The following is a 227,515-nucleotide window of genomic DNA, read 5'->3' as shown; positions in this document are numbered from 1 at the left end:
AGAATGTCGCACCTTCTGCGGACATCTGAACTTCGATCAGACGATCGCCTGTCATGATGAAATTGCCATCCACACCCGCAACGCTATCCTCAGGGTAATCCAGATCAAGCACAGGTTGCCCGGCATAGATGCCACAGCTGATTGCAGAAACCGGTTTAACCAGCGGATCGCTGGTAACATCACCGGCTTTCATCAGCTTGTTCACGGCCAAACGCAGCGCAACCCAGCCACCCGTGATTGACGCGCAACGTGTGCCACCATCAGCCTGAATAACATCGCAATCGACAGTGATTTGACGTTCGCCCAATGCAACGCGATCTACACCCGCCCGCAGGCTGCGTCCGATCAGGCGTTGGATTTCAACTGTACGACCACCTTGTTTGCCAGCCGCCGCTTCGCGGCGCATGCGGGACGATGTTGACCGTGGCAGCATCCCGTATTCTGCGGTGACCCAACCCAGACCCGATCCTTTGATGAACGGCGGAACCCGATCTTCAAGTGTGGCGGTACACAGCACATGTGTGTCGCCCATTTTGATCAGGCAAGAGCCCTCAGCGTGTTTCGTAACCCCTGTTTCAATCGAAACAGAACGCATTTCATCAATTTGACGGCGGGAAGGGCGCATGGAGATATCCTTTTTACGTTTGTTGCCGCAATATCGCGCCTCACTTTGAATTCCAAGCAACATTGACCTCAAACCGAAGCGGGTTTTAATGGGGCCACTGTGACAAAGGACATGTTGATGAATGATGCTGGCCGTCTGATGGAGGAAATGAATGATCGTTCGCGCGAAGTTTTTCGCCGTGTGGTCGAGGGTTACCTGCAAACGGGCGGGCCGATGGGGTCACGCACATTAACACGTTCCATGTCAGAAAAGGTCAGCGCCGCGACGATTAGAAACGTGATGCAGGATCTGGAATTTCTGGGATTGCTGGATTCCCCCCATGTCAGTGCGGGTCGTATTCCGACGCAACAGGGGCTGCGGCTGTTTGTTGACGGTTTGCTAGAGGTTGGTGATCTGGGCGGCGAGGACCGCCAGAAAATTGATGACACGATGGCGGATAATAGCTCTGACATTGGCGCTGTTTTGGATCGGGTTGGGTCTGCGTTGTCTGGGATGACTCAGGGTGCCTCGCTGGTGTTAACCCCCAAACACGAAGCCGAAATTCGCCATGTTGAATTTGTGTCGCTTTCACCGGACCGGGCCTTGGTGGTGTTGGTGTTCACGGATGGTCACGTGGAAAATCGGGTGTTCACCCCGCCGCCGGGCCAAACCCCATCGTCCATGCGTGAGGCGGCGAATTTCCTGAATTCACTGGTAGAGGGCCGCACATTAAGCGAGCTGAGCGCCAATATCGGCACAGAAATCGCGTCACGCCGCCAAGAGATCGACACGCTGGCCGCCAATCTGGTCGAAAGCGGCATCGCCGTCTGGGAAAACAAAGGCGAATCAACCGAACGCCTGATCGTGCGTGGGCGGGGAAACTTGCTCGCGGATCAGGCCCAAGAGGATGATCTGGATCGCATCAGAACCCTTTTTGATGACCTTGAACGCAAGCAAGATATCGCACAATTCCTTGAACTCACGGAAGAAGGCGAAGGTGTGCGCATTTTTATTGGTTCTGAGAACAAACTTTTCTCTCTTTCGGGTTCCTCTCTGGTGGTTTCTCCCTATATGAACGCTGATCGAAAGATCATCGGTGCTGTGGGGGTTATTGGCCCCACTCGTCTGAACTATGGGCGGATTGTTCCCATTGTGGACTACACGGCGCAGTTGGTTGGCAAACTAATTTCGGACCGCGCCTGAAGGAAGAAACATGGCAGAGCCCAAGAGCGACGAACAATTTATGGAAGATATTGCCGCAGAAATGCGTGGGGATATCGAACCCGAAGACGGTGTAGTTGAACTGCAAGACGCGCCAAGCCCCGAGCTTGATGCGCTGATCGCAGAACGCGATGAGCTGAAAGATCGGTTCATCCGGTCACTGGCTGATCTGGAAAACACGCGCAAACGCGCGGATCGTGATCGCCGCGAGGCAGAAAATTACGGTGGGACCAAATTGGCCCGCGATCTGCTGCCGGTTTATGACAACCTGCAACGGGCGCTCGATTCCGCTAAGGAAAGCGACAAAGAGCAATCCGCCGCGCTGTTGGAAGGTGTTGAACTGACCATGCGCGAATTGATCAACGTGTTTAAGAAACACGGGATCGAGCCAATTGTGCCAGAAGTGGGCGATCGTTTTGATCCACAACAGCACCAAGCCATGTTCGAAGCACCGGTTCCCGGAACCAAAGCTGGCGACATCATTCAGGTGATGGCGCAGGGCTTTATGATTCAGGACCGTTTGTTGCGTCCGGCTCAGGTCGGTGTCAGCTCGACCCCCGCATCCTAAAGCAGATCTTTGAGATCATAGATGAGCTGAATGGCCTCTCTTGGCGACAGCTCATCTGGCAAAATATCCTTCAGCCGATCTTCGACCTCTGATGTATGAGAGGCAACCGGCTGAGGGGCTGATGACATCGCAGCAAATAGCGGCAGGTCATCGATCAAGGTTTCACGTGACGCTTCTCCGCGCTGTTCACCTTTTTCCAACGCTTCCAAAACAATCCGGGCCCGCTCCACCACTTTGGTTGGCAGGCCCGCCAATCGGGCCACCTGCACACCATAGCTGCGATCGGCTGTACCCAGTCGCACTTCGTGCAGGAAAATCACGTCTCCGTCCCATTCTTTGACGGCAACGGTGGAATTTTCGACATTGTCCAACTTGCCCGCCAGTGCAGACATTTCGTGATAATGCGTGGCGAACAACGCCCGGCATCGGTTCACGTCATGCAAATGTTCCAACGTGGCCCATGCGATTGACAGCCCGTCATAAGTCGCCGTTCCGCGGCCGATTTCGTCCAAAATGACCAAAGCGCGATCATCTGCCTGGTTCAAAATCGCCGCTGTTTCCACCATTTCGACCATAAAGGTCGATCGTCCACGTGCCAGATCATCAGACGCGCCCACGCGGCTGAACACTTGGCTGACCAAACCAATTTTGGCGGACGCAGCCGGGACAAATCCGCCCATTTGCGCCAAAACAGCGATCAATGCGTTCTGTCGCAAATAGGTCGATTTACCCGCCATATTGGGACCGGTCAGCAGATGAATCGATGCCTCTGACAGGTTACAATCATTGGCAACAAACGGGTTTCCGGCCTGACGTAGAGCCTGTTCCACCACGGGATGACGACCAGACCGAATGTCAAAGTCGCGCCCATCGGTAATCTCAGGTCGGGTCCAATTTCGATCCTGCGCCAAAACCGCCAAACCAGTGGCCAAATCAAATTCAGCCAAGGCCGTCGCCAGGGCCGACAATACCGGTGCTTGCTCCACTATTTGTGATTTTAGGCCTGCATAGAGACTGTTTTCAATCTCAAGCACCCGCCCGCCCGCGTTCAAAATCTTTGTCTCAAGCTCGCTCAGCTCAACCGTTGTGAACCGGACCTGATTGGCGGTGGTTTGTCGGTGAATGAACGTTTCGGACAGCGGTTCTGACAGCATTTTGTCCGCATGGGTTGCGGTCGTTTCGATGAAATAGCCCAGTACATTGTTGTGCTTGATCTTTAGCGCGGAAACCCCTGACATTTCGGAATATTTCGCCTGCAAGGACGCTATGACAGACCGGCCTTCGTCACGTAGCTTGCGTACTTCATCCAGCTCGGAATTATACCCTTGGGCGATGAACCCGCCATCACGCGCCAACAAAGGCGGCTCTGCAACCAATGCCGATTCCAGCAATTTCCTCAGATCGTCATGACCCACCAAATCCGCCGAAGATTTGGCCAGCAATGCGGGCAATTCCACCTCAGACGTGAGCAATGCCAATGTTGCGGCTTGGGCCAATGTGTTTCGGATCGATGTCATATCGCGCGGACCGCCACGATCCAGCGCCAGACGTGACAGAGATCGATCAATATCGGCCACTTCGCGCAAGGCGCTGCGCATTTCGTGACCCAGTCCCTGCTGATCGACAAAAAACGCAACCGCATCTTGGCGATCTAGGATCACTGATTTGGCGCGGCTCGGGGCCGCCAATCGGCGTTCCAACAATCGCGCACCGGGTGCTGTGACTGTGTGGTCAATACAGTGCAACAATGACCCGTTTCGCCCACCCGTCATCGAATGGGTCAATTCCAACGAACGACGTGTTGCTGCATCAATTTGCATCGCGGCATTTGCCTGTTCCCGAACAGGGGGACGCAGCAGGGGCAGATTGCCCTTTTGCGTGACCTCTAGATAATCCACCAGCGCGGCGAGAGCCGAAATTTCGACCTGTGAAAACGTGCCAAACGCATCCAGCGACCCAACACGATAGAGATCACAAAGACGCTGTTTACCGTTTGTACTGTCAAAGGCGGACCCACCACGAACCGTGACAGAGGATCCAATTTCAGACACTAATTCACCGTAATTTTGATCTGACGCATCGCTGAGCAACACTTCGCGTGGGGTCAAACGCGCAAGTTCGGGTCCAAGGTGTAGTGGCGAACAGGGCATAACAGACAAAGTCCCGGTGGATATATCAACCCAAGCCAGCGCGCCTTCGTCGCGGATCAGGGAAAACGCCGCCAGATAGTTATGGCGGCGCGCATCCAGCAGGGATTCTTCGGTCAATGTGCCGGGTGTTACCAGCCGCACCACATCGCGTTTCACCACGGATTTCGACCCGCGCTTTTTCGCTTCGGCGGGGCTTTCCATTTGTTCACAAACAGCGACGCGGAACCCTTTGCGGATCAGCGTCAACAGATACCGTTCAGCGGCATGAACCGGAACGCCGCACATCGGGATGTCGGCGCCTTGGTGTTTGCCGCGTTTGGTCAGGGCAATATCCAATGCCTCAGCAGCGGCCACAGCATCCTCAAAGAACATTTCATAGAAATCCCCCATGCGATAAAACAGCATGGCGTCGGGATAGCCCGATTTAAGATCAAGAAATTGCGCCATCATTGGCGTGACGCTGTCTGTCTTTGTGCTCATTGCGATCCCCTGGTTCCGATCCGCACATTACAAAGCCAATGTTAGCGACGAAAGTCGAAAACGTAGACATTGCAGCCCCTACCAACAACCCGGTATGCGTGTCAGGTGCAAGAGGAGATAAATCATGGCCAAGACGCGGGTAACACGCGAAGACGCGCTGCAATTTCATTTGGAACCGACACCAGGAAAGTGGGAGGTGCAAGCCACCGTTCCTATGATGACACAGCGCGACCTGTCGCTGGCCTATTCCCCCGGCGTTGCGGTGCCTTGCGAAGATATCGCTGAAAATCCCGAACTGGCCTATGATTACACCAACAAAGGCAACTTGGTTGCAGTGATTTCAAACGGCACGGCCGTGTTGGGGTTGGGCAATCTGGGCGCGCTGGGCAGTAAACCCGTGATGGAAGGCAAGGCCGTCCTGTTCAAACGTTTTGCTGATGTGAATTCGATCGACATCGAATTGGACACCGAAGACGCGGATAAATTCTGCGAAGCGGTGCGTTTGATGGGGCCAACCTTTGGTGGGATCAATCTAGAAGACATCAAAGCGCCGGAATGCTTCATCATTGAGCAGCGTTTGAAAGAGGAAATGGACATTCCCGTGTTCCACGATGATCAGCATGGCACAGCTGTGATTTGCGCGGCGGGTCTGATCAATGCGTTGCACATTTCCGGCAAAAAGATCGAAGACGTGAAAATCGTTTTGAACGGGGCTGGTGCGGCGGGGATTGCCTGTATTGAACTGCTGAAAGCGATGGGTGCGAAACACGAACATTGCATTATTTGTGACACCAAAGGTGTGATTTACCAGGGTCGCACCGAAGGTATGAACCAATGGAAATCCGCCCATGCGGTCAACACCGAATTGCGCAGCCTAGAAGAGGCGATGATCGGCGCAGATGTGTTCCTTGGTGTATCCGCCAAAGGTGCTGTGACCCAAGACATGGTCGAAGCCATGGCCGACAATCCGGTGATTTTTGCAATGGCCAACCCCGATCCGGAAATCACCCCAGAAGAGGCGCATGCCGTTCGGGTTGACGCAATTGTTGCCACGGGCCGGTCCGATTATCCTAACCAAGTGAACAACGTCTTGGGTTTCCCTTACTTGTTCCGCGGCGCGCTGGATATCCACGCCCGCGCCATCAACGATGAGATGAAAATCGCCTGCGCCCGCGCCTTGGCTGAACTGGCACGCGAAGACGTCCCAGACGAGGTGGCCGTGGCCTATGGGACCAAACTGACCTTTGGCCGGGATTACATCATCCCAACCCCGTTTGATCCACGTCTGATCCACCGCATTCCCACCGCCGTTGCACAGGCGGGCATGGATACTGGCGTAGCGCGTCGCCCCATTGTCGACATGGAGGGATATGAACTGTCGCTGAAAACACGGATGGATCCAACGGCATCGATCCTGCGCGGCCTAAATTCCCGTGCCCGTGCCGCGCAATCTACTGTGGTATTCGCCGAGGGTGACGATCCACGGGTGCTGCGTGCTGCGGTTCTGTATCAACGGTCCGGCTTGGGCAAAGCGCTGGTTGTTGGTCGCGAAGAAGAAGTGCGCGAAAAACTGACCGCCGAAGGTTTGGGGGACGCTGTGCGCGAACTCGAAGTGGTGAATGCGGGCAATTCGCAGCATTTGGCACAGTACAAAGACTTCCTTTATGAACGCCTGCAACGCAAGGGATATGACCGTCAGGATATTCACCGTTTGGCTGCGCGCGACCGCCATGTGTTTTCATCCCTGATGCTGGCCCATGGTCACGTGGACGGAATGGTTACAGGCGCGACCCGCAAATCGGCCCATGTGTTGGAACTGATCAATCATGTGTTTGATGCTGGTCCACATGATGGCGCGGTTGGGGTGTCGGCCCTGCTGCACAAAGGCAAAATCGTTTTGATCGCGGATACTTTGGTCCATGAATGGCCCGACGAAAACGATCTGGCCGATATCGCTGAACGCGGCGCCGAAGTGGCCAAAGCGCTAGGCCTGACGCCACGGGTTGCGTTTGTCAGCTTCTCGACCTTTGGCTATCCGGTGTCTGAACGGGCCGAAAAGATGCATATCGCACCCGAAATTCTGGACCGGCGTGGCGTTGATTTCGAATACGAAGGTGAAATGAACGTCGATGTTGCATTGAACCCCGACGCCGCCGCGGCCTATCCGTTTTCGCGACTGACAGGACCGGCCAATGTGTTGGTTGTGCCTGCGCGTCATTCGGCGTCGATTTCGGTGAAACTGATGCAGGAAATGGCCGGCGCGACGGTTATCGGCCCAATCCTTGCGGGGATCGACAAGCCGATCCAGATTTGTTCCACTGTGTCCACGGTCAACGACATCCTGAACATGGCCGTGATTGCGGCATGTAAGGTTGGCTAATGACGATTTGGAACCTCGGTTCGATAAACCAAGATATCGTGTATTCGGTGCCGCATATTCCGGCGCCGGGTGAAACGCTGGCATCGACCAAACGCGATGTGTTTATGGGCGGCAAAGGGGCAAATATGTCCGTGGCCGCTGCCCGGGCTGGCGCGCAGGTCAAACATATCGGTGCGGTTGGGGTTGATGGACGCTGGGCGGTGGATCGGCTGACGGAATATGGGGTCGATACCCGGTTCATCGCGCAGGTTGACACACATACGGCGCAGGCCATCATTGCCGTTGATCCTCAGGGTGAAAACGCGATCATCCTTGATCCCGGGGCAAATGATGCAATCCCGATCAACCTGATGCGCAGCGCGATTGGGTCTGCTGAACGTGGTGACTGGCTGATCTGTCAGAACGAAACCTGTTTGCAGGTCGAAACCGCAAAATTGGCCCATGAACTGGGACTAAAGGTGGCCTATGCGGCCGCGCCTTTTGATGCGGACCAAGTGCGTGCTGTTCTGCCTTATCTGGATTTCCTGATCATGAACGCGGTTGAGATGGAACAATTGTTTCAATCAACAGGGCTGAACGTCGCGGATTTGGGCGTCGAAACCGTGATTGTCACGACCGGCGGCGATGGCGGGTTTGTGTTTTTGCAACAAAACGACTGGGACGCGCAGGAATATCAGGCCATTCCCGTCGATGCTGTGGACACAACGGGCGCTGGGGATACGTTCACTGGCTACGTTCTGGCGGGGCTGGATCGCGGATTACCGCTATGGGATGCGGTTGATTTGGCGACCCGGGCTGGGGCACTGATGGTGATGCGTCATGGCACGGCGGACGTGATCCCGGACCTCAAAGAAGTCCGGGCGTTTAAGCCTTAGTGGTTATCGACAAAGGGTGCGTTATTGCCCCAGAGCTGACGCACACGTGCATCCCGGCCACAGCCTTCACGATAGAATTTATACGCCTCTGATTGGCGTTTTGGGCCAGCACGGGTCACCACGATATTGCGACCCTCATAGTAGTCTTGGTGGTAATCCTCTGCGTCATAAAAATGGCTGGCAGACAGAATAGGGGTCACGATGCGTTGCCCCAATTCTGATTGCGCAGCTGACAGAGCAGCCTCTGCTTGGGCCTGTTGCGCTGAATTAGAGACGAATATAGCCGTGCGATAGCTGTCACCGCGATCACAGAATTGACCGCCCGCATCCGTGGGATCGACGGACCGGAAAAACAGATCCAGCAATTGGCGATAGCTGACGCGATCTGCGTCATAGGTGATTTCCACAGCTTCGTAATGCCCTGTACCGCCGCGGGTCACCTGACGATAGGTTGGGTTTTCAGTGGATCCACCGGTGTAGCCAGACACCGCTTCGATCACGCCTGTGACGCTTTCAAAATCGCTTTCGACGCACCAGAAACAACCGCCTGCAACCACCATGGTCTGAACGTCGCGCGCCTGCGCCTGTCCACATTGCATTGCAACCCCGATCGCAATCGCGGCACCCAGCATATAGGGTTTAAAAGTCGACAAAGAAAACTGCATGATGAACTCCTTTTGGACGATCCTTGGGGATTCTTCGCAGATTACGCAACTCACCGGCGCGTGAACTCACGTCTTGTTTACCAACTGGAACAATTGAAATCAGGACTTTAGCAGGTCGCCCAGCTTCATTGCGACGCCCACATTGCCGGACACTTTTAGCTTGCCCATCATCACACCGGTCATCGGGTTCAGTTTACCGGCCAGCAATTTGTGCAAGTTTCCAGCGGATATTTTGATCGTGCAATCGGTTTCCCGATCCTGTCCCGACGCGGTGCCATCCGCCAGAACGATCACGCCATCCGCGCCGCAATCGAATTTCAACGATCCGTCAAACGGACGTGTGGACAGGCCCTTTTGCAGTTTGGGCAGTAGGTCAGTTAGGGTCATGATGTCCTCGAAATAAAAATGCCCCCCAGCGATAGGGAGGCATTTGAATTTCAACAACACTTACGTTGGGGCGTTTAGTCCAAACGACGTTTGCGATCAGCCAGCAGTTTCAGACGCAATGCGTTCAACTGAATAAAACCCTGCGCGTCCGCTTGATCATAGGCGCCCAGATCGTCTTCGAAGGTGACGTGCTCTTCTGAATAGAGGCTGTGATCGGACCAACGTGCAACAGTGCGCGCCGCACCTTTGTAAAGCTTAACCCGAACGGTGCCGGTCACGTGCTCTTGGGATTTGTCGATCAGGGCCTGTAGCATTTCACGCTCTGGCGAATACCAGAATCCGTTATAGATCAGCTCTGCGTAGCGCGGCATGATCGAATCTTTCAGATGACCAGCGCCGCTGTCCAGGGTGATCTGTTCGATGCCGCGATGCGCCTCTAGCAGAACCGTACCGCCGGGCGTTTCATAGATGCCGCGGGATTTCATGCCAACAAACCGGTTTTCCACCAGATCAAGCCGACCGATACCGTGTTTGCCACCCAGTTCGTTCAACTTGGTCAGGATGGTCGCGGGGGACATCGCTTCGCCATTGATCGCAACTGCGTCCCCTTTTTCAAAGGTCACTTCGATCATTTCTGGCGTGTCTGGCGCGTCCTCAACGGCGACGGTCCGCTGGTGCACATATTCTGGCGCTTCTTCTGCGGGATCTTCCAGAACTTTGCCTTCGGACGATGTGTGCAGCAGGTTGGCATCCACACTAAACGGTGCTTCGCCGCGTTTATCTTTGGCGATCGGGATCTGATGTTTCTCAGCGAAATCAATCAGTTTGGTTCGGCTGGACAGGTCCCATTCACGCCAAGGCGCAACCACAGCGATGTCAGGGTTCAGGGCGTAACAGGCCAGTTCGAACCGAACCTGATCGTTGCCTTTGCCGGTGGCGCCATGGGACACGGCGTCGGCACCTGTGGCCTGAGCGATTTCAACCAGACGTTTGGAAATCAGCGGACGTGCGATGGATGTGCCCAGCAGATACAGACCCTCGTACAGGGCGTTGGCGCGGAACATTGGGAACACAAAGTCGCGCACGAACTCTTCGCGCAGGTCTTCGATGTAAATCTCAGACGCGCCCATCATCTCGGCTTTTTTGCGTGCTGGTTCCAACTCTTCGCCCTGACCAAGGTCAGCGGTAAAGGTGACAACTTCGCAACCGTATTCGGTTTGAAGCCATTTCAAAATGATCGACGTATCAAGCCCACCTGAATAGGCGAGGACGACTTTTTTAGGCGCGGACATCGCAGGTCTCCGTTCAATGACGAAAGGGGCCTAACGGGTTTTGGGGCGCGGGGCAAGATGGGCGTTGAATCATTGCGGTCTGCAATGCCATAAGTCCGAAAGAATTACTGAGATTGGTATGGGTTGGAAGCTATTTAAACACGCATTTCAAATGGTCACAGGAAACTTGCACGCAGCACTCAGAGCAACCTTGGTTCCGATGTTGATTTTAGCAGGGATGTTTGTTCTCATCATAATGGGTTGGGACCAATCGCTTGGTCAACCTTCGCCTGTGCTACTCTTTCTGGTCCCGGCAATCTTGATAATGTGTATTGTCTTGTTTCCCTTGATCGCGATCACCTGGCATCGGTATGTTTTAAAAGAAGAGTTTCCCAGATGGATTCCGCGTTTGGGTGACAAACGCATCGGCGCCTATTTTTGGACCTCGGTTTTGATCGGTCTTATTCTGATGATCCCGTCTATGATAATTTCGACAATTGTTAGCGCATTGTTTTGGGCATCGTTAGAAGAAGCGGCCCTGAACGGGCAACAAGATATCCTGCAATTCAGCATAAGTGGGGTGCTCGCGGGTATCTTAATGGGAACGCTTGCTGGATTTTTATGGATGCGTTGCGCGTTGTGTCTGCCTGCCATCGCGCTGAATGAGGACGAAAATTTTGGTATCGGCGCTTCGTGGAGCAAAACTTCTGGGGTCAGCAAGGACGTCCTTGTATTTGCGTTTTTCCTTGCCGTTCTGAATGTCGCCGCGAGCTTTGTACCAATAATGATTGGTCAGGTTGTTGTGCGGGACATTCTTAGCATTGTTATCAACTGGTTTACGTTCATGATTGGCCTCAGTGCATTGACAACTTTGTATGGTCATCTCGTCGAGAAGAGACCGCTGATCGACTAGATCACGCGTTGCAAAAAATGACGATCCCCGGAATTGGCAAGCTGTGTTAGCGCTTCTTCTGGGGATAGCCACAACGCCGTGTGATGGGATTCCAACGGGTCGGAATGTTTGCGCACGGGCAGGGCCGTGTAAATGTGGCACACTTTTTGCGCCCACAGGTCATATTCCGCCATATAGCAGAACCGTGTATAGGTCCCAACTTTGCGCGGGGTGGCGATTTTCCAGCCGGTTTCTTCAAACACTTCGCGGTGCAGGGCGGCAATTGGGTTTTCTCCGGGATCAATTCCGCCACCGGGCAGCTGCACTTCCCAATCTTCCAGCCGTTCCAGCGTGCACAGCAAGCCACCCCATTTGGGCAAAATCGCATAGGCCCCCGGCCGGATCGTGTATTTTTGACCGCTCTTGACGGCCTCTCCAAAACGTCTCATGACACTCGCCCCCTTGGACCACGACTTGCCGCACCTATATGGACGCGGTATGCCAATCCTGAACTGGTTAGGAAACCCTATGAATCTGGGATCGCAAATTGCTTGGGACGACACTGTGTTGCCGTTTCAGTTGGACGCTTCTGATATCCGTGGCCGCGTGGCGCGGTTGGATGGCGTATTGGATCAAGTGCTGGAGCAGCACAATTACCCCCCCGTCGTCGAAGCATTGGTTGCTGAAATGGCGCTGCTGACGGCGCTGATTGGTCAAACGATCAAACTGCGGTGGAAACTGTCATTGCAGGTGCGTGGTGATGGTGGCGCGCGGATTATCGCGACCGATTATTATGGCCCAACCGAGGATGGTAAACCTGCGCGCATCCGCGCCTATGCATCCTATGATGCAGAGCGTTTGCTAAATTCCGGCACGCCGTTTGACGAAATCGGCAAGGGTTATTTTGCTATTCTGATCGACCAAGGCGAAGGCAACACACCCTATCAGGGCATCACGCCAATTGCGGGTGGATCGCTGACCGCCTGTGCGGAAACCTATTTCGCGCAATCGGAACAATTGCCGACTCGGTTCCAATTGTCGTTTGGCAAATCGACCTTAGCGGGCGGCGTCGAAAGCTGGCGGGCAGGCGGTGTTATGCTGCAACAAATGCCCAAAGCATCGCCTTTGGCCAACAAAGAAGAGCCAACCGGCGAAGAGGGGCTGTTGGCTGCCACGGATATTTTGGACGAAGCAGAAGGCGAAAACTGGACGCGTGCAAATACCTTGCTGGATACGGTCGAAGATTTGGAACTGGTGGGCCCATCGGTTCAACCGTCTGAGTTGCTGGTCCGGTTGTTTCATGAGGAAAAGCCACGTGTCTTTGATGCCCAAAGCGTCAAATTCGGCTGTTCCTGTTCGCCCGCGCGTGTACGCGAAAGCCTGTCGATCTATTCGGCCAAGGACATCGCGCATATGACCACCAAAGAGGGCACCGTTACCGCCGATTGTCAGTTTTGTGGGTCCCATTATGTGTTCGAACCCGAAACATTGGGGTTCGAAGCCACCAAGACGGCCAATGACGAAGCCTGATCTACGATCAACCCTCCTCGCGGCCTTGAACCAAGGCGGCGGGGAATCCTCAGATTTTGATCTGAACCCCGACGTAACATTGCCTGAAGATCGCGTGTTGCGTCCCGCCGCCGTTCTGATTGGCGTGACCGAAGATGCACGTGTCATCCTAACCAAACGGTCCGCCCGTTTGAAACATCACCCCGGTCAGATCGCCTTTCCGGGGGGCAAGATGGATGACGCGGACATCGATCTGGCCGACACGGCCCTGCGCGAAGCCAACGAAGAAATTGGCCTGCCGCGACATCAGGTCGAAATCCTTGGACAATTGCCCGCCCATGAAACTGTGACCCGGTTTAGTGCCACACCTGTCGTGGGTTTGATCCACGGGGAATTCACCATTCAAGCTGAGCAAGGCGAAGTGGCCGAAGTGTTTTCGGTGCCCCTGAAAAACGTCACTAATCCAGCGGAATTCCATGTCGAACGTCGTCGTTGGCAGGGAAAATGGCGGCACTATTACACGGTCCCATTTGGTCCTTATTACATTTGGGGCGCCACGGCACGAATGCTGCACGGGCTTGCGGATCGGATGAACGCATGACCCAAATCACGGCGGAATGGCTCACCTCTGACACGTCGCAGCGCGTCTGCGCAATGCTGGAAAACGCAGGATATCAGGCGTGGTTTGTCGGCGGCTGTGTGCGCAATGCGCTGTTGGGTGAGCCGGTCAATGATCTGGATATATCGACCGATGCCCATCCCGAAACGGTGATTAAACTGGCGCAAAGCGCTGGGTTCAACGCGGTACCGACGGGTATAGATCACGGCACAATCACCGTAATTGCAAACCATATCCCTTATGAAATTACGACCTTTCGTCGGGATGTCGAAACGGATGGGCGGCGTGCTGTCGTCGCATTTGCCAAAACCCTGACAGAGGATGCGCATCGTCGCGATTTTACGATGAACGCGCTTTATGCTGACGCGCGTGGACAAATTGCCGATCCACTGGACGGCATACCCGACCTGAATGCGCGGATTTTCCGGTTTATCGACGATCCAAACGCCCGCATTCGAGAGGATTATCTACGCATTCTGCGGTTTTTCCGGTTTCACGCATGGTATGGTGATCCGGGCGCAGGGCTGGACCCTGATGGGCTGGCTGCTTGCGCCGAACATGTCGAAGGGATCGCCAAATTATCCAAGGAACGGATCGGAGCCGAGCTTCGAAAGCTGTTCCTGGCCAAGGATCCAGCGCCGGCGACCGCTTCTATGGCGGCTTGTGGTGCGCTGATGCAGGCCCTACCCGGGGCGGCGCCTGACCTATTGGCCGTCCTTGTTCATGTGGAACAGCAGGCTGAAATTGGCCCTGACTGGATACGTCGTCTGGCCATCATCGGCGGACAAGATGTGACACTAAACCTGCGTTTATCGCGAAAAGAGGCCAAAAACCTGAGCGTAATTCAGGGCGGTTTAGGCGCGATGCAATCCGCGATGGAACTGGGGTACAGGCATGGCGCAGACCGGGCGATTGACATATTGCTCATCCGTGCGGCGATGTCAGGCCAAGAGGTTCAGCCCGATCTGATTGAAGAGGCGAAACTGGGTGCCGCGCAGGTTTTTCCGCTGGTTGCTGCGGACCTGCCAAGTTCCTTAAAGGGGCCAGAAATCGGCGATACTCTCAGACGGGCGGAACAGGCATGGATCGCGTCAGGCATGTCGCTGGATAAAACGACGCTTCTGTCAAATACCTGAGGTTCAGGTTAAGCGATAACTGCGCTATGAATTGATCCGAGAGGATCGTTCCAGTGTTTAAGTATTTTGAAAACCTCATTGACCCATTCGAAGACTATTCAGCGATAGATTCACCACCCAAAAAGCTGTGGCCATTTTTGCGCAGCTACATGAAGCCCTTTCGCAAAGTGTTTTGGGCCACCGGGGTGATGTCCGTGATCGTTGCCGGCGTTGAGCTGTGGCTGATTTGGTATCTGGGCCGCATGGTTGATCTGCTGTCCGTTGGGGACCCCGGCAATATCTGGGCCAATCACGGGACAGAATTTATTCTGGTGGCTCTTTTCATTCTGTTTTTGCGCCCGTTGTTGCAAATCGTCGATGTGGGATTGCTGAACAATGCGATTTTGCCGAATTTTGGCACGATCGTACGTTGGCGCGCGCATAAACATGTTCTGCGTCAGTCCGTGGGGTGGTTCGAAGAGGATTTTGCCGGGCGCATTGCCAATCGGATTATGCAAACGCCGCCCGCCGCAGGCGAGGTGATTTTTCAGCTGTTCGATGCGGTGACCTTTGCCACAGCCTACGTCATCGGCGCAGCGGTTTTGCTGGCGGGTGCTGACCCTCGTTTGATGATCCCAATGATGATCTGGCTTGGGTTTTACTTTTTGTTAATGCGGTGGACGATCAAACGGGTTGGTCCTGCATCCAAGGCTGCGTCCGATGCGCGATCCGAAGTGACGGGCCGTGTTGTGGACAGCTATTCCAACATCCATTCTGTCAAAATGTTCGCCCATCATGACCAAGAATTGGATTATGCACGCGAAGCGATCGAAAAAACGAGATCAACATTCCAAGCGGAAATGCGGCTTTATACGATCATGGATGTGGTTCTGGTATTTTTGAACGGGCTCTTGATCCTTGGTGTCGTGGGGTGGGCGATGTGGCTCTATTTCGGCGGAAATGCGACTGTTGGGATCGTTGCGGCTGCGACTTCGCTGACTTTGCGCCTAAACGCGATGACGGGGTGGATCATGTGGGCGGTGACAAATCTGTTCCAGAATTTGGGTATCGTGTCCGAAGGGATGGAAACCATTTCGCAGCCCATCACGCTGTTGGATCAAAACAGTGCCCAGCCTTTGCCAGCGGGGCCCGGTGCGATTGAGATTGAACAATTGTCACATCATTATGGCAAAGGCACAGGCGGTTTGGATCAGATTAGCCTGTCGATTGCCGCCGGTGAAAAGGTCGGTTTGGTCGGGCGGTCGGGTGCCGGTAAATCGACCCTTGTTAAGCTGCTATTGCGGTTCTACGACGCTGAAACGGGCAGAATTAGGGTCGATGGGCACGATATATCCAACATCACCCAAGACAGTTTGAGACTGGCAATTGGCATGGTGCAACAGGATAGTTCGCTGCTGCATAGATCTGTGCGTGCGAACATTTTGTATGGCCGCCCAGATGCAACCGAGGACGACATCATTGCCGCCGCCAAACGGGCCGAGGCGCATGATTTCATCATGACCCTTCAGGATAGCAAAGGCGGTCGGGGTTATGACGCTCAGGTCGGTGAGCGGGGTGTCAAACTGTCGGGCGGGCAACGCCAGCGGATCGCGATTGCGCGTGTGTTACTAAAAGACGCCCCGATCTTGTTACTGGACGAAGCGACATCGGCGCTGGATTCCGAAGTGGAAGCAGCCATTCAAGACACGCTTTATGGATTGATGGAGGGCAAAACCGTGATTGCGATTGCGCATCGGTTGTCGACGATTGCCCGTATGGACCGGATCGTTGTCATGGACCAAGGGCGCATCATTGAACAAGGCACCCATCAGGAATTGCTGCAGTTGAACGGGCAATATGCCGGGTTCTGGAACCGTCAGTCAGGCGGGTTCTTAGGGGCCGAAGAGGAAGCGGAATGAGTATTGAGGCAAGCCGGTTTGCAAAATGGGCCGGAAACTTAGCTGATCCTGAACAACCCGCGAAAACGCCGCCACCCCGCACGCTGGTTGCGTTTATTCTATGGTCGATGCAGGGGCTTTGGCTGGTTCTGGCGTTTGCTTGTGTTGGGTTTATGTTTGGCGGCGCGACGGAATCGTTGATGATGTACGCGCTGGGCCGCATAATTGATGCCACAGCCATGGGACCGGATGGGTTTTGGTCGCAAAACCTGGGCCTGATCATTGCGGCGGTGTTTTTGGTGATGGTCCTGCGGCCTTTGGCCTTTACCACTGCGTCGATCATGCAGAGCATCGCACTGGCCCCAAATCTGCACAATCAGGTCCTTTTGCGCCTGAATAGATACGCATCTGGCCATTCGGTGACGTTCTTTGACAACGATTTTGCTGGGCGTTTGGCGCAAAAGAAAATGCAGACCGCATCGGCCACAACCCAAGTGGTCACAGATGCGGTCAACGTGATTGTCTTTGCGTTTTCATCCGCGCTGGGCATGGTTTTGCTCAGTGGGGCAGTGTCCGCGCAGCTGGGCGTGACGGTGGTGATTTGGATTGTCCTTTATCTGCTGACATTGCGGTATTTCCTGCCGCGTGTGCGTGCGCGGTCCAAAACCCGCGCAAATGCCCGTGCCGCGGTGACGGGCCAGATTGTTGACACTGTGACCAACATCAAGACGGTCAAATTGTTTGCGCGTGACGACCACGAAGATCGCGGCACGGTTGATGCCGCTATGTCGTTTCGAAATGCGGCGATCACATGGGCCGAAATGGCCGTTGGCATGCGTGGTGCAATGATAACAATCGCGGGGATTCTGCCGGTTGCGATGATTTGGCAGGGATTGCTGTTATGGCAATCCGGTGCGGCAAGTTCAGGTGATCTGGCGGCCATCGGCGCAATGTCGATCCGACTAAGCCAGATGACCGGCTTTGTCAGTTGGACATTGATGTCGATCTATGGCGCGCTGGGCGAAATAGAAGACGGGCTGCGCAGTCTGACCCCGCCGCACGAACTGGTCGATGCAAAAAACGCGACGCAATTGGACGTGACCCGGGGCGGAATCGAATTTCGCGATGTGACCTTTGCTTATGGGTCTGATGTGGGCGGCATCAAAAAAGTGTCGCTGACTATTCAGCCGGGCGAAAAACTGGGTATTGTCGGCGCGTCTGGTGCTGGGAAATCAACATTGGCGTCGCTTTTGTTGCGGCTGTACGACCCAGAACACGGCCACGTTGCCATCGATGGTCAGAACATCGCCTTGGTCACGCAAAATTCGCTGCGTCAGAAAATCGGCATGGTGACCCAAGAAACGGCGATGTTTAACCGATCTGCGCGTGACAACATCATTTATGGACGCAGCGATGCCAGCGACGCCGAAATAGAGAATGCGGTGAAACGGGCCAAGGCAGATGACTTTATCAAGGATCTGCGCGACCAAAACGGGCGTATCGGAATGGATGCGCATTTGGGCGAACGTGGGGTCAAATTGTCAGGGGGGCAACGCCAACGGATCGCGCTGGCCCGGGCAATGTTAAAGGATGCGCCAATTTTGGTGCTGGACGAAGCGACCTCTGCCTTGGATTCCGAAGTTGAGGCCGCCATCCAAGACGCGTTGAAAAATGCCATGCAAGGCAAAACCGTTGTGGCGATTGCGCACCGATTGTCGACGATTTCATCTATGGATCGCATAATCGTGCTGGATCGGGGCCACATTGTCGAAGAAGGCCGCCACGAGGACTTGCTTGCGGCGAATGGGCTGTATACCCGCTATTGGAACCGCCAATCGGGTGGGTTTATTGCCACGCAGGACGCAGCTGAATAGATGAAAATTGAAAGTTTAACACATCACGGCATGGGTCGGGCGACCGATGGCACGTTGGTTACCCGCGTTCTGGCGGGCGAAGAGATTGAGCTGTTGACCGATGGATCGGCGCGGATTTTGACGCCGTCTGCGGATCGTGTGGCAGCGCCATGCCGACATTTCAAATCCTGTGGTGGCTGTGCGATGCAACACGGGTCCGATGAATTGGTGTCGCGTTGGAAAATGGGCATCGTTGAAACGGCTTTGCGTGCGCATGGGATCGAAACCGATATTCGCGGCATTCACACGTCGCCCGCCCGATCCCGCCGTCGGGCTAAATTTTCGGGCCGTCGCACCAAAAAGGGCGCGCTGGTTGGGTTTCACGCCCGTGGATCTGACATGGTCGTCGCGGTGCCCGATTGCATGTTGCTGGTGTCGCAAATCGCTGCGGTTATCCCCGCATTAGAAGAGCTGACAATTATCGCCGCGACCCGAAAATCCGAGGTGGCATTGACTGTCACTGACACGCCCAACGGCCCGGATGTGCATGTGGGCACGGACAAGGAACTGACCGGCGAATTGCGGATTGAATTGGCCAATTTCGCCCAACGTCATAAATTGGCCCGTTTGGTTTGGGCAGATGAACCTGTGGTGACCATTTTGCCCCCGGTTCAGGTCTTTGGTGGCGCCGAAGTGGCCCCACCCCCCAGCGCATTTTTACAGGCGACCCGCGACGGTGAAGGCGCGCTGCTAGAAGCGGTGCAGGAAACCGTTGGAAAATCCAAAAAGATCGTTGATCTGTTTTCAGGGTGCGGGACATTTTCACTGCCTTTGGCCGCCAAAGCAGAGGTGCATGCCGTCGAAGGGTTTGGCCCGATGCTGGATGCATTGGATGCGGGATGGCGCCATGCAAAAGGGCTTAAGAAGGTCACAACAGAAGCGCGTGATCTGTTTCGCCGCCCCCTAGAGGTGGACGAGCTGAAAAAATATAATGCCGCGGTGATCGACCCGCCGCGTGCCGGTGCAGAGGCGCAGGTTGACCGTTTGGCCGATTGTGACATCCCGATTGTGGCGATGGTGTCGTGTAATCCTGTGACATTTGCCCGTGATGCCAAAGTGTTGCTGGACGGTGGCTATACGCTCAATTGGATAAAGGTTGTCGATCAATTTAGGTGGTCCCCGCATGTCGAACTGGCGGCGTCCTTCACGCGGTCGTGACCCGTGTTGGGGCTATGATTTAACGCCAATTTGATATATGCCCCGATCAATCAAACGGGGCACTCGGGCAGAGAAATGAAACTCGTACATTCTATTCTACTGATGGTTGCGCTTGTCCTGACGGGCTGTGCAAGCACCCAAACGGAATCCAAATTCAGGTCCTATTCGGGGCCCGAAGTCACCGCGCTTGTTTTATACAAAGAGCGGCGGATGATGTATTTGATGCACGGATCCGAAGTGTTGAAGCGGTACCGGTTTGAGCTTGGATTTGAGCCAACAGGGCACAAACAACACGAAGGCGACGGGCGCACGCCTGAAGGTGTCTATCGCATTGACCGTCGTAATCCGAATTCTCGGTTTCATCTGTCGTTAGGGATTTCTTATCCCAATACACAGGATCGGTCTGCGGCAGCTGTGCTTGGCCTGCCACCCGGCGGTGACATTTTTATCCACGGCACACCCAGCGCTTTGGTTAGAATGGTCGATTGGACGGCAGGTTGCATTGCCGTCACCAATGACGAAATGGAAGAGATTTACGCGATGGTTCAGGACGGAACCATCATCGCAATCTATCCTTGATCCTTAGCTGCCCATCACCAATGTCCACCAGATTTTGCCGGCCGGTTCCTGAAACCAGGCAAACCCCATCTGCGTGGCATTTGGGTCCAAAATTACATCGCGCGTTTCAGGCAGGTTCATCCATGCGGCCAGCGTTTCGGTTTCGTTTTCATAGGTTTCCGAAATATTTTCACCACGTAGGTCACCAGTATAGCCGACGCGGCGGACGCGATCGATCGGGGATGATGCATCAGATCCAAAATGCCATGGGCGGTTTTGAACGCTCATATCGCGGGAATGGGTTGCTGCGGCGGCATTCAACTGTGCGTTCAGTTGAACGGGTCCACGTCCGGATGCGATCCGCAAGGCATTTACCCCGTCCAGCATGCGAAACTGGACGTTCGCTGTGTCGCCGGGCGCAATTCGATATAATTGCGGCAAAGGAAGCCCATCTGGCCCCACCGGAACAGAAGGCGCGTTACAGGCTGCCAATGCAGCAGCGGAAAGCCCAAGTAGAAAGTTTCTGCGTAACATATCGCCACCCAATTCGTTAAAGTCTGTTTTTGGCTTATATCTAAGTGCGTGACCTTTCAAACCCACTTCGGCGTGAGTTTGCCCAGATGACGATGCTTTGATTTGCGACTGAGACCTTTGCGCCATAGATTGCCCCAAATCGCGCCCAATTCATCGGCGCAAGGAGTTTGTTATGACGAAAACAGCGAAACACACATTTAGTCGCCGGGGATTTATGGCAACCTCGGCCGCGGCATTGGCCGGTGGATCTGCCATGGCGCAGACAGAAAACTCGACCGAGATCGAAGGCGAGATTTCTCAGACAATTCAGCGGAATATTTCAAGTTTCCGCACATTGGACTGGCGTCCCTATTTCGACACACTGGCTGGTGGCGCTGTTTTGGTTGATCTGCAATCACGGGCCCTGCATTACTGGTCGGCGGATGAAAGCGTCTACAAACTTTACCCGTCCAGCGTGCCCCTGTCAGAGGATCTAACACGTCGCGGCCGCACCCAGGTGATTCGCAAAGTAGAGGGCCCATCATGGCGTCCGACACCCGCAATGCGGCAACGAAACCCGGAATGGCCTGAATTTATTGGCCCCGGCCCTGAAAATCCGCTTGGAACCCACGCGCTGTATCTGTCATGGCAGTATTATCGCATCCACGGGACCCACGACACGCGTAAAATTGGGCGCAGATCGTCCAATGGTTGCATTGGACTCTATAATCAGCACATCGCTGAATTGTTCAGTTTGGCGACTGTCGGGACCCAAGTGTTGCTGATTTGACCACAATTCGGCAATTTAGCGCCGGTAAAACACTTGACGCCCTTTGCATTTCAGTCGTTTGCTGGTTACACGAACACTACAAGGTTTAGTCTTGGGATTCTGCTGCCACCCTCAACCAACCCCGGCGGTAGACGTGTCTTTGGAGAATACTATGAAAAAAATCGTTCTTGCCGTTGCATTCGCTGGCGCCGCTTCAACTGCTTTTGCTGGTGGTGACACCGCGCCAATGGTTGACGTAACACCTGCTGAAATCATCGTAGCACCTGCTGCTTCTTCTTCCAGCTCCAACCTGATCGTTCCTGCGATTCTGGTTGCGCTGATCGCAGCTGCTGCCGCTGGCGGTTCCTAATAATCCTTCGCTGACAATCGTCAGTGGGATTATCTGAATTTGAGGCAAGGCTTTACGGCCTTGCCTTTTTCTTTGTCTGATCGAAAAATCAACGGATGGCTTAGTCCAGCCAGCCCATCAGGTTCTGCTGGATCACACCGCAAAGCGCGGCAATATGGGCCGGATCGTCATTCAGACAGGGCACATAGGTAAAGTTCTGCCCACCCGCATGTTCAAAACTTTCGCGGATCTCTTCGTTGATCTCTTCTAGCGTTTCGATGCAATCGGCACTAAACGCAGGGGCGCAAATCGCCAGACGTTTATTGTCTGCTGCGGCTTGGCGCGCGACCTCTTCGACGGTGTAGGGCTGCAACCATTCTTCGGACCCGAATTGAGACTGGAACGTTGTCATTATTTCAGTGTCGGCCCAGCCCAGACGTTCCTTTAGCAGGCGCGTCGTTTTCTGGCATTGGCAATGATAGGGATCGCCTTCGGTCAAATACCGCTGCGGCAGGCCGTGATAAGAACACACCAGAATGTCGGGACGTTCTTCCAGGGTTGCATATTTACGTTCAATGGATTGCGCCAATGCATCGATATAGGCGGGCTGATCGAAATAGGGCGGCACCACGCGTGCGACGGGTTGCAAACGGTTTTTCAAATCCATCAACGCCTTAAAAAACGCGTCATTTGCTGTGGCTGATGTGGCCCCCGCATATTGCGGATATAGCGGAAAAAACAGGATTTTGGTGCAGCCAGCCGCAATCATCGCATCAACCCTAGATTGGGTCGATGGATTGCCATAGCGCATGCAGTAATCAACCATCACCTGATCCCCAAAGTCAGCCTGCATTTGTGTTGCAATCGCCGCTGTCTGTTGCTTGGTGATGGTCATCAATGGTGATTCATTAGCGTCGTTGTTCCAGATCGTGCGATAGGCCGCGCCAGATGTGAACGGTCGTTTGGACAGGATCACCAGCTGCAACAGCGGTTGCCAGAACAGACGCGAATAATCGATGACACGTTTGTCAGACAGAAATTCGCTTAGATAACGACGCATTGACCAATAATCAGTTGCGTCCGGCGTACCCAAATTGGCGAGCAAAACGCCGATTTTTTGTTGTTTCACAGCGGGATGATCGGCAGGCAGATGCGATTTGGTCATTGGGTCTCTCGGTTGTTCGTGTGGTTGCACTTAACGCCTACGCGTATTTGGTCAATGTTCCGACGGGTCCAAAGGGTGTTCCTGCGTCGATAAGGCATCGGCCAGACGTTGGGATGCTGATCCGGGACGCAGGGGTTTGGGCTGACTGTCATCCGGGGCCCACCCAGTAAGCGTGACAATTTCGAACGTCGCGGGAATGCGGCCATCCTGATGGGCATGTTGCGCGTGATAAATCTGGCTTGCCTTTAGAAATACATCACGACGGGTTGGTTGACGCAGACGCCCATGCAGGGCGTTATTTTCGCCCATGGCACGTAAATCCTGCATTAGCGCAATTGGATCGGCATAGGTCACAGTGATCGGATTTGAATCCGCGACAGGCAGGTTTAGCCCGGCCCGTTGTAACAGCGCGCCCAAATCGCGGATATCGGCCATCGGCACAACACGGGGTGACAACCCACCCGTTAATTCAGATTCTGCCTGCGCCAAGGCGCTGCGCAATTCGTTTAAGGTTTGCCCGCCAAAAAGCGTGGCAATCAGCAACCCATCGGGTTTTAGCGCGCGTGCACATTGAATGAGCTGCCCGATAGGGTCGTTCGCCCAATGCAGCGCAAGCGCGTGAATGACCAGATCATGCGCGCCGGATTGCAAATCCAGAACGTCTTGGTCAGCAATAATTTTGGCCTCGGGCAGGGTATCAGCCCACAAATCCGGCCAACCCGTCACAATCGCGGGATTTCTAAAGGTTCTGTTAACCTCGATGAGTCTTTCCTGAACTTCATCAGCCATGGCCTGTTGCAAAAACAGGGCGGGCGCGGCTGCGGCGCGGCGGCGATTGCGGGTCAGGGCGATCTGGTCAGTTAATAGCGGCGGCTGTGACATAAACCCCATGTAGGAGAAACCCATGGCTTTGCAAAGTGTGATCCGCGCGATCTATCCCGCGCAATGCCTGATTTGTGACACTCTGACCGAAGAGGATTTCGCGCTGTGCGGATCCTGTTGGGCGCAAACCCCGTTTGTGACGGGGCTGGTTTGTGATGCCTGTGGCACGCCTTTGCCGGGCGAAGAGGAAGACAGCGAAGTGTTATGTGACGAATGTATGCAGATCGCCCGCCCCTGGCACAAAGGCCGCACGGCGATGCTGTATCAGGACAAAGGTCGGCATTTGACATTGGCGCTGAAACACGGCGATCGCACGGATTTATCCGGCCCGATGGGGGTATGGATGGCGCGCGTTGCCGGCCCGCTATTGTCAGACGACATGATCGTTGCGCCGGTGCCATTGCATTGGACCCGGCTGTTTCGGCGACGTTATAATCAGGCGGCCCTGTTGGCGCAGTCTGTTGCGCGTCAGTTGAATTTACCATGTCGGCCAGATGCCTTGATCCGTGTGAAACGCACCCAGAAAATGGAAAAGTTTAGCCGTGACGCCCGATTTGCGGCTCTTGATGGGGCGATATCGAACAATCCAAAGGCGTCTATTGCCAACAAATCGGTATTGTTGGTGGATGATGTGATGACAACCGGTGCGACGCTTGCGGCCTGTTGCGAGGCGCTTCATCACGCGGGGGTCACGCAAGTGTGTACTCTGACACTGGCCCGAGCGGCAAAAGATACCTAAATAGGTCGAGACCCGACATATAAAGGAGCCTCTGATGGCCCAGATCGAAATCTACACTTCGCCCCTTTGTGGGTTCTGTCACGCAGCTAAACGGCTGTTGGATTCCAAAGGTGCGTCATTTCAAGAAACCGATGTGCAACGCAATCCCGGTGAAAAGGCAACGATGATCCAGCGTGCCAATGGCGGTCGCACCGTGCCGCAGATTTTTATCAATGGGCAGCATATTGGCGGTTGTGACGATCTTTATGATCTGGAACGGGCGGGCAAACTTGATCCGCTGTTGGCCGCGTGAAGGCAGCGCTGCTGCAAATCACATCAAGTGACAATCCGGCTGAAAATATCCGGGTTGTCCAAACTTTGATTCAAGATGCCGCCGCACAAGGGGCCGGGTTTATCCTGACGCCTGAGGTGACAAATTGCGTCAGCCTTAGTCGGTCCCATCAGAAACAAGTTCTGTCTCATCAGGACGATGATCCTATGCTGGCGGCTATGCGCGATCAGGCCCGGGCGCTGGGCGTTTGGATTGCGATTGGGTCACTGGCGTTGAAAACAGATGATCCCGACGGTCGTTTTGCCAATCGATCGTTTCTGATTGACCCCACCGGGAAAATCGCCGCGACATACGACAAAATCCACATGTTTGATGTGGCGGTTTCCGCCAGTGAAACGTTCCGCGAATCAGATGGGTATCGGCCGGGCAATGACGCTGTTGTTGCGCAGACCCCCTTTGGCGGGATCGGTTTGACCATTTGTTATGACATTCGTTTTCCGCATCTGCATCGGGTCTTGGCCCAGAATGGCGCACAGATTTTACTGGTTCCGGCGGCGTTTTCGCCAGTGACGGGGGCCGCCCATTGGGAACCTTTGCTGCGCGCGCGGGCGATAGAAACAGGGTGTTTTGTGCTGGCTGCCGCACAAACCGGTCACCATGATGCGCAGTCAGGCAAGCGACGCCAAACCTATGGGCATTCCATGGCGATTTCACCTTGGGGGGCGGTATTATGTGACGCTGGGTCAGATCCTTGCATCACATATGTTGATTTGAACATGGATGAAGTGGCACAAGCACGGTCAAGGGTTCCGGCCCTGACCCATGATCGTGACTTTGAAGGCCCAAAGAATGAGTTCGGACACTGACGACCTTGCTGTGACGCTGTTTAGCGAAATCCTGACGGTGGAACAGTTGGCCCGCACGGCGGTTGCCCGGGTTTTGCCACGCGGGATGGAGCTGTCTCAGTTTTCAGTTCTCAACCATCTGGCGCATATTCAGGCGGAACGCACACCCGCACAATTGGCCAAGGCGTTTCATCTGACGCGTGGGGCAATGACCAACACGTTGGGCAAACTGGAAATTGCGGGCTGGATTCACATTCGCCCTGATTGGGATGATGCACGGCGCAAAATGGTCGCGATCAGCCCGGCGGGGGTGTCGGCGCGCAACGCGGCGCTGGCGGCAATGACCCCGATCATCGGTGATGCGGTGCGCAAAATCGGCACCGAAAAAGCCCGCGCCGCCCTGCCTGTGCTACGTGAATTGCGGGTCAAGCTGAGCGATCTGGAATGAAATCCCTCGGGCTTGTGACGGATTTGCTGGTGATGACCGGGTTCAGCGTGATTGAACCGCAGGGCACGGCCTTGGTTCAGCGCAGCGTCAATGAGCCCAATTTCTGGTTCGGCAACCGTTTGATCCTGTCGGACATGTCGGCTGACCCTCAGGATTGTCTGCAAATGTTTCAAACAGCGTTTCCGGATGCGCATCACGTCACCATCAGTTGGGATCAGCCACAATGGACTGCGCAGGATATCCCCGATGGATTTGCAAAAGCTGGGTTAACCATTGATTGCGAAGATATTCTGACCCTGTCGAACCCGCTAAACCGCACCAATGTGCCAGATGGCATCACGATCCGCGCCTTTGAAAAAACCAGCGATTGGGATCAGTCCGAAGACATCCAATTTGATGTGATGATGGACGAAGGCTATTCCCCCGATGGCACCAAGGATTATCTGCGCAAACGATCCAAAACCCGCCGCTTGCAAATCGCCGATGGGCTGGGTCAGTGGTTTGGTGCGTTTGAGGGGGAAATATTGGTTGGGGATATGGGAATTTTTCACGACCAGAACGTGATCCGTTATCAATCGGTGCAAACCCATAAATCCTATCGTGGACGTGGCATTTGTTCGGTATTGCTGTGCAAGGCCTTGGATTGGGCGCAGGCCCGTGCACCAATGGCGACGCCTGTGATTTCCGCGATGGCCGACAGCGTGGCGGGACGGTTATATCGCCGGGCCGGATTTCAGCACAGCGAAAACCTGATCAGCGCATTTCGCGGCCCGCTTTAGGGTTTGATGCTGGTTGTGACGTAGTTCACGCTTAGATCGCGATCCGAAATGGACCAGCTCCAGCCCAGCGGATTGAACACAAACCCTTTGCGATCCACAGGATCCATTCCGGCATTGCGCAGCAGGTCAAACAATTCATCCGGGGTGATGAATTTGTTCCATTCATGGGTGCCCTTGGGCAACCAGCGCATGATAAACTCCGCACCCACAATCGCCATGGCAAAGCTTTTGGCGTTGCGGTTGATCGTCGAACAAATCAGCAAACCACCGGTTTTTAGCAATTGCTGTGATGTGGTCATAAACCCCTGCGGGTCCGCCACATGTTCGATCACTTCCATGTTCAAAACGATGTCGAATTCTTCGCCTTGTTCGACCAGGGTTTCGGCGGTCATATGGCGGTAATCGATATTCAGACCGGATTGTTCGGCGTGTAATTTCGCCACAGGGATGTTGCCACCGGCCGCATCCACGCCAATCACATCGGCCCCCAGTCGCGCCATAGGTTCGCACAGCAATCCACCACCACAGCCGATATCCAGCAAACGCAAGCCCGCGAACGGTTTGTCATCGCTTAGGTCGCGGTCAAATTCCGCGGCGATCTGGCGGGTGATGTAATCCAACCGACACGGGTTCAGCATATGGAGCGGCTTAAACTTACCGTCCAGATCCCACCATTCGGCGGACATTGCTTCGAATTTAGCGACCTCGGCCGGATCGACACTGCGTTCAGCTGTTTGCATCACCTTCTCCAAACTGGCATGTCTGCATATGAGGATGCCCTATGCGCCTCTATATAGGATGTCGATGGACAAAATCACGGGACAAAGGCGCGCGGTGCCACATCTTTTCCCAACCACTGATCCGTTTGATCAGCGGATGCTGGATGTTGGCGATGGGCATCGTATCTATGTGGAACAATGCGGGCGGCGGGATGGGATCCCGGTTGTGGTGCTGCATGGTGGGCCGGGGGGCGGATGCAGTCCGGCCATGCGGCGCTATTTTGATCCGGAAATTTATCGTGTGATCCTGTTTGATCAACGTGGCTGTGGTCGATCACGACCCCATGCCAGCGTGGACGCAAATACCACATGGCATCTGGTGGCTGATATTGAACATATCCGCGATGTGCTGGGCATTGATCGCTGGATTGTGTTTGGCGGATCATGGGGTGCAACATTGGCCCTGATCTATGGGCAGGCGCATCCTGATGCTGTGGCGGCCATGGTGCTGCGCGGTGTTTTCCTGATGACGGAACCCGAACTGGATTGGTTTTATGGCGGCCATGCGGGGCGGTTCTGGCCGGATTTATGGGCGCAATTCGCTGATCTGATCCCGGTCGAAGAACGCGATGACATGATCGTCGCCTATCACAAACGGCTGTTTTCCGGTGATCACGTCCAAGAGGTGCGCTATGCCCAAGCCTGGGCGATGTGGGAAAACGCATTGGCGTCGATTGAAAACAACGGCGCATTGGGCGGGGCCCCTGCGGAATATGCGCGGGCCTTTTCCCGGCTAGAGAATCACTATTTCGTCAATCAGGGATTCCTGACCGAAGAACAGCAAATTCTGAACAATATGCACCGGATCAAACACATTCCCGCGATCATCGTGCAGGGGCGTTATGACATGATTTGCCCCCCAGAAAGCGCCTATAAACTGGCGCAAGCCTGGCCCAAGGCGCGTTTGCGGATGATCGGCAAAGCGGGTCATGCCTTGTCAGAGCCGGGAATCTCTGCTGAACTTGTGCGGTCAATGGATTTACTGGCTGAAAACCGCGAAAGGATCGGGTTCTAACGTGTCAAATGTGCGTCTCAGGTCACGTCGACGGCTGCTGACATCGGGTCTGGCGGCCGCGATGGTTGCGGCGACGGGATTGCCTGCACAGGCGCTGGGCAAACGCGGCGGCCGGTTGGTTGCGGGATTGTCAGGCACGGATGGCGTATTGGATCACAGCGCGGCGGGCGGCGCACAGGGTATGTTCCTGCGCACAGCACAAGGCGCGATTTTTGATACGTTGACCGAAGTGGGGGCCGATGGGACGCTCACCGGTGAATTGGCCACGCAGTGGGAACCAAACGCCGACGCCACGCAGTGGACAGTGACATTGCGCCAAGACGTGCAATTTCATGACGGTACGCCCCTGACATCCGCACATATCATCGACGGATTGGCCCCGCATTTGACGGGATTGCTGGGCGATGTGGATGCGGTGACCCAGCAGGGGCTTCATATTGTGGGCCTGACATTACGGGCGGGGGATGCCAATCTGCCATACCGCCTGTCACACCCTGATCTGTTCATCAGCCATAACGGCGTAGGTACAGGCCTGTACCAATTGGGCCGCTTTTCGCAGGGTCATATGTTGGCGCGTCGTGTCGACATCCACTGGAAATCGGAACGTGCCGGGTGGTTTGACGAAGTGGAACTTCTGAACATTGATGTTTCGGCCAACCGTCTGGCCGCGCTGCGGTCGGGGCGTGTGGATGCCATTGATGCACCGGATGCCCATGCGCAACGATTGCTGGCCTCAAATGCGGATATGTTCGTGGCCCCCGATGGATCATTTGCTACGTCGTCACGCATTTCGACCCCTGCGCGGACCGGCCAAAACTGGCCCATGGACAATGCGCGGTTTACACAACGTTGGTGGCGGGCCTGATCAGGCCTTGCCTCTGGGCGCGTTTGGTTCTATATCCCCTTTCAACAGCGGCGCGCTGGGGTCCAAACCTACCGCACCACCGAGAAAGATCGACGGGCCGCGCGCCCGTTTTTTTGTGCCCAGACTTTGGGCGAAGGACCAAGTAATGTCAGACCTGATTGCCAAAGCGGCCATGGATCGTCGCGTTGCCGAAATCATCACCCCTGTCATCGAAGACATGGGGTATGAATTGGTGCGCGTGCGGTTGCAGGGCGGAACAGCGCCGATCCTACAGATCATGGCGCAACGCCCCGATGGGTCCATCGAAGTGGACGATTGCGCTAAGATTTCAACTGAAATTTCCGCAGTGCTGGACGTCGAAGACCCGATTATCGAAGCTTACACACTCGAAGTTTCGAGCCCCGGCATTGATCGCCCTTTGACACGGCTCAAAGACTTTGACCGGTGGGACGGCTATGTTGCTAAAATCGAAACATCTGAATTGATCGATGGTCGCCGCCGTTTCAAAGGCAATCTGGCCGGGACCGAAGGCGATGATGTGTTGATCGAAATCGAAGATCAGGGTCAGGATGTGACCATTGGTTTGAAATTTGATTGGTTGTCTGATGCCAAATTGGTGCTGACAGATGAACTGATCCGCGAAGTGTTGAAGGGCCGCAAAGATGCGGGCCAAATCGACGAAACCCAATTTGACGAAGTTGAGACCGTGCTGGACGGTTCTGAAGAGGAGAAAGACTGATGGCCATTACGTCTGCCAACCAGTTGGAACTGTTGCAAACCGCCGAAGCCGTCGCGCGGGAAAAGATGATCGACCCCGGTCTGGTTGTCGAAGCAATGGAAGAATCGCTCGCGCGGGCGGCCAAATCCCGGTACGGCGCCGAAATGGACATCCGTGTTCATATCGACCGCAAAACCGGCAAGGCCACGTTCACACGTGTCCGGACCGTCGTCGAAGAGGCTGAGCTGGAAAACTACCAGGCTGAGTTCACACTGGAGCAAGCCAAAGAATACATGACCAACCCCGCAATCGGGGAAGAGTTCGTGGAAGAGATCCCGCCGGTTGAAATGGGCCGTATTGCAGCCCAATCCGCCAAACAGGTGATCCTGCAAAAAGTACGCGAAGCGGAGCGTGATCGTCAGTACGAAGAGTTCAAAGATCGCGCCGGCACCATCATCAACGCCGTTGTGAAACGCGAAGAATATGGCAACGTGATCGTCGATGTGGGCGCGGGCGAAGCTGTACTGCGTCGCAACGAAAAAATCGGCCGCGAAAGCTATCGCCCGAATGACCGTGTGCGCTGCTACATCAAAGACGTGCGTCGCGAACAGCGTGGCCCACAGATTTTCTTGAGCCGCACCGCGCCCGAATTCATGGCTGAGCTGTTCAAAATGGAAGTGCCGGAAATCTATGACGGCATCATCGAGATCAAAGCTGTTGCCCGTGACCCCGGTTCACGCGCCAAAATCGCGGTGATTTCCTATGACGGGTCGATCGATCCGGTTGGGGCTTGTGTCGGGATGCGTGGTTCGCGGGTTCAGGCAGTTGTGAACGAATTGCAGGGCGAAAAAATCGACATCATTCCTTGGAATGAAGATATGCCAACCTTCCTTGTGAACGCGTTGCAGCCCGCTGAGGTTAGCAAGGTTGTTCTGGACGAAGACGCCGGCAAGATCGAAGTTGTTGTTCCCGAAGAGCAACTGAGCCTTGCGATTGGCCGCCGTGGTCAAAACGTGCGCCTGGCGTCTCAGCTGACTGCGCTGGACATCGACATCATGACCGAGGAAGAAGATTCCAAACGTCGTCAGGCCGAATTCGAAGTCCGTACCAAGCTGTTCATGGACACGCTGGATCTGGACGAATTCTTTGCGCAATTGCTGGTTTCGGAAGGGTTCACCAACCTCGAAGAAGTCGCCTATGTTGAGCTGGACGAATTGCTGGTTATCGACGGCATCGACGACGATACCGCACAGGAATTGCAGGCCCGTGCCCGCGATTACCTAGAAGCACAGAACAAAAAAGCGTTGGAAGCCGCGCGTGCGTTGGGCGTCGAAGACAGCCTTGTTGAATTTGAGGGTCTGACACCCCAAATGGTAGAAGCGCTGGCCGAAGATGGTGTGAAAACACTAGAAGATTTCGCGACTTGTGCGGATTGGGAGCTGGCCGGTGGCTGGACAACCGTGGATGGCGAGCGCGTCAAAGATGACGGTGTTCTGGAAAAATTCGAGGTCAGCCTCGAAGAAGCCCAAAACATGGTGATGACCGCGCGTATTCAGTTGGGTTGGGTTGATCCCGCCGAGCTGGAGCCTGAAATCGAAGAAGAAGATGGCGAAACAGACGCGGAGGCTGAGGCCTAATTAGGCCTCAGGAGCACGCGAATGGCACGCGGTGGGCAACGAAAAGATCGGGACGAACCCGAACGCAAGTGCATCGTCACTGGCGAAGCACAGCCGCAATCGGGTCTGATCCGATTTGTTGTGTCGCCCGATGGTGTGGTTGTACCCGATATTATGGGTAAGTTGCCCGGTCGCGGCATGTGGGTAACCGCAGAACGCGACGTGTTGGAAAAGGCCGGAAAAGGGCAATTTGCCCGATCCGCTAAGATGCCCGTGACTGTGCCAGACGGGTTGGTGGACGAAGTCGAACGCCAATTGGTCCGTCGTGTGACCGATATGATTGCCTTGGCACGCAAGGCCGGATTGGCCGTTGCGGGCTTTGAAAAAGTTAAGTCCTGGTTGTCTGACAGACCAATCAGGGTGCTGCTTCAATCCTCTGATGGATCTGAACGCGGCAAGTCCAAACTTTGGACGCCCGAAGGGGCAAGATACTTCGATTGTCTGACAACCTTGGAATTGGGTTTGGCATTCGGACGACAAACTGTGATACATGGCGCGCTCGCCACTGGTGGACTCAGCAATCGTGTTGTAGAGGAAGCCACGAAGCTTAAAGGTATGCGCGCGGATAACGGTGGCAACTCGGCCTCCGGAAAGGACTAAAGCTAGATGAGCGATAACGACGGCAAAAAACCACTTGGACTACGCGGCTCCCGTCCGGCGAACGTAAAGCAAAGCTTTAGCCATGGCCGGACCAAAAACGTTGTGGTGGAAACCAAGCGTAAGCGGGTGGTTGTTCCAAAGCCGGGACCAAACAAATCCGGTGGCGGTGGCACGGCTGGCGGTGATCCGTCACGACGTCCTGCAGGCATTTCGGATGCGGAACTTGATCGCCGGATGAAGGCGCTTCAGGCCGCTAAGGCACGCGAAGCAGAAGACACAGCGCGCCGCGCCGCCGAAGAAAAGGCCCGCGAAGAAGAGCGCAAGCGTCGCCGCGAAGAAATTGAAGCCAAGGAACGCGAAGAGGCAGAACGTGCCGAACGCGCCAAGGCCAAAGCGGAAGCTGAAGAGCGCAAGAAGCAAGAAGAGGCAGAAGCGGCGCGTAAAGCGGCGGCTGCCCCCAAAGCTGCGCCTGCTGCTGCGGCTGCACCAAAAGCTGGCGAAGAGCGGTCCCCGAATTTCCGGTCACCTGCTGCAACGCCACGTCGCAACGAACGCGACAATCGGGGTGATGACCGTCAGAACCGCAACAAGAAAAGCAACGATGATGCGCGCCGTTCTGGCAAGCTGACGCTGAACCAGGCGCTGTCTGGCAATGCGGGCGGCCGTCAGAAATCTATGGCTGCGATGAAGCGGAAACAGGAACGCGCCCGGCAAAAAGCCATGGGTGGCACTGTTGAACGCGAAAAGGTTATCCGTGACGTTCAGTTGCCCGAAGCCATCACCGTAGGTGAATTGGCCAACCGGATGGCCGAACGTGTTGCAGATGTTGTTAAATCCCTGATGCAAAACGGGATTATGGCGACGCAGACGCAAACCATTGACGCGGATACGGCGGAATTGGTGATCGAAGAGTTCGGCCACAAAGTGGTTCGTGTTTCGGATGCTGACGTCGAAGACGTGATCGATACCATCGAAGACAAAGAAGAAGATCTGATCTCGCGGCCTCCGGTCATTACGATCATGGGGCACGTTGACCACGGTAAAACATCCATTCTGGATGCGATCCGGAATGCACGTGTGACCGCTGGCGAAGCCGGTGGGATTACGCAGCATATCGGGGCCTATCAGGTCACGACAGAATCCGGCACCGTGCTGAGCTTCCTTGATACTCCGGGTCACGCGGCGTTTACGTCGATGCGGTCACGTGGTGCGCAGGTTACGGATATCGTGGTTCTGGTGGTTGCAGCGGATGATGCGGTTATGCCGCAAACAATCGAAGCGATTGCCCACGCCAAGGCGGCCGAAGTGCCCATGATCGTTGCGATCAACAAATGTGATAAACCAGAAGCCAATCCTGACAAGGTGCGGACAGATCTGCTTCAACACGAAGTGATCGTTGAAAAAATGTCTGGTGAAACACAAGACGTTGAAGTGTCTGCGATTTCTGGTCAGGGTCTGGATGAATTGCTCGAAGCGATTGCGCTTCAGTCCGAAATCCTTGAACTGAAAGCCAACCCAAATCGGGCGGCTTCTGGTGCGGTGATCGAGGCCCAGCTTGATGTGGGTCGCGGTCCTGTTGCCACGGTTTTGGTCCAAAACGGGACGCTGAAACAGGGCGACATTTTTGTTGTCGGCGAACAATACGGTAAGGTCCGTGCGCTGGTTGACGACAAAGGTGACCGCGTCAAAGAGGCCGGTCCGTCGGTTCCTGTTGAGGTTCTTGGCCTGAACGGCACACCCGAAGCGGGCGACGTTCTGAACGTGGTTGAGAGCGAAGCTCAGGCGCGTGAGATCGCCGAATATCGTGCAAATGCTGCCAAGGATAAACGTGCCGCCGCTGGCGCTGCGACAACCCTTGAACAGCTGATGGCGACCGCCAAAGCAGACGAAAACGTGTCAGAATTGCCCGTTGTGGTCAAAGCTGACGTGCAAGGGTCCGCAGAAGCGATCGTTCAGGCGATGGAAAAAATCGGCAATGACGAAGTTCGGGTTCGGGTTCTGCATTCCGGTGTGGGCGCGATTACCGAAAGTGACGTTGGGCTGGCCGAAGCATCCGGCGCCCCTGTGTTTGGCTTTAACGTGCGTGCCAATTCGCCCGCGCGGAACTCAGCCAACCAAAAGGGCGTGGAAATCCGGTATTATTCGGTGATCTACGATCTGGTCGACGATGTGAAAGCCGCGGCCTCTGGTCTGTTGTCCGCCGAAATCCGCGAAAACTTCATCGGATATGCGAATATCAAAGAAGTGTTCAAAGTGACCGGCATCGGCAAAGTTGCAGGTTGTATCGTCACAGAAGGCGTTGCACGTCGTTCTGCCGGCGTGCGTTTGCTGCGCGACAACGTTGTGATCCACGAAGGCACGCTGAAAACTTTGAAACGTTTCAAAGACGAAGTGGCCGAAGTGCAGTCCGGTCAGGAATGCGGCATGGCGTTTGAATCCTACGATGATATCCGTCCAAATGACGTGATCGAAATCTTTGAACGCGAAGAGGTCGAGCGGAACCTCTAAAGGTCACGCCGATTATCGAAACAAAAAAGGACGGCCCAAACGGGTCGTCCTTTTCATTTTAACCATGTGATTTGAACTGAGTGTTGTTCGTAAAACGCGGTTTAATGGATGGTTTTGACCGGAAAACCAGTGAAAGTCTGGCTTCCGACACGCACCGAAACTTTGCCATCTGCAAATTTACGCGCGATCGTTCCTTGAACTGAAATACAGCTGCTCACCAAAATCGTTGCTAGCATTTGTGACCTCCCCCTATTGGGTTCGAAAGTTGCCGGAAAATTGGGCCTACAGCAACAATATAGTTTCAAATACCTATGATTTCATTAACCAGACCGATCACAACCAATCACGAAGGATTGGGATCAGTGGAATATCTGCCGGTGGCATCGGATAATTCCGCAATTCCGACGCCTTAACCCATTTTAAGGCCTGGCCTTCACGCGATTGTGGCACGCCGTTCCATTTTCGGCAGGCAAAGACCGGCATTAACAAATGAAAGTCCTCATAGGCGTGGCTGGCAAAGGTCAACGGCGCAAGGCAGCTTTCCCAAGTATCAATGCCCAGCTCTTCTTCCAACTCGCGGATCAGCGCCTGTTCTGGGCTTTCTCCGGGTTCGACTTTGCCACCGGGGAATTCCCATAATCCGGCCATGCTTTTGCCTGCGGGACGTTGTCCGAGCAACACACGTCCATCCACGTCAATCAACGCAACAGCGGATACCAAAACGATCTTCACGACCGGTAATCTGCGTTAATTTCGATGTATCCGTGGGTTAAATCGCATGTCCAAACCGTTGCCATGCCACCTGCGATGCCCAAATCCGTGCTGATCACCAGATCCTGGTTTTGCATATAGGCGGCGGCGTCTTCTTCTTTGTATTTGGGCGACACCCATCCATTTTCAGCAACCAGAATATCGCCAAAATGGATGGTCAGACGGTCCCGGTCCGCTTGGGCGCCGGATTTGCCGACGGCCATAACCACACGGCCCCAATTGGGGTCTTGGCCTGCGATGGCCGTCTTAACCAGTGGCGAATTGGCAATCGCAAGCGCGACTTTGTGCGCGTCATCATTGGTGGCCGCACCCGAAACGCGGACTTCTACGAATTTGGTGGCCCCTTCGCCGTCGCGAACCACTTGGTGGGCCAAATCCAGCATCACTTCGTGCAGGGCATCGTTGAATGTGACGCTGTCAGAAACATCCACGCCAGAGGTCCCCGTTGCGGCCATCATCAAGCTGTCAGAGGTTGAGGTGTCGCTGTCCACCGTGATGCAATTAAAGGTCAGATCGCACTGCGCCTTTAGGATGCTTTGCAATGCAGTTTGGGAAATTTTGGCATCGGTAAAAATATAGACCAACATGGTCGCCATATCCGGGGCGATCATGCCGGATCCTTTGGCAAAACCAGAAATGTTGACGGATTTACCATCGATGGTGATGGTTTTACCGGCGCCCTTGGCAAATGTGTCCGTGGTCCGAATGGCCTCGGCTGCTTCTTTTATTGAACCGCCTGACAGGCCAGCCTGAAGCTCATCCAGTTTTTCCGTGATTTTATCAAAGGGCAAAGGTTCACCAATCACACCGGTTGACGCGGTAAAAACGCGGGCCTCTTCGATGTTCAAAGTGGTTGAAACCGCATGGGTCAATTGTTTGACAGCGTTTTGACCATTGCGCCCGGTAAAGGCGTTGGCATTGCCTGAATTGACCAGAATCGCGCCGGCACCGGCGCCGGGCAGACCGATTTTGGCCTGACAATCCAACACAGCGGCGGATCGGGTGGCGGACCGGGTAAACACCCCGGCAATCGCGCTGCCTTCGGCAATTTCGGCCAACATAACATCGGCGCGATCTTGGTATTTAATCCCGGCAGCTATGCTGGAAAAACGAACCCCGCCAATCGCAGGAAGGTTAGGAAAACTTTCAGGCGCGAGCGGCGAGGTCTTCATGGCTTATTCCTCAAGCAGGTCGAGATTTTGCAGGATTGTTGGGTCGAAATCACCCAATTCAGGGCGCTCAATGATTGCCAAATTGGTCAAATCTTCAAGCCGTGCATCGATGGCTTCTTCTTGAACTTTTGCTTCCAATTCGCGGTACACTTCTTCTAGTGCGGGTGCTTCTTTCAGGCGGGTTTCGTTCAATGTAACGATGTGCCATCCAAATTGGGTCTGAACGGGGTCAGAAACGTCGCCCGCTTCCATTGCCATGACGGCCTCTTCGAATGCGGGAACCATCATGCCAGCGCCAAACCAGCCCAATTCACCCCCGGACGGGCCAGATGGGCCGGTGGATTTTTCCATGGCCATTTGGGCAAAGTCCGCACCGGCTTCGATCTCTAGCTTGATCGTGGCAGCTTCTTCTTCGGTTTCGACCAGAATGTGGGACGCGTTATATTCGGTTTCCGCATCGAAATCGGCGAACATTTCCGCATAAGCTGTTTCAACGGCTTCTTGTGTGACCGCGGTCTGGTTCAGATCGTTGATCACTTCGCCTGCTTTCAGACTGCGCTCTTCGTTGGCCAGCGCATAATCAACCCGTGTCGGTGTGGTTGTCAGCGAATCTGCCAGCAATTGCTGTTGGATCAGTTGATCCAGCAGGCCGTCAAACAGCACGTCATCCGGCAGGGATTGATATTGCTGGGGCAATTGCGCCCGCGCGATGATCAATTCACCCAGCGTAATGTCTGTTCCATTTACGGTGGCAACAACGGTTGCAGCATTTGCACCTGTGGCGTCCTGGGCGTGAGCGGGGCCAACCAAAGTCAGCGCAATCGCCGCACTTGCAAGCAATTTTGTGTGAAGTCCCATAAATACAAGTTCCTTTCCGGCGCGCATGGGCGCGTGGCGTTGACACTGTGATAACGGCCCCTTACATCGCTTAAAGGCTCGAAGGAGACCGGTCTTGGCCCTTGTTTTAGGGGGCGCGTGCCAAAGGCACAACCAGCCTCCTCACACTTTGATGTCAGACAGGCTGCTAAGCAGCGCGGAGAAAAGATGCTGGGTTTAGGAACGATTGCCAAAAAGGTCTTTGGCACACCGAATGATCGCTTGATCAAGGCAACCCGTCCATTGGTCGCAAAGATCAACGCGCTGGAGCCAGAATTCGAAAAATTATCGGATGTTGAGCTGAAAGACAAAACCGAAGCGCTGGCCACACGGGCGATGAGCGGCGAAAGTTTGGATGCGATGCTGCCCGAAGCCTTTGCCAATTGCCGCGAAGCGGCGCGGCGTGCGCTGGGGCTGCGGGCCCATGATGTGCAGCTGATGGGTGGGATTTTCCTGCATCAGGGCAACATTTCGGAAATGAAGACCGGCGAAGGGAAAACGCTGGTTGCGACATTCCCGGCCTATCTGAATGCGCTGACCGGCAAAGGCGTGCATGTGGTGACGGTCAATGATTACCTTGCGCGGCGCGACGCGGAATGGATGGCGCAGGTGTTTACGGCGCTGGGGATGACCACAGGCGTTGTGTACCCCCAACAGCCCGATGATGAAAAACGTGCGGCGTATGCCTGCGACATCACCTATGCGACCAATAACGAACTGGGTTTTGATTATCTGCGCGATAATATGAAATCTGAACTGAGCCAGATGTCTCAGCGCGAACATAATTTTGCGATTGTGGACGAAGTTGATTCGATCCTGATTGACGAAGCCCGGACACCGTTGATTATTTCCGGCCCGGCGCAGGATCGGTCAGAACTCTATAAAACCATCGATCTGATCATCCCCGAAGTGTTGGACGAACATTTTGAGCTGGACGAAAAATCCCGGTCGGTGACCTTTACCGATGAAGGCAATGATTTTCTGGAACGGCGTTTGTCGTCGGCTGGTTTGTTGCCTGAGGGTCAGACATTGTACGACCCCGAAAGCACAACCCTGGTGCATCACATCAACCAGGGCTTGCGGGCGCATAAATTGTTTACCAAGGACAAGGACTACATCGTTCGCAACAACGAAGTGGTGCTGATCGACGAATTTACCGGTCGGATGATGTCAGGTCGGCGGTTGTCCGATGGCCTGCACCAAGCGATCGAAGCCAAAGAAAACTGCGCCATTCAGGCGGAAAACGTCACATTGGCCAGTGTGACATTCCAGAACTATTTCCGGCTTTATAACAAATTGTCCGGCATGACCGGCACCGCGTTGACCGAAGCCGAAGAATTTGACGATATCTATAAACTGGGCGTGGTCGAAGTGCCGACAAACCGTCCTGTTGCACGTATTGATGACCATGATCAGGTGTTCCGCACCGCCAAGGAAAAATTCGACGGCGTTGTGAAATCCATCAAAGAAGCCAACGAAAAGGGCCAGCCGGTTCTGGTTGGGACCACATCGATTGAAAAATCCGAAATGCTGTCCCAGTTGCTGACATCGGCGGATATCAAGCACAACGTTTTGAATGCACGCCAGCACGAACAAGAGGCCCAGATCGTGGCCGATGCCGGGAAACTGGGTGCGGTGACGATTGCCACAAACATGGCCGGGCGTGGGACCGACATTAAGTTGGGCGGTAACGTCGAATTTAAGGTCATGGAAGCCATCGCTGCCGAACCTGATGTCGATCATGCGGTGATCCGTACCCGGATCGAAGAAGGCCACGCCGCAGACGAAGAGGCCGTCAAAGAGGCAGGTGGCCTGTATGTTCTGGCCACAGAACGCCACGAAAGCCGCCGGATTGATAACCAGCTGCGCGGTCGTTCTGGACGTCAGGGGGATCCGGGTCGGTCCAGCTTCTTCCTGTCTTTGGATGATGATCTGATGCGGATTTTTGGCTCGGAACGTCTGGACAAAGTTCTGAGCAGCCTTGGCATGAAAGAAGGCGAAGCGATTGTGCACCCTTGGGTAAATCGGTCGCTGGAACGCGCACAAGCCAAGGTCGAAGGGCGCAACTTTGACATTCGTAAACAGCTGCTGAAATTTGATGACGTGATGAATGATCAACGTAAGGTGATCTTTTCTCAGCGTCGTGAAATCATGGAAAGTCAGGACGTTTCCGAGATCACCAAAGACATGCGTCACGAAGTTATCGAAGATTTGATCGACACCTATATGCCCCCCAAAACCTATGCGGATCAGTGGGACATGAAAGGGTTCTATGCGGATGTGATCAAGCATCTGAACATCGACGAACCCGTCATGGCGTGGGCCGAAGAAGAGGGCGTCGATGACGAGATTATCCAAGAGCGACTGGAAGCGGCGTCGGATAAATACATGGACGAAAAGACCGAAACATTTGGTCGTGAAACCATGTTGGGCATCGAAAAACAGATTTTGCTGCAAACCATCGACGGCAAATGGCGTGAACATCTGCTGACACTGGAACATCTGCGGTCTGTGGTTGGGTTCCGTGGCTATGCGCAGCGTGATCCGTTGAACGAATACAAAACCGAAGCGTTCCAATTGTTCGAAGGCCTGCTGGATGGGTTGCGGTCTGATGTGACCGAAAAACTGGGCCAGATTCGCCCAATGACCCAAGAAGAGCAGCAAGCCATGATTGCGCAAATCACCGCGCAACAGAAACAATTGGCCGAGGGTGCTAAATCCGCAGGGCAGGTCCCAGCCGCCAAAGAAGGCGCACGTCCGGGCTTTGTCGAAGATGACCCCAAAACATGGGGAAACCCAGGCCGCAATGACGATTGCCCCTGTGGTTCGGGCAAGAAATTCAAACATTGCCATGGTAAATTGGCGTAAACGCTGCCCGATTTCTGACAGAATGAATCCTTAGGTCGGCCCTTCTTGGGCCACCTTTGAGGGTCAGATTGTTTCCAAATCCGTTATGGAGTGGAGGCAGTCATGTCCCGAGTTAGAAAAATTGTGACCTTAGGTGGCACCTTTGCGGTGGCTCTTGGAATTGGGTTCGTCATGCAGAACGGCGATGCGCTTGCATCGCGGTTTGCGTCTGATGACACCACAACAACCCAAGACGTGACCCCGATCGCAAATGCAAATCCGTCCGGCATTGGACCCGCTGACATCCAGCCGCCAGCTGAAATGGCGATGGTTGGATCGCTCCCTATTCAAGACAAGGCGCCCGTGATGCCAGCAGAACCGATTCATCTGGCTGCGGCGCTGGATGATCAGGGTTTGGCTGATTTATTGCCTCATTCGGCTGATGCGGGCATTGCCACATCACCTGAATGCGAAGTGACCATGTCAGCAACAATTGCCCCAATGGCGATGGTTGACCTGTCTGTGACGGCGCCCTGTGCCCCAGTTGCGCGGGTTACCATCCATCACCAGGGCATGATGTTCACCACATTGACGGATGCGTCCGGCATTGCAGATGTTCAAGTGCCGGCACTGGCAGAAACAGCGATCTTTATTGCCGCTTTCGAAAATGGCAGTGGCGGTTTGTCGACTGTGACTGTGCCTGAACTGGCGATGTATGACCGTGCGGTTCTGCAATGGCAGGGGCAATCAGGGTTGCAAATCCATGCCCGCGAATTTGGCGCTGATTACGGTCAGGACGGCCACATCTGGAATGCCGCCACCGGGACGACTGATGGCACAACAGGATTTATGGTGCGATTGGGCGCTGACCACATAGAAGCCCCGCTATTGGCCGAGGTTTACACCTTTCCCAGCGGTACCGCATCGCGCGACGGGTCGATTGCGCTGTCCGCCGAAGCGGAAATTACCGCAGGCAATTGCGGTCGCCAAATTTCGGCCCAAAGTTTACAGATTTCACCCGGCTCATTGACCGAAGCGCTCGATTTAACGCTCACAATGCCCGATTGTGATGCTGTGGGTGACTTTCTGGTGTTGAAAAATATGTTTCAGGACTTAACACTAGCCGCAAGATGACGCGCGTATGTGAACGGTTCCTTCGACTGATCCAAAACGGTGCGGCGATTTTCGCCGCACTTTTCATTTGTGCGACCACCGTTTGGGCAGACCCCGTTATGATATCCGCTGACGGTGGGTTTGAACTCTCGGGGGACGTGCTTGGATTTGATGGGACCTATCTGCGCCTCGAAACAGAACACGGCGAAGTCACCGTTGATTTCGCCCGCGTCACCTGTGCAGGGGCGGATTGCCCTGACCCGGACGGTCTTCCGGTTCTGCGCCTGTCTGGGTCCACACGTATTGCCGAAATATTACTGCCCGCTCTGATCGAAGGATTTGCGCGCAACGAACGGCTGTTGATCCAACGGCATGAAATTGATGCCAGCCATTTCGCCTATGATCTGACGGATAGCGACACGGACATAGCTGCAAAATTTCTGTTTCGCAGCACCACAACAAACGAAGGTTTTGCCGATCTGCTGGCCCACGAAGCCGATATCGTCATGGCGATTCGTGAAATTCGCGACCAAGAGGCAGATCTCGCGCGTGAAGTCGGCCTCGGAACTTTGGGATCCGCGCGACAAGCCCGCATTCTGGCGATGGATGGGATCGTGCCCATCACATCGTTGTCGCAGCCCGTGACATCCATCGACCCCGAAGATTTGGCGCGCGTTTTCACTGGCGAAATCACGCGGTGGTCTGAATTGGGCGGCGTCGATTTGCCAATTAAGCTGCACCTGCCAGATGCGCAAAACGGTTTGGCGCAGGGGTTCGAAGACTTGGTTTTTCGATCAACCGGCGCGGAAATGACGACGGATATTCAACGACATAACAGTGTTCAGACGCTTGTTGATGCGGTGTCGCGGGATGTGCGGGCGCTGGGCATTGCCCATTCCAAAGCGTTTGGGTCGTCCTCGCCGATGGCGCTGGTTGGGGAATGCGGTCGTCAATCCACACCCAGTCGCGTCACGTTGATGACCGGGGATTATCCCCTGACGCAGCCGTTGTTTTTGTATCTGCCTGCCAGACGTTTGCCGCCGATGGCGACGCGGTTTTTGGCCTGGCTCAGATCGGCGGATGCGCAATTGATCATCCGGCGTGCTGGATTTGTGGATCAGGGTCACATGACGATCCCAATTGATGCCCAAGGCGCGCGATTTGCCGCCGCTATCGAAACCGCAGGCCCGGATATTCCGCTGACTGAATTGCAACGCATGGTGCGTTTGTTGGGGCCGCGTGAACGGGTGGCGACCACGTTCCGGTTTGAGGTTGGATCGACGCGTTTGACGGCGCTGTCGCGATCCAATGTTCAATTGCTGGCCAAAGCGATCCGTGACGGTGAATACGAAGACCAAGAGCTGATCTTTGTTGGTTTCAGCGATGGACGGGGCCCGGCCGCCGCCAATCGCGACCTGTCCAGCGCCCGTGCCGATGCCGTCCGTCGCGAAGTGATCGCCGCACTGGGCGATCACATCCCGTTGAATGTCGAACTGGGCACAGATGCCTTTGGCGAAGCGATGCCAATGGGCTGTGACACGTCCGAATGGGGCCGACAGATGAACCGTCGGGTCGAATTGTGGGTTGAGCCTTAGCTGGCTTCCTAAAGCAACCCTTCAGCGCGAAAACTGATTTCGCGTGATTTGCCGATAATCAGATGATCATGCAGCGTCAGTGATAATGCGCGTGCCGCTTGTTCCACTTGTTTGGTCATGGCGATGTCTTCGGGGGACGGTGTTGGGTCCCCTGAGGGGTGGTTGTGCACCAAAATGATTGCGGATGCGTTTAATTCCAGCGCCCGTTTCATGATTTCGCGGGGATAAACCGGCACATGATCAACGGTTCCGGTGCCTTGGGCTTCGTCTTCGATCAATGTGTTTTTACGGTCCAGAAACAGAACACGGAATTGTTCGGTATCGCGGTGGGCCATGATCGTGTGGCAATAGTCCAACAGTGAATCCCAGCTGGACAATACGGGGCGCTGAATGACACGCGCGCGGGCCATACGGTGGGTGGCCGCCTCGATAATTTTGAGTTCGGTAATCACGGCTTCACCGATGCCTTTAACCTCAGACAGGCGCGCGGCGGGGGCAGAGAGCACACGATTGAAGTCCCCAAAGGCGTCGATCAGGGCGCGGGCAATTGGTTTGACATCCTGGCGGGGAATGGCGCGGAACAGGACCAGTTCCAGCAATTCATAGTCGGGCATTGCATCCGCGCCGCCATCGTTAAACCGGGCGCGCAGGCGTTTGCGATGATCCTTAATATAAGAAGGTAGGCGTGCGCCCTGTGGAATGGCTGGCACGATCTGGACGTCCTGATCTGCGGGATCAGCGACAAAAAGGGGCAACGGCATTTCTGCCATGTGGCGCAGCTTGGACATGGGTCCATCTTGCTGTCGATTCGCTTTCGGATTGGTTAACAAACCTTAATGCAGAATCAAAAAGCGCCCCAAAATAGGGGCGCTTTGATATTGGATCGGTAAGGATTTAGCCCTTCATCCCGTCCCAAAAGCTTTTGACTGCTGAAAAGAACTTAGACGAATGAGGGTTATTTTCTTCACCCAGCTTGTCAAATTCGCGCAACAATTCTTTCTGCTTGGAGGACAGATTGACCGGTGTTTCCACGGCCAATTCGATGAACATATCCCCAGCGGCACCGCCACGCAGACCTGGCATGCCTTTGGAACGCAGGCGCATTTGACGGCCAGACTGGCTTCCTGCGGGGATTTTCACGCGTGAGCGACCGCCATCAATGGTGGGCACTTCGATGTCACCACCCAAGGCCGCTGTGGCCATGGAAACAGGGACGCGACAGAACAATTGCTGCCCATCACGCTGGAACAGGTCATGATCATCCACCTCAATAAAGATGTAGAGATCGCCGGACGGACCACCGCGCATCCCGGCTTCGCCTTCGCCTGCCAGACGAATACGTGTGCCGGTTTCAACACCTGCAGGAATGTTCACAGACAGCGACCGGTCCTTTTGGACGCGACCCTGACCGTGGCAATTGCCGCATGGGTTTTTGATGGTCTGGCCCATGCCGTTACAGGTCGGACAGGTGCGTTCCACCGTAAAGAAACCCTGCTGCGCGCGCACCTTGCCCATGCCGGAACATGTGGGGCAGGTTTGCGGTTCAGCACCACCTTCGGCGCCCGTGCCGCTGCAGGTATCACAGCCCACAGATGTCGGGACATTGATGGTTTTGTGCATTCCCCCAAAGGCGTCTTCGAGTGAAATCCGCAGGTTGTAGCGCAGATCACTGCCGCGCGACGCACGTGGGCGTCCACCACCCTGACCGCCGCCGCGACCGCCCATGAAGTCACCAAACAGGTCGTCAAACACATCCGAAAATGCCGACGCAAAATCGCCCTGACCACCACCGCCGGGACGCCCGCCGCCGCCCATGCCACCTTCGAAGGCTGCATGGCCATAGCGGTCATAGGCTGCCTTCTTTTCGGCATCCTTCAGGATCTCATAGGCTTCGTTGGCTTCTTTGAACTGATCTTCGGCTTTGGGGTTGTCGGCGTTTCGATCAGGATGCAGCTCTTTCGCTTTGCCGCGATAGGCTTTCTTGATCTCATCCGCACTTGCGCCCTTAGCGACGCCTAATACGTCGTAAAAATCGCGTTTCGCCATGGAAATCTCCCTTTTGGGAATAGAGAGACCGGCCCCATGAATAGGACCGGCCCCATAGTTTCAGGCGGATTACGAACGTTTGTCGCCGTCCAGATCTTCGAAGTCAGCGTCAACGATGTCGTCATCCATAGCGGCTGGGCCATCGTCATGCTCGGTTTCTTCACCGGCTTCTTCGGCTTGCGCCTTATAGATCGCTTCGCCCAGTTTCATGGCCGACTCGGTCACGTTCTGAACACCTGCGCGGATCTTCTCGGCGGTTGCGTCGCCTTCCAGATCGTCTTTCAGCGCGGCGATGGCCAGCTCGATCACTTCGATCGTGGTTGGGTCAACCTTGTCTTTGTGCTCTTCCATGGACTTTTCAGTCGAATGGATCAGGCTCTCAGCTTGGTTGCGCGCTTCGACCATTTCTTTGCGCTCTTTATCGGCCTCAGCGTTGGCTTCGGCGTCTTTGACCATTTGTTCGATGTCATCATCGGACAGACCGCCAGAGGCTTGGATGGTGATCGATTGCTCTTTGTTGGTGCCTTTGTCTTTGGCCGCAACAGACACGATGCCGTTGGCGTCGATGTCGAAGGTGACTTCGATCTGTGGCATGCCGCGTGGCGCTGGTGGAATTTCTTCCAGGTTGAATTGGCCCAACATTTTGTTGTCAGCGGCCATTTCACGTTCCCCTTGGAACACGCGCAATGTCACGGCGTTTTGGTTGTCTTCCGCGGTTGAGAAAGTCTGGGACTTTTTCGTTGGGATGGTTGTGTTGCGATCGATCAGACGTGTGAAAACACCGCCCAATGTTTCGATACCCAGCGACAATGGTGTCACGTCCAGCAGAACCACGTCTTTGACGTCGCCCTGTAGAACACCGGCCTGAATGGCAGCGCCCAGCGCAACAACTTCGTCCGGGTTCACACCTTTGTGGGGCTCTTGGCCAAAGAATTTGGTGACGTCTTCGATCACCTTTGGCATCCGTGTCATACCACCAACCAGAACGATTTCATCGATATCGCTGGTGGACAGGCCGGCGTCTTTCAACGCAGCTTGGCATGGCTTCATGGATGCTTTGATCAGGTCGTTGACCAGGCTTTCCAGTTTGGCACGTGTCAGTTTCATAACCATGTGCAATGGCGCGCCATCGGACCCCATGGAAATAAACGGTTGGTTGATTTCTGTTTGCTGTGCGCTGGACAGTTCGATCTTGGCTTTTTCAGCGGCTTCTTTCAGACGCTGTAGGGCCATTTTGTCTTTGGTCAGGTCAACGCCGTTCTCTTTTTTGAACTGGTCGGCCAGATAGTTGACGATGCGCATGTCAAAGTCTTCGCCGCCCAGGAATGTGTCCCCGTTGGTGGATTTCACTTCGAACAGGCCGTCGTCGATTTCCAGAACTGTGACGTCGAATGTACCGCCACCAAGGTCATATACGACGATGGTTTTGGTTTCTTGTTTGTCCAGACCATAGGCCAGCGCAGCCGCGGTCGGCTCGTTGATAATCCGCAGCACTTCGAGGCCAGCAATTTTACCGGCGTCTTTGGTCGCCTGACGCTGAGCGTCGTTAAAGTAAGCAGGAACCGTGATCACAGCTTGGGTCACTTCTTCGCCCAAATAGGATTCTGCGGTTTCTTTCATTTTGCCCAGGATAAAGGCAGAAATCTGAGCCGGGGAATAAGTTTCGCCCTTGGCTTGAACCCATGCATCGCCATTGCCGCCGTCGACGATTTCGAATGGCAGGTTCTTTTTGTCTTTGGCCAGATGTTTGTCGTCATTGCGACGTCCAACCAGACGTTTCACACCAAAGATGGTGTTTTCAGGGTTAGTCACAGCTTGGCGTTTGGCGGGCTGGCCGACCAGACGTTCGTCATCTGTGAACGCAACGATAGATGGTGTTGTGCGTGCGCCTTCTGCGTTTTCGATAACGCGCGGCTGAGAGCCATCCATGATAGCTACGCAAGAGTTGGTGGTCCCGAGGTCAATCCCGATGACTTTTCCCATTTTCAAATCCCTCTTTAGATTAGGCGATGTGAGTAGGCGCGGACCCTAACTGGCACCCACGCCCGTGTATTAACGATTAGATGCGATGGAATGGTCCATCGCGGATCACAGCGCTATATAGGGATCACAAAGGCGACCTGCAACGGTTACGAGGGGCAAACAGCGGCAAAATTGCAATTGAAACGCTTGTTTTGCACAGATCATCCATGTTGGGTGCGCTAACACCCCTGGTCGATCAATTTTTTAAAGGAAATTTTAACCAAACCGGGCCGGAATCACCGATGCGAAACCGGTCAGTTTCCCAGCAGAGAACAACAGCCTGACAGCATTTCGGTTTCGCCTGATCCCGTGGTCAATATTCCGATTTCCAGCCCAAAGTTTTGGTCGGACATGCCATCGCTACAGCTGCGATTGTGGACCATGGCGGTAAATTCACCGGCCTTGTCTGATCCCTGAATGGCATGAGATCCGGTGAAACCGCGTGCGGCAATCATCAAGCCGGTGGTGTAGATCTGCCCAATGCCGTCCATGGATTGCATCACGCTCTGGCCTCCTTGGACCAGATCAAAGCTCCAAAACGGTTCGGTTCCGTGACAGGCTAGCCGCCGGGTCAGGGCATAATCGCCTTGTTCCCAACGCTGCATGAACCGCAAACTGATCCAGCCGGATTGTTCGCCTACATTGATCATGCCCCAGCGCCCATCATCCGATGCGGTGATGATTTCGACCCCGCGTAAATTCGGGCCCAACATGCCCAAAATTGCGGCAGAGGCGTTTGGCTCTGCGCGAATGTTGAGCTGATCATCCGCCGCAACGCCCGTGACGTCATAAAGCGCCGGAAAGGATTGCGCCCAAACCAAAGCAGGCGCGGCCATCGCGATCATGACCAAATAGGCCCAGAGAAAACGGCGGATCATTTGCCAGCGGTCCAGCTAACCGATGCGTATTTACGTGTGTAAAATTCGCCCATCATTCCCAGCATGATCAACGTGCAACTCAGGATGAGGGGATAGCTGACCGTAGAATTCAGGGGGTCGTAATTGATAAAGGTAAAGCCGCGCGCCTGATCGATGGAATGAAACAATGGGTTCCAGTCAAACAGAGAAATCAGATAGGGCGGCATCGTGTTGGCCACAAACATTTTGCCCGATGCGATCATATTGGCCCGGGCGTAAATCTGTGATGCGATCTGAACAAAGCCGGGGAACCATGGCTTGAGCGATAGGAAAATCACGCCAACTGCAACGCCGGAAAACCACGCTAACAGCAACATAGCAAAGGCATTTACCGGCTCTTCGATCAGGACGGGGGTCATGATGACATGGTACAAAAACAACACGGTCAGCAAGGACAGAACCTGAATATAAAGCGACCCCACCGCCGCGGCTGTGATGGTCACAATGGTGTTCATCGGCGCGTGTTTCATCATCGCGGATGCCGGACCTTCGGCTTTGACGACAGCGCCCATTGCCTTGGTGTGGGTCAGAAACAGGAAAATCCCGGACATAATATAGAGCAGGAAATCGCCCTTAATCGCGGCGCCCCGCAGGCCCAATACCGAAAACATAAAATAGAACGCGATCACAAACACAATGGTCTGCATCATATTCATGATCAGACCCATCAATGCGTTTTGGTGATCCTTGCGGATTTCGCGCACAATCGAATGATAGATCAGCTCAACCATCGCCAAGGCGGTGCCATGCGCGGATTGGGGTGAACGTGCCTCAAACATAATGGGGTCCTGTCATCGGGGTATTTTGTAGGACGATTTTCTTTTGTCGCATGAAATTCTTGCTGATCTCTTTAAGCGAAAGCATAAGAGGCGCGAACATGTGTTTCAACAAAAACACCCGTGAATTGATTTTATCGGAGACGAAGTATGGATTTTCAGAAACTAACAGAAGAAATGCGCCGCCTTGCACTGGAAGCCGGCGACAAGATTATGGAAATTTACGAAGCGGATGATTTCGACGTGCGGTCCAAATCTGATGACAGCCCGGTCACAGCGGCCGATCTGGCTGCGGATGCGATCATTTCCAAGGGTCTGCGCGCAGCCTTTCCCGATGTGACATTGATCACCGAAGAGCAATCTGATTCACACGCCCTGTCCGCCAGCACGTTTTTGATCGTGGACCCGCTGGACGGTACCAAAGAGTTTATCCACCGTCGCGGCGATTTCACTGTGAACATAGCCTATGTGGTTGACGGCGCACCGATCCGCGGTGTGGTTTACGCCCCCGCCAAAGGCCGCCTGTTCATCACCGATGCGGATGGCAAAACATCCGAAGAGAAAGCCCCGTTTGACAACGCGACCCCCGGCACACAGACGCCGATCAGCGTTACAACACCTGACAATGACGGGCTGATGATCGTGGCGTCCAAATCCCACCGCGACCAAGCAACCGAAGATTACATCAACAAATACAACGTCAAAGACAGCCGCAGCGCCGGGTCTTCGTTGAAATTCTGTCTGGTCGCGACAGGCGAAGCGGACATTTACCCGCGCGTTGGCCGCACCATGGAATGGGACACAGCGGCCGGTCATGCGGTTCTGATCGGGGCAGGCGGCGATGTCGTGCGTTTTGATGACCACACCCCATTGCGCTACGGCAAAGAGGATTTCGCCAATCCGTTCTTTATCGCCTATGCGCCCGGCGTTGATCTGAAAACCGCCTGATGTCATCGCTGATCGTCATCCCCGCCCGATTTGCGTCGACACGCTATCCCGGAAAGCCCTTGGTCAATCTGACCGGGGCGGATGGGCAGGCCCGCAGTTTGGTGCAACGTTCCTGGGAGGCGGCCTGTCAGGTGCATGGCGTGGACCGGGTTGTGGTGGCAACGGATGACGATCGCATTGCCGACGCAGCGACCGATTTTGGTGCCGAAGTTGTCATGACATCGGAATCATGTCGCAATGGCACCGAACGGGTGGCCGAAGCCTATGATGCGTTGGGCGGCGGCTATGACATCGTGGTCAATCTACAAGGTGACGCCCCGCTGACGCCGCCTTGGTTTGTTGAGGATCTGATCAATGGTCTGCGCGACAATCCCGTGGCCGAAGTGGCCACACCCGTTTTGCGGTGTGACGGGCGGGCGCTGAACGGGTTCCTAGAGGATCGGCGCGCGGGTCGTGTTGGTGGAACAACTGCGGTTTTTGGGATAGATAACAACGCGTTATATTTCTCCAAAGAGGTTGTCCCTTATACAGGTCAAACCTATCAAGATGATGATGAAACCCCGGTTTTTCATCATGTTGGGGTCTATGCCTATCGTCCCTCTGCGCTGGCGGCCTATCCCCGCTGGGCGGCAGGCCCCCTAGAAGGCCTGGAAGGTCTGGAACAATTACGTTTCTTGGAACGCGGCTCTCATATGCTTTGTGTTGAGGTCGAATCCCGTGGGCGACAGTTCTGGGAACTGAACAACCCCGAAGATGTTCCGCGCCTTGAGGCAATGATGCGCGAAATGAAGCTTAATTGAGTAGAATTGTCGCGATCTTGCATCAAAAATGCCGATTTATCATTAGTTTGATATACACTGTGAGCGTCTAGGTTGGATTTCACCAAGATTTTGTCATATTCAACCTGTAGTGACGGCGCATATCGCAGATTCACTGATTAATAATGTAAAATTTGAGGCCTAAAATGAAGAGACGTGTAACCAAAGCAATCTTTCCGGTGGCTGGCTTAGGGACTCGTTTTCTTCCCGCAACCAAGTCGGTTCCCAAGGAAATCATGACTTTGGTTGATCGCCCATTGATCCAATATGCCATCGACGAAGCGCGCGCCGCCGGGATCAAAGAATTTATCTTTGTGACGTCTCGCGGCAAAGGCGCGCTAGAGGATTATTTTGACCACTCTAACGAGCTGGAAAATACCCTGCGCAAAAAGGGCAAAATGGATTTGTTGGAGACGCTGAAAAGCACCAACATGGATAGCGGTGCCATCGCGTATATCCGTCAGCACAAAGCGCTGGGATTGGGGCATGCCGTATGGTGCGCCCGCCGTTTGGTTGCCAATGAACCGTTTGCGGTGATCCTGCCGGACGATGTGATCGCAGCCGAAAAACCTTGTTTGCAGCAAATGGTCGAAGCCTACGAAGAAACCGGTGGCAGCATGGTTGCCGCCATGGAAGTGCCCAGTGAAAAGGCGTCTTCTTATGGGATGCTCGACGTCAAAGAAGACATGGGCACCATCGTGTCGGTCAAAGGGATGGTCGAAAAGCCGCCCGCAGACGAAGCGCCGTCAAACCTGGCGGTGATCGGTCGTTATATCCTGTCGCCAAAAATCATGCAGAACCTGAATAAAATTGATCGTGGGGCTGGGGATGAAATCCAGCTGACCGACGCAATTGCGCAGGAAATGAACGAAGACCGCGATGTCTTTGGCTATCGTTTTTCCGGTCAGCGCTATGATTGCGGCACCAAGGCGGGGTTCCTGCAGGCGACGGTTGCCTTTGGTCTGGCGCGTCCCGATCTGGGTCCAGAATTCTCTGAATATCTTGAGAGCATGGTCGCCCTTCGAAACGCCGCGCAATAAGACCGAGGTCGCAAATGACAACAGTATTGGTAACGGGAGGTGCGGGCTATATCGGGTCGCACGCCTGCAAAGCGTTGGCCCGCGCCGGCTATACCCCTGTCACGTTTGATAACTTTGAAACCGGTTGGCGGGATGCGGTTAAATTTGGCCCCCTCGAAGAGGGCGATTTGCAAGATCGCGATCGTCTGCGGGATGTGTTTGCCAAACATAAACCTGTCGCTGTGATGCATTTTGCGGCGCTGTCTTTGGTCGGCGAAAGCATGTCAAACCCCGGCAAATACTGGCGTTCCAACGTGGGCGGATCGCTGAATTTGATCGAAGCGGCCGCCGAGGCAGGCTGCAAAAACTTTGTGTTTTCATCGACTTGCGCCACTTACGGGGATCAAGACGGCGTGGTGTTGGATGAAAACAGCACCCAAATGCCGATCAATTCCTATGGCGCATCCAAACGCGCGATTGAGGACATCCTTGATAACTTTCGCGCATCCCATGGCTTAAACTCTGTCATATTCCGTTATTTCAACGTGGCGGGCGCTGACCCGGATGGCGAAGTGGGGGAATTCCACCAGCCAGAAACCCATTTGATCCCGCTGATGCTGGACGCGATTGAGGGAAAACGGGACGCGTTGACCATTTTTGGCACGGATTACGACACGCCAGACGGGACCTGTATCCGTGATTATGTGCATGTTTGCGATCTGGTGGATGCCCATGTTCTGGGGCTGAAATGGCTAGAGGACGAAAAAGGCAGCCGTGCGTTTAATCTGGGCACGGGGACCGGGTTTTCGGTGCGCGAAGTGGTGCATCATTCTGGGTCTGTGACCAACAAACCGGTTCCCATTATCGAAGGCGCACGCCGGGCGGGGGATGCGACCGCACTTGTCTCGGGTAGTCGGCGCGCCGACAAAGAGCTAGGCTGGAAGCCAACACGATCCACCTTGGAGAATATGATCGCAGATGCATGGCGCTGGCACCAAAATGGCCATTACGATCGGTAAACCCTAATGGGCCGGTCGCGTCTGGTCGACGCCTATGACATGCGCCTGCGTCGGCGTCGGCTATTGTGGCGCAGTTTTCGGTCGCGCCACGCCCTGACGCCGGTTCAACAACGAACCAAGCTGATCGGCAAAAACGATCTGTTGCTGTTTTCAACCATGCGCAACGAAGCCGCGCGCCTGCCGTTTTTCCTTAGCCACTATCGCAAGCTGGGGATCCGTCATTTCCTGATCGTGGACAATGCCAGTGACGATGGCACAACCGAATACCTGACCCAACAGCCCGATGTGTCGGTCTGGACCACAAATGCCTCTTACCGAGACTCGCGTTTTGGTGTGGATTGGCTGACATGGTTGCAAATGCGCTATGGTGCCCGTCATTGGTGCCTGACGGCGGATGCGGACGAAATACTGATCTATCCACATATGGATGATCGCCCTCTGGATGTCTTGACGCGGTGGCTTGATCAGCGGGGTGCGCCATCATTTGGGGCTATGATGCTGGACATGTATCCCCAAGGTCCGCTTGGCACAGCGCCCTATCACCCCGGTCAGGATCCAGCAGAGGTTCTGAACTGGTTTGATGTCGATAATTACACCTGGGAAATGTTGCCGAAATATCGCAACGTTTCAATCCGGGGCGGCGTGCGTAAACGTCTCTTCTTTCAGGATAAACCGGGTCACGCGCCCCATTTGCATAAGGTTCCTCTGGTGCGTTGGAACCGCCGGTTTGCCTATGTCAGTTCAACCCATACCGCATTGCCACGACGCCTGAACGCGGCATTTGATGATCGACGACACTTACCAACAGGCGTGTTTTTACACAGTAAATTTCTGGATGGAATCATTCAGAAATCGGACGAAGAAAAACGCCGCAGACAGCATTTTACCCATGCGGAACGTTATGATGATTACTATGACCGGATCATCGCCAATCCGACATTGTGGTATGAAAATTCGGTCCGCTATCAGGGCTGGGAACAGCTAGAGGAGCTGGGCCTGATGACCCGGGGCGCGTGGCGCTGACATTTCAATGGCTTGGAACGGTCACAATGGTTTACGTCAGCGGCATGAAACCTTATTGTTTCGAAATAAGTGACAATTCCCGGCAAAAGGGAAAGAGAGTGTTAAGCGCTTTTGAGTAGGCAGGACGTAGGTTCCGGCGTGGTGAAGGATCGAATTTGGGCATTCGTCAAACATATCGCTTGCGATTGCGTCGTAAACGCTGGCGGATTCGTGCGTTCAGAAAGCGGCACGAACTAAAGTCTGTTGTTGATCGTACAAATCAGATCAAACGGTCGGATTCGTTTGTCTTTTCGACATTTCGGAACGAAATGATCCGGCTTCCGTATTTTCTGGAATATTACCGCGCCATGGGTGTCGGCCATTTCTTTATGGTCGATAATGACAGTGATGATGGCGCGCGTGAATACCTGTCCCAGCAGCCCGATGTGTCCCTATGGACCACCAAATCCAGCTATAAACGCGCCCGGTTTGGGGTGGATTGGCTGAACTGGCTGCAGTTGAAATATGGCCATGATCATTGGTGTCTGGTGGTCGATCCCGACGAATTCTTTGTATATCCGTTCTGTGATACGCGCCCGCTAAAGGCGTTGACCGATTGGTTGGATGCCTCGGCGGTGCGATCCTTTGGGGCGATGTTGTTGGATATGTATCCAAAAGGTCCGATTGATGCGGTTCCCTATCAGGCAGGGCAAAACCCGATGGAAATTCTGTCGTGGTTTGATGCCGGGAATTATTCGATCTACCAAAACCCCAAATTTCAAAACCTGTGGATTCAGGGCGGTCCACGGATGCGGATGTTCTTTGATCAGGAACCTTGGCGCGCGCCTGCATTGAACAAAACGCCGTTGGTGAAATGGAACCGGCATTACGCCTATGAAAGTTCAACTCATATGCTGCTGCCGCGGTCGTTGAATTTGACCTATGATCAATGGGGTGGCGAAATGGCGACCGGGGTTTTGCTACATGCGAAATTCCTGTCAAATTTCGATCAGAAAGCCGCAGAAGAGCTGAAGCGTAAACAGCACTACGCCAACAGCAAAGAATACCGCGCCTATGCCGAAGGTCTGGCAGATAGCCCCGATTTCTGGTGCAAGTGGAGCGAAAAATACATCAATTGGCGACAGCTTGAAATCCTCGGGATCATGTCCAAAGGAAACTGGGCATGAGCGTCGGCATCGTCATGTTGGTTCACAATGATCTGCATCGCGCAGAGCAGGTGATCCGCCATTGGAATGATGCAGGCTGTCCCGTGGTTGTGCATGTAGACAAAAAAGTGTCGCGTGCTGTTTTTGATAAGTTTCGCAATGCGTTGGCAAATCTGGAAGATGTTAAATTCAGCCGCCGTCACAAATGTGAATGGGGCGCATGGGGCATTGTTGCAGCGTCGCAATCCGCGTCGGAACTGATGCTGAAATCCTTTGACGAAGTGAGCCACGTTTATTTGGCATCCGGGTCCTGTATGCCGTTGCGCCCGGTCAAAGAGCTGATCAAATACCTGGCGGCGCGCCCCCGCACGGACTTCATCGAAAGCGCAACAACAGCCGATGTGCCTTGGACCGTTGGCGGTTTGGACGAGGAACGGTTCACGCTCTATTTCCCGTTTAAATGGCGCAGCCAACGCCGTCTGTTTGATCGATTTGTATCGCTACAGCGCCGGTTCAAAATCAAACGCAACATCCCCGCCGGTATCGTGCCGCATATGGGGTCGCAATGGTGGTGCCTGACCCGTCAGACGTTGTCGGCCATTTTGCAGGACCCGGATCGCGAACGGTATGACCGCTATTTCAGCAAGGTGTGGATCCCAGATGAAAGCTATTTTCAGACCTTGGTGCGGCTCTATGGTCAAAACGTAGAGAGCCGGTCGCTGACCCTGTCAAAGTTCGATTTTCAGGGTAAACCGCATATTTTCTATGATGATCATCTGCAATTGCTACGTCGGTCTGACTGCTTTGTTGCGCGCAAAATCTGGCCAGATGCGGATCGGCTGTATCAGACGTTTTTGAATGACCCGGCGGGCGCGATGAAAGGCGCTGAACCCAATCCCAGTAAAATTGATCGTATTTTTGCCAAAGCGGTCGAACGCCGCACATTGGGGCGCAAAGGTCTGTTTATGCAGGGGCGGTTCCCGGATGAATACTGGGCGAACGGTCTGACATCTTCGCAATATTCGATCTTTGAAGGGTTCACTGAACTGTTTGAGGATTTTGAACCTTGGCTGGCCCGTGCAACCAATGCCCGCGTGCATGGCCATCTATATGCCCCTGAGGGGGCTGAATTTGACGGCCGTGGCGACACCTATGCCGGTGCGATGTCCAAATCCGTCCAGATGCGCGACTATAATGCGCGGATGTTTTTGACCAACCTGATCTGGAACACACGTGGCGAACGCCAATGTTTCCAATTTGGCCCGCGCGATAGTCAGTATATTTCCTGGGATGTCGCCAAGGATCCAAATGCTCGGATCAGTGTCATCTCTGGCGCTTGGGCTGTGCCGCTGTTTCAGTCGAACAAAAATTTCGCAGATATCCGTGCCGAAGCCGCAGAGCTGCAAAAAATCGAGGCCGATCATCTTTATGCGTTGCGATCCCCCTATGCCAAGGCCCGCATTCGCATCTGGACCATGGCCGAATTTATCGAAGCCCCGATGGAGGCATTGCAAGGCATCATCGACGAACATGGTGCCAGCAGCCCCAGCAAACTGACAGAAGCCCCCAAAATGGTCGATCTGACCGGGTTTGGGCAATTCTTGCAGAACCTCAAAAATCAGGGGATGCACCCCTATCTGATGGGGGACTTTCCAGTGGATCGTGCCCCGAACCAGGATCGCGGCAAACGCCGGAAACCTTATTTGGTGAAATAAATGTCCCGATTTGATTATTTCGTCGTCTTTGCAGAAATGCGGACGGGGTCGAACTTCTTAGAAGCAAACATAAACGCGTTTGATGGCCTGCAATGTCACGGAGAGGCGTTCAATCCGCATTTCATCGGCTATCCCAACACCGATGACATCCTTGGCGTGCGGCTGGGGCTGCGTCAGGCCGATCCAGAGGTGCTGATTGACGCGATCAAGGAACAAAGCGACGGGCTGGGCGGGTTTCGGTTTTTCAACGACCATGATCAGCGTGTTCTGGATGTGGTTCTGCCAGATCCGCGCTGTGCCAAAATTATTCTGACCCGAAACCCGGTCGAAAGCTATGTCAGCTGGAAAATCGCGCAGGCCACGGGGCAGTGGAAACTGACCAATGTGAAACACGCGAAGTCGGAGAAGGTCAGCTTTGAACCGGCCGAATTTGAAACCCATCTGGCCGCGCTACAGGCGTTTCAGGTGCGGCTGTTGAATGCGTTGCAACGCAGTGGCCAGACCGCGTTTTATGTCGCATACGAAGATCTGCAAGACGTTGATATCATGAATGGTCTTGCGGCGTTTTTGGAATGTGACGACCAGCTGGAACACTTGGATAAAAAGCTGAAAAAACAAAATCCGGCACCTATGTCGGATAAGGTGTCGAATTTTGACGATATGGCCCAGTCTTTGGCGCGAATGGACCGGTTTAATCTGGCGCGCACGCCAAATTTTGAACCCCGTCGCGGCCCGGCGGTTCCGACCTATATTGCCTGCGCCCAAAGCCCCCTTTTGTATATGCCGCTGAAATCTGGGCCTGAATTGGCGGTTCAAAACTGGATGGCTGCGATTGATCAGGTTGACCCAGCAGATTTGAAGCAAGGTTTCACCCAAAAAACCCTGCGTCAGTGGAAACGCAAAAACACCGGGCATCGCAGCTTTGCGGTGCTGCGTCATCCACTGGTTCGGGCACATGCCGCATTTTGTGACAGGATTCTGTCAACCGACAAAGGGAGCTTTACCGAAATTCGCGAAACATTGCGTCGTGAATTTAAGCTGCCTTATGCCAAGGGCAAAATCGGCGATGGCTATGACACGGCACGTCACCAAGAAGCGTTTTTGGGGTTCTTGCGGTTCCTAAAGGCGAATTTGGCGGGGCAGACCTCTATTCGGGTTGATGCCAATTGGGCCAGTCAGGCCTCTATTCTAAGTGGAATGTCCGAATTTGTCGCGCCGGATTTCATTATGAGAGAAGAGACATTGGAGCGGGATTGCCAGATTTTGGGGGACATGGTGGGGCTGCCCAACCTGCCCAAACCTGATTTTGAAACCGATCCGCATCTGCATGCGTTGGAATCAATCCACAATGACGACTTAGACGCGGCTATTCGTGATGTTTATCAGCGTGATTTTATGATGTTCGGGTTCGACGACTGGCGGGCCTAACGCCCTGCCAGAACACAGCTTTATCCGCGGATTAGGCCGCTTGGTGCGTCGTCGTATCCGTCAGGATCGCATATAATGTTGCGACGTCAGAATTGGCGCGCAATTTGGAACAAATCGCTTTTTCACGCAGGGTGCGCGACACCAAAGCGAGCGCTTTTAGATGCTCGACACCAGAATTTTCTGGGGCCAGTAGAACGAAAATCAGATCAACGGGCTGACGATCAACGGCATCGAAATCCAGCGGCTTTTCCAACCGGATAAACAGGCCTTTGACATCGTCCAGATTGTGCAGGCGGGCATGGGGCAGGGCCACACCATGGCCCACGCCGGTGGGACCCAAGCTTTCGCGTTCAAGCAAGGCTTCGATGACTTTTGCAGGTTCCAGCCCAAATTGAGCCTCGGCGAGATCGCCGATTTCATGGAACAAACGCTTTTTGCTGCTCGATAACCCCAAGAGTTTAATACCCTCGGGGCTGAGTAGTTCATTTAACTGCATGTATCCGGGTCCCTAAACCCAACCGCAAAGGGCGGCTATTGGTCGTCTTTTTTGGGATCAATCCACCCTATATTGCCGTCTTCGCGGCGATACACGACATTGATTCCGCTGTGTCCCTCGTTGCGAAAAACCAGAACCGGAGCATGCGAAAGTTCCATTTGCATCACGGCCTCTCCGACAGAGATAGACGGAATTTTGGCTTCCATCTCAGCGATGATCATGGCGCTTACGTTTTCTGGTTCCACCTCTTCGACGTGGTCCGTTGCGGCGAGGATATACGAGCCCGCATCAGAAAGTTCAACCGGTTGCTGACGTTCCTTGTGGTGATCCTTCAACCTACGCTTGTATCGACGCAGCTGCTTGTCCATCTTTTCAAGTGATGAATCAAAAGCTGCATAGATTTCATGGGCATGCGCACGAGCCTGAGTTGTAAGCCCTGTGGATAAGTGAACAACGGTCTCGCAAACAAATTCATTGGCACTCTTGGAAAAGATGACCGTCGCGTCCGTTGGTCTGCCAGAATATTTATTGAGTGTATCGCCTAATTCATTTTTGACATGAATCTGTAGGGCTTCGCCAATGTCGATTTGCTTGCCGCTGATTTGATACCGCATCGTTCCTCCTGAAGTTTGGAAAATGCCTGACCTGCCCTAGAATTAGGGCGTGTAGATCAAGCTAATCGGATTGATGGCCGGCCGGTTTCCTGATGGTGTTGTGCCACAGCAGAGTGCAAGCACCCGGTCCGTCTGGCAAAGGAAAACACAATCCGTCATCCCCTACATTTGGCGCTGAATTGGGTGTGTTTGTCAATGTGGATTCAACCGACCTTGAAACCTTGACCTAAATAAACGCGACGGACGTTTTCATCCTGAACCACCTCGTCGGCGGTGCCGCTCATGAGGATTTGACCGTCATGCAGGATATAGGCGCGATCGACAATTTCCAATGTTTCACGCACGTTATGGTCGGTGATCAACACACCGATCCCACGCGATTTTAGGTCCGCAACGAGGTGGCGAATTTCGCCGACGGAAACGGGATCAACCCCGGCAAAAGGTTCATCCAGCAAGACATAATTGGGGTTTGCGGCCAAACAGCGGGCAAATTCAGCACGCCGCCGTTCCCCACCAGACAGCGCAAGCGCAGGCGCGCGGCGCAGGTGTTCGATGGAAAATTCTGACAGCAATTCCTCAAGCCGTTCCCGGCGGGTCATGCGATCTGGCTCTGAAATTTCGAGGATCGACAGGATGTTGTTTTCGACTGACAGACCCCGGAAAATCGACATTTCCTGCGGCAAATAGCCGATGCCCAGACGGGCGCGCCGATACATGGGCAGGGCTGTGACATCTTGTCCGTCGATGAAAACGCGCCCGCCTTCGGGGGTCACTAGGCCGGCAATCGAATAGAAACAGGTGGTTTTACCGGATCCATTTGGTCCAAGCAGTGCCACAGCTTCGCCGCGGGCCAAATCCATGCTCACATCCCGAATCACAAGCCGTTTGCGGTAGCTTTTGCGAAGATTGCGAATCTGCAACCCGGCGCTGCCCTGGGTGACTGTTAATTCGGGCGCTGACATCAATTGTCCCCTTGGGCAAAGACGGTGCGCACGCGGCCTTCCATTTGGGCGGTGCCGGTTTCCAAATTGACGTTCATGCGGTCTGCGGAAATTGCGCTGGGCCCTTGGGTCAACAAAACGTTGCCAGTGAGCACCAGCATGCCGGTTTCCAGATTATAATTGGCTTCGACCGCTTCTGCGGCTTCGGTTTCTGTGACCAAAGTCACGCCGCCCGTTGCCAACAATTGGGTGATGTCGCCGTTGGTGTCTGAATATCGCACCTGCACGCGCGCGGCGGCCAGACGCATGCTGCCTTGGCCGATCACGACATTTCCGGTGAAAATGGCGGTTCCGTTATCTTGGTTGACGGTCAGGCTGTCGGCGTTGACCTCGACAGGATCGGATGGATTGGCATTAAGCCCGCCCAGCGCGATCTGTGTGCCCTGAGCAATGGCCGAACCGGCAATGACAATACATGCGGCGGCGATGGAATGACGAATAAAATGCACAATACTATTCCTGATTTTGGGGGGAGTATATCAGCCGCACCCCTTCATTGAAAACCATTTGCTGCCCGTCCGACCCTTCGGGGGTTTCAATCACCAACTTACCAGCAGTCACTTGGCCATAAGGCGCGCGAATTTCAAGTCGCCCATGGGTTTCAAACCGTCCTGTTTCCAGATCGGCGGTCATGCCTTGGGTTTCCATTTTGTATCCGTTGGACGTGTCCAGACGCACCAAACCTTCTAGCTCGGCGATTTGGGTGTCAGAATTTAACATCCCTGACCCGGCGCGGATAATGGTTTGCACCCCCCCGGTGCTGCGCAATTCTGATTGCAGCGCAGAGACGTTCAAAATGCTGTTTTGATCCGCATCCGGCGCAGCGCTATGGGCGGAAAACGTAACCTCGGACCCATCGTCCGCGACGCCCGCATAATAGGGTTCCAGGATCAACTGGTCGCGCGCGATTTCTTCGAGTTCCGCATACGGGATGGTTTGGTCGCTATTTTGGCCCCGCGAAAACAGAAACATGGTCGACAACAGGGCCAGTGCGGCCAGCGGCAGGCCGACCTTGGCAAAATTCACCAATCGCGAATAAAGATCACCAGCCCCGACCAAGGATCACACCACGCCTGCGCGCAAACAGTCGTGAATGTGCAATATCCCGACCACGTTGCCCGACGTTTCAGGGTCGACAACAAACAGGCAGGTGATTTTGTATTCATTCATCACGGCGACGGCTTCCTCGGCCAGAGAATTTGAACCGATGGTCCGGGGCGCGGCGGTCATGACCTGCCCGGCTTTGCGATCCAGCAATCCATCCATGTGCCGACGCAGATCCCCGTCGGTCACGATGCCGCTAAGGTAGCCATTGTCATCCAATACGCCAACCACGCCGAACCCCTTTTGGCTGATGGTCAGCAAGGTGTCGCTCATGGGGGTGTTCACCCCAACCAAAGGCACGGCGTCGTCTTTGTGCATCAGATCGCCAACACGGGACAATTGCGCGCCCAGTTTGCCGCCGGGATGGAAGTCGCGGAAATTATCGGCCGTGAATGCCCGGTGTTTCATCAACGCGATCGCCAGAGCGTCCCCCATGGCCAGGGTCAATGTGGTGGACGTGGTTGGGACCACGCCATGACCACAGGCTTCGCCCAGCTTTGGGATCATCAGAAACGCGTCTGCCGCTGTCATCAAGCTGCTGTTGGGGCGGCTGGACAGGCCGATCAACGGGATGGCAAAGCGGCGCGTATAGGCCAGCAGATTGGCCAGTTCTGGCGCCTCGCCGGAATTGGAAATCGCCAGAACCACATCTGCCTTTGTGACCATGCCCAGATCGCCATGGGATGCCTCGGCGGGATGGACAAACTGCGCCGGGGTCCCGGTGCTGGCCAATGTGGCGGCGATTTTGCGCGCGATATGCCCGGATTTACCGATGCCACTGACAATCACCCGGCCTTTGGCTTTTAGGATCAGGTCAATGGCATCGCAAAATTTGTCATCCAGCGATGTGGCCAGCACAACCAGCGCCTCGGCCTCTTCGGTGATGACCTGACGGGCGGTGGTCAGAAAGGCCTCTCGATCCGTCATATCAATGCGAAAATATGTCGATTTCGGGCCAGCCCGCCAGATCAAGCTGCGCACGCATTGGCAGGAAATCAAAGCAGGCCTGCGCCATGTCCATCCGGCCTTCGCGGATCAGGCGTTCGTTCAGCGCGTCGCGCAGTTTATGCAGATAGAGCACATCCGAAGCCGCATAATCCAGCTGTGCCTCGGTCAAGGTCGGGGCACCCCAATCGCTGCTTTGCTGATGCTTGGAAATGTCGACGTTCAGCAATTCCTGCAACAGGTTTTTCAACCCGTGACGGTCCGTATAGGTCCGCACCATTTTGGAAGCGATTTTGGTGCAATAAACCGGGGCTGTGACCGCGCCAAAGGCGTTTTGCATCGCGGCAATGTCAAACCGGCCAAAGTGAAACAGTTTCAACACATTTGGGTCGGTCAGCATTTTGCACAGGTTTGGTGCCTCTGTTTGGCCTTTGGCGATCTGAACCAGATGGGCATTGCCATCCCCGCCGGACATCTGGATCACGCACAGACGGTCGCGATGCGGGTGCAGCCCCATCGTTTCACAATCAATGGCAACAACTGGACCCAGATCCAGATCGTCAGGTAGGTCGTTTTGATAAAGTGTATTGGCCACAGGCGCGCCCTTTCAGTTCTGTTCTCTGTCAGATACGCGCCTTATGGCTTTGCATCAACTCTGGTTCGCACCACGCGGGGCGGCGAGGATCAAAATGATCGATCCCAGCACTGCCGCCAATGTGGATGCGATTAGGATCGACAGTTTGACCGATTCCAGTTGCGTGCCGGTAAACGCGGCCGACCCAATAAAGATCGACATGGTAAAGCCAACCCCCGCCAAGAACCCCGCGCCGATGATTTGCGCCCAGTTGATTTCGGGCGACATCTTGGCGATCCCGGTTTTGACGGCGATCCAGACGATCAGGAAAATCCCCAGTGGTTTGCCGATCAGCAGCCCGGCCATCACCCCTAATGCCTCTGGGGCCATGGGGGAAAACGTCGATCCGATGATCAGGATGCCGGTGTTGAAAAACGCAAACAAGGGCAGGATCATAAAGTTGGACCAGTTTTCCAGCGCATGTTGCAGGTGAAATCCGGGGTCCCGCAACCGGTCGATCGCAGATTGCAGCCGCACCAGCGCGCCATGCCCAATCGTGGCATTTGGCCCCTGAATTTCTGCGTCAAACACCGCGGCGGCTTGGGCGGCGACGCCTTCCATGTTGGCGGATCGTCGGGATGGGATTGCCAGCGCGGTCAACACCCCAGCCAGCGTCGCATGCAGCCCGCTTTGATAGACAAAGTACCACAAGAACACGCCCAGAATGATATAAGGCACACGCGCATAAACCCGGCCCCGGTTCAGGCCCATCATCACCGCAAAGATCGCAACGGCAATCAAGAACGCATCCATTTCAAAGCCATGACCATAGAAAATCGCAATGACCAGAATGGCGCCCAGATCATCGGCAATCGCCAAAGCTGAGACAAAGATTTTCAACGATGTCGGCACGCGTTTGCCCAGCAGCGCCATAATCCCAAGGGTAAAGGCGATGTCAGTGGCCATAGGCACACCCCAGCCATGGGCGGTGTCCTGCCCCCAATTGATCGCGACATAGATCCCCGCAGGCACAATCATCCCGCCGATTGCGCCCATGATCGGCAGCATCGCGCGTGACATGTCAGACAATTCGCCATCCACCATTTCACGTTTGATTTCGATCCCAACCAACAGGAAAAACAGCGCCATGAGGCAGTCGTTAATCCAATGTTCCAGCGACATTTTGAACATCGCATCGCCGAACGAGATTTTTAGATAGGTCGTGCGCAATTCTTCGTAGGCATCGTGCCAACCGATATTGGACAGGATCAACGCCGCAAGGGTGGCAAGAACCAGCACAAAACCCGCAGAGGCAGCCCAGTGGAAAAATTCACTTGTGGCGCGTTGCAGGCGCACGCCCAGCGGTTTTTCGATCGCCTCGGCCAGCGAAGTTTCATCCCAGGCGCCATCATATTCGCGACCGTCGATAAACAAGGTCGGCATGTGATGCACACCGGCCCGTTGGGCCGAATTGCGGTCATCCGCCAGTCGATCAGTCGTGTCATCAGAATGCAAATCCGCGCGGAATTGGTCCATGTTCAATTCCAGCGATTCCGCCAATGCAATCACCAATGCTTCGGAATAGCGGGGTGGGCGCGAAAACAAAGCCCGATACATTTCGATGAACCGACCCTGCTGATGCGCCGCGATGGCAGCGCGGGCGGCGATTTCGGCGTTTAAATCGGCCGCGCCGCTGGGCAAAAACCGCACGGCTAAATCGGTTTTTTGGGGGGCAAACCGTTCTGCAGCGCGCACCAATAGGTCCCGCACCCGCCGCGTGGTGATCCCGGTAAAGTCGATATACCACACCAGCTTTGCGCGGGTTCGGGTCGTGGGTTCGCTCTGAAGCAAGAATATGTCGCGACCTGCGTCGAAACCCGAACGTTCTATATCGGCCATTTGTGTCCCTAAAGTTAAGTATGACGTGGAAATAGGCTTAAAACACCGCGCTTCAAGCGGTGTGTTGCGAAAACCAAATCGCTGTTGAGAATTTACATCGCAAACAGGTGCCATTGGTTTTTGCGACGCAACGGCACAATCCAAATCCCTAGCTAGAATGAAAAGGGGGACTTAAAACGGAAAACCATTCTGTTTCCCGCGGGGCAGAGGTCCTTGGGAGGGGAAAACATGGATATTTTGGTTTCGGTGGTGCTGCCGCTTGGGTTGGCATTCATCATGTTCACATTGGGCATCGGCCTGACGATCGCTGATTTTTCGCGGGTGGGGAAACGTCCGTTGGCCTTTGCGATTGGGGCGCTGAACCAAGTGATCCTGTTGCCGATTGTCGCCTATCTAAGCGTTCTGGTATTTGGCATTTCGGCGGAACTGGCCGTTGGGTTCATGATCCTTGCGGCCTGTCCGGGTGGCGTGACCAGCAACATCCTCTCGAAATTGGCCAAAGGGGATGTGGCTCTTTCTGTTTCCCTCACGGCGGTGATCAGTTTGCTGAGCGTGATAACTGTGCCGTTTATCCTTAGCTTTTCGGTCGACAGGTTCATGGGGGCAGAGGCGCCAGATGTGGACATTGCCAAAACGGCGATCACCATGTTTGCGCTGACGGTGGTTCCGATCTTGCTTGGGCTTGGCCTGCGGGCGGTTGCGCCGACATTGATCCCAAAGGCGGAACCCATGTTGGGCCGGCTGGCGACAATCCTGTTTGTGATTATTGTGCTGGCGGCGGTTGCCGGAAACTGGACGATGTTTGTTGAAAATCTGGTGGTCATCGGACCGGCCTTGGTTGCTTTGTTGGCGACCCTGACCTGCGTCGGGTTTTTTGTTGCGCGCCTGTTGGGTCGCAGCGTGACCGAAGCCAAAACGATTTCCGTGGAAACCGGTGTTCAAAACAGCACGCTTGGCATTGCGATTGCGGCCATCATCGTTGGCAGCAGCGATGGCTTTAGCGTCTATGCACTGCCATCGGCGGTCTATGGCATCGTTATGTACCTGATAATTTTGCCGGTGGTTTTTGTGTACCGCCGCATTGATTAAACCATCGGAGCAACATCATGAACACTTCTGACGTTATCATTGTAGGCGGTGGGCTTGCGGGGCTTGTGGCTGCTGCAGAACTGGCGGATCGCGGGAAGTCTGTGATCATCATTGACCAAGAACCAGAGGCGTTTCTGGGCGGACAGGCATTCTGGTCGCTGGGCGGGCTGATGTTGGTCGATAGCCCAGAACAAAGGCGCATGGGCATCAAAGACAGCCGCGAACTGGCCCTGCAGGATTGGTTTGGATCCGCGCAGTTTGACCGCCCAGAGGATGAATGGCCCCGCAAATGGGCCGAAGCCTATGTGGATTTTGCCGCAGGTGAAATGCGGCCATGGCTTTATCAGATGGGGATGCGGTGGTTCCCGATTGTGGGCTGGGCTGAACGCGGGGGCAGTTTTGCGTCCGGGCACGGCAATTCCGTCCCCCGGTTTCATCTGACATGGGGCGTTGGCCCCGCAACACAGGCGCCGTTTGAACGCCGGGTGCGCGAACATCAGGCCGCGGGGCGGATTCAGCTGAAATTCCGGCATCGCTGTTCCCATATCATCATGGAAGCCGGGGCCGCCAAAGGGGTGTCGGGGGAAATTCTGGCGCCAGATACAGCGTCGCGCGGCCAGAAAACCAACCGCGACATCGTCGGAAGTTTTGAGCTGCGCGCCGCATCTGTTTTGGTCACATCCGGGGGGATCGGTGGCGATTTCGATCTGGTGCGCAAATCATGGCCGACCGAACGGCTGGGCCCCGCACCCAAAGAAATGATTGCTGGCGTGCCGGCACATGTGGATGGTCGCATGGTTGGCATTAGTCAGGCGGCGGGGGGCAATCTGATCAACAATGACCGTATGTGGCATTACACCGAAGGGGTGAAAAACTGGGATCCGATCTGGCCCAACCATGGCATTCGCATTCTGCCCGCGCCATCGTCGATGTGGTTTGATGCAACGGGCAACCGGTTCCCGGCCCCGTCCTATCCGGGTTTTGATTCCTTGGGGTCGCTCAAGATGATCTTGGACACGGGGTATGATTATTCGTGGTTCATCACGACACAGAAAATCGTCAAAAAGGAATTCGCCCTTTCGGGGTCCGAACAAAACGCGGATTTCGCCGAAAAAAGCTGGATCAAGGTGCTGCAGCAGCGGATTTTGAACAAAAAAGCGACCCCAGCAGTTGAAGCGTTCAAAGAGCATGGTGAAAACTTTGTTGTGGCCGATACCTTGGCTGAACTGGTGGGCAAGATGAACCAGATGCAGGGCAACGATCTGTTGCCGCTGGATAAAATAGAAGCCGAGATCAAAGCCCGTGATCTGCAGGTCGACAACGCCTTTACCAAGGATGCCCAGATCATGGCGATCCATGCGGCGCGCAATTATCGTGGGGACAAATTGCAACGGACCGCAAAGCTGCACAAAATCCTCGATCCCCAAAATGGCCCGCTGATTGGGATCAAGCTAAACATCATCACCCGCAAAACGTTGGGCGGATTGCAAACGGATCTGAACAGTCAGATGTTGAATGCCCAAGGCGCGCCCATTGAGGGCCTGTTCGCGGCAGGCGAAGTCGCTGGTTTTGGCGGCGGTGGATATCACGGATATAACGCGCTGGAAGGGACGTTTTTGGGCGGGTGCATTTTCTCTGGGCGACAGGCGGGGCGGGCGGACACAATCGCCTAAGGTTGTGGGTCATCGGTCAGGTAGCCCGACAGGTATCCTTCTAGAACTTTGGTCAATTCCTGCGAATAGGGCCGCGATGCGTCGCGGTCTTTTTGTGCTGCGATCAAATCCTCCATGGAGAGGGCGATTTGAATGGTTGTGTTTGCCACCACAGCCGGGTTGCCGCCATGAAATCCATCCCCGCCCATGGCAAGTCGGTGAGATGGTTGTTAGATCACAGAACTATCGCGGGATATAATCGTAAGAACGGTATTGTTGGCGGACATAACAAAAATGCCTTTGACAGCGCGATTGCTATTGAAAGTGGACGTGTTACAGGAAGGTATTCCGATCCCACGATGCCAGGAGTTGAAACAATCACCTATCTGGTTGCCGCGAGAATTTGGGCAGGAGATATCATCGATGGTGAATTCCGTGCGAGAACCTACCAAAAGACGGTTTACGATCCTGCTGTATTGAGTGATCAGAGAGTTGCGCAGATGAGTGTTCAAGCCAGTCAACGCGCAACCTTCTCGGAAAATTCTTCTCAAGCGACAGTCACGATTGATTGGTTTAAGTTTCGAGTACATCGCAACCAAGATACCAACAGCGTTACAAACGTCCATTTAACCCATCAATAGAAGAAGGTGGTATGCTTAGTCACTGGCGGTCAATTAAAGATACCTTGGTGATATAATAATAATGATTATTGGCGATAAAGTGCAATTTGGATTCTTTTTTAACAAAGTCCTTGAAGCTGAGATGTACCAATTAAACGAAGGTTACTTTGTTCATCTTCCAAAAGCCTTGATTGATGACCATGTATATCAAGGTAGCGTTGAAAATTCTTGGAAACCCAAACTTGAGCCTATCAGACATCGGTTTCACGCCAGCGGCTCGACCTCGCACACACCAAGTCATTCCGCGATGTGAAAACTGTGTTAACGTGTTCGGAACGGAATGATGCTTTATGATGCTGAAGATTCTGTAGGATTGGACATTGACTGGTTTGCAGTCGATACCGAAGGCAAAATTGCTCATTTTGCCACTGGTGGAGTGGGCTTCTTACCTGCTGAAACTGGGAAGGACTTGCAAGCTGCAGACGCTGCTTTCGATGTCTTGTTCGCTGCAAATGAGACCACTAGCACGATCATTATCGAAGAAAACCTACCGATTTTTTCTAGTGATGAGAAAAGATCGCAATACATTACTGCCTTTGAAAACATGGCGAAGCGTGGTTACTTCAGCTACGATGTAGCTGATCCAAGTGTACAAAACTCACACTATGTGCTTGTTGCTGCGCCAATCAAACCAGCTTTGCTAGCCGCATCTGCGTGCGATGAGGCACAAAGAGCTACAGTTCCGTTTTTTTGCAGCGGTGTTTTTGACAAGGATCGACTGCGTGTCGTGGCAAATGATTGGCTGGCCAATACCTAAACTTACCTTTCCAACTTCATCAAGAAAATAGACATTTGTCTACAATATCCGCTCCTGAGCTAACCGTTTCTCCCATTGGTCTTTGATGCGGATTTAGGCTTGGTATTCGAGAAAATATTGGATTAGTTTGGTTCCCTCTGAAGGCTCACTAGTGTTCTTGCTGCCCTGAGTGTCTGCTTTCGATCACCCTACCTTGCGCCAATCTGACCCGGTACAGAATTGGAAAAATCTTGGCCGGTTTGGATCGTTTGCCAAACTTTGCGCATGCTGTTACCGGAACGGATCGATCGAAATCAGGTCTCTGCTGGGTGCATTCTGAAAAACAAGGGTAATTTGGGATTTAATGGTGCCCAGAAGAGGACTCGAACCTCCACGTCCATACGGACACTAGCACCTGAAGCTAGCGCGTCTACCAATTCCGCCATCTGGGCACGGGTTGGTGAAGGGGCGTTTACGCCGCACTGCGCATCCTGTCAACGCGAATCCTTGGGTTTTTTCATAAACCGTCAATCTAGTTGGGAATACCACTGTAACTGCGCGCAAATGCGCCTTGTTTGTCGGGCAGGGCGGGGATAAACCAAAGAAGATCTTTGCAAGGATATAACTATGACCAAGCTTGTCACCATTTTCGGCGGTTCCGGCTTTGTTGGGCGCTACATCGCCCGCCGTATGGCCAAAGAAGGCTGGCGCGTGCGCGTTGCCACCCGTGACCCAAACGAAGCATTGTTTGTGAAACCTTATGGTGCGGTTGGTCAGGTTGAACCCGTGTTTTGCAACATTCGCGACGACGACAGTGTCCAAGCCGCCATTCAGGGCGCGTCCGCGGTTGTGAATTGTGTGGGTGTCCTTGAGGAAAAGGGCAAGAACACGTTTTTAGCCGTGCAGGCAGACGGGGCCGACCGGGTTGCATTATTCGCGGCCAAAGCTGGCGTTGAAAATTTTGTGCATGTATCGGCAATTGGTGCATCCCAAGAGGGCGCATCGGAATATTCCCGGTCCAAAGCTGCGGGCGAAGCGCATGTGCTGCGTCACATGCCAAACGCGGTCATTCTGCGTCCATCGATTATTTTTGGCACCGAGGATCAATTCTTTAACCGCTTTGCGGGCATGACCCGTTGGGGGCCGGTGTTGCCCATTGCCAAGGCTAACACCAAATTCCAACCGGTCTTTGTGGATGATGTGGCACAGGCGGCTGTCATGGGCGCGCTGGGCACAGCGGCACCGGGTGTCTATGAATTGGGCGGTCCCGATGTGGACACGTTCCGTGGCCTGATGGGGCGCATGTTGACGGTTATTCGCAAGCGGCGCTTGGTTCTGGGCATGCCCGGATTTGTGGCCAAACTGGTGGCGCTGTTTGGTGGCTGGGGGCAGACGCTGTCGCTAGGCATCGTAAAAACGCCGATCACGTCGGATCAGCTGAAATCGCTGAGCAGTGACAACATCGTTTCTGAGGGCGCGCAGGGATTTGACGCGCTGGGCATTACCCCACGCAACATGTCAGCGATCCTGCCGGATTACCTGTGGCGGTTCCGTCCATCCGGGCAATATGACGCGATCAAAGAATCCGCGCAAAATCTGAAAGCTTACGAATAAGCGATCACAAGCAAAACCACGCCCAATGCGATTCGATAGATCACATAGGGCGTGAAGCTGACCGATTTTAGCAACCGCATCATCAGGCTCAGCGCGGCGAGCGCCGCAAAGCATGACATGACAGCGGCAATCGCCCCATCCCGCGCAGCGGCGACATCGGCGGTTGCGATCACTTCGATTCCCAACAAAACACCAGACGCAAATATGGTCGGGATCGACATCAGCATTGCCAATTTTGCGCCATCACTGCGATTGTAACCCAATTGACGTGCGGCGGTGATCGTGGCCCCAGACCGGGATGTGCCGGGGATCAGAGCCACGGCCTGCCACAACCCCATGATGATCGCATCGCGCAGTGACCAATCATCGGCCTTTTTGCTGGTCCCGCCTTTTTGGTCGGCGATATACAGGACGATACCGAAAATCAGCATGGTCCAGCCGATGACGGTGATGGACCGCATTGCATCGCTTAGTCCTGTGATCTTCAGGATTAGGCCAAATGCAATGGCGGGGATGGTGGCGATCATCAACAGGAACGCCAGCTTGGATCCCGGTGTATCAATGCGACCGGTTAACATGCGCGGCGTGCCCGCGAGCCCGATTTTGACGTCCTGCCAAAAATACAGAATCACCGCGACCAATGTGCCCACATGGACTGATACATCGATCACCTGCCCCTGATCTTGGATTCCTAAAAACCGAGGTAGCAGAATCAGATGCCCCGAGGATGACACCGGAAGGAATTCTGTGATGCCCTGAATCAGGGCGACGAGGAAAAGATGAAATAGGGGCATAAAAAACCTGCTGATTCGTTGGCCCCAACCTAAATCATTGGAGTCGTGGGGAAAGAGTTCAGATAGGTCGCAATTCGGACCTAAATTTTCTGCATTTTTTGAATATTTAGGTTCACGGAGTGATATTTTCGAAATATAGGTAAGTCATGCTGACTTTTCATCCGGTGAAAACCAGATTAAACGGAGCGTCCAATCAGATTGCGGAGGATTTAGCCGTGGCAAAGCAGAAGATGTTGAAATTTATTTCGGTCGACCGGGATATGCCAGAGAAACGCGAAGCGACTCTGCGCAAGGAAGATTTCAATGAGATTTATGCCGAATTTGCGACGGCGAAAGCCGAAGAGCAAGCCAGCCGGTGCAGCCAATGTGGCGTGCCGTATTGCCAATCCCATTGTCCGTTGCACAATAACATTCCCGATTGGCTGCGCCTGACCGCCGAGGGCCGCCTACAAGAAGCGTATGAAGTGTCGCAAGCCACCAACACGTTTCCAGAAATCTGTGGTCGGATTTGTCCGCAAGATCGTCTGTGCGAAGGCAATTGTGTGATCGAACAATCCGGCCATGGCACCGTGACCATCGGATCGGTCGAAAAATATATCACCGACACGGCCTGGGAAAACGGTTGGGTTCTGCCCGTTTCACCGACCCAAGAGCGTAGCGAAAGCGTCGGCATCATTGGCGCAGGCCCCGGTGGTCTGGCCGCAGCGGATCACCTGCGTCGCGCAGGCGTTCAGGTCACGGTGTATGACCGTTATGACCGTGGCGGTGGCTTGCTGACCTATGGCATCCCCGGCTTTAAGCTGGAAAAAGACGTGGTCATGCGGCGCATGGATCAGCTGGAAAAATCCGGCGTTGAATTTGTGCTGAACTGCAATGTCGGCGTTGATCTGTCCTTTGATGATATTCGCGCCAAACATAATGCGGTTCTGATCGCGACGGGTGTTTATAAAACACGTGACTTGCAAGCGCCCGGTTCCGGGGCCGCTGGCATTGTCCGTGCGATTGATTATTTGACTGCGTCCAACCGCAAATCCTTTGGCGATGATGTGCCGGAATATGACAGCGGCGAATTGAATGCGACGGGCAAAAAGGTCGTCGTGATTGGCGGCGGTGATACGGCCATGGATTGTGTGCGCACAGCCATTCGTCAGGGCGCGGACAGCGTGAAATGCCTTTATCGTCGTGACAAAGCCAACATGCCCGGATCCCAACGCGAAGTGCAAAACGCCGAAGAAGAAGGCGTGGATTTCGTTTGGTTGAGTGCCCCCAAAGGCTTCACTGGGGATGCGGTAAATGGCGTGATGGTTCAGAAAATGCGTCTGGGCGCCCCGGATGCGTCCGGTCGCAGCATGCCGGAATTGATCGAAGGGTCCGATTACGTCGAAGAGGCGGATCTGGTTGTGCAGGCGCTGGGCTTTGAGCCTGAGGATCTGCCGCAGCTTTGGGGTGTTGATGGGTTGGAAGTCACCCGGTGGGGCACCGTAAAAGCGGACTTTGGCACCGGACAAACCAGCCTCGATGGGGTGTTTGCCGCCGGTGATATCGTGCGCGGTGCCAGCCTGGTGGTTTGGGCGATCCGTGATGGACGCGACAGCGCCGAGGCGATTTTGGACCACTTGTCGGCATCTGCCAGCGTTGCGGCGCAATAACCCACACAGAACGTTAACAAAAATTCACACCAAGAAAGGAGAACAGCGATGATACGATCCCATGACAGCGTCTTTGCTGTTTTCAATGATTTCGGAGTGACTTTTATGATCCGCGTTTTGCCGTTTCTATTGTTGGCCAGCCCTGCATTTGCCCAAACGTTTCATCTGCCCGCCGGTTGCGAAGCCTATCTGACGGTGCAGGGCAAAGGGTGCTATGTCAGCCACCATTTTACCTGTGAAAACGACCCTGCCGGTTTGCAGCGTCGTGTGTCCATGGGCGAAGAGGGGCTGTTTTACGCCGGTGCAATTGACGCCGAAACCCAGTGGATCGAAAGCTATCACATCGGCACAGATCACGTCGAAGAGCTGGAGCAAAGCCCGGTTGATCCGGCGAATATGACCGAACTGATGGACACGGAAATCGATACCTATGATTTTCGCACACACAGCGCTGAAATCGGCACAACACGGTATGTTGGGCGCGATACTTTGACCGGTCAAACAGTGGAAATCGACGGGATTCAACTGTTTGAAACCACCTACGATATTCGTGCCTATGACCAATCCGGAAACGAGCTTTGGCATTCGGTGGGCCGTGAATTCATTTCGCCGCAATGGCGGATGTTCCTGTCCGGAATTGGCCGCACCAGCGTGGGCGCAGACAGCTGGGAAACTGATGAAACACCGGTTGAATTCATCTTTCCGGGCGAACCGGGGTTTTTGTCGTCGAACCCAAAATATGATTGCGGTGTCATGATGTCCAAGTTGGAGATTTCACAATGAATTTTTGCGTGAAAACAGCGGCTATTTCGGCGCTTTGGGCCGGCACCATGTCCGTAGCGTCTGTGTCTGCGCAGACCTATCAGCTGCCCGAAGGCTGCGCCGGATATCTGACCATCCAACAACGCGGCTGCGTGGTTTCCAATCACTACACCTGCGAAGCCGACCCTACGGGCCATCAATGGCGTGTCGATTTCATGGAAAACGGTCCGGTTTTCGGCAGCTTGATTGATGGTGACACACAATGGCTGCAAAGCCTGAGCCTGTTCAGCGGTCAAATCACCGAATTGCAGGCCGATCCACCCGATCCCGCATCGCTGGATGAATTGCTGGAAACGGGCATCGATACCTATGATTTCACCACCATTTCCCCCGATGGGGCTGTAACGCGGTGGCGCGGCGCGGATGTGCTGACAGGTGAAACGGTGGTAATCGACGGCCAAGAGTTGCTGTTGATGACCTATACCAGCGAAAGCGACACACCGGACGGACGGTTTCGCAACGAAGGCGTGAACTATGTCGCGCCGCAATGGCGTCTATTCCTGCCCGGCATTTCCAAGAGCTTTACCTCCGATGGGGATGCGCTTCCTGAATCTGACAACACGCCGGTATCGTTTATTTTTCCGGGTGAACCCGGCTTTTTCAGCCAGAACCCGATCTATGATTGCGGCGTGCAGGACACGTCGTTTCCCGCCCTAATAACCCCGCGGGATGTGACCCAAAACTGACGTCGCCTGCCAAAACGCACACACGCCAGATACCAAAAGCTAATGACCGAGGCCGAGACGAAAAGATGGTCGTCACGCCACAAGAAGGAGAGCCAACATGACCAAATTTGACGCTAAATGGGCCAAAGCCGAGACCGAAAAGCGTAAATGGCTGGCCGAAAATGGGCTGTATTCCCAAGAGGAAGAAAAAGCCAATTGCGGCGTTGGGCTGGTTGTGTCCATCGACGGCGAACAGTCACGCAAAGTTGTGGAAAACGGCATCGCCGCATTGAAGGCGATCTGGCACCGTGGGGCTGTGGATGCGGATGGTAAAACCGGTGACGGCGCGGGCATCCACCTCGAAATTCCGGTGGATTTTTTCTATGATCAAATCCGCCGCACGGGTCACGAACCCAAAATGGATCAGCTGATTGCCGTTGGTCAGGTGTTCCTGCCGCGCACTGATTTTGGGGCTCAGGAAACCTGCCGGACCATCGTCGAAACCGAAGTTCTGCGGATGGGCTACTATATTTATGGCTGGCGCCATGTGCCGGTCAATGTGGCCTGTTTGGGGGATAAGGCCAACGCGACCCGCCCGGAAATCGAACAAATCCTGATTTCGAATTCCAAAGGTGTGGACGAAGAAACATTTGAGCGCGAGCTGTATGTCATTCGCCGTCGCATCGAAAAAGCCGCGGCCGCCGCGCATATTAACGATCTGTATCTGGCGTCGCTCAGTTGCCGGTCGATCATCTACAAAGGGATGATGCTGGCTGAACAAGTGGCCGATTTTTATCCCGATCTGCTGGATGAGCGGTTCAAATCGACCTTTGCGATTTATCACCAGCGGTACTCCACCAACACATTCCCACAATGGTGGTTGGCCCAGCCGTTCCGCATGTTGGCCCATAACGGCGAAATCAACACGCTCAAGGGCAACCTGAACTGGATGAAATCCCATGAAATCCGCATGGCGTCAGCGTCATTTGGGGATCATGCCGAAGACATCAAACCCATCGTCGCAGGCGGATCATCGGATTCGGCGGCTCTGGACGCGGTGTTCGAAGTGTTGGTGCGCGCCGGTCGGTCCGCGCCGATGGCCAAAACCATGTTGGTCCCAGAAAGCTGGTCCAAGCAAGCCACCGAACTGCCCGATGCGTGGCGTGACATGTATTCCTACTGCAACTCTGTGATGGAGCCATGGGATGGTCCGGCCGCGCTGGCGATGACAGATGGCCGCTGGGTATGCGCCGGTCTGGACCGCAACGGTTTGCGGCCCATGCGTTATGTCGTAACGGGTGACAACCTGCTGATCGCGGGATCTGAGGCAGGTATGGTTCCTGTTGACGAAGCGACGATCGTCGAAAAAGGCGCGCTTGGCCCCGGTCAATTGCTGGCCGTCGACATGAAAGAAGGCACGCTGTTCCACGACACAGAAATCAAAGACAAACTGTCAGCCGCCCAGCCATTTGGCGAATGGGTTGGTAAAATTGTTGACCTCGAAGAAACGCTGGCGAATGTCGACGAAAAGCCGATCTTTGCCGGTGCGGAATTGCGCAAACGTCAGATTGCGGCAGGGTATTCCATCGAAGAACTGGAACAAATTTTGGCGCCCATGGCCGAGGATGGCAAAGAAAGCCTGGCCTCGATGGGGGATGACACACCGTCGGCGGTTCTGTCGAAAATGTATCGCCCGCTCAGCCATTTCTTCCGTCAGAATTTCTCTCAGGTGACAAACCCACCGATTGACAGCCTGCGTGAATACCGGGTGATGAGCCTGAAAACACGGTTCGGGAACCTGAAAAACGTGCTGGACGAAAGCAGCGCGCAAACCACAATTATCGTGCTGGACAGTCCCTTTGTTGGCAATGCCCAGTGGGAAGCGTTGACCGAAAACTTCAACTCTTCTTTGGTTGAAATCGACTGTACCTTCCCGGCGGGCGGCGGTGATACGGCCCTGCGCGCCGCGTTGGATCGTGTGCGCTCAGAGGCCGAGGATGCAGTGCGGTCCGGTGCGGGGCATCTGGTTCTGACCGACCAACACCAGGGCGCTGACAAAGTTGCGATGCCGATGATTTTAGCCACGTCTGCTGTGCATTCATGGCTCACAGAAAAAGGTTTGCGCACCTTTAGCAGTCTGAATGTGCGATCCGCCGAATGTGTTGATCCGCATTACTTTGCGGTTCTGATCGGCTGTGGTGCGACCGTCGTAAACGCCTATCTGGCCGAAGATTCACTGGCAGATCGGATCGAACGCAACCTGCTGGATTGCGATCTGAACGAAGCCATTAAACGCTATCGGTCAGCCATCGATCAGGGTCTGTTGAAAATCATGGCCAAGATGGGGATTTCGGTTCTGTCCTCCTATCGTGGTGGTCTGAATTTCGAAGCCGTCGGACTAAGCCGCGCCATGTGTGCCGAATTTTTCCCCGGTATGACGTCGCGGATTTCCGGCATCGGTGTCAGCGGTATCCAACGCAAAGCCGAAGGTGTACACGCCAAAGGGTTCCTTGGCGGTCAGGATGTTTTGCCAATCGGTGGGTTCTATAAATCCCGCCGGTCCGGTGAAAAACACGCTTGGGAAGCGCAGACCATGCACATGTTGCAGGCGGCCTGTAACCGCAGCAGCTATGAGCTGTGGAAACAGTATTCATCGTCGATGCAGGCCAATCCGCCGATCCATTTGCGGGATTTGCTGGCGATCAAACCCTTGGGCGACGCGGTGCCAATCGAAGAGGTCGAAAGCATCACATCGATCCGCAAACGGTTTGTGACACCGGGCATGTCGCTGGGCGCGCTTAGCCCTGAGGCGCATAAAACCCTGAACGTGGCGATGAACCGGATTGGCGCCAAATCGGACAGTGGTGAGGGCGGCGAAGATCCCGCACATTTCCACCCAGAACCCAATGGCGACAACCCATCTGCGAAAATCAAACAGGTGGCGTCTGGTCGGTTCGGTGTCACAGCCGAATACCTGAACCAATGCGAAGAGCTGGAAATTAAGGTTGCGCAGGGGGCGAAACCCGGCGAGGGCGGCCAGCTGCCCGGCATGAAGGTCACCGACCTGATTGCGCGCTTGCGTCATTCGACCAAAGGCGTGACGCTGATTTCACCACCGCCGCATCACGACATCTATTCGATCGAGGATCTGGCCCAGCTGATCTATGATCTGAAACAGATCAACCCGCGTTGCAAAGTGACTGTTAAACTGGTGGCGTCGTCTGGTGTGGGCACAATCGCCGCAGGTGTGGCCAAGGCCAAGGCCGACGTGATCCTGATTTCTGGTCACAATGGCGGCACAGGCGCGTCGCCTGCGACGTCGATCAAATATGCGGGTCTGCCATGGGAAATGGGCCTGACCGAAGCGCACCAAGTGTTGGCGATGAACAACCTGCGCGAACGTGTGACCCTGCGGACCGATGGTGGCCTGCGCACCGGGCGTGACATTGTCATGGCCGCGATGCTGGGCGCCGAAGAATACGGTATCGGCACCGCTGCGTTGATCGCGATGGGCTGTATCATGGTCCGTCAATGTCAGTCCAACACATGCCCTGTGGGGGTTTGTACGCAGGATCAGGCGCTGCGTGATAAATTCACCGGCTCAGCGGATAAGGTCGTCAATCTGATCACATTCTATGCCACCGAAGTGCGTGAAATCCTGTCGGAAATCGGCGCGCGGTCATTGGATGACGTGATTGGGCGGGCCGATTTGTTGACCCAAGTGTCACGTGGATCGGCGCATCTGGATGATCTGGATCTGAACCCGCTGTTGATCACCGTCGATGGCGCGCAGCACATCACCTATGATCGCAATAAACCCCGCAACGCCGTGCCAGACACGCTGGATGCGGAGATCGTCAAAGATGCGGCGCGTTTCCTAGAAGATGGGGAAAAGATGCAGCTGGAATATGCGGTGCAAAACACGCTGCGGACCATCGGCACACGCACGTCGTCGCATATCGTGAAAAACTTTGGCATGCGCAACACGCTGCAAGAGGATCACCTGACCGTCAAACTCAAAGGGTCGGCGGGGCAGTCCTTGGGTGCGTTTGCCGCGCCGGGGCTGAAACTCGAAGTGTCGGGCGATGCCAACGATTATGTCGGCAAAGGCCTGTCAGGCGGTACCATTGTTGTGCGTCCACCCATGGCCAGCCCGCTGGTTGCGGCCAACAACACGATCATCGGCAACACCGTGCTATACGGGGCCACGGATGGCTATCTGTTTGCGGCGGGTCGCGCCGGCGAACGGTTTGGCGTGCGTAACTCGGGCGCTAAGGTCGTGATCGAAGGCTGCGGATCAAACGGGTGTGAATACATGACCGGCGGCGTTGCTGTGATCCTTGGCTCGATCGGGGCGAACTTTGGGGCTGGGATGACCGGCGGCATGGCCTATCTCTATGATCCCGATCAGGTGTCTGGCCCGCTGTTGAACATGGAAACACTGGTGACATGCGCCGTGACCGTCAGCCATTGGGAAGACCAGCTAAAAGGTCTGATCGAACGTCATCTGGAAGAAACCGGAAGCCGTCGCGCTGCAGATATTCTGCAGCATTGGGAACTGGAAAAATCCAATTTCGTGCAGATTTGTTCAACCGAAATGCTGGACAAATTGCCCGCGCCACTGGGCATCGAAGATCAGGCGATCCCGGCTGAGTAAGCCAATCAAAAATTCAGAAACAGGCGGTGCCATTTGGTGCCGCCTTTTTCGTTCAGGAAGATTTAGGGTGTTTGCCCCATAGTGAACCTATCCGTGGGTCTTCAGAAGGTGGGCCGGTCCACAGGTTTCACATACAGAACGTTTCGTGAGCTTTGATTTCAGCATCCGGTGACGTTCATGTTCCACGCTTTTCGACAAAATGGTCCGACACCACCTGCGGGGTGTTTTGGCTCGGGTGCGCAATTGCTCACCCCAGAAGGGTACCGACAAGTCGAAGATCTGAGCTGTGGTGATCTGGTGATTGTTGGCGATGGGGGGCATCGACGGATTGAAAGCGTGATTTCGGTGCAAACCCGCGGGGTCGGCTATCACGCCCCAATTTTGGTTTTGCCTGGCGCGTTGGGCAACAAAGGGATGCTAACCCTAAGCCCCGGAACCCGGGTGCGTGTTGTCGGCTGGAAGGCGCAGCTGCATCGTGATCGTGAATCCGCAATTTTGCCGATCGACGAATTGGTCAATGGCAGCTCGATTGTACGCGAAGAGAAACGCAAAATGCAGTGGCATCACGTGTCCTGCCAAAATCCGCAATTGCTGACCTTTTCGGGGCTGCAGGTTGAATGCACTGATCCACAGGTCAACATGTCCCAACAAAACGCCAAATTGTTCCAGATCGAAGTGCGCTAACGCCATTTGCCCCACGGGGTCGAAAACAACGGGCGAAATTTCGCCCCAATTTGTCTCAATTTTTCTTCACAACTCCCAATTCGTGACCAATTCACATCCTAGCAACGCCGTGGATCGTATTTGACTACACTCGTCGTCAGGAAAGACTTATGTTGGCCACATGGCAAAGAAGAGCAGTAAAAAAACCACCGAGCCAAAGGCCAAACGTTTCCAACCTCTGCGTTGGTTGCGGCGTTGGACGTTGCGCATCGGGGGGGGGATTGTCTTGTTTGTCCTGTTGATTGTGGCGCTGTTTAGCGTCGTGAACCCGCCAACCACCTATTACATCGTGTCCGAAGGCAGCCGTTTGGGTGGCGTGGATCGGGACTGGGTGCCGATGGAACAAATCGCGCCGGTCATGGCGCGCGCTGCGGTCGCCGCAGAGGATGCCGATTTTTGCGAACATTGGGGGCTGGACGTTTCAGCGATCCAGTCCGCCATCGAATCGGGCGGGGATCGGGGCGGATCAACGATCAGCCAGCAAACCGTCAAAAACGTCTTTCTCTGGCATGGCCGCACCTACACGCGCAAAGCGCTTGAGGCGATGATCACCCCGGTTGTGGAATTGCTTTGGTCAAAGCAGCGGATACTAGAGGTCTATCTGAACATCGCGGAATTTGACGAAGGCGTGTTTGGCGTTCAAGCCGCATCACAACATTATTTTGGCGTGGATGCGGCGGATCTTTCTTCGGTTCAGGCTGCCCGTTTGGCGGCGATCCTGCCTGCGCCAAAATCGCGATCTGCCTCAAACCCCAGCAGCTTTGTCCGCAATCGTGCGGCAGGAATCATCGACGGGGCGGCGACAATTCGGGCGGATGGGCGCGCAGATTGCTTTGAATAACGCGTTGGGCGCTTGAAAATCGGATCACTTCGGGGCAAGACAGACCTGTCCCCAAGTATGAGATTTCGATGAATCGCCTTTACCATTACGCCCTGTCTCCTTATTCGCGCAAAGTCCGGTTGGTTCTGGCCGAGAAAAAGATCGAGGTTGAGCTGGTCGAGGAAAAATACTGGGAACAGGACCCGGATTTTTTGCGCCGCAATCCAGCTGGCAAGGTGCCGATCCTGAAGCTGGGCAATAAAACCTTGTCTGACAGTTCCGCGATTTGCGAGTTTCTAGAAGAGGCGTATCCCGATCCTGCTTTGCTGCCCAAATCGGCTGATGCCCGCTACGAAGTGCGCCGACTGGTTGCGTGGTTTGACGACAAATTTCACGCCGAGGTCACATCGAAACTGATGGGTGAACGCGTGTTTCGCAAGGTGATGGGCACCGGATATCCCGACAGCGCCAATGTCAAAGCCGGGTCGCGTGCGATCAAATATCATCTGGATTACATGACGTGGCTGTTGGATCAACGCCGTTGGTTGGCGGGCAATGACATGTCGATGGCGGATTTTGCCGCCGCCGCCCATCTAAGCTGTTTGGATTACATTTCTGATGTGGATTGGAACCGCTCTGAGGTCGTCAAAGATTGGTACGCCAAAATCAAGTCCCGCCCTGCCTTTCGGTCCTTGCTGGCCGATCAGGTGCCCGGATTTTTGCCGCCTGCGCATTATGCCAATCTTGATTTCTAACGCACCCAAATTTGGGGGTCCGTCGTGGACCTAAAACAAAAGCTGTACGCATTTGCGATCGAGGCCGGGTTTGCCAAAATGGGCATTTGCCGCCCGGATGCGAACCCACACTTGCCGGACCTGCTGGATCAATATGTCGCCAAAGGGCGGCATGGACAGATGGCCTGGATGCAGGAACGGATGCAGTGGCGTGCCGATCCTGCCGCGCTGTGGCCGGATGCGAAATCGGTCATCATGCTGGCCGAAGTTTACACGCCCGACCATGATCCGCTGGCGATTTTACAACGTCCCGATCGCGGGGCGATTTCGGTCTATGCGGGTCAAAAGGATTATCATGACATCGTCAAAAAGCGTCTGAAACGGGTCGGGCGCTGGCTGATCGAACAGGACCCAGAGGCCCAGATCAAAGTGTTTGTCGACACCGCACCAGTGATGGAAAAACCACTGGGCGCGTCTGCCGGGTTGGGCTGGCAGGGCAAACATACCAATCTGTTGGGCCGTGATCTGGGGTCTTGGTTTTTTTTGGGCGCGATTTTCACGACGTTGGAATTGCCCATTGATGAACCGGGACAGGAACAATGCGGGTCCTGCACGGCCTGTCTGGATATTTGCCCAACCAAGGCGTTTCCCGCGCCGTTTCAATTGGATGCGAGACGCTGCATTTCCTATTTGACCATCGAACACAAAGGTCCGGTGGATTTGGAATTGCGCCCCGCATTGGGCAATCGCATCTATGGCTGCGACGATTGTTTGGCGGTGTGCCCATGGAACAAATTCGCCCAAACCGCCAGCGAGGCACGCTATAAAACCCGCGATGAATTGCGCGCACCCCGATTGGCGGAATTGGCAGCGCTGGATGATCCATCCTTTCGCACGATGTTTTCGGGTTCCCCTGTGAAACGGGTTGGGCGGGATCGGTTTGTGCGCAATGTGCTGTATGCGATTGGCAATTCTGCCGACGCGTCTTTGATTGAAACGGCACGTGATTTGACGCGTGACGCTGATGAAACAGTCGCGGATGCCGCGCGTTGGGCTGTCGCCCAGTTGGAGCTTTTATGAACCCCGCCCGCGGTATTTTTCTAATGATTTCGGCCATTACGGTTTTCACGATTATGACCGCATTTATCAAAGAGGCAGGGCGCGTTCCCGCAGGCCAAGCGGTGTTTTTCCGGTCCTTTCTGTCAATTCCTGTGATCCTGATTTGGATGAAAATGCAGGGTGAATTTCCAGCGGCGTTGAAAACCAATCGGCTGGGCAGTCATGCCGTGCGGTCACTGGCGGGCAGTGTCGCGATGGGGCTGGGATTTGCCGGGTTGAAATACCTGCCCCTGCCCGAAGTCACCGCAATCCGGTTTGTCACACCGGTGGTGATGGTCATTCTGGCCGCCATTATGCTGGGCGAACGACTGCGGATGATCCGTATTTCGGCGGTTTTGGTTGGATTGATCGGCGTGGTGATCATCACAGCCCCCCGGTTTTCGTCAGGCTTTGCCAATGCGGCGGCGCTTGGGGCGATACTGACGCTGGGGTCCGCTTGTATGGCCGCATTGGCGCAGGTGTTTATCAAATCCATGTCGGGGCAGGAAAAGGCGACGACAATTGTGTTCTATTTCGGGGTGACGGCGACGTTTCTGTCCCTGTTCACCATTCCCTTTGGCTGGGTTTGGCCCACCGGATATGAGGCAAGTTTGCTGATTGGCGCAGGCCTGGTGGGCGGGATCGGGCAGCTATTGCTGACGTCGTCCTATCGATTTGCCGATGCGGGGGTGTTGGCGCCGTTCACCTATGTCAGCATGTTGTGGTCGCTGCTGATTGGCTATGTCTGGTTCGCAGAAACGCCCACATGGCCGATGATGGCCGGGGCAACGTTGATCATCGCCGCCGGGGCCGTGATCGTGTGGCGTGAACAGCAATTGGGCCAAGGCAACACCGCCGAACGCAAAGTCAAAGCCAAACGGTGGCAATAAAAAACCGCGCCGGATGGGGCGCGGTTTGATGATTTTTCGGTGGGCGCGGGCTTAGCTGCGCACCAATGCCTCATAGCTGTTGACCATCTCTTTGGCCAGATCACCCACTTCGAACGTCCAGTCGCCGATTTGCCCCACGGGCGTCACTTCGGCGGCGGTGCCGGTCAGCCAGCATTGTTCAAAACTGTCCAATTCTTCGGGCATGATGTGGCGTTCATGCACGGGGATTTGGCGATCCTGCAACATGCCGATCACGGTTTGACGGGTGATGCCGTTCAAAAAACAATCGGGCTTGGGCGTGTGGACTTCGCCGTCTTTGACAAAGAACAGATTTGCGCCGGTCGCTTCGGCGACGTAGCCGCGATAATCATACATCATCGCGTCGGAACACCCCTTTGCCTCGGCCGCATGTTTGGACAGGGTACAGATCATATAGAGACCCGCCGCCTTGGCGTGGCAAGGGATCGTTTCGGGGCTGGGGCGTTTCCATTTGGCAATGTCCAGCTTGGCGCCTTTGTATTTCGCGTCGCCGTAATAATTGCCCCATTCCCAGGATGCGATTGCCAGACGAACCGGGTTTTTCGCGGATGCGACACCCATGTCTTCGCCCGCGCCGCGCCATGCAACTGCGCGCACATAGGCGTCGGTCAGGCCGTTCACTTCTAGAACTTGTTGTTTGGCGGCTTCGATTTCGTCAACACTGTAGGGGATTTCAAAATCCAGCTGATTGGCAGAAAAATGCAGCCGTTCAGAATGTTCGCGGCTTTTGAAGATCTTGCCATTATAGGCGCGTTCACCTTCGAAAACGGAACTGGCATAATGCAGCGCATGTGTCAGCAGGTGGACATTGGCCCCGCGCCAATCCACGAGCTCACCATCCATCCAGATTTTTCCGTCGCGATCATCATAGGCACCCGCCATGGTCTTTCCTCCTGAGTTTTCCATTTATTTCGTGTATCGGTCCGTTTCGGACATAAAATTACGAAAAATCTGAGAATCGCTACCAGTCTGGTCTTGGAATGTCAACAACGCTGACTTATCGTGGGGGAATTCAAGATGGAGGCGCGGATGAATCAGCTAAATCCAAGTCCACGCGGACAGAATTTGCTGTTCCTGACGGACGAACAATTGCGCAAAGGCATCGAGGCGATGTTTTTCGCCTATCGCGGTTTTACCGCCGATCCGGATCGTATCCTTTCTGAAATGGCCTATGGGCGGGCGCATCACCGCGCTGTGCATTTCATCCATCGCAGCCCCGGAACCACCGTCAATAATCTGCTGTCGATCCTTGGGGTCACAAAGCAATCTCTCAATCGTGTGTTGCGTACTTTGATCGAAGACGGTCTGGTAGAGAGTAGAGTGGGCCAAAAGGATAAACGTGAAAGACACCTGTTTTTAACTGAAATGGGCGAAGCGTTGGAAACCGGGCTATCGACGGCTCAGCGGGATCGCATGCGCACCGCATTTCGGGCCGCAGGTCCCGAAGCAGTCGCAGGTTTCCGCCAAGTGCTTGAGGCTATGATGGACGAAGACATGCGGCGCCATTACGAAGCGTTGACGGAATAAGGAAGCAAACATGGATGATGCACATATCCTGATCGTGGATGATGATGAACGTATCCGGGGACTTTTGCAGAAATTTCTGATGCGCAACGGGTTTTTGGTCAGCGCCGCCCGCGAAGCCGCCCATGCGCGGCGTTTGCTGGACGGGCTGGAATTTGACCTGATCGTGCTGGATGTGATGATGCCCGGCGAGGATGGCATCAGCCTGTGCAAGGATTTGCGTCAGACGATTTCGACCCCGATCCTGTTGCTGACCGCCAAGGCCGAAACCAGCGACCGAATTCAGGGGCTAGAAGCGGGCGCAGATGATTATCTGGCCAAACCGTTTGAGCCCAAGGAATTGCTGCTGCGGATCAATGCGATTCTGCGGCGTGTGCCCGCCGGTGAACCCGCGGTGGTGATCCCCAAAGTGCTGCATTTGGGCGACATTCGCTATGACATCGAACGCGGAGAATTGTGGCAAGGCGAAAACCTGATCCGGTTGACCGCCACCGAAAGCCAGTTGATGCGGATTTTTTCCGCCAAACCGGCCGAAGCGCTGAGCCGGGCCACGCTGGTCGACGAATTGGGCCGGTCTGGTGGGCAGGCTCAGGAACGTGCCGTGGATGTTCAGATCACTCGTCTGCGTCGCAAACTGGAATCGGACCCCAAACAGCCACGTTACCTACAGACCGTGCGCGGCGCGGGTTACATGCTGGCCCCTGATTGATGACCGGAAATTCGACGGCGCTGATCACCCACCCAGATGGGTTTTTGCATCAAACCCCGGCCAGCGCCCCGGAACAATTGGCGCGGCTGGATTTCGTGCTACGCGCGATTGAGGATTTGCCATTGGACCGCTTTGATGCGCCTTTGGCAGAGCTGTCTCAGATCACTACATTGCACGACCCGGCCTATGTGAACGACGTCCTTAGCCGCATTCCAAACACCGGATTTGCAGCGCTGGACAAAGGCACTGATGAGGAAACGTTCCTATCCCCCACATCCCGAAATGCATTGCTGCGCGCCGTTGGCGGGCCGATTTTGGGGGTGGATATGGTGATGGCGGGCAAAGCGCGCAATGCCTTTGTAGCGATGCGTCCACCGGGGCATCACGCGTTGCGCGACACGGTGATGGGGTTTTGTTTCTTTGGCAATGTGGCGCTGGCGGCGCGTCATGCGATGGATGCGCATGGGCTGAAACGGGTGGCGATTGTCGATTTCGACGTGCATCACGGCAATGGCACACAGGCGCTGCTATGGGATGAACCGCGCGCGTTGACCGTGACGTCGCAGCAGATGCCGCTGTGGCCCGGATCGGGGCATCCGTCGGAAACCGGCGCGCATGACAATGTGCTCAACATTCCCCTGCCGCCGGGCACCAAAGGGGGTTTCATGCGTCAGGCCTATGCCGATCAGGTGTTTCCACGTCTGCGTGAATTTGCCCCTGAATTTCTGCTGATTTCTGCCGGGTTTGATTGCCACCGGGATGATCCGTTGGCAGAATTAAACTGGGTCGAAGACGATTATAATTGGCTGACCCGTTCCCTATGCGCGATTGCCAATGAAACCTGTCAGGGCCGCGTCGTGTCTGTGTTGGAAGGCGGCTATGACCTAAAGGCGCTGGGCGCATCGGCACGGGCCCATGTTCAGGCGTTGCTGCGCGCCGGGGATTAGACCCTAATCATCTCTGCCAAAACAAAACTCAAAAATGGGCATCCGTTCCGTCCATGCAAAGACAGGCAAAGCCGGAATTGGGGCGGTGATATCGCGCTGCACTTCGTTTTCGACCACCACGCCACGCCCTGTCAGCAGGTTCAGATCACATGTGCCATTCGAGTCCAAATCCAAGCTGTCGTAGAACCCGTAGGATAGGCCAACCACACGGTAGCGATCCCGGCGATAGGCAATCGTGATCATCGATTCCCATCTGTTGCGCCCGATCCCGATATTCATGGCCGTCACGGTTAGGGAACCGGCAGGGGTTTGCCCTAGGATCGGAATTTGGCCCGGCCCACCGATCCAAGCGATGTCTTCGACGGTGAAATCCCCATAGCCCGTGTCGCGCGCCCGTAGATTAACAGTGCCGTCGCCGTTGTTTTCCAGCCAGAACGTTTCGGCCGTGCCGTCCTTGTCCAGATCTAGTGAAACGGATTCTCCGACGATTTCGGCTTGGGCGGCGGTGGCAAAAGCGGCAAAAGCCAGAATAAAACGCATGGAACACTCCTGTGGATCAACGGGGCAAGCCTACGCAAAGGGTGGGAAAACCCCAACACAAATGTGCACAGAAATTGCGCGCGGGGTTGGTGGAAACCCGGCGCAAAGACAGATAAGGTGACCCGGCTTGGTGCGCAAAGGAGAGAAGCGGATGAGTGACACCCCGGTTGAAGAGATGAGCTTTGAACAGGCGATGGCCGAATTGGAACAGGTTGTGGGCCAATTGGAACGGGGCGATGTGCCGCTGGACGATTCGATTGCGCTATATGAACGGGGGGCCAAATTGAAATCCCGCTGCGAAGCCAAGCTGAAAGAAGCCGAAGAAAAAGTCGCGAAACTGACTTTGGACGGGAATGGACAGGCCGCCGGGACCGAACCGCTGGACGCCGGTTGATGGACGGATCGCTGCCGATGACCGCGTTTCAACCTGCCTTGAAAAGCGCCCGCACAACAACCGAGGCGTATATTCAGCACGCCACGCAGGACCTGCATGGGGATCTGGCGGATGCGGTGCGCTATGCGGTGACAGGTGGCAAAGGGCTGCGCGGGTTTTTGGTCTATGAAGGCGCGCGTTTGCATGGGATCGATGCGGCAGGGGCCGCGCCGGTTGCAGCGTCGATTGAATGTCTGCACGCCTATTCGCTGGTGCATGATGATTTGCCGTGTATGGACGATGACGATCTGCGTCGTGGCCAGCCAACGGTGCATAAGAAATGGAACGAAACGATTGCGGTTTTGGCGGGGGATGCCCTGCAATCTTTGGCGTTTGAATGGGTGACAACCGGGGCCGGATCCGCCCAAGCGCGGCTAGAGCTGAGCGCAACATTGGCCCGCGATGCGGGGCTGCGGGGTATGGTTGGTGGCCAGATGATGGATATCAACGCCGAAACCGCCGCTGAACCGCTGACGCTGGAACAGATCACGTTGCTGCAGGCCGGAAAAACCGGCGCGTTGATATCGTGGTCTGCCATGGCGGGCGCACGGATGGCAGGGGCTGATACCGGACCGTTGAACATCTATGGCGACCGGCTGGGGCTGGCGTTTCAGATCGCGGATGACATTCTGGATGTTGTCGGGGATGCCGCCACTGTCGGCAAGGCCGTGGGCAAAGACGCCGCCGCGGGCAAAGCCACATTTGTATCCCTGCTGGGATTGGATGAGGCAAAGAACCGCGCAAGCCAATTGGTACAAGAGGCCTGTGATGCGCTATCATCCTATGGCGATGACGCAGATTGCCTGAAAGAGGCCGCGCAATTTGTTATTACGCGCGGACATTAAGGAAACGACATGAATGTGAGCCGCCCAACGCCGCTATTGGACCAGATCAACGTGCCTGCCGACATGGATGGGTTCACGGATGCGCAGCTGCGTCAGGTCGCCGATGAACTGCGTCAGGAAACCATTGATGTGGTGTCTGAAACCGGTGGCCATCTGGGCGCTGGGCTTGGCGTTGTCGAACTGACGGTTGCGCTGCATTCGGTGTTTGAAACCCCGCGTGATAAAATCATCTGGGACGTGTCGCATCAGTGCTATCCCCACAAAATCCTGACCGGACGGCGTGATCGCATGCGCACCCTGCGCCAAAAGGACGGGCTTAGCGGATTTACCAAACGATCCGAAAGCCCCTTTGATCCGTTTGGCGCGGCGCATTCGTCTACGTCGATTTCTGCCGCGCTTGGCTTTGCGGTGGCGCGTGATTTGGGCGGTGATCCGGGGGATGCAATTGCGGTGATCGGCGATGGGTCGATTTCGGCGGGCATGGCCTATGAGGCGCTGAACAATGCCGGACATCTGAAAAAACGCCTGATCGTGATCCTGAACGACAACGAAATGTCGATCGCTCCGCCCGTGGGCGCGATGTCGTCCTATCTGTCGCGGCTTTATGCCGGCGCCCCGTTTCAGGAATTGAAATCCGCCGCCAAAGGCGCGGTCAGCCTGCTGCCCGAACCATTCCAAGAAGGCGCGCGCCGGGCCAAGGAAATGCTAAAAGGCATGACCGTCGGCGGCACGCTGTTCGAAGAGCTGGGCTTTAGTTATATCGGGCCGATTGATGGCCATGACATGGACGATCTGCTGGCGGTTCTGCGCACGGTGAAAACCCGCGCCACCGGGCCGATCCTGATCCATGCGATCACCAAAAAGGGCAAAGGATACGCCCCCGCCGAAGCTGCCGATGACAAAGGGCACGCAACAGCCAAGTTTGACGTGATCACCGGCAAACAAAAGAAATCCCCCAGCAATGCGCCCAGCTATACCAGCGTGTTTGCGGAATCATTGCTGGATGTGGCGGCTAAAGACGACAAAGTGGTCGCCGTGACCGCTGCGATGCCCGACGGAACCGGACTAAGCCGGTTCATGGATCGCTATTCCAGCCGGTGTTTTGACGTGGGCATTGCCGAACAGCACGCCGTGACCTTTGCCGCCGGGCTGGCCGCTGGTGGGATGAAACCGTTTTGCGCGATCTATTCGACATTCCTGCAACGTGGCTATGATCAGGTGGTGCATGATGTGGCGCTGCAACGTCTGCCAGTGCGCTTTGCCATTGATCGCGCCGGTCTGGTTGGCGCGGATGGCGCGACGCATGCGGGATCTTTTGACGTTGGATTTATGGCGAATTTGCCCGGCATGGTGGTCATGGCCGCCGCAGATGAGGCAGAGCTGGTGCGCATGGTTGTCACTGCTGCGGCCCATGACGACGGCCCGATCGCGTTTCGATTCCCCCGTGGCGAAGGCGTGGGCGTGGACATCCCGACAGATGCCGAGCCGTTGGAAATCGGCAAAGGCCGCATGATCCGCGACGGCAAAGGCGTGGCGATCCTATCCTTCGGCACAAGGTTGCAAGAGGTCGAAGCCGCCAGCGAAGCGCTGATGGCCAAAGGCATCACGCCCACCATCGCAGATGCTCGTTTTGCCAAGCCATTGGACAGGGACATGATCCTGAAACTGGCCGCAGAACATGACGCGCTGATCACCGTCGAAGAAGGCGCGGTTGGTGGGTTCGGGTCCCATGTGGCGCAATTATTGGCCGATGAAGGCGTGTTTGATCACGGGCTAAAATTCCGGTCCATGGTATTGCCCGACACATTCATCGATCAGGCCAATCCACGTGACATGTACCAAATTGCGGGCATGAACGCCGACGATATCGAACGCAAAGTGCTGGACGTGCTGGGCGTGGATGTGATCGGACAGCGTGCCTGATCTGTGACGTCACGGCACTAGTGCCCATAACGCTGAGTATTTGTGCCAACAAAAAATCCAAAGTGCTAGCGTGGTGAGGGGCCGGTAAACGGCCCCAACGGCGGGAGAGTTAGGATGCATGGCAGGCGGATTTTTCGATGGGTGACATTTTTGTTGGCGGGCGGATATGTCCTGCGGACGATTTTCTTTGGCGATTATGACACCTTTGGCGGACCGTTTCGGTATCTGACGATCTGGGCCTTGTTTGCGTCGTTCTTTGCGGCATCCCGGATGATGGCACTAGAAGAAGGGCGTTCTGACAAACGCTGGGACGGGTTTGTGTCCATGACGGCGGTGTTGAACGCCATGGTCGTGTTCCTGTTTTGGAAGCTGTATTTCGCCGACCCATCGTCCGTCACGTCGGATGGAAGTCTGGGGGATTGGTGGCTAGAGCTGTACCTGCACGGGGTCGGGCCGATGTTGCAATGGATTGATGCTGTGGTGATCCACCGGGCGTTTCGCAAATTGCGCGCAGGTTTGATGTGGTTGCTGGGCATCATTGGCGCGTGGATCGCTTGGGCCGAACTGGTCATCCAGCCGATGAACACGACCCCCAGCGGTGATGTCACCAGCGGGCTGCCGTATCGGTTTTTGAATTCCTTGGATTTCACCGGACGCGCGACATTTTACGCAACAAACTTTGCCGTTGCGGTTGTTTTGCTGCTGGTTTTTGCGGCGGTGGCTTGGGGTGTCAGGCGTCGTTTTCCGCGTTGAGCAATGCGGTAAGCCCAGATTTATAATCCGGATAGCGCAGCTCAATGCCCAGCTCTTCTTTGATGCGGGTATTTCGCACCTTTTTGTTTTCCGCATAAAATGACCGCGCCATGGGTGTCATGTCTGCGGTGGCGAAATCCTCGGACGGGGGTGGGGTTTGCCCCAACAATTCGGCCGCATAAGCGATGACATCCTGCGGCGGGGCCGGGTCGTCGTCACACAGATTATAGATCGCGCCGGGATTGGGGTTCAGCATGGATGCAGCGACGGTTTGGGCGATGTCATCGACGTGAATGCGGCTGAACACTTGGTCCGGTTTGACGATGCAGCGGGCCGTGCCATTGCGCACCTTGGCAAAGGGACCCCGGCCCGGACCATAAATCCCAGCCAGTCGAAAAATATGTAGCGGCAGGTCCAGCGCGGCCCAATCCGCTTCGGCTTTGACGCGCATTTCGCCACGTTTGGTCGATGGGGTCAGGGGCGTGTTTTCGTCGACCCAGCTGCCTTGGTGATCGCCATAAACCCCCGTTGTAGACAGGTAGCCAACCCATTCAAATCGATCCCGTCGCGCGGCGATTTCTTCGCGCAAATCGTTCAAAACCGGGTCACCATCCGGCCCCGGCGCGGCTGATATCAGCAAATGTGTTGCCACATCCAGGATCGATGTCAGATCCGCACCCGGCCATTGGACCGGTGATGCCCCCTGATCCAGAATCGCGTCGATATTGTCAGGATTGCGGGTGGTTCCAATGACGTGCCAGCCATGTGGGATCACCAGATCGGCAATCGCACGGGCGCTATAGCCATGCCCAAAAGAAAGTAGAATATCGCTCATCCAGCTTCCTTGCCGTGAATGGGTCTGATTGGCAAGTCACGACGCGTAATCGGACCCTTCGCTGTCCAAAATCGCCTTTAACTCGGTCAGATGACGGGTGTCTTGGTCGGGGTATTGTTCCAGCTCTTGTGCGGTTTTTTCGGCGATTTCGTCCGACAGAACCCGCAATGGCATGCCTGTCTGTACCGCGCGAATATAGGTTTCCGCCGCGCGTTCGAAATAATACAGCCGATTGAATGTTTCTGCGACGGTGGCGCCGATGATCATGATGCCGTGATTGCCCATGATCATGACCTTTTTCTTGGGGTCACTTAACAGGGCAGCGCAACGTTCGCCTTCTTCTTCGAAGGCCAAACCGCCATAGGCGTCGTCGATGACATAGCGGTTGAAAAACGTCGCGCAGTTCTGGTCAATCGGGGGCAGGCGGCTGTCCTGTAACGACGCCAGAACCGTGGCAAAGATCGAATGCACATGCATCGCGCACCGCGCATGCGAGCAGTGGCGGTGAATACCACTATGCAGCCCCCAAGCGGTCGGATCAGGCGCGTTTGGCCCTGTCAGCGATGTCGGGTCATTGGCATCCAGCGTCAGCATGTCACTGGCCTTGATCCGGCTGAAATGCATCTGATTTGGGTTCATCAGGAATTGCGTGCCATCGTCATTCACCGCGAGGCTAAAATGATTTGCCACGCCTTCGTGCAGGTTCAAACGGGCGGTCCAGCGGAACGCAGCAGCCAGATCAATGCGATCTTGCAGGTGTTGGATATTAGTGTGCTCGTTCATCAATGCCTCCTGTTTTGGAAAGGTAAGCACACAAAGCCCCGTCAGGGAAGCTTGACAATCTCGCATTAATTAATCATATTGTTAATTAACAAAAGTGGAAATATTGAATGACCCAATTGTCCGATACATTTGCCGCCCTTGGGGATGCCACACGTCTGTCGATTGTGGATCGTTTGTTGCAGCAGGGCGAACTCAGCGCTGGTGATCTGCAAGACGTGGCTGACATGTCCGCGCCCGCAATTTCCCGCCACCTAAAGGTGCTGCGCAATGCCGGGATCATCCAACAGCGCGTGGATGGGCAGCGGCGCATGTATTCCGTCGAACCAACCCGCGTGCGCGCCATCCACCAATGGACCATGGATCATCAGACATTCTGGGCCGGGTCACTGGATCGTTTGGCAGCGGCACTGGATTAGAACGAAACCAAAGGGGAACCAAATGCCCAATCTCACAATGAGCCGTGTGTTCAAGGCGGATGTGGAAACCGTATTTGCCTATGTGTCGAAAACCGAACATTTGATGGATTGGTGGGGACCTGAATCCATGACCATCACCCAGCATGACCTGTCGTTTGAACAGACGGGTCCTTGGATGTCGGTGATGACCAATGCCGAGGGGCAGAATTACAAAGTATCCGGTCATGTGACCCATGTGGATGCGCCAAATTCCATCGGGTTTACATGGGCATGGCATGACGAAACCGATCGACGAGGGGTCGAAAGCCACGTGACGATCAAACTGGTGCCCGCGCTAAACGGCGGCACCAAGTTTGAGCTAAACCACGTGGATCTGCCCGACCAAGAGGCGGCGCATAATCACAATCAGGGTTGGACATCGACCCTGCGCAAACTGGAACGTCTGGCCGGTGTGGTCGACGCATAAAAGGGAGAGAGACATGCCAAATTTCATCTTTGCATATCACGGGGGCAGCACCCCTTCGGACCCGGCTGACGTGGAAAAAGTCATGGGCGAATGGAACGCATGGTACGGATCCATGGGCGACGCTGTTCAGCATGGCGGCGGACCTGCGGGTAAATCCAACACGGTCAGCGCCGCCGGTGTGGCAGAGGATGGCGGGGCCAACCCATTGTCTGGTTTCACCATCGTGTCCGCCCCGGATCACGCCGCCGCTTGTGACATGGCCAAAGGTTGCCCCATGGTCAAAGACGGGTCCGGCAGCGTGGAAGTCTGCGAAGTCATAGAAATGTAAGCGATATTCCCGGCGCGGCGCAAAATCGTGCCGGGAATTGACAGAATGTCACACAGTGTCTTGCGTCTGTTGCAAAACTCGGGTGATATTCGGAAATGGAACATACCCTAAAATCTTGGGCACAGGTTGCCCCCCGTTTGGTCGCCGTCGCAGCGGGTCGCGATGCGGCGGATCTGGTGATCCGCGGCGGCAAAGTTGTGAACGTACAAAGCCGCGAAGTGCTGGACGGTTGGCAGGTGGCCATCGCCGATGGTCGATTTGCCTATGTGGGCCCCAATGCGGATCATTGTGTCGGCGCAAACACCGAGGTGATTGAGGCTGACGGTCAATACCTGATCCCCGGCCTGTGTGATGGGCATATGCATATCGAAAGCGGCATGCTGACCCCGGCGGAATTTGCCGCCGCTGTGATCCCGCATGGCACAACCACGATGTTCACCGACCCCCATGAAATCGCCAACGTTCTGGGGTTGGATGGCGTGCGGATGATGCATGACGAAGCCTTGATGCAGCCGGTGAATATTTACACCCAAATGCCATCCTGTGCGCCCTCTGCGCCGGGATTGGAAACCACCGGGTTTGAAATTTCCGCTGATGATGTGGCGCAGGCTATGGCGTGGCCGGGCATCATTGGGCTGGGCGAAATGATGAACTTTCCCGGTGTGATCAATGGCGATCCACAGATGCTGGCAGAAATGGCCGCAACCATGAATGCAGGCAAAACCGTGGGCGGGCATTACGCATCGCCGGATCGTGGGCCGGCGTTTCATGCCTATGCGGCGGGTGGTGCTGCGGATGATCACGAAGGCACCCGCGAAAGCGACGCCATTGACCGTGTCCGTCAGGGGATGCGATCGATGCTGCGGCTTGGATCGGCATGGTATGACGTCGAAAGCCAGATCACCGCGGTGACCGAAAAGGGATTGGATCCCCGCAATTTCATTCTGTGTACGGATGATTGCCATTCCGCGACGTTGGTCAATGACGGGCATATGAACCGGGTTGTGCGTCACGCGATTGAATGCGGGCTGGACCCGATTGTGGCGCTGCAAATGGCGACGGTGAACACGGCCACCCATTTCGGTCTGGAACGTGAATTGGGGTCAATCGCGCCGGGGCGTCGTGCCGATGTTATTTTGACGTCTGATCTGAAAACACTGCCCATTAATGTGGTATATGGACGAGGTCGCAAAATCGCTGAGAATGGCCAGATCACGGTTACCTGCCCCCATTACGATTGGCCAGACATGGCGCGTCAGACCGTTCGGCTGGGCAAAACCCTGACTGACACCGACTTTGAAATCAAAGCGCCCAATGGGGCCAATGCTGTCACTGCCAAAGTGATCGGCGTGGTCGAAAACCAAGCCCCCACCAAAGCGCTGACCGCAGAATTGCCGGTGGAGAACACCATCGTCGAAGGGCAGGGGGATACCTGCCAGATCGCGCTCGTGGAACGACACCGTGCAACTGGTGGCGTGACAAACGGATTTGTCAGCGGCTTTGGCTATCAGGGTCGTATGGCCATGGCCAGCACGGTCGCCCATGACAGCCACCATATGATTGTGGTGGGCACGGATCGCGAAATGATGGCGCTGGCGTCCAATCGTCTGGGCGAAGTTGGCGGCGGTATTACCATCTGGAAAGACGGCGTTGAGATTGCGCTGGTGGAATTGCCCATTGCCGGGTTGATGTCCGACAGCCCTGCCCAACAGGTCGCTGCCAAGGCCGATCAGATGGTCGCCGCGATGGCGCAATGCGGATGTACGCTGAACAACGCTTATATGCAGCATTCTTTGTTGGCATTGGTGGTGATCCCCGAATTGCGCATATCCGATTTAGGACTGGTCGACGTGACCAAATTTGAACTGACCGATTTGTTTGAAGGTGAAGAATGAATACTGAAACTGCCCCAGCGATCCACAGCCCTGAATTTGGCGAACACGAAGCGTTTAACGACCCGGCCAAGGCGGTTGCGCGGCTCATTGAGCTATACGATGCGGCGACAAAGTTCCTGTGTGAAAAGTTTTCTGATGCGCTGAGCAATGGCAATCCGGGTGTGCGGTATCGGGCTTTTTACCCTGAAATTCGCCTGACCACGACCAGCTTTGCCCATGTGGATAATCGGCTGTCCTTTGGGCATGTGTCCCAACCGGGTGCCTATTCCACCACGATCACCCGCCCCGATTTGTTTGCCCATTATCTGGAACAGCAAATCGGCCTGCTGATCGAAAGCCACCAGATGCCGGTCTATATCGGCGCGTCCCTGACCCCGATGCCGGTGCATTTTGCCGTGGCCAATGACACTAACTTGTCGGTGCCACAGGACGGGGCCGCGTCGTTCACCCTGCGTGATGTGTTTGACGTGCCTGACCTGACCACCACCCATGATGACATCGTCAACGGCTTGGAATTCACCTACGAAGACGGGTCCCACCCTTTGGCGCCGTTCACCGCACAGCGCGTGGATTATTCACTGGCGCGGTTGGCCCATTACACCGCCACGGCGGCGGATCATTTCCAAAACCATGTGCTGTTTACCAACTATCAATTCTACGTCGAAGAATTCGAAGCCTATGCGCGTGAGCAATTGGATGATCCAAACAGCGGCTATACCAGTTTTGTGGGCACCGGGAATGTTGAGATCACCCAAGCGGATCAGGACCTGCCCGTGCCGTCAAAACTGCCACAAATGCCGACCTATCATTTGAAACGCGCCGATGGCGGCGGGATCACGTTGGTCAATATTGGCGTGGGGCCTTCGAATGCTAAAACCGCAACAGATCACATCGCGGTTTTGCGCCCGCATGCTTGGGTCATGGTTGGACATTGTGCCGGGCTGCGTAACACGCAACAGCTGGGTGATTTTGTGCTGGCCCACGCCTATCTGCGCGAAGACAAAGTGCTGGATGATGACCTGCCGGTTTGGGTGCCTGTGCCCGCCTTGGCAGAAATTCAGATCGCTCTGGAAAATGCGGTGGAAAATGTCACCGAACTGCACGGCTATGAATTGAAACGTTTGATGCGGACCGGGACGGTGGCATCGGTGGACAATCGGAACTGGGAATTGCGCGAACAAAGCGGCCCGGTTCAGCGGCTCAGCCAATCACGTGCCGTTGCGCTGGATATGGAAAGCGCGACCATCGCAGCAAACGGGTTTCGGTTCCGTGTCCCATACGGCACCTTACTTTGCGTCAGCGATAAACCGCTGCATGGCGAACTGAAATTACCCGGTATGGCCTCAGATTTCTATAAGACCCAGGTTGCACGGCATTTGCTGATCGGGATAAGAGCTATGGAAAATCTTCGCGAAATGCCGTTGGAGCGTATCCACAGCCGGAAACTGCGAAGTTTTGAGGAAACTGCCTTTCTTTGATGGCAAATTCGTCAATTTCCCCAACAAAATGCACGTTTTGCTCTTGCATTGATCTACTATTCGTTGTGTGCATACACAACATTGCGTTACATACGCGACATGAGGCCCAAGTGTACGGGCAGTAAGGGAGACTAAAACCATGGCAAAACCCATGACAAAAACACAGTTGGTTGCCGCTCTGGCCGAAGATCTGGGCAGCGACAAAAAAGCCGCAGCCGCAGCGCTAGACGCAGTCACAAATCTGATCACCCGCGAAGTTTCCGCAGGTGGTGCAGTGACCCTGCCAGGCGTTGGCAAAATCTATTGCCGCGAACGCCCAGAGCGCATGGTGCGTAACCCTGCCACTGGCGAACAGATCAAAAAAGACGCAGACAAAGTGGTCAAAATGACCATTGCGAAAGCTCTGAAAGACAGCGTGAACGGCTAATCGCCCACGTATTTTGACATTGGAAAAGGTCGCCTTTGGGCGGCCTTTTTCGTTTTGTGATCTGTAGTGGTTTGTGTTTCCCCAAAGAATGCGAAAGGGTCGCGCTGATAACCCTGCACGTTGATGGCGTGTGTCCTGATCCCAGCACAAAGAAGACTTTGATGGATTTCAAATCGGTATTCATGGGCCTGAGCTTTGGCTTGATCTGGGCGTCTGCCTTTACGTCGGCGCGGATCATTGTCGCCTATGCACCGCCCCTGACAGCCCTGTCGATCCGGTTCTTTTTGGCGGGGATCATTGGCGTGCTGATCGCCAAGGCCATGGGCCAAAGCTGGAACCTGACGCGCGGGCAATGGCGGTCTGTGGTGATATTCGGGTTCTGCCAAAACGGGATTTATCTGGGCCTGAATTTCGTCGCAATGCAAAGCATCGAAGCGTCCCTGGCCGCGATCATTGCCTCGACCATGCCGCTCTTGGTCGCCATGGCTGGCTGGGTCGTGTTCAAAGAAACGATCAAGCCGATGGGCATCGTGGGTCTGGTCGCTGGCATGGTTGGGGTCGCGCTGATCATGGGCGCCCGCATGAATGGCGGCGCTGACCTGATGGGGGTGATCCTATGTGTGATCGCAGTGATTTCGCTGTCGGTTGCGACTCTGTCGGTGCGATCCGGTGGGGCCGGAGGCAATGTGTTGATGGTGGTTGGGCTACAAATGTTTGTCGGGGCGTTTGTGCTGGCAATTCCAGCCGCCTTGTTCGAAGATTTTGACGTGGTTTGGTCATGGCAATTGATCGCTTCCTTTACCTACACGGTGCTGGCGCCGGGATTGTTGGCGACATTTATCTGGTTTCTGTTGGTGGGCCGGATCGGGACGGTGCGGGCATCGGTCTATCATTTTGCCACGCCATTTTTCGGCGTGCTGATTGCATCGATGCTGCTGGGCGAACGGCTGGGTATATGGGACGTGGTCGGCGTGATCATCATCGCGGGCGGCATTTTGGCGGTGCAATTGTCGAAACAAAGTCCCACGCGGATGTGATCGCACGTTGGGGCAATGTGGGCTGACAGGGCGCGTTCTATCCGTCAGGTTGCCCCCATGGATTTGGTGTTTGGATATCTGGCGGGTCTGTTGACCCTGATTAACCCCTGCGTGTTGCCGGTGCTGCCGATTGTTTTGGCCAGCGCGTTACAGGCCAGCCGCTGGGGGCCTTTGGCTTTGGCGGCGGGCATGTCGGTGTCGTTTGTGGCGTTTGGCATGGCCGTGGCGGTGTTTGGTCGCCAAATCGGCCTGTCCCAAGACACGTTGGTTCAGGCTGGGGCCGTGGCGATGATCCTGTTCGGTCTGGTGATGCTGGTGCCGCGCCTGTCAGAACGGTTTGCCTTTGCGACATCGGGCGTATCGGGTCGGGCGGATCAGGGCATGGATCAAATTGATCGCAGCGGCTTACCTGGCCAAGCCCTGGGCGGAGCGTTGTTGGGCGCCGTTTGGGTACCGTGCGTCGGCCCCACATTGGGCGGCGCAATCGGGCTTGCCTTTATGGGGGAAAGCTTGCTTTGGGCGGCGCTGATCATGCTGAGCTTTGCGTTGGGGATTTCCACGATCATCGTTGTGCTGGGCTATGGCGCGCAATCCGCGATCCGCGCGCGACGTGATACATTGCGCGCCTTGGCGGTTAGGTCCCGGCCCATCATGGCGCTGATTTTCATCTTTGTGGGGCTGGTTTTGCTGTTCCACCTTCATCAGTATGCCGAAATCTGGCTGCTGGATCATATGCCGGTTTGGCTTCAGGACCTGTCGGTCCGGTTTTAAAGGAGTTGTTTCATGAAACGTCGTGACTTTATTGCGCTGAGCGCTGCATTGGCCGTCACCCCGGCCATTTTGCGGGCCGCACCGCTGAATTACACACCCGGTTTGGTGCAACAGCATCTGGCCGATGGGGATGTGGTGTTTTTGGACTTTAAGGCGGATTGGTGCACAACCTGTCGTGCGCAGGAACGTGTTATTCAAAGCCTGAAAGCCGCTGATCCCAGCTATGACGCGGCAATCACGTTTATCAATGTGGATTGGGACCAATACGGCGATTCCGAATTGTCGCGTGATCTGAATATTCCACGTCGCTCAACTTTGGTTGCGCTAAAGGGGGATCAGGAACTAGGGCGGATCGTCGCCGGAACAAGTCAGGCGCAGATTCAGGAATTGATGGACATCGCCCGCGCTGCGGCTGGTTGATCACCAATCTGGGGCGTCATGCCCCAGCTCAACCGCCAGATTCTGCAAAAACACGCGCAGAACTTTGGCGCGTTTCTGGGCCAAGTCGCGCCCCGTTTTGGTCTGCATAGTGTCCGGCAGGCGCAGCAGTTTCGCCTTAAAATGATCCACGGCGAATTGGCGATCATCCAGCGGACGTTGGGTGGCAAACGGGTCCGGCCCGTCAAATAGCGGCCTGTTCAGCCCGCCGGACACTGCAAAACATCGCGCCAATCCAATCGCGCCAAGGGATTCGATGCGATCCGCGTCTTGTAAAATACGGGCCAGCGGCGTGTCACAAGGGATATTGGCGGAAAAGCTGTGGGCGGCGATGGCGTGTTGGATCGCTGCGATCTTCTCAGGATCAAAGCCTTGATCCAATAGGATCGGTTGCGCCGCCGATGCAGACATCTGGGACGCACGAGCGCGGTCCGGATGATCCTTGGGCAATGTCACCAGATCATGCAGATAGGCGGCGGCCATCAAGGCGGGTAGATCGTCAAAGTTTTCGCCAGCGGCGATGTGTTTTGCGTTCAACCACACGCGATCCGCATGGGCCACGTCATGTGCAGCGTCACTGTCCGCGCCATGACGCGCCAAAACATCTCGCAGCGCTGCTTGCAATGCTTCAGCCGATTGGGCCACGAACGCCCCCGGTTTGCCCTCGATCCAGCAACAGATGGTCCAGTATCACCGACGCCATCATCGCTTCGCCCACAGGCACAGCGCGGATACCGACACAAGGATCGTGGCGTCCTTTGGTGACGACCTCGATTGGGGTGCCATCTTTGCGGATGGATTTGCGTGGGCTCAGGATTGATGACGTTGGTTTCACGGCAAAGCGCACAACGATGTCCTGTCCTGTGCTGATCCCGCCAAGGATCCCACCGGCATGGTTGGACGCATATTGCGGGCCGTTTTGCCCCATGAAAATTTCGTCTGCATTGTCACGGCCCGTTAGGGCAGCGGCGGCCATGCCTTCGCCAATTTCCACACCTTTGACGGCGTTGATCGACATCATCGCAGCGGCCAGATCCGTGTCTAACTTGCCATAAACCGGTGCGCCGATGCCTGCGGGGACGTTGCGCGCGACGACTTCGATCACGGCACCGACCGAATTGTGGTCATCCTTGCGCAGCCATTGCAGGTACTCTTCCCATTCTGATGCAGCATTTGCGTCGGGGCACCAGAAATCGTTCTGCGCGATGGTTGCCCAGTCAAACCGATCCCGGTCGATCTTTTTCTCGCCCATCTGGGTCATGTAACCGGTGATTTCTACATTGGGCGCCAGCGCTTTGATCGCTTCGCGGGCCACACCGCCGGCGGCCACACGGGACGCGGTTTCGCGCGCCGAGGATCGCCCGCCGCCCCGTGGATCGCGAATGCCGTATTTCTGCCAATAGGTGATATCAGCGTGACCGGGGCGGAATGTCTGTTCGATGTCGCCGTAATCTTTGGACCGTTGATCGGTGTTGCGGATCATCAGCTGGATCGGCGTGCCGGTGGTCGTGTCATTATAGACGCCCGACAGGATTTCGACCGCATCCGGTTCGTTGCGCTGCGTGGTGTTTTTGTTCTGACCGGGGCGGCGTTTGTCCAGCCAGTGCTGCAACATATCCGCGCGCAACGGCACACCCGGCGGACAGCCATCAACCGTCGCACCCAATGCGGGCCCATGGGATTCACCCCACGTGGTTACACGAAATAAATGTCCATAGCTGTTCAGGCTCATGATGCGGGCTCCTTTGGGTTGGGTCTAACGGGCGCGGGCCTTGCTCTCAAGCGGATTTGCTTGCTCTTGGGACAGAACCATCCTATGCGTGTCGCTACCTCGGGGTGCCAGATATGGCTGAGATGTAATCGCGAACCCGTAGAACCTGACCCGGTTAAGACCGGCGGAGGGAAGGTAATTTGGATGGTCCAAATGCCCCACTTCCGTCCGGCGCATTTGGAGAATGTTATGAAGCATATTCTGACGAGTGTCGCAGGACTTGCTCTGATGGCGGGCGCCGCCCACGCAGAGCCCCCTGTTCTGACAGTATACACCTATGACAGCTTTGTGTCCGATTGGGGCCCCGGTCCTGCAATCGAAGCCGCCTTTGAGGCAGAATGCGCCTGTGATCTGCAATTCGTTGGCGCGGGTGATGGTGCCGCGTTGCTGGCCCGTGTGCAGCTAGAAGGCGACAATACAGATGCCGATGTTGTTCTGGGCATCGACACCAACCTGACCGCCGCTGCGCGTGAAACAGGTCTGTTTGCCCCCCATGGCGTGACCGCTGATCTGGACCTGCCGATCGAATGGTCGGATGCTGAATTCCTGCCCTATGACTGGGGTTATTTCGCATTTGTTTCGACCGAAGGCGTCGAAGCCCCGGCATCATTGACCGAACTGGCAGTGAGCGATCTGAAAATCGTGATCCAGGATCCGCGGTCCTCGACCCCCGGTCTGGGGCTGGTCCACTGGGTCCAAACCGCACACCCCGATGACAGCCAAGCCATCTGGGAAGCCTTGGCAGACAATGTCGTCACCGTGACGTCCGGCTGGTCCGAAGCCTATGGCCTGTTTCTGGAAGGCGAAGCCGACGCGGTTTTGTCCTACACCACGTCGCCTGCCTATCACCTGATCGCAGAAGAAGATTCCGGCAAAGTCGCTTGGGCCTTTGACGAAGGTCACTACATGCAGGTCGAAGTGGCCGGTAAAATCGCCCAGACGGATCAGTCTGAACTGGCCGATCAATTCATGGCGTTCATGGTGTCTGAGGCGTTCCAATCGGTGATCCCAACCACGAACTGGATGTATCCAGCCGTGACCCCGGCGGATGGTTTGCCAGACGGGTTTGAAACCCTCGTTCAGCCCGCAACCGCGCTGTTGCTGTCCCCAGAGGACGCCGCCGCAACACGGGCAGATGCGATTGAGGAATGGCGCGCAGCGTTGTCTCAATAAACCGCCTTAAATGGCCGGGAACCCTGGCAGCATTGCTCTTGGTGGCATTGGTGCTGGGGACGCTATTGGCGGTTGCTTTGCGCGCCGAAGATGGCACAGGGCTGGGCGCGGCTGATTGGGCCGCGATCCGGTTCACAATTGTCCAAGCCGTGATATCCGCCGCCCTGAGCGTCGGCTTGGCCATCCCTGTCGCGCGCGCCTTGGCGCGGCGTCGGTTTTTCGGGCGCGGATTGTTGGTCACCCTTTTGGGCGCACCGTTTATTTTACCTGTGATTGTTGCCATCCTTGGCCTGCTGGCCGTGTTTGGCCGCAACGGAATTGTCAGCCACGCGCTGGGCTGGATCGGGCTGCCGCCTCTGTCGATTTACGGGTTTCACGGCGTGGTGCTGGCCCATGTGTTTTTCAACCTGCCCTTGGCGGTGCGGATGATCCTCCAAGGTTGGATCAGCATCCCCGCCGAACGGTTCAGGCTGGCGGCCACCCTGAATGCCCCCATCGGTCCATTGCTAGAACGCCCCATGTTGCGCGCCGTTGCGCCGGGTGTGTTTCTGGTAGTGTTCCTGATCTGCCTGAGCAGTTTTGCGGTCGCCTTGGCGCTGGGCGGGGGCCCGCGCGCCACGACGGTTGAATTGGCAATTTATCAGGCGTTGCGGTTTGATTTTGATCTGGGCCGCGCGGCATTGTTGGCGCTGGTGCAGGTTGGATTATGCACGATCACAGCACTGCTAGCATGGCGGATCGCCGCGCCAGATGGGCTGGCGGGGGGATTGGACCGTGTGGTGGATCGCTGGGACGGATCAAAGGCCATGGACGGTTTCTGGATCACCGCCGCTGCGCTGTTTCTATTGCTGCCCTTATCCATGGTGATCCTGAACGGTTTGACCGGAATGTTGCAGATGCCCGCCAGCGTTTGGCCGGCCTTGATGCGGTCTATCGGCGTGGCCTTGGCGTCAACTGGTTTGACGATCCTGCTGAGCCTTGCACTGGCGTTAAACAATGGTCGGTTCGCTGGCTTTGCCGGGGTATTGCCGCTGGCGTCTTCATCCTTGGTTGTGGGAACCGGATTATTCCTGATTATCCGCGAATTTGCCAATCCGCTATCCTATGGTTTGGTCGTGACCGCGTTGGTGAATGCGATGCTATCCGTGCCGTTTGCGATCCGGGTTTTGGCCCCGGCGATGCGGGATGTGGAACATACATTTGGGCGATTGTCCGATAGTTTGGGCCTGACGGGCTGGGCGCGCCTGCGCTGGGTGATCCTGCCCAGATTGCGCCGCCCGCTGGGGTTCGCCGCAGGTCTGGCCGCCGCGCTGAGCATGGGGGATCTGGGCGTCATCACGTTATTTGCGGGCACCGGGGGCGAAACATTGCCCCTGTTGATGCATCGCCTGATGGGCGCCTATCGGATGGAGGCCGCGGCGGGCGTGGGTCTATTGCTGTTGGCCGCAAGCCTGACGATGTTCTGGATATTTGACCGCGGGGGACGTGTGGATGCTGAAACTTGACCAAGTGGCGCTGAAACAGGGTGAGTTTCGCCTTGAGGCGAATTTTGCCCTGCATCGCGGGATCACCGCGATTATCGGCCCGTCGGGTGGGGGAAAATCCACGCTGCTGGCGGCGATTGCCGGGTTCCTGATCCCAGATCGCGGACAAATTCTGTGGCAGGATCGCGATTTGGCGGGCTTGGCGCCGGGTGCGCGGCCTGTGGCGATGCTGTTTCAGGACAATAATCTGTTTCCGCACCTGACCATTGGCCAGAATGTTGGGCTGGGCATGTCGGCCAAACGTCTGTCGGCTGATCAGCGGAATCGGGTGCAGGACGTGCTGAAACAGGTTGGTTTGCCGGATATGTCTGACCGTAAACCAAATGCGCTGTCTGGTGGACAACAAAGCCGGGCTGCATTGGCGCGCGTTTTGGTCCAAGACCAGCCATTGGTGTTGCTGGATGAACCATTTTCCGCGCTGGGACCGGGGTTAAAGGACGAAATGCTGGACCTGTTTGTGCGTGTTTTGGGCACCGAAGGTCGGCAATTGGTGATGGTGACCCATGATCCCGCAGACGCACGTCGCGTGGCCGATCAGGTGGTGTTTGTGGATGCAGGCACCGCGTCCGCCCCAATTGCAACACCAGCGTTTTTCGACAGTGATGACACGGCCATTCATGCCTATCTGGGGCGCGCGTCCTAACGAAAAAGGCCCACCAAATGGCGGGCCTTTCCTTTAACTCAGATCGCTTGGATCAGTCTTTTTTCGCAGCAGCCTTGGCCGCGGCTTTGTGGGGGGCCCACAGACGTTTGTTGGTCACGTAAAGCAATACGGACAACATCGTCAGCAGGATCACACCGGACAGACCAGCGGTTTTGCGGGCTTCCAGTTTGGGCTCTGCGGCCCACATCAGGAAGGCAGCGATGTCTTGCACTTCGTGGTGCAGATCGTTGCTGTGACCGTCTGCAAAATCGAAATCCTCACCATAAAGTGGGGGCGGCATCGCGGTCCAACCACCTGGAAAGGCGGTGTTTTCGTAGAACGTTGTGCCGGCTTCGGTTTTGTCTTCGCCGGTGTAACCCGCCAGGAACGACGCGATATATTCACCGCCGCCCATGCCGTTGAACAGCTGGCTCATGCCGGATCCATAGGGACCGTGGAAACCAGCGCGTGCTTTGGCCATCAGGGACAGGTCAGGTGCGCCTGCGAATGTGCCTTCGGGGAAATGATCCTGCGGGGTTGCCGCGCGATAATCCTCGATTTCATCGTCATAAACTTCGACGTTTTTGGCGTATTCGCGAACCTGCTCAGGGCTGTAACCCAAATCTTCGAGTGTGCGGATTGGAACATAGCGCATGCCATGGCAGCCCGAACAGTTTTCGGTAAAGATTTGCAGGCCACGCTGCAATTGGTTCTGATCATAGCTGCCGAAGGGGCCTTCGTAGGAGAAGGCGAAATCTTCGATATGTTGTTCACCGCCACCAGCGGCCATAGCGGCCTGACCGGCAACAACGCCCAGCGCAGCAATCGCGGAGAGGGTGAGTGTACGGAACATCATGTTTTCCTTTCTCACTCGGCTGCGGTGGCAGAAGATTCTGCACCGGAATGGCCGTAATGGGCGTTAAAGTCGTCTTCGATGGTTGCTGGCATTGGCAGCGGTTTCTCGATGACGCCAAGCAATGGCAGGATCACGAGGAAATATGCGAACCAATAGGCCGATGCGACCAAGGAGATGTACGGGTAGATCCCGTCTGTTGGCATGGCGCCAACCCACATCAGAACCAAGAAGTCGATTGCCAGAAGCGCAAACCACCATTTGAACATGGGACGGAAACGACCGGACCGCACGCTGGAGGTATCAAGCCAAGGCACGGCACCCATGACAGCAATCGCGCCAAACATCGCCAGAACACCAAAGAATTTGGCGTCGATGATCCCGAAGGATACCCATTCGACCAGCATCACAACCCAAACATCCGCAGTAAACGCCCGCAGGATCGCGTAGAACGGCAAGAAGTACCATTCAGGAACGATGTGTGCAGGTGTCGCCAGTGCGGTCGCTTCGATGTAGTTATCTGGGTGGCCCAGATAGTTTGGCATAAAGCCAACGATTGCCACAAAGACGGTCAGGATAACGGCCAGTGCAAACAGGTCTTTGATCACAAAGTAAGGCCAGAAAGGCAGTGTGTCTTTTTCGGCTTCTTCTTTGGAACCGCGACGCACCTCAACACCAGTTGGGTTGTTGTTGCCTGTGGTGTGGAACGCCCAGACGTGCACGATTGTCAGGCCAACCAGAACGAATGGCAGCAGATAGTGCAGCGAGAAGAACCGGTTCAACGTGGATTGACCCACAGCGCCCGCGCCCAGCAGCCAGGTTTGGATCGCTTCGCCCACAAATGGGATCGCGCCAAACAGGCCTGTAATCACAGCTGCACCGTGGAATGACATCTGACCCCAAGGCAGAACGTAGCCCATAAAGCCTGTGCCCATCATCACAAGGAACATGATGATGCCGATGACCCAGGTGACTTCACGAGGGGCCTTGTAGGATCCGTAGTACAGACCGCGGAAAATGTGCGCATAAACCGCCACAAAGAACAGCGATGCGCCATTCATGTGGAAATACCGGATCATGTGACCGCCGTTTACGTTGCGCATGATGTGTTCGATCGACGCAAAGGCCAGATCAACATGCGGTGTATAATGCATCACCAAAACAACGCCGGTTGCGATCTGCAACACCAGCGTAAAGGCAAGCACGATGCCCCAGATCCACATCCAGTTCAGGTTCTTGGGGGTGGGGATCATCAATGTGTCGTATAGCAAACCAACGATTGGCAGCCGCGTGTGCAGCCACTTTTCCGCGCCGGTTTTGGGTTCGTAATGGTCGTGGGGAATACCAGCCATGATACCGTCTCCTTAACCGAGTTGAATTGTGTTTTCGTCAAGGAAACCAGCGACCGGAACCGGGAGGTTCTCAGGTGCGGGACCCTTACGGATGCGACCGGACGTGTCGTAATGCGACCCGTGACATGGGCAGAACCAGCCGTGGAAATCACCAGCGCCGTCACCCAAAGGCACACACCCAAGGTGCGTACACAGGCCCATCTGAACCAGCCATTCGCCAGCTTCGTCCAACGCACGATTTTCATCGGTTGCTGGCGCGCCTTCTGGGCCGTTGCCGTTGCGTGCGATCTGATCTGACAGATCAGCCAGATCAACGGCACGGGCTTCTTCGATTTCGCTGGTTGTCCGGCGGCGGATAAACACTGGTTTACCTTGCCAAAGAACAGTCAACTGCGTGCCGGGTGTGATCCCGGAAATGTCGACAGTTTTTGTCGCGGCTGCGCGGACATCGGCGGATGGGTTCATCTGGTTGACTAGCGGCCAGACTGCGGCGCCAGTGGCGACAGCACCTGCGCCAGCGGTGGCGTAGTAGATGAAGTCGCGGCGGCTGCCCTGATGGTCGTCGGCGTGTGACACTGGGTGCATCTCCGTGGTTGCCAGGCCTTTTGGGCCCATAGGTATCGGACGGGCGCTGAAAACAGGGCCCATTCGGGGCTGTCTAACGGGCAAAGTCATGTCAGTCCAGCGGACATTCGGGCGCAGATAGGGTTGAATCGGATACAACCGGGGGCGAATCGTCGCGTTGATGCAAAAACATCACCCCTGATGGCTTGTTTGCGCAGGGGGCAGGGCCTATTTTCACCCCAACCCTTCAGAAAGAAAAATCCATGTTTACGCGACTCGCTCTTGCAACTGCCCTGACCTCTTTGCCTGCTATGGCCTTTGCCGAAGTAGAGCTGAGCTTTTATCTCGGTGCCCAAGAAGCGGCGCATTCGCGGGTTTTTGTCGATGATCCCGTCATCGGAGAAGAGGATTTTCTGGCCGCATGGCTGGGGCGGTCATTCGAAATGCCCCCCTATTATGGTCTGCGGGGGACATACTGGCGCAATGATCGGTTTGGCTATGGCATCGATTTCAGCCATTCCAAGGTTTACGCCAGCGACAGCACCCTCACGGACAATGGCTATGACACGTTGGAATTTACCGATGGTGTCAACATCCTGACGGCCAATGCCTATCGCCGCTGGAACGATCAATGGGGCCAGATCACGCCTTATGTTGGGGCAGGTGTCGGGATTTCGATCCCACATGTCGAAGTGACCAAAGGCGGATCAGACACGTTTGAATTCCAGATCGGTGGTCCTGCCGTCGCATTGCTGGGCGGTGTCAGCTATGAAATTAACGACAGCTGGGCCGTGTTTGGCGAATACAAAGTCAGCTATTCGCCCCTATCGGTTGATCTGGAAACCGACGGCACATTGGAAACCGATCTGGTGATCAATGCTGTGAATTTCGGGGTTAGCTTTTCCTACTAACCCCAACTTTGACGCGTATTTAGGCCGGCTTGGTGTCCACCATGGCCGGTCTTTTTGCAAATTCTGCCTCCCATGCGGCCAAAACCGGGTGCTGTGCGCGCCATTTGCGGGAATCATGCCGGAAATCCACATAAGCCAGCGCACTGGCCATGCCGATCTGGCCGATATTCAGCGGGCCTTCTAGGTGGCTCATCCATTGCGATTCGATGGTGTCCAGCGTGCGGTCAATTTTGGCCCACTGCGTGTCGATCCAATCCCCGGACGCGCCTTTTGTGCCTTTGAAGCGGGCCTCATAGGTCATGGACACGGCGGCCTCCATCAGGCCATCGGCGGTGGCTTCTAATGTCAACATTTCCCAAATGCGCGTCGCGGGATACAGCGATGCCTGCGCGCGATCGTTCAGGAACCGACAGATAACGCGGCTGTCATACAATGTCGGGCCATCATTGCGTACCAGCGCCGGGATTTTGCCCAGCGGGTTTGCGGCGGCCACCTCATCTGCGGTGTCAAAGGGCGTGGTGTGAACCAGAACCTCTTGGGTTTGATCCAACTGACCCGTTTCGCGCAGCACAATGCGGGGTTTGCGGGCAAAGGGGCTGGCGGGGGACATGATCAGTTTCATCAATTGGCCTTTCGATCAGGTTGGTGGGATAGAGCTTGCGCATCAAGGCGAAGATTGGCAAGTCAGGGATGTTCTCAGGGCGGGGTGCAATTCCCCACCGGCGGTATGTGGATCACACCACGAGCCCGCGAGCGCATCGGCAACCCCGATGGTCAGCAGATCCGGTGCGATGCCGGAGCCGACGGTGAAAGTCCGGATGGAAGAGACCGTATAACTGGATGCCCTTGGGCAGACCATGTTGTTCGTTATCGCCTTGGGTGACGTGTCAGTTGCTAAAGGAGAAAAGAATGACACACACCCGCTATGCCTTTGTTAAGGCACATTGGCATTCCGATATCGTTGATCGCGCCTATGATGGGTTTTGCGACATCATTCCCGCCGATCAGATTGATGTGTTTGACGTACCCGGCGCATTTGAAATGCCGCTATTGGCGCAGGAATTGGCCAAGACCGGTAAATACGCGGCGATCGCTGCGGCTGCCTTTGTGGTGGATGGCGGGATTTACCGTCATGATTTTGTCGCGCAGGCCGTGGTCGATGGGCTGATGCGTGTGGGGCTGGATACGGGCGTGCCGATTTTGTCCGTGTCCCTGACGCCGCATCACTATCAGGAAACCGACCATCACAACGCGATCTATCGTGCGCATTTTGTCGAAAAGGGCCGCGAAGCCGGGCAGGCTGCGCTGAAAATCACCCAGACACGCGCGGCATTGGCGTGATCTAAGCCAGATTCAAGCCGGAAAGAGGGTGATTTCGTCGCCCTCTTTCCAAGCTGGGTATTTCTGCATGATTGATGCCAGTCGGTCACTGGCCAGAAATGCCTCTAGCCAACGGGACAGGTGTGGACCTGCCTCTGCGTCAAAGCGGGCTTTGTCGATCATCGCAAATTGCCGCACAAATGGCAGAATGGCCAAGTCAGCCAGTCGCGGTGCGGTGCCAAACAGATAGTCCTGCCCGTCCAATTGATCGTTGAGCTGCGCCAGAAACGCCATGGCGGTGGCGCGTTCCGTCTCTGAATCTTTGTCCGGATGACGAGAGGCATATTTGGTGTAATCCAGCGCGTCTTTGAATGGGCCATCGGCCTGCGTGATCAAGTCCAAACCCGAAGCCGGCATATCCAGCAGGTTTTCTGGATCGTTCTGGTTCAGCGCCCATCGCATGATGTCAAAACTTTCATCGATGTTTTCGGGCTGTGCCGCCAGACTGGGCACGGTGCCAGAGGGCGAAACCGCCAAAAACGCATCGGGTTTGTCGCGCAAAACGATTTCACGCAGCTCAACTGATACCTGCGCGCTGGCAATCGCCAGACGTGCGCGCATGGCATAGGGGCAGCGACGAAAGGAATAGAGGATGGGTTGGGTCATGACTATTTATACCACCAAAAGCCTAAGCCGTAAGCTGTGTTCCTCGGGTGCCGGTGATTTGCGCGGTGATGATCTGACTTTCGGGTTGGTCAGTGTCAAAGATCACTTCGGCAAATTGTTCGGTGCGTCCCATACGTGGATTTTCCAGCAGGATGTGATGGGTTTTTCCGGTCTGCCCCGTCAGGTGGGTCTGAACGCGGGTATCCCCAGCGGCCCGCAGCTGGGCGGCGCGGGTTTTGATGTCTTTGCCGTTGACCTGTGGCATGCGCGCGGCGGGCGTGCCTTGGCGGATTGAATAGGGAAACACATGCAGCCATGTCAGGTTGCAATCATCCACCAGTTTCAACGAATTTTCAAAGGCAGCGTCGGTTTCCGTGGGAAAACCAGCGATGATATCCGCGCCAAAGGTCATGTCCGGGCGCAGTTTCAACGCCTGTTGGGTAAACGCGATGGCATCGTCGCGCGAATGGCGACGTTTCATCCGTTTCAGGATCAGGTTGTCGCCATGCTGCAGGCTGAGATGCAGATGCGGCATCAATCGCGGTTCGGTTGCGATGGCCATCATCAGGTTTTCGTCGACCTCAATGGAATCAATCGATGAAATGCGCAGGCGTGGCAGGTCAGGCACCAGTTTCAGGATGCGCATCACCAGATCGCCCAGTTTGGGCTGCGCAGGCAGGTCCGCCCCCCACGACGTCAGATCAACGCCGGTCAGCACCACTTCGTTATAGCCGCGATCCACGAGGCGTTTGATCTGATCCACAACCACACCGGCAGGGACCGACCGCGAATTGCCGCGACCATAGGGAATGATGCAAAACGTGCAGCGGTGATCACAGCCATTTTGCACCTGCACATAGGCGCGACTGCGGGTGCCAAACCCATCGATCAAATGCCCTGCCGTTTCGGTAACGGACATGATGTCGTCCACGGCGACCTTTTCCGTGTCACCGATCAGATTTGGCACCATATTGGCCCAAGTTTCCGGCTGCATTTTTTCGGTATTGCCGATGACGCGGGTCACTTCGGCCATATTGGCAAATGTTTCGGGTTCGGTTTGCGCCGCACAACCGGTGACGATCAGCGGGGCATCCGGGTTTTCACGGCGCAGTTTGCGGATTTCCTGTTTGGCTTTGCGCACGGCTTCGGCGGTGACGGCGCAGGTGTTGATCACCATGGCGTTGCTCAGGCCGGCTTGGGTTGCCAGTTCCTTCATCGCTTCGGTTTCATAGGCGTTCAGGCGACAGCCCTGCGTGGTGAATTTGGGGGCGGTGAATTTGGGCGCGCTCATGTCACAGCCTCCAGATGCCGTCGGCCACATGGGCGGTGGGCCCCGTCATCCAGACACCATCATCGCGCCAATCAATCTGAATAGTCCCGCCATCCAGTTCAATGGTGACCTTGCGCCCCGTAATGCCACGCCGCGCAGCCGCCACCGTGGTCGCACAGGACGACGATCCCGAGGCAAGCGTCACCCCAACGCCCCGTTCCCAGACCCGCATCCGCAGATGATCCGGGCCGATCACATGGGCAAACTGCACGTTGGTCCGTTCAGGATAAAGAGGGTGATGTTCGATCAAGGCACCCTGAGCGGCCAGATCAATCGAATCAACGTCATCGACAAAAAACGTACAATGCGGATTGCCCATGCCAGTGGCGGTCGGTGCCCCCTCAATCGGCAGGCTTAACGTGTCCATTTCCGATGCCAGCGGCACTTCGTTCCATAACAGCTGAGGATGACCCATATTCACCGACGTCAGCCCGTTGCCAGCATCGCGCGCATATAATGTGCCGCGTTCGGTGGTCAGAATCAGGTCGGTTTTGCCGGTTTCATCGATCAAATGGCGGGCAATACAGCGGGTCGCGTTGCCACAGGCCCCAGATGTTGACCCATCGGCGTTGTAAAACACTAGATGAACGTCGGCCTCGTTTGTTGATTGCAGCACGGCCAATTGGTCAAAACCGATTCCCCGATGCCGATCCGCAATGGCCACAACGATATCTTCGGTCAGCGCGCTGGGCCCTTGCCGTTCATCAACCACTACAAAATCATTCCCCAGCCCATGCATCTTCATGAAGGGCAGGCCGTCTATACGTTTTTCCTGCATAAGGGGGCATATATAGTGCCGAAATAAAAACTTCCAGAGAAAGCATTTTTCTGGTTGACGCTGCGGGGCGGCATTCATAGAAGGGCCACCTAAAGTGGGCCGTTAGCTCAGTTGGTAGAGCAACTGACTTTTAATCAGTAGGTCGATGGTTCGAACCCATCACGGCTCACCACTTTACCTTTTTCATATCCCGTTGTCGTCGCAATGCAGATTGCGGGCGTTTGGCCGATTTGGTGGTTGTGTCTGCTACCTTACGAAATTGTAAGTTAGCTGCAGCGCACCTGTAAGATAGGCCCCCTATTTCTGTTTCATCGCAGGGCAAAACGCCTTTGCATTTTCAGGAACGGAGAAAAACATGAACAAGCACATGATCATCGGCGGCGCGCTGTCTGGATTGGTTTTCGCAGGGGGGGTCGCTGGAATGGTGTCGGCGCAGTCCGCGGCGATCGCTACTGGGTTGACCGAGGAACAGGTCATCGCGATTGCGTTGCAGGAAATCCCCGGCGAAGTCCAAGAGGTGGAGCTGGAAACCCATCGCGGTACACAGGTCTATGAAATCGAAATCCTGACCGCGGATGGCGCGGAAATGGAGGTTGAGATCGCCGCTGAGACAGGCGATGTTCTAAAGGTCGCGCTAGAGGGGGAAGGGTGTGATGATGGCGATAGCCACGACGATGATGATGACGCGGACGAGGCGTAAACATCAAAAACCATCGACCCATACCAAAGGGGGCTGCCGGTCACGGCGGCCTTTCTGTGACCTAAATTTCGGGATTTCGCATGCGGATTTTGCTGCTGGAAGATGACAAACAATTGGGCCCTTGGATCGCAGGTGGCCTGCGCGAAGAAGGCCATGTTGTCGATCATTTTGAGGATGGCAAAGACGCGTTGATGGCGGCCATGGGCCAAGAGTTTGATCTGTTGATCCTGGACCGAATGGTGCCGGGATTGGATGGGTTGGCGGTGCTGAAATCCCTGCGCGCCTCTAAAAACGTGACGCCCGCATTGTTTTTGACGGCTCTCGCCGAGGTCGATGCAAGAGTGGAGGGATTTGACGCGGGCGGGGACGATTACCTGACCAAGCCGTTCGCCTTTGTGGAGCTTTCTGCCCGTGTGAGCGCGCTGGGACGGCGTCGGGATGGGGGCGAATCTGAAGAAGCAGCACAGACGGTTCTGCGTCATGGGGACCTGAGCCTTGATCTGTTGTCCCGGCGCTGTGAACGGCAGGGTCAAGGGATCGATCTGATGGCCAAAGAATTCAAATTGCTGGAATATTTCATGCGTCGCCCCGGTCGGCTGGTCACACGAACGATGCTGTTGGAACAGGTTTGGGACATGAGCTTTGATCCCACAACCAGTGTCGTTGAAACCCATATCAGCCGGTTGCGGACCAAAATTGATAAACCTTTTGAAACCGCACTTTTGCGCACGCGACGTGGTGAAGGATATGTCTTTGGTCAATAGGCTGTGGGATCGCATTAAATGGCTGCGCCGGTCGTCGATGTTACGGCTGTCATTGCTGTTGTCATCCATCAGCGCGGTTGGGTTTGTGGTGGCGATCTTTGTGGCGCTGACCCTCGGCCAGAATGCGATTGAGCGGCGGGTTGATGCCACCTTAACCGCGCTCGCCAGGGCCGCTGTCCTAGAGGACGCGCAGGGCGATACCCCTTCGATGATCCTGCGACCGCTGGATAATTTGCGCGGATTGCCGATGCCCTTTGCGCGGGCTGTGGCGCGCGGTGGTGGCACAATTGACCTAGACCGCAATTTGTTTCGGTCTGATGTCTGGCGTGTGCTGGTCGCGCATGACAGCAACGACGTTCCCGTTATGGTCGCCATCCCCCTAGAAGAAAGCGATCAGGCGCGGGAACTGCTTGCCAGTATTTTGTGGACAACCGCCGGGCTTGTGATCGCGCTGACGCTTGTTATCGGGTTTGCGGCCGGGATTGTGGCGCAGCGCCGGGTCGTGCGGATCAACGAAACACTGGGACGATTGGCGGCCGGGGATTTAACGGCGCGCACGGGCCATCAGCGATCAAAGGATGATCTGGATGACGTGGCGCGTCAGTTGGATTTAACGGCTGCCGAATTGGAACGCCTTGTGTCGCAGACCCGCCATCTAAGTGCGAGCATCGCCCATGATTTGCGCACGCCTTTGGCACGTTTGCGCGCACAGTTGGAAATGTTGCCACCCGGGGATGGTCGTGGTGCCGCCCTAGAAGAGGCCACACGATTGTCTGGGATTTTCGACACGATAATGCGCGTCGCCCGGATCGAAGCGGCGCAGGGCAATGATGGGTTTAAAACGGTTGCTTTGGATGATCTCGCCCAAGAGCTGATGGAAATATTCGGCCCGGTGGTCGAAGATGAAAACAAGCAATTGCAGATTGACGTGACCACGCCCGCGCAGGTTCAGGCGGATCGTCAAATGCTGGTTCAGGCGATGGCGAATCTGATCCAGAATGCGTTGGTTCATGGCGGGGATCAGATCACGCTGTTGGTTCACGGGCATGTTTTGAGTGTTTCGGATAATGGGCCGGGGGTGGATCCCACCCAATTCAAAGAGATTATCAAACCCATGGTCCGCCTAGAAACATCCCGTACCACGGATGGTTCGGGTCTTGGGCTTGCTCTTGTGCGGGCGGTGGCGGATCGACATGGCGCCACTCTGAAATTGTCGCAAAACAGTCCCAGCGGACTGCGCGTGACACTGAACTTTGCAGATTTGTAAGGTGCCCGTCAGCACGACGTAAAACCCGGACCCTATCTACAATGTATCGAAACAAAAGATGACATTGGAGATACCAAAATGAACGCAATCATCACCAAATCCGCAACCATCCTGTCCAACATGGCGCTGTTCGCAATTGGGGCGGTGATGGCATTGCTGGGGCTGTCTGTTATTGGCGTGTTGGCGTTGTTTGCCTTGTTCATGGTTGGGCTTACGTTTCTGGCGGCCCCGTTTGCGCAGATGATCCAACCTGCCGCGTCAAAGGACGAAGCAGCGCCCTCAGTTGCCTAGGTCGCGCTGAAAGCCAGAAAGGATGCAAAGATGAATGCTATCGCGAAGTCGCACGGATTTGTCACCAAATCCATTCATTGGATGTCGGCTGGCCTGATTGGTTACGGCTATGTCAAAGGGTTGGACAATGTGCGCCAGCTTGGTGATCCCGGCGTTCTACAACTAGAAGTGGGCTATGCTGTGCTGGTCGGGCTGTTGTTTGCGCTGCGATTGGTCTGGACCAAAACGCTTGCCGGATCGACGCGCCTGCCTGATGCCGCGCCGCGCTGGGAACATCTGGCATCGCGCGCGGTGCATATGGGCCTGTACGCATCGGTGTTTGGGATCGTTTTGTCGGGTTTGGGAATTGCGCTCGGCTATTCCATTCCGGCATTGGGCGGGCTGTTTATGACTGCGATGTTAGGGCTACACGAAGGGGCGTTATCGCTGTTGCCGCTGTTATTGTTGGCACATATCGCTGGGGCGTTATGGCACAAAGTTGTGCGCCGTGACGGTGTGCTAGAAAGCATGACAGGCAAGCTGCCAATATAGGCCTGACCCATCCAAGATTGAAAGCCGCCAATCCGAACTTGGCGGCTTTTGGTTTGACCAACCAATCCCCCGGATCGGCCCAAAAACATCCGTAGACCGGTCCTGAAATTCGCCAAAATCGCGTTTTCACATTGGGACTGCAATTGCAAATGCAAAAATAGCTTGCTTATGTGAAACCAATGATCAATCGTGTTTGGACGGACCAAAATAGCCTATGGGAGGCAACTTGGCTATCAGCCGGGTAGAATTTGGAGGAAATTCGAATGAAAAAATTACTAGGTGCAGTCGCCGCTGCCGCTGTCGTTTCGGTCACTCAAGTGGCGGCAGATGACTTTACGATTGGTTTGTCTGTTGATCAGCTGTTTGAAAGCCGCGTCGCCGTCAATAACGGGATCCACGCAGAATCCGAAGATCGCGGATACACCGTGATTGAGGTTGTCGCGGACGGGGATGCGCAGCAACAAAACGCGCAAATTCAATCGCTTATCGCGCAAGGCGTCGATGCTATCCTTGTTTGTGCGGTTGATCAAAACACCATCGAACGCGCCTTGATTGCGGCAAAACGTGCTGACATTCCCGTGGTCGCCTATGACCGGGATTTGCCAGATAGCGCGGTTGTGCAATCCTTTGTTGGGCCGGATTCGCTGATTGATGGGCGGCTTGCCGGTGAATACACAGCCGAGGCATTGGCCGGCTACGAAGGCCAAATCAACATTGTTGAGCTTATCGGCGCTTTGAACGACCAAAATGGCATCGACCGTTCGCTTGGGTTCCGCGAAGGCATCGCGAAACTGGAAAATGTGAACATCATCGAAGTGCCGACCGACTGGGCGTCTGATCGTGCCTTGTCAGGGACCCAAAACGCGTTTCAGGCAACCCCTGACATCGCTGCTGTTTTTGCCGCCACGGATACACATATCCCGGCTGTTGAAACGGTCCTGACGGATCTGGGGCGTTTGGTTCCAACAGGCGAAGAAGGCCATGTTGTCATCACCGGCGTGAACGGTTCACGTGATGGTTATGATGCGGTTCTGTCGGGCACTGCGGATGCGTTTGTCGTTATGGGCACAGAGGCAACAGGCCGTATGGCGGTTGATCTGGTGTCACGTATTCTGGCAGGCGAAACCGTAGAGCGGACTAACTATGTTGGCGGGAACATTTATTCCGCTGCCGACGCAGAGGCCAACGCTGATAAAATCTGGGGCGCGCCTAAATAAAGCACGCTGAATAAGCCAAAATCGCGCCCCTGTTTATGGGGCGCGTAACCGTTCTACCACCGGAGATCACAAGAATGACGTCCATGATGACCCTTCTTAGAACTTATCCAGCAATGGTGATCATCTGTGTGCTGGCCGTCGGGTTTTCGCTTTTGTCGCCGTATTTCGCATCTGCAGGCAATATCGAGGCAATGCTGGGCGCAAATGCGGTGGTGTTGATCGCAGCCGTCGGCATGACCGTTGTGTTTCTGGCAGGGGGCATTGATTTGTCGATCTCAACCGTGATCAGCGCCAGTGCCGTTTTGTCAGGGCTGGTGATGGGGGCCACGGGGAATGTGGCGCTGGGCGCGATAACGGCGGTGGTTGTTGGGATGTTGTTTGGGGCGCTAAACGGCATATTGATCGGGTTTTTCCAACTGACGCCTTTTATCACCACCATGGCCACGCAGCTGATTGCGCGCGGCGTCGCCTTTGTGATGAGCGCGGGAATCGCCGTCAAAGGCACGCCCTATTGGATGCTGGATTTCGGCTTTATGGTTTGGTTTGGCATTCCGGCATTGACGGTGATTGCCTTGGGCGTTGTGGCGATTGCCCTGGTGGCGATGGCGCGCACGACGTGGGGGCGCCATGTGATGCTGGTGGGATCAAACGCCGAAGCCGCGCGGTTTAGCGGGATCAACGTGCGCCGCGTGACGTTTAGCGTTTACCTGTTTTCCGGGGCGATGGGTGGAATCGCCGGGTTTATTTCTATCGCCAATCTCGGCAATGCGATCCCGGGTGTCGGGGATACGTTGTTGCTGATCATCATCGGCGCAGTTGTCCTCGGAGGAACGGGCATGGCTGGCGGCGAAGGGTCGGTTGGCCGGACCGTTTTGGGGGTTGGGATCCTTGCGATTTTGACCAATGGGCTGAACCTGCTGGGCATCCCATTTTATGATCAGCTGATCATTCAGGGCATTCTGATCTTTCTTGGCACTTGGATGGCCACCCGATTTGGCGCCCGGAGAACAGCATGACAGATATCCGCAAACCCGTCGTTTCTGTGCGCGACCTCAGCAAAGCGTTTGCCAGCAAAACCGTTGTTTCAAACGTGACCTTTGATCTGTTCCCCGGCGAAGCACTGGCATTGGTGGGGGAAAATGGCGCGGGAAAATCAACGACCAAAAACATGTTATGCGGCCTGTTGACCCCAACAAGCGGCGAAATTCTGGTCGAGGGCAACAGTGTCACCAAAGTGGTCGGCGCGGATCACGGAATTTCCGCCGTGCATCAGGAATTGTCGTTATTTGGCTCGCTGAGCGTGTCGGAAAATATCAGCATCTCAAATTTGCCCGGATCCGCCGCGCGGATCGATTGGGACAAGGCCGAACAAACAGCGCGTAAACAGATCGAGTTTTTGGGGATCGAAATTGACCCACGCGCATTGATCGAAACCTTGGGCGCGGGCAAACAACAGATCGTCGAAATCGCCAAAGCGTTGCTACATGCCAACAAAGTGCTGATCCTTGATGAACCCACCACATCATTGACAGCGATTGAGCGCGAAAAACTGTTCGCCATTATCGACAAGTTGAAAGCAGGCGGGCTGGCGATTGTTTTCATTTCCCATTTCATGGAAGAAATCTATCGGGTGTGTGACAGCTTTGTTGTGCTGCGCGATGGCCAGCAAGTGGGGCAGGGTCGTCTGGCTGACGTAAGCCAGCGCGCGCTCGAAGAGATGATGGTTGGCCGCACCCTAGAAGATGCCAGAGTGGATTTGGGCGATCCGACGCAATCCCCCGCCTTAGAGGTGCGCGGCCTGTCATCACCGGATTTCAATGACATCAACATCACCGTGCACAAAGGCGAAATTCTGGGGATCGCGGGGCTGATGGGCGCTGGGCGAACCGAAGTCGCCGAGGCAATATTCGGACTACGGCCTGCCACTGGGCAGGTGCGGATAAACGGAGAAGACGTGCCCCGAAACGTCACGGATATGATGGCGCGCGGCCTGTGCTATGTGACCGAAGACAGGCGCACAAACGGCCTGTTTTTGAACCGACCTGTGCGCGAAAATCTGTCAGCCGCATCGATCGTGAAATTTGTGAAACGCAAAATTCGCGGCTTTGGGTTTCGGGGGGAACGCGTGAATGCGCAGGATGTTGTGGCGGATATGAATATCGCCATCCCTCATATTGAAAACAACGTCAGTGACCTGTCCGGGGGCAATCAGCAAAAGGTTATGCTGGGTCGCTGGTTGGCGACGTTGCCAGAGATATTGATATTCGACGAACCCACCAAAGGTGTTGATATCGGTGCAAAATTCGACATCCACGAAGCCATTGCAGATCTGGCGAAAGCCGGAAAAACCATCGTGATCGTATCGTCGGATTTGCCAGAGCTGCTTCATATTACGCATCGGATGGCGGTGATGCGCAAAGGGCGGATTGTCGGCGAATTTGCTCGTGAACATTATGATTCAGTCAAAATCATTTCACTGGCAGCCAGTTCAAAAGAAGAGGCGAGCGATGCAGTTTGATAACTTACGCGACTTAATCTCGCGACAAAAATGGGTCGCAATTGCGCTGGCAACCATCGTTTTGGGTGGGGTTTTGTCGGTTGTGTCGCCCGTGTTTCTGACGTTTTCCAATTTTCAGGCCATTTTGGTGCAGGCCAGTGTGACATCAATCATGGCGGTCGGGATGACGTTTATCATTCTGACGGCTGGCATCGACATTTCTGTTGGGGCGATCTTGTTTGTGACATCGGCATTGTTTGCCCAGCTGATGATCAGCACCGAAAGCTATCTGTTGGCGTTTGGCGTCACGATGATCTGTGCTACGTCCTTGGGGGCGCTAAACGGGATATTGGTCATCCGGTTTGCCGTGTCGCCCCTGATTACAACATTGGCCACCTATTCGATCTATCGCGGGGCTGCGATCCATTTGACCGGGGCACAGAACATCCCCGTGCCGCGCGAAATGGGGTTTCTGGGGAATGGTCGGATTTGGGGCATTCCGGTTCCGATCTTGATCCTTGCTGTGGTTGTCATACTTGGGATTTATGTTCTCAGCCGGACCCGGTTGGGGGTTTATGCCCGCGCAATCGGCAATTCGGAACGCTCTGCCAAAGAAACCAATCTGCCTGTTGGCCGGGTCACAATCGCGATCTATGCCTTTAGTGGTTTTGTCACTGGGATTGCCGGGCTTATCCTGTTGGCGCGGGTCGGCGGGCTACAATCGGGCATCGGCATCGGGATCGAATTTACCGTCATTGCGGCTGTGATCCTGGGCGGCACCAAATTAACCGGCGGGTCAGGGACTGTGGTCGGATCAGTGATTGGGGCGATTTTTCTGGTCCTGATCGACAATGGCCTGAACCTGATGAACGCTTCGCCATATATTTATGACATCGTGCGCGGATCTGTTTTGTTGGCTGCGGTTGCAATTGATCGCTATTCCGCTGTGCGACAACGCGCATCGCTTGAGGCGCACAGGGCCAGCCTGATGTCTCGCTGATCTATTTGACGTCAAATTCGCGGCGGATATGCGCGCCATTTTCATCCAATGTTGGCCCAATTGCGTTGATCGCTGGCCGGTGCCCATCCATTCGAAAGGGCGCTCTGACCAGCTGGGTTGGCGTGGATGCTGTCATGTGTGCCGGATGGATTGATTGCAACATATTCAACGCTTGAAAGGACCCATTGGCCAGCATGTCATCCCAAGTCAGCACTTTGGCACACCACAGCCCGGCTTGGGTCAATGTGGTTTCCAAATCAGTCGCATTCTGGGTTTTCAACCGCTGCGCGACGAGGGTGTGAATGGCATCACGATTGGCAAAGCTGGCATCATCGGTCGTTGCCAACGCAGCAATTTGTGGGACGTTCAGCGCGTCCGCCAAATGATCCAGCCGGGTCATTGCCAGCGCAAGATAGCCCTGTTTGGTTTCGAAAACCCCATAAGGCGCGCCGAGATACCGATGTGCGGACCCATGTTGCAACCGAGGCGGCAGATTGCCCGCATTGTTTAAATAGGTGGTGAGCAGTTCAAACTGCATATCGGTGAGCGATTCCAGCAAACTGGTTTCGACCAGCGCGCCTTGGCCGGTGCGGGCGTGGCGAAACAATGCCCCCAACACTCCCATCGCCAGATTGGCACCGGTGCTGATATCCGCAATCGGAAGCCCAACCGGAACCGGCCCTGCACCGGCATTTCCGCTGAGCCACATGATGCCGGATCTTGCCTGAGCCAACAGGTCCTGACCGGGCAGATCGGCCCAATCCCCATCAGAGCCGTAACCGGTGATCGAGGCGTAAATCACATCGGGTTTTATCTGGCGCACCGCCTGATAGCCCAGCCCCAGACGTTCCATAACATTGGGTCGAAAATTTTGAATAACAACGTCCGCTTTGGCGATCAGCTGTTTTGCAGAGGCCAGTCCAGCGGGTGTTTTCAAATCAATCGATACGCTTTCTTTGCCCCGGTTGATCGCATGAAACAGTGTCGAATCCGTGCCAATCCGCGTGTCTGACAAATAATGATACCGGCAAAGATCGCCGCCCGTCGGGTTTTCGACTTTGATGACGCGCGCGCCCATATCCTGCAGTCGAAGCGCGGCGTAAGGGCCAGCCAGAAACTGACTGAAATCAACAACAAGCAATCCTTCGAGGGGCCAGAACATCGTCTATGCGCGCGTTGGGGTCAGGCTGTTGAAAACTGCAGCCGTATCCGCACCAAGCGTTGGGGCCGGGGCGTCATTGCGCAACGCTTGGCCATCCAACAGGATCGGGCAACGCGTCGTTTGCGCCTCTGCTCCGCTGGGGGTTCGGATGGTTTGAAGGGGATCGAGAGCGGTAAACCCGTCGGTTTTGACGAAGGCGGGCCAATCAAGAACCGGCGCGCACCAAACGCCCGCAGGTTCCAGAATATCCAGCCAATGTTGCACAGGTTTCTGGCTGCAAATTCGGGCGATTATCGCCTTGATGTCGTCCAGCCGCGAAAACGCCTCGGCCTGAGTGAACGCCCCAATTTCCGGCGCATCCAGCAATTGCGCAACCTTGGTCAGCGGGGTCATGGCAAAGGCAAACCAGCCATCGGACGCTTGGTATAATCCATATGGCGCGGGCTGATACGGATTGGCATTGCCGATTTCATGACGTCGGGGTTGGGTGTGATTGTCGTTCAGGAAACAGGTGAATTGTTCGAAAGTCACATCAATGGCGGATGACAACAAATCCACCTCAACCAGCCCGCCCGTGCCCGTAATCCCACGCCGGACCAAACAGGCCAGAATGCCCTGCACCAAATTCCCGGCGGTCGCGACATCCAGCATCGCAAACCCGGTCGGCACTGGACCGTCATTGGCATTCCCGCTGAGCCACGCAATCCCCGATAACGATTGAACCAGCAAATCCTGCCCCGGTTTGTCGCGCCACGGACCTGTGGTGCCATAGCCCGACACCGCCCCGTAAACCAGCCGCGGATTGAGCGCGTGCACAGTGTCGTAGTCCAGCCCGATGCGGTCCATCACGCCGGGGCGAAAATTGTGGATCATGACATCCGCCGTTGCGATCAGCGATCGTATCTTTTCCAGATCGGCGGGTTGTTTCAAATCTGCCGCGACGCTTTTCTTACCGCGGTTGAACGTATGAAAAACAAGACTGTCCCCGTCGAGTTTTTGGTCATTTACCACCATCGACCGGCACAAATCGCCCCCCTGAGGGCGCTCAATCTTAATAACCTCGGCACCCAGATCGGACAGACGCAGGGCGGCAACGGGCCCTGCCAGAAACTGGGCAAAGTCTAAGACGCGAAGACCGCTGAGCGGAAGAGGAGAGGCGGTTTCAGGCATGGGGGCTTCTTTTCTGGCTGATTTTAAGGGGTGAGTGCGGATAAAAATTTGCTCTCTGAGACGCGAAAACCCAGGTTTTCGGACAGGGTCCCAGCGGCGGTTTTAAGCGCGATCAGAGTTTCATCTGCGGTTGCGATGGGATCATTTTGCGCAATGAAACCGGTGGTGATGGCCGCAGCGATCCCACGGATATCAAAGACGGGAACACACAGGTTACGTACACCGGAAATCATCGTGCTGGGCGTGTCTTCGAACCCGTTTTCACGAATAATTTCAAGGCGTTTCGCCGTTTCAGCCTGTGTAGATTTGGGCAGCCGACCAATATAAGCATCCCGTTCCTGTTGGGGCGAAAATGCTAGGATCACGTGACCGGAACTGGTGCGTTCAATTGGAAACAGGGCGCCCGCGCGCACGGCGTAACCCGCAGGGCGCGGGCTGGGGGCGGATGTCAGTACCAAGATATTGTCACGATTTAGGACACCCAGATGACAGGATTGTTCTGTGGTGGATGCGATGCTTTCGAGGATGGGAACCGCGTGTGAAATAAGACGCTCTGTGGGATCATGACGGTGGGACAGCTCAAACAATTTGAGCGTCATCGCATATTTCCCGGTTTGTGCACTTTGGGTCAGAAAACCGCGTTCGGTCAGATAGATGACAATCCGGTAAATTTCACCCATCGTCCGACCAAGCGATTCGACCATTTCATTCATCGTCAGGCCATCTTCGACGCCGGCCAGCAATTCGATAATGTCGAACGCCTTTTCAACCGAAGGGACGGCGGATTTCCCGCTTTTGGCCGTTTCGCTGGTATCGGGTTTCTTGGGCATAACCTAACGTATCCTATGTCTCAGCCGCGCTTAGCGGTCTTTGCCTTGTTCGACTTTGGCAAAACACAACGACATAAGTTCGTTTTCATATTTTAAGCCTTGCGCAACAGTCACATCCAGCGCGGATCGTACCGCAGCTTTTACGGCTTGGGTAGCCACGGAGGAATGCGTTGCGATGGTCTGGGCGATTTGTCTGGCTGTGGTCAATTCGGCGCCATCTTCGACCAGATATTCCACCATTCCAATGCGGTCTGCCTCGGTTGCATCAAACCGTTCACCGGTCAATAGCAACCGCATCGCCTGACCGTATCCACACATCCGGGTCAAATGTTGCGCAGCACCGCCCGCGCCGTTCCAACCCAGTGCAACTTCGGGGGCGCTAAATACGGCAGATTTGGCAACAACACGCAAATCGCAGGCCAGCGCAATTTCAAGCCCACCCCCAAGCGCCCATCCCTTTACGGCGGCGATGGCGGGTTTTCGCAGTGACAGGATAGGGGGGATATAATCCTCTCGGTTGCGCCAGGCCCAGAAATCCGCGTAACCCGTCAGCGCCTTGACGTCTGATCCCGCACAAAAGGCGCGATCGCCAGCGCCCCGGATTATGACAACATGGATGCTATCATCCCCGTTGATCTGCGCACAGCAACGCGCAATGTCGCGATACATTGATGGGGTCAGGGCGTTATGTTTGCTCGGGCGATCAAGGATGAGCTCTGCAATAGGTCCGGATTGTTCGATCCAGACGATCCCGCTTTCTGTGCCATCAACATTGTCCGACATAGCGTCTGATTTTCCCACGGGTTTTTCCTTTGCAATTGCCGTTTCCCCGGTTTTTCAAACCCTCAACAGAGGCGTTTGATCCCTGCGGTTGCGACGGCTTTTTTGGCTGTCTTTATCTCAGTAGCACGGCATTTTCATAATTCAAAATTATTTTTATACTTGCAAATGAAGATTGCGCCGCGCCATAAAGAGCCGACAAAGGAGGAGCGAATTGTGGCTGCGACGTTAAAAGGCATGACGTGGGACCATCCGCGCGGCTACGATTGTGTGGTTGCAGCGTCTCAGGCGTATGGCGCGCAAACTGGGGTTCAGATCGACTGGGATAAACGGTCGCTTCAGGCCTTTGCTGATGCGCCGATCGTCGAATTGGCTGAAACATATGATTTCATCGTTTTGGATCACCCGCATGTGGGGCAGATCGCAGAAACAGGTGCGCTGTTGCCGTTGCCCTATGAACCGGGGCGGGGCACATCCTTGGGCGGTTCCGAAGAAAGCTATATCTGGAAGGATCGCTGTTGGGCCTATGCGCTGGATGCAGCGTGCCAAATGGCTGTGTGCCGACCGGATTTAGCGACTGAGTTGCCCAAAACATGGGACGCTTTGACCGGTGCGGACGCCACCCGGTTTCGAACACTCACGCCGCTGCTGCCTGTTGATGCGTTTGATATGATGCTGACCCTTGTCGCAGGACGCGGAGGGGCGGATTTGCCCCGATCGCCAGATCTGTTTGTGACCCCGGATAACGGGCATTACGCGCTGGGCGTGTTGCGGGCGCTCTATAATCTTGGACCGGATGAGCAGGTCGATATGAACCCGATAAAGGTTCTGGAAACATTGTCGACAGGGGATGAATTTGCCTGTTCGCCATGTTTGTTCGGCTATGTGAATTATGCCCGGGCCGGGTTTCGCGACCACCGTCTGAGCTACTTTGATTTGCCAATCTGCGCTGGTTTTGACGTGCCACGCGCCATTTTGGGGGGCGCGGGGATTGGGGTGTCAGCCAAAACCGCCACGCCAGAAACATCCATCGCCTTTGCGCAATGGATCACGTCGCAATCTGTGCAATCGGGGGTGTATTTGGCCAATAACGGCCAACCTGCCAATCGGCGCACATGGATCGAACAGGCGAAAAACCCAGAGGTTTCTTTGTTTTTCGACAATGGATTTCACACGATCGACAACGCCTGGACCCGGCCACGCGACGTCTGGTTTCTGGGGTTTGTCGACGATGTCTGTGCCGTCATGCCGGATTTCTTTCGTCGCAACATCCCCATCGAAACGTTTTTGAACACGTTGAACGCCTTGTATCGCCATCACCGCAAAGGAACATTATAAATGCCAGTCGCCGTCATCACCGGAGGCAACAAAGGCCTCGGGCTTCGTCAAAGTCAAAAGTTCATTGAGGCGGGGTTTGAAACCTATGTCGTTGCACGCAGCAGGGGTGACATTGATACGCTGGGATCACAGGCGCATTTCGTGGAATGCGACATCGCATCAGATCGCGACGCAACCTATCTGACCGACATATATGCCAAAGCGGGCCCGATCAGCGTGCTGGTCAACAATGCCGGCGTGCATTTGAAAAAACCGATCTGGGATGTGCGCCCAGATGAATTCGACACGGTTCTGGATGTGAATGTCCGGGCGATGTTTGCGGGATGCGGTCGTTATGTTTCGCTGCATCGCGACACGGGTGGTGCAATTGTGAATATCGCATCGATGGGGGGGATTATGGCGCTCCCTTCAGCGGCGGCTTATGTGACGGCGAAAACGGCTGTTGTGGGACTGACCCGGTCGGTCGCGGTGGACGCGGCCACGTTTGGCATCCGTTGCAACGCCGTTAGCCCCGGTTTCATTGACACGGATATGACCCGCGCCGTTCTGGCCAAAGATCCGGCACGACGTGACAAAATCGAAAACCGCATTCCGGGGCATCGTTTTGGCACGCCAGCAGATGTCGCCAATGCGGTGTTTTACCTTGCTTCGGATCAAGCGGCCTATGTGAATGGTGTAAACCTGCCGGTTGATGGCGGATATGCGGTGGGGTTCTGATCATGGGGATTGAAACCAAACTGACCGCCGCGCAGGCCATTCAAACAGCAAAGCAACCTGAATCAACCCGCATCGCGGATGGTCATGTGCGCCTGAAACTCGCCGTAGCGAGCCTGTGTGGCACAGATTTGCATTACTATTCGCAATTTTCGAATGCGGGTTTTTTGCTACAAAATCCTGTGACCTTGGGGCACGAAGCCTGCGCATATGTCACAGATTCAAATGGTAGCGATCTGGACGTCGGACAGTTGGTTGCGCTGAACCCGATCATGAATTGCCAGACCTGTGCGCCATGCCTGCGCGGCGAAGAAAACCTGTGCACCGCCAAAAAATTCCCCGGTTCGGCCACAACTGTTCCGCATCTGGATGGGTTTTTCCGCGATGTGATTGATCATCCGGCGCGTTGTTGTCGACCTGTGGCCAAACATGTTGACCCACGCCATCTGACATTTGCAGAACCCATGGCCTGTGCGCTGCATTCCCTGAACAAAGGGGGTGTCACAAAGGGTCAGACCGTTCTGGTGACGGGATGTGGCCCAATGGGGCTGTTGGCGATTGCGGGTGCGGCGGCGCGTGGCGCTGTTGTGACAGCGACGGATCTTCGCCAAGGGGCGGTCGACGTGGCGCGTTTGGCAGGTGCGCAACAGGGGCTGGTGATCGGTGAATTTGATCAGGCCGATCTACATCGACAATTTGACGTGGTGATTGAGGCAAGCGGCGCGATCCCGGCCTTTAACATGGCGCTGATGGCCGTGCGTCCAAAGGGGCGGGTATCGATCCTCAGCAACATTCAACTGCGCGACGCTCAGGTCAATTTGAACCAGATCATGCTGAAAGAGATCGAAGTGTTTGGATCGTTTCAGTTCAACCGTGAATTCGAAGAAGCCGTGCAATTGATCGAAGCGGGGCAGGTCGATTTCGACGTTTTAACCGCGCAGGAATTTCCGTTGGAACAGACGGGTGATGCGCTTGAACTGATGGCCAGTGGCAAGGCGTTCGGAAAGATTATCCTTCTAGGAGGTGACGTCTAACCCGTGATGCTGAACCCATCAAAGGAGTGAAAGATGAACGAAACGTTTGATCATATCGTCATTGGTGGTGGATCCGCCGGCAGCGTTGCCACGTCACGTCTGGTCGAAGATGGGGGCGGGCGTGTTCTGTTGCTAGAGGCGGGGCATCATCATCGCCATCCGCTGTTGGATATGCCGCCCGGCGTGTTCAAACTGCTCAAAAACGGTTCCAAGTTCTTTAAGACGCACCTGTCTGAACCGCAGGCCCATTTGGACGGTCGTCGGTCCGAAATTCCACAGGGCAATGTTCTGGGCGGCGGGTCCAGTGTAAACGGTCAGGCCTATGTCCGGGGGCGTCCTTCGGATTATGACGATTGGAATGACGTGTTGCGGGGCAACAATGATGCAATCGGCTGGGGCTGGGATGATGTGCTGCCGCATTTCAAACGTCTTGAGGGGAACCAAAAGTTTAACGATGATTTGCATGGGGCAGACGGCAAGCTCACCGTGTCTGATCCGGGGTATATTGACGATATTGCCCGGTGGTTTGTGCAGGCTTTGCAGGCCCAGGGCGAACCTTTTAATCCCGATTTTAATGGGGTTTCCCAGCGCGGCGCGGGTTTTTTTCAGTTCACCTATAACAAAGGTCAGCGCGTTTCGGCGGCATATGCCTTTTTGGATCCGCTCAAAGACAATCCAAACCTGACCATCCGCCTTGAGGCCGAAGTCCAGCGGATCATCATCGAAAACAACCGCGCGGTTGGGGTGGTATATCGCGACAAAACCGGCCTGCATGAGGTGCGCTGCCAAGGCGAAGTCATCCTGTCCGCTGGCGCGTTTATCACACCCAAAATTCTGATGCTGTCTGGGATTGGACCTGCGGATCATTTGGCTGAACACGGGATTGAGGTCGTTGCTGATTTGCCGGGGGTTGGTCAGAACCTAAAGGATCACCCAGACGTGTCGGTGGTTGCGCGCGCCAATGGCCCCTATGGATATTACGGACAGGATCGTGGCTGGAATATGCTGCGCAATGGGCTTGAGTTCAAATTGTTTCGGCGCGGGCGGATCACCACAACCGGGCTAGAAGCCGCGTGTTTCGTGAACCCGACAAACCCCGAAGCCCCCCCGACCCACGAAGCGTATTGCATCCCCGTGATGTATCTGGACGACGATTGGCTAAAGCGGATCGGCGATGGACATGGCATGTCCATCCAGATGGTGCTGTTGAAACCTGACTCAACCGGCGAGGTGCGACTTGCCTCAGCCGACCCATCCGCGATGCCGCTGATTTCGCCGAACTTCCTAAAGGAACAGTCGGATATGGACGCGATGATCGCAGGATTGCGGTATTTCCGCCAGACCATGGACACCCAACCGCTGGCCAGCCGAATCAAAGAGGTGGTCGCCCCGTTGGATATGTCTGATGCGGGTTTGGCTGCGCATTGTCGCAAGGTCGTCAAAACAAACTATCACCCTGTGGGCACGGCCCGAATGGGCGCGGATGGTGACGACATGGCGGTGCTGGATGCGCGGATGCGCGTGCGCACAATCCAAGGGTTGCGCGTGTGCGATATGTCCGCCGTTCCTGACATTCCTGCTGGAAATACAAATGCCCCGGCAATGGTCTTAGGGGATCGCTGCGCCGATCTGGTCCTTGGCGTTTTGTAATTTTAGTCCGACTAAACATATATCTTTTGATTAATGCTTGACTGATACGTGCGTTTATGGCCACAAATAACTAGTTTGGTCCGACCAAATTAAGGGAGAGAGATCTTGAACGTTGGGAAAATACTGCGCGAACGCAATATTATTGTTGTGACATTGGTGTGCTGTTTGATCTTCTTTCTGATCAGCCCGCGGTTTCTGAGCCTCGACAACATGTCGGCGATTTCGCGTCAGGTCGTGCCAATTGGTTTGATCGCACTGGGACAGTTTTTTGTCATCGTGTCGGGAAACATCGATCTGTCGATGGGCATGGCATCGGTGTTTTTTGCTGTCTTGCTGGGGGTGTTTTTTGGCCTGACCGGCGGCGTGGGCATTGGCATTCTCGCTGTGATCGCAGCGTCGTTGACCATGGGAGGCTTAATCGGGGTTCTGGTGGCCAAACTGAAACTGCCCGCATTCATCGTCACTTTGTCGGCGTTGTTCATGGCGCAGGGATTGTCCGGGCTGGTCATCCCGCGCGGCCAGCAGATTTTCCTGATGGGGGGCTTTTTCCAATTCGCAGGCTCTCACAAGGTGCTGGGGATTTACCTGTCTTTTCTATTTTTGCTCGGCCTGTGTGCTGCGGCCTATGTGGTTTACAATCACACCCGCATTGGTGCGGCGATCATTGCGATCGGCAATAGCGAAGAAAACGCCAAGCTGGCGGGCATCAACGTTGATCGCGTTAAGATCGGGATTTTCATGTTTTCGGGTCTGTGCAGCGGGTTTGCCGGCATCATGTTGTCGACTCGTATGGGATTTGTGCAGCCGGGGCTGGATGGCAACGGGCTGCTGCTGGATGCGATTGCAGCCATCATTATCGGCGGAACTCTGATCCAGGGCGGGCGCGGCACCATTGGCGGGGCTCTGTGGGGCATCGCCTTTATCGGGATCGTGAACAACGCGCTGAACCTGCTCAACGTCGAAGACGTCTGGCATCAGGTTTTCAAGGGGGTCGTCATTCTGACGGCGCTGGGGGTGAATTGGTTGCTTTGGCAATCACGACAATCAGAGGCGCATTAGGACACATATTACCAAACGAACGGCCTGTGATGGCCACCTAACGGTTCAAAAATGGAGGATAGAACCAATGGCATTAAAATCAGCAACGAAATTGGGGATCGCACTGAGCGCCACAATGGGCGCCACAATGGGCAGCACCGCTTTTGCAGCGGATGATGCGCTGGATATTGTGTTTATCAATGACGGTCACGTCGCCCCCTATCACGTCGCATGGCTGTCTGGCTTTGAGGATGCGATTGCGGCCTATGACGAAGCGTTCCCAGATATTGAAATCACCGGACGTTGGTTATCTGCCGAAGGCAGCTTGGAAAAAATGATCCAACAAACCGAAGTCACGATCAACGAAGGTCCTGACGTGATGTTTGTCAACGCCATCAACGTGGATGCGTTTGAACCTCTTGTTGCCCAAGCGCAGGCTGCGGGCATCACATGGATCGCGGTGCATTCACCGATGGATAGCGCCGATTACAGCTTTACGTTGGGGGATGTCACCAATGGCCGCAACCAAGGTTTGGCGATGTGCGCATTGTCAGGCGGCGAACCCTACAAGGTTGCGATCATGCTGGGGCAGGCCGGTAACCCATCCGGCGAAGCGCGTCATGCAGGTATCCTGGAAGGGATCTCTGCCTGTGACAATGTCGAAGTTGTCGCCGAACAACCCGCGGATTGGGACACAGTAAAGGCGCAGACATTGGCGGAAAACTGGCTGACTCAGTTCCCGGATCTGGATGCGATTTCAGGTGTTACCGACGGTTATATGTATCCGTCGATCGCCATTGCGGCCAATTCTGGCAACACCGACATTCAGTTCTATGGTTATGACGGTGACGTGCCGATCATGCAGCAAATGGAAAACGGCAATGTGATGGCTGACATTCTGTTGTCGGGCACCCGCGAAGGCTGGAACTTTGTGCAGATGGCCTATCGCATCCACCAAGGCGAAGAGCTGGACCAGCTATATGACTTCTTTACGCCGCTGGTTCTGACCGAAGCAAACCATGCCAAAGCACTTGAGAATGGTTTCCCAGAAGATGTCACAGTTTACCACGTTGATCAGGCCCTTGATGTAGCTGCACATGGCTACCTCGAATTTGGTCCTGACTCTGTTCAGTAAACTGCCATCGCCGCCGGCAGTCTCCCTTGCCGGCGGCAGATTTGATAAAGGCTAAATTCATGACAAGCATAGCAACCGCGACCTCACCAACCGCAAAGAAGGCGTTGAGCGGCCTGACGCTCCGCTACCTTGTGCTTTCTGGATTGATCGTCATCGCATCGCTGGGGTTCAGCTTTGCCAATGAGAATTTTTATTCGCTGGTGAATATCGGCATCCTGCTGCGGTCCATCGCAGTTCTGTTTTTGGTGTCGATGGGAATGACATTTGTCATGCTCACCGGCGGAATTGATCTGAGCGTCGGTTCAAACGTCGCCTTTGCGGGGGGGGTTGGGGTCATCACATTGACCACAACCGGAAGCGCCCCTCTCGGCTTTGTGGCGGTGATCATTGCCGGCATGGCCATCGGTACAATCAACGGTATTTTCATCGGACGGCTGAAATTGTCGGCGTTTATGGTGACATTGGCGACCTTTGCGTTGGCGCGCGGGCTGGCATTGGTGATCTATGATGCGACCTCAATTAATGTCTCTGACCCGACCTTTCTTTGGCTTGGCGGCACAAGCTGGGGCAACATGCCCGTTGTGATCCCATTTGTGGCCTGTGTGTTTGTAGCGCTCAGCATCCTGCTTTATCGCACGCCATTTGGCCGCAATGTTTACGCTGCGGGTGCCAATTTCAACACGGCCTTTGTGTTGGGGCGCAGGCCGGAACGGTCGGTTGTCTGGATCTATGCCCTGTCCGGCGCATTGGCCGGTCTGTCGGCCATCGTGACAGTTGGGCGGGTGTCGTCGGGCCAGCCATGGTCGGGGCTTTATCTGGAGTTTGACGCGATCACAGCCGTGATCCTGGGGGGCACATCCCTGTTTGGCGGACGCGGGCGCCTGCTTGGGACGATCCTTGGCGTGTTGCTCTATGGGATCATCATCAATGGGCTCGTTTTGACGGGCACCAATCCGTATCTGCAAAGCCTGATCAAAGGCATGATCCTGTTGGGTGTGGTGCTGCTGGACAGCTGGACGCAACGGGGGAAAACAGCATGACGAACCGCATTGACATGAAAGGCATCGGCAAAAGCTTTTTTGCCACGCGGGCCTTGGATAACGTTGATTTTTCCTGTGTCGCAGGCGAAGTGCATGCATTGGTCGGCCTGAACGGTGCGGGCAAATCAACCTTGATGAAGGTGCTCGGCGGGGTCATTCAGCGCGACCAAGGCGTCATTGAAATGAATGGTCAGCCTATCGAAATCAGCGCGCCGATTGATGCGACAAATCACGGTGTCGCGATGATCCATCAGGAATATTCGCTGATCAACGAACTGACCGTGGCCGATAATATCTTTCTTGGGCGCGAATTGTTTGTCGGCAAAACGCCGTTTCTGAACAAACGGGAAATGGCGCGGCGCGTGACCGCGCAACTGGATCGTTTTGGCCTAAACCTAGACCCGTCACGTCCCGTGCGTGAACTGAATTCAGGCGAAAAACAGATCGTGGAAATCATCCGTGCTTTGATGTCCAACAGTTGGCTGATTGTGATGGATGAACCCACATCGGCCCTATCCGAAGAGGATAAGGAACGGTTGTTTGGATTTATCCGCCGCATGAAGGCCGAAGGCGTCGCGATTATCTATATCTCGCACCATATGCCAGAAATCTTTGGTATTGCGGAACAGGTCACTGTGATGCGGGACGGCAAAATTGTTCTTTCTGAACGGACATCGGGCACCACAGAGGATGCTGTGATCCAGACCATGACCGGCACCGAATTGGATGATTTTGTGAAGCCGACCAAAACCATCAGTGACGACATCCTGCTGGACGTTAGCGGCCTGAACATCCCCCAAGTTTACGAAGACATTTCATTTGATCTGCGTCGGGGTGAAATTCTGGTGCTCACGGGTCTGCGTGGTTGCGGCGCACCTGAACTGGCCAAAGCGATTTTTGGCCTGACGGCTGGCTATGACGGAACAATTTCCTATCGCAACACGCCGTTGCGTCCGGGGCGTGGCCCTGCGGCATCGGTGCGTGATGGGATGGGAATGGTGACGGAAAACCGGGACAAAAACGGGATTATGGCGGCCCTGTCGGTGCGTGATAACATTGCGCTGCCTTTCTTGGAAAAAGCGACCCGAGCAGGGCTGATCAACGGTCATCAGATCGAAACCGTTGTCGAAAAAGCGATCCGCGAAACATCCACCAAGACATCGTCACCCGATCAGGAAATCCGGTTCCTGTCGGGCGGAAACAAACAGAAAATCTGTTTTTCACGCTGGTTGGACGATGATCTGGAACTCTTGATCCTGTTGGAACCAACACGCGGCATTGATGTCCATGCCAAGGCGGATATCTATCGGATCATTGAGGATCTCGCGACACGCGGAGTTGGCGTGCTGATCCTCAGCTACGAAATCGACGAAGTGATCATGCTCGCTGATCGGGTGATTACCATGTATCAGGGGCGGTCTGTCGCCGAATATAGCCACCCAAATTTTGACAAAGATAAGATGCTCGCGGATATGTCAGGGGCCAACCTGCCCGCGGCCGCGCATGCCTGAGAGGAAACCCATGACCTATTATCAAGCCTTTATCGACAACACGTTTGTTGATGCCTCAAACGGGGCACGCATGTCAGTCGAAGATCCGGCAACCGGTGCGATCTGGGCCGAAGTGCCGGCCTGTACGCCTGATGACGTGGCACGTGCGATTGAAACATCGGCACGCGCCCAAAAAGAATGGCAAATGCTGCCGCCCCAGACGCGGGCTGAACATATTTATCGCATCACTGACGGCATTGAACGCGAACGCGACCTGCTAGAGGAACTGCTGGTGCTGGAGCAAGGAAAAAGCCGCGCAGAGGCCGCCGGAGAGGTCACCGATACCATTCGCTATATGACCTATGCCGCAGAATCCGCGCGCCGTATCCAGGGCGAAATTCTGCCCTCTGACCGACCCAATGAACAGCTCTTTATCTATCGCGTGCCTTATGGGGTGACGCTGGGGTTATGCGCATATAATTACCCGCTGGCCCTGATCGGCCGCAAAGCCGGACCCGCATTGGTGGCGGGCAACACCATGATCCTAAAGCCACACGAAGCCACACCCGTGACGGCATCGGTTTTCTGCAGAATTTGCCAAGAGGCCGGTTTGCCCGCCGGGGTTATAAACATGGTCACAGGCACCGGCGCGGATGTTGGCGCCCCCTTGGTCGAAAACCCGACCGTGCGCATGATTACCCTGACGGGATCTATTCGGGCTGGGCAAATGGTCATGGCCGCTTCGTCGAAAAACCTGACGGCATTGTCGTTGGAACTGGGGGGATCAGCCCCGTTTATCGTGCTAAAAGACGCCGATATCGACGCCGCTGCAGAGGCCGCCGTTGTGGCGCGTTATGCCAATGCAGGGCAGGTCTGTATCTGCAACGAAGGCGTTCTGGTCGAAGATGCCATCGCGGATGAATTTATTGCCAAAGTTCTGGAGAAGGTGAAAAACGTTCAGGTCGGTGACCCCAAAACCAATGGGGGCATGGGCCCTGTGACCACAGCGGATGCTTTGGCCCGGGTGGAACAGATCGTAGCGGACTCAGTGAAATCGGGTGCCAAAGTGGCCGCAGGAGGCAAACGCCCTGACGGGGCCGCCTTTGCATCGGGGAACTGGTACGAACCCACCGTTTTGATCGACGCCACCGCCGAAACCGCCGCCGTCAAAGAAGAGATCTTTGGCCCGGTCATGCCCATCGTTCGGGTCAAGGATTACGAAGAAGCGCTGAGCATCGCAAATGCGCGCCCCGATGGTTTGTCCGCCTATCTTTGGACCCAAAACCCATCAATCCACATGGATGCAATTGCACGTCTTGAAACCGGGACGATTTTCCTGAATTCGGGCATTACCGGGCTGGTGAACGGCTATCATAATGGCCACAAACTAAGCGGTGTTGGCGGCGAAGACGGCGTGCATGGTTTTGAAGGCTACATGCAAAAACGCACCGTTTATATGGGGTACTGACCTGTTTTTGGCGGCTTAGATGTCGCCAAAGGTTGCGCGCACTTGATCCCATGCCGCCGCCAAATGCGATCTCAGCGCCGTTTCTGCGGCGTCGGGGTCGCGCATCAGGATTGCCTCTAGGATTGCGGAATGCGCTGCAAAGTTGGCTTTGTTGCGATCAGGAAGTCGGGGCATCTGGCTCCATTGGGGGTACAGCCACGTGGTATATGCACGGTGCACAGCGGGCCAAACCGGATTGCCGGAAATGTTGTAAAAGACCCGGTGGAATTGCATGTCTGTTTCATAAAACAGGTCGTTGTCATTGATCGCGGCGCCATTGGCCTGCAGCGCTTCTTTGAGGTCGATGATATCTTGTTTTCCGGCCATTTCAGCCGCGCCCCGCACCAATGCGGCCTCTACTAGAATGCGTGAATCAAACAAATTGCGCACGCCGCTGGGCTGCAATAGCAGATTGCCCACGATAGAGCTGGCAGCGTCCATGGCCGCTTCGTAGCCGGGTTTGCGCACGACCGGACGGTGACGCGGCTTTGCATCGATCAAACCTTGGCTGGATAGAATGCTGATCGCTTCGCGGGTGACGGTGCGGCTGATGTTGAACTCTGCCATCAAATCACGTTCCGCCGGAAGTGGTTCGCCATTGGCGATCGACCCGTCACGAATCCTCTGCACCATTGCTTCGACAACTTGGTCCGCAGCGCGTCCTGATTTTTGTTCTGTCATGTTTTTAACCTCAGTGTTCTTTTGTATGACTAAAAATCAAATTTATACAAGCAACTTGACAATTCGGCCGCCTTGGGCAAGTTTTAGACAGATTTGGTCCGACCAAAACAGAAAATTGACGAAAGTATAATAATGTCGAAGCCCCATTATCCTATTCAAGATGTCATTGTCCGATCCTTTGATGTTCCATTGGCCGAAATCCTGACCGATGCCAAGCACGGAGATCATACGCATTTTGAGTTGGTAACCGCGACTATACGGCTTGCGGATGGGTCCGAGGGCACTGGCTATACTTATACAGGTGGCAAAGGGGGGCGTGCAATTGCGGCAATGATTGAACATGATCTGGCGCCCTTTTTAATTGGTCAGGATGCCCAAGACGTCGAAGCGTTGTACGACGCGATGCAATGGCATGTTCATTATGTGGCGCGTGGCGGGATTGCGTCATTTGCCATCTCTGCGCTTGATATCGCGTTGTGGGATTTGCGCGGGAAACGGACTGGCCAACCCTTGTGGAAAATGGCCGGCGGAACGGCGGATCGTTGTGCAGCCTATGCGGGTGGCATTGACCTGAATTTTCCACTGCCGAAATTGCTGGATAGTGTGCGGGGCTATATCGCGCGCGGATTCAACGGCGTTAAAATCAAGATCGGCCAACCCAGCTTGGACGACGACATCGCCCGGATCAAAGCGGTCCGCGAAACGATTGGGCCTGATGTCACCTTTATGGTGGATGCAAATTATTCCATGAACGTTGAGCAAGCGATCCAAGCGGCCAATGCGTTCAAACCCTACGATATCACATGGTTCGAAGAACCGATCATTCCCGACCATTACCACGGATATGCCCAGATCGCAGATGCGACGGGGATGCCGCTTGCGATGGGGGAAAATCTGCACACCATTCACGAATTTGAATATGCGATGGCGGATGCCAAGCTGAGCTTTGTCCAGCCGGATGCCTCTAATTGTGGGGGTATCACTGGTTGGCTTCAGGTTGCGGCCCTTGCTCAGGCAAACGACGTGCCGGTCTGTAGTCATGGTATGCAGGAATTACATGTTAGCCTCGTCTCGGCGCAGAAAAATCCGGGCTGGATTGAGGTGCATTCGTTTCCAATCGATACTTACACAAAACGTCCCCTTGTTGTTGAAAACCACCTTGCTGTTGCGCCAAACGATGCTGGCATTGGGGTGACCTTCGACTGGGATAAACTGACCCAAGCGCATAAGGACATGCACGATGAGCGATCTTGAAATCAACGCGGCCTACTATCGCGGCGATAAAACATTCACCGTCGAAAAAACGGTTTCGCCCCCGCCCAAAGCGGGCGAAGTGGCGGTGCGCATCGCCTATTGCGGGATTTGCGGCACCGACATGCATGTATTTCACGGCAATATGGATGCCCGCGTGGGCCTGAACCGCATTGTTGGCCACGAAATGTCCGGCATCGTGGAACGTGTCGGCGCCGATGTGGATGGGTTTTCTGTTGGGCAAAACGTTGTTGTGCGCCCGCTTGAACATTGTGGGGAATGCCCGGCCTGCGTCGCAGGGCACACCCATATCTGCCACAAGCTGAAATTCCTCGGTCTGGATACGGACGGGGCGATGCAGGAAATCTGGAATGTGCCCGCGCATGTTTTGCATCAATTGCCCGCCGATATGCGTCTGGATCATGCGGCGCTGATCGAACCTGTTGCGGTTGCGTGTCACGATGTGCGGCGCGCTGCGCTAAAAAAAGGCGAAGACGTTGTGGTCATCGGCGGTGGCCCGATTGGGGTTCTGGTGGCGATGGTCGCACGTGATAGCGGCGGCAATGTCGTCATTTCTGAGGTGAACCCGCATCGTTTGGCCATTGCGGAAACGCTGGGATTTGACACCGTTAACCCCAAAGACACCGATTTGGTTGAGGCGATCAATCAACGCACCGGTGGCAAAGGGGCCGATGTGGTCTTTGAGGTGTCGGGCACACAGCCGGGCGTGGACGCGATGACAGCCGTGGCTGCGACGCGTGCGCGGATCGTGATGGTGGCCATTCATGCGACCAAACCGCAGATTGACTTGTTTCAGTTCTTTTGGCGTGAACTCGACCTGATGGGCGCGCGGGTTTATGAACCCCAAGATTACGATAAGGCGATTGAAATCATCGCCAGCGGCGGCGTCGATGCAGATACGGTGATCACGGATATCAGCCCGCTAAGTGACATTCAGGCAGCGTTTGAAGCATTGGACAGCAGCCCAACCGCGATGAAAAGCCTGATCAAGGTAGGGGTATAAACATGTTGGAAATATTTGATCTAACCGGAAAAACCGCTTTGGTGACGGGGTGTAAACGCGGCATTGGGCGTGGCATGGCCGAAGCATTGGCCGCGGCAGGCGCGGATATCATTGGCGTGTCCGCATCGCTAGAAACCAGCGGCAGTGAAGTCGAAAAAGCTGTTCTGGGTTTGGGACGTACCTTTCGGGCCTATACCTGCGATTTTTCGGATCGCGCAGCGGTTACCGCATTTGCTAAGCAGCTCGAAACCGATGGGATTGAACCTGATATTCTGGTGAACAATGCCGGGACGATCAAACGAACCCCCGCCGCGCAACATCCCGATGAAATGTGGGACGAAGTGATTGAGGTGAACCTGAACGCCCAATTTGTGCTGAGCCGCGAAGTTGGCCGGGGGATGATTGAACGCGCCAAAGCGGGGCGTGGCCGGGGCAAAATCATATTCACTGCGTCGTTGCTGACCTATCAGGGGGGCATTACGGTGCCGGGTTATGCGGCGTCCAAAGGTGGGATCGGTCAATTGACCAAAGCATTAGCCAATGAATGGGCTGGGCAGGGCGTGAATGTGAACGCGATTGCGCCGGGTTATATCGCGACCGACAACACCGAAGCGTTGCGCAATGATCCGGAACGTCATGACGCCATTTTAGGACGGATTCCGCATGGTCGCTGGGGCACACCAGATGATTTCGCCGGACCGATTGTGTTTCTGTCATCTGCGGCGTCCGACTATGTCAGCGGTGAAATCCTGACCGTTGATGGCGGTTGGATGGGACGTTAGTTTTACACAAAGCCGCAGCGTCTGTTTGGGCGCTGCAGCTAAGGCGGCTTTGTCCCATGGAAGCGGCAAACCTGACCGATGTTTTGGCGCAGTTTGGTCGGATCAGATTGATCATTGCGGCGGTTATTCGGACTAGTTTGAAATCAGCTCAGACAGTTCTTTGGATGCCTTTTTAAGCGCATCCAAATGATCCATCGCTTGATCAATGCTAAAGCGTTGGGTTGGCGCATGAAACGAAAGCGTCGCCGCCAAACGGCCATTCACGTCCAGAATTGGGACCGCAATCGCAATCATATCGGGCATGAATTCTTCGCGATCCAGCGCATAGTCCTGATGGCGGATCTGCGCGATTTCTTCCATCAACTTATCGCTGTCGGTGATGGTATTTCTGGATTTGTGTTCCAGTTTGGTTGCCGAAATATACCGCTGTAGGTGGCTGCTTTTGAGTGAGCTGAGGTACATTTTGCCACTGGCCGTGCAGTAAAACGGCACACGTGTCCCGATCGGCAACTGGATGCGCAGCGGCCATTCCGTTTCGACACGTTCAAGGTAAATCATCGCGTCGCGGTCGGGCAGGGCGATGTTGGTGGTTTCGCCAATTTCGGAACTGAGTTGGTTCAAAACGGCAAGGCGTGCGGTTCGGATCCGCAGAGAAGATAAAATTCCCCCGGCCATCGTGCGTAAACGGGGGCCGGGAGAGTAAGTGCGACCGTCCAGATCCTTTTGCAGAAACCCTTCGGCTTCGAGCGTGGTGAACAGACGGTGGATCGTGGGCTTGGGCAAGCCCAGGATCGCGTTCACATCGGTTGGCGTGACGGGAACACCCGCTTTGGCGATCTCTTCGATCACCAAAAGCAGCCTGAGAGTCGTCGGAATGCTATCCGCTTTGTCCCCGTCCATTTTAACCCGTTACCGCTGTGGCAGGAGTGCCGTTGAGAGTTCTGGTACCAATGCGATTATGATCCAAACCGCAATGAGAGAGAACAGATAGGGCACTGTATACCGAAGTAGTCTGAAATAGGGAACGCCTGTTACGCCCGATGCGACATAGAGGTTCAAACCATAAGGAGGTGTAATGAATCCAATCGACGCCCCAACCAAGAAGACCACCGCAAACTGCACGGGTTCGATCCCAACAGAATGCGCAATCGGAGCCAGAATTGGCGCCAAAATGATCGTCACTGGCAAGGATTCCAGAACCATCCCGGACACAAACACGATCGCCATGGATGCAAATAGAACTGCATAATAGCCACCCATTGATGTCACAAAGGCACGGATGCTTTCGTCGGCACCCATATCGGACAGAACCTGTTGCATCACCACGGACACCGCGATCAGGGGGGCAAGGATGCCCGTGATCTGTGCGGACCGCATTGTGATTGCGGGCAATTCCAGCGGGCCGAAACCTTTGACCACCAGCATTTGCACATAGTTCATGTCTTTGACTTCGCGTTCGTCTTTGATGCCAAGGGATTTGTAGAATGGCAGGCAGATAAACCCGACGATAATACAGAACCCAACGGTCACGCCCGCGGCCTCAGTCGGTGAGAATTTACCAGTGTAAATGCCCCACAGAACCAATCCGATCGCAAAGAAACCCAACCATGCGCCCAAAGCTGTTTTCATCACCCGGCTCAGTTGCAACGGAATGAGGTAGCCCCAACCGTTGATCATGCAGATGATCCAGCAGGCCACCATCATGGCCACAACCATCATGGACCCTGGGATAATCCCGGCCACAAACAGATCGGAAATCGGCAGGTTCAACAAGAAGCCGTAGACGATGAAGATGATCGACGGTGGGATAATGATCCCCACGGTCCCGCCCGCAGCGGCCGTGGCGGCTGAGAAACGTTCATCATAGCCGCCTTCGACCATGTCAGGATGCAACATCGAACCGATGGTTGCCGTGGTTGCAGAGTTGGAGCCCGAAATCGCAGCAAACAAGCCACACGCGCCCAAGGCCGCCATGGCCAACCCGCCCCGGATCCAGCCCAAACACGCATAAGCAAAGTTGGAAAGGCGCCGCGCGATGCCCGAACGGTTGATCAAGTCACCGGTCAGAATGAACAGCGGCATCGCCAACAGGGCAAAGCCATCAGTAAAGACGTCAGCCAAAGCTGCGCCCAAATTGTCCAGCGGCAATTGCAGCAGGAACGACATGCCGACAACCCAGTATCCAATCACGAGGAATACGGGAACGCCGAGCATAAATAAGATAGTAACGCCGACAGATAGCAGCGTAACGATTGTACCGTCACCCATATCAATCCCCTCCGATTACAGCTTGTTTGATCATCACAGCACCGGACCGGTAATTGCGCAGATCAGTGATCAGATTTTCCAAAACACGTCCCGTCAAAGCAATAAACGCAACCGGAACGGTCAACAGGAACCACCATTGCATGACGTTGTCTGTGCCCAGCATGATCTGAAAGTTTGCCGCCGAATTGACGACAACACGTGTCGACGTCGTGATGACGATCCACGAAAATACGATCCATAAAACCGCATCCATAACCAGACAAGAGATTTGCCCGATCCGTGGCATGGCTGTGCGGAATTCAGAAAACGCCAGATGCGTGCGCAACTTGACGTTATAGGAACACCCGAACCATGCCATGATCAGGAACAGGAAGGGCGGCAATGTTGTCGACCAGGGCGGCTGCCCGGAAAAATAAAATCGCTGCAACACCCCAGCAAAAATAATGCCGCCAATTGTCAGGTAAGAAACCACCATAATTGCCGGTTCCAGATACTTTTCGATCAGCCGAATACGATACAGCAACAGCACGGCAAATCCGCCGACAAGCGTAAAGATAAGCCCGGCTGTCCACGATGCGGGACCCGCAAGCGCTTGCTTTAACATCCAGCTATCATTGGCGAAGAGTGCGCTAATCACCCCACCTACACCGGTTAGCCATTCAGGCATTGGTGTCCTCCCCTCAATTCAAAAATCTACCTGCGGGTCGCTCTCCTGATTCAACCAGCAGATATAAAAATGCGCGCGGGGAATTGACCCCCCGCGCGCGTAGCATGCTAGGGCCTGATTAGGCTGAACGCCACCAGCGACGTGGTTCAACGTTTTCAGGAAGCGTATCAACAGGGATTTCCCGCGCTACGTTGTAGATTTCCTGATACGTATCCGCACCACCCTGCCAGTTGTTCAGACGCTCACGCCACTGTTCCCAAGGACTAGGGTTGAACTCTGGTGAACACATTTCTTCGGCCATGCGGATCTGATCGTCAGCCAAGAAGGCAGGGCGAACATTGTCACGGTCAAAGATTGTGCCCGGCAGAACCGGATCAGAGAAGCCAACCGTTTTAACCAGAGCGGCTTCGTTGGCGGCCTGAACATGGACCTGTGCCAGATAGGCAGATTCCATGATCGCATCCTGCAGATGTGGTTCCATCGCGTCAAAGACGGCTGCAGACATCGAGGTGTGCTCGGTGCCGCAGAAGAATTTGAGGTCAACAGCCTGAGAAACAACTGGGGACATGTTGGCATACGCCACAGCGGACGCCCAAGTTTCTGCACCATCGATCAGACCCTGACGCAGACCGTCAAGGGTTTCTTCCCATGCGACGGGAACTGGGTTCAGGTTCAAAAGCTGCATGGCGATACGACCCAGCTGGGTGCCCGTCACGCGGTTTTTGGTGCCAAACAGTTCTTCGAGCTTGGTCACAGTTGGACGATCGGCAAATGTCGACCCCATCTGCAGACCACGCAATTCGCAGTGGCTGAACAGGAATTTCAGACCATGACGCTGTTCCAGAGGATCACGCAGCAGACGCTGTGATTCCGGGCTGTACAGGAAGTGATACTGTGCAGCGCGGCTTGGGAACATATAGGCATAGTCCAGCACGTTCAGGTATGGCGCACCACCGGCAGAGTTCTGTGTCGATGCGGAATACATGTCGACAACACCCAATTGGGTTTTCTCAACACAAGACAGCTGACCACAGATCTGGTTGTCACCGATGAACTCAACGCGAATTTCGCCCTCGGTCCGCTCCTCTAGGTCGCGGGCAAATTCCAGAACCCCGGCCCGCTCGATGAGCAGGTTGCGGGCGTTGAAGCCTGACGCGCCAAGTTTCAGCGTGTGTTTAGGCTCATTGGCAAAGCGTTTGGTGTACGTGCTCTCTGCTGCTTTGGCCAAAGATGGCAATGACACTGCGCCCGTCAGTGCAGCAGCACCCATGACCACAGATGAAATACCGTATTGCCCTGTGAGCTTCAGAACATCCCGACGCGAGATGCCGCTGAGGGTTTTTGATGCTTTCATTTTCTTCCTCCCTACGTTTTTTGATACTTGCAGTCTCAATAATGATGAGAATATGCATGGTGTAGCAAGTGTTTTTATGCCTGACATGGTTAAAAAACTGATAGCGGAGGAAAAAAATGAATGAAATCAGCGCCGACTATGTGATCGTTGGAGGGGGCTCAGCGGGTTGTGTCCTAGCGAATCGCCTATCAGAGGACCCATCGATTCGGGTGATTCTCATGGAGGCGGGGGGTCGCGATTGGAATCCTTGGATCCATATTCCGGTCGGATATTTTAAAACCATGCATAATAAATCGGTTGATTGGTGCTACAAAACCGAACCCGATCCCGGCCTGAATGGTCGTCAATTGGACTGGCCGCGCGGCAAAGTTTTGGGTGGCTCATCGTCCCTAAACGGGCTGCTTTACGTCCGTGGCCAGCCGGCAGATTATGATCGCTGGGCGCAAATGGGGAACACTGGATGGGGTTGGGACGATGTCCTGCCATTGTTCAAACGTTCTGAAAGCCAAGAGCGCGGAGAAGACGAATTTCACGGTGTTGATGGCGGGTTGGCTGTGTCCAACATGCGCCTGCAACGGCCGATTTGCGACGCTTGGGTCGCGGCCGCGCAGGCGGCCGGATATCCCTACAACCCCGATTACAATGGCGCCGAACAAGAGGGCGTCGGCTATTTCCAACTGACCGCCAAAAACGGGCGGCGATGTTCGTCTGCTGTTGCGTTCCTTAACCCGGCTCGTAGCCGACCAAACCTGACTATTCTGACCAATGCACCAGTCTCCCGGGTGCAAGTAGAGGATGGTCGTTGCACAGGTGTGGTCTATCGCGACAAGTCAGGTGAGGAACACATCGTGCGGGCCGATGGCGAGGTAATTTTGTCCTCCGGCGCCATCGGTTCGCCGCATATTCTGATGTGTTCAGGCATTGGCGAAGCGGATCAGCTTCAGGCCAATGGCATCGAAGTCAAAAAAGACGTTTGGGGTGTGGGCAAGAACTTGCAGGATCACCTGCAGGCGCGTTTGGTGTTCAAATGCAATGAACCAACCCTGAATGACGAAGTGCGCAGCCTGTTCAATCAGGCACGGATTGCGCTGAAATATGCGCTGTTCCGGGCCGGTCCGATGACCATGGCCGCGTCTTTGGCAACTGGGTTTATGAAAACAGGTGATCACGTAGACACGCCTGACATTCAGTTCCACGTACAGCCCTGGTCCGCAGACAGCCCCGGCGAAGGCGTGCATCCGTTCAGCGCGTTCACGATGTCTGTGTGCCAATTGCGCCCCGAAAGCCGTGGCGAGATTAAAATCACCTCAAGTGACACAGCGGTTTACCCTAAAATTCACCCCAATTATCTGTCCACGGAAACGGATTGCCGCACCATCGTGGCTGGCGTCAACATCGCCCGGACAATTGGCAAACACGCACCTCTTGCCTCAAAGATATCAGAAGAGTTCCGCCCAACCGCGGATCTGTCGATGGATGATTACGAAGGCACATTGGATTGGGCGCGGAATTATTCCTCGTCGATCTATCACCCAACGGGAACGTGCAAAATGGGCAGCGGTAGCGACGCGGTTGTGGACTCACGGTTACGTGTAATTGGCATTAAAGGTCTGCGCGTTGCTGATTGCTCCATCATGCCAGAAATCGTATCGGGGAATACAAATGCTCCGGCGATCATGATCGGTGAAAAAGCCTCTGATTTGATCATCGAAGATCGTAATAACGGCGCCTTGCACTAAGCGCCATCTTTTTGAATTTAAGAAGGAATACACCATGAAGATGACGACAGAAGAAGCGTTTGTTAAGACTTTGCAGATGCATGGGATTGGGCATGCATTTGGGATTATTGGTTCTGCGATGATGCCGATTTCGGACATTTTTCCGAAGGCTGGGATCACGTTCTGGGATTGCGCCCACGAAGGGTCTGGCGGGATGATGGCGGATGGCTACACCCGCGCGACCGGCAAAATGTCGATGATGATCGCGCAAAACGGTCCCGGCATCACCAACTTTGTGACGGCTGTTAAGACCGCCTATTGGAACCACACACCGTTGCTGTTGGTCACGCCTCAGGCGGCCAACAAAACCATCGGTCAGGGCGGGTTCCAGGAAATGGAACAGATGCGCATGTTCGCCGATTGCGTCTGCTACCAAGAAGAAGTGCGCGACCCGACCCGTGTGGCCGAGGTTCTGAACCGTGTGATCATGAACGCCAAACGCGCAAGTGCACCGGCTCAGCTGAACATCCCGCGTGACATGTGGACCCAGGTCATCGACATCGATCTGCCTAAAATCGTGTCGTTTGAACGTCCCTCTGGTGGCGACGAATCCCTGCAGGCCGCTGCGGATCTGCTGACAGATGCGAAATTCCCTGTGATCCTGAACGGCGCTGGCGTGGTTCTGGCCGGTGGCATCGACGCATCCAAAGAGCTGGCCGAACGTCTGACTGCCCCGGTTTGTGTGGGCTATCAGCACAATGACGCGTTCCCCGGTTCGCATCCTTTGTTTGCGGGTCCTCTGGGCTATAACGGGTCCAAAGCGGGCATGGAATTGATCAGCAAGGCCGACGTTGTTCTGGCGCTTGGCACCCGGTTGAACCCGTTCTCAACCCTGCCCGGCTATGGCATTAATTACTGGCCGACCGATGCGAAAATCATTCAGGTTGATATGAACCCGGATCGCATTGGCCTGACCAAAGACGTGACTGTTGGCATCGTTGGTGACGCGAAAAAGGTGGCCGAAGGCATCTTGGCCCGTTTGGGTGACGCAGCAGGCGATGCAGGCCGCGAAGATCGCAAAAACCTGATCGGCACAACCAAATCCGCTTGGGCGCAGGAATTGTCATCTCTGACCCACGAAAACGACGATCCGGGCACCACCTGGAACGAACGTGCGCGGGCGGACAAACCGGATTGGATGTCCCCACGTATGGCATGGCGCGCGATTCAGGCGGCAATGCCCAGCGATGCGATCATCAGCTCGGATATCGGCAATAACTGCGCGATCGGGAACGCCTATCCATCGTTCAACGAAGGCCGCAAATATCTGGCCCCCGGCCTGTTTGGTCCTTGTGGCTATGGTCTGCCTGCGGTGATCGGTGCGAAAATCGGGTGCCCAGACGTGCCTGTGATCGGCTTTTCTGGCGATGGCGCCTTTGGCATCGCGGTGAACGAACTGACCGCGATTGGCCGCGAAGAATGGCCCGCCGTGACCCAGATCGTGTTCCGCAACTACCAATGGGGCGCTGAAAAGCGCAACTCGACGCTGTGGTTTGACGACAACTTTGTTGGCACCGAGCTGGACCAACAAGTGTCCTATGCCGGCATCGCGTCCGCCTGCGGCCTGAAAGGCGTGCAAGCGCGCACTCAGGACGAACTGACCGCGGCCCTGAACCAGGCTGTGATTGACCAGAAAAACGGCATCACAACCCTGATCGAAGCCATGATCAACCAAGAACTCGGCGACCCATTCCGCCGCGACGCAATGAAAAAACCCGTCCAAGTCGCAGGGATTAACCCAGACGACATGCAAAAAGAACAGGTGTAAGGCAATATGTCATTGCAATCGAAACTGACCATGTCCGGCAATGATTTTGCCGGGCGTGCCAAGGAACTGTTTCCCGGCATTCTGGTGTCAGTGCTGGTCGCATTGGCAGCGCAATTTGTGGCCGAGCATTACGGTGCGCCGGCCATGTTGATGGCGTTGCTGTTTGGGATTGCACTGAATTTCCTGAGTGAGCCGGGGCCAACAGCCGACGGGATTGCCTTTACGGGGCGCACGGTGTTGCGGTTCGGGGTTGCCATTTTGGGGGCCCGGATTTCGGTCGAGTTGTTGATTTCGCTGGGCTGGGGCATGATTGCATTGCTGCTGGTCGGCGTGGCTGCGACGATCCTGTTTGGGGTCGTTTTGGCGCGGTTCATTGGGCAGGGGCCTAGGTTTGCCATTTTGACGGCCGGTTCGGTCGCGATCTGTGGTGCATCGGCGGCAATGGCCATTGCGGCTGTGTTGCCCAAGGATGAAAAATCCGAACGCAACTTGCTGTTCACAGTGTTGGGCGTGACGGTTTTGTCGACAATGGCGATGATCCTTTATCCGATCCTGACCAACGCGTTAGGGTTTGATGACACGACGGCTGGGGCCTTTATTGGGGCGACCGTCCATGATGTGGCCCAAGTGGTCGGGGCAGGGTTTTCTATCTCTGACACGGCTGGGGAAACCTCGACATTGGTTAAACTGATCCGTGTGTCTTTGTTGGCGCCTGTGGTGGTGATCATCACCCTGTTCTGGCGCAATAGCGACGCCGATGACGACGGAAAGCGGCCACCGATCGTGCCGTTCTTTGTGCTTGGGTTTTTGTTCATGGCGGGGATCAATTCGCTTGGCCTGATCCCGGCCAGTGTCGGCGCTTTGTTGGCGAAAACGTCCAGCTGGGCCTTGTTGTCAGCGATTGCCGCTGTCGGCATGAAGACAGACCTGCGCAATGTCATTCAAGTTGGCGGCGGTGCAATTGCGCTGATCGTTGCAGAAACCTTGTTCCTGGCATTGCTGGCATTGGGCGGCATTATGTTGCTGGATCTGACACCTTAAACATGGATGCCCCGGCCAATGGCTGGGGCATTTCACCTGCATTTACGATGAAAAGTCGTCGATAAACACGCTGGGTTTGGCGATGGTTTTCAGGTCGTCGATATTGGTGATCGTCACCTGATTGCCGTCAATTTCGACGCCATAGGGCCGCAACGCCTTGATCGATCGCGATAGGTTTTCCGGGGTCATCCCCAAAAAAGAAGCCAAGCGCCGTTTTTCCTGTGACAGCTTAAATTCCAGCGCATTTTCTGAAAAATTAGACGTGCGCAGGATGTAATTGGCCAGCCGTTCCAGCGATGTGCGCAATTTGAGGTTCTTGGTGTTTTTGACCAGCGACCGATAGCATTGCGCCAATTCGGTCACTACAGCGCGGGCAAATTCGCTGTCTTGTTCAAAAATGGCGCGCACATCTGTCGACGGGATCATGATCACACGCGATTTTTCAGCGGTGCGCGCGGACATCAAATAGGGACCGTCCTTAATCGTGGCCGCCAAGATGAACGTGGAAATGGGCCGCACATTGGCCATGGATGTTTCGCGTCCATTCCAATTGGCGTGCAATTCGATATTGCCCGACACCACGATGTGCAAAAAGTCAGATGGATCGCCTTCGGTGATCAATTCCACCTGCGCGGGAAACGTCTGAACATAGGCGCCGCGGATCAGCGTGTGAAAGCATTCCTCAGACATATCTTTGAACAAATTGAGCGAACGAATCGCTGGAATATCGTCTGGGCGCACATCGGTTCCTTTGGCTTTTGTTCGGACGATAAGTGGCGCAATTGATAAATGTCAAGTGCTGAATTGATCATCATAAGATCAACCATAGACAATTGTTTCGGGGCACCCCGCATTCATCAAGGGTCCGATTATTTAACACACCCTTTTGCCATTTGTTGATCTGCATCAAGAGCGCGCCCCCCGATCTGCCGTTGTGTCGTTTGGAAACAAGGCGGCGAAACCCCCGCAATCGTAATGGAGGGGCCCAATGGAGCTTCAAAATAAAGCCACTTCTCTGTGGTCAAACTTCTTCAATGTGAGAATGGTGCAGATCCGTACCTTCCACATGACGTGGTTTGCGTTCTTTGCATGTTTCTTTGCGTGGTTCGGTATCGCGCCAATGATGATCATCGTGCGCGAAGAATTGGGCCTGACCAAATCCCAAGTGGGTTGGACCATCATCGCATCTGTTGCCGTGACCATTTTTGCGCGGCTGTTTATCGGCTGGCTATGTGACCGGATCGGGCCAAGGCTCGCCTATACGTGGTTGTTGGTTTTGGGGTCGCTGCCGGTGGCAGGGATCGGTCTGGCCGATGATTTCACATCCTTCCTGTTGTTCCGGTTGGCCATTGGTGTGATCGGCGCGTCCTTTGTGATCACGCAGTACCACACATCTGTTATGTTCGCGCCCAACGTGGTTGGCACTGCAAACGCAACATCCGCTGGCTGGGGGAACCTAGGTGGTGGTGTGACACAGATTGTGATGCCGCTGATCTTTACCGGCTTTATCGTTGGTTTCAGCTTTACCGACGCCCAAGCATGGCGGGCATCTATGGTGCTGGTTGGGGCCATCACATTTTGTATCGGGATCGCCTATTATTTCCTGACCCAAGATGCGCCCGACGGAAACTACAAAGACCTGCGCGCCAAAGGCATGTTGCCCTCAAAGGCGAAAGTCACCGGCGCCTATTTTCAGGCCATGGCCGATTATCGTGTTTGGCTGATGTTTGTCATCTACGGCGCCTGCTTTGGGGTTGAATTGTTGGTGAACGGGTCCATCGCGCTCTACTTCGTTGATTACTTTGATTATTTCAACGACAAGCCACTGGCCGAAGCTGCGGTTACCGCGGGAATGATCGCGTCGCTGTTTGGTCTGATGAACATCTTTGCCCGGACATTGGGCGGCATCTTTGGCGATAACTTTGCATCGCTTTGGGGCCTGAAAGGTCGGACAAGCTGGCTGTTTATCGTGCTGCTGGCCGAAGGCATCGCGCTGATGCTGTTTAGCCAGATGCCGATCCTGCTGTTGGCCATTCCGACATTGATCCTCTTTTCGCTCTGCACCCAGATGTCCGAAGGCGCGACCTATTCGGTGGTTCCATTCGTCAACAAAAAAGCGCTTGGCGCGGTTGCCGGTGTGGTTGGCGCGGGCGGCAACGCTGGTGCGGTTCTGGGGGGCTTCTTGCTGAAGTCCGAAGCCTACAACAGCCGCTGGGATGATGCCTACTTCCTGATCGGTATGATTGTGACCGGGGTTGCGTTCTTGGCCCTGTTTATCCGGTTCTCGCCTGAAAAAGAGGCCGAAGAACGGGCATTATTCGAAGCTGCGAACATGGAAGTCCTGCAACATCGTGCAGACGAAGCCAACGCAGCGCTGCGCCATTCGGTTGAGATCGTCGAAGAGTACCGCAGCAAACACCCCGACAAAATGTAATCCAAAATATAGGTGGGCCAAACAGGCCCGCCTCAACTCCACCCAAGGAGACAGAACGTGGGACAAGACCTTAGAAACTGGAATGTAGAGGACGAAAGTTACTGGTCCTCAACGGGGAAGGCCATCGCCACCCGTAACTTGTGGATTTCGATCCCGTCCCTGCTTTGCGGCTTTGCTGTTTGGCTGTACTGGGGCATCATCACCGTTCAAATGGTGAATTTGGATTTTGGGTTTGCCAAATCTGATCTGTTTACGCTGGGCGCGATTGCCGGTCTGACCGGGGCGACGCTGCGTATTCCTTCAACGTTTTTCATTCGGATCGCGGGCGGGCGAAACACGATTGTGTTCACCACCGCATTGCTGATGATCCCGGCCATTGGGGCGGGCATGGCATTGCAGGATCCTGACACCCCATTGTGGTACTTCCAGATCCTTGCGTTTCTGTCTGGTATCGGTGGCGGTAACTTCTCGTCTTCGATGTCCAACATCAGTTTCTTTTACCCCAAGAAAATCCAGGGCTACGCGCTGGGGATGAATGCGGGTCTGGGCAACTTTGGTGTGACCACTATGCAAATTCTGATCCCACTGGCCATGACAATGGGCCTGTTTGGGGGCGAAAGCCGCACCTTGGTCAACACATCCGGGACCTTGATTGGTAAAATCCCAGCCGGGACAGAAACCTATATCCAAAACGCCGGTCTGATCTGGTTGGTGTTCCTTGTGCCGCTGGCCATCATCGGCTGGATGGGCATGAACAACATCCGCGACGAACATGTGTCACCTGACATCCCAAGCCCGGTCGGGTCCTTTGCGATCATCACCGGTATGCTGGCAATTGGTTTTGTCACTGCGGCCTTTGGTCTGTGGTTGCTGCTGCCAAGCGTCGAAGGCGGTTTGCCAACATCTGGCATGGGCATTTCCAAATGGATCGTGCTGCCGATCGTGATCACCCTGACCGTTCTGGGCCTGAAAATGATCCCCGGCGCTGTGGGTCAAAACCTCAGCCGTCAGTACAAAATCTTTGGCAACAAACACACTTGGGCGATGACCGTGATCTACACAATGACCTTTGGGTCGTTCATCGGGTATTCGGCTGCTCTAGCGCTGACCATCAAGGTTGTGTTCGGGTTTAGCCACGTCGAAGTCGACGGTGTGATGACCCATGACATGGTCAACCCCAACGGCCCATCTGCGTTGATGTTTGCCTGGATGGGGCCCTTTATCGGTGCGTTGATCCGGCCTATTGGCGGCATGTGGGCCGACAAAATGGGCGGTGCCAAAGTGACGCAAATCATCTCGGTTGTGATGGTTGGCTCGGCTCTGGGCGTGGCGTACTTCATCCAGCAGGCCTATTCATCCGCAACTCCTGAACAGTTCTTCTACCCCTTCTTAGGTCTGTTCCTGATCTTGTTCGCAGCCACAGGGATCGGCAACGGGTCGACCTTCCGCACCATCGCGATGGTGTTCAACAAAGAGCAGGCCGGTCCTGCGCTGGGTTGGACAGCTGCGGTTGCGGCCTACGGAGCATTCATCATCCCCAAAGTGTTCGGCGAACAGCTGAAAGCGGGACATCCTGAATACGCCCTTTATGGCTTTGCGATCTTCTATGCGGTCTGCATCGCGATCAACTACTGGTTCTACCTGCGCCCGAATGCGTACGTAAAGAACCCTTAAACTGACGCCAACCTGCCCGGTGTCAGCACCGGGCAGGCCAGCCTTATCTAGGAGCCTGAGACATGAGCCACCTGCTCGACAGACTGAACTTCTTGCAATCCAAGGAAATCGAGACATTCTCGGATGGCCATGGGCAAGTGACCCGCGAAAACCGCGATTGGGAAGATACCTATCGCAACCGCTGGCGGCACGACAAAATTGTGCGCTCTACACATGGTGTGAACTGCACAGGGTCCTGTAGCTGGAAAATCTACGTCAAATCCGGCATCGTGACTTGGGAAACCCAACAAACAGATTATCCGCGCACCCGCGCCGGATTGCCAAATCACGAACCACGCGGCTGTGCCCGTGGCGCCAGCTATAGCTGGTACTTGTATTCCGCGAACCGGGTGAAAAACCCGTTGATCCGGGGCAAGTTGATGAAGGTTTGGCGCGACATGCGCAAAACCATGTCCCCCACAGATGCGTGGACAAAATTGCAGGGCGATCCGATCCTGCGCGCCAATTATGTGACCAGCCGCGGCAAAGGCGGGTTTGTGCGCGCCACATGGGACGAAGCCACCGAAATTATCGCCACGGCCAACGCCTATACCGCCAAAACATACGGTCCTGACCGGGTGTTTGGGTTCTCACCCATTCCGGCGATGTCGATGGTGTCTTATGCAGCTGGGTCCCGCTACCTGAGCCTGATGGGCGGCACATGTATGTCGTTCTATGACTGGTATTGCGATCTGCCACCTGCATCGCCCATGACATGGGGTGAACAGACCGACGTGCCTGAATCTGCGGATTGGTATAATGCCGGGTATCTGCTGCTGTGGGGATCGAACGTTCCACAGACACGGACGCCAGATGCGCATTTCTATACCGAAGCACGCTATCGCGGCACCAAATCCGCCGTCATCTGCCCCGACTATTCCGAAGCCGCAAAATTCGGAGACGTCTGGCTGGCCCCCCAACAGGGCACCGATGCGGCGCTGGCCATGGCCTTTGGTCATGTGATCCTGCGCGAATTCCATCTGGATCGTCAGGCCGAATATTTTGAGGATTATTGCCGCAAATATTCCGACTTCCCAATGCTGGTGAAGCTGGAAGAAAAAGACGGCAAACTGGTCCCCGGACGGTTCCTGCGGGCCGATGATTTTGATGGCAAACTGGGTGAAAACGACAATCCAGAATGGAAAACCATTGCGCTGGACGAAAACTCCAACAGCTTTGTTGCGCCAAACGGATCGGTTGGGTTCCGCTGGGATGGCAGCAAGGAATGGAACCTAGAAGAACGCGCCAACAACACCGACACAAACCTGAAAATGTCCCTGATCCTAGCAGAGGATCATGATGAGGTTGTCGGCGTTGATTTCCCTTATTTCGGCGGCGTTGCCACTGAAAACTTTGTGAAATGTGACCACCCTGATGTGCTGACCCGCAACATGCCGGTCAAAACCATCAAACTGGCCGACGGCGAAGCCAAAGTCGCAACCGTGTTTGATCTGTTCTGCGCAAACTATGGTCTGGATCGCGGTCTGGGCGGCGAATGGATCGCCAAAGATTACAGCGATGATGTGCCCTATAGCCCGAAATGGGCTGAAAAAATCACCGGTGTGGATGCCGACAAAATCGTCGCCGTTGCCCGTGAATTTGCGCTGAACGCTGAAAAGACCAAAGGCAAGTCCATGGTCATCCTCGGTGCTGGTCTAAACCACTGGTATCACATGGATATGAACTATCGCGGGATCATCAACATGTTGGTGATGTGCGGTTGTATCGGTCAGTCCGGCGGTGGCTGGAGCCACTATGTGGGCCAAGAAAAACTGCGCCCGCAAACCGGGTGGCAGCCGCTGGCATTCGCGCTGGATTGGGCGCGTCCACCCCGGCATATGAATTCCACATCCGCATGGTATGCGCACACAGATCAGTGGCGTTATGAAACCCTGACATCGGATGAAATTCTGTCGCCAACTGCGCCAGAGGGCGATTGGGACATTTCCCTGATCGACTATAACATCCGTGCCGAACGCATGGGCTGGTTGCCATCCGCACCTGCGCTGAAAACCAACCCGATCGAAGTTGCCAAAGCCGCGAAAGCCGCCGGGAAAGAAATCCCTGCCTATGTGGCGGAACAGCTGAAATCCGGCGATCTGGAAATGTCCTGCGAAGATCCGGATGCCCCCGAAAACTGGCCGCGCAACCTGTTTGTCTGGCGGTCCAACCTGCTGGGGTCATCTGGTAAAGGTCACGAATATTTCCTCAAACACCTGCTGGGCACCGATCACGGTGTCATGGGCAAGGATTTAGGCGAAGATGGCGGCCAAAAACCGAAAGAGGCGGTCTGGCATGACGAGGCACCTAAAGGCAAACTCGACCTGCTGGTGACCATTGATTTCCGGATGTCCACCACAGCGGTTTATTCCGATATCGTGCTGCCAACGGCGTCTTGGTACGAAAAGAACGACCTGAACACATCCGATATGCATCCGTTCATCCACCCGCTTCAGGCGGCGGTTGATCCGGCGTATGAATCCAAATCGGATTGGGAAATCTTCAAATCCATCGCCAAGAAATTCCAGGAAATCGCCCCCGGTTATCTGGAACAGGAAACCGACATCGTCGCGCTGCCGATCCTGCATGACACCCCTGCCGAAATTGCGCAGGATCAGGTCAAGGATTGGAAAAAAGGCGAATGTGATCTGATCCCCGGTAAAACCGCGCCAAACTATGTGGCGGTTCAGCGAGATTACACCGCGATCTATGATCGGTTCACCGCGCTGGGCCCATTGATGGACAAGGTCGGCAATGGCGGCAAAGGCATCGCATGGAAAACAGAACACGAAGTCCAGGAACTGCGTGATCTGAACGGTGTGGTTCTGGATGGTCCGGCCAAAGGCTGTGCCAAGATCGACACCGATATCGACGCCACCGAAGTGATCCTGATGCTGGCCCCGGAAACCAACGGCGAAGTGGCCGTGAAAGCCTGGGACGAGCTGACCAAAGCCACAGGGCGCGAACATGCGCATCTGGCACGTGGTCAGGAACACGTGAAAATCCGGTTCCGTGATATTGCCGCTCAGCCGCGCAAAATCATCAGTTCGCCCACATGGTCCGGCATCGAAAGCGAAGAGGTTTGCTATAATGCGGGCTATACCAACGTTCACGAATTGATCCCATGGCGCACACTCACGGGTCGTCAACAGCTGTATCAGGATCACCTGTGGATGCGGGCATTTGGCGAAGGGTTTGTGTCCTACCGTCCACCGGTCGATCTGAAAACGATCACCAAGGACGTGCAGGATACCGGCGACAGCCTTGTGCTGAACTTTATCACGCCGCACCAGAAATGGGGCATCCATTCGACCTATTCGGACAACCTGTTGATGCTGACGCTGAACCGGGGTGGTCCTGTTGTTTGGCTGTCCGAAGTGGACGCCAAAAAGGCCGGCATCGAGGATAACGATTGGATCGAAGCCTACAACGTCAACGGCGCGCTGACGGCGCGGGCGGTTGTATCGCAGCGGATGCGCGAAGGGACGGTGTTTATGTACCATGCGCAGGAAAAAATCGTGAACACACCGGGATCGGAAAAGACCGGTAATCGCGGTGGGATCCACAATTCCGTCACGCGGGCCACGCTGAAACCAACCCACATGATCGGCGGCTACGCCCATCAGAGCTATGGCTTCAACTATTACGGCACGGTTGGGTCCAACCGGGACGAATTTGTTGTGGTTCGTAAGATGAAAAAGGTCGACTGGCTCGACGATGAAGCCCCCGCGAAGGAGGTGTAAGACCATGAAAGTACGTGCACAAATCGGCATGGTGTTGAACCTTGATAAATGTATCGGGTGCCACACATGTTCCGTGACCTGTAAAAACGTTTGGACCAGCCGCGACGGTGTCGAATACGCTTGGTTCAACAATGTTGAAACGAAACCCGGCGTTGGTTACCCCAAAGATTGGGAAAACCAAGCCCGCTGGAAAGGCGGCTGGGAACGTACCAAAGCGGGTAAATTGCAGCCCAAGCAAGGGGCGAAATGGCGGATCCTGTCCAACATCTTTGGCAACCCGGACCTGCCCGAAATCGACGATTACTATGAACCGTTTGATTTCGACTATGACCACCTGAAATCCGCCCCCGAAACCAAGGCGTTCCCAACGGCGCGCCCGCGGTCAAAAATCACCGGCGAACGGATGCAGAAAATCGAAATGGGCCCCAACTGGGAAGAAATCCTAGGGGGCGAATTCGAAAAACGGTCGCAGGATTATAACTTTGAGGGGATCCAGAAAGACATCTACGGTGAATACGAAAACACCTTTATGATGTATCTGCCGCGCCTGTGCGAACATTGTCTGAACCCGGCCTGTGCGGCGTCCTGCCCATCCGGTGCGATCTATAAACGCGAAGAAGACGGCATTGTTCTGATCGATCAGGAAAAATGCCGTGGCTGGCGGATGTGTGTGTCCGGCTGCCCCTATAAAAAGGTCTATTATAACTGGGAATCCGGCAAATCTGAGAAATGCACATTGTGCTATCCCCGGATTGAATCTGGCAACCCAACCGTGTGTTCAGAAACCTGCGTAGGCCGCATCCGGTATCTGGGTGTGATGCTGTATGACGCCGATAAAATCCATGACGCGGCCAATGTTCCATCCGAACAGGAACTGTATGACGCGCAATTGGATGTGTTCCTGGACCCCAATGACCCCGCCGTGATCGAACAGGCGCGCAAAGATGGCGTGCCAGAGGATTGGATCAATTCGGCCAAGGTCAGCCCGATCTGGAAAATGGCGATGGACTGGAAGGTGGCGTTCCCGCTGCACCCAGAATACCGGACCCTGCCGATGGTGTGGTACATCCCGCCATTATCCCCAATCCAGAACGCGGCCGAAGCTGGAAAAATCGGCACAGATGGCGAAATGCCCGACGTGAAATCGCTGCGTATTCCGGTGAAATATCTGGCCAACATGCTGACAGCGGGCGACGAAGCCCCGATTGTCACCGCGCTGGAACGGATGCTGGCGATGCGGTCCTATATGCGGTCCAAAACCGTGGATGGCGTGATCGACGAAGGCATCGCTGAACGGGTTGGTCTGAATTCCCGTCTGATCGAAGACATGTATAAAATCATGGCTTTGGCAGATTACGAAGACCGGTTTGTCATCCCGACAACGCACCGCGAACAGGTCGAAGACGCCTATGACATGAAGGGCGGCTGCGGCTTTACCGACACCAATGGCTGTTCGCCGGGCATCAACAAAGGGTCGCTGTTTGGCGGCAAAAAGAAAGCCCTGAAAATGCCGGAGGCCCTATAATGGAAACCGCTATTCAAATGGATCGCACGCTAAAGTGTTTTTCACTTTTGTTGTCATACCCGACGCGCGAATTGCAGCAGGCTATGCCAGAAATTGGGGCTGTGGTTGCCTCCGAAACTCGGTTGACCGCTGCCATGCGCCGGGACCTGCGTCCGCTGGTTGAGGAGATCAGCGGACGCGACATCTACGACCTGCAAGAAACCTTTGTTGGGTTGTTTGACCGGTCGCGCACCCTGTCGCTGAACCTGTTTGAACATGTTCACGGTGAAAGCCGCGACCGGGGTGGTGCGATGGTCAGCCTTGTCGAAACATATCGCGAGGGCGGGTTTGACCCGGCCACGTCAGAATTGCCCGATCATTTGCCAGTTTTGCTAGAATTCCTGTCCACGCGTCCCACAGGCGAAGTACAGGATACCTTGGCGGATGCGGCCCATATTTTTGCGGTGCTTCAGGCACGTCTTGATCGCCGCGAAAGCCCATATGGTGCCGTGTTCGCCGCACTTTTGCAGCTGTCTGGTGCAAAAGCAGACAAAGAGGCGGTCGATCTGATGCTGGAACAGCCAGAAGACGACCCAACCGATTTGGACGCGCTCGATCAGGTTTGGGAAGAAAGCGAGGTCACCTTTGGCCCCGATCCCAATGCCGGCTGTCCACAGGTCCGCGACATGCTGGCCAACATGGATGTTCCAATCACCCCTGCACCGCATGCTGCGGAATAGACGGAGGCACAGATGCATAACTTTTTCTTTGGCATATACCCCTATATCGCTCTGACGGTGCTGATCCTTGGATCCATCGCCCGGTATGAAACCGATCCATTTACGTGGAAATCCAGTTCATCCCAATTGCTGCGACGCAAACAATTGATCCTTGGATCTGTGTTGTTTCACGTCGGTGTTCTGGTGATTTTTCTGGGTCACTTCTTTGGCCTGTTGACCCCGATCTGGGTGTTTGATGCGCTGGGCATTGGCCATGGCGTGAAACAGACATTGGCCGTTGTGGCCGGTGGCATTGCCGGTGTGATGGCGTTGATTGGTGGCGGGTTGCTGATGCATCGCCGTTGGACGGATCCTCGCATTCGCCGCACATCCAGTTTCGCAGATATCGCCATTCTGGGTCTGTTGCTGGCACAACTGGTTCTGGGGCTGGGCACAATCGTTGTGTCGCTACAGCATTTGGATGGCCACGAAATGACCAAATTCATGTCATGGGCGCTGGGTATTTTCACCTTTGATGGCAATGCTGCCAGCTATATCCAAGACGTGGCGTGGATTTTCAAACTGCACCTGTTCCTGGGTTTGACCATCTTCTTGGTGTTCCCATTCACCCGACTGGTTCACATGTTATCTGTACCGCTGCGCTATCTCACGCGCCCCGGTTATCAGGTGGTGCGGTCGCGTCGCGTGAACCGTGACACAGGTGCGGAATAATCAGATGAGCGCTGCATTATTCCCAGAAATCACCGTTAACGGAACAACAATCTCTGCCGCGTCTATCGCGGCAGAGGCCCAGAACCACAACGCCCCCAAAGCCAAACCCGGGCTGGCTTGGCGGCGTGCGGCACGCGCATTGGCCATCCGTCAGGTTCTGATCGAAGAAGCCAGAAAACGGGGCCTAAACCCCCAGCAACAAGAGCTGGAACCGGGCAAGTTTGAAACAGTTGAAGACGCGCAGATCCGCGAATTGCTGGCTGAGGTCGTGAATGTCAGCGCCGATGACGATGCCACATTGCAGGCAACATATGACAAAGATCCGGATTCGTATCGGGCCCCGTCCTTATATCAGCCGTCGCATATCCTGTTTGCAGCAGATCCCGGCGATGCCGAAACCCGTCAGGCCGCGTATAACCGCGCCATTCAGGTGTTGGATGACCTAAAGGAAAACCCACGTCGGTTTACCGATTTCGCCCGCTCCGAAAGCGCGTGTGCCTCCAAAGATGCGGATGGGCAGCTGGGGCAATTGACCAGTGGCGACACCGTGCCGGAATTTGAACGCGCCATGGATGCCGCCCCGGTTGGGGCGATCTATGACCAATTGGTCGATACGCGGTTTGGCATTCACATCCTGCGGGTGGATGAACGTGCCGAAGGGGCAGTTTTGCCTTTTGAAACTGTCCTGCCGCGATTGCAGGCCGCATCTGAAAAAGCCAACTGGGCCAAAGCCGCCCATGACTATGTGTCTGGGTTGTTGGATCAGGCCGACATTGCCGGGATCGACCTGGCTGCGGTCGCCTGACGTCATGCCACGCAAGGGCGGATATCGCGATCAAGGCGCAGCGAGGGGCACGCATGCCTCTCCTGCGGATCCGGCCCTAAAACGTGATCCGCTGGCCTATTTTGCCGAAGAACATCTGCGGCAGCGAGAAATCTGTACGATGTTGGATGATCTGGTGCATTCCGTGCAATGCGACACACACACGGCGCAGTTTGTGCTGGACCATTTGCAAAACTATCTGCCCCAGCATGCCATCAATGAACGCAATGATTTGTATCCTTTGTTGCGCAGCCGGTCGCTTGGGGATCCTGATACCAACGAAACGTTGGATCGGCTGATCGTCGAACATGAGAAAAGCCACAATATGGTGACAATGATGCGCAATGCGTTGAACCGCATGATCGCTGACCAAGTGGCGTTTAATCAGGTCGAATCTGCCGCAGTGTCGTTGTTCATTGAACATGAACGGCGTCACCTGATCGTTGAAAACGCCATTGTTCTGCCGCTCGCACGGGCGCGGCTCACCAAAGCAGACCTGAAAGGGTTACGCGAACGTATGCAGACCCGCCGGGATGCCTATGAAACAGGAGGTGACCATGCTGAGTGAATTGTTAAGCCGAAATCAAAACTGGTCGCAGGCACGTAAAACCAAAGAGCCGGGATATTTTGCACGGCTGGCCACACACCAAGCCCCTGAATATTTTTGGATCGGCTGTTCTGATAGCCGTGTGCCGGCCAATGTGGTTGCCGGGCTGGATCCGGGCGAAGTTTTTGTCCATCGCAACGTCGCAAATGTGGTGCATTCATCGGATATGAACCTGCTGAGCGCCTTGGAATTTGCGGTCGAGTCCCTGCAGGTGCGGGAAATCATCGTGTGTGGTCATTACGGTTGCGGCGGTGTCAAAGCCGCCTGCGAAGACCTGCCACATGGGTTGGTTGACCATTGGCTGGAACCGATCCGCCGTTTGTCGCGCCAGTATTCCATTGATCTGACCCGCGCTGGGTCGGGCGAAGATCGGCTGGATAAACTGGCCGAACTAAACGTCATCGAGGCCGTGTTACGTGTGTCCGAAACCCCCATCATGCAGCGCGCATGGGCACGAGGGGCGGACATTTCCGTACATGGCCTGATCTACGGACTAAAGGACGGGTTGCTGCGGGACCTGAACTGCACTGTGTCACGCGGCCATTTAACATCCGAGGCCCCAGAATGACCTTGATCGATCGTATAAATACGCCGGGATGCGGGTGCGACGACGCGGTCACACATCTGATGACGGTCTCGGATGCTGTTGAGGCGGGACTCGCTCTGGCTGATCCGATTGAAGAAATCGAAACTGTGCCGTTGCAACAGGCGCGGGGCCGCATTCTGGCGGCGCCTATTCTGGCCAGGGCCGATATGCCGCGTTTCGACAATTCGGGCATGGATGGCTATGCGCTTTGTTTGGATGAATTGCCGCAAACACAGGTATTGCCCGTCCAAGGCGAAAGCGCAGCTGGCGCGCCAACTCCGACCTTGGAACGCGGTACGATGATGCGGATTTTCACCGGCGCGCCCGTACCCATTGGGGCCGACACTGTGGTCATGCAGGAACACGTATCGCGGGACGGAAAATTTGCCCGGATCACCAAAATCCCGGCAAAAGGCAGCAATATTCGCCGCGCGGGCGAAGATCAGAAAACCGGCGATGTCCTGTTGGATGCTGGTGTGGTTTTGGAACCCAAACATATCGCAATCTGCGCTGGGGCCGGGCAGGGGCATATTCCAGTGCTGCGCAAATTACGGGTTGGGGTGATCCTGACCGGGGACGAATTATGCGCCGCGGGTGATGGCCTGACGGATGGGGCGATTTGGGATGTGAACACGCCGATGCTTTTGGCATTGCTGGACGACATTCACGCCGACCTTGTAGCCGTTGAACATGTGCCTGACACCAAATCGAGATTGCTAACAGCAACTGTAGAAATGTCATGGAAGGTCGATGTGATCATCACGTCTGGCGGTGTGTCCGTTGGCGATCGGGACCATGTAAAACCGATGCTTCAATCGCTTGGGGCGCATGTGGCGGTGTCTGGCGTGGCCATCAAACCCGGCAAACCAATCACCGTGTCCAAGCTGGCAAATTCCGTCGTGATCAGCCTGCCGGGCAATCCGGTGTCGGCCTTTGTCACGTGGCAGGTGCTGGGGCGTCCGATCGCGGCAAAAATTGCGGGGCAGACGCAGAATATGCAACCCCGTCGTCATGTCCATGCGCGCGGCGGTGTGCAGCATAAAACCGGGCGTTGTGAATACCGCCCGGCCTCTATTGTGGGCTATGATCCGCGCGGGCTCGAAGTTGTGGCCTGTCCACCGCAGACCCGCTCCGCCAATTTGAGCCCCCTGACAAACGCAGATGGGCTGATCCTAATTCCCGGAAATATCGAACATGTGCCCGAAGGCGACCTGCTTGAATTTCTGCCCTTTTAATCCTGAACGGAGCATATGATGCATCTGGCTTATGTGATCAAAAACGAACGTGGCGCGACGGACCTGATCCTGACGGAATTTGCGCAAAACCGGTTGCAAAACGGGTATCGCGTCGCTGGTGTGGTGCAGACAAACAGCGCCAAACCGGACACGCATCACTGTGATATGGATGTGCAGGTGCTGCCTGACGGTCCCAGCTATCGAATTTCCCAAAGCCTTGGCAAAGAGGCGCGGGGATGCCGGTTGGACACGTCTGCGTTGGAATTGTCGGTCGCCGCATTGGAACATTCGCTGACCAAAACGCCGGAATTGCTGGTGATCAATAAATTCGGCAAACACGAAGCGGATGGGCGCGGATTTCGCGAGGTCATAGCCAAATGTCTGGCGGATGGAATCCCGGTTTTGGTCGGGGTTAACCAGCTGAATTATGAGGCGTTTCTGGATTTTTCCGGGGATTTGGCTCAGCAGATTTCGCCTGACATTGATGCGCTATCTGATTGGCTTGATGCCACCCAGACCCATGTCGAACACGCCGCCTGAACCCTATAATTGACGCAATCGGTGTTTTTCCAGCAGCCCAACCAGAATTTCGCGCGCCTGCTGACGATGGGCGCGGTGTTTGGCACGCGCACGATCTGAATCGCCGTTTTTGATGGCGTGATACACGTCGCGGTGGTCTTCGTTGGATTTGGTCGGCAATGGCCGGATAAACAAAGTGGACGACCGCGCGCGCCGCACCTGATCCGCCATCATGCCGACGATGTCTGACACCCGTGTATTGCCGCCCAAACGGACCAGTTCGTTGTGAAAACGATCATCGGCTTCCCCCCAAGCCTCTAGGTTTTCTTCGGCAATCGCTTGGTCCATATCTTCGATTGCACGCGCCAAATCCCGCAATTGATATTCGTCGTAATTGGCCTGTGCGGCGCGCTCTGCGGCCAGACTTTCTAATTCGGTCAGCACATCATAAATTTCGCGCATATCCGCAGGGGACACAGGCAGAATGCGCACACCTTTGCGAGGGCGCAATTCCAGCAAGCCTTTGCTTTCTAACGTTAATGCAGCCTCGCGCACGGGGGTGCGCGACATGCCTAACCGCTCAGCCAGCTCGGATTCCAAATGGTCAGACCCGGCGGAAAGTTCACCGGAAAAAATCAATTGCCGCAATTCGTGCAAGGCACGTTGCGAATTGGAAAGGGGCTTGTTGTCCTGAGCCTTCAAGGGGTTCCTAACATGACTTTCTGGCCGCTCTGTGCAGAGGCATAAATGGCGTTTTCGATTTCAATCACCGTTAGGTAATCTGCTGCCAGATTTTCAAACGGTGTGTCCTCCAAAAGGCCCGAAATCACATGGCTTTGCAAGGCATGAACGCAATCCCCGCCAAAACCATCCCATGTGTCCGGCGCTAAAATCTGATCCTCTTGGGTGGTGCCAAAGCGCCGCTGCCCAACAGAGCCATCCCCAAACAGCCGCAGCGTGCCTTTGGTGCCTTCAAACAGCGCTTCGCCCATGGTGCGGCGGTGATTGTCGGCAGCGTGGTCCAGATGGCGGTTGCCATCAAACAGGGCGCGCGTGCCGTTTGGGTGGTCAAACAGGATATACCCCGCATCTTCGCCCGAAATGGCCGGGTTTATCTGGCGCAGATCGGCATAAATAGCACCGGGATTTCCCAGCAAAAACCGGAATGTATCCACCCAGTGGACGGCCGTTTCATGGACCAGAAACCGGTCCATCTGTTGGAAATACGGTTGGCGTTCCAGATAGGCGTCGGGGCCCTGACCATCGCCGGGACGCAACCGGAATGTCACCTGATGCAAATCGCCAATTGCCCCGTCATCCAGCGCGGATTTGATGGCGCGATACCATGGCTGAAACCTGAAATTTTCGTGGATCACAATGGTTGCGCCCGCGGCCTCTGCCTCGGCTGTGATTTGGCGGGCTTCATCCAAATCATTGCAGAACGGTTTCTGGCAGATCATCGTTTTGACACCCGCCGCTAATGCTGTGCGAATAGTGTCCGCATGGGCGACCGGTGGTAGGATGATGTCCAACAAATCCGGTTTTTGGTCGGCCAGCATTTTGGGCAAATCGTCATAGGCGGGCAGGCCGGTCGCGCGTGCCTTTTCGATGTCGCGATTACAGGATGCGACCAAATCAACGCGGTCCAAGCGCGCCCATGATCCGTAATGGAACTGGCTAAAATAGCCAGCTCCGATACAGGCAACGCGGATATTTGCGGACGTGTTCATGCGACGAAAAGCGTGTCTAGAACGGCGTTTGCGGCCTCAATTGTGCCCGCATTGCCACCCAGATCACGGGTCAGAACGTTGGCTTGGGCCACGACGTCTTCTACGGATTCGCGTAGGCGTTTTGCGTCTGCAATCAGGGCCGGGTTGTTGTGATCGATGCCCAACCAATCCAGCATCATCGCGGCTGATAGGATCATCGCAAATGGATTTGCGACGCCTTGGCCGGCAATGTCGGGGGCGGATCCATGACAGGGTTGGAACACCGCATGTTCCAGGCCGATATCGGCTGATGGGGCCAATCCCAGACCGCCCATCAGGCCCGCGCCCAGATCAGACAGGATGTCGCCAAACATGTTTTCGGTGACCATCACGTCAAAATCCCACGGCTTTTGCACCATCCACAACGCGGTTGCGTCCACATAGGCATGGTCGGATGTCAGGTCGGGGTGTTTGGCCGCTTCGGCGTCAAACATTTCGCGGAAAAACGCAAACGCCCGGAACACGTTGGCCTTGTCGACACATGTGACCTTGCCCGGTCCACGGCCTGCTTTTTTGCGGTTTGCGGCCAATTCAAACGTGAATTTGAACAGCTTTTCCGAAATCTCGCGCGTGATCAGCAGGGTTTCGCGGGCTTCGTCTGGGGTCACTTCGCCTTTGCCTTGGGTGTAAAACAGGCCTTCGGTGCTTTCGCGGATCAAAACAAAGTCGATCTCTTTGCCGTCGGGCATATTCAACGGTGTGCGTTGGCCGGCCTTAACGGTGACCGGGCGCACACCTGCAAACAATGTCAGAGCTTTTCGCAGGTCAATTTGCGGGGAAATTTCTGTGCCATCGGGGTAACGCACATCAGGCAAGCCCATCGCTGATAGCAGGATCGCATCAGCGCGTTTGGCGATTTTCATCGATTCGGCCGGAAATGATTCGCCGGTTTTTGCATAATGCGCTGCCCCGGCGGGGGCGTCGGTGAATTTCAGATCATATGCGCTGGACGCATCTGACATCCGCCGCAGAATATCGACCGTTGGGCCTGTGATTTCAGGGCCAATGCCGTCCCCTTGGAATACTGCGATTTCGAATGTTTGTGCCATCTGCGCCTGCGTCCTTCCCGACCTGATTTACATATTTTTCGGAAATTGACATCCGAAAGTTGACAATGCATTCATTAATGCATACGCAAATAAATGCAATAACAAACGCACACGTCAGGGAGGAATGACGAAATGAAGTTTGGACTGGGTAAAATCGCAGCGACCGCTGCATTGATTGCCGGGGTCGGCACCGCCGTCGCCGCACAGGATTATCCGTATCGTGACATCACGACTGCTGTTGTTTGGGGGGCCGGTGGTGGCACCGATTCCATCAATCGCATGATCATGGCCGAAATGGAAAAGCATCTGCCGGTTTCGATCAACGTCATCAACCAAACCGGCGGTGTCGCTGGGTCAAACGGCATGGTTTACGTTCAAAACCAAGCCGATGATGGTTACACATTGGTCGGTCTGTCGGAATCAAACGTAACAGCCGCCGTTCAGGGCGGATGGGATCAGAAATTTGATTTCTGGTATCCCTTTATTGTCGGTGGGTCCCCGGATCTGATCTCGGTTCCTGCAGACAGCCCATATAACACGCTTCAGGAATTGGTTGATGCAGCCAAGGCAGCACCGGGTACGATCCCTGCGGCGGCATCTGGGGCGGGATCGATCCACCATTTGAACTTGTTGGCTATTCAAAATGGCGCTGATGCTGAGTTCCTGTTTGTGCCTTATGGTGGATCGGCACCCGGCCAAGAGGCTGCGATCGCAGGCGAAGTTGCGTTGGTTGTCACGTCGCTGGCCGAACAGGCTGCACTGATCGAAGGCGGCATGCTGAAACCATTGGCGATGTTGACCGAGGATGACGCTGAAATCGCGGGCATGACCGTGCCGTCTGCATTTGGCATCTATGATGGTCTGGACCAGTACCTGCCGCTGAAACAGGCGATTGGTTTTGCGGTTCACAATTCTGCATCTGACGACGTGAAATCCGCATTGGGCGCTGCGTTTGAGGCGGCGATTGCGTCTGACACCGTGTCCGAATGGGCCGAAGCCAACAACTATGATGTGGGTGGTCAGCACGGTGCAGAGGCCACGGCCATCTTTACCAATCTTGAGAGCACATTTGCCTACACCCTAAAGGATCTGGGGGCGACCACCGTTGACCCAATGTCCTTGGGTATCGCTCAGCCTTAAGCCGCTAAATCAACAAAAAGAGGGGGCGTTTTTTGTGCCCCCTCACCACATCGGGAGGCAGATTTGGACAATTCAGACGACCGTGCCGTGCTGCGCGCACGCGATTTCTGGGCATCGCTGGGGCTGATTGTCCTGTCGATTTTTTTCCTATGGAAGACATCAGATATTCCGCTGTTTGGCGGCAATCGCGCCGGGGTGAGTGGCGCAGATTGGTATAATTCCGCAGCGATCGTGCCATTGGGCATCTTCAGCGGAATGTTGGTTCTGTCATTTGTTCTGTTGTCCATCGCCATCAAAGAGGGCGGTGCGAAACACGCGCTGACTTCGGTCGGGATCGGCTGGAACAAGGTCGAAGCCCTGAGGTTCAGCACCATCGGCATCATCATGTTGGCCTATATCGTCGGGTTGGTGCCGCGGGTCGATTTTATCCTGTGTTCCGGGCTTTTGATTACCGCGTTGATCTATGGCTATCACGGCGGCCATGCGCGCCGGTCTGTCATTTCCACGATTTTTGTCGGGCTTGCGGGGCTGTTTGCCTTTGCGTTTTATCTGCCGCAATCCCAGTGGTCCGCGCATGTGGATGATTGGGTTACACTGATCCTGTGGGCTGTGCTGTCGATCTTGGTCTGGCTGCAATCCAAAGGGGACCGCGTTTTGCGCATCATTCCCGTCATCGCGATCACAGCGCCGGTTTTTCTGGTCTGCGCCATGGCGTTTGGGTTTCGCCAAAACGTTCCGGCCCGAACCGGGTTGGTTTTTAAGCAAATCGAATATCATTACTACGTGACCCTGCGTCCGATCTGGAGAAACTGATATGGAGTTCATCCTGACACAATTGTCCGGGTTTGGTGGGGCATTCTGGGCGCTGGTCATCGATCCGCTGACCTATATTTACCTGATCGTTTCGGTGTTTCTGGGCATCACGTTTGGCGCACTGCCGGGGTTGACCGCAACCTTGGCCGTGACGATCCTGACTGGGTTTTTCGGCAATAAAATTCCGCTCGATTATTCGATGATTGCGTTGCTGGGGGCCTATGTGGGGGCGATTTATGGCGGGTCCTATCCGTCGATCCTGCTCAATATTCCCGGCACGGCCGCCAGTGCTGCGACCGCGATGGACGGCTATCCGCTGGCCAAGGCCGGGCGCGGCGGCGAAGCGTTGGGGCTGACCACTACCGCCAGTTTCATCGGCACTGTGATTGGCACCTTTGCGCTGTTGATCTTTGTCTGGGTTCTGCTGTTGATTTCCAAAAACATCGCTAGCCCGGAAAAGGCATTATTGGCGCTGTTTGGTATTCTGTTGTCGGGCACATTGATGTCCGAAGATCTGGTGATCAAAGGCTGGATCGCCGGGTTGATCGGGTTGGCCATCGCGATGGTTGGGCTGGACCCGCTGCTGTCTGAACCTCGCTACACATTTGGTTGGTCCTATTTGCTGTCCGGGTTTCAGGTTGTGCCGGTTTTGATGGGGGCCTTTGCGGTGCCTCAGATCATCGAAGGGTTGCGCCATATGGAGGCGGGCAAAGTCATCGCGCTTCAGGGGCGCATCCTGCCCAATATGAAATCCATCAAACGCTATTTGCCCACCATCGGCCGATCCGGCGTGATTGGCACCGGTGTGGGCGCATTGCCCGGTGTGGGCGAAGATGTGGCCGGTTGGGTCAGCTACGGCGTCGGCAAAACCGTGTCGGACGAAGGCGACAAATTCGGCAAAGGCAGTATCGAAGGCCTGCTGAGTTCGGAAACCGCCAACAATGCCTGTATCGGCGGCGCCTTGATCCCGCTATTGGTGCTGGGTATTCCCGGATCACCGCCCGCCGCAGCCCTGATGGGCGCATTTAAGATCAACAACATCATCCCCGGCCCAACCATTGATCCGGCGATCATCCTGCGGGTGGTGGCGATCATGCTGCTGGCCAGTTTCACCATGTTTATCATGGGGTTGTTCACGGCGCGCATTTTCATCAAAATCCTACGTATCCCCCAAACGGTGTTCCTGCCGATTGTCATGGTTCTGACCACTATCGGATCGTTTAGCGTCGGCGGCGGGATCAACGATCTTTATCTGATGCTGGGTGTCGGATTTGCCGCCTATCTGATGAACATGATGCGCTATCCCATTGCGCCACTGGTCATTGGCGTCATTCTGGGCGGGTTGTTTGATGAAACCTTCCGCCGATCCTTGCTGATTTCAGATGGTGACCTTTCGGTCTTTGTTTCGCGCCCGGGTGCTGCCATTCTGTTGACGCTGAATGTGCTGCTAATCCTTAGCCAGCTGCCATTTGTGAAACGGGCCTTTGGCCGTCTGAGAGGGAACCCAGCCTGATGTTTGCAGTGACTGTCACATTCATGATTTTACCCGGTCAGATGGATCGCTTTTTGCCGCTGATGATCGAAAATGCCCGCACATCCCTGCAGGTTGAACCCAGCTGCCAGCAGTTTGATGTCTGCCGTGGGGATGACCCGGACGTTGTGTTTTTGTATGAAATTTACGACGACCGGGCGGCCTTTGATCTGCATCTGGCTTCGCCACATTTTCAGACCTTTGATGCGGCGGTGCAGGATATGATCGCGCACAAAGATGTGCGGCTATATTCACAGGTGCAACGATGAGCGACTGGGAAGTTTTTTCGGTCAAATATGCGGATCGCAATGCCCGGACCCGCGCAGATAGCTTTATCTTTGATGACAATCACGACGCGCCCCATGCGATGGATTATTTCATCTGGGTTCTGCGGCGTGGGGCCGAAATCATTCTGGTCGATACCGGGTATGACACCGCCGAAGCCACATCGCGCAACCGTCCCATTCGGATGGACCCACGGGATGCGCTGATCCCGATGGGCATTCGCGCCGAAGATGTGACCCATGTCATCGTCACCCATCTACACTATGATCACGCGGGCGGGCTGCATCTGTTTCCCAACGCAACATTGCACCTGCAAACGGCGGAAATGAATTTCGCCACCGGGCCCTGTATGTGCCACGACACATTGCGCATGCCGTTCACGGCCGATCATATCTGCACTGCAATCAAACGGTTATATTCGGGCAAAGTGGTGTTTTACGATGGCGATGCACAAATCCGCGATGGCGTGACGGTGCATTGTATCGGCGGCCATTCACGGGGGCTGCAATGCGTGCGCGTTCGGACAAAATCCGGCTGGCTGGTTCTGGCGTCTGATGCATCCCATTACTACGAAAACGTCTTTGCCCGAAAACCGTTCCCCATCGTGGTGGATTTGCAAAACATGCTGGACGGGTTTGACATGTTGGAACGCCTCGCATCCAAACGCGAATTGATCATTCCGGGGCATGACCCATTGGTGCGGGACTATTTTGAGACTGGGCCAGCGGACCATATTCATCGGCTTCATCTGGGCCCTGTGAAAGAGATTGAATTATGAAAATAGGCGTTATCGCGGATGATTTTACCGGGGCGTCCGACATTGCACTGACCTTGGCCGAGGCCGGGATGAGCGTGGCGCAATTCATTGGCGTGCCTCAGGCGGATGCGGACCCAGAACTGGGCGCTGGCGTGGTGGCTCTGAAATCCCGTACCGCCCCGGTGGCCCAAGCCGTGCAAGAATCCCTTGCGGCATGTCGATGGTTACAATCCCAAGGTGCCCAGCAGATCATCCTAAAGGTTTGTTCCACCTTTGACAGCACAGCCGAGGGCAATATCGGCCCGGTTCTGGATGCTCTGGCGACGCAATTGCAGGCCCAAACTGTCATCGTGTGCCCGGCATTTCCCGAAAATGGACGCAGCGTTTACATGGGGCATCTGTTTGTAAATGATGGCCTGCTCAACGAAAGCGGCATGCAGGATCATCCGCTCACTCCGATGATTGATGCGGATATCCGGCGGGTGCTGGCATCGCAGACATCGACGGATGTTCATCACATTCCGGCAATCGACGTGATGAAAGGAGCGCAAACCATTCGTGAAAAACTGCCACGCTCTGGCTTTGTCATTGTTGATGCGATCCGGGACGAGGACCTGTTGCAAATTGGCAAAGCCGCTGCTGATCAGACCTTGCTATGTGGCGGTTCAGGGATTGCGCTTGCGCTTCCTGCGAATTTTGGCGCGGTGTCCGCACCCCCGGCATGGTTGGCGATGCACGGCGCGGGCGTGGTCATATCCGGGTCCTGTAGCTGCGCAACCCGCGCGCAGGTCGCGGCCTATAAATCGGTGGCGCCATCTTATGAAATCACAGCCCAATCCGCCGTCGAAGGCCGCGTGGATGTGCAGGATTTGGCCAAATGGGTGCTGACACAGGATGCGCCACCATTGGTCTATTCCTCTGCGGATCCAAGTGTCGTCAAAGCGGCGCAGGATCAATTCGGTCGGGATCGATCGGCAGAGGCAATTGAAACGTTGTTTTCAAACCTTGCGGCGGAATTATCGCGACGTGGTGTCACGCGCATTGTTGTGGCCGGTGGGGAAACATCGGGCGCGGTGGTTAAGGGGCTTGGCGCGCAGGTTCTGAATATCGGTCCGCGACTGGCCGCAGGTGTGCCCATGGTGCGGGTTGATCAGGATCGCCCGCTGGCTTTGGCCTTGAAATCGGGCAATTTTGGCCATGAAACATTTTTCAGCGACGCCTTGGCAAAAATGGAGCAAACCGCATGAGCGAAGAGGCCCGTCTGAGAGAAGATATTTGTCGGCTTGCCAAATCGATGTTTGACCGGGGGCTGACCTGTGGGGCGTCGGGCAATATTTCCGCGCGCCTGTCGGATGGCACGTTATTGATGACGCCAACGGGCAGCTCGATGGGGTTTCTGGACCCGGCCCGCATTTCACATCTGGACGAACACAATCAATTGTTATCCGGTGACAAACCCACCAAGGAAATCCCCCTTCATACGGCCTTTTATGACACTCGGACCGGCACGGGGGCCGTGGTGCATCTGCATTCAACGCATTCGGTGGCCCTGTCTATGTTGCCTGAAACCGACCCCGACGATGTGCTGCCCCCCCTGACGCCCTATTCGATCATGCGGCTGGGCAAGGTAAAGCTGCTGCCGTTTTTCCTGCCGGGTGATCCGGGGATGGGGGATGCAGTGCGCGGGTTGGCGGGCAAACGGTCGGCGGTTTTGCTGGCAAATCACGGGCCGGTTGTCGCAGGCAAAGATCTGTGGGCGGCCACCTATGCCATGGAAGAGCTGGAAGAAACCGCCAAACTGGCATTGCTGACCCATGGGCGTCAGCCGCGTGGTTTAACCCCGGATATGATCAATCAGGTTGTGTCAAAGTTCGGATGCGGCAGCTAAATTCCGATATTGCTTGCAGGGTGGGGTTGGGCTTGGATATGCCCAAGGGACACATCCGCAAGGGATCCTTTAGGGAATGCGATCAATCGTTAAATACCGGGCTGCTTGCTTGTTTGCGGCGGCTGCGTTCTGGACGCCATCAGCGGGGTGGGCGGATTCAGTCACGGTTTTTGCGGCCGCCAGTCTAAAGGACGCGCTGCAGGATGTGGCCGAAACCTATGAAACCGAAACCGGGCATGATGTGGTTCTGTCACTGGCCGGATCGTCGGTTTTGGCACGGCAAATTCAGCTGGGCGCCCCGGCGGATGTTTACATTTCAGCCAATTCAGACTGGATCGACGTGCTACAGGATCAGGAACTGATCCAAGTGGAAACGCGTGTCGATTTGATGTCCAACGCGTTGGTTTTGATCGCCAGTCAAACGGACCAAACGGCGGATCAAACCCCGGATCAAATCCCGGATCAAATCCCGGCCACGATCACGCAAGAAACCGATTTGGCCGGAATGCTCGGCCAAGGATGGCTGGCTATGGCGCTAACCGACGCCGTTCCAGCGGGCATCTATGGCAAAGCGGCACTGGAACATCTGGGGTTGTGGTCCAGCATCGCAGATCAGGTGGCCCAGTCCGACAATGTGCGCGCGGCACTGACCCTCGTCACACTCGGTGAGGCGCAATTAGGCATCGTTTACGCAACCGACGCAGCCGCGTCCCAGCAGGTGGCGGTGGTGGGTCATTTTGACCCTCAAACCCACCCCCAAATTGTGTATCCTGCGGCTGTGTTATCTGAATCGAATTCCGCGATCGCGGCAGATTTTTTGGCCTATCTGACCTCAGAACCCGCTCGCGCGGTTTTTGATCGGTACGGATTCCAAAGGTTCGGGGAATAGCATGCAGGATTGGCTTAGCCCCCATGAATGGCAGGCGGTGTTGCTGTCGCTCAAAGTGGCGATTTGGGCGACTGTGGTGACATTGCCGTTGGGGATATGGGTCGCTTATATCCTGTCGCGCAAAGAATTCGCAGGCAAACAGATCCTGAACGGCATTGTGCATCTACCGCTGATCCTGCCCCCGGTTGTGACCGGATATTTGTTGCTGCTGACCTTTGGCACCCGTGGATGGTTGGGGGCGTGGTTGCAGGATTTTGGGATCGTGTTCGCGTTTCGCTGGACCGGTGCTGCGCTGGCGGCTGGCGTGATGGCATTCCCGTTGATGGTCCGTGCGATCCGGCTGTCATTTGATGCGGTTGATCCAAAACTGGAACAGGCCGCCGCCACGTTGGGTGCGTCGCGGATTTGGGTGTTTGCGACGGTCACATTGCCGATGATTTTGCCGGGGATTATCACCGGCACGATTTTGGCCTTTGCCAAGGCAATGGGCGAATTCGGCGCGACCATCACATTTGTGTCCAACATCCCCGGCCAGACCCAGACCCTACCCACGGCGATTTACACGTTCTTGCAGGTGCCCGGCGGTGAAACATCGGCGTTCAGACTGGTGCTTATTTCGGTCACGATCGCGTTGGGCGCGTTGATTTTGTCGGAACTATTGGCGCGCCGGGTGGCAAAACGGGTGTCGGGTTCATGACTATATTGGTGCAGTTGAAACACAGGTTTGCCGGGCTAGATCTGGACATCAACTTCGAAGCGCCCGGTGGCATCACCGTGCTGTTTGGCAAATCGGGGACCGGGAAAACCACAATTATCAACGCCGTCGCTGGTTTGCTAAGGCCGGATTCTGGGCGGGTCAGCGTTGACGATATGGTGCTGCATGACACGGCGACGGGGCATTGGTTGCCACCGCATAAACGGCGCGTTGGTTATATTTTTCAAGAATCGCGGCTATTTCCGCACATGAATGTTCGCCAGAACCTGACCTATGGCCGTCGGTTCGCGGCATCGGCAAATCCAGATGTCAGTTTCGACCATATTGTTGATTTGCTTGGTATTGCGCCCCTGCTGGCGCGGCGTCCCGGGGCGCTGTCGGGGGGCGAAAAACAACGTGTGGCGATTGGGCGGGCGCTGTTGGCAAACCCGAAATTGATCCTTGCTGATGAACCGCTTGCGGCGCTGGATGAGGCACGAAAATCCGAAATCCTGACCTATTTTGAACGTGTCCGCGATGTTCTCGACATACCTATATTATATGTCAGCCATTCCCCATCCGAAGTGGCGCGACTGGCCACAACAATTGTCGCGATTCAAAACGGCAAAGTATCGCGACTGGGCCCCGCGTCAGATGTGCTGGGGGATCCGACATTTGTGCCCGCCGGCATTCGGTCTGTGGGCGCAATGTTAGAGGTGCAGATCAAGCGGCATCATGAAGACGGCTTAACAGAGTTGGATGCTAACGGGGCGTGTCTGTTGCTGCCCAAAATCGCACAGCCTGTCGGCAACCGGGTTCGGGTGCGTATTTCAGGCCAAGACGTGATTTTGGCGCGGCAAAAACCGCAGGATTTGTCCGCGCTGAACATTCTGCCAGGACAAATCGAAGCCATTCGCAGCGGTGATGGCCCCGGCACAATCATATCTCTAAAGACCCAAGCCGGGACGATTTTGGCACGTGTGACAAAACGCTCGGTTCAGGCGCTGGGCCTGGCGGCGGGGGTTGAATGCTTTGCAATTATAAAGTCCGTTTCGATTGCACCAGAGGATATTGGCGGCCCGATGGGCGCGACCAAACTGCTTTGAGTAAAATCCAAATAATCGGCGCTGATCATCTTAACTTTTTGGCAACCCGAGACCGGCTTGATGTCACTGCGTGGGGGCGCATGTAAGGGTGAGACAAGATGAAAAAAACGGGTGAAAATATTCCAGTGATCAAATTGAATGAAACACATGCCGATGAACGCGGTCACCAAAGTGACGCGATGGCGATGTTTCGGATCTGGAGTCTTTTAACTGGGGCGGATTCATTGAGAGATACAGCAATATCGGACCGCAAACTTCGATAACGTTGATTGATTTGTTTATTTAACGCGTGCGCGCCACCAATTCGGTGGCGCGTTGCGATTTAGGGGTCACGTCCAGTCCAGCACAACCTTGCCGCTGGCACCGGACCGCATCGTGTCAAACCCGTCCTTAAAGTCGTCAATTTTGAAACGATGGGTGATCACATTGCTGACATCCAACCCATTTTCCAACATGGCAATCATTTTGTACCATGTTTCAAAAATTTCGCGGCCATAGACACCTTTGATTGTGATGGCTTTGAACACAATTCGGGACCAATCAACGGGGCTTTTGCCCGGGGGAATGCCCAGCAAAGCGATGCGCCCACCCATCACCAGCTGTTCAACCATCTGATCCAGCGCAACTTGGTTTCCGGACATTTCCAGCCCGACATCAAACCCTTGTTTCATGCCCAGTTTCGACACTGTTTCAGCCAAATCCTGATTGGCAACGTTGACGGGTGTGACGTCGGCCACGCGTGTTGCCAGCGCCAGACGGTCTGGATTGACATCCGTGATCACCACATGCCGCGCGCCCACATGACGGGCGACGGCGGCGGCCATGATCCCAATGGGGCCCGCACCGGTGATCAAGACGTCTTCGCCAATCAGGTCATAGCTCAATGCGGTGTGAACGGCATTGCCCAGCGGGTCCAGAATCGCGCCGATATCGTCGCTGACCTCATTAGGCAAAGGCACAACGTTAAACGCAGGCAAGCGCAGATATTGGGCAAAGGCGCCCTGTTCGTTTACGCCAATGCCACGCGTTTCGGGATCCAGGTGAAACTTTCCCGCGCGGCTTTGACGGCTGTGTTTGCCAATCAGGTGGCCTTCTCCTGAAACACGTTGGCCCAGTTTCAGATCCGTCACATCGCGGCCAAGTTCAACGATTTCCCCAGCAAATTCATGGCCGGTGATCAGGGGCACAGGCACCGTTTTCGCCGCCCATTCATCCCAGTTCCAGATGTGAATATCTGTGCCGCAAATCCCGGTTTTGTTGATTTTAATCAGTACATCATCCGGGCCAATTTCTGGCACTGGCGCATGCTGTAACCATAGCCCCGGTTCGGGTTTGGCCTTTACCAACGCTTTCATTTGATTGGTCATGACAGCACGCCCGTATCCCGGCCCGCCTGTTCAAAGGCCGCCAATGCTGCATCCAAATCAGCCCGCGTCAAAGCGGCGTTCATTTGGGTGCGGATGCGGGCCTGACCTTTGGGGACTACCGGGAAAAAGAACCCGGAAACCAACACGCCCAGTTCAAACAAACGTGCGGCCATATCTTGGGCTTTGACAGCGTCATAGAGCATCACAGGCACAATCGGATGTTCGCCGGGCAATAGGTCAAAACCCAGCTTTTCCAACCCGGCGCGCCAGTAAACGGTGTTTTCAAACAATTGCTTGCGCAGGTCATCCCCCTGTTCGACCAGATCGATCGCCGTCAGTCCGGCAGCGACAACCGATGGCGGCAACGCGTTGGAAAACAGGTAGGGTCGAGCCCGTTGACGCATCAGGTCAATGACGGGTTGCGACGCGGCAATATAGCCACCAATTGCGCCGCCCATTGCCTTGCCCAATGTTCCGGTGACGATGTCGGCGTGGATGCCCGCATGTGCCGGTGTGCCCGCCCCGTTTGGTCCCATGAACCCGGTCGCGTGGCAGTCATCCACCATCAATTGCGCATCATATTTGTCGGCCAAAGCCCGGATTTCGGTCAGCTTCGCCAGATAGCCATCCATGGAAAACACACCATCCGTGGCAATCATGACATGCCGCGCGCCATCATTGCGGGCGGCTTGCAGCTTTGCCTCTAGATCCGCCATATCGGAATTGGCATAGCGATACCGTTTGGCTTTGCAGAGACGGATGCCGTCGATGATCGAGGCATGGTTCAAACTGTCGGAAATAATCGCGTCTTCTGGTCCCAAAAGCGGCTCAAACACGGCGGCATTTGCGTCAAAACACGCGGCAAACAGGATTGTGTCGTCGTGTCCCAGAAACTGGGCAAGCTTGCGTTCCAGATCACGGTGCAAATCCTGTGTGCCACAGATGAACCGCACCGATGCCATGCCGTATCCATGGTTGTCCATCGCGGTTTTGGCGGCGTCAATCAGCGCGGGGTGATTGGCCAGACCGAGGTAATTGTTGGCACAAAGGTTGATGACTTCGCGATCGCCGACTTGGGTGCGGGCCCCTTGGGCGACGGTGATTTCGCGTTCGGTTTTCCATAGGCCGTCGGCCTTGATTCCTTCAAGTGTTTCAGAGATTTGGGATAAAAATGCTGACATTATGCGGCCTCCTGTTACGGATTTCTACCATAACGGAGGGATTTCTGAAATAGGGGAATGTCACAATAGCGGATAAAAATCCGCTTATGCGTCCAAAACCACCAAAAAGGCACGCGCGGCCCCGTCGATTGCATCAATGTTATGTGGGACATCAGCAGGGTATCTGGCGGTGTCGCCAACGTCCAAAACAGTGTCTGTTTCACCGGAAACGACCCTTAGACGGCCCTCTATTGCGGTGACTTGTTCGGTGGCGCCGCGCGTATGGGGCTGGGAATCCAGCGTGCCGCCCGGTTCAAACACCAATTCATAGATTTCGGATTTTCCGGCCATTTCTGGCGCTGACAGGATGCGAATAACGCATTTGGTCCCGTGATTTTCAATCTGGGGCACATCAACGGCGCGCACCACGTCGATCCCAGATTTGTCCGGTTCATCCAGCAATCCGGCAAAGTCCACCTGCAACGCGCGGGTCAAATTCCACAATGTTGCGATTGTGGGGCTGGATTCGCCGCGTTCGATCTGGCTGACCATGGATCGGCTGACCCCGGATAATTTGGCAACCGCATCCAATGACAGACCCTGGGCCTGTCGGGCAGATTTAAGCCGCGCGGGCAGGCGCGACAGGATATCGTCAGTGTTTTCCGTCATGATGGAATATGTGCACGGGAAATCCACGCAGGTCAACGTGACGGAACGTTTCGGCTGACAGGCATGCTGCAACGCCGCATAGTTCTGGCCAAGGATCAAAGGAGAAAACCATGAGCGATATCGTAATTTTGTCTGGGGCACGGACGGCAATTGGGACGTTTGGCGGCGGCCTGTCGGCGGTGGCTCCGATAGAATTGGGAACCGTTGCTGCGACCGCGGCGATTGCGCGATCCGGGGTTGCTGCGGATCAAATCGGGCATGTTGTGTTTGGCCATATCATCAACACAGAGCCGCGCGATATGTATCTAAGCCGCGTCGTGGCCATGCAATCGGGCATTCCAGAAACGACACCGGCCATGAATGTGAACCGCCTATGCGGGTCCGGGTTGCAGGCGATTGTGTCGACCATGCAGGCACTGCAATTGGGGGAAGCTGATTTTGGTCTGGCAGGGGGCGCCGAAAACATGAGCAAATCGCCCTATATCGTGCCGGATCAGCGATGGGGTCGCAAAATGGGCGATGTGCAATCGCGCGACATGATGTTGGGCGCGTTGACCTGTCCGTTTGGCACTGGCCATATGGGGATCACGGCTGAAAACGTTGCCGATGAACATGGGATCACCCGCGAAGCCCAAGATGCATTTGCGCTGGAAAGCCAGAACCGCGCCGCTGCTGCGATTGAGGCAGGGTATTTCAAGGATCAGATCGTTCCGGTAGAGCTAAAATCCCGCAAAGGGATCGAGGTGTTTGACGTTGATGAACATCCGCGGGCAACAACATCGGACATTTTGGCGGAGCTGCGTCCCACATTCAAAAAGGGCGGGTCGGTCACGGCCGGGAACGCGTCGGGCATCAATGATGGGGCGGCTGCGGTCGTTTTGGCACGCGCAGATGCAGCACAAAAGGCCGGGTTAGAGCCTAAATTCCGCATAATTGGCTATGCCCATGCCGGGGTGCGCCCGGATGTGATGGGCATTGGTCCCATTCCTGCGGTGCAGCAATTGCTGGCAAAAACCGGGCTGACGATTGCGGATTTCGACGTCATCGAAAGCAACGAAGCCTTTGCGTCTCAAGCTTTGGCCGTTTCAAATGAGCTGGGGTTTGACCCTGCAATTGTGAACCCAAATGGCGGGGCCATTGCGCTGGGTCATCCCGTCGGGGCCACGGGTGCAATCATCACCGTGAAAACCATGTATGAACTGGATCGTATCAACGGCAAACGCGGTTTGATGACGATGTGTATCGGTGGTGGTCAAGGCATCGCATTGGCGATTGAACGGCTCTAACTCTGCGCAAAACGGGTGTAGACGGGATGGTCTGCACCTTAGGCGGGGTCAGGATAGGGGCGCACAAAAACCAGCCTGTCCCCTTCGCTCAGCTCGGGGTCAAATTGATAACCGCCGCTGGCAAAGGATCTAAGCGTGTCGATGTCGGTGACACGGTTTTGTACAATAAAGCGCGCCATCGCCCCGCGCGCCTGTTTGGCGAAAAAGCTCACAATCTTGGGCGTGCCGGCCTTTTCTTCCATAAATACCGGCTGCACCAATCGCAGCTTTAATGCGGGGGTGTTGGCGGCTTTGAAATATTCCTCAGACGCGCAGTTTACGATCACATCGGTGTTGGACGCTTTGGCATCTGCGACCAGAGATTTGGCAATCTGGTCGCCCCAATAATCATACAAATTTGATCCGCGCCGAGTTTTCAATCGCGATCCCATTTCTAGCCGATAGGCCTGAATGCCATCCAGCGGACGCAACACACCATAAAGCCCGGACAAAATGCGCAAATGATCCTGCGCCCACCGCAAATCATCGGGCGATAAGGTGCGGGTTTCCAGGCCTCGATAGGTGTCCCCGTCAAAGGCAAACGCGGCCGGATGTAATACATCCGGGCCCGGCTCTGTTTGATAGTCCTGAAACCGGTCGCGGTTCAGACGCGCCAAACTGTCTGACAATGACATCAGCGCTTTCAGCTTGGTTAGAGACTGATTTCGCATGGTTTTGGCCAGCCGGTTGGCGTCGATTTGCATCGCGGCATCCGTATGGGACACATCAACGGGGTCAAGGTTCAGCGCCTTGGCCGGGGATATCACAACGAGCATTTTCTCTCCCTAGGTGCTTTGCGCATCGCGCAGCACATTGATGAATGCGTCACCAAATCGTTCGGCATATTTATCCCCCAAAAGCCGCTGCATACCTGATGTATCTAGCGGCTTCATCCGTGCCACTTTGGCCAACAAAGACGCAGAACAGCTGAGGCTTTTTTCGGTTCCATCGGCGCCACGGGCCAGATCCGCTTGGACCTGAAGCAACCGATCATATAAATCGCCCTCATCGCGTCCGGCCAGTTTGCGGCGCTGGGGGTGGATGTCCTCTACGGCGCCGATAATGACGGATAGAAAATCGTCGCCATACCGGTCCAGTTTTTTGGCACCCACACCACCGATCCGCGCCATATCGTCCAGGTTCTGCGGTCTGGTTTCGGCCATTTCGATCAGCGTGCGATCATTGAACACGATATAGGCGGGTACATTTTGCTGCTCGGCCAAGGCGCGGCGCTTGGCCTTGAGCGCGGACAAAAGGGGCGCATCCTCGTCGGATACCAACGTGCGCACCTTGGGGCCGGATTTCGCCGCGCTGATTGTGTCCTTGCGCAGGATGATTTTGGCTTCGTCCCGCAGGATCGGACGGGCAGCGTCGGTCATGCGTAATGCGCCGTGCCGTTCCGCGTCCGGGCGCATCAAATCATGCCCCATCATTTGACGGAAAATGGCCTGCCATTGGCGACGATTGTAGTCTTTGCCAACGCCAAATGTGGGCAGGTCGGCATGGCCACGTTGCTGGACTTTGTCCGTGTCATTGCCCAACAAAATATCGATCAAATGACCGGATCCAAAATATTCACCGGTCCGCAACGCAGCCGACAACGCCATGCGCACTGGCGTTGTGCCATCCATGATTTCCGGGGGTTTGTCGCATAGGTCACACAGATCGCAGGTCACGTCGTGTTCCCCAAAATACCCAAGCAGGTTTTTGCGGCGGCATTCCAGCGCTTCGGCCAATCCCAACAGGGCGTTCAGTCGCGCGTGATCGGCCATGCGCCGTTCGGGCGGGGCCAGACCTTCGTCGATTTGCTGCCGGCGATAGCGAATGTCATCGGGCCCAAACAGCGTCAGAGTTTCGGCCGGCGCGCCGTCACGTCCGGCACGGCCGATTTCCTGATAATAGGATTCAATCGATTTGGGCAGGTCTGCATGGGCCACCCAGCGGATGTCTGGTTTGTCGATCCCCATGCCAAAGGCGACGGTGGCCACAACAATCAGCCCGTCCTTTTGTTGAAAATGGGTTTCGACATCCCGCCGTTCCTGTGGGTCCATACCGCCGTGATAGTGGCAGGCATCGTGACCATTATCACGCAACGCTTTGGCCAGCGTTTCTGTTTTGGCACGTGTGCCGCAATAGACGATCCCCGACTGCCCTTTGCGCGCCCCGGCAAAGTTCAGGATCTGCTGGCGCGGCCCATCTTTGACGGCAAAGGCAAGGTGGATATTGGGGCGGTCAAACCCCTGCAAAAAGGTGGTCGGGGGCGTGCCAGAAAACAGTTTATCGACGATTTCCTGACGGGTTTCTGCATCAGCCGTGGCCGTAAAGGCCGCCAATGGCACATCCAGATTTTCACGCAACTCGCCAATGCGCAGGTAATCAGGGCGGAAATCGTGGCCCCATTGGCTGACACAATGGGCTTCGTCTACGGCGATCAAACTTACGTTAATACGGCGCAACATCTGGTGTGTGCCACCCGATGCCAGCCGTTCGGGCGCCATATATAGCAGTTTCAGCGTGCCTGCTTCCAGGGCTTGCCACACGGCTTCGGTTTCTTCGTCGGTGTTGCCCGACGTTAACGCGCCCGCTTCGACACCTGCCTCTTTTAGGCCGCGGACCTGATCGCGCATCAGCGCAATGAGGGGGGATATGACGATTGTCACACCTTCGCGGATCAATGCAGGTAGCTGAAAACAAAGCGATTTACCGCCGCCCGTGGGCATAATTGCCAGCGTGTTTTGACCCGACGCAACAGCCCGCACGATGTCCTCTTGGCCGGGCCGAAAGGCGTCGAAACCAAAGATTTCCTTTAGAAATGGCGTTGCGTTCATGATGTGGCTGCTCTGGTTTTTTGCCACAATCCCACAACGCTTTTCTCGGGGCAAGCCTCAGAGACTGGCTGCGGGCTTGAAACCTTCGGGAATTGCGTCCTTATTTTCAAGGACCAGATCGGCCATGACCTGTCCAACCTTGGGGGCCATTCCGAACCCGATTTTAAACCCGCCATTGGCGATGAAATCATCAGGGCGCAGGGGATGCATGCCCAGCATCGGCGCGCGGCTTTTGGCGCGGGGGCGCACGCCGGCCCATCGTTCGATCACGGGTGCGTCCCGTAACACGGGAAACGCGGCGATGGCCCGCGTGATAACATCGTCCAATTGGGCATCCGTTTGCGTCGGATCGTCAAAATCCCGTTCCGACGTGGAGCCAATGGCGACCGTGCCGTCATGATGGGGGATGATGTGCAAACGATCGGCAAATAATTGCGGTTGGTCCGCGGCGTCGAATTTTAGCAGCGCGGCCTGTCCCTTGACGCCATTGCCGACATTGCGGCCCATTTGGCGGCTCAGGTCCAACATGCCCTGCCATCCGGTGGCCCAGACGATTTTGCCTTGGTGTGGTCCGTCAGGTGTGATCGTCCCGCCCAGAACACGCAGCGCTTTGGCCAAGGCATGGGTCGCATCCCTTGGATGAATGCGCGCCGAAAGGGTGTCTTTGATCACCAGGCCGGTTGGGCTTTGCGGGGTCCAGTCGCCGTGGCTTTGCGCAATCTGCCAGGTGGCTTTGCCCTGCCATAGCGCAACGGCGGTTTTTGCGCGCGCCTGAGCCAGTTCGATACCACGCTCATCGGCGATGGGCTGAATGCGACCGCTGCGCGCATAGCCTGGGTTCTGGCCCGAAATAGACTCTATTTTGGCCCAAAAAGGGTCTGCCATGATCAGGCTGTCGAATTGAAACGCCTTTTTGTCATTCCAGTTTTCGGGCACATGCGGGGCCAAAGCCCCGACAATGCCACCGGACGATCCAGCCGCAACACCGTGGGGGTCAATCACCTGAACTTTGGCACCGCGCAAGGCGCAGGCACAGGCGATCGACAACCCAAACGCGCCCGCCCCCATGATTGTCACATCCGCAATTGCCATTTCCGCCGCCTCCGCCCATTGTTTGCCGATCTTGATACGAGAGAACGATCAAATGAACCAGCCAGCAGACATCGAATGGCGCGACGGCAAAGTGCCAGTGTCGACCCGATTTGATGATCCTTATTATTCGCTCGATAACGGGTTGGCCGAAACGCAGCACGTGTTTTTGGCGGGCAATGATTTACCGACCCGGTTCACCGGGGATTTCCACATCGCAGAGCTGGGATTTGGCACTGGGTTGAACCTGTTGACGACGATGTTGCATTGGCCCGGCAATGGCCAGCTGACCTTTACGTCATTCGAAGCGTTCCCCTTGCAAAAAGCCGAAGCAGAAAAAGCGCTGGCACATTTCCAAGCCGTGCAGGGACCGGCGCAAAAATTGCTGGATGTCTGGGATCAGATCGGTGCGGGTCCCGTGCCATTGACGGATACTGTGACGCTGAATGTGATCAAAGGTGACGCGCGTGACACGGTTGCACGATGGTCAGGGCAGGCGGATGCATGGTTTTTGGATGGGTTTTCACCGGCCAAGAATCCTGAATTATGGGGCGCTGATTTGATGTCAGAGATCGCCAAACACACAGCCAGCGGCGGGACTGTGGCGACCTATACCGCGGCGGGCCATGTGCGGCGTGCATTGGAAACCGCGGGTTTCGATGTCGTGCGCGTGCCGGGCTTTGGGCGCAAACGTCACATGACCACGGCCCAGCTGAAATGAACGCGACGCGGGCTGGGATCTGGTTGATGATCGCCACCACGCTGGTTTTTGCATTGCAGGACGGAATTTCGCGGCATCTGGCCAGTGAATACAACGTCTTTATGGTCACAACGGTGCGGTACTGGTTTTTTGCCGCTTTTGTTATTGCCGTGGCCCGGCGCAGCGAAGGGTCAATCCGCGCGGCGGCCCGCACATCACAGCTGGGATTGCAGATATTGCGCGGGGTGCTATTGGCGTTGGAAATTTGCATCATGGTTGCCGCGTTTGTGCAGCTGGGATTGGTCGAAAGCCATGCTATTTTTGCGTCCTACCCCCTGTTGGTCGCAGCACTATCAGGGCCCATTTTGGGGGAAAAGGTGGGCTGGCGGCGCTGGGTTGCGATTGGCATCGGCTTTGTGGGGATGCTGTTTATCGTCCAGCCGGGCGTGGCCGTTTTCACAATCGCCGCGTTTATTCCGGTGTGTTCGGCGCTGATGTTTGCGATTTACAGCCTGCTGACGCGGCTCGCTGCGCGCAAAGACAGCGCAGGCGTCAGTTTTTTCTGGACCGGAGTGGTCGGGGCCATGGTCATGACGCCCATCGGGCTGTGGTTCTGGGAACCGATGCGCTTTGTGGATTGGCGCTGGATGGGGCTGTTATGTGTGTTCGGCGCGTTGGGTCACTGGTTGCTGATCAAGGCATATGCCGCAGCAGAAGCCAGCGCGATCCAGCCCTTTGCCTATCTGCAGATGGTGTTTGCCAGCGCGTTGGGCATCTTTGTTTTTGGCGAAACATTGCGCATGTCGACGCTATTTGGCGCAACCTTGATCGTGATTGCCGGGTTGTTCACCCTGTGGCGGGCCCGGCAGGTTCGTTAACCATTTGGGCGTGCGACAGGGCGCAGCGTCGGTGTGACATCTGTTGCGGGGGCTGACCTGATCTGGGGCCGTGTTTGGGGGTCCTGCACCCCGTCCGGTTCGGCCAGAATTGGTCGCGCACGTGGGCGGATGGTGGGTTTGACCCCGGTGAGTAATGCGGTGAACCGAATGGGGTGGGATTCCCCTGACAGGCGCGCCTCATAGATGGGGATGGATTCAGTGACGCGCATGACGTAATTGCGGGTTTCGCGGAACGGAATGGATTCGATCCAATCGACCACATCAGCAGTCCCCGCACGCGGATCGCCCCGTTGATCCATCCATTGGCGCGGCCGGGATGGCCCGGCATTATATCCCGCAGCAACCATCACCGGGCTATCGCCAAACATGTCGATCAAATTGGCCAGATATTTGCTGCCTAAGGTTGCGTTATATTCCCAGTCCGTGACCAACCGATTGCGGCTAAAGCTGAGGTCCAATTCGCCTGCAACCTCTTGGGCGGTGGCGGGCATCAATTGCATTAATCCAAGCGCACCGACGGCGCTGCCGGCATCGGTTCGAAATTCGCTTTCCCGGCGGGCAATTGACAGGGCCAGTGCGGGATCGACTGGCAGGTCCATGTTGTTCATTGGGTGCATTGGGAAATACAGCTCTGGGATGATGATGCCGCGCTCTGCCGCGGATTTGCCCAGAAGGATTTGAAAATAAACCTCGTCCAAATCCCCCAAATGCGCGCCAAGCGTGCCGATTTGATCCGCATTCAATTCGCGCCCCAGCTGGGCAAAAAACAGCACGGCCTTGCCGCGTTCATCGGATTTCAGCAGGGTTAGACCCGCACGCACCAGATCGTTTTGCTGCAGATCACTGCCCCGCCAAGCAGGCGACGCGTGGGTCGCTGCCAGATTGGGGTTCAGCGACAAGCCCAGATGTTCAGCGGCCAGCAATCCATAAAAGGATGTTTGATGTTCAGCGGCACGTTCAAACGCAGATTGGGCCTGAATAGGGTCTGATTTGGCCAAATATGTCCGTCCAATCCAATATTCCGCCCGGCCCACTGAAATCGGCGACGTCACGTTGCGGCGCATGGTTTGGAAATGCAGCAGCGCGATGTCAGGGCGATTTAGGTGGCGCAGCGCAATATATCCGGCCAGCCATTCCAAATCAGAAAAGGCCGATCCTTCGGTTAGGAAATGGTTAGAGGCCATCAGATAGGCCCGTTCCGGATCGCCTTCGCGCAGGACCCAACGGGCCAAGGATCGCCGCCAGCCAGCCCAACGACGGGGTTCCTGCAACGTATCTGCACGCAGGGTCTGGCCCATCAGGATGTTGATCGCAGCAGTGCGTTCACCGCGATTGGCCAACCAATTGTAACGATCATAGAGCAACCCCGGACTGTCACGCAGCGCGGCTGGTACGGCGTCCAGTTTGGCCTGCCGATCCGCATTGTTCTGGATCAGGGCGATCCGTGCTTCGACCAGTGCTGTCTGGTCCGCTGATAACAGGGGCAACATCCGGCGGGCTTCGGCCACTTTCCAGCGCCAAAGCAACATATCCGCGCGGGCCGCATGATGCGGGGCAAGCACGTCGGGAAAGGCGGCCATCATCGCGTCATGGCCCGAATCCGTCAGGGCGTAAGTCAGCCAAACCTCGATCGCTTGGGCATCTGCGTCGCCGGATTGGCCGTTGGCGCGCAATGCATTGACCAATTGCACGGTGCCTTCGCCGGATTGCGGGTCTGCGTCACCGAAATAGGCCAAAACCCGGTTGGGGGGTAAATTTGATGGCATTGATTCTTCGGCGCGGGCGCGAAGCCGGTCCAATCCGGGCCAATTGGGGTGGCGGGATAAAAATTCTTCGGCCTCGGCAAATGTGCCTTTGCCGGCGCGCAATCGGGTCCACATCATCACATCGCGCGCGGATTCGCCGTGGGCATTGGCCAATGTGCTGGCCCGGTCCCAGTCATCGTTATCTGCAGCAGAAAAGGCCGATGACAGGTCCGCAACCGGTGTTTGGCCCATCGCCACGGGCGCGGGCAGGGCAAACCATGCAACAAAGGCAAACAGAACTGGGCGCATCGACGTCTCCGGGTGTATGAATGGTCAGCGTAGGGACTTACTGCGACATGGCAACACACAAACTTGGCAATTGGGTGAAACCGGTCTAGGGTCCGCGCGATTTTGCCAATGGTTTGATCGGATGAGCCGATAAAAGCCGATAGATAAGGATACGTGTCATGTTCAAAGGGTCACTCCCCGCCCTCATCACACCGTTTACGGACGGAAAGCTGGACCTTGATGCGCTAAAGAAGCTGGTCGACTGGCATATCGAAGAAGGCAGCACAGGTTTGGTCCCCGTTGGGACCACCGGTGAAAGCCCGACTTTGACCCATGACGAACATGATTTGGTTGTGGCCACCGTTGTGCAACAGACCGCAGGCCGCGTGCCGGTGATTGCGGGTGCCGGGTCCAACAACACATTTGAAACCGTGCGTCTGGTCGAAGCCGCCAAAGCCGCCGGTGCCGATGCCGCGTTGGTTGTGACGCCTTATTACAACAAACCAACCCAAGAAGGGCTGAAAGCCCATTTTCTGGCCGCCGCAGAAGTGGGCCTGCCAATTGTGATCTACAACATCCCCGGCCGGTCGATGGTTGATATGACGCCAGAAACCATGGGTGAATTGGCAAAACATCCGATGATCGTCGCGGTCAAAGATGCAACGGCCGATCTGTCACGTGTGCCCAAAACACGCATGACCTGTGGCACGGATTTCATTCAATTGTCCGGCGAAGACGCAACCGCGCTGGGGTTCAACGCCCATGGCGGCGTGGGCTGTATCAGCGTGACGGCCAATGTGGCCCCGCGTTTGTGCGCAGAATTCCAGAACGCGACGCTGGATGGTGAATTTGACCGCGCCCTGACATTGCTGGACCGGTTGATGCCATTGCATGACGCAATTTTCACCGAGCCGGGTCTGGCGGGGGCCAAATACGGGCTGTCCTTGTTGGGACGCGCGCAAAACGAAACACGGTCGCCGATTATGACCGTGACCGAGCCGGTTCAGGAAAAAATCCGGGCCGCCATGGTGCATGCCGGTCTGATCAACTGATCGGATTGACCAAATTGTGCGCCCAAGGGCGCGCTGGATTAGCGACGCGCCCTGGCGCGTCGCGATTGGTTTATGGGGCTGATGTCAGGTCTGTTTTAGCCAGCCATCCGCGATGTTGACATGATCACATTCCGCCAATTTCGCGATGCGGTCCAATTCGGCCATCAGGCGTGTTTCGCGTCCTTTGCCCCAACGCACACCCGTTTCCGGCCAGAACGACGTTAGGTTTAGCGTGTTGTTTGGGCGGTCTGCCTTGATGTCGATACGGCCAATCAGGGTGTCGCCTTCGAGGACGGGGAACACGTAATAGGCGTATTTGCGTTTGGCTTCGGGGACAAAAATTTCGATCCGGAAATGAAACCCAAATAGACGCTCGGCGCGTTTGCGATCCCGCAGGGCCGGGTCAAAGGGTGACAGGATGCGCACCCGGTTGCTGGGGGTCGGGGTGGGGATGTCTAACGTTTCCGGCCACGCAAATGATCGGCGCAGCGTGCCATCGTTCAGCGCGATGTCGATTTCAATCAGCGTCCCATCGGCCAAGGCACGCTGGCACCAGGATTTGGCTTCGGCGGGGGTGACGATATCCCAGAACGCGGCGATTTCACCGGATGTGGCGAAACCCAACCGAGTGAGCGCCTGCCGACAGCACCAGTCAATTGTGTCATCAGTGCTGTGCGTTTTGGCCAACATATCAGCAGGAATGACGTTTTCGCTGAGGTCATAAATCTTGCGAAATCCGTCGCGGCGGGCAATTGCCAACTGACCCGAACGCCACAAATATTCCATCGCGGTTTTCGATGGGTTCCAGTCCCACCAGCCGGTTGAACCTTTCTTTTCACCTTCGCTCAGGGCGCCGGATCCACATGAGCCATTTTTGGCGATATGGTTCATCACGTCATCAAGGCGGTGTTCGAATTCGCCCTGCCAGTTTTTCCAGCGTTTGCGGATATTGGCGGCGTCGCGATCAAATTTCAGTTTCCAATGGGGGTAAAATTCCATCGGGATCGCTGCGGCGTCGTGGGTCCAATGTTCGAACACGGCGCGATCACGGCTATGGGCTATGTTCAGATGTGCCGGGCGGTATTGCTGACGGCGTGACCACAGGATCAAATCATGCGCCCGCGCCAATGTGTTCACGCTGTCCAATTGCACAAATCCCAGATCGTGAATGACCCCAGCCAGATCAGCGCCACGCCCCGATCCAGCCGTTGTTTTGATCAACCCATGCCGGTCCAGAAACAAACGACGGGCAGGGGTGTTTTGCAGCACTGGAACGGTCATGGATACGCCTTTGGGTTTAACCTGTGGCGCACCTTAACCCTGTTGCGCCCGGGATGAGAACCACCCGTTTAACCGCCAGATTGACCACGCTAACGGGATTGCCGCCAAGCCACCGATGACATAGGCCAGCGGCTGGTTGTAAAAGCTTTCGAACATTTGGGTATAGGCGTGGATCGCACCAAAGGTCAGGGCTGCGTTGAAAAACCCGCGTCGTGTGGTCAGGGCGGCAAAGATGGCGATGCCGATCAGGCCAATGGCCCAGATGATGGAATAGACATGTTCGGTGATTTCGAATGCGTTGGCTTGCCAAACATCAATTGCATCATGCCAGTCGGACCAGTTCATATCGTTGCGGATCGGCCCCCACAACGTTTGGCCCACATGATCGCCAAACAGCGATCCAACCAAGAAGCTGAGATTCGCGACAATGAAAGCCATGATCGCGATTTGACCTGTATGGCGGCGATAACGTTCGTTTAGGTGCGGGGCTAAAATCAGGCAAACCAGCATCAACGCCGTCATTTGCAGGATCGTCAGGGTCGGTTCGGGCGAATAGAACACATAGGCGGCGTGCCAATAGGTGGTGCTGGTTTCCAGAATTTGCGCAAACGGAATGATGGCAAGCGCGGTGAGGAACCGAACGTTAACGAACATGCCAAGCCCAAAGACCAGAATGGTTGCATAGATATTCAGGAATATCATGGACGGGTCTTCGGCAAGGCTGGTTATTGTGCCAAATCCAAACAGGTGAATGCCTGCCGCCAACAGCATGATGGCCCCCATCACAAATCGTCCGCTTTGGCGGGTTTTGAAAAACAGATAGCCAAACACAAGCGTCGCGAGCCCCCCAGCCCCGGTCAATAATAGGCCAGCATCCTCGTCGGGCAGCTGGTTAAACGCTTCGATCGCGCCTCCCACACCCAACATGCCTGCGCCGATCAGCGCCGATGCCTGACCAAACATGTGCAACATGTCCCGGCCGCGCAGGATAAACACCCCCAGCCCCAAAAAGGCTGCGCCGGAAATGGCAACCACAAACGGGTCCGCCAGCCAAGCAACAAACCCCATGGCTGCCGCGATGATGCCGCCGCACAGCAATGCATTGATGATCAACCCAGTCATCAAATCCCGCGAACGCGATTTGATAATATCCGCTTGGGCCTGCGTTAATACGCCTTCGCCTACCAATGTTTCCGTTTGAATGACATGTGTCATGAAACTCTCCGATCCATAATGTGACCGTTTTAGCGAAAATATGAACGTTGTTCAAGTAAGGTTTTCCAGAAGCTCTGGACAGGCCTGCCCGGACCGCCTATCTGAATGATATGGCCAAGAAACCCGATAATACGAATTACAAAGTGATCGCCGAAAACCGGCGTGCGCGATACGATTATGCCATCGAGGACGATCTGGAAGTCGGGATTATCCTGATGGGATCAGAGGTAAAGTCGCTGCGTATCGGGCAATCCAACATCGCCGAGAGTTACGCTTCGGTTGAGGATGGGGAATTGTGGCTGACCAATTCGTATATTGCGCCTTACCAACAGGCGATGTTCCCACACGAAGAACGCCGCCGCCGTAAATTGCTGGTGTCAAAACGGGAATTGGCCAAATTGTGGACCGCGACCCAACGCAAGGGTGACACGCTGGTGCCGCTGGTGATGTATTTTAACGATCGTGGCAAGGTGAAGCTAAAGATCGCCATCGCCAAGGGTAAGAAAAACCATGACAAGCGGGCCTCTGATGCCAGCCGGGATTGGAACCGCCAAAAGCAACGCCTGCTAAAACAAGGCGGCTAAGGGCGCAGACGGGGAATAGTTGGTTTATTTCCCGCTAACCTTTGGTGCGACAATCTGTACACCCATTCCAGCGCAAGCATGTAACCGAGGCGAACGGCGCGAAATGTGTTCGTCTTTTGTACGGAATTGGGGGAACTCATGGGTCTTTTACCTATTATTATTCAGTTGGTCTCGGGTGCGGCTGGCGGGAACTTGATCGGTCGCGTGGCGGGTCAATTGAACGGCGGCAATATGCTGAACACCATTTTGGGCGCCGTTGGCGGCGTTGGGGCCAGCGGTCTGTTGGCTGGTGTGCTGGGCGGCGACGCAGCCGCGCTGGCAGATGATGCCGTGTCCGGCGGTCTGGATATTCAGGCGCTGATTGGTGCTGTTATCGGTGGCGGCGCAGGTGGCGCGGTTTTGGGTGGGGCCGGCGGCTTTATCAAAAACCTGCTGAACAAATCTGCATAGTTTAGGCGGTAACATTTTAACGCGTTTTATCGGGTGTCCCCAATCGGGCACCCGATTTTCGTTTCGGCTAAGTTTATCTGGCCAGAATGACCCGATGCGGCCTTGCATCCCCTTGCCACAGTGGCGTCTCAGGTTTAGGGACATTGCGAACCACAGCCTATCACCGCAGCCTCAAGAGGCCCCCATGTCCACTGTATTTCGTGATGATCCCAAAACACTCGTTTCAACGGCATGGCTTGCCGCGCATCTAAAGGATCCCGATATCCGGATTTTTGATGCGTCTTGGTATTTGCCGGATATGGGCCGGGATGCCGCCGCTGAATTCAAGGCCGGACATATCCCCGGCGCGCGGTTCTTTGACATTGATGAAATCAGCGATCACCGGTCGGAATTGCCCCACATGGTGCCCCCGGTTGAAAAATTCATGAGCCGGATGCGCGCCATGGGCGTGGGTGATGGGCATCAGATTATTGTCTATGACGGGCTGGGCATTTTTTCGGCAGCGCGCGTTTGGTGGCTGATGCGCCTGATGGGGCATTTTAACGTGGCAGTTCTGGATGGCGGATTGCCCAAATGGCAGGCCGAAGGCCGCATGATCACCGATCAGCCAGCCACCATTCGTGACCGCCACATGACGGTGATGCGCCAGAATGACATGGTCAAAGACGTCACACAGGTCGCCCACGCATCCAAACTGCAAAACTATGCCATCATTGATGCCCGACCTGCGCCACGGTTTCGCGGGGACGCGGTTGAGCCCCGCGAAGGCATGCGGTCAGGCCATGTGCCAAATTCGCAGAACGTCCCGTTTGGGGAATTGTTCAACGCCGACGGCACGATGAAAAACGACGCGGGGATCCGCGCGGCCTTTGAACAGGCGGGCGTTGATCTGAACAAACCCGCCATTACCACATGTGGATCGGGCGTCACGGCCGCGATCCTGTGTCTTGGACTGGAACGGATCGGGAAAACCGATCATGCCCTCTATGATGGCAGCTGGTCCGAATGGGGCATGTTCCCCGATCTTCCCATCGCAACCGGAGACGCGTGATGCTTGAAAATCTTCAGCAGCAACCAGCCGACAAAATCCTAGCTTTGATGCAATTGTACCGCGAAGACACGCGGGATCAGAAAATCGACCTTGGCGTCGGTGTCTACAAAGATGCCAGCGGCAACACGCCCGTTATGCGCGCGGTCAAGGCCGCCGAACGTCGTCTGGTCGATCAGCAAACCACCAAGGCCTATACCGGCCTGGCGGGTGATCCGGCCTTTGCTGACGCAATGATCGATCTGGTTCTGGGGGATGTGGTTGCGCGTGATCGCATCGCAGCCATCGCCACCCCCGGCGGGACGGGCGCGATCCGTCAGGCATTGGAACTGATCCGCATTGCCTCTCCGGATGCAAAGGTGTGGCTGTCTGACCCGACATGGCCAAACCACCCTTCAATTATCAAATTTCTGGGAATGCAAAGCGCAACCTATCGCTACTTTGATTCCGAAACATGCAACGTGAATTTCGATGGCATGCTGGCCGATCTGGAAAACGTCGCTGCAGGTGACGTGGTTCTGTTGCATGGCTGCTGCCACAACCCAACCGGTGCAAACCTGACGGCGGATCAATGGCCGCAAATGATCGCATTGTTGAAATCCAAAGGCGCGGTGCCGATGGTCGACATTGCCTACCAGGGCTTTGGCGATGGGCTGGACGATGACGCGGCCGCAACCCGTTTGGTGGCTGCCGGATTTGACGAAGTGCTGATCGCGGCGTCATGCTCTAAAAACTTTGGCGTGTACCGCGAACGGACCGGCATTCTGATGGCCATTGCGCGCGATCCAGAGCAAAAGGCATTGGCGCAGGCGAACCTGAATTTCCTGAACCGTCAAAACTATTCCTTTCCGCCGGATCACGGTGCGCGCGTGGTCACAACCATCCTGACCGACCCCGAATTGCGCGCCGATTGGGAAGCTGAGCTGGAAGAAACCCGTTTGGGCATGCTGGCGCTGCGTGAACAATTGGCGGGCGAACTGAAACGTTTGACCAATTCGGATCGGTTTGAATTTGTTGCAGATCACCGCGGCATGTTTTCGCGGCTGGGTGTTTCCCCCGAAGTGGTGGAACAGCTGCGCACAGAACACGGCATCTATATGGTGGGCGACAGCCGTCTGAACATCGCAGGGTTGAACGAACAAACCGTGCCTATTTTGGCCGCCGCTGTCGCTAAATCCATCTAAGCGACGCTTTGGAATGACAAAAGGCCGGTCACGCAATTGACCGGCCTTTTTTGTTGCCTGTTTTGGTGGTGCAAATTTTCCCGCCAAAGACGCCGCCGTCTAAAATGCAAAAAGCCCGGACAATGTTGCCCGGGCTCCTTTGTTTTTATGTCAGACGGCTTAGCCGTTGGTGAACTCAGGATAGGCTTCCATCCCCAGTTCGGACATGTCCAAACCGTTGATTTCTGCTTCTTCGTCAACCCGGATGCCCATGACTGCCTTCAGGATGTAGAACCCGATCGCAGAGACAACAAAGACAAAGATACCGATCGCGGCAAAGCCAACAAACTGAGTGACCAACTGTGCTGCAAAGCCAACCGTTTGTTCAACACCGTCGATGACAACAACTTCGCCAGCTTCGTCCAGCAATGGGGCTTGGGTGTTGATCGCTACGATCATTGTGCCCCAGAAACCCGCAATCAGGTGTACCGGGATCGCACCAACAACATCGTCGATTTTCAGCTTGTCCAGGAATGGAACTGCAAAGACGACGATGACACCACCGACGGCACCGATCCAGAGGCTTTCGAACAAGGAAGGCGCGAGCGGTTCAGCTGTGATGGACACCAGACCAGCCAAGGCGCCGTTCAGAACCATCGTCAGGTCGACCTTTTTGTACAGGGCTTGTGTCAACAGCAGGGCCGCAACCGCACCGGCCGACGCCGCCATGTTGGTGTTGGCAAAGATACGACCAACATCTGTGATGTCGCCAACAGTCCCCGCAGCCAGCTGCGAACCACCGTTAAAGCCGAACCAACCCAGCCACAGGATGAATGTCCCCAAAGTGGCAAGCGCCAGATTGGAACCGGGCATTGGGATTGTGCGGCCGTCTTTGTATTTACCGATCCGCGCACCAAGGATGATCGCACCAGCCAAAGCTGCGAAACCACCAGCGGCGTGAACCAAAGTAGAACCAGCGAAGTCAGAGAAGCCCATTTCGGACAACCAGCCGCCACCCCACTGCCAGGACGCTTCGATCGGGTAGATCAGGCCTGTCAGCACAACAACAAAGATCAGGAAGGGCCACAATTTGATGCGTTCGGCCAATGTGCCCGACACAATTGACGCTGTGGTTGCACAGAACATCAACTGAAAGAAGAAGTCAGACGCAACAGAGGCATAATCCAGGGACGCATCCGCAGCACCCAGACCAACCGGTTCCAACACCGTCGGAGAGAAGCCGCCCAAAACGCCCGGAATGATCCATTCGCCGGGATACATCAGGTTAAAGCCAACCAGCCAATACATAATGCCGGCCAGCGAAAACAGCGCGATGTTTTTGGTCAGCTGTGTGGTGACGTTTTTAGACCGCACCAGACCTGCCTCTAACATGGCAAAGCCAGCGGCCATCCAGAACACCAGAAAGCCACCCACAAGGAACAGCAATGTGGTCATGATATAGGGGCCGATTTCATCGAAACCGGGTGCCGCAGCCTCTTGGGCCAAAGCAAGGGTTGGCAGGGCCGTCATAGCACCAGCAACCGAAAGTGATTTAAGAAGTTTCATATCCGTTTCCCTCTTTTGGCGCGCTTTACAGCGCGTCCCCGTCGGTTTCGCCGGTACGCACACGCAGGGCGCTTTCGACATCCAGAACAAAGATTTTGCCGTCACCGATTTTTTCGGTCCGGGCGGTTTTTGAAATGGTGGCAACCACTTCGTCGGCCATGGCGGCTGGAACAACGATTTCCAGTTTCACCTTTGGCACAAAATTCACGGCGTATTCGGCGCCACGATAAATTTCAGTGTGACCTGATTGTGACCCAAAGCCTTTGACTTCGGTGACCATCATGCCGCGCACACCAATAGAAGTGAGCGCTTCGCGGACCTCTTCCAGCTTGAACGGTTTGATTGTTGCAATGATGAGTTTCACGACTATCCCCTTGCGGTTTTGGTGCGGTTTGATCCCTTGCGACCAAACGAAATGGCCGCGCTGGGGGCATCAAGGGCGCAGTCAGGGGCCATCGACAAGGTTTCGCTGCACCTGCAAAGTGCTTAATTCTGAGGATAACGCACAATTTTTGCACAAATGAGATTGTTTGCACAAAAATTAGGCGACCATGAAATCGCCTATTAACGTTTGAAGTCTCTCTACATTTGAGAATCGACCAGATAACATACGGCAAAAGAACCGGCCCAACATCAAAGCCGAAGTCACAGTCGCGAGCAGAATGCATGAGTGGAAATGGTAAAAAACGGCCTGCATTGGTCGCGGATCGTCGATATCCAAAGGCCGGGGCAAAACCCAAGGCCAAGCCAAAAGCCGCGACTGCGGCCAAGTCAAAGGCCAAAGCCACGCGAAAACCGGCCCGACGCAAAACGCCAAATCGTAAACCACGCGGGCCTATTCGGCGCGTTTTGGGATTCTTTGGCGGTATTCTGAGCTGGTTTTTTGGGCTAATCTGGGCGTTTTCCTGGCGGTTTGGGCTGGTCTTTGCCCTGATAATTGGCGTTTCCGTTGTTTATGTCGCGTCGACATTGCCAGCGGTGGATGAATTGGTGGATGGCCGCGCACGCGGGTCTGTGACCATGCTGGATCGCGATGGGGCCGTGTTTGCATGGCGGGGCGACCAATTCGGTGGAATGATCACCGCCGAAACCGTGTCGCCCCATTTGCGCAACGCTGTTATCGCCACCGAAGACAAACGGTTCTATGGCCATTTCGGCCTATCGCCACGTGGTATTGCATCCGCAGTGCGCATCAACCTGTCCGAAGGCCGCAGCCCATTGTCGGGGCATGGCGGGTCCACATTGACCCAACAAACGGCCAAATTGATCTGTTTGGGCGTGCCATTTGACCCAAACACTTGGGATAGCGAAACCGCCTATGAGGCCGATTGCCGGCGCACCACCCTGTGGCGCAAAGTGCGCGAAGCGATCTATTCGATGGCGATGGAGGTCACCTATACCAAGGATGAAATCCTGACCATTTATCTGAACCGCGCGTTTCTGGGGGCCGGATCACGTGGGTTCGAAGCCGCTTCGCAGCGTTATTTCGGGATTTCCGCCGCCAATCTGAATCCTCAACAATCAGCGATGCTGGCCGGTCTGCTAAAGGCGCCAACACGATATGCGCCCACCAACAATTGGCAGCGAAGCTGGGATCGCGGGCAAACTGTGATGCGTCTGATGAATGATCAGGGATTTATTACCGATGCCCAAGTGGCCGAGGGCAACGCCAATCCGCCCGTCCTGTCAGAAGCCGCAGAGGCGCGTGTTGGCGGATATTTTGCCGATTGGGTCATGTCGACGGGGCCTGAATTCTTCACCCGCGACACAACCGAAGACGTGATCATCCGCACCACATTGGATCAACGCATTCAGGACGCCACCGAAGAGGCGGTGACTTATATCTTTGATAACCGGGTGCGCGCCGGGTCAGAAGCACAGGCCGCCGTGGTTGTTATGTCTGCCGATGGGGCCGTGCGCGCCATGGTCGGGGGGCGTGACATGCGGGTTTCGGGCGCGTTCAATCGGGCCACACAGGCATCCCGCCAAACAGGATCGTCGTTCAAACCGTTTGTCTATGCCACGGCCTTGGAATTAGGCAGTTCAGCCTATGACATTGTGATGGACGAACCCTATTGCCTGAACGTGCCGGGATCGGGCGAATGGTGCCCGAAAAACTACACCCGTGAATTCCGTGGGCCTGTGTCATTGGTGGATTCACTGGCGTCGTCGCTGAACGTTCCCGCGGTGCGTTTATCCGAACAGGTGGGGCGTGAAAATGTGCGTACCGTGGCAAACCAATTTGGCATCGATTCCACATTGGTCGAAGGTCCATCACTGGCGCTGGGCGCGTCGGAAAGCACGCTGTTGGAAATGAGCGGCGCCTATGCGGGCATTCTGAACGGTGGGTCCGCCGTGGCGCCCTATGGGTTGGTCGAACTGCGCCTTCAGGGGGATGACGCGCCGTTGATGGGGACCAGTGGCGGTATCCGTGAACGGGTGATCCGCCGCGAAGCCGCAGAAGAGCTGATCTGGATGATGCATCGTGTGGTCGAGGTCGGGTCAGGGCATCGCGCCCAGATCGAAGGCTGGGAAATTGCCGGGAAAACCGGGACAACACAGGCAGCGCGGGATGCGTGGTTTATTGGGTTTACCGCTGATTACGTGGTTGGCGTGTGGATGGGCTATGATGACAATACGCCGCTAACGGGCGTTACCGGGGGGGGATTGCCCGCCGAAATCTGGCACGAAACCATGAAACGGGTGTTGTCAGGTGTCCCGGCGCGGCCCTTGCCGATGCGCGTGCCACGACCACCGGAAAACGTGACGCCGACGGATTCTGTGGCGGATGATGTGCTAAATGACGTGTTGCGCCAGCTGATGGAACAGCAATAGCTAGTCGCTGACGGTTTGTTCGCCTTCGGGCTGATCATCCGTCAGCGGTGTTTCTGGTTTGGCGCAATTGTCATACTGAAACGCATAGCCGTTCCAGATCATGATGATGTTATCGTCTTCGCCTGCGGCGCGCATCACCATGGCGCGTTCCGTCCAGCTTTCGTCTTCGCCGGTGCAGACCATCGTATAAAGGGTAGCATGCATGTCCACGACCGATACAGGCCGGGTCATGCGACATTGCAATTCCACCCCATGGAAAATGCCATCGTCGATTTGGATCGCACCGCCATCAACCCCAACCAGCCCACAATTTGCATTGGCCGACTGGCGATAGGTCCCATCATACGGGGACGCCGCCGCCAAGCCGGGCAAAATAGCAAGCAGGAGAGCCGCTTTAGACATTGCGCAGGTCAGAAATCAGCGCGTCAATATCGCCCCCGCGACGGTCCAGCATCGCGCCAATTTCGGTGCGCTCGGACAGCAGCATATTCACGCCTTCGATGATGATGTTGAAAAACACCGGATGACCGGGACGGTCGGATACGTGGAAATCCACCCGAAACGGGGCCTTGTTGCGCAATGTGGTCAGGGTTTGGACCTCAATGTAATTGCTGACATTGCTGGCGCCCTGCACCACGATTTGACCACCGGCAAATTCACGGAACCGGCGGCCATATTTGCGCGCGATATAGCCGTTGAACGCCTCGGTAAAGGTGCGAATTTGCGTGGATGAGGCGCTGCGACGGTCATTGCCCAACGCAAAGGCGGCGATATAAGCTGTGTCGCCGTAATCGCGGAAAATACCTTCGAAACTGCGGATCATTGACGCTTCGGATCGGCCCGAACTGATCACCGCGTTGATGTCATTTACAGCCCGATCCACCAGCGTTTCCGCCTGAGAATTGGACAGGGCAAAGGCCTTTAATGGGGCGAGCGCGGCTGTGCCAAAGACGATGGCAGATGCAAAAAATGAGCGACGGGATAACAAGTGGGTCATTCGAACAAATCCAGATCGAGATCCGCAAAGGGATCAATTGCGTTAGTCTCTAATTGGGTATCAACAGATGTATCGCCAAGCTCAAACCGGCGATTTTGCAAATAAAGAAGCCGTGATTGGGCGTAACTGTCGGCGCTGTCATATAAAACAGAGTCGATCGTGTCGCCAAATTCGCCGCGCGAAATCGCCAGATCGGCCACTTTGGCACCCGTGGCAGCGGTCGATACATCGGGATGGCCAAACCGTGACAATGGATCAATCACCAGATCGACAATTTTGCCAGCCGCGTCTCGTTCGGTTGATGGGCCATAGCCGGGCAATTCGATAAACGCCCCCTCTTGGACGCCCCAGACATGCAGGGTTTCGCCGAAATCGGTGCTTTCTTCTTCTAGGCCGATCGCACTTGCGGGATCAAACAGCCCACCAATGCCAACGATTGTATTGACGAACAGGCGCATCGTATTGGTGCTGGCGCCGCCAATATCGCCTTGTAGGGCGCCATTTACGATCATTCCGGGCAGCGAAATGTTATCGGCAAAGTTCGCAACAGGTTCACGAATTTCCATAGGCAATGCAGCGGTGGCCTGACCGGCGGGCCGCAACACGGCTGTGTCCAATTGTTTGTTGAACGCATGCACGGATCGGTTCGTGTCTTCGAACGGATCATTAAATTCGGCACCGGGTTGCGGGGCTGTGCAGGCACTAAGGCCTGCCAGCAAAACCAGTGACATTGTTACAGGGCGATAACCTGAGCGGAGATAAGACAAGACGGACAAGGGCAGATTCCGGAACTATAAATTTCAGCACACACATAAGCATGCAAAAAACGTTGACCAGAGGGTACGGTTTTTGGCATCGCTAGCGTGGCCATTGTGAAACACTCTATTTAAGGTCAACATGCCACAATATATTTAGGCAAACAATTTTAGCGGGCGGAAAAACGCGCATGGCGCAACAAAATACGATTGATACCACTGTGGGCACAGAAGAGCTTCGTGCTGCCCGCGCTCAGAGCCGTGGCCTATTTTGGGCCGTTGCGGTGTTTAGTTTCTTTGTGAACATGCTGATGCTGACCGGGCCTCTTTACATGTTGAATGTTTATGACCGGGTTTTGGGGTCGCAATCGCGCGAAACGTTGATTGCGTTGACTGTGCTGGTGACGTTCCTGTTTTTGATGATGGGCATTCTGGATTATGTCCGTGGCCGCGTCATGGGCCGCGTCGGGGCACAGTTTCAGGCGAAAATGGACCGCCGGGTTTTTGCCGCGGTGATGCGCGCCAGCAGCGAAGGCCGCGCGGTCAAAGAATCCATGTCAGGTCTGTCGGATCTGCAGGGGGTGCAACGCATGCTGACATCGCCCGCTTTGATGGCGTTGTTTGACTTGCCCTTTGCACCGCTGTTTTTCGTCGGCATCTATATTTTTCACCCGTCGCTGTTTGTGCTGGGGATCGTGGGCGCGATTTTGTTGGTGTGTTTTGCGTTTTTCAACCAATGGGCCAGCAGACGCCCGTTGGAAACGGCGAACCAAACCACATTGCGGGCAGAATTGTTTGGCAATCAGGTCCGTGACGAATCCGAAATGGTGCAATCCTTGGGGATGCGCAACGCGACGTTTGACCGGTGGCAGATCGCGCGGGAAAAGTCCTTGGATGCCAGCATCAGTGCGGGGGACATTTCTGGAACCTTCACCACATTGACCAAAACATTCCGGCTGTTTTTGCAGTCCGCGATGCTGGGATTGGGCGCGTATCTGGTGTTGCAGGGCGAAATGACGCCGGGCGCGATGATTGCCGGGTCGATTTTGCTGGGCCGGGCATTGGCGCCGGTGGAAATGTTGATCAACCAATGGCCTATCATGCAGCGCGGTCGCGAAGGTATGGCCAATCTGGCGGTCCTGTTGTCGTCCATTCCACCCGAAGTGCCGCGCACTGATTTGCCCAAACCCAAAGCCATTCTGGAAGCCAACCAAGTCACGGTTGTTCCGCCGGGCGAACAACAGGCGTCGCTGCGTGTGGTTAGTTTTCGGCTGGAGCCGGGACAGGCTGTGGGCGTGATCGGAACCTCTGGTTCTGGGAAATCAACACTGGCGCGCGCCATCACGGGCGTCTGGCAACCCGCTGGGGGTAAAATCCGGTTGGATGGGGCCGCGCTGGATCAATACGAACCGGATATTCTGGGCTCCCATGTTGGGTATTTGCCGCAGCGCGTGCAGTTGTTTGACGGAACCATCAAGGACAATATCGCGCGTATGTCGCTCACCCCTGATGATGCCGAAGTGATCAAAGCCGCGCAACGCGCTGATGCCCATGACATGATCCTGAAATTGCCCGACGGGTATGACACACGGGTATCCGCATTTGGCGGGCGGTTGTCGGGCGGGCAAATCCAGCGGATCGGATTGGCGCGGGCCATGTATGGTGATCCGGTGGTTCTGGTGCTGGATGAACCCAATTCGAACCTCGACAATGAGGGGTCATTGGCGTTGAACAAATCCATCAAGACGTTGAAAGCAGAAGGAAAATGCATCCTGATCATGGCGCATCGCCCTGCTGCCATTCAGGAATGTGACCTGTTGCTGATGTTGGAAAACGGCGGGCGCCGGGCGTTTGGGCCCAAGGAACAGATCCTAAAGGAAATGGTGCAAAACCACGCTGAAATTCAAAAAACACCCGGCACAGGGGGGGTCGCATAATGGAAGGTCAAAAACAAACCTGGTCCGCGAAACGCCCTGTCACGATTGGTGTTTTGGCGTTGCTGATTTTGCTTGGGGGGTTCGGCGTTTGGGCCGTGTCCGCGCAAATTTCCGGCGCGATCATTGCCTCTGGCAAAGTAGAGGTCGACCGTAACCGTCAGATCATCCAGCATCCTGATGGCGGGGTGGTGGCCCAAATCAACGTCGACGAAGGCGATGTGGTTGCCAAAGGTGACGTTCTGATCCGCCTCGAAGGTGACAGTCTGGTGTCTGAACTGGCCATCGTTGAAGGGCAATTGTTCGAAATTCTGGCGCGTATGGCGCGATTGCGTGCGGAACGCGACGGCGATGACATGCTGAATTTTTCGCAGGTTCTATTGGACCAAGACGCCAGCTCGGTCGCGGATTTGATGGCAGGGCAGGAACGCCTCTTTGCGGCCCGGGCCGACGGCGAAGCGCAAGAAAAGGCGCAATTGGAACGTCGATTGGTTCAAATTGCTGATCAAATCACCGGAATTCAGGCACAACAGGCCGCGTTGAACGTGCAGGCCGATTTGATTGCGCAGGAATTGTCGGACCAACAATCCTTGTTGGATCGTGGATTAGCGCAGGCATCGCGGGTATTGGGATTGCAACGTGAACAGGCCAGCCTCGCAGGGCGACAAGGTGAATTGACCGCCGCTGTGGCACAAGCTGAAGGCACAATCACCCAAATTGAGATCGAAGTGATCAAAATTGAAACGGCCCGCCGCGAAGAAGCGATTTCGCAGCTGCGGGATCTGCAATACGAAGAATTGCAATTGCAGGAACGCCGCAACGAATTGCAACGCCGGTTGGACAGATTGGACATCACCGCCCCGGTATCGGGGGTGGTTTACGGGATGCAAGTCTATGCAGAACAATCCGTTTTGCGCCCTGCCGACACGGTTCTGTATCTGGTGCCACAGGATCGCCCATTGGTGATTGCCGCACAGGTCAACACAATCGACGTGGATCAAATCCATGTGGGTCAGGCCGTGTCGCTGCGGTTTTCGGCCTTTGATCAGCGGCACACCCCGGAACTATATGGCGAAGTCATCGCCGTTTCACCGGACGCGTTTCAGGATGACGTGTCCCGGATCAGCTATTATCGCGCGGAAATCATCCTAAATGACGGTGAGTCCGACCGACTGCCCGAAGGATCCGTGATCATTCCGGGGATGCCGGTCGAAACATTTATCCGAACCATGGACCGCACGCCGCTTGATTATTTTGTGCGCCCCTTGGCGACGTATTTTAATCGTGCATTTCGTGAAAACTAACCGATCTGAGTGATTGTTAATTGCCCCATTCGCCGCTAGCGTCGGCAAAAATATCGGAGAGTGATCATGACCGGAACTATTGAAGCTCAGTTGGCGAAATTGGGCGTGACTTTGCCCGAAGCGGCGGCCCCGGCTGCCAATTATGTACCGTTTGTTCAACTGGGTGACATCGTTTACGTGTCCGGCCAGATTTCCATGAAGGATGGCGCGCTGATCACTGGAAAAGTGGGCGAAGATCTGAGCGTCGAAGATGGCGTTGCCGCTGCTAAAACCTGTGCAATCAATCTGTTGGCACAGGTCAAAGCAGCGTGTGACGGGGATTTGGACCGTCTGGTACGGGTTGTAAAGCTGACTGGATTTGTGAATTCGACCGCGGATTTCACGGACCAGCCCAAGGTGATCAATGGCGCGTCCGATTTCTTGGGTGAAGCACTGGGAGAGGCGGGGCGTCACGCGCGTTCCGCTGTCAGCGCGGCGGCCTTACCATTGGGTGTCGCGGTGGAAATCGAAGGAATGTTCCAAGTCAAATGACCTTGCCTGTTGCCTTTTTGAATCGGCCCATTGCCCACCGAGCATTGCATGACATTGCCGCGCAACGCCCTGAAAATTCGCGCGCGGCCATTGCGGCTGCGATTGCGGGCAATTACGGGATCGAAATCGACCTGCAACTGTCACAGGATGGCGTTGCAATGGTGTTTCATGATTACGATCTGCGGCGGCTGACATCCCAAACAGGGGCCATTGCCCGACATACGGCCGCTGAATTGGCAGCGATCCCGCTCAAACATTCCGACGAAGGCATTCCGACATTGACGGAAATCCTGAACTTGGTTGCGGGGCAAGTTCCCATGTTGATCGAATTAAAGGATCAGGACGGGGCGATGGGGGCCAATGTCGGCGCTTTGGAACAGGCGACGGCGGATGCATTGGCCGATTATTCCGGGGATGTTGCGGTGATGTCGTTTAACCCGCATTCGGTGGCGCGCATGGCCGAACTTTGCCCGGACATTCCGCGGGGGATCGTGACGTCGGCCTATTTGCCCCAGGATTGGCCCACCGTTCCGGCCGCAACGCGGGATCGGCTGCGCGGCATTCCAGATTTGGGGCGCACGCAATCCTGTTTTATCAGCCACGAAGCCAATGATCTAAGCAGTTCACGGGTGGCTGAAATCAAAGAGGCCGGTTTGAAAGTTTTCTGTTGGACCATCCGGTCGGCAGATGCGGAAAAAGGGGCCCGTCGGATCGTGGATAACGTCACTTTCGAAGGGTATCTGGCTTGATCCAATGGCCTGGTCCCCTACCTGTTTGAAATGACAGATCAACCCATTGAAATCACGCTGCAGACCTCTATCGCTCAAATCGGAGCGCAAGACTGGGATGCCTGCGCATGTCCAGAGGCGCAAAACGGACGGCCCTTTGATCCGTTTACGACCTACCGATTTTTACAGGCACTGGAACAAAGCGGTTCTGTCGGGCCGGGCACGGGATGGGATCCACGGTATTTGACGGCGCGCAAAAACGGTGTGTTGATCGCTGTAGCGCCGCTTTATGCGAAATCCCATTCGCAGGGGGAATATGTGTTTGATCACAATTGGGCCCATGCGCTGGAACAAGCGGGCGGGCGCTATTACCCCAAATTACAGGTGGCCGTGCCGTTTACCCCTGCCACGGGGCGCCGGTTTTTAACCCGTCCGGGCTTTGAAGCCGCAGGTATGGGCGCGTTGGTGCAGGGGATGGTGCAAATCGCGGCGGATAATCAACTGTCATCCGCCCATATTACATTTTGCACCAAAGCAGAGGCCTTGGCGGGGGCAGAAATGGGGCTATTGCACCGTGTGTCGCAACAGTTTCACTGGCAAAACGATGAATACAAAGATTTCGACGCGTTTCTAGCGACGCTATCCAGCCGCAAACGCAAGGTGATCCGGCGTGAACGCGCCGGGGCGTTGGATTTTGACGGTGACATTGTTCAGTTGACGGGCGATGATATCCAACCACATCATTGGGATGCGATGTGGGCGTTTTATCAGGATACCGGGGGCCGCAAATGGGGCACACCTTATTTGACACGCGCGTTTTTTGATCTGGTTCACGCTGATATGCGTGACGATGTGTTGCTGGTATTTGCCCAACGCGACGGTGTGCCCTTTGCCGGGGCGATGAATTTTATCGGACGGGATGTTTTGTATGGCCGTTATTGGGGCTGTCAAACGCATGTGCCGTTCCTGCACTTTGAAATCTGCTATTATCAGGCGATTGATTTTGCCATTCGCAACGGGCTGCGGCTGGTCGAAGCAGGCGCGCAGGGCGAACACAAATTGGCGCGGGGGTATTTGCCGGTCGCGACCCATTCCCTGCATTGGATCGGGGATGCTGGATTTCGCGATGCCGTGGCGCAATATCTGGACGCAGAACGTGACGCCATAACCGAAGAAATCGAGGTTCTGACCTCTTATGGTCCGTTCAAAAAGGAAAACAGGGAGGATCACCAATGAGTGAAAAAATAACCGCAGAAGCTTTGAACGCATTGCTGGGAAATGGTTGGGTCAAAGGTGAGGACCAAATTTCGATCTCAAAATCGTTTGAGTTCAAAAACTTTATCGAAGCGTTCGGATTTATGACCCGCGTGGCCATGTGGGCGGAAAAATGGAACCATCACCCGGAATGGTTCAATGTCTGGAACCGGGTCGATGTGACCTTGACCACCCATGATGATGGCGGGCTCAGCATGTTGGACGATAAAATGGCGCGCAAAATGGATCAATTGTCAGCCCAGTAAACGGAGCGGCAATGTCATTGATGTGATGGGAATGGAATTGGTTTCCCGTCACTCACTGTATAGGTTTGGGGCCACGGGGCCGGATAAGGAAAATCAGGATGGCGCATTTTGTTGTGATCGGTGCAGGGCAGGCGGGGGCATCTTTGGTCGCCAAATTGCGCGCCGAAGGGTTTGATGGCCAAATCACTTTGATTGGTGCCGAACCTGTGCCCCCTTATCAGCGTCCCCCCCTGTCCAAAGCCTATCTATTGGGCGACATGGAACAGGCGCGCCTGTATCTGCGCCCACAGGATTGGTATGCGCAAAACGACATTACATTGCATCTAGACACCCGTGTTGTGTCGATCGACGCTACGCGCAAAACCATTTTGCTAAGTTCCGGTGAAAACCTGAACTATGATGAACTGGCCCTGACCACCGGGTCCCACCCACGGATGTTGCCCGCAGCGATTGGCGGCAATTTGAACGGTGTTTATGCGGTGCGCGACCTAAAGGATGCCGATGCGATGGCCCCCGAATTTGGTCCGGGGCGGCATGTGCTGATCATTGGTGGCGGCTATATCGGGCTAGAAGCCGCGGCCGTTGCCGCCAAAAAGGGCCTGAAAGTCACGTTGGTTGAGATGGCCGACCGGATTTTGCAGCGGGTCGCCGCGCCTGAAACATCCGATTTTTTCCGCGCGCTTCATGTCAAACATGGGGTTGATATCCGCGAAGCTGTTGGGCTGGAACGCCTGACCGGGGTGGAACGGGTCACCGGCGCGGTTTTGACCGATGGCACAGAGCTGGAAATTGATTTTGCCATTGTCGGAGTGGGCATAACCCCTGCATCGATCCTAACGGAAAGTGCGGGTCTGACCCTAGATAACGGGATTGCCACGGATGAATTTGGCCGCACCAGTGACGCCCATATCTGGGCGGCAGGGGATTGCGCGTCCTTCCCCTATCGCGGTCAACAAATGCGGCTGGAAAGCGTCGGTAACGCCATCGATCAGGCGGAAATCGTGGCGCAAAACATGATGGGGCGATCGGTTTCTTATCTGCCCAAACCCTGGTTCTGGTCGGATCAATATGATTGCAAGCTGCAAATCGCCGGGCTGAATGTTGGCTATGACGCTGTTTACGTTCGTAAAACCGCTGATGACGCTGTGTCCCACTGGTATTATCGCGAGGATGAACTGTTGGCGGTGGATGCGATGAATGACCCGCGCAACTACATGATCGGCAAACGTCTGATCGAAGCAGGCAAAAGCCCGGCACCGTCTGTGATCACCGATCCTGCAACCGATATGAAGGCGTTGCTACGCGCATGAGGATCATCGCAGGGCAACATCGGGGCATCGCGCTTGCCTCTGTCGGCAAAGGTGACGCGGGCGCGCATCTGCGTCCCACATCTGATCGGGTCCGCGAAAGCCTGTTCAGCGTGTTGGTTGGCTATGGCATGCCCGGCGATGCGCGTGTTTTGGATCTGTTTGCAGGGACAGGTGCGTTGGGGCTGGAATCCCTGTCGCGCGGGGCCGCGCATGTCACATTTGTCGATGATGGCCGGGTTGCGCAGCGGCTGATCCGGGAAAACATCGCCAAATTGCGCCGCGAAGCAGATTGCAGCTTGGTGGCGCGAAACGCGCTGAAATTGGCGGCCAATTCCGGCGCGGCGTTTGATCTGGTTTTCCTTGATCCCCCCTATGGCAAAGGCTTGGGTGCCAAGGCATTGCTACATGCGCGACAACATGGCTGGATCGCGGATAATGCCTTGATTGTGTTCGAGGAAAACGCACCACAAGATGCCCCAGCCGGTTTTGATATCCTAGAACAACGTCGCTATGGCGACACGCATATTACCTTGATGGAGCCAACAATATGATCCCGAAACTGGTGATTTTTGATTGCGACGGTGTGTTGGTGGATACCGAAGGCCCCGTCAGTGACATCATCGCCAGCAGCCTGACCCGCTATGGGTTGCCCGTTAGCGGGGCAGAGTGTCAGGACCTGTTCATCGGTGGCACGATGCAAGGTGTCTATCATGAGGCCAAGTCGCGCGGGGCCACTTTGCCGGACACGTGGGTCGATGACATTTACCGTCAGATGTTTGATCGGCTGCAGCAAGGCGTGCCAACCATCGCCGGGGTGATGGAATTGATCGACCAACTCGAAGAGCGCGGTGTTTCGATCTGGGTGGCGTCAAATGGACCAATGCAGAAAATGCAATATTCGCTGGGGCCAACCGGGCTATGGGACCGGTGGGCAGGGCGGATATTATCGCGTGAAAATCACGCGCCCAAACCAGCGCCGGATATGTTGACCTTTGCCTTGCAACAAACCGGTATCGACATCCGCGATGCGGTGATGATTGACGACAGCCCGACCGGATGTAAATCGGCCCAAGCGATTGGCATGCGGTGTATCGGATTTGCCGAACGCGGTCAGGATGCTGATTTGCGTGCAGTTGGCGCAGAGGTCGCCCATACGATGGACGACGTCAGCGCATTGTTAGGTCTGGATCAGTAGGCCCAGATCAGTAGGCCCGGATCAGTAAGTAGGATGGAACGTGCCGGTTGGCGACAGGGTAAAGATATCAAACCCATCCGCCGTCACCCCAATGGAATGTTCAAATTGCGCTGATAGGGATTTGTCCCGCGTCACGGCGGTCCAATCATCGGCCAGAACCTTGGTTTCGGGACGGCCCAGATTGATCATCGGCTCAATCGTGAAAAACATGCCCTCTTCTAGGGTTGCACCTGTGCCGGGGCGGCCATAATGCAGCACGTTCGGCGGTGAATGAAACACCCGTCCCAGCCCATGCCCGCAGAAATCGCGCACAACAGACATGCGCTGACTTTCGGCGTAGGTTTGGATGGCGTGGCCGATATCGCCAAATGTATTGCCGGGTTTAACGGCCTCGATGCCCTTCATCAGCGCATCATGGGTCACTTGGATCAACCGTTCTGCACGGCGGTTGGGTTTGTCGCCCGCCACATACATGCGGCTGCTGTCACCAAACCATCCATCCTTGATGACGGTCACGTCGATGTTCAGGATATCGCCATTCTTTAGCTTTTTGTCACCGGGAATGCCGTGGCACACCACGTGATTGACGCTGATACAGCTGGCATGGGCGTAGCCTTTGTAGCCGATCGTGGCGGATTTGGTGCCGTATTCGGTGACTTTGGCGGTGATGATCCGATCGATTTCACCGGTGGATTGGCCGGGAAACACGTGTTCGGCGATTTCATCCAGAATGCGCGCGGTCACAGCCCCGGCGGCATGCATTCCTGCAAAATCACCATCTTCGTAGATGCGGATGCCATCACGGGTCAGTCGGCCTTTGGGTTCGTCCACGGGTCAAATCCTTTGTTCGTTAAACCCCAGATAAGTCAATCTGCGCCGCTGTTCCAGACCTGTGCGTCAAACGAAAGGGATTGGTTTGCATAAATGGCTGAACTCTGGCGTGATTTCCGTGTCATAGCACAGAATTTCTACACCCTTTTGTTGCGCCGTTTTCAGGGCATTGGCGTAAACCGGGTCGATATCTGCGGCAACACTGACCTGAACGCAATCGGTGCGTTGCACCAGAAACAGCATCACGGCACGATGGCCTTGGGCGACCATATCAGTCAGTTCGGCCAGATGTTTGGTGCCGCGCGCAGTGACACTATCGGGAAACTCGGCCAGCCCCGGTTGGCGGGACAGGGTGACGGATTTGACCTCGACATAGGTCGTGTCCCCGAGCAGAAAATCAATGCGGCTGTTTTGCCCATATTTTACCTCTGGCCGGATCGGGCCCAGACCTGCCAATTCGCAAATGCGTCCGGCGTTTAAGGCGTCGTGAACGATCCGGTTGGCCGCGCCGGTGTCAATTCCGACAAACCCGTCGTCAAATTCAACCAATCGCCACCCCCAATTCAGCTTTTTCTTGGGGTCATCATTGGGTTCCAGCCAGACTTTGAGGCCGGGTTTCTTTAATCCCATCATCGAGCCGGGATTGGGGCAATGGGCCTTTATCACTTGGCCATCGTCCAGTTCGACATCCGCCAAAAAGCGCATATATCGACGGATCAAGTGGCCGGAAACCAAGGGGTGGGAATAGTTCATAGGGATGCATACCCCGCCCATAAGGTTTGGGAAAGTGGCGCGTTGTTGAATGCCGCAAAGCTTTGACTCCATGCAGCGTTTTTTCTGCATCCGATCAACGGCCCACGTCATGCAATTCTAGCCTAAACGTCGAGCATTTCTGACCCAAACCGGCCATTGGATGAGATCAACATCAATGCCCGATATGCGGGACAAAGGGTGCATTCGCTACGGTCATGCCAAGGTCTGCTTTGAAGTGCATTGTCAGATCCATGTCTTCTTACCAAAATTGCTTTGCGCTCACTCAACGCTGACGTCACTCCTCGTAAAAGTTAAACACCATTGCCCCAGCTTGTTCCCTCAAAGGGATAAGGGCGGCATATGCGGAACATCCGTAAAATTGCTCGGCAATATCCATGTCGGGAAATCGGAAGACGCCTGTCACGTGCGACTGCTTTTGATCGCCAAGAAGGGTTTTGATATAGTTACCTCTGACGATGACTTCAGCGCCATACTCCTTCATGATCGGGGCGGCGGCTTCTGCATATTCCTGCATTTTCTTTGCATCTCTGATTTCGGCGAAAGCAACGTTTAGTACGGTCATGAAGTTCTCTCTTTCTCACTTAGGCCCAATTGGGTTGATTGTACTGGCAATGCTGTAATTTTCTTGAGTTGGGCCGCCAAATGAGCCTTTTCTTCGGGGCCAATCACGGCACTGATCATGCGTTCCGAAGTCACCTTTACATCCCCTGCTGCCCGTTTCAGCGCGTAACCTTTTTCAGTTAACGATAGCAGGCGCACCCTCCCGTCAGTAGTAGATTTCCGCTGTTCTAAGTAGCCGCTGTCTATCAACTCTGAGAGGGTAACAGAGGCCGCTTGCTTGGAAACGCCAGCCAGTTCTGCAAGATCGATTGCTCGTATTGATTTCTTATTGAAAACAGCAATAAGACGGGCTTGGGATGCGGTAACATCGCTGAAGCCCAGCTCTCGGACCGTCTGGACCGTCATTGCGTGGTACACATCAAACGCTGTCTTAAGAAGCCAACCGATGTTGTGATCGATGTCGTTTTCTTTGTTTGAACCCATTTCAAGTCCCCATTTTTATCACACTCTACGGCGTCACAACGGATATAGTCAATGCATTGACTATATCCGTTGTGACGGTTACCGATATGACCGTATTCAAAAAGGGCGTTTGCGGATGACAAACATAAATGACTGCATATTTTGCAATCTGGACGCACAATTTGTCGTGGCAGAGAACCAATTTGCCATCGCGATACGTGACAAATTCCCAGTGAAACCGTTGCATACCCTTATCATCCCAAAACGGCACACATGCGATGTTTTCGACTGCACGGCCGCTGAACGAGAGGCAATGCACACCCTAGCAGTTGCGTGCTTGGACGCGTTGAGGCGCGAAGATCCAGCAATTGAAGGGGTTAACTTTGGCCACAATATTGGTGAAGTCGCGGGACAGAAAATCTTCCACACGCATTTGCATCTCATACCGCGGCGTAAGGGAGACTTCGCACCCCCTCCTGCGAGGGGTGAAGCATGACGAAGCCCTTAGAAATTTGTCTATTTAGGCACGGAGAAGTCGAATTTGACAAATGGGCCTGGTCTAGTGCGTCAAGCCTTCGGGCGCTGGTCGAGCACTACGACTCACAACAAATCATCCTCCCACCAACTACGCCCCCTCCGGCAAACCATTTCGAAGTCGTAGTTTGTAGCTGTCTGCCGCGCAGCATATCATCAGCAAAGACACTATTTCAGCGGTATGACCGTTCTGATGAATTATTCCGCGAAGCTGAATTGCCTAACCTGCCGCCGCTTCCACTCAAACTCCCGGCCATAATATTGTTCGTGATTGCTCGCATGATGTGGAGATGCGGTGCTGAGGAGAACTGTGAAAGTTATGCCGCCTTCAAAGGACGCGCAAAAGACGCAGCACGAGAGCTGGTTGGAATTGCTGAGACCAACACAAACGTGGCATTTGTCGGCCATGGACTTATCAATTTTTTCATCGCTCAAGAACTACTTCAGCTAGGATTTGAAGGACCAAAGGCTCCGATCCGCGAGCACTGGGCAGGCCCGTGTATTCGATAGACTGCCCTTAGCCGCCATTTGTCGTCACCGCAGCATCGGTTGAAATGGGCTCAAACCGGACATTCGCTGCAATTTGCTCGAATGTCCGGTTTTAGGCGTTTGGGTCAGTTTATGACGCTTAGGCCAGAGTTATCTGACGTCTCACACGAGTTGCGGGCCGCCAAACCACCGCCACCGGTCGCCCATCCTGCGAGAGTGACTGATCATGAGGATTGATTATTGCTTGGTCATTTGGTCCACCCAATAGGCGGGTCGGGTTTTTGGTTTCAGATTGACCCGGTTCTTGGCAGTTCCTATCTGTAGGTAGGCAATCACAAAGGCGTGCCCAAATGAGCCAGAACGAAACAGCAATCAAAATAATGGATATCGCTGAACGCATGGCGCGGGTCGGTGGGTATCATGCGTTTAGTTTTCGCGAAATTGCCGCTGAAATCGGAATAAAATCGGCCAGTGTGCATTATCATTTCGCCAACAAAGAAACACTGGGGGCCGCGATTGCTGATCGGTACACTCAGCGGTTTATGGCTGCGATTGGTGCGCCAGATGATGCCACGCCTGATGTGATGCTGAACAGATATGTGCAGGTGTATCGCGGCGCCCAACTTGAGGATGAATTGATGTGCCTTTGTGGGATGTTTGGGGCCGAAATTCGGTATCTTCCTGCGTCCGTCGCCGCTAAAACTAGGGATTTCTTTCGCCAAAACTTGGCGTGGTTGACTGCCGTTTACACACGGCAGGGCGATGATGCGCACACAGCCGCCAAAAACGCCGAAACGCTGATCGCAACCCTAGAAGGCGCGATGATTTTGTCACACAGCATGGATGATCCAGAGGTGTTTCAAAACATCACCCAAGATTTGACCTGAGGATTTATGCCCCAGCGTCGCACCGGGTTGTGGCGGCGCGTGGGGGCTGTATCCTGCAGCCACAAATTCGGAGGTTCACCATGTCTAACCCTAGTGCTGCGATGATTGTGATCGGGGATGAAATCCTGTCGGGGCGCACGCGGGATGCGAATATGCACCATCTGGCTGGCGCGCTGACCGAAAAGGGCATTGATCTGCGCGAAGTGCGCGTTGTCAGTGATGATCCGGGGGCCATTGCGGATGCCGTCACGGCGCTGCGCAGCCGGTTTGACCATGTGTTTACCACTGGGGGCATCGGCCCGACCCATGACGATATCACCGCCGATTGTGTTGCCGCTGCCTTTGGGGTGCACGTGGGTGTGCGCGATGATGCCCGCGCCCTGTTGCAGGCCCATTATGATCGATCTGGTCAGGACCTGAACCAAGCCCGTTTGCGCATGGCCCGCATTCCGGACGGGGCGGTTTTGATCGACAATCCCATCAGCACGGCACCGGGATTTAGTCTTGAGAATGTGCATGTTATGGCCGGCGTGCCCAATATTTTTCAGGCCATGTTGGCGGGGCTTTTGCCGCGTTTGACCGGCGGGGCGCCCCTGTTGTCACAGACATTGCGAGTCGAAAGAGGAGAAGGCGACATCGCCGGGCCATTTGCCGCCTTGGCTGAGGAATTTACCGATCTCAGCTTTGGATCTTATCCCTTTACGCATAACGGGATTTACGGGTCCAATCTGGTGGTGCGGGGCACGGATGCATCCCGGCTTGATGCGGCGATGGTGCGTTTATCCGAGGTTTTTGCATGAGCCAGCCCAGCATTGGCCAATTATACGGTGTGATTGACCAGTCATGGCCAGCCTTGCGGCGGTTTGATCTGGGACCGTTCACGTTACGCCAAGGCGCAAATGGGGGCAGCCGCGTGTCTGCGGCAACGACGCTTGGCCCGGTGACGTCAACCGATATCGACGCTGCAGAAACGGCAATGCGCGACATGGAACAGCCACGCCTGTTTATGATCCGCGAATGGGATACGGCGTTGGATGCGGATCTGAATGACCGGGGTTACAGGATCAAAGACCCGGTAAACGTCTATGTTGCGCCGGTTGAACAGATCGCCCTGAAACGTCCCCCTCAGATCACAACCTTTGAGGTTTGGCCGCCTTTGGTCAGCCAAATCGAAGTCTGGCAGGCCGGGGGGATTGGTGCGGGGCGACTTGCGGTGATGCAGCGCGCCAACCAACCTAAAACCACATTGATGGGGCGGGTGCATGATCGTCCCGCGGGGGCGGTTTTTGTTGGGACATATGACAATATCGCGATGGTCCACGCGATGGAAACCGCGGCGCAATTTCGGCGCAATGGGTTGGCGCGACACATGGTGACGTCCTGTGCGTTCTGGGCCAAACAGCAATGCCAGTCACATTTGTCCATGGTGTGTACGCAGGCCAATGATGCGGCCAATGGGCTTTATACTTCGATGGGATTTGCCTGTGTTGGGCAATACCATTATCGCATTCACCCGGAGGACACATGACCAAACCTGACTTGCCCACGGCGCTGAACCTGCCGCAAATGGACCCATTGCCCGACGATGTGGCCAAATATTTCGCCGTCTGCGAAGACAAGCTAGGCATGGTGCCCAATGTGCTGCGCGCCTATGCGTTTGACGCACAAAAGCTAAACGCGTTTTCGGCGCTTTATAATGACGTGATGCTGGCCGATAGCGGCCTAAGCAAGCTAGAGCGCGAAATGATTGCCGTCACTGTCAGTGCCATCAACAAATGTTTTTATTGCCTGACAGCGCATGGCGCGGCTGTGCGGCAATTGTCGGGCGATCCAAAGCTGGGTGAAATGCTGGTGATGAACTGGCGTGTCGCCCCGTTGGATGATCGTCAAACTGCCATGCTGTTATTTGCAGAAAAGGTCACCAAAGAAAGCCACGCCGTGGTCGAGGCAGACCGTCAGGCCCTGCGGGATGTTGGATTTAGCGATCGCGATATCTGGGACATTGTTTCAACCATTGGGTTTTATAACATGTCCAACCGCATGGCATCGGCGACGGCCATGGCCCCAAATGATGACTACCACGCAGCACATCGATGATCAGAACCGCACTTGCCTTGATCTGTAGCTTGATCCCCGGTTTGGCCGGGGCTTTGGTGCTGGAATTTCCGGGCAACGCCCAGTTACAATCTGAATCCGTGACGCCTCAGGGGTCGTATGCATTGCCCACTGGGCCATGGGTGGACGGGTTCATCCCGTTTAACATCGCCGAAGGCGCGGTTACGCGGCAGGCATGGCGGATTGATGCGCAGGGGTTAACGACCTTACAGATATTGTCCCCGCTTAAGACGCAGCTGGCACAAGGTGGGTTTGACACGCTGTATGAATGCGAAACCAAGGCATGCGGCGGGTTTGATTTCAGGTTTTCCACCGAAATTCTGGGTCTGCCGGACATGTATGTCGATCTGGGCGATTACCGTTACTTTGCGGCTCAAAATGGCGAAACCGACGAATATGTGACCCTGATTGTCAGCCGGTCCAGTCGCGCGGGGTACGTTCAGGTCACGTCTGTCACGCAAACCGGTCAACAGGGTCTGCGTGGCGGCGCATCCAATCCGGTGATGCGCGGCACCACATCCATCGCGCCGGAACAGGCCGGGGATTTGGTCGGGCAATTGGAAACCAACGGGCATGTTGTTTTGGGTGATCTGGCCTTTGAAACCGGATCGGCGCAACTGGGTGAGGGCCCCTTTGATAGTCTGCAAACACTGGCGGATTATCTAAACAGCCATCCATCGCGCGTGGTTGCGTTGGTTGGGCACACCGATAGCCAAGGGTCGCTGGACGGCAACATCGCCCTGTCCAAGCGGCGAGCTGGCTCTGTTCTGGAACGGTTGGTGCGTGAATATCAGGTCAACCGCGCCCAATTGGGGGCCGAAGGCATGGGCTATCTGTCGCCTTTGTCCAGCAATCTGTCAGCCGAGGGGCGCGAAGCCAACCGCCGGGTCGAAGTGATCATGGTGTCCAACGAATAGGCTAGGCGGCGATGGGCGCGCGGCTTTCGCGGATCGGTAGATGGATCAACGCCGAAAACGCGCCAACGCCCACACCAACCCACCAAACGGCCTGATAGCTGCCGTAGATGTCATACATCCGCCCCCCCAGCCACACACCCAGGAACGACCCCAATTGGTGGCTAAAGAACACGATCCCATAGAGCGTCCCCATGTACCGCAGCCCGTAAATATGCGCGACCAGACCACTGGTCAGCGGCACAGTTGCCAACCACAATGACCCCATCGCAATCGAAAAAATCACGACCGTCATTGGTGTCATCGGCACCAATATGAACAGGGCCGCAACAATCGTCCGCGCGGTATAGATCCCGGCCAGCAGGTATTTCTTGGAATAGCGTTTGCCCAGATAGCCCGCCATCAATGTGCCGCCGATATTGGCCAGCCCAATCAGCGAAATCGCAATCGCGCCCAATGCCGATGTGGTCGAAATCCCCAACCCATCCAGCAAACCGCCGGTCATGATCGGCCCACACATTTCAGCGACAAAGGCCGGGAAATGCGCGGTGATAAATGCCAGTTGATAGCCACAGGAAAAGAAGCCCAAAAAGATCATCGTATAGGTTGGGTCCCGGAATGCGCGGCCCAGAATTTGGCCCATGCTTTCTTCCAGCTCGGCTTTGGTGGCGATTTGTGGCGACCGCATCATCGGCAAAACGGCCAGCGATAGGATGATCATCCCGGCAAAGGCCACAAACACCGATTGCCACGACATGAACCCCAGCATCCATTCCGCCATCGGCGCGCCAAAGACCTGCCCGGCGGACCCGGCGGCGGTGGCAATGGCCAGGCTCATGAACCGGTTTTCATCACTGGACGCACGGCCCACAATGGCCAAAATCACCCCGAACCCGGTGCCTGCAATGCCAAATCCGACAAAGACTTCGTAGAATTGATGCGCGATCGGCGTGGTTGCCCCCGATGACAGCAGCAACCCGGCCGCATACATCAGCGCGCCCATAATGATGGCTTTGCGATCCCCGATTTTTTCAGCGATGGCACCAAAAATCGGCTGTCCAATGCCCCAAGCGAGGTTCTGAATGGCAATCGCCAATGAAAAATCTGCCCGCAGCCAGTTGAACTCTTCTGCGATGGGGATTTGAAACACCCCAAACGAGGCACGTACGGCAAAACTCATCATGATGATGATACACCCTGCAATCAGGACGGGGGTCATTAAGGGTGATTTACGTTCCATGCGTGCATCTTTGTAACGAAAAGGCATAACGTCAATTCATGTTTTGTACCTGTGTGTATCAATTTCTGTGATGGTCATAACACAAAGCGGCAATCCGGGATTTGCACGCTTTCTAAACGGATGAGCGGGCATTAAAGAACGGATATGACAATTCAATCCGTATATAATGCCCGTGTGGATGTCGGCGATCTGCATCATGACCCCGTCCAAGAAGAGGTCCTGCCAGAGTTAGAACGCATTCGCGCGCAACTGGCCGAACCGGTGAAAAAGGGCCTGTTTCGCAAGGCGCCTGAACCGGTGCGTGGGCTTTATATGTGGGGCGGCGTGGGGCGTGGGAAATCCATGTTGATGGATTTGCTTTTTGATGCGGTCAGCGTGCCCAAGCGGCGCGAACATTTCCATGCGTTTATGCAATGGGTGCACGCCGAAATGAAAACGGCGCGTGACACTGGTGTGGATGACGCAATCAAACCGGTTGCTGACAGCCTGTCCAAAGACATCCGGTTTCTGGCCTTTGATGAAATGCAGATCACGGATATCACCGATGCGATGATCGTCGGCCGCCTGTTCGAAGCGTTGTTTGATGCGGGCGTGACGATTGTGACGACATCCAACCGCGTGCCGGATGATCTGTATAAAAACGGGCTGAACCGGCAGCTGTTTTTGCCGTTTATCGCCCAGATTAAGGATCGCCTGAACATCTGGGAACTGGCGAGCGAGACGGATTATCGCCAGCGTAAACTGGCCGGGTCGCAGGTCTATTTCAGCCCAAATAATGCAGATGCCCGTGCGAAAATGGCCGCGATTTGGCAGGAATTGACCGCCGGGGATACTCGCCCCCTGATCCTAAAAGTCAAAGGCCGCGAGGTCGAAATCCCCCATTTTCACAATGGTGTAGCGCGCTGTAGCTTCTTTGATCTTTGTGGAAAAATGCTGGGCGCTGCGGATTATCTGGAATTGGCGCGCAATGTGCGTGTGCTGTTGCTCGACGATATTCCCGCGCTGGGCCGGTCCAATTTCAACGAAGCCAAACGGTTTGTGACCCTGATTGACGCGCTCTATGAGGGCAACGTCAAATTGATCGGATCGGCGGCGGCTGAACCTGAAATGCTCTACCTCGAAGGCGAAGGCACGTTTGAATTTGAACGCACCGCCAGCCGATTGCGGGAAATGCAGGGCGAAAATTGGGGCCGCGAGGCGGAGTAACCCGCAAATATGCGCCAGACCAAAAACAAAGGGACGCGCCTAAGCCCGCCCCCTTGCCCTGCCTAACAGGTATGACCCACCCAGAAGGGTTAGGTCGGAATGAACAACCGCTGCCCGGCGCGGATCGTGTCCGGGCTGGATAGCAATTGGCGGTTTGCGTCGAAAATTTTCCGGTATTCCGCTGCATTCCCGTAGAATTTGATCGCGATCCCGCCAAGGCTGTCGCCGCGCTGAACCGTATAGAATTTGTTCTGAACGGTTTCGGTGGCGCGCTGCACAACGCGAACCTCAACGCCTTCGGATTGTGTGGGGTCCAGAACCGGCACCTCTGGTGCGACACCAGTGGCTGCGATTTGGGCCTGTGTGACAATGTTGGACAGCAATGTCGCGGTATCAACCCGGCCATCCGACGTCACCAGAACCTCTGGCACGGTGATCTCACCTTGCTTGGCGGCTTCGTTGATCAGCGCGTCGATATAGGCGTCGCTTTCGCCGGCCTGTAGCGCAGTGACCACCAGATTTTGCAGGCTTTCGCGCGGCGCAATATCAGCGTCCCGTCCTGTCACAGCCTGAATTCCGGCCAGAATGGACGCGGTGTTTTGCAGGTTCTCATCCACCAACGGCACCGGCGGTTCATTTGTGGCCAGACCCAGATCAGCCAAAACGTTAATGGTCATGTCCTGCATCGACGTGCTGTCGGTCATGATGCCGGTTCGCTCAGATTGCGGCTGAACCATTGCGTCGACGGGCATGGCGGGGCGGCGTTCGGCGGGAATGATCATCGGTTCTGCCGGGGCGCGTGTCACTTCGACGACCTCTTGGGGGATCACCGGCGCCGGTGGAATATCCGCCACCTGAGGTTGGCGTTCACCGGTGCTGCGGAAAATAATGAACAAGCACAGCACAACGGCAAAGCTAAAGATGGCAATTACGGAACGGATCATGATCTTGTCGTCTCTTTTGTTGTTTTCACGCAGGCGTTAGCCATTTGAATTGGGGGCGGTGACAGTCAGGCCAAGTTGCAGCCAGGATTGCATTCCACCGCGGTAGTAGAAAATCTTGTTTGTGGGGTATCCGGCACCAACCAGATTGTTGATGGCGATTGTCGCTTGTTCACACCACGGGCCATTGCAAAACAGCATCAGGTCCATCGCGTTCGAAAAATCGAGCCCAGATCCCAGATCCGTCGCCCCTAATGCGCGCAGAATATCGCTGCGATAGGGGTTGGATGGGTCAAGCGTCGCAAAGGGCACGTTCACGGCACCCGGAATAGTGCCGTTGCTGAACCATTCCGGCAGGCGGCTATCCACCAGCAACCCGGTATTGTTGGATACGACGTCTTCTAGGAAATCCAACACTTCGAGTTCGCCAACAGTTTCAACACCGGCCGCGGCCTGCATGGGCTGAATGCAAAACGGGGGACAGGCACGCGAGGTGCGTGAAAATTCGCCCGTCAGCATGTGGTCCTGATTTTGATCACGTTCGATCGAAAAACTCTGCCCATTCAGAACAAAGGTCGATTGTTCTTTGAACGTTGTTATATTGACCTCTTGGGCAGAAACGCTGGTTGATACCAGCAATGTTGCTGCACATAGAATACGCGCGTGTGTTTTCATCGATGTTACCCCCCAATACGTGTACGCTATATTTAGGTATGCTCGCTGGCAGGCGATGCGCACAGGATTGTGACTACCAGATGTAGTTCGTGCGAATCACCTTCGTCAATCCATTACCAAGGTGATTCGGCGTTTGTATTTCAATTATTCGACCCGAATGGCCGATTTTTCAGCGTTTAGATGGCTGGGATCAGCAATCGCTGCCCAACTCGGATTTGATCCGGGCTTGATAAGGTGCCAGGATTGGCTTCGTAGATGACACGATAGGCATCTGTCCGGCCGTAATATTGCAGCGCGATAAACGCCAGACTGTCGCCGGATTCCACAACATAATAGGCGTCCTGTGTATGACGAGAAACCGGCGGGCGCTGTGGTGTGACAGAGGCAACGGCGTTGACCATTTGCGCGGACGCGCTGGTGTCGATGCCTTCTTCGCTGACGGCTTTTTCAACCAAACTGAACAACAAAGCGCGGGCATCCACCTGACCATTTGCGGCCTGCACGCCCTCTGGGATGTGGATCAGCCCGTTATTGGCCGCATTTGCCAGCAATTCCACGACTTCTGCTTCGTCCCGACCCGTGGCGAGGGCTGCGACGGCATCCTCTGAAATGCTTTCGTTCAATGTTGTTGCTGTGTTGGCCTGATCATGGGTTTCAGCGGCCAATTCCATCAACGCCATGAACGTGGCGCGCGATTCATCGCTGGTGGTTGTTTCTTCGGCCACACGTGCATTGGCCTGACGTTGCGCCAATGGCGATAGGGCTGGCTGTGCGGCAGGTTCTGCCGTGGCCAAGGCCGGAACGCTGGTGTTCAAATCTGTCGCCTGACGGGTCACTTGGGGCTGGGCCAAGGCGTCTTGGATGGATTTTTCGACCAGTTTCCAAGTCACCAGGCTGCCGCCGACAAATGTGATGCTACCGAATGCAAGGGCTGCAAAAATTGTTGTTTTAGAAGTCATTGCGATGTTTCCCGTCAAGATTGGGGTTTTACATAAGTTAAACGAAGAGCGGCCCAGGCCTGCATTCCACCGCGGTAGAATTGCAATTTTGACGTGGGGTATCCGGCGTCGATCAAGGTTGAGATCAGGCGGGCTGATTGATCCGTGCTGGGACCTTCGGAGAAAATGATCAGGTCATAGGCGTTCTGAAAATCCCAACTGCCCTCAGTTTGGACACCGCCCAAAGCTGTCAGGATGTCGTTGCGATAGGGATTGCCTTCGGCCAGTGTTTCATTTGGGACATTGACCGATGCCGGAATGAAGCCTTTGCCGCGATTTGCGGGCAGGCGGGCGTCAACCAACAGACCCGTGCCAGCGGCGACCTGGGTGGTCAGAAATTCCAGAACTTCGCGTTCGCCGACTGTCTGAACACCCGCCGCAGCCTGAAAGGGCGCAAGGCACATGCCTTCGCAGCCTTCGACTGGCGTGGCAAATGTTTCGACCATGTTGGCGTCAAACGTCTGGTTTCGGGCAATCAACATTTGCTGCCCGTTGAAGATAAAGCTGATTTCAGTATTTGCGTCTTGTGCGGCACCCTGTGTGGATGACAACAAAACGGCCGAGAGCACCCCGACTGCTTTTGCGGCATGTGCACGCATTGCATTCCCCCCTTAAATACTTTGCCTCCACAAGATACAGTAAATACGACTGGCAGGTCGCGCTTATGTTGGCTCAATACCAATATATAGGGGCATCACGAATCACCCGTCAAAGGAAAACGAATCACTTTTGCAATTTCGTGGGGTGATTCGGCATTTCAGACGCGAATCGGGGTGTTTTAGCCCTGTCGCAGCACATTTCCGGCCAGATAAAGCGACCCACAGATCAAAATGCGCGCATGCGGCTCTTGCTTTGTGATGGTTGCGATCGCTTCGGCGACGTCATTTGCGCTGCTTGCAGTCAGGCCACTATCGCGTGCAGCCTGCGCTGTTTCAGTCGCGGGCAGGGTGTTTGCCTCACCCGGAATGGACACGGCATGCAGATGCGTCGCAAAGCTGGCAAGCGGCGCCATATAGCCGGTCACGTCTTTGGTATTGAGCATCCCACAGATCAGATGCGTGGCCCGTTTGGGCAGTCCGTCTAACGTGGCGGCGATGGCATGTGCAGCGGCGGGGTTATGCCCGCCATCCAGCCACAATTCCGCACCGGGGGCGATCTGGTTATAGGGGTGGTCGGTCAGGCGCTGCATGCGCGCAGGCCAGAACGCCTGCGTCACGGCCGCCTCGCAGGCGGCGGCGTCACAACCCAGATGCCGCAAAACGGCCAAGGCGGCCCCGGCATTCATAATCTGATGAGGCCCCGGCAGATTGGGCAGCGGCAGATCCAGCAACCCGGTTTCATCCTGAAACACCATGCGCCCGTTTTCTTCGCTGACATGCCAGTGTTGACCATAGGCCAGCAGGGGCGCGCCCAGTTTGGCGGCTGTGGCTTCGATCACATCCATGGCGTCGTCTTGTTGTGGGCCAACCACACAAGGCACGCCGCGTTTGATGATCCCGGCCTTTTCGCCCGCGATTTCAGGCAGGGTGTCGCCCAGAAATTGCTGATGATCCAGATCGATTGGGGTGATGACCGATATGGCAGGCGTGATCACGTTGGTGGCATCCAGCCGCCCGCCCAGGCCGACCTCTAGCAATGTGTAATCAGCGGCGGTTTCGGCAAAGGCCAGCAGGCCCGCGACGGTCGTGATTTCGAAATAGGTGATGTTTTCGCCGTTATTGGCGGCGTAGCAGCGATCCAGAATATCCGTCAGGTGCTGTTCACTGATCAGCGTGCCAGCTAGCCGGATCCGTTCTTGGAACCGGGCCAAATGCGGGGATGTATAGGCGTGGACGGATTTGCCCGCCGCCTCTAGTCCGGCGCGGATCATCGCTTGGGTCGATCCTTTGCCGTTTGTGCCGGCCAAATGGATGACCGGTGGCAGTTTGTCCTGCGGGTTGTCCAGCGCTGCCAACAGACGCCAGACCCGGTCCAGCGTCAGGTCGATGATTTTAGGATGCAGCGCCATCATCCGTTGCAGGATGAGATCGGACCCGCTCACTCTGGTTTTGCCTCGTGCGCCGCGTCAACGGGCGTTTCAGGGGTGGTCTCGGCCAGCTCTTCTTCGGTGGGGGCGGGCAAATCGGCGCGGATCGGGGCGTCTTGGCCCATCAACATGCGCACGATTGTCACCAATTCGTCCTTCATGTCCTGACGTTTGGTCACGCGGTCCAGCATGCCGTGATCCAGCAGATATTCCGCGCGTTGGAACCCTTCGGGCAGCTTTTCGCGGATGGTTTGTTCAATCACCCTCGCCCCGGCAAAGCCGATCAACGCATTGGGTTCCGCAATCTGCACATCGCCCAGCATCGCATAAGAGGCCGTTACACCCCCGGTGGTCGGGTGGGTCAGCACGACAATATAAGGCAGGCCCGCTTCTTTGAGCATTTCAACCGCGATGGTTGTGCGCGGCATCTGCATCAGGCCCAAAATGCCCTCTTGCATCCGGGCGCCACCTGCGGCGGAAAACAGCACCAGTGGGCGTTTCATCGCCACAGCGCGTTCGGCCGCAGTGATGATCGCATTGCCCACATACATGGACATTGATCCGCCCATAAACCCAAAATCCTGCGCGCAGGCGACAATCGGCGTGCGGCCAATTTCGCCTTCGGCAACCAGCATCGCTTCTTTTTCACCGGTCTTTTTCTGGGCGGCCTTCATGCGGTCAGGGTATTTTTTCTGATCCTTGAATTGCAGCGGATCGGCAACCGGGTCGGGCACGTCGATTTCGACAAAAATGCCACCATCAAACAGCGCGGTAAACCGGTCGCGCGGCGTGATCGCCATATGGTGATCGCAATTGGTGCAGACATTTAGATTGTCAGCCAATTCGCGGTGAAACAGCATGGTGCCGCATTCGCTACATTTGACCCACAAATTTTCCGGCACTTCGCGGCGCGAAAAAATCGAGTTGATCCGAGGACGGACGTAATTCGTAATCCAGTTCATCTGGGCTTCCCTGACGTTGCGTTCCCCAAATAAGCTGCGGGGATTCGGATTGCAATCATCCAGCGCCGGTTCGGCGAGCAAATGCCCTGTTGCGCAATATCCTGTCGTCAGTTCGCGCTTGTCCTTGTCGGATCGGTCTTTTAGACCCGTCGTAACGTATTCCCGGAGGATAAAGTGATGCTTAAAGGCAAGGTCGATAAATCCAAACTTCCCAGCCGTCATGTGACCGAAGGCCCCGCGCGGGCGCCACATCGGTCGTATTTATATGCGATGGGCATCAGCGAAGAAGAGATCCACCAGCCGCTGGTTGGGGTCGCGACCTGCTGGAACGAAGCAGCGCCCTGTAACATTGCCCTGAACCGTCAGGCGCAATCGGTGAAAATGGGCGTGAAAACCGCCAATGGTACACCGCGTGAATTTACCACCATCACCGTGACAGACGGGATTGCGATGGGCCACGAAGGCATGCGGTCGTCACTGGCATCACGCGAAGCGATTGCCGACACGGTTGAGCTGACCATGCGCGGCCATTGTTATGACGCGATTGTTGGTCTGGCGGGCTGTGACAAATCCCTGCCGGGGATGATGATGGCCATGGTGCGTCTGAACGTGCCGTCGGTGTTCATCTATGGCGGATCGATCCTGCCGGGCCGTTTGAATGGTCAGGACATCACTGTTCAGGATGTGTTCGAAGCCGTTGGTCAGCATCAGGCGGGCAATATGTCCGACGCCGAGCTGGAAATCATCGAACGTGTGGCTTGCCCATCATCCGGTGCCTGTGGGGGTCAGTTTACGGCCAACACCATGGCCTGCGTATCTGAGGCAATCGGTCTGGCGCTGATGAATTCATCCGGGGCCCCTGCGCCTTATGAATCGCGTGACCAATATGGCGTTGCTTCTGGCGAAGCGGTCATGAACCTGATCGAAAAAAACATCCGTGCGCGCGATGTTGTGACACGCAAATCGCTGGAAAACGCGGCGCGCGTTGTGGCCTGTACCGGTGGGTCGACCAATGCCGGTCTGCACCTGCCCGCGATTGCCCACGAGGCAGGCATTGATTTTGACCTGTTTGACGTCTGCGACATCTTCCGTGACACGCCTTATTTTGTTGATCTGAAGCCGGGCGGTCAGTTTGTGGCCAAAGATCTGTACGAAGCGGGCGGTGTGCCTGTCGTGATGAAGGAACTGCGCAAAGCGGGCCTGATCCACGAAGATTGCATCACCGCATCGGGCCGTAGCATGGGCGAAGAGCTGGACCTGATCGAAGGCGAAGCCGATGGCCGCGTGATCTATCCTGTGGATGCGCCGCTGACACCAACCGGTGGTGTTGTTGGCCTGAAAGGCAACCTGGCCCCCGAAGGCGCGATCGTGAAAGTGGCAGGTATGGCTGTCGAAGAACAAAGCTTTACCGGGCCAGCCCGCGTGTTCGAATGCGAAGAAGACGCATTTGAGGCCGTCAAGCAGCGCGCCTACGAAGAAGGCGAAGTTCTGGTCATCCGCAACGAAGGCCCCGCCGGTGGTCCGGGGATGCGTGAAATGCTGGCAACAACAGCGGCGCTGTCTGGTCAGGGCATGGGCAAAAAGGTGGCGTTGATCACTGATGGCCGTTTCTCTGGTGCGACGCGCGGGTTCTGCGTGGGTCACGTCGGTCCAGAATCGGCCCATGGGGGTCCAATCGCGATGCTCAAAGATGGCGACGTGATTACAATCAACGCTGTGACCGGCGAATTGAAAGTGGACCTGAGCGAAGAAGATTTCGCCGCGCGCAAAGCCGAATGGAAAGGCCCCAAAGAGACGATTTATGCGTCTGGGTCCCTGTGGAAATACGCGCAATTGGTTGGCTCTACCCAATATGGGGCCGTGACCCATCCGGGCGCCAAAAAAGAAAAGCACATCTACATGGATCTGTGATGCGCCGCTTTGTAACTGTATGTATTGCCGCCATGTCACTCACGGGATGTGGCGGTTTGGACCTCGGTAAAGGTCTGGCCGATTTGTCTTTGTTGTCAAACCTGACGGCGGATGATGGCACGGCCCGTGGTATTCAAACGCTGTCTCTGTTTGACGGTGACATCAGCCTGCGCGGCCCCGATGGCTATTGCATTGATCGCAGCGCCAGCCGCACAGATACCGGATTTGTCGTGGTTGCGGCCTGCGCGCGGGTGTCTGACGCCGAATTGCTGCCGTCGCTTGATGGATTTTTGACCTATCAGGTTGGTGAACCAGATACGGCCATCGTCAACGGATCGGAATCGTCGCTGGCCGATTTGATGGAAACCGAAGCTGGGCAAGCCTTGCTCGCGCAATCTGGCTTGGCCGAAGACGTTGAAATCATTGAAACTCAGTTCATTTCCGAGCGGGTTTTTGTGCGGTTCACAGACACAAGTGCACCCGACATCGAAGGCATGGATGCCTCCATGTGGCGGGCCTTTCTGGATGTGAATAATCGTCTGGTGACCATTAATCTGCGCCCAATTACCGGCACGGACATGTCGTCTTGGCAGGGTAAATCGCTGATCCAATCTGCTGCAGATGTGCTTTCTGATGCCAATCGCGCAGAATCTGTATTGGAAACAATCCCTGAAAGCTGACAACTGTTTCCTTTTCGTGAACAATTTGGCAGGTATGTTTCCTGACATGTAAATGCATGGCGTGACATTCATCGGGGCAGGTCCAACGGGTAAAGCAATGGCAAGGCGTAGGTTTTCGTTCATCGATAGGATTGGCCACAGGGTGCTGCTGGGGCGGTGGTCGCAGGTTGCCCGTGCTGCGGGGCATGCCAATCTGGCATTGCTCAGCCGCCAACGTCGCCGGGCCCGCGAACTGCGTCACAAACTGAATGAACTGATCTATGTCGCCGACGGGCGTTTGGCCC

General features: G+C 55.3%; 225 protein-coding genes, 2 tRNA genes and 2 riboswitches (2 of these 229 only partly in view). Of the genes, 147 read left to right on the top strand and 80 right to left on the bottom strand.

Annotated elements, in window-relative coordinates; genetic code table 11:
• A protein-coding gene (gene rph, locus AB1F12_RS16600) for a ribonuclease PH (protein WP_368185562.1) crosses the window boundary here: on the bottom strand, positions 1–625 show its 5' portion. Its footprint begins 86 nt before the window's first position; 625 of the gene's 711 nt are visible here — the first part of the coding sequence; the start codon lies at positions 623–625; its stop codon lies beyond the left edge, outside the window.
• Between the two features lie 117 nt (positions 626–742).
• Between rph and hrcA the strand changes: the two genes are divergently transcribed.
• Positions 743–1,807 carry a heat-inducible transcriptional repressor HrcA gene (hrcA, locus tag AB1F12_RS16595; protein ID WP_368185559.1) on the top strand — a complete coding sequence of 355 codons (1,065 nt, stop codon included), beginning with the start codon at positions 743–745 and terminating at the stop codon, positions 1,805–1,807.
• Positions 1,808–1,817: 10 nt separating this feature from the next.
• Positions 1,818–2,393, top strand: coding sequence for a nucleotide exchange factor GrpE (locus AB1F12_RS16590; RefSeq protein WP_368185557.1), 576 nt, complete (start codon positions 1,818–1,820; stop codon positions 2,391–2,393).
• Here AB1F12_RS16590 and mutS read toward each other — a convergent pair.
• Positions 2,390–5,023 (bottom strand): DNA mismatch repair protein MutS, encoded by a 2,634-nt coding sequence (gene mutS / locus AB1F12_RS16585; RefSeq protein ID WP_368185555.1) that lies wholly within the window; start codon positions 5,021–5,023, stop codon positions 2,390–2,392. The genes AB1F12_RS16590 and mutS overlap by 4 nt on opposite strands.
• 124 nt (positions 5,024–5,147) lie before the next feature.
• On the opposite strand from mutS, the gene AB1F12_RS16580 reads away from it, so the two are divergent.
• Both AB1F12_RS16580 and AB1F12_RS16575 read left to right on the top strand, forming a co-directional pair.
• Positions 5,148–7,403, top strand: a complete 2,256-nt coding sequence (locus tag AB1F12_RS16580) for an NADP-dependent malic enzyme (protein ID WP_368185554.1) — start codon at positions 5,148–5,150, stop codon at positions 7,401–7,403.
• Positions 7,403–8,278: a ribokinase gene (locus tag AB1F12_RS16575; protein WP_368185552.1), complete on the top strand. Its 876-nt coding sequence runs from the start codon at positions 7,403–7,405 to the stop codon at positions 8,276–8,278. Before AB1F12_RS16580 ends, AB1F12_RS16575 begins: the two co-directional genes overlap by 1 nt.
• Here AB1F12_RS16575 and msrA read toward each other — a convergent pair.
• The 3 genes from msrA to AB1F12_RS16560 all read right to left on the bottom strand — a co-directional run bounded on the left by msrA (position 8,275) and on the right by AB1F12_RS16560 (position 10,622).
• Positions 8,275–8,910, bottom strand: coding sequence for a peptide-methionine (S)-S-oxide reductase MsrA (gene msrA / locus AB1F12_RS16570; RefSeq protein ID WP_368188399.1), 636 nt, complete (start codon positions 8,908–8,910; stop codon positions 8,275–8,277). The two genes, AB1F12_RS16575 and msrA, sit on opposite strands and share 4 nt — an antisense overlap.
• A gap of 132 nt (positions 8,911–9,042) precedes the next feature.
• Positions 9,043–9,330 (bottom strand): SCP2 sterol-binding domain-containing protein, encoded by a 288-nt coding sequence (locus tag AB1F12_RS16565; protein WP_368185550.1) that lies wholly within the window; start codon positions 9,328–9,330, stop codon positions 9,043–9,045.
• Between the two features lie 74 nt (positions 9,331–9,404).
• Entirely contained in the window at positions 9,405–10,622 is a 1,218-nt protein-coding gene (locus AB1F12_RS16560; RefSeq protein WP_368185549.1) for an argininosuccinate synthase, read from the bottom strand.
• Positions 10,623–10,740: 118 nt separating this feature from the next.
• On the opposite strand from AB1F12_RS16560, the gene AB1F12_RS16555 reads away from it, so the two are divergent.
• A complete protein-coding gene (locus AB1F12_RS16555) occupies positions 10,741–11,514 on the top strand; it encodes a hypothetical protein (protein WP_368185548.1) in 774 nt (257 codons plus the stop codon).
• Here the strand turns inward: AB1F12_RS16555 and AB1F12_RS16550 are convergent.
• Positions 11,511–11,942, bottom strand: a complete 432-nt coding sequence (locus AB1F12_RS16550; protein WP_368185547.1) for an NUDIX domain-containing protein — start codon at positions 11,940–11,942, stop codon at positions 11,511–11,513. The two genes, AB1F12_RS16555 and AB1F12_RS16550, sit on opposite strands and share 4 nt — an antisense overlap.
• Positions 11,943–12,021: 79 nt before the next feature.
• On the opposite strand from AB1F12_RS16550, the gene AB1F12_RS16545 reads away from it, so the two are divergent.
• The 7 genes from AB1F12_RS16545 (at position 12,022) to AB1F12_RS16515 (ending at position 20,284) form a co-directional block, all read left to right on the top strand.
• Positions 12,022–13,023 (top strand): Hsp33 family molecular chaperone HslO, encoded by a 1,002-nt coding sequence (locus AB1F12_RS16545; protein ID WP_368185545.1) that lies wholly within the window; start codon positions 12,022–12,024, stop codon positions 13,021–13,023.
• Positions 13,010–13,603, top strand: a complete 594-nt coding sequence (locus AB1F12_RS16540) for a CoA pyrophosphatase (RefSeq protein ID WP_368185543.1) — start codon at positions 13,010–13,012, stop codon at positions 13,601–13,603. The genes AB1F12_RS16545 and AB1F12_RS16540 overlap by 14 nt, the downstream gene beginning before the upstream one ends.
• Positions 13,600–14,757 (top strand): CCA tRNA nucleotidyltransferase, encoded by a 1,158-nt coding sequence (locus AB1F12_RS16535; protein WP_368185541.1) that lies wholly within the window; start codon positions 13,600–13,602, stop codon positions 14,755–14,757. The genes AB1F12_RS16540 and AB1F12_RS16535 overlap by 4 nt, the downstream gene beginning before the upstream one ends.
• Positions 14,758–14,810: 53 nt before the next feature.
• Positions 14,811–16,655 (top strand): ABC transporter ATP-binding protein, encoded by a 1,845-nt coding sequence (locus tag AB1F12_RS16530; RefSeq protein WP_368185540.1) that lies wholly within the window; start codon positions 14,811–14,813, stop codon positions 16,653–16,655.
• Positions 16,652–18,508, top strand: coding sequence for an ABC transporter ATP-binding protein (locus tag AB1F12_RS16525; protein WP_368185538.1), 1,857 nt, complete (start codon positions 16,652–16,654; stop codon positions 18,506–18,508). Before AB1F12_RS16530 ends, AB1F12_RS16525 begins: the two co-directional genes overlap by 4 nt.
• On the top strand, positions 18,509–19,705 hold the full coding sequence (locus AB1F12_RS16520) for a class I SAM-dependent RNA methyltransferase (RefSeq protein ID WP_368185537.1): 1,197 nt from the start codon (positions 18,509–18,511) through the stop codon (positions 19,703–19,705). It begins immediately after the preceding gene.
• 75 nt (positions 19,706–19,780) lie between these two features.
• A complete protein-coding gene (locus tag AB1F12_RS16515) occupies positions 19,781–20,284 on the top strand; it encodes a murein L,D-transpeptidase family protein (RefSeq protein WP_368185535.1) in 504 nt (167 codons plus the stop codon).
• A 3-nt stretch (positions 20,285–20,287) separates the two neighbouring features.
• Here AB1F12_RS16515 and AB1F12_RS16510 read toward each other — a convergent pair whose 3' ends face one another.
• Positions 20,288–20,797, bottom strand: a complete 510-nt coding sequence (locus AB1F12_RS16510; RefSeq protein ID WP_368185534.1) for a CAP domain-containing protein — start codon at positions 20,795–20,797, stop codon at positions 20,288–20,290.
• Between the two features lie 172 nt (positions 20,798–20,969).
• On the opposite strand from AB1F12_RS16510, the gene AB1F12_RS16505 reads away from it, so the two are divergent.
• Both AB1F12_RS16505 and AB1F12_RS16500 read left to right on the top strand, forming a co-directional pair.
• Positions 20,970–21,566 (top strand): L,D-transpeptidase, encoded by a 597-nt coding sequence (locus AB1F12_RS16505; RefSeq protein ID WP_368185533.1) that lies wholly within the window; start codon positions 20,970–20,972, stop codon positions 21,564–21,566.
• Positions 21,567–21,717: 151 nt separating this feature from the next.
• Positions 21,718–21,915 carry a hypothetical protein gene (locus AB1F12_RS16500; protein ID WP_368185531.1) on the top strand — a complete coding sequence of 66 codons (198 nt, stop codon included), beginning with the start codon at positions 21,718–21,720 and terminating at the stop codon, positions 21,913–21,915.
• A 100-nt stretch (positions 21,916–22,015) separates the two neighbouring features.
• On the opposite strand, the gene hemH is transcribed toward AB1F12_RS16500, so the two are convergent.
• A complete protein-coding gene (gene hemH / locus AB1F12_RS16495) occupies positions 22,016–23,059 on the bottom strand; it encodes a ferrochelatase (RefSeq protein ID WP_368185530.1) in 1,044 nt (347 codons plus the stop codon).
• Positions 23,060–23,110: 51 nt separating this feature from the next.
• On the bottom strand, positions 23,111–23,941 hold the full coding sequence (locus AB1F12_RS16490; protein ID WP_368185528.1) for a methyltransferase domain-containing protein: 831 nt from the start codon (positions 23,939–23,941) through the stop codon (positions 23,111–23,113).
• 22 nt (positions 23,942–23,963) lie between these two features.
• Here AB1F12_RS16490 and AB1F12_RS16485 point away from each other — a divergent pair, with 22 nt between their 5' ends.
• From AB1F12_RS16485 to AB1F12_RS16465, 5 genes are read left to right on the top strand one after another with little or no spacing between them, the layout of a single operon-like run.
• Positions 23,964–24,680 (top strand): ComF family protein, encoded by a 717-nt coding sequence (locus tag AB1F12_RS16485; RefSeq protein ID WP_368185526.1) that lies wholly within the window; start codon positions 23,964–23,966, stop codon positions 24,678–24,680.
• Positions 24,681–24,714: 34 nt separating this feature from the next.
• Entirely contained in the window at positions 24,715–24,972 is a 258-nt protein-coding gene (gene grxC / locus AB1F12_RS16480; protein ID WP_368185524.1) for a glutaredoxin 3, read from the top strand.
• A complete protein-coding gene (locus AB1F12_RS16475; protein WP_368185522.1) occupies positions 24,969–25,817 on the top strand; it encodes a carbon-nitrogen hydrolase family protein in 849 nt (282 codons plus the stop codon). Before grxC ends, AB1F12_RS16475 begins: the two co-directional genes overlap by 4 nt.
• The gene (locus AB1F12_RS16470) at positions 25,801–26,244 is read left to right on the top strand and encodes a MarR family winged helix-turn-helix transcriptional regulator (protein ID WP_368185520.1); all 444 of its coding nucleotides are present in this window, start codon (positions 25,801–25,803) and stop codon (positions 26,242–26,244) included. The genes AB1F12_RS16475 and AB1F12_RS16470 overlap by 17 nt, the downstream gene beginning before the upstream one ends.
• Positions 26,241–27,023 (top strand): GNAT family N-acetyltransferase, encoded by a 783-nt coding sequence (locus tag AB1F12_RS16465; RefSeq protein ID WP_368185518.1) that lies wholly within the window; start codon positions 26,241–26,243, stop codon positions 27,021–27,023. Before AB1F12_RS16470 ends, AB1F12_RS16465 begins: the two co-directional genes overlap by 4 nt.
• On the opposite strand, the gene ubiG is transcribed toward AB1F12_RS16465, so the two are convergent.
• Entirely contained in the window at positions 27,020–27,763 is a 744-nt protein-coding gene (gene ubiG, locus AB1F12_RS16460; RefSeq protein WP_368185516.1) for a bifunctional 2-polyprenyl-6-hydroxyphenol methylase/3-demethylubiquinol 3-O-methyltransferase UbiG, read from the bottom strand. The two genes, AB1F12_RS16465 and ubiG, sit on opposite strands and share 4 nt — an antisense overlap.
• A 64-nt stretch (positions 27,764–27,827) precedes the next feature.
• Here ubiG and pip point away from each other — a divergent pair, with 64 nt between their 5' ends.
• The 6 genes from pip (at position 27,828) to infB (ending at position 35,184) form a co-directional block, all read left to right on the top strand.
• Positions 27,828–28,817 (top strand): prolyl aminopeptidase, encoded by a 990-nt coding sequence (pip, locus tag AB1F12_RS16455; protein ID WP_368185514.1) that lies wholly within the window; start codon positions 27,828–27,830, stop codon positions 28,815–28,817.
• Between the two features lies 1 nt (position 28,818).
• A complete protein-coding gene (locus AB1F12_RS16450) occupies positions 28,819–29,682 on the top strand; it encodes an ABC transporter substrate-binding protein (protein WP_368185513.1) in 864 nt (287 codons plus the stop codon).
• A 145-nt stretch (positions 29,683–29,827) separates the two neighbouring features.
• Entirely contained in the window at positions 29,828–30,421 is a 594-nt protein-coding gene (gene rimP / locus AB1F12_RS16445; RefSeq protein WP_368185511.1) for a ribosome maturation factor RimP, read from the top strand.
• The gene (nusA, locus tag AB1F12_RS16440) at positions 30,421–32,037 is read left to right on the top strand and encodes a transcription termination factor NusA (protein WP_368185509.1); all 1,617 of its coding nucleotides are present in this window, start codon (positions 30,421–30,423) and stop codon (positions 32,035–32,037) included. The genes rimP and nusA overlap by 1 nt, the downstream gene beginning before the upstream one ends.
• Before the next feature lie 21 nt (positions 32,038–32,058).
• Positions 32,059–32,676: an RNA-binding protein gene (locus AB1F12_RS16435; RefSeq protein WP_368185507.1), complete on the top strand. Its 618-nt coding sequence runs from the start codon at positions 32,059–32,061 to the stop codon at positions 32,674–32,676.
• A gap of 6 nt (positions 32,677–32,682) precedes the next feature.
• Positions 32,683–35,184 carry a translation initiation factor IF-2 gene (gene infB, locus AB1F12_RS16430; RefSeq protein WP_368185505.1) on the top strand — a complete coding sequence of 834 codons (2,502 nt, stop codon included), beginning with the start codon at positions 32,683–32,685 and terminating at the stop codon, positions 35,182–35,184.
• Between the two features lie 333 nt (positions 35,185–35,517).
• On the opposite strand, the gene mutT is transcribed toward infB, so the two are convergent.
• The 3 genes from mutT to AB1F12_RS16415 are packed head-to-tail and all read right to left on the bottom strand — an operon-like array spanning position 35,518 to position 37,985.
• The gene (gene mutT, locus AB1F12_RS16425; RefSeq protein ID WP_368185503.1) at positions 35,518–35,916 is read right to left on the bottom strand and encodes an 8-oxo-dGTP diphosphatase MutT; all 399 of its coding nucleotides are present in this window, start codon (positions 35,914–35,916) and stop codon (positions 35,518–35,520) included.
• On the bottom strand, positions 35,913–37,127 hold the full coding sequence (gene argJ / locus AB1F12_RS16420; protein WP_368185502.1) for a bifunctional glutamate N-acetyltransferase/amino-acid acetyltransferase ArgJ: 1,215 nt from the start codon (positions 37,125–37,127) through the stop codon (positions 35,913–35,915). The genes mutT and argJ overlap by 4 nt, the downstream gene beginning before the upstream one ends.
• Positions 37,128–37,130: 3 nt before the next feature.
• Positions 37,131–37,985: a peptidylprolyl isomerase gene (locus tag AB1F12_RS16415; RefSeq protein ID WP_368185500.1), complete on the bottom strand. Its 855-nt coding sequence runs from the start codon at positions 37,983–37,985 to the stop codon at positions 37,131–37,133.
• Positions 37,986–38,171: 186 nt separating this feature from the next.
• Here AB1F12_RS16415 and secA point away from each other — a divergent pair, with 186 nt between their 5' ends.
• From secA to AB1F12_RS16400, 3 genes are all read left to right on the top strand, one after another.
• Entirely contained in the window at positions 38,172–40,871 is a 2,700-nt protein-coding gene (gene secA, locus AB1F12_RS16410; RefSeq protein WP_368185498.1) for a preprotein translocase subunit SecA, read from the top strand.
• Positions 40,872–40,973: 102 nt separating this feature from the next.
• Positions 40,974–41,984 carry a hypothetical protein gene (locus AB1F12_RS16405; RefSeq protein ID WP_368185496.1) on the top strand — a complete coding sequence of 337 codons (1,011 nt, stop codon included), beginning with the start codon at positions 40,974–40,976 and terminating at the stop codon, positions 41,982–41,984.
• The gene (locus AB1F12_RS16400; RefSeq protein ID WP_368185495.1) at positions 41,981–43,558 is read left to right on the top strand and encodes a phosphate ABC transporter substrate-binding/OmpA family protein; all 1,578 of its coding nucleotides are present in this window, start codon (positions 41,981–41,983) and stop codon (positions 43,556–43,558) included. Before AB1F12_RS16405 ends, AB1F12_RS16400 begins: the two co-directional genes overlap by 4 nt.
• Before the next feature lie 8 nt (positions 43,559–43,566).
• Here the strand turns inward: AB1F12_RS16400 and radC are convergent, their stop codons facing one another.
• From radC to AB1F12_RS16375, 5 genes are all read right to left on the bottom strand, one after another.
• On the bottom strand, positions 43,567–44,346 hold the full coding sequence (gene radC / locus AB1F12_RS16395; RefSeq protein ID WP_368185493.1) for a DNA repair protein RadC: 780 nt from the start codon (positions 44,344–44,346) through the stop codon (positions 43,567–43,569).
• A gap of 106 nt (positions 44,347–44,452) precedes the next feature.
• A complete protein-coding gene (gene dnaJ, locus AB1F12_RS16390) occupies positions 44,453–45,604 on the bottom strand; it encodes a molecular chaperone DnaJ (protein ID WP_368185491.1) in 1,152 nt (383 codons plus the stop codon).
• 69 nt (positions 45,605–45,673) lie between these two features.
• On the bottom strand, positions 45,674–47,587 hold the full coding sequence (dnaK, locus tag AB1F12_RS16385) for a molecular chaperone DnaK (RefSeq protein ID WP_368185489.1): 1,914 nt from the start codon (positions 47,585–47,587) through the stop codon (positions 45,674–45,676).
• Positions 47,588–47,880: 293 nt separating this feature from the next.
• Positions 47,881–48,504, bottom strand: coding sequence for a peptide-binding protein (locus tag AB1F12_RS16380; protein ID WP_368185488.1), 624 nt, complete (start codon positions 48,502–48,504; stop codon positions 47,881–47,883).
• Positions 48,501–49,322 (bottom strand): ABC transporter permease, encoded by an 822-nt coding sequence (locus AB1F12_RS16375; protein WP_368185487.1) that lies wholly within the window; start codon positions 49,320–49,322, stop codon positions 48,501–48,503. The genes AB1F12_RS16380 and AB1F12_RS16375 overlap by 4 nt, the downstream gene beginning before the upstream one ends.
• A gap of 147 nt (positions 49,323–49,469) precedes the next feature.
• Between AB1F12_RS16375 and cysQ the strand changes: the two genes are divergently transcribed.
• The 8 genes from cysQ to AB1F12_RS16335 all read left to right on the top strand — a co-directional run bounded on the left by cysQ (position 49,470) and on the right by AB1F12_RS16335 (position 58,434).
• Complete coding sequence (gene cysQ / locus AB1F12_RS16370) at positions 49,470–50,267, top strand: 3'(2'),5'-bisphosphate nucleotidase CysQ (RefSeq protein ID WP_368185486.1); 798 nt, start codon at positions 49,470–49,472, stop codon at positions 50,265–50,267.
• Positions 50,267–51,067, top strand: coding sequence for a 3-deoxy-manno-octulosonate cytidylyltransferase (locus tag AB1F12_RS16365; protein ID WP_368185485.1), 801 nt, complete (start codon positions 50,267–50,269; stop codon positions 51,065–51,067). The genes cysQ and AB1F12_RS16365 overlap by 1 nt, the downstream gene beginning before the upstream one ends.
• A gap of 164 nt (positions 51,068–51,231) precedes the next feature.
• Positions 51,232–52,125 (top strand): UTP--glucose-1-phosphate uridylyltransferase GalU, encoded by an 894-nt coding sequence (gene galU, locus AB1F12_RS16360; protein ID WP_368185483.1) that lies wholly within the window; start codon positions 51,232–51,234, stop codon positions 52,123–52,125.
• 14 nt (positions 52,126–52,139) lie between these two features.
• The gene (gene galE / locus AB1F12_RS16355; protein WP_368185481.1) at positions 52,140–53,123 is read left to right on the top strand and encodes a UDP-glucose 4-epimerase GalE; all 984 of its coding nucleotides are present in this window, start codon (positions 52,140–52,142) and stop codon (positions 53,121–53,123) included.
• Between the two features lie 6 nt (positions 53,124–53,129).
• Positions 53,130–54,146 (top strand): glycosyltransferase family 2 protein, encoded by a 1,017-nt coding sequence (locus AB1F12_RS16350; protein WP_368185480.1) that lies wholly within the window; start codon positions 53,130–53,132, stop codon positions 54,144–54,146.
• Positions 54,147–54,325: 179 nt separating this feature from the next.
• Positions 54,326–55,312 carry a glycosyltransferase family 2 protein gene (locus tag AB1F12_RS16345; protein ID WP_368188398.1) on the top strand — a complete coding sequence of 329 codons (987 nt, stop codon included), beginning with the start codon at positions 54,326–54,328 and terminating at the stop codon, positions 55,310–55,312.
• Entirely contained in the window at positions 55,309–57,006 is a 1,698-nt protein-coding gene (locus AB1F12_RS16340; RefSeq protein ID WP_368185479.1) for a beta-1,6-N-acetylglucosaminyltransferase, read from the top strand. Before AB1F12_RS16345 ends, AB1F12_RS16340 begins: the two co-directional genes overlap by 4 nt.
• On the top strand, positions 57,007–58,434 hold the full coding sequence (locus AB1F12_RS16335; protein ID WP_368185478.1) for a sulfotransferase family 2 domain-containing protein: 1,428 nt from the start codon (positions 57,007–57,009) through the stop codon (positions 58,432–58,434). It abuts the gene before it with no gap.
• A gap of 31 nt (positions 58,435–58,465) precedes the next feature.
• Here AB1F12_RS16335 and AB1F12_RS16330 read toward each other — a convergent pair whose 3' ends face one another.
• The 8 genes from AB1F12_RS16330 to nhaA form a co-directional block, all read right to left on the bottom strand.
• The gene (locus AB1F12_RS16330) at positions 58,466–58,930 is read right to left on the bottom strand and encodes a PTS sugar transporter subunit IIA (protein ID WP_368185476.1); all 465 of its coding nucleotides are present in this window, start codon (positions 58,928–58,930) and stop codon (positions 58,466–58,468) included.
• Positions 58,931–58,965: 35 nt separating this feature from the next.
• Positions 58,966–59,544, bottom strand: coding sequence for a ribosome-associated translation inhibitor RaiA (gene raiA / locus AB1F12_RS16325; protein ID WP_368185474.1), 579 nt, complete (start codon positions 59,542–59,544; stop codon positions 58,966–58,968).
• A 203-nt stretch (positions 59,545–59,747) separates the two neighbouring features.
• Positions 59,748–60,506 carry an LPS export ABC transporter ATP-binding protein gene (lptB, locus tag AB1F12_RS16320; protein WP_368185473.1) on the bottom strand — a complete coding sequence of 253 codons (759 nt, stop codon included), beginning with the start codon at positions 60,504–60,506 and terminating at the stop codon, positions 59,748–59,750.
• Positions 60,506–60,994: a lipopolysaccharide transport periplasmic protein LptA gene (gene lptA / locus AB1F12_RS16315; protein ID WP_368185471.1), complete on the bottom strand. Its 489-nt coding sequence runs from the start codon at positions 60,992–60,994 to the stop codon at positions 60,506–60,508. Before lptA ends, lptB begins: the two co-directional genes overlap by 1 nt.
• A gap of 4 nt (positions 60,995–60,998) precedes the next feature.
• On the bottom strand, positions 60,999–61,604 hold the full coding sequence (lptC, locus tag AB1F12_RS16310) for an LPS export ABC transporter periplasmic protein LptC (RefSeq protein ID WP_368185470.1): 606 nt from the start codon (positions 61,602–61,604) through the stop codon (positions 60,999–61,001).
• 3 nt (positions 61,605–61,607) lie between these two features.
• Positions 61,608–62,576: an SIS domain-containing protein gene (locus AB1F12_RS16305; protein WP_368188397.1), complete on the bottom strand. Its 969-nt coding sequence runs from the start codon at positions 62,574–62,576 to the stop codon at positions 61,608–61,610.
• A 1-nt stretch (position 62,577) separates the two neighbouring features.
• A complete protein-coding gene (locus AB1F12_RS16300) occupies positions 62,578–63,189 on the bottom strand; it encodes a ribonuclease D (RefSeq protein ID WP_368185469.1) in 612 nt (203 codons plus the stop codon).
• Between the two features lie 54 nt (positions 63,190–63,243).
• Positions 63,244–65,067, bottom strand: coding sequence for a Na+/H+ antiporter NhaA (gene nhaA, locus AB1F12_RS16295; protein WP_368185467.1), 1,824 nt, complete (start codon positions 65,065–65,067; stop codon positions 63,244–63,246).
• A 228-nt stretch (positions 65,068–65,295) separates the two neighbouring features.
• Between nhaA and AB1F12_RS16290 the strand changes: the two genes are divergently transcribed.
• Both AB1F12_RS16290 and AB1F12_RS16285 read left to right on the top strand, forming a co-directional pair.
• Positions 65,296–66,156 (top strand): bile acid:sodium symporter family protein, encoded by an 861-nt coding sequence (locus AB1F12_RS16290; RefSeq protein WP_368185465.1) that lies wholly within the window; start codon positions 65,296–65,298, stop codon positions 66,154–66,156.
• Between the two features lie 17 nt (positions 66,157–66,173).
• A complete protein-coding gene (locus AB1F12_RS16285; protein WP_368185463.1) occupies positions 66,174–67,829 on the top strand; it encodes an FAD-binding dehydrogenase in 1,656 nt (551 codons plus the stop codon).
• Here the strand turns inward: AB1F12_RS16285 and AB1F12_RS16280 are convergent.
• Positions 67,826–68,017: a hypothetical protein gene (locus AB1F12_RS16280; RefSeq protein ID WP_368185461.1), complete on the bottom strand. Its 192-nt coding sequence runs from the start codon at positions 68,015–68,017 to the stop codon at positions 67,826–67,828. The genes AB1F12_RS16285 and AB1F12_RS16280 overlap by 4 nt on opposite strands.
• Here AB1F12_RS16280 and AB1F12_RS16275 point away from each other — a divergent pair.
• The 3 genes from AB1F12_RS16275 to AB1F12_RS16265 all read left to right on the top strand — a co-directional run bounded on the left by AB1F12_RS16275 (position 67,997) and on the right by AB1F12_RS16265 (position 69,245).
• Complete coding sequence (locus AB1F12_RS16275) at positions 67,997–68,449, top strand: CdiA family toxin C-terminal domain-containing protein (RefSeq protein WP_368185460.1); 453 nt, start codon at positions 67,997–67,999, stop codon at positions 68,447–68,449. The two genes, AB1F12_RS16280 and AB1F12_RS16275, sit on opposite strands and share 21 nt — an antisense overlap.
• A gap of 61 nt (positions 68,450–68,510) precedes the next feature.
• Positions 68,511–68,741 (top strand): hypothetical protein, encoded by a 231-nt coding sequence (locus AB1F12_RS16270; RefSeq protein WP_368185459.1) that lies wholly within the window; start codon positions 68,511–68,513, stop codon positions 68,739–68,741.
• A 27-nt stretch (positions 68,742–68,768) separates the two neighbouring features.
• Complete coding sequence (locus AB1F12_RS16265; RefSeq protein ID WP_368185457.1) at positions 68,769–69,245, top strand: hypothetical protein; 477 nt, start codon at positions 68,769–68,771, stop codon at positions 69,243–69,245.
• Between the two features lie 344 nt (positions 69,246–69,589).
• On the opposite strand, the gene AB1F12_RS16260 is transcribed toward AB1F12_RS16265, so the two are convergent.
• Positions 69,590–69,676, bottom strand: a tRNA-Leu gene (locus tag AB1F12_RS16260).
• A gap of 175 nt (positions 69,677–69,851) precedes the next feature.
• Here AB1F12_RS16260 and AB1F12_RS16255 point away from each other — a divergent pair.
• The gene (locus AB1F12_RS16255) at positions 69,852–70,838 is read left to right on the top strand and encodes a complex I NDUFA9 subunit family protein (protein WP_368185456.1); all 987 of its coding nucleotides are present in this window, start codon (positions 69,852–69,854) and stop codon (positions 70,836–70,838) included.
• Here the strand turns inward: AB1F12_RS16255 and AB1F12_RS16250 are convergent.
• Positions 70,829–71,632: an undecaprenyl-diphosphate phosphatase gene (locus AB1F12_RS16250; RefSeq protein ID WP_368185454.1), complete on the bottom strand. Its 804-nt coding sequence runs from the start codon at positions 71,630–71,632 to the stop codon at positions 70,829–70,831. The two genes, AB1F12_RS16255 and AB1F12_RS16250, sit on opposite strands and share 10 nt — an antisense overlap.
• Positions 71,633–71,847: 215 nt before the next feature.
• Here AB1F12_RS16250 and AB1F12_RS16245 point away from each other — a divergent pair, with 215 nt between their 5' ends.
• The 9 genes from AB1F12_RS16245 to AB1F12_RS16205 all read left to right on the top strand — a co-directional run bounded on the left by AB1F12_RS16245 (position 71,848) and on the right by AB1F12_RS16205 (position 83,690).
• Entirely contained in the window at positions 71,848–73,281 is a 1,434-nt protein-coding gene (locus AB1F12_RS16245; RefSeq protein ID WP_368185453.1) for an NAD(P)-dependent oxidoreductase, read from the top strand.
• Between the two features lie 48 nt (positions 73,282–73,329).
• A complete protein-coding gene (locus tag AB1F12_RS16240; RefSeq protein WP_368185452.1) occupies positions 73,330–74,064 on the top strand; it encodes a hypothetical protein in 735 nt (244 codons plus the stop codon).
• The gene (locus tag AB1F12_RS16235; RefSeq protein WP_368185451.1) at positions 74,061–74,789 is read left to right on the top strand and encodes a hypothetical protein; all 729 of its coding nucleotides are present in this window, start codon (positions 74,061–74,063) and stop codon (positions 74,787–74,789) included. Before AB1F12_RS16240 ends, AB1F12_RS16235 begins: the two co-directional genes overlap by 4 nt.
• Before the next feature lie 97 nt (positions 74,790–74,886).
• Positions 74,887–79,425 (top strand): glutamate synthase large subunit, encoded by a 4,539-nt coding sequence (gltB, locus tag AB1F12_RS16230; protein ID WP_368185450.1) that lies wholly within the window; start codon positions 74,887–74,889, stop codon positions 79,423–79,425.
• 177 nt (positions 79,426–79,602) lie between these two features.
• The gene (locus AB1F12_RS16225; protein WP_368185448.1) at positions 79,603–80,109 is read left to right on the top strand and encodes a Hint domain-containing protein; all 507 of its coding nucleotides are present in this window, start codon (positions 79,603–79,605) and stop codon (positions 80,107–80,109) included.
• 160 nt (positions 80,110–80,269) lie between these two features.
• The gene (gene mtgA, locus AB1F12_RS16220; protein ID WP_368185446.1) at positions 80,270–80,989 is read left to right on the top strand and encodes a monofunctional biosynthetic peptidoglycan transglycosylase; all 720 of its coding nucleotides are present in this window, start codon (positions 80,270–80,272) and stop codon (positions 80,987–80,989) included.
• Between the two features lie 68 nt (positions 80,990–81,057).
• Entirely contained in the window at positions 81,058–81,723 is a 666-nt protein-coding gene (locus tag AB1F12_RS16215; RefSeq protein WP_368185444.1) for a glutathione S-transferase family protein, read from the top strand.
• Positions 81,724–81,801: 78 nt separating this feature from the next.
• Complete coding sequence (gene queG / locus AB1F12_RS16210) at positions 81,802–82,782, top strand: tRNA epoxyqueuosine(34) reductase QueG (protein ID WP_368188396.1); 981 nt, start codon at positions 81,802–81,804, stop codon at positions 82,780–82,782.
• The gene (locus AB1F12_RS16205) at positions 82,779–83,690 is read left to right on the top strand and encodes a DMT family transporter (RefSeq protein ID WP_368185442.1); all 912 of its coding nucleotides are present in this window, start codon (positions 82,779–82,781) and stop codon (positions 83,688–83,690) included. The genes queG and AB1F12_RS16205 overlap by 4 nt, the downstream gene beginning before the upstream one ends.
• A 51-nt stretch (positions 83,691–83,741) precedes the next feature.
• Here AB1F12_RS16205 and AB1F12_RS16200 read toward each other — a convergent pair whose 3' ends face one another.
• Positions 83,742–84,611: a branched-chain amino acid aminotransferase gene (locus AB1F12_RS16200; protein WP_368185441.1), complete on the bottom strand. Its 870-nt coding sequence runs from the start codon at positions 84,609–84,611 to the stop codon at positions 83,742–83,744.
• A gap of 147 nt (positions 84,612–84,758) precedes the next feature.
• On the opposite strand from AB1F12_RS16200, the gene AB1F12_RS16195 reads away from it, so the two are divergent.
• From AB1F12_RS16195 to AB1F12_RS16185, 3 genes are read left to right on the top strand one after another with little or no spacing between them, the layout of a single operon-like run.
• On the top strand, positions 84,759–85,256 hold the full coding sequence (locus AB1F12_RS16195; RefSeq protein WP_368185438.1) for a MarR family winged helix-turn-helix transcriptional regulator: 498 nt from the start codon (positions 84,759–84,761) through the stop codon (positions 85,254–85,256).
• 10 nt (positions 85,257–85,266) lie between these two features.
• Positions 85,267–85,962 carry a response regulator gene (locus AB1F12_RS16190; protein ID WP_368185437.1) on the top strand — a complete coding sequence of 232 codons (696 nt, stop codon included), beginning with the start codon at positions 85,267–85,269 and terminating at the stop codon, positions 85,960–85,962.
• Positions 85,962–86,909, top strand: coding sequence for a histone deacetylase family protein (locus AB1F12_RS16185; protein ID WP_368185436.1), 948 nt, complete (start codon positions 85,962–85,964; stop codon positions 86,907–86,909). Before AB1F12_RS16190 ends, AB1F12_RS16185 begins: the two co-directional genes overlap by 1 nt.
• Before the next feature lie 3 nt (positions 86,910–86,912).
• On the opposite strand, the gene AB1F12_RS16180 is transcribed toward AB1F12_RS16185, so the two are convergent.
• A complete protein-coding gene (locus AB1F12_RS16180) occupies positions 86,913–87,449 on the bottom strand; it encodes a hypothetical protein (protein WP_368185434.1) in 537 nt (178 codons plus the stop codon).
• A 151-nt stretch (positions 87,450–87,600) separates the two neighbouring features.
• On the opposite strand from AB1F12_RS16180, the gene AB1F12_RS16175 reads away from it, so the two are divergent.
• The 4 genes from AB1F12_RS16175 (at position 87,601) to AB1F12_RS16160 (ending at position 91,403) form a co-directional block, all read left to right on the top strand.
• Positions 87,601–87,843, top strand: a complete 243-nt coding sequence (locus AB1F12_RS16175; RefSeq protein WP_368185432.1) for an exodeoxyribonuclease VII small subunit — start codon at positions 87,601–87,603, stop codon at positions 87,841–87,843.
• Positions 87,843–88,727: a polyprenyl synthetase family protein gene (locus AB1F12_RS16170; protein ID WP_368185430.1), complete on the top strand. Its 885-nt coding sequence runs from the start codon at positions 87,843–87,845 to the stop codon at positions 88,725–88,727. Before AB1F12_RS16175 ends, AB1F12_RS16170 begins: the two co-directional genes overlap by 1 nt.
• 9 nt (positions 88,728–88,736) lie before the next feature.
• The gene (gene dxs, locus AB1F12_RS16165) at positions 88,737–90,650 is read left to right on the top strand and encodes a 1-deoxy-D-xylulose-5-phosphate synthase (protein ID WP_368185429.1); all 1,914 of its coding nucleotides are present in this window, start codon (positions 88,737–88,739) and stop codon (positions 90,648–90,650) included.
• A 141-nt stretch (positions 90,651–90,791) separates the two neighbouring features.
• Entirely contained in the window at positions 90,792–91,403 is a 612-nt protein-coding gene (locus AB1F12_RS16160) for a hypothetical protein (protein WP_368185428.1), read from the top strand.
• On the opposite strand, the gene AB1F12_RS16155 is transcribed toward AB1F12_RS16160, so the two are convergent.
• On the bottom strand, positions 91,381–92,238 hold the full coding sequence (locus tag AB1F12_RS16155; RefSeq protein WP_368185427.1) for an SDR family oxidoreductase: 858 nt from the start codon (positions 92,236–92,238) through the stop codon (positions 91,381–91,383). The genes AB1F12_RS16160 and AB1F12_RS16155 overlap by 23 nt on opposite strands.
• 36 nt (positions 92,239–92,274) lie before the next feature.
• Positions 92,275–93,021, bottom strand: coding sequence for a class II aldolase and adducin N-terminal domain-containing protein (locus tag AB1F12_RS16150; protein ID WP_368185426.1), 747 nt, complete (start codon positions 93,019–93,021; stop codon positions 92,275–92,277).
• A gap of 107 nt (positions 93,022–93,128) precedes the next feature.
• On the opposite strand from AB1F12_RS16150, the gene AB1F12_RS16145 reads away from it, so the two are divergent.
• From AB1F12_RS16145 to AB1F12_RS16105, 9 genes are all read left to right on the top strand, one after another.
• The gene (locus AB1F12_RS16145) at positions 93,129–93,437 is read left to right on the top strand and encodes an ArsR/SmtB family transcription factor (RefSeq protein ID WP_368185424.1); all 309 of its coding nucleotides are present in this window, start codon (positions 93,129–93,131) and stop codon (positions 93,435–93,437) included.
• 22 nt (positions 93,438–93,459) lie between these two features.
• Complete coding sequence (locus tag AB1F12_RS16140; protein ID WP_368185421.1) at positions 93,460–93,903, top strand: SRPBCC domain-containing protein; 444 nt, start codon at positions 93,460–93,462, stop codon at positions 93,901–93,903.
• A gap of 13 nt (positions 93,904–93,916) precedes the next feature.
• Positions 93,917–94,231, top strand: coding sequence for a YciI family protein (locus tag AB1F12_RS16135; RefSeq protein WP_368185419.1), 315 nt, complete (start codon positions 93,917–93,919; stop codon positions 94,229–94,231).
• A 95-nt stretch (positions 94,232–94,326) separates the two neighbouring features.
• The gene (gene ade / locus AB1F12_RS16130; protein ID WP_368185418.1) at positions 94,327–96,126 is read left to right on the top strand and encodes an adenine deaminase; all 1,800 of its coding nucleotides are present in this window, start codon (positions 94,327–94,329) and stop codon (positions 96,124–96,126) included.
• Positions 96,123–97,604, top strand: coding sequence for an AMP nucleosidase (locus AB1F12_RS16125; RefSeq protein WP_368185416.1), 1,482 nt, complete (start codon positions 96,123–96,125; stop codon positions 97,602–97,604). The genes ade and AB1F12_RS16125 overlap by 4 nt, the downstream gene beginning before the upstream one ends.
• Before the next feature lie 139 nt (positions 97,605–97,743).
• Complete coding sequence (locus tag AB1F12_RS16120; RefSeq protein ID WP_368185415.1) at positions 97,744–98,031, top strand: HU family DNA-binding protein; 288 nt, start codon at positions 97,744–97,746, stop codon at positions 98,029–98,031.
• Between the two features lie 161 nt (positions 98,032–98,192).
• Entirely contained in the window at positions 98,193–99,068 is an 876-nt protein-coding gene (locus AB1F12_RS16115; RefSeq protein WP_368185413.1) for a DMT family transporter, read from the top strand.
• Positions 99,069–99,125: 57 nt separating this feature from the next.
• Complete coding sequence (locus AB1F12_RS16110; RefSeq protein ID WP_368185412.1) at positions 99,126–99,839, top strand: cytochrome c biogenesis CcdA family protein; 714 nt, start codon at positions 99,126–99,128, stop codon at positions 99,837–99,839.
• 12 nt (positions 99,840–99,851) lie between these two features.
• A complete protein-coding gene (locus tag AB1F12_RS16105) occupies positions 99,852–100,259 on the top strand; it encodes a thioredoxin family protein (RefSeq protein ID WP_368185410.1) in 408 nt (135 codons plus the stop codon).
• Here AB1F12_RS16105 and AB1F12_RS16100 read toward each other — a convergent pair whose 3' ends face one another.
• Both AB1F12_RS16100 and aroC read right to left on the bottom strand, forming a co-directional pair.
• Positions 100,260–100,922 carry an HD domain-containing protein gene (locus AB1F12_RS16100; protein ID WP_368185408.1) on the bottom strand — a complete coding sequence of 221 codons (663 nt, stop codon included), beginning with the start codon at positions 100,920–100,922 and terminating at the stop codon, positions 100,260–100,262. It lies immediately after the preceding gene.
• Positions 100,906–102,009, bottom strand: coding sequence for a chorismate synthase (gene aroC, locus AB1F12_RS16095; RefSeq protein WP_368185406.1), 1,104 nt, complete (start codon positions 102,007–102,009; stop codon positions 100,906–100,908). The genes AB1F12_RS16100 and aroC overlap by 17 nt, the downstream gene beginning before the upstream one ends.
• Before the next feature lie 90 nt (positions 102,010–102,099).
• Positions 102,100–102,198, top strand: a riboswitch (TPP riboswitch).
• A 39-nt stretch (positions 102,199–102,237) separates the two neighbouring features.
• Here aroC and thiB point away from each other — a divergent pair.
• From thiB to AB1F12_RS16080, 3 genes are read left to right on the top strand one after another with little or no spacing between them, the layout of a single operon-like run.
• On the top strand, positions 102,238–103,221 hold the full coding sequence (gene thiB / locus AB1F12_RS16090) for a thiamine ABC transporter substrate binding subunit (RefSeq protein ID WP_368185405.1): 984 nt from the start codon (positions 102,238–102,240) through the stop codon (positions 103,219–103,221).
• Positions 103,197–104,726 (top strand): thiamine/thiamine pyrophosphate ABC transporter permease ThiP, encoded by a 1,530-nt coding sequence (locus tag AB1F12_RS16085; protein WP_368185403.1) that lies wholly within the window; start codon positions 103,197–103,199, stop codon positions 104,724–104,726. The genes thiB and AB1F12_RS16085 overlap by 25 nt, the downstream gene beginning before the upstream one ends.
• Entirely contained in the window at positions 104,713–105,408 is a 696-nt protein-coding gene (locus AB1F12_RS16080) for an ATP-binding cassette domain-containing protein (RefSeq protein ID WP_368185402.1), read from the top strand. Before AB1F12_RS16085 ends, AB1F12_RS16080 begins: the two co-directional genes overlap by 14 nt.
• A gap of 52 nt (positions 105,409–105,460) precedes the next feature.
• On the opposite strand, the gene AB1F12_RS16075 is transcribed toward AB1F12_RS16080, so the two are convergent.
• From AB1F12_RS16075 to petA, 3 genes are read right to left on the bottom strand one after another with little or no spacing between them, the layout of a single operon-like run.
• Entirely contained in the window at positions 105,461–106,261 is an 801-nt protein-coding gene (locus AB1F12_RS16075) for a cytochrome c1 (protein ID WP_368185400.1), read from the bottom strand.
• A gap of 14 nt (positions 106,262–106,275) precedes the next feature.
• A complete protein-coding gene (locus tag AB1F12_RS16070; RefSeq protein WP_368185398.1) occupies positions 106,276–107,613 on the bottom strand; it encodes a cytochrome bc complex cytochrome b subunit in 1,338 nt (445 codons plus the stop codon).
• 12 nt (positions 107,614–107,625) lie between these two features.
• A complete protein-coding gene (petA, locus tag AB1F12_RS16065; protein WP_368185396.1) occupies positions 107,626–108,189 on the bottom strand; it encodes a ubiquinol-cytochrome c reductase iron-sulfur subunit in 564 nt (187 codons plus the stop codon).
• Positions 108,190–108,440: 251 nt separating this feature from the next.
• Between petA and AB1F12_RS16060 the strand changes: the two genes are divergently transcribed.
• The gene (locus AB1F12_RS16060; RefSeq protein WP_368185394.1) at positions 108,441–109,088 is read left to right on the top strand and encodes an outer membrane protein; all 648 of its coding nucleotides are present in this window, start codon (positions 108,441–108,443) and stop codon (positions 109,086–109,088) included.
• 19 nt (positions 109,089–109,107) lie between these two features.
• On the opposite strand, the gene AB1F12_RS16055 is transcribed toward AB1F12_RS16060, so the two are convergent.
• Entirely contained in the window at positions 109,108–109,710 is a 603-nt protein-coding gene (locus AB1F12_RS16055) for a glutathione S-transferase (RefSeq protein ID WP_368185392.1), read from the bottom strand.
• A gap of 66 nt (positions 109,711–109,776) precedes the next feature.
• A riboswitch (FMN riboswitch) is annotated at positions 109,777–109,922 on the top strand.
• Positions 109,923–109,997: 75 nt separating this feature from the next.
• Here AB1F12_RS16055 and AB1F12_RS16050 point away from each other — a divergent pair.
• The gene (locus tag AB1F12_RS16050; protein WP_368185390.1) at positions 109,998–110,429 is read left to right on the top strand and encodes a 6,7-dimethyl-8-ribityllumazine synthase; all 432 of its coding nucleotides are present in this window, start codon (positions 109,998–110,000) and stop codon (positions 110,427–110,429) included.
• A gap of 12 nt (positions 110,430–110,441) precedes the next feature.
• Here AB1F12_RS16050 and AB1F12_RS16045 read toward each other — a convergent pair whose 3' ends face one another.
• The 3 genes from AB1F12_RS16045 to dapF are packed head-to-tail and all read right to left on the bottom strand — an operon-like array spanning position 110,442 to position 113,182.
• Positions 110,442–111,074, bottom strand: a complete 633-nt coding sequence (locus AB1F12_RS16045) for a glutathione S-transferase (protein ID WP_368185388.1) — start codon at positions 111,072–111,074, stop codon at positions 110,442–110,444.
• Positions 111,075–111,096: 22 nt separating this feature from the next.
• Positions 111,097–112,365 carry a tRNA (N(6)-L-threonylcarbamoyladenosine(37)-C(2))-methylthiotransferase MtaB gene (mtaB, locus tag AB1F12_RS16040; protein WP_368185387.1) on the bottom strand — a complete coding sequence of 423 codons (1,269 nt, stop codon included), beginning with the start codon at positions 112,363–112,365 and terminating at the stop codon, positions 111,097–111,099.
• 1 nt (position 112,366) lies between these two features.
• Positions 112,367–113,182 carry a diaminopimelate epimerase gene (gene dapF / locus AB1F12_RS16035; RefSeq protein ID WP_368185385.1) on the bottom strand — a complete coding sequence of 272 codons (816 nt, stop codon included), beginning with the start codon at positions 113,180–113,182 and terminating at the stop codon, positions 112,367–112,369.
• Between the two features lie 96 nt (positions 113,183–113,278).
• Here dapF and AB1F12_RS16030 point away from each other — a divergent pair.
• The 10 genes from AB1F12_RS16030 (at position 113,279) to AB1F12_RS15985 (ending at position 121,449) form a co-directional block, all read left to right on the top strand.
• Positions 113,279–113,354 (top strand) — tRNA-Lys (locus AB1F12_RS16030).
• A gap of 183 nt (positions 113,355–113,537) precedes the next feature.
• The gene (locus AB1F12_RS16025; protein ID WP_368185383.1) at positions 113,538–113,882 is read left to right on the top strand and encodes a PepSY domain-containing protein; all 345 of its coding nucleotides are present in this window, start codon (positions 113,538–113,540) and stop codon (positions 113,880–113,882) included.
• A gap of 80 nt (positions 113,883–113,962) precedes the next feature.
• Entirely contained in the window at positions 113,963–114,646 is a 684-nt protein-coding gene (locus AB1F12_RS16020) for a winged helix-turn-helix domain-containing protein (RefSeq protein WP_368185382.1), read from the top strand.
• Positions 114,630–115,913, top strand: coding sequence for an ATP-binding protein (locus AB1F12_RS16015; RefSeq protein ID WP_368185380.1), 1,284 nt, complete (start codon positions 114,630–114,632; stop codon positions 115,911–115,913). The genes AB1F12_RS16020 and AB1F12_RS16015 overlap by 17 nt, the downstream gene beginning before the upstream one ends.
• A gap of 78 nt (positions 115,914–115,991) precedes the next feature.
• Positions 115,992–116,204, top strand: a complete 213-nt coding sequence (locus AB1F12_RS16010) for a hypothetical protein (RefSeq protein WP_368185379.1) — start codon at positions 115,992–115,994, stop codon at positions 116,202–116,204.
• Positions 116,205–116,234: 30 nt separating this feature from the next.
• Positions 116,235–116,735 carry a cytochrome b gene (locus AB1F12_RS16005; RefSeq protein ID WP_368185377.1) on the top strand — a complete coding sequence of 167 codons (501 nt, stop codon included), beginning with the start codon at positions 116,235–116,237 and terminating at the stop codon, positions 116,733–116,735.
• Between the two features lie 263 nt (positions 116,736–116,998).
• Positions 116,999–117,952, top strand: coding sequence for a sugar ABC transporter substrate-binding protein (locus AB1F12_RS16000; protein ID WP_368185376.1), 954 nt, complete (start codon positions 116,999–117,001; stop codon positions 117,950–117,952).
• 74 nt (positions 117,953–118,026) lie between these two features.
• On the top strand, positions 118,027–118,968 hold the full coding sequence (locus tag AB1F12_RS15995) for an ABC transporter permease (RefSeq protein WP_368185374.1): 942 nt from the start codon (positions 118,027–118,029) through the stop codon (positions 118,966–118,968).
• Entirely contained in the window at positions 118,965–120,470 is a 1,506-nt protein-coding gene (locus tag AB1F12_RS15990) for a sugar ABC transporter ATP-binding protein (RefSeq protein WP_368185373.1), read from the top strand. Before AB1F12_RS15995 ends, AB1F12_RS15990 begins: the two co-directional genes overlap by 4 nt.
• Complete coding sequence (locus AB1F12_RS15985; protein ID WP_368185371.1) at positions 120,460–121,449, top strand: ABC transporter permease; 990 nt, start codon at positions 120,460–120,462, stop codon at positions 121,447–121,449. The genes AB1F12_RS15990 and AB1F12_RS15985 overlap by 11 nt, the downstream gene beginning before the upstream one ends.
• Before the next feature lies 1 nt (position 121,450).
• Here the strand turns inward: AB1F12_RS15985 and AB1F12_RS15980 are convergent, their stop codons facing one another.
• The 4 genes from AB1F12_RS15980 to AB1F12_RS15965 are packed head-to-tail and all read right to left on the bottom strand — an operon-like array spanning position 121,451 to position 125,412.
• Positions 121,451–122,611, bottom strand: a complete 1,161-nt coding sequence (locus AB1F12_RS15980; protein ID WP_368185370.1) for a CaiB/BaiF CoA transferase family protein — start codon at positions 122,609–122,611, stop codon at positions 121,451–121,453.
• A gap of 3 nt (positions 122,612–122,614) precedes the next feature.
• Positions 122,615–123,781 carry a CaiB/BaiF CoA transferase family protein gene (locus AB1F12_RS15975; protein WP_368185369.1) on the bottom strand — a complete coding sequence of 389 codons (1,167 nt, stop codon included), beginning with the start codon at positions 123,779–123,781 and terminating at the stop codon, positions 122,615–122,617.
• Positions 123,782–123,804: 23 nt separating this feature from the next.
• Entirely contained in the window at positions 123,805–124,611 is an 807-nt protein-coding gene (locus AB1F12_RS15970; RefSeq protein WP_368185368.1) for an IclR family transcriptional regulator, read from the bottom strand.
• Between the two features lie 30 nt (positions 124,612–124,641).
• Positions 124,642–125,412: an enoyl-CoA hydratase/isomerase family protein gene (locus tag AB1F12_RS15965; RefSeq protein WP_368185366.1), complete on the bottom strand. Its 771-nt coding sequence runs from the start codon at positions 125,410–125,412 to the stop codon at positions 124,642–124,644.
• 195 nt (positions 125,413–125,607) lie between these two features.
• On the opposite strand from AB1F12_RS15965, the gene AB1F12_RS15960 reads away from it, so the two are divergent.
• From AB1F12_RS15960 to AB1F12_RS15920, 9 genes are all read left to right on the top strand, one after another.
• Positions 125,608–126,729, top strand: a complete 1,122-nt coding sequence (locus AB1F12_RS15960) for an extracellular solute-binding protein (protein ID WP_368185365.1) — start codon at positions 125,608–125,610, stop codon at positions 126,727–126,729.
• A complete protein-coding gene (locus AB1F12_RS15955) occupies positions 126,730–127,446 on the top strand; it encodes an SDR family NAD(P)-dependent oxidoreductase (RefSeq protein WP_368185364.1) in 717 nt (238 codons plus the stop codon). It abuts the gene before it with no gap.
• A 2-nt stretch (positions 127,447–127,448) separates the two neighbouring features.
• Positions 127,449–128,477: a zinc-binding dehydrogenase gene (locus AB1F12_RS15950; RefSeq protein ID WP_368185363.1), complete on the top strand. Its 1,029-nt coding sequence runs from the start codon at positions 127,449–127,451 to the stop codon at positions 128,475–128,477.
• 33 nt (positions 128,478–128,510) lie between these two features.
• Positions 128,511–130,127 (top strand): GMC family oxidoreductase, encoded by a 1,617-nt coding sequence (locus tag AB1F12_RS15945; protein ID WP_368185362.1) that lies wholly within the window; start codon positions 128,511–128,513, stop codon positions 130,125–130,127.
• A gap of 105 nt (positions 130,128–130,232) precedes the next feature.
• Positions 130,233–131,186 (top strand): ABC transporter permease, encoded by a 954-nt coding sequence (locus AB1F12_RS15940; RefSeq protein ID WP_368185361.1) that lies wholly within the window; start codon positions 130,233–130,235, stop codon positions 131,184–131,186.
• Positions 131,187–131,253: 67 nt separating this feature from the next.
• The gene (locus AB1F12_RS15935) at positions 131,254–132,300 is read left to right on the top strand and encodes a sugar ABC transporter substrate-binding protein (RefSeq protein ID WP_368185360.1); all 1,047 of its coding nucleotides are present in this window, start codon (positions 131,254–131,256) and stop codon (positions 132,298–132,300) included.
• A 59-nt stretch (positions 132,301–132,359) separates the two neighbouring features.
• Positions 132,360–133,340, top strand: a complete 981-nt coding sequence (locus AB1F12_RS15930) for an ABC transporter permease (protein ID WP_368185359.1) — start codon at positions 132,360–132,362, stop codon at positions 133,338–133,340.
• Positions 133,337–134,851 (top strand): sugar ABC transporter ATP-binding protein, encoded by a 1,515-nt coding sequence (locus AB1F12_RS15925; protein ID WP_368185358.1) that lies wholly within the window; start codon positions 133,337–133,339, stop codon positions 134,849–134,851. The genes AB1F12_RS15930 and AB1F12_RS15925 overlap by 4 nt, the downstream gene beginning before the upstream one ends.
• A gap of 10 nt (positions 134,852–134,861) precedes the next feature.
• Positions 134,862–136,298 carry an aldehyde dehydrogenase family protein gene (locus tag AB1F12_RS15920; RefSeq protein ID WP_368185357.1) on the top strand — a complete coding sequence of 479 codons (1,437 nt, stop codon included), beginning with the start codon at positions 134,862–134,864 and terminating at the stop codon, positions 136,296–136,298.
• Positions 136,299–136,313: 15 nt separating this feature from the next.
• Here AB1F12_RS15920 and AB1F12_RS15915 read toward each other — a convergent pair whose 3' ends face one another.
• Positions 136,314–137,018 carry an FCD domain-containing protein gene (locus AB1F12_RS15915; RefSeq protein WP_368185355.1) on the bottom strand — a complete coding sequence of 235 codons (705 nt, stop codon included), beginning with the start codon at positions 137,016–137,018 and terminating at the stop codon, positions 136,314–136,316.
• A gap of 132 nt (positions 137,019–137,150) precedes the next feature.
• On the opposite strand from AB1F12_RS15915, the gene AB1F12_RS15910 reads away from it, so the two are divergent.
• The 3 genes from AB1F12_RS15910 to AB1F12_RS15900 are packed head-to-tail and all read left to right on the top strand — an operon-like array spanning position 137,151 to position 140,075.
• Complete coding sequence (locus tag AB1F12_RS15910) at positions 137,151–138,272, top strand: mandelate racemase/muconate lactonizing enzyme family protein (RefSeq protein ID WP_368185354.1); 1,122 nt, start codon at positions 137,151–137,153, stop codon at positions 138,270–138,272.
• Positions 138,259–139,293 (top strand): zinc-binding dehydrogenase, encoded by a 1,035-nt coding sequence (locus tag AB1F12_RS15905; RefSeq protein ID WP_368185353.1) that lies wholly within the window; start codon positions 138,259–138,261, stop codon positions 139,291–139,293. The genes AB1F12_RS15910 and AB1F12_RS15905 overlap by 14 nt, the downstream gene beginning before the upstream one ends.
• A gap of 2 nt (positions 139,294–139,295) precedes the next feature.
• Positions 139,296–140,075, top strand: coding sequence for an SDR family oxidoreductase (locus AB1F12_RS15900; protein ID WP_368185351.1), 780 nt, complete (start codon positions 139,296–139,298; stop codon positions 140,073–140,075).
• 132 nt (positions 140,076–140,207) lie between these two features.
• On the opposite strand, the gene AB1F12_RS15895 is transcribed toward AB1F12_RS15900, so the two are convergent.
• From AB1F12_RS15895 to AB1F12_RS15880, 4 genes are all read right to left on the bottom strand, one after another.
• Positions 140,208–140,975 carry an IclR family transcriptional regulator gene (locus tag AB1F12_RS15895; RefSeq protein ID WP_368185349.1) on the bottom strand — a complete coding sequence of 256 codons (768 nt, stop codon included), beginning with the start codon at positions 140,973–140,975 and terminating at the stop codon, positions 140,208–140,210.
• Positions 140,976–140,984: 9 nt separating this feature from the next.
• The gene (locus tag AB1F12_RS15890) at positions 140,985–142,343 is read right to left on the bottom strand and encodes a TRAP transporter large permease (protein WP_368185347.1); all 1,359 of its coding nucleotides are present in this window, start codon (positions 142,341–142,343) and stop codon (positions 140,985–140,987) included.
• Position 142,344: 1 nt separating this feature from the next.
• Positions 142,345–143,010, bottom strand: a complete 666-nt coding sequence (locus AB1F12_RS15885) for a TRAP transporter small permease (RefSeq protein WP_368185346.1) — start codon at positions 143,008–143,010, stop codon at positions 142,345–142,347.
• 118 nt (positions 143,011–143,128) lie between these two features.
• Positions 143,129–144,364, bottom strand: coding sequence for a TRAP transporter substrate-binding protein (locus tag AB1F12_RS15880; protein WP_368185345.1), 1,236 nt, complete (start codon positions 144,362–144,364; stop codon positions 143,129–143,131).
• A 116-nt stretch (positions 144,365–144,480) separates the two neighbouring features.
• On the opposite strand from AB1F12_RS15880, the gene AB1F12_RS15875 reads away from it, so the two are divergent.
• The 3 genes from AB1F12_RS15875 to AB1F12_RS15865 are packed head-to-tail and all read left to right on the top strand — an operon-like array spanning position 144,481 to position 148,951.
• Positions 144,481–146,103 (top strand): GMC family oxidoreductase, encoded by a 1,623-nt coding sequence (locus AB1F12_RS15875; protein ID WP_368185343.1) that lies wholly within the window; start codon positions 144,481–144,483, stop codon positions 146,101–146,103.
• 34 nt (positions 146,104–146,137) lie between these two features.
• Entirely contained in the window at positions 146,138–147,910 is a 1,773-nt protein-coding gene (gene xsc, locus AB1F12_RS15870) for a sulfoacetaldehyde acetyltransferase (RefSeq protein ID WP_368184711.1), read from the top strand.
• Positions 147,911–147,916: 6 nt separating this feature from the next.
• Entirely contained in the window at positions 147,917–148,951 is a 1,035-nt protein-coding gene (locus AB1F12_RS15865; protein ID WP_368185341.1) for a YeiH family protein, read from the top strand.
• Positions 148,952–148,993: 42 nt separating this feature from the next.
• Here AB1F12_RS15865 and AB1F12_RS15860 read toward each other — a convergent pair whose 3' ends face one another.
• Complete coding sequence (locus AB1F12_RS15860) at positions 148,994–149,692, bottom strand: cyclic nucleotide-binding domain-containing protein (RefSeq protein ID WP_368185339.1); 699 nt, start codon at positions 149,690–149,692, stop codon at positions 148,994–148,996.
• Positions 149,693–149,939: 247 nt separating this feature from the next.
• Between AB1F12_RS15860 and AB1F12_RS15855 the strand changes: the two genes are divergently transcribed.
• From AB1F12_RS15855 to AB1F12_RS15805, 11 genes are all read left to right on the top strand, one after another.
• Complete coding sequence (locus AB1F12_RS15855) at positions 149,940–151,385, top strand: MFS transporter (protein ID WP_368185337.1); 1,446 nt, start codon at positions 149,940–149,942, stop codon at positions 151,383–151,385.
• A gap of 57 nt (positions 151,386–151,442) precedes the next feature.
• Entirely contained in the window at positions 151,443–153,059 is a 1,617-nt protein-coding gene (locus tag AB1F12_RS15850; protein ID WP_368185335.1) for an antiporter, read from the top strand.
• Between the two features lie 62 nt (positions 153,060–153,121).
• Positions 153,122–156,841 carry a nitrate reductase subunit alpha gene (locus tag AB1F12_RS15845; protein ID WP_368185334.1) on the top strand — a complete coding sequence of 1,240 codons (3,720 nt, stop codon included), beginning with the start codon at positions 153,122–153,124 and terminating at the stop codon, positions 156,839–156,841.
• Between the two features lie 4 nt (positions 156,842–156,845).
• Positions 156,846–158,366, top strand: coding sequence for a nitrate reductase subunit beta (narH, locus tag AB1F12_RS15840; protein WP_368185332.1), 1,521 nt, complete (start codon positions 156,846–156,848; stop codon positions 158,364–158,366).
• A gap of 17 nt (positions 158,367–158,383) precedes the next feature.
• Complete coding sequence (narJ, locus tag AB1F12_RS15835; RefSeq protein ID WP_368188395.1) at positions 158,384–159,085, top strand: nitrate reductase molybdenum cofactor assembly chaperone; 702 nt, start codon at positions 158,384–158,386, stop codon at positions 159,083–159,085.
• 12 nt (positions 159,086–159,097) lie between these two features.
• The gene (narI, locus tag AB1F12_RS15830) at positions 159,098–159,796 is read left to right on the top strand and encodes a respiratory nitrate reductase subunit gamma (RefSeq protein WP_368185331.1); all 699 of its coding nucleotides are present in this window, start codon (positions 159,098–159,100) and stop codon (positions 159,794–159,796) included.
• A gap of 4 nt (positions 159,797–159,800) precedes the next feature.
• A complete protein-coding gene (locus tag AB1F12_RS15825) occupies positions 159,801–160,601 on the top strand; it encodes a peptidylprolyl isomerase (protein ID WP_368185330.1) in 801 nt (266 codons plus the stop codon).
• 4 nt (positions 160,602–160,605) lie between these two features.
• Positions 160,606–161,187: a hemerythrin domain-containing protein gene (locus AB1F12_RS15820; protein ID WP_368185328.1), complete on the top strand. Its 582-nt coding sequence runs from the start codon at positions 160,606–160,608 to the stop codon at positions 161,185–161,187.
• Positions 161,177–161,794: a carbonic anhydrase gene (locus tag AB1F12_RS15815; protein WP_368185327.1), complete on the top strand. Its 618-nt coding sequence runs from the start codon at positions 161,177–161,179 to the stop codon at positions 161,792–161,794. Before AB1F12_RS15820 ends, AB1F12_RS15815 begins: the two co-directional genes overlap by 11 nt.
• Positions 161,791–163,047 carry a gephyrin-like molybdotransferase Glp gene (glp, locus tag AB1F12_RS15810; RefSeq protein WP_368185325.1) on the top strand — a complete coding sequence of 419 codons (1,257 nt, stop codon included), beginning with the start codon at positions 161,791–161,793 and terminating at the stop codon, positions 163,045–163,047. The genes AB1F12_RS15815 and glp overlap by 4 nt, the downstream gene beginning before the upstream one ends.
• A gap of 18 nt (positions 163,048–163,065) precedes the next feature.
• The gene (locus tag AB1F12_RS15805) at positions 163,066–163,587 is read left to right on the top strand and encodes a DUF2478 domain-containing protein (protein WP_368188394.1); all 522 of its coding nucleotides are present in this window, start codon (positions 163,066–163,068) and stop codon (positions 163,585–163,587) included.
• 3 nt (positions 163,588–163,590) lie between these two features.
• On the opposite strand, the gene AB1F12_RS15800 is transcribed toward AB1F12_RS15805, so the two are convergent.
• Genes AB1F12_RS15800 through AB1F12_RS15790 form a run of 3 tightly spaced genes read right to left on the bottom strand, consistent with a single transcriptional unit; the run spans position 163,591 to position 166,384 of the window.
• Complete coding sequence (locus AB1F12_RS15800) at positions 163,591–164,268, bottom strand: GntR family transcriptional regulator (protein ID WP_368185324.1); 678 nt, start codon at positions 164,266–164,268, stop codon at positions 163,591–163,593.
• Positions 164,265–165,296, bottom strand: coding sequence for a Gfo/Idh/MocA family protein (locus AB1F12_RS15795; protein WP_368185323.1), 1,032 nt, complete (start codon positions 165,294–165,296; stop codon positions 164,265–164,267). The genes AB1F12_RS15800 and AB1F12_RS15795 overlap by 4 nt, the downstream gene beginning before the upstream one ends.
• Entirely contained in the window at positions 165,293–166,384 is a 1,092-nt protein-coding gene (locus AB1F12_RS15790) for an isocitrate/isopropylmalate dehydrogenase family protein (protein WP_368185322.1), read from the bottom strand. Before AB1F12_RS15790 ends, AB1F12_RS15795 begins: the two co-directional genes overlap by 4 nt.
• Positions 166,385–166,516: 132 nt before the next feature.
• On the opposite strand from AB1F12_RS15790, the gene AB1F12_RS15785 reads away from it, so the two are divergent.
• The 10 genes from AB1F12_RS15785 (at position 166,517) to modC (ending at position 175,487) form a co-directional block, all read left to right on the top strand.
• A complete protein-coding gene (locus AB1F12_RS15785) occupies positions 166,517–167,524 on the top strand; it encodes a Bug family tripartite tricarboxylate transporter substrate binding protein (RefSeq protein WP_368185321.1) in 1,008 nt (335 codons plus the stop codon).
• Positions 167,525–167,587: 63 nt separating this feature from the next.
• Positions 167,588–168,337 (top strand): hypothetical protein, encoded by a 750-nt coding sequence (locus AB1F12_RS15780; protein ID WP_368185320.1) that lies wholly within the window; start codon positions 167,588–167,590, stop codon positions 168,335–168,337.
• Position 168,338: 1 nt separating this feature from the next.
• Positions 168,339–169,850 (top strand): tripartite tricarboxylate transporter permease, encoded by a 1,512-nt coding sequence (locus AB1F12_RS15775; RefSeq protein ID WP_368185319.1) that lies wholly within the window; start codon positions 168,339–168,341, stop codon positions 169,848–169,850.
• Complete coding sequence (locus tag AB1F12_RS15770) at positions 169,850–170,137, top strand: putative quinol monooxygenase (RefSeq protein ID WP_368185318.1); 288 nt, start codon at positions 169,850–169,852, stop codon at positions 170,135–170,137. Before AB1F12_RS15775 ends, AB1F12_RS15770 begins: the two co-directional genes overlap by 1 nt.
• Positions 170,134–170,931 carry an N-acyl homoserine lactonase family protein gene (locus tag AB1F12_RS15765; protein ID WP_368185317.1) on the top strand — a complete coding sequence of 266 codons (798 nt, stop codon included), beginning with the start codon at positions 170,134–170,136 and terminating at the stop codon, positions 170,929–170,931. The genes AB1F12_RS15770 and AB1F12_RS15765 overlap by 4 nt, the downstream gene beginning before the upstream one ends.
• The gene (otnK, locus tag AB1F12_RS15760; RefSeq protein WP_368185316.1) at positions 170,928–172,157 is read left to right on the top strand and encodes a 3-oxo-tetronate kinase; all 1,230 of its coding nucleotides are present in this window, start codon (positions 170,928–170,930) and stop codon (positions 172,155–172,157) included. Before AB1F12_RS15765 ends, otnK begins: the two co-directional genes overlap by 4 nt.
• Complete coding sequence (gene otnC, locus AB1F12_RS15755) at positions 172,154–172,798, top strand: 3-oxo-tetronate 4-phosphate decarboxylase (protein WP_368185315.1); 645 nt, start codon at positions 172,154–172,156, stop codon at positions 172,796–172,798. The genes otnK and otnC overlap by 4 nt, the downstream gene beginning before the upstream one ends.
• 76 nt (positions 172,799–172,874) lie before the next feature.
• On the top strand, positions 172,875–173,687 hold the full coding sequence (modA, locus tag AB1F12_RS15750; protein ID WP_368185314.1) for a molybdate ABC transporter substrate-binding protein: 813 nt from the start codon (positions 172,875–172,877) through the stop codon (positions 173,685–173,687).
• A gap of 1 nt (position 173,688) precedes the next feature.
• Positions 173,689–174,384 carry a molybdate ABC transporter permease subunit gene (gene modB, locus AB1F12_RS15745; RefSeq protein ID WP_368185313.1) on the top strand — a complete coding sequence of 232 codons (696 nt, stop codon included), beginning with the start codon at positions 173,689–173,691 and terminating at the stop codon, positions 174,382–174,384.
• Positions 174,381–175,487 (top strand): molybdenum ABC transporter ATP-binding protein, encoded by a 1,107-nt coding sequence (gene modC / locus AB1F12_RS15740; RefSeq protein ID WP_368185312.1) that lies wholly within the window; start codon positions 174,381–174,383, stop codon positions 175,485–175,487. Before modB ends, modC begins: the two co-directional genes overlap by 4 nt.
• Positions 175,488–175,816: 329 nt before the next feature.
• Here modC and tdh read toward each other — a convergent pair whose 3' ends face one another.
• The 3 genes from tdh to AB1F12_RS15725 all read right to left on the bottom strand — a co-directional run bounded on the left by tdh (position 175,817) and on the right by AB1F12_RS15725 (position 178,683).
• Positions 175,817–176,854, bottom strand: a complete 1,038-nt coding sequence (tdh, locus tag AB1F12_RS15735; RefSeq protein ID WP_368185311.1) for an L-threonine 3-dehydrogenase — start codon at positions 176,852–176,854, stop codon at positions 175,817–175,819.
• On the bottom strand, positions 176,851–178,038 hold the full coding sequence (locus AB1F12_RS15730; protein ID WP_368188393.1) for a glycine C-acetyltransferase: 1,188 nt from the start codon (positions 178,036–178,038) through the stop codon (positions 176,851–176,853). Before AB1F12_RS15730 ends, tdh begins: the two co-directional genes overlap by 4 nt.
• An 81-nt stretch (positions 178,039–178,119) precedes the next feature.
• Entirely contained in the window at positions 178,120–178,683 is a 564-nt protein-coding gene (locus AB1F12_RS15725) for a helix-turn-helix domain-containing protein (RefSeq protein ID WP_368188392.1), read from the bottom strand.
• A gap of 110 nt (positions 178,684–178,793) precedes the next feature.
• On the opposite strand from AB1F12_RS15725, the gene AB1F12_RS15720 reads away from it, so the two are divergent.
• Positions 178,794–179,969, top strand: coding sequence for an acetyl-CoA C-acyltransferase family protein (locus AB1F12_RS15720; RefSeq protein WP_368185310.1), 1,176 nt, complete (start codon positions 178,794–178,796; stop codon positions 179,967–179,969).
• Positions 179,970–180,007: 38 nt separating this feature from the next.
• Here the strand turns inward: AB1F12_RS15720 and yaaA are convergent, their stop codons facing one another.
• Genes yaaA through AB1F12_RS15705 form a run of 3 tightly spaced genes read right to left on the bottom strand, consistent with a single transcriptional unit; the run spans position 180,008 to position 183,928 of the window.
• Positions 180,008–180,784: a peroxide stress protein YaaA gene (gene yaaA / locus AB1F12_RS15715; protein ID WP_368185309.1), complete on the bottom strand. Its 777-nt coding sequence runs from the start codon at positions 180,782–180,784 to the stop codon at positions 180,008–180,010.
• 9 nt (positions 180,785–180,793) lie between these two features.
• Entirely contained in the window at positions 180,794–182,836 is a 2,043-nt protein-coding gene (recQ, locus tag AB1F12_RS15710) for a DNA helicase RecQ (protein ID WP_368185307.1), read from the bottom strand.
• Between the two features lie 57 nt (positions 182,837–182,893).
• Positions 182,894–183,928 (bottom strand): NAD(P)/FAD-dependent oxidoreductase, encoded by a 1,035-nt coding sequence (locus AB1F12_RS15705; protein WP_368185306.1) that lies wholly within the window; start codon positions 183,926–183,928, stop codon positions 182,894–182,896.
• A 52-nt stretch (positions 183,929–183,980) separates the two neighbouring features.
• Here AB1F12_RS15705 and mnmD point away from each other — a divergent pair, with 52 nt between their 5' ends.
• Entirely contained in the window at positions 183,981–184,646 is a 666-nt protein-coding gene (gene mnmD, locus AB1F12_RS15700; protein WP_368185305.1) for a tRNA (5-methylaminomethyl-2-thiouridine)(34)-methyltransferase MnmD, read from the top strand.
• A gap of 26 nt (positions 184,647–184,672) precedes the next feature.
• On the top strand, positions 184,673–185,503 hold the full coding sequence (locus AB1F12_RS15695; protein ID WP_368185304.1) for a DMT family transporter: 831 nt from the start codon (positions 184,673–184,675) through the stop codon (positions 185,501–185,503).
• Here AB1F12_RS15695 and AB1F12_RS15690 read toward each other — a convergent pair.
• Complete coding sequence (locus AB1F12_RS15690; protein ID WP_368185303.1) at positions 185,500–187,578, bottom strand: lytic transglycosylase domain-containing protein; 2,079 nt, start codon at positions 187,576–187,578, stop codon at positions 185,500–185,502. The genes AB1F12_RS15695 and AB1F12_RS15690 overlap by 4 nt on opposite strands.
• 158 nt (positions 187,579–187,736) lie before the next feature.
• On the opposite strand from AB1F12_RS15690, the gene dapA reads away from it, so the two are divergent.
• Complete coding sequence (gene dapA, locus AB1F12_RS15685) at positions 187,737–188,609, top strand: 4-hydroxy-tetrahydrodipicolinate synthase (RefSeq protein ID WP_368185302.1); 873 nt, start codon at positions 187,737–187,739, stop codon at positions 188,607–188,609.
• An 84-nt stretch (positions 188,610–188,693) separates the two neighbouring features.
• Here dapA and AB1F12_RS15680 read toward each other — a convergent pair whose 3' ends face one another.
• Both AB1F12_RS15680 and AB1F12_RS15675 read right to left on the bottom strand, forming a co-directional pair.
• Positions 188,694–189,890, bottom strand: coding sequence for a winged helix-turn-helix domain-containing protein (locus tag AB1F12_RS15680; protein ID WP_368185301.1), 1,197 nt, complete (start codon positions 189,888–189,890; stop codon positions 188,694–188,696).
• A gap of 33 nt (positions 189,891–189,923) precedes the next feature.
• Entirely contained in the window at positions 189,924–191,105 is a 1,182-nt protein-coding gene (locus tag AB1F12_RS15675; protein ID WP_368185300.1) for a hypothetical protein, read from the bottom strand.
• A 110-nt stretch (positions 191,106–191,215) separates the two neighbouring features.
• On the opposite strand from AB1F12_RS15675, the gene smpB reads away from it, so the two are divergent.
• From smpB to AB1F12_RS15655, 4 genes are all read left to right on the top strand, one after another.
• Positions 191,216–191,689 carry an SsrA-binding protein SmpB gene (gene smpB, locus AB1F12_RS15670; protein WP_368185299.1) on the top strand — a complete coding sequence of 158 codons (474 nt, stop codon included), beginning with the start codon at positions 191,216–191,218 and terminating at the stop codon, positions 191,687–191,689.
• Positions 191,690–191,827: 138 nt separating this feature from the next.
• A complete protein-coding gene (locus AB1F12_RS15665) occupies positions 191,828–192,139 on the top strand; it encodes a hypothetical protein (protein ID WP_368185298.1) in 312 nt (103 codons plus the stop codon).
• A gap of 184 nt (positions 192,140–192,323) precedes the next feature.
• A complete protein-coding gene (gene sseA / locus AB1F12_RS15660; protein WP_368185297.1) occupies positions 192,324–193,190 on the top strand; it encodes a 3-mercaptopyruvate sulfurtransferase in 867 nt (288 codons plus the stop codon).
• The gene (locus AB1F12_RS15655) at positions 193,190–194,371 is read left to right on the top strand and encodes an aromatic amino acid transaminase (protein ID WP_368185296.1); all 1,182 of its coding nucleotides are present in this window, start codon (positions 193,190–193,192) and stop codon (positions 194,369–194,371) included. Before sseA ends, AB1F12_RS15655 begins: the two co-directional genes overlap by 1 nt.
• 159 nt (positions 194,372–194,530) lie before the next feature.
• Here the strand turns inward: AB1F12_RS15655 and amt are convergent, their stop codons facing one another.
• Positions 194,531–195,916, bottom strand: coding sequence for an ammonium transporter (amt, locus tag AB1F12_RS15650; protein WP_368185295.1), 1,386 nt, complete (start codon positions 195,914–195,916; stop codon positions 194,531–194,533).
• Positions 195,917–195,941: 25 nt separating this feature from the next.
• Positions 195,942–196,280 carry a P-II family nitrogen regulator gene (locus tag AB1F12_RS15645; RefSeq protein ID WP_368185294.1) on the bottom strand — a complete coding sequence of 113 codons (339 nt, stop codon included), beginning with the start codon at positions 196,278–196,280 and terminating at the stop codon, positions 195,942–195,944.
• A gap of 302 nt (positions 196,281–196,582) precedes the next feature.
• Between AB1F12_RS15645 and AB1F12_RS15640 the strand changes: the two genes are divergently transcribed.
• Positions 196,583–198,751, top strand: coding sequence for a transglycosylase domain-containing protein (locus AB1F12_RS15640; RefSeq protein WP_368185293.1), 2,169 nt, complete (start codon positions 196,583–196,585; stop codon positions 198,749–198,751).
• On the opposite strand, the gene AB1F12_RS15635 is transcribed toward AB1F12_RS15640, so the two are convergent.
• The 3 genes from AB1F12_RS15635 to AB1F12_RS15625 are packed head-to-tail and all read right to left on the bottom strand — an operon-like array spanning position 198,752 to position 200,479.
• Positions 198,752–199,153 (bottom strand): hypothetical protein, encoded by a 402-nt coding sequence (locus AB1F12_RS15635; RefSeq protein WP_368185292.1) that lies wholly within the window; start codon positions 199,151–199,153, stop codon positions 198,752–198,754.
• The gene (locus tag AB1F12_RS15630) at positions 199,146–199,748 is read right to left on the bottom strand and encodes a phospholipid-binding protein MlaC (protein WP_368185291.1); all 603 of its coding nucleotides are present in this window, start codon (positions 199,746–199,748) and stop codon (positions 199,146–199,148) included. Before AB1F12_RS15630 ends, AB1F12_RS15635 begins: the two co-directional genes overlap by 8 nt.
• Entirely contained in the window at positions 199,745–200,479 is a 735-nt protein-coding gene (locus AB1F12_RS15625; protein ID WP_368185290.1) for a VacJ family lipoprotein, read from the bottom strand. The genes AB1F12_RS15630 and AB1F12_RS15625 overlap by 4 nt, the downstream gene beginning before the upstream one ends.
• Positions 200,480–200,694: 215 nt before the next feature.
• Here AB1F12_RS15625 and AB1F12_RS15620 point away from each other — a divergent pair, with 215 nt between their 5' ends.
• From AB1F12_RS15620 to AB1F12_RS15580, 9 genes are all read left to right on the top strand, one after another.
• Positions 200,695–202,440, top strand: a complete 1,746-nt coding sequence (locus tag AB1F12_RS15620; protein ID WP_368185289.1) for a type I secretion system permease/ATPase — start codon at positions 200,695–200,697, stop codon at positions 202,438–202,440.
• Positions 202,440–203,741, top strand: coding sequence for an HlyD family type I secretion periplasmic adaptor subunit (locus tag AB1F12_RS15615; protein WP_368185288.1), 1,302 nt, complete (start codon positions 202,440–202,442; stop codon positions 203,739–203,741). The genes AB1F12_RS15620 and AB1F12_RS15615 overlap by 1 nt, the downstream gene beginning before the upstream one ends.
• A 66-nt stretch (positions 203,742–203,807) precedes the next feature.
• Positions 203,808–204,272, top strand: a complete 465-nt coding sequence (locus tag AB1F12_RS15610) for a RidA family protein (RefSeq protein ID WP_368185287.1) — start codon at positions 203,808–203,810, stop codon at positions 204,270–204,272.
• On the top strand, positions 204,269–205,021 hold the full coding sequence (locus AB1F12_RS15605; protein WP_368185286.1) for a glycerophosphodiester phosphodiesterase family protein: 753 nt from the start codon (positions 204,269–204,271) through the stop codon (positions 205,019–205,021). Before AB1F12_RS15610 ends, AB1F12_RS15605 begins: the two co-directional genes overlap by 4 nt.
• A 30-nt stretch (positions 205,022–205,051) precedes the next feature.
• Positions 205,052–206,236 carry a GNAT family N-acetyltransferase gene (locus tag AB1F12_RS15600; protein ID WP_368185285.1) on the top strand — a complete coding sequence of 395 codons (1,185 nt, stop codon included), beginning with the start codon at positions 205,052–205,054 and terminating at the stop codon, positions 206,234–206,236.
• Entirely contained in the window at positions 206,233–206,520 is a 288-nt protein-coding gene (locus AB1F12_RS15595; protein WP_368185284.1) for a 4a-hydroxytetrahydrobiopterin dehydratase, read from the top strand. Before AB1F12_RS15600 ends, AB1F12_RS15595 begins: the two co-directional genes overlap by 4 nt.
• Positions 206,521–206,618: 98 nt before the next feature.
• Positions 206,619–207,830: an NAD(P)/FAD-dependent oxidoreductase gene (locus tag AB1F12_RS15590; protein ID WP_368185283.1), complete on the top strand. Its 1,212-nt coding sequence runs from the start codon at positions 206,619–206,621 to the stop codon at positions 207,828–207,830.
• Positions 207,827–208,381 (top strand): 16S rRNA (guanine(966)-N(2))-methyltransferase RsmD, encoded by a 555-nt coding sequence (rsmD, locus tag AB1F12_RS15585; protein ID WP_368185282.1) that lies wholly within the window; start codon positions 207,827–207,829, stop codon positions 208,379–208,381. Before AB1F12_RS15590 ends, rsmD begins: the two co-directional genes overlap by 4 nt.
• Positions 208,378–209,025, top strand: coding sequence for an HAD family hydrolase (locus tag AB1F12_RS15580; RefSeq protein ID WP_368185281.1), 648 nt, complete (start codon positions 208,378–208,380; stop codon positions 209,023–209,025). The genes rsmD and AB1F12_RS15580 overlap by 4 nt, the downstream gene beginning before the upstream one ends.
• Positions 209,026–209,046: 21 nt before the next feature.
• On the opposite strand, the gene map is transcribed toward AB1F12_RS15580, so the two are convergent.
• From map to AB1F12_RS15560, 4 genes are all read right to left on the bottom strand, one after another.
• The gene (gene map / locus AB1F12_RS15575) at positions 209,047–209,856 is read right to left on the bottom strand and encodes a type I methionyl aminopeptidase (RefSeq protein ID WP_368185280.1); all 810 of its coding nucleotides are present in this window, start codon (positions 209,854–209,856) and stop codon (positions 209,047–209,049) included.
• Between the two features lie 66 nt (positions 209,857–209,922).
• The gene (gene sfsA, locus AB1F12_RS15570) at positions 209,923–210,609 is read right to left on the bottom strand and encodes a DNA/RNA nuclease SfsA (protein WP_368185279.1); all 687 of its coding nucleotides are present in this window, start codon (positions 210,607–210,609) and stop codon (positions 209,923–209,925) included.
• Positions 210,610–210,904: 295 nt separating this feature from the next.
• The gene (locus tag AB1F12_RS15565) at positions 210,905–211,192 is read right to left on the bottom strand and encodes a DUF1330 domain-containing protein (RefSeq protein ID WP_368185278.1); all 288 of its coding nucleotides are present in this window, start codon (positions 211,190–211,192) and stop codon (positions 210,905–210,907) included.
• Complete coding sequence (locus AB1F12_RS15560) at positions 211,189–211,674, bottom strand: MarR family winged helix-turn-helix transcriptional regulator (protein WP_368185277.1); 486 nt, start codon at positions 211,672–211,674, stop codon at positions 211,189–211,191. The genes AB1F12_RS15565 and AB1F12_RS15560 overlap by 4 nt, the downstream gene beginning before the upstream one ends.
• Here AB1F12_RS15560 and AB1F12_RS15555 point away from each other — a divergent pair.
• From AB1F12_RS15555 to AB1F12_RS15525, 7 genes are all read left to right on the top strand, one after another.
• Positions 211,649–212,149, top strand: a complete 501-nt coding sequence (locus AB1F12_RS15555; RefSeq protein ID WP_368185276.1) for an HIT family protein — start codon at positions 211,649–211,651, stop codon at positions 212,147–212,149. The two genes, AB1F12_RS15560 and AB1F12_RS15555, sit on opposite strands and share 26 nt — an antisense overlap.
• Complete coding sequence (locus AB1F12_RS15550) at positions 212,146–212,697, top strand: histidine phosphatase family protein (protein ID WP_368185275.1); 552 nt, start codon at positions 212,146–212,148, stop codon at positions 212,695–212,697. Before AB1F12_RS15555 ends, AB1F12_RS15550 begins: the two co-directional genes overlap by 4 nt.
• A 329-nt stretch (positions 212,698–213,026) precedes the next feature.
• Positions 213,027–213,563 (top strand): TetR/AcrR family transcriptional regulator, encoded by a 537-nt coding sequence (locus AB1F12_RS15545; protein ID WP_368185274.1) that lies wholly within the window; start codon positions 213,027–213,029, stop codon positions 213,561–213,563.
• A gap of 80 nt (positions 213,564–213,643) precedes the next feature.
• Positions 213,644–214,363, top strand: a complete 720-nt coding sequence (locus AB1F12_RS15540; protein WP_368185273.1) for a competence/damage-inducible protein A — start codon at positions 213,644–213,646, stop codon at positions 214,361–214,363.
• Positions 214,360–215,091, top strand: a complete 732-nt coding sequence (locus AB1F12_RS15535; protein WP_368185272.1) for a GNAT family N-acetyltransferase — start codon at positions 214,360–214,362, stop codon at positions 215,089–215,091. Before AB1F12_RS15540 ends, AB1F12_RS15535 begins: the two co-directional genes overlap by 4 nt.
• Positions 215,088–215,660, top strand: coding sequence for a peroxidase-related enzyme (locus AB1F12_RS15530; protein ID WP_368185271.1), 573 nt, complete (start codon positions 215,088–215,090; stop codon positions 215,658–215,660). The genes AB1F12_RS15535 and AB1F12_RS15530 overlap by 4 nt, the downstream gene beginning before the upstream one ends.
• The gene (locus AB1F12_RS15525) at positions 215,657–216,595 is read left to right on the top strand and encodes an OmpA family protein (protein ID WP_368185270.1); all 939 of its coding nucleotides are present in this window, start codon (positions 215,657–215,659) and stop codon (positions 216,593–216,595) included. Before AB1F12_RS15530 ends, AB1F12_RS15525 begins: the two co-directional genes overlap by 4 nt.
• A 1-nt stretch (position 216,596) precedes the next feature.
• On the opposite strand, the gene AB1F12_RS15520 is transcribed toward AB1F12_RS15525, so the two are convergent.
• Positions 216,597–217,832 carry an MFS transporter gene (locus AB1F12_RS15520; protein ID WP_368185269.1) on the bottom strand — a complete coding sequence of 412 codons (1,236 nt, stop codon included), beginning with the start codon at positions 217,830–217,832 and terminating at the stop codon, positions 216,597–216,599.
• 144 nt (positions 217,833–217,976) lie between these two features.
• Here AB1F12_RS15520 and zapE point away from each other — a divergent pair, with 144 nt between their 5' ends.
• Positions 217,977–219,038: a cell division protein ZapE gene (zapE, locus tag AB1F12_RS15515; RefSeq protein WP_368185268.1), complete on the top strand. Its 1,062-nt coding sequence runs from the start codon at positions 217,977–217,979 to the stop codon at positions 219,036–219,038.
• An 89-nt stretch (positions 219,039–219,127) separates the two neighbouring features.
• Here zapE and AB1F12_RS15510 read toward each other — a convergent pair whose 3' ends face one another.
• From AB1F12_RS15510 to accD, 6 genes are all read right to left on the bottom strand, one after another.
• Complete coding sequence (locus AB1F12_RS15510) at positions 219,128–219,982, bottom strand: LysM peptidoglycan-binding domain-containing protein (protein ID WP_368185267.1); 855 nt, start codon at positions 219,980–219,982, stop codon at positions 219,128–219,130.
• Between the two features lie 36 nt (positions 219,983–220,018).
• The gene (locus tag AB1F12_RS15505; RefSeq protein ID WP_368185266.1) at positions 220,019–220,654 is read right to left on the bottom strand and encodes a rhodanese-like domain-containing protein; all 636 of its coding nucleotides are present in this window, start codon (positions 220,652–220,654) and stop codon (positions 220,019–220,021) included.
• A gap of 176 nt (positions 220,655–220,830) precedes the next feature.
• The gene (locus AB1F12_RS15500; RefSeq protein WP_368185265.1) at positions 220,831–221,613 is read right to left on the bottom strand and encodes a LysM peptidoglycan-binding domain-containing protein; all 783 of its coding nucleotides are present in this window, start codon (positions 221,611–221,613) and stop codon (positions 220,831–220,833) included.
• A 14-nt stretch (positions 221,614–221,627) separates the two neighbouring features.
• On the bottom strand, positions 221,628–222,251 hold the full coding sequence (locus AB1F12_RS15495; protein ID WP_368185264.1) for a rhodanese-like domain-containing protein: 624 nt from the start codon (positions 222,249–222,251) through the stop codon (positions 221,628–221,630).
• A gap of 179 nt (positions 222,252–222,430) precedes the next feature.
• The gene (locus tag AB1F12_RS15490; protein WP_368188391.1) at positions 222,431–223,663 is read right to left on the bottom strand and encodes a folylpolyglutamate synthase/dihydrofolate synthase family protein; all 1,233 of its coding nucleotides are present in this window, start codon (positions 223,661–223,663) and stop codon (positions 222,431–222,433) included.
• Between the two features lie 26 nt (positions 223,664–223,689).
• A complete protein-coding gene (accD, locus tag AB1F12_RS15485; protein WP_368185263.1) occupies positions 223,690–224,640 on the bottom strand; it encodes an acetyl-CoA carboxylase, carboxyltransferase subunit beta in 951 nt (316 codons plus the stop codon).
• A 177-nt stretch (positions 224,641–224,817) separates the two neighbouring features.
• Here accD and ilvD point away from each other — a divergent pair, with 177 nt between their 5' ends.
• From ilvD to AB1F12_RS15470, 3 genes are all read left to right on the top strand, one after another.
• Positions 224,818–226,551 (top strand): dihydroxy-acid dehydratase, encoded by a 1,734-nt coding sequence (ilvD, locus tag AB1F12_RS15480; protein ID WP_368185262.1) that lies wholly within the window; start codon positions 224,818–224,820, stop codon positions 226,549–226,551.
• Positions 226,551–227,231 (top strand): hypothetical protein, encoded by a 681-nt coding sequence (locus tag AB1F12_RS15475; protein ID WP_368185261.1) that lies wholly within the window; start codon positions 226,551–226,553, stop codon positions 227,229–227,231. Before ilvD ends, AB1F12_RS15475 begins: the two co-directional genes overlap by 1 nt.
• A 97-nt stretch (positions 227,232–227,328) precedes the next feature.
• Positions 227,329–227,515, top strand: the 5' portion of a protein-coding gene (locus AB1F12_RS15470; RefSeq protein ID WP_368185260.1) for a DUF6478 family protein. 587 nt of this gene lie beyond the right edge of the window; only the first 187 of its 774 coding nucleotides appear in the window; the start codon lies at positions 227,329–227,331; the stop codon falls past the right edge of the window.

The sequence above is a fragment of the Aestuariibius sp. HNIBRBA575 genome, from assembly GCF_040932005.1.
Lineage (GTDB): Bacteria > Pseudomonadota > Alphaproteobacteria > Rhodobacterales > Rhodobacteraceae > CANLNM01.
The sequence above is the reverse complement of the archived record's forward strand: the minus strand, read 5'-3'. Positions and strand labels throughout refer to the sequence as shown.

Excerpts from the sequence above, each read along its gene's own strand:
- AB1F12_RS16555 (WP_368185548.1), top strand. The coding sequence starts at position 10,741 with ATGGGTTGGAAGCTATTTAAACACGCATTTCAAATGGTCACAGGAAAC.
- AB1F12_RS16400 (WP_368185495.1), top strand. The coding sequence starts at position 41,981 with ATGACGCGCGTATGTGAACGGTTCCTTCGACTGATCCAAAACGGTGCG.
- AB1F12_RS15665 (WP_368185298.1), top strand. The coding sequence starts at position 191,828 with ATGGGTCTTTTACCTATTATTATTCAGTTGGTCTCGGGTGCGGCTGGC.
- tdh (WP_368185311.1), bottom strand. The coding sequence starts at position 176,854 with ATGACCAATCAAATGAAAGCGTTGGTAAAGGCCAAACCCGAACCGGGG.
- AB1F12_RS15945 (WP_368185362.1), top strand. The coding sequence starts at position 128,511 with ATGAACGAAACGTTTGATCATATCGTCATTGGTGGTGGATCCGCCGGC.
- AB1F12_RS15540 (WP_368185273.1), top strand. The coding sequence starts at position 213,644 with ATGTCTAACCCTAGTGCTGCGATGATTGTGATCGGGGATGAAATCCTG.
- AB1F12_RS15500 (WP_368185265.1), bottom strand. The coding sequence starts at position 221,613 with ATGACTTCTAAAACAACAATTTTTGCAGCCCTTGCATTCGGTAGCATC.
- AB1F12_RS16050 (WP_368185390.1), top strand. The coding sequence starts at position 109,998 with ATGACACACACCCGCTATGCCTTTGTTAAGGCACATTGGCATTCCGAT.
- dxs (WP_368185429.1), top strand. The coding sequence starts at position 88,737 with ATGAATGTGAGCCGCCCAACGCCGCTATTGGACCAGATCAACGTGCCT.
- AB1F12_RS15880 (WP_368185345.1), bottom strand. The coding sequence starts at position 144,364 with ATGAAAGCATCAAAAACCCTCAGCGGCATCTCGCGTCGGGATGTTCTG.
- ade (WP_368185418.1), top strand. The coding sequence starts at position 94,327 with ATGGAACATACCCTAAAATCTTGGGCACAGGTTGCCCCCCGTTTGGTC.
- AB1F12_RS16290 (WP_368185465.1), top strand. The coding sequence starts at position 65,296 with ATGGATATTTTGGTTTCGGTGGTGCTGCCGCTTGGGTTGGCATTCATC.
- AB1F12_RS16365 (WP_368185485.1), top strand. The coding sequence starts at position 50,267 with ATGTCATCGCTGATCGTCATCCCCGCCCGATTTGCGTCGACACGCTAT.
- AB1F12_RS16520 (WP_368185537.1), top strand. The coding sequence starts at position 18,509 with ATGAAAATTGAAAGTTTAACACATCACGGCATGGGTCGGGCGACCGAT.
- AB1F12_RS16250 (WP_368185454.1), bottom strand. The coding sequence starts at position 71,632 with ATGCCCCTATTTCATCTTTTCCTCGTCGCCCTGATTCAGGGCATCACA.
- lptB (WP_368185473.1), bottom strand. The coding sequence starts at position 60,506 with ATGTCAGCGCCCGAATTAACAGTCACCCAGGGCAGCGCCGGGTTGCAG.
- AB1F12_RS16590 (WP_368185557.1), top strand. The coding sequence starts at position 1,818 with ATGGCAGAGCCCAAGAGCGACGAACAATTTATGGAAGATATTGCCGCA.
- AB1F12_RS16005 (WP_368185377.1), top strand. The coding sequence starts at position 116,235 with ATGAATGCTATCGCGAAGTCGCACGGATTTGTCACCAAATCCATTCAT.
- yaaA (WP_368185309.1), bottom strand. The coding sequence starts at position 180,784 with ATGCTCGTTGTGATATCCCCGGCCAAGGCGCTGAACCTTGACCCCGTT.
- AB1F12_RS15930 (WP_368185359.1), top strand. The coding sequence starts at position 132,360 with ATGACAAGCATAGCAACCGCGACCTCACCAACCGCAAAGAAGGCGTTG.
- AB1F12_RS15695 (WP_368185304.1), top strand. The coding sequence starts at position 184,673 with ATGATCGCCACCACGCTGGTTTTTGCATTGCAGGACGGAATTTCGCGG.
- AB1F12_RS16550 (WP_368185547.1), bottom strand. The coding sequence starts at position 11,942 with ATGAGACGTTTTGGAGAGGCCGTCAAGAGCGGTCAAAAATACACGATC.
- AB1F12_RS16285 (WP_368185463.1), top strand. The coding sequence starts at position 66,174 with ATGAACACTTCTGACGTTATCATTGTAGGCGGTGGGCTTGCGGGGCTT.
- infB (WP_368185505.1), top strand. The coding sequence starts at position 32,683 with ATGAGCGATAACGACGGCAAAAAACCACTTGGACTACGCGGCTCCCGT.
- AB1F12_RS16070 (WP_368185398.1), bottom strand. The coding sequence starts at position 107,613 with ATGGCTGGTATTCCCCACGACCATTACGAACCCAAAACCGGCGCGGAA.
- AB1F12_RS15790 (WP_368185322.1), bottom strand. The coding sequence starts at position 166,384 with ATGGCACAAACATTCGAAATCGCAGTATTCCAAGGGGACGGCATTGGC.
- AB1F12_RS15935 (WP_368185360.1), top strand. The coding sequence starts at position 131,254 with ATGGCATTAAAATCAGCAACGAAATTGGGGATCGCACTGAGCGCCACA.
- mtgA (WP_368185446.1), top strand. The coding sequence starts at position 80,270 with ATGGCAAAGAAGAGCAGTAAAAAAACCACCGAGCCAAAGGCCAAACGT.
- AB1F12_RS16470 (WP_368185520.1), top strand. The coding sequence starts at position 25,801 with ATGAGTTCGGACACTGACGACCTTGCTGTGACGCTGTTTAGCGAAATC.
- AB1F12_RS15980 (WP_368185370.1), bottom strand. The coding sequence starts at position 122,611 with ATGTTCTGGCCCCTCGAAGGATTGCTTGTTGTTGATTTCAGTCAGTTT.
- AB1F12_RS15845 (WP_368185334.1), top strand. The coding sequence starts at position 153,122 with ATGAGCCACCTGCTCGACAGACTGAACTTCTTGCAATCCAAGGAAATC.
- amt (WP_368185295.1), bottom strand. The coding sequence starts at position 195,916 with ATGAAACTTCTTAAATCACTTTCGGTTGCTGGTGCTATGACGGCCCTG.
- AB1F12_RS16080 (WP_368185402.1), top strand. The coding sequence starts at position 104,713 with ATGCTGAAACTTGACCAAGTGGCGCTGAAACAGGGTGAGTTTCGCCTT.
- glp (WP_368185325.1), top strand. The coding sequence starts at position 161,791 with ATGACCTTGATCGATCGTATAAATACGCCGGGATGCGGGTGCGACGAC.
- AB1F12_RS16170 (WP_368185430.1), top strand. The coding sequence starts at position 87,843 with ATGGACGGATCGCTGCCGATGACCGCGTTTCAACCTGCCTTGAAAAGC.
- AB1F12_RS16465 (WP_368185518.1), top strand. The coding sequence starts at position 26,241 with ATGAAATCCCTCGGGCTTGTGACGGATTTGCTGGTGATGACCGGGTTC.
- AB1F12_RS16185 (WP_368185436.1), top strand. The coding sequence starts at position 85,962 with ATGACCGGAAATTCGACGGCGCTGATCACCCACCCAGATGGGTTTTTG.
- AB1F12_RS15490 (WP_368188391.1), bottom strand. The coding sequence starts at position 223,663 with ATGATGGCGCTGCATCCTAAAATCATCGACCTGACGCTGGACCGGGTC.
- galE (WP_368185481.1), top strand. The coding sequence starts at position 52,140 with ATGACAACAGTATTGGTAACGGGAGGTGCGGGCTATATCGGGTCGCAC.
- nusA (WP_368185509.1), top strand. The coding sequence starts at position 30,421 with ATGGCCATTACGTCTGCCAACCAGTTGGAACTGTTGCAAACCGCCGAA.
- AB1F12_RS15520 (WP_368185269.1), bottom strand. The coding sequence starts at position 217,832 with ATGGAACGTAAATCACCCTTAATGACCCCCGTCCTGATTGCAGGGTGT.
- AB1F12_RS15545 (WP_368185274.1), top strand. The coding sequence starts at position 213,027 with ATGAGCCAGAACGAAACAGCAATCAAAATAATGGATATCGCTGAACGC.
- AB1F12_RS16380 (WP_368185488.1), bottom strand. The coding sequence starts at position 48,504 with ATGATCCGCCGTTTTCTCTGGGCCTATTTGGTCATGATCGCGATGGCC.
- AB1F12_RS15530 (WP_368185271.1), top strand. The coding sequence starts at position 215,088 with ATGACCAAACCTGACTTGCCCACGGCGCTGAACCTGCCGCAAATGGAC.
- AB1F12_RS16415 (WP_368185500.1), bottom strand. The coding sequence starts at position 37,985 with ATGGGACTTCACACAAAATTGCTTGCAAGTGCGGCGATTGCGCTGACT.
- AB1F12_RS16435 (WP_368185507.1), top strand. The coding sequence starts at position 32,059 with ATGGCACGCGGTGGGCAACGAAAAGATCGGGACGAACCCGAACGCAAG.
- AB1F12_RS15655 (WP_368185296.1), top strand. The coding sequence starts at position 193,190 with ATGCTTGAAAATCTTCAGCAGCAACCAGCCGACAAAATCCTAGCTTTG.
- AB1F12_RS16020 (WP_368185382.1), top strand. The coding sequence starts at position 113,963 with ATGCGGATTTTGCTGCTGGAAGATGACAAACAATTGGGCCCTTGGATC.
- queG (WP_368188396.1), top strand. The coding sequence starts at position 81,802 with ATGGGCATTTGCCGCCCGGATGCGAACCCACACTTGCCGGACCTGCTG.
- AB1F12_RS15985 (WP_368185371.1), top strand. The coding sequence starts at position 120,460 with ATGCAGTTTGATAACTTACGCGACTTAATCTCGCGACAAAAATGGGTC.
- AB1F12_RS15820 (WP_368185328.1), top strand. The coding sequence starts at position 160,606 with ATGCCACGCAAGGGCGGATATCGCGATCAAGGCGCAGCGAGGGGCACG.
- dapA (WP_368185302.1), top strand. The coding sequence starts at position 187,737 with ATGTTCAAAGGGTCACTCCCCGCCCTCATCACACCGTTTACGGACGGA.
- dnaJ (WP_368185491.1), bottom strand. The coding sequence starts at position 45,604 with ATGGCGAAACGCGATTTTTACGACGTATTAGGCGTCGCTAAGGGCGCA.
- AB1F12_RS15920 (WP_368185357.1), top strand. The coding sequence starts at position 134,862 with ATGACCTATTATCAAGCCTTTATCGACAACACGTTTGTTGATGCCTCA.
- AB1F12_RS16155 (WP_368185427.1), bottom strand. The coding sequence starts at position 92,238 with ATGAGCGATATTCTACTTTCTTTTGGGCATGGCTATAGCGCCCGTGCG.
- dnaK (WP_368185489.1), bottom strand. The coding sequence starts at position 47,587 with ATGGGAAAAGTCATCGGGATTGACCTCGGGACCACCAACTCTTGCGTA.
- AB1F12_RS15565 (WP_368185278.1), bottom strand. The coding sequence starts at position 211,192 with ATGACCGTACTAAACGTTGCTTTCGCCGAAATCAGAGATGCAAAGAAA.
- AB1F12_RS16405 (WP_368185496.1), top strand. The coding sequence starts at position 40,974 with ATGTCCCGAGTTAGAAAAATTGTGACCTTAGGTGGCACCTTTGCGGTG.
- AB1F12_RS16085 (WP_368185403.1), top strand. The coding sequence starts at position 103,197 with ATGGCGCGCAGCGTTGTCTCAATAAACCGCCTTAAATGGCCGGGAACC.
- AB1F12_RS16045 (WP_368185388.1), bottom strand. The coding sequence starts at position 111,074 with ATGACCCAACCCATCCTCTATTCCTTTCGTCGCTGCCCCTATGCCATG.
- AB1F12_RS15555 (WP_368185276.1), top strand. The coding sequence starts at position 211,649 with ATGTCGTTTTCTTTGTTTGAACCCATTTCAAGTCCCCATTTTTATCAC.
- AB1F12_RS15675 (WP_368185300.1), bottom strand. The coding sequence starts at position 191,105 with ATGACACATGTCATTCAAACGGAAACATTGGTAGGCGAAGGCGTATTA.
- AB1F12_RS16025 (WP_368185383.1), top strand. The coding sequence starts at position 113,538 with ATGAACAAGCACATGATCATCGGCGGCGCGCTGTCTGGATTGGTTTTC.
- AB1F12_RS15680 (WP_368185301.1), bottom strand. The coding sequence starts at position 189,890 with ATGACCGTTCCAGTGCTGCAAAACACCCCTGCCCGTCGTTTGTTTCTG.
- AB1F12_RS15595 (WP_368185284.1), top strand. The coding sequence starts at position 206,233 with ATGAGTGAAAAAATAACCGCAGAAGCTTTGAACGCATTGCTGGGAAAT.
- cysQ (WP_368185486.1), top strand. The coding sequence starts at position 49,470 with ATGGATTTTCAGAAACTAACAGAAGAAATGCGCCGCCTTGCACTGGAA.
- AB1F12_RS15580 (WP_368185281.1), top strand. The coding sequence starts at position 208,378 with ATGATCCCGAAACTGGTGATTTTTGATTGCGACGGTGTGTTGGTGGAT.
- ubiG (WP_368185516.1), bottom strand. The coding sequence starts at position 27,763 with ATGCAAACAGCTGAACGCAGTGTCGATCCGGCCGAGGTCGCTAAATTC.
- AB1F12_RS16330 (WP_368185476.1), bottom strand. The coding sequence starts at position 58,930 with ATGCAGTTAAATGAACTACTCAGCCCCGAGGGTATTAAACTCTTGGGG.
- AB1F12_RS16235 (WP_368185451.1), top strand. The coding sequence starts at position 74,061 with ATGAATTTTTGCGTGAAAACAGCGGCTATTTCGGCGCTTTGGGCCGGC.
- AB1F12_RS15625 (WP_368185290.1), bottom strand. The coding sequence starts at position 200,479 with ATGTCACTGGTTTTGCTGGCAGGCCTTAGTGCCTGCACAGCCCCGCAA.
- AB1F12_RS16075 (WP_368185400.1), bottom strand. The coding sequence starts at position 106,261 with ATGTTCCGTACACTCACCCTCTCCGCGATTGCTGCGCTGGGCGTTGTT.
- otnK (WP_368185316.1), top strand. The coding sequence starts at position 170,928 with ATGAAAATAGGCGTTATCGCGGATGATTTTACCGGGGCGTCCGACATT.
- AB1F12_RS15925 (WP_368185358.1), top strand. The coding sequence starts at position 133,337 with ATGACGAACCGCATTGACATGAAAGGCATCGGCAAAAGCTTTTTTGCC.
- AB1F12_RS16565 (WP_368185550.1), bottom strand. The coding sequence starts at position 9,330 with ATGACCCTAACTGACCTACTGCCCAAACTGCAAAAGGGCCTGTCCACA.
- AB1F12_RS15610 (WP_368185287.1), top strand. The coding sequence starts at position 203,808 with ATGACCGGAACTATTGAAGCTCAGTTGGCGAAATTGGGCGTGACTTTG.
- AB1F12_RS16115 (WP_368185413.1), top strand. The coding sequence starts at position 98,193 with ATGGATTTCAAATCGGTATTCATGGGCCTGAGCTTTGGCTTGATCTGG.
- galU (WP_368185483.1), top strand. The coding sequence starts at position 51,232 with ATGAAGAGACGTGTAACCAAAGCAATCTTTCCGGTGGCTGGCTTAGGG.
- AB1F12_RS16510 (WP_368185534.1), bottom strand. The coding sequence starts at position 20,797 with ATGTTACGCAGAAACTTTCTACTTGGGCTTTCCGCTGCTGCATTGGCA.
- AB1F12_RS16280 (WP_368185461.1), bottom strand. The coding sequence starts at position 68,017 with ATGGGCGGGGATGGATTTCATGGCGGCAACCCGGCTGTGGTGGCAAAC.
- AB1F12_RS16265 (WP_368185457.1), top strand. The coding sequence starts at position 68,769 with ATGATGCTTTATGATGCTGAAGATTCTGTAGGATTGGACATTGACTGG.
- AB1F12_RS16015 (WP_368185380.1), top strand. The coding sequence starts at position 114,630 with ATGTCTTTGGTCAATAGGCTGTGGGATCGCATTAAATGGCTGCGCCGG.
- AB1F12_RS16125 (WP_368185416.1), top strand. The coding sequence starts at position 96,123 with ATGAATACTGAAACTGCCCCAGCGATCCACAGCCCTGAATTTGGCGAA.
- AB1F12_RS15765 (WP_368185317.1), top strand. The coding sequence starts at position 170,134 with ATGAGCGACTGGGAAGTTTTTTCGGTCAAATATGCGGATCGCAATGCC.
- AB1F12_RS16175 (WP_368185432.1), top strand. The coding sequence starts at position 87,601 with ATGAGTGACACCCCGGTTGAAGAGATGAGCTTTGAACAGGCGATGGCC.
- otnC (WP_368185315.1), top strand. The coding sequence starts at position 172,154 with ATGAGCGAAGAGGCCCGTCTGAGAGAAGATATTTGTCGGCTTGCCAAA.
- modA (WP_368185314.1), top strand. The coding sequence starts at position 172,875 with ATGCGATCAATCGTTAAATACCGGGCTGCTTGCTTGTTTGCGGCGGCT.
- AB1F12_RS16485 (WP_368185526.1), top strand. The coding sequence starts at position 23,964 with ATGGCTTTGCAAAGTGTGATCCGCGCGATCTATCCCGCGCAATGCCTG.
- accD (WP_368185263.1), bottom strand. The coding sequence starts at position 224,640 with ATGAACTGGATTACGAATTACGTCCGTCCTCGGATCAACTCGATTTTT.
- AB1F12_RS16545 (WP_368185545.1), top strand. The coding sequence starts at position 12,022 with ATGAATCTGGGATCGCAAATTGCTTGGGACGACACTGTGTTGCCGTTT.
- AB1F12_RS16305 (WP_368188397.1), bottom strand. The coding sequence starts at position 62,576 with ATGACGGATCGAGAGGCCTTTCTGACCACCGCCCGTCAGGTCATCACC.
- AB1F12_RS16225 (WP_368185448.1), top strand. The coding sequence starts at position 79,603 with ATGTTCCACGCTTTTCGACAAAATGGTCCGACACCACCTGCGGGGTGT.
- secA (WP_368185498.1), top strand. The coding sequence starts at position 38,172 with ATGCTGGGTTTAGGAACGATTGCCAAAAAGGTCTTTGGCACACCGAAT.
- AB1F12_RS15630 (WP_368185291.1), bottom strand. The coding sequence starts at position 199,748 with ATGACCCACTTGTTATCCCGTCGCTCATTTTTTGCATCTGCCATCGTC.
- AB1F12_RS15495 (WP_368185264.1), bottom strand. The coding sequence starts at position 222,251 with ATGCGTGCACATGCCGCAAAAGCAGTCGGGGTGCTCTCGGCCGTTTTG.
- AB1F12_RS15770 (WP_368185318.1), top strand. The coding sequence starts at position 169,850 with ATGTTTGCAGTGACTGTCACATTCATGATTTTACCCGGTCAGATGGAT.
- AB1F12_RS15825 (WP_368185330.1), top strand. The coding sequence starts at position 159,801 with ATGAGCGCTGCATTATTCCCAGAAATCACCGTTAACGGAACAACAATC.
- AB1F12_RS15895 (WP_368185349.1), bottom strand. The coding sequence starts at position 140,975 with ATGGACGGGGACAAAGCGGATAGCATTCCGACGACTCTCAGGCTGCTT.
- AB1F12_RS15910 (WP_368185354.1), top strand. The coding sequence starts at position 137,151 with ATGTCGAAGCCCCATTATCCTATTCAAGATGTCATTGTCCGATCCTTT.
- modC (WP_368185312.1), top strand. The coding sequence starts at position 174,381 with ATGACTATATTGGTGCAGTTGAAACACAGGTTTGCCGGGCTAGATCTG.
- msrA (WP_368188399.1), bottom strand. The coding sequence starts at position 8,910 with ATGCTGGGTGCCGCGATTGCGATCGGGGTTGCAATGCAATGTGGACAG.
- rimP (WP_368185511.1), top strand. The coding sequence starts at position 29,828 with ATGTCAGACCTGATTGCCAAAGCGGCCATGGATCGTCGCGTTGCCGAA.
- gltB (WP_368185450.1), top strand. The coding sequence starts at position 74,887 with ATGACCAAATTTGACGCTAAATGGGCCAAAGCCGAGACCGAAAAGCGT.
- AB1F12_RS15855 (WP_368185337.1), top strand. The coding sequence starts at position 149,940 with ATGGAGCTTCAAAATAAAGCCACTTCTCTGTGGTCAAACTTCTTCAAT.
- AB1F12_RS15885 (WP_368185346.1), bottom strand. The coding sequence starts at position 143,010 with ATGCCTGAATGGCTAACCGGTGTAGGTGGGGTGATTAGCGCACTCTTC.
- smpB (WP_368185299.1), top strand. The coding sequence starts at position 191,216 with ATGGCCAAGAAACCCGATAATACGAATTACAAAGTGATCGCCGAAAAC.
- AB1F12_RS16525 (WP_368185538.1), top strand. The coding sequence starts at position 16,652 with ATGAGTATTGAGGCAAGCCGGTTTGCAAAATGGGCCGGAAACTTAGCT.
- AB1F12_RS15620 (WP_368185289.1), top strand. The coding sequence starts at position 200,695 with ATGGCGCAACAAAATACGATTGATACCACTGTGGGCACAGAAGAGCTT.
- AB1F12_RS16145 (WP_368185424.1), top strand. The coding sequence starts at position 93,129 with ATGACCCAATTGTCCGATACATTTGCCGCCCTTGGGGATGCCACACGT.
- zapE (WP_368185268.1), top strand. The coding sequence starts at position 217,977 with ATGACAATTCAATCCGTATATAATGCCCGTGTGGATGTCGGCGATCTG.
- argJ (WP_368185502.1), bottom strand. The coding sequence starts at position 37,127 with ATGAAGACCTCGCCGCTCGCGCCTGAAAGTTTTCCTAACCTTCCTGCG.
- AB1F12_RS15510 (WP_368185267.1), bottom strand. The coding sequence starts at position 219,982 with ATGATCCGTTCCGTAATTGCCATCTTTAGCTTTGCCGTTGTGCTGTGC.
- AB1F12_RS16135 (WP_368185419.1), top strand. The coding sequence starts at position 93,917 with ATGCCAAATTTCATCTTTGCATATCACGGGGGCAGCACCCCTTCGGAC.
- AB1F12_RS15775 (WP_368185319.1), top strand. The coding sequence starts at position 168,339 with ATGGAGTTCATCCTGACACAATTGTCCGGGTTTGGTGGGGCATTCTGG.
- AB1F12_RS16055 (WP_368185392.1), bottom strand. The coding sequence starts at position 109,710 with ATGAAACTGATCATGTCCCCCGCCAGCCCCTTTGCCCGCAAACCCCGC.
- AB1F12_RS16560 (WP_368185549.1), bottom strand. The coding sequence starts at position 10,622 with ATGTCCGCGCCTAAAAAAGTCGTCCTCGCCTATTCAGGTGGGCTTGAT.
- AB1F12_RS15995 (WP_368185374.1), top strand. The coding sequence starts at position 118,027 with ATGACGTCCATGATGACCCTTCTTAGAACTTATCCAGCAATGGTGATC.
- mtaB (WP_368185387.1), bottom strand. The coding sequence starts at position 112,365 with ATGAGCGCGCCCAAATTCACCGCCCCCAAATTCACCACGCAGGGCTGT.
- AB1F12_RS15950 (WP_368185363.1), top strand. The coding sequence starts at position 127,449 with ATGGGGATTGAAACCAAACTGACCGCCGCGCAGGCCATTCAAACAGCA.
- AB1F12_RS15890 (WP_368185347.1), bottom strand. The coding sequence starts at position 142,343 with ATGGGTGACGGTACAATCGTTACGCTGCTATCTGTCGGCGTTACTATC.
- AB1F12_RS15955 (WP_368185364.1), top strand. The coding sequence starts at position 126,730 with ATGCCAGTCGCCGTCATCACCGGAGGCAACAAAGGCCTCGGGCTTCGT.
- AB1F12_RS16575 (WP_368185552.1), top strand. The coding sequence starts at position 7,403 with ATGACGATTTGGAACCTCGGTTCGATAAACCAAGATATCGTGTATTCG.
- AB1F12_RS16580 (WP_368185554.1), top strand. The coding sequence starts at position 5,148 with ATGGCCAAGACGCGGGTAACACGCGAAGACGCGCTGCAATTTCATTTG.
- AB1F12_RS15475 (WP_368185261.1), top strand. The coding sequence starts at position 226,551 with ATGCGCCGCTTTGTAACTGTATGTATTGCCGCCATGTCACTCACGGGA.
- AB1F12_RS15725 (WP_368188392.1), bottom strand. The coding sequence starts at position 178,683 with ATGACGGAAAACACTGACGATATCCTGTCGCGCCTGCCCGCGCGGCTT.
- AB1F12_RS16215 (WP_368185444.1), top strand. The coding sequence starts at position 81,058 with ATGAATCGCCTTTACCATTACGCCCTGTCTCCTTATTCGCGCAAAGTC.
- AB1F12_RS15635 (WP_368185292.1), bottom strand. The coding sequence starts at position 199,153 with ATGTCTAAAGCGGCTCTCCTGCTTGCTATTTTGCCCGGCTTGGCGGCG.
- AB1F12_RS15975 (WP_368185369.1), bottom strand. The coding sequence starts at position 123,781 with ATGCCTGAAACCGCCTCTCCTCTTCCGCTCAGCGGTCTTCGCGTCTTA.
- hrcA (WP_368185559.1), top strand. The coding sequence starts at position 743 with ATGAATGATGCTGGCCGTCTGATGGAGGAAATGAATGATCGTTCGCGC.
- AB1F12_RS15915 (WP_368185355.1), bottom strand. The coding sequence starts at position 137,018 with ATGACAGAACAAAAATCAGGACGCGCTGCGGACCAAGTTGTCGAAGCA.
- AB1F12_RS16060 (WP_368185394.1), top strand. The coding sequence starts at position 108,441 with ATGTTTACGCGACTCGCTCTTGCAACTGCCCTGACCTCTTTGCCTGCT.
- pip (WP_368185514.1), top strand. The coding sequence starts at position 27,828 with ATGGACAAAATCACGGGACAAAGGCGCGCGGTGCCACATCTTTTCCCA.
- AB1F12_RS16270 (WP_368185459.1), top strand. The coding sequence starts at position 68,511 with ATGATTATTGGCGATAAAGTGCAATTTGGATTCTTTTTTAACAAAGTC.
- AB1F12_RS16120 (WP_368185415.1), top strand. The coding sequence starts at position 97,744 with ATGGCAAAACCCATGACAAAAACACAGTTGGTTGCCGCTCTGGCCGAA.
- AB1F12_RS16110 (WP_368185412.1), top strand. The coding sequence starts at position 99,126 with ATGGATTTGGTGTTTGGATATCTGGCGGGTCTGTTGACCCTGATTAAC.
- AB1F12_RS15785 (WP_368185321.1), top strand. The coding sequence starts at position 166,517 with ATGAAGTTTGGACTGGGTAAAATCGCAGCGACCGCTGCATTGATTGCC.
- AB1F12_RS16275 (WP_368185460.1), top strand. The coding sequence starts at position 67,997 with ATGAAATCCATCCCCGCCCATGGCAAGTCGGTGAGATGGTTGTTAGAT.
- AB1F12_RS15795 (WP_368185323.1), bottom strand. The coding sequence starts at position 165,296 with ATGAACACGTCCGCAAATATCCGCGTTGCCTGTATCGGAGCTGGCTAT.
- xsc (WP_368184711.1), top strand. The coding sequence starts at position 146,138 with ATGAAGATGACGACAGAAGAAGCGTTTGTTAAGACTTTGCAGATGCAT.
- ilvD (WP_368185262.1), top strand. The coding sequence starts at position 224,818 with ATGCTTAAAGGCAAGGTCGATAAATCCAAACTTCCCAGCCGTCATGTG.
- AB1F12_RS15505 (WP_368185266.1), bottom strand. The coding sequence starts at position 220,654 with ATGAAAACACACGCGCGTATTCTATGTGCAGCAACATTGCTGGTATCA.
- AB1F12_RS15560 (WP_368185277.1), bottom strand. The coding sequence starts at position 211,674 with ATGGGTTCAAACAAAGAAAACGACATCGATCACAACATCGGTTGGCTT.
- AB1F12_RS15615 (WP_368185288.1), top strand. The coding sequence starts at position 202,440 with ATGGAAGGTCAAAAACAAACCTGGTCCGCGAAACGCCCTGTCACGATT.
- AB1F12_RS15690 (WP_368185303.1), bottom strand. The coding sequence starts at position 187,578 with ATGCGCCCAGTTCTGTTTGCCTTTGTTGCATGGTTTGCCCTGCCCGCG.
- AB1F12_RS16205 (WP_368185442.1), top strand. The coding sequence starts at position 82,779 with ATGAACCCCGCCCGCGGTATTTTTCTAATGATTTCGGCCATTACGGTT.
- narI (WP_368185331.1), top strand. The coding sequence starts at position 159,098 with ATGCATAACTTTTTCTTTGGCATATACCCCTATATCGCTCTGACGGTG.
- AB1F12_RS15970 (WP_368185368.1), bottom strand. The coding sequence starts at position 124,611 with ATGCCCAAGAAACCCGATACCAGCGAAACGGCCAAAAGCGGGAAATCC.
- AB1F12_RS15900 (WP_368185351.1), top strand. The coding sequence starts at position 139,296 with ATGTTGGAAATATTTGATCTAACCGGAAAAACCGCTTTGGTGACGGGG.
- AB1F12_RS15525 (WP_368185270.1), top strand. The coding sequence starts at position 215,657 with ATGATCAGAACCGCACTTGCCTTGATCTGTAGCTTGATCCCCGGTTTG.
- AB1F12_RS15905 (WP_368185353.1), top strand. The coding sequence starts at position 138,259 with ATGAGCGATCTTGAAATCAACGCGGCCTACTATCGCGGCGATAAAACA.
- AB1F12_RS16340 (WP_368185479.1), top strand. The coding sequence starts at position 55,309 with ATGAGCGTCGGCATCGTCATGTTGGTTCACAATGATCTGCATCGCGCA.
- aroC (WP_368185406.1), bottom strand. The coding sequence starts at position 102,009 with ATGAGCCTGAACAGCTATGGACATTTATTTCGTGTAACCACGTGGGGT.
- AB1F12_RS16490 (WP_368185528.1), bottom strand. The coding sequence starts at position 23,941 with ATGTCACAGCCGCCGCTATTAACTGACCAGATCGCCCTGACCCGCAAT.
- AB1F12_RS15705 (WP_368185306.1), bottom strand. The coding sequence starts at position 183,928 with ATGGCAATTGCGGATGTGACAATCATGGGGGCGGGCGCGTTTGGGTTG.
- AB1F12_RS15720 (WP_368185310.1), top strand. The coding sequence starts at position 178,794 with ATGAGCGATATCGTAATTTTGTCTGGGGCACGGACGGCAATTGGGACG.
- AB1F12_RS16105 (WP_368185410.1), top strand. The coding sequence starts at position 99,852 with ATGAAACGTCGTGACTTTATTGCGCTGAGCGCTGCATTGGCCGTCACC.
- sseA (WP_368185297.1), top strand. The coding sequence starts at position 192,324 with ATGTCCACTGTATTTCGTGATGATCCCAAAACACTCGTTTCAACGGCA.
- AB1F12_RS15815 (WP_368185327.1), top strand. The coding sequence starts at position 161,177 with ATGCTGAGTGAATTGTTAAGCCGAAATCAAAACTGGTCGCAGGCACGT.
- grxC (WP_368185524.1), top strand. The coding sequence starts at position 24,715 with ATGGCCCAGATCGAAATCTACACTTCGCCCCTTTGTGGGTTCTGTCAC.
- AB1F12_RS16540 (WP_368185543.1), top strand. The coding sequence starts at position 13,010 with ATGACGAAGCCTGATCTACGATCAACCCTCCTCGCGGCCTTGAACCAA.
- AB1F12_RS15865 (WP_368185341.1), top strand. The coding sequence starts at position 147,917 with ATGTCATTGCAATCGAAACTGACCATGTCCGGCAATGATTTTGCCGGG.
- AB1F12_RS16335 (WP_368185478.1), top strand. The coding sequence starts at position 57,007 with ATGTCCCGATTTGATTATTTCGTCGTCTTTGCAGAAATGCGGACGGGG.
- AB1F12_RS16150 (WP_368185426.1), bottom strand. The coding sequence starts at position 93,021 with ATGAACGAGCACACTAATATCCAACACCTGCAAGATCGCATTGATCTG.
- AB1F12_RS15990 (WP_368185373.1), top strand. The coding sequence starts at position 118,965 with ATGACAGATATCCGCAAACCCGTCGTTTCTGTGCGCGACCTCAGCAAA.
- AB1F12_RS16190 (WP_368185437.1), top strand. The coding sequence starts at position 85,267 with ATGGATGATGCACATATCCTGATCGTGGATGATGATGAACGTATCCGG.
- AB1F12_RS15875 (WP_368185343.1), top strand. The coding sequence starts at position 144,481 with ATGAATGAAATCAGCGCCGACTATGTGATCGTTGGAGGGGGCTCAGCG.
- AB1F12_RS16010 (WP_368185379.1), top strand. The coding sequence starts at position 115,992 with ATGAACGCAATCATCACCAAATCCGCAACCATCCTGTCCAACATGGCG.
- AB1F12_RS16180 (WP_368185434.1), bottom strand. The coding sequence starts at position 87,449 with ATGCGTTTTATTCTGGCTTTTGCCGCTTTTGCCACCGCCGCCCAAGCC.
- rsmD (WP_368185282.1), top strand. The coding sequence starts at position 207,827 with ATGAGGATCATCGCAGGGCAACATCGGGGCATCGCGCTTGCCTCTGTC.
- AB1F12_RS15605 (WP_368185286.1), top strand. The coding sequence starts at position 204,269 with ATGACCTTGCCTGTTGCCTTTTTGAATCGGCCCATTGCCCACCGAGCA.
- mutS (WP_368185555.1), bottom strand. The coding sequence starts at position 5,023 with ATGAGCACAAAGACAGACAGCGTCACGCCAATGATGGCGCAATTTCTT.
- narH (WP_368185332.1), top strand. The coding sequence starts at position 156,846 with ATGAAAGTACGTGCACAAATCGGCATGGTGTTGAACCTTGATAAATGT.
- AB1F12_RS16535 (WP_368185541.1), top strand. The coding sequence starts at position 13,600 with ATGACCCAAATCACGGCGGAATGGCTCACCTCTGACACGTCGCAGCGC.
- AB1F12_RS16515 (WP_368185535.1), top strand. The coding sequence starts at position 19,781 with ATGAAACTCGTACATTCTATTCTACTGATGGTTGCGCTTGTCCTGACG.
- AB1F12_RS16140 (WP_368185421.1), top strand. The coding sequence starts at position 93,460 with ATGCCCAATCTCACAATGAGCCGTGTGTTCAAGGCGGATGTGGAAACC.
- AB1F12_RS16505 (WP_368185533.1), top strand. The coding sequence starts at position 20,970 with ATGACGAAAACAGCGAAACACACATTTAGTCGCCGGGGATTTATGGCA.
- radC (WP_368185493.1), bottom strand. The coding sequence starts at position 44,346 with ATGTCCAAGCTGCGCCACATGGCAGAAATGCCGTTGCCCCTTTTTGTC.
- dapF (WP_368185385.1), bottom strand. The coding sequence starts at position 113,182 with ATGCAGGAAAAACGTATAGACGGCCTGCCCTTCATGAAGATGCATGGG.
- mnmD (WP_368185305.1), top strand. The coding sequence starts at position 183,981 with ATGAACCAGCCAGCAGACATCGAATGGCGCGACGGCAAAGTGCCAGTG.
- AB1F12_RS16500 (WP_368185531.1), top strand. The coding sequence starts at position 21,718 with ATGAAAAAAATCGTTCTTGCCGTTGCATTCGCTGGCGCCGCTTCAACT.
- AB1F12_RS16200 (WP_368185441.1), bottom strand. The coding sequence starts at position 84,611 with ATGGCGGGTGCCTATGATGATCGCGACGGAAAAATCTGGATGGATGGT.
- AB1F12_RS16195 (WP_368185438.1), top strand. The coding sequence starts at position 84,759 with ATGAATCAGCTAAATCCAAGTCCACGCGGACAGAATTTGCTGTTCCTG.
- AB1F12_RS16000 (WP_368185376.1), top strand. The coding sequence starts at position 116,999 with ATGAAAAAATTACTAGGTGCAGTCGCCGCTGCCGCTGTCGTTTCGGTC.
- AB1F12_RS15640 (WP_368185293.1), top strand. The coding sequence starts at position 196,583 with ATGAGTGGAAATGGTAAAAAACGGCCTGCATTGGTCGCGGATCGTCGA.
- nhaA (WP_368185467.1), bottom strand. The coding sequence starts at position 65,067 with ATGGCCGATATAGAACGTTCGGGTTTCGACGCAGGTCGCGACATATTC.
- AB1F12_RS16350 (WP_368185480.1), top strand. The coding sequence starts at position 53,130 with ATGGGCCGGTCGCGTCTGGTCGACGCCTATGACATGCGCCTGCGTCGG.
- thiB (WP_368185405.1), top strand. The coding sequence starts at position 102,238 with ATGAAGCATATTCTGACGAGTGTCGCAGGACTTGCTCTGATGGCGGGC.
- AB1F12_RS16375 (WP_368185487.1), bottom strand. The coding sequence starts at position 49,322 with ATGTTTGAGGCACGTTCACCCCAATCCGCGCATGGCACCGCCTTGGCG.
- sfsA (WP_368185279.1), bottom strand. The coding sequence starts at position 210,609 with ATGAACTATTCCCACCCCTTGGTTTCCGGCCACTTGATCCGTCGATAT.
- AB1F12_RS16255 (WP_368185456.1), top strand. The coding sequence starts at position 69,852 with ATGACCAAGCTTGTCACCATTTTCGGCGGTTCCGGCTTTGTTGGGCGC.
- AB1F12_RS15535 (WP_368185272.1), top strand. The coding sequence starts at position 214,360 with ATGAGCCAGCCCAGCATTGGCCAATTATACGGTGTGATTGACCAGTCA.
- AB1F12_RS15600 (WP_368185285.1), top strand. The coding sequence starts at position 205,052 with ATGACAGATCAACCCATTGAAATCACGCTGCAGACCTCTATCGCTCAA.
- narJ (WP_368188395.1), top strand. The coding sequence starts at position 158,384 with ATGGATCGCACGCTAAAGTGTTTTTCACTTTTGTTGTCATACCCGACG.
- hemH (WP_368185530.1), bottom strand. The coding sequence starts at position 23,059 with ATGACCAAATCGCATCTGCCTGCCGATCATCCCGCTGTGAAACAACAA.
- modB (WP_368185313.1), top strand. The coding sequence starts at position 173,689 with ATGCAGGATTGGCTTAGCCCCCATGAATGGCAGGCGGTGTTGCTGTCG.
- AB1F12_RS15590 (WP_368185283.1), top strand. The coding sequence starts at position 206,619 with ATGGCGCATTTTGTTGTGATCGGTGCAGGGCAGGCGGGGGCATCTTTG.
- AB1F12_RS15805 (WP_368188394.1), top strand. The coding sequence starts at position 163,066 with ATGCATCTGGCTTATGTGATCAAAAACGAACGTGGCGCGACGGACCTG.
- raiA (WP_368185474.1), bottom strand. The coding sequence starts at position 59,544 with ATGCGGTATCAAATCAGCGGCAAGCAAATCGACATTGGCGAAGCCCTA.
- recQ (WP_368185307.1), bottom strand. The coding sequence starts at position 182,836 with ATGAACGCAACGCCATTTCTAAAGGAAATCTTTGGTTTCGACGCCTTT.
- AB1F12_RS15550 (WP_368185275.1), top strand. The coding sequence starts at position 212,146 with ATGACGAAGCCCTTAGAAATTTGTCTATTTAGGCACGGAGAAGTCGAA.
- AB1F12_RS16240 (WP_368185452.1), top strand. The coding sequence starts at position 73,330 with ATGATACGATCCCATGACAGCGTCTTTGCTGTTTTCAATGATTTCGGA.